The sequence below is a fragment of the Mesorhizobium oxytropidicola genome (genome assembly GCF_056174625.1).
Window position 1 is genome coordinate 858,441 of sequence record NZ_CM149692.1, and the last position, 222,391, is coordinate 1,080,831.

At 63.8% G+C, this 222,391-nt stretch carries 208 protein-coding genes, 2 tRNA genes and 15 pseudogenes (2 of these 225 only partly in view); 103 read left to right on the forward strand and 122 right to left on the reverse strand.

The features are described 5' to 3' along the window. Positions 1-148 carry the 3' portion of a hypothetical protein gene (locus tag AC0V8S_RS04110; protein ID WP_056576321.1) on the forward strand. Its footprint begins 32 nt before the window's first position, so 148 of the gene's 180 nt are visible here — the last part of the coding sequence; its start codon lies off the left edge, out of view; it ends in the stop codon at positions 146-148. A gap of 142 nt (positions 149-290) precedes the next feature. After that, complete coding sequence (locus AC0V8S_RS04115; protein WP_475436904.1) at positions 291-671, forward strand: YkvA family protein; 381 nt, start codon at positions 291-293, stop codon at positions 669-671. 71 nt (positions 672-742) lie between these two features. Here the strand turns inward: AC0V8S_RS04115 and AC0V8S_RS04120 are convergent, their stop codons facing one another. Next, positions 743-1,285, reverse strand: a complete 543-nt coding sequence (locus tag AC0V8S_RS04120) for a phosphatase PAP2 family protein (RefSeq protein WP_475436905.1) — start codon at positions 1,283-1,285, stop codon at positions 743-745. Positions 1,286-1,332: 47 nt separating this feature from the next. On the opposite strand from AC0V8S_RS04120, the gene AC0V8S_RS04125 reads away from it, so the two are divergent. Both AC0V8S_RS04125 and AC0V8S_RS04130 read left to right on the forward strand, forming a co-directional pair. Next, positions 1,333-1,806 carry a DUF2127 domain-containing protein gene (locus AC0V8S_RS04125; RefSeq protein WP_475436906.1) on the forward strand — a complete coding sequence of 158 codons (474 nt, stop codon included), beginning with the start codon at positions 1,333-1,335 and terminating at the stop codon, positions 1,804-1,806. Next, positions 1,803-2,138, forward strand: a complete 336-nt coding sequence (locus tag AC0V8S_RS04130) for a hypothetical protein (protein WP_475436907.1) — start codon at positions 1,803-1,805, stop codon at positions 2,136-2,138. Before AC0V8S_RS04125 ends, AC0V8S_RS04130 begins: the two co-directional genes overlap by 4 nt. A gap of 81 nt (positions 2,139-2,219) precedes the next feature. On the opposite strand, the gene AC0V8S_RS04135 is transcribed toward AC0V8S_RS04130, so the two are convergent. The 12 genes and pseudogenes from AC0V8S_RS04135 to AC0V8S_RS04190 all read right to left on the reverse strand — a co-directional run bounded on the left by AC0V8S_RS04135 (position 2,220) and on the right by AC0V8S_RS04190 (position 13,931). Further along, a complete protein-coding gene (locus AC0V8S_RS04135) occupies positions 2,220-2,528 on the reverse strand; it encodes a UBP-type zinc finger domain-containing protein (RefSeq protein WP_095202902.1) in 309 nt (102 codons plus the stop codon). Between the two features lie 63 nt (positions 2,529-2,591). Further along, a complete protein-coding gene (locus AC0V8S_RS04140; RefSeq protein ID WP_475436908.1) occupies positions 2,592-4,286 on the reverse strand; it encodes an FAD-dependent oxidoreductase in 1,695 nt (564 codons plus the stop codon). A gap of 118 nt (positions 4,287-4,404) precedes the next feature. Then, positions 4,405-4,950, reverse strand: coding sequence for a cytochrome b (locus AC0V8S_RS04145; RefSeq protein WP_475436909.1), 546 nt, complete (start codon positions 4,948-4,950; stop codon positions 4,405-4,407). Positions 4,951-5,122: 172 nt separating this feature from the next. After that, a tRNA-Leu gene (locus AC0V8S_RS04150) sits at positions 5,123-5,207 on the reverse strand. 141 nt (positions 5,208-5,348) lie between these two features. Continuing rightward, positions 5,349-5,969, reverse strand: a complete 621-nt coding sequence (locus AC0V8S_RS04155; RefSeq protein WP_475436910.1) for a 2,3-bisphosphoglycerate-dependent phosphoglycerate mutase — start codon at positions 5,967-5,969, stop codon at positions 5,349-5,351. 30 nt (positions 5,970-5,999) lie between these two features. After that, positions 6,000-6,842 carry a 4-hydroxy-tetrahydrodipicolinate reductase gene (gene dapB / locus AC0V8S_RS04160; protein WP_475436911.1) on the reverse strand — a complete coding sequence of 281 codons (843 nt, stop codon included), beginning with the start codon at positions 6,840-6,842 and terminating at the stop codon, positions 6,000-6,002. After that, the gene (locus tag AC0V8S_RS04165; protein ID WP_475436912.1) at positions 6,839-8,644 is read right to left on the reverse strand and encodes an ABC transporter ATP-binding protein; all 1,806 of its coding nucleotides are present in this window, start codon (positions 8,642-8,644) and stop codon (positions 6,839-6,841) included. The genes dapB and AC0V8S_RS04165 overlap by 4 nt, the downstream gene beginning before the upstream one ends. Positions 8,645-8,848: 204 nt before the next feature. Further along, positions 8,849-9,874 (reverse strand): glucokinase, encoded by a 1,026-nt coding sequence (locus AC0V8S_RS04170; RefSeq protein WP_183464528.1) that lies wholly within the window; start codon positions 9,872-9,874, stop codon positions 8,849-8,851. 188 nt (positions 9,875-10,062) lie between these two features. Then, positions 10,063-11,142, reverse strand: a pseudogene (gene mepA / locus AC0V8S_RS04175) (penicillin-insensitive murein endopeptidase). Between the two features lie 65 nt (positions 11,143-11,207). Continuing rightward, positions 11,208-12,107: an SDR family oxidoreductase gene (locus AC0V8S_RS04180; RefSeq protein ID WP_475436913.1), complete on the reverse strand. Its 900-nt coding sequence runs from the start codon at positions 12,105-12,107 to the stop codon at positions 11,208-11,210. Then, positions 12,104-13,258, reverse strand: a complete 1,155-nt coding sequence (gene queG, locus AC0V8S_RS04185) for a tRNA epoxyqueuosine(34) reductase QueG (protein ID WP_475436914.1) — start codon at positions 13,256-13,258, stop codon at positions 12,104-12,106. Before queG ends, AC0V8S_RS04180 begins: the two co-directional genes overlap by 4 nt. Beyond that, a complete protein-coding gene (locus AC0V8S_RS04190; protein ID WP_010912586.1) occupies positions 13,239-13,931 on the reverse strand; it encodes a glutathione S-transferase family protein in 693 nt (230 codons plus the stop codon). The genes queG and AC0V8S_RS04190 overlap by 20 nt, the downstream gene beginning before the upstream one ends. 159 nt (positions 13,932-14,090) lie before the next feature. Between AC0V8S_RS04190 and AC0V8S_RS04195 the strand changes: the two genes are divergently transcribed. Both AC0V8S_RS04195 and AC0V8S_RS04200 read left to right on the forward strand, forming a co-directional pair. Next, on the forward strand, positions 14,091-14,897 hold the full coding sequence (locus tag AC0V8S_RS04195) for an undecaprenyl-diphosphate phosphatase (protein WP_475436915.1): 807 nt from the start codon (positions 14,091-14,093) through the stop codon (positions 14,895-14,897). A 45-nt stretch (positions 14,898-14,942) separates the two neighbouring features. Beyond that, on the forward strand, positions 14,943-15,266 hold the full coding sequence (locus tag AC0V8S_RS04200) for a hypothetical protein (protein WP_475436916.1): 324 nt from the start codon (positions 14,943-14,945) through the stop codon (positions 15,264-15,266). 16 nt (positions 15,267-15,282) lie between these two features. Here the strand turns inward: AC0V8S_RS04200 and AC0V8S_RS04205 are convergent, their stop codons facing one another. Together AC0V8S_RS04205 and rsmI are read right to left on the reverse strand one after the other, a co-directional pair. Beyond that, positions 15,283-15,660, reverse strand: coding sequence for a YraN family protein (locus AC0V8S_RS04205; RefSeq protein WP_475436917.1), 378 nt, complete (start codon positions 15,658-15,660; stop codon positions 15,283-15,285). A 66-nt stretch (positions 15,661-15,726) separates the two neighbouring features. Further along, positions 15,727-16,623 (reverse strand): 16S rRNA (cytidine(1402)-2'-O)-methyltransferase, encoded by an 897-nt coding sequence (rsmI, locus tag AC0V8S_RS04210; protein ID WP_475436918.1) that lies wholly within the window; start codon positions 16,621-16,623, stop codon positions 15,727-15,729. Between the two features lie 168 nt (positions 16,624-16,791). Here rsmI and AC0V8S_RS04215 point away from each other — a divergent pair, with 168 nt between their 5' ends. Both AC0V8S_RS04215 and AC0V8S_RS04220 read left to right on the forward strand, forming a co-directional pair. Continuing rightward, positions 16,792-16,977, forward strand: coding sequence for a hypothetical protein (locus AC0V8S_RS04215; RefSeq protein ID WP_475436919.1), 186 nt, complete (start codon positions 16,792-16,794; stop codon positions 16,975-16,977). A gap of 7 nt (positions 16,978-16,984) precedes the next feature. Continuing rightward, positions 16,985-17,173 carry a hypothetical protein gene (locus AC0V8S_RS04220; RefSeq protein ID WP_199646266.1) on the forward strand — a complete coding sequence of 63 codons (189 nt, stop codon included), beginning with the start codon at positions 16,985-16,987 and terminating at the stop codon, positions 17,171-17,173. A 39-nt stretch (positions 17,174-17,212) separates the two neighbouring features. On the opposite strand, the gene AC0V8S_RS04225 is transcribed toward AC0V8S_RS04220, so the two are convergent. The 6 genes from AC0V8S_RS04225 to rph form a co-directional block, all read right to left on the reverse strand. Continuing rightward, positions 17,213-17,536, reverse strand: a complete 324-nt coding sequence (locus AC0V8S_RS04225) for a low molecular weight protein tyrosine phosphatase family protein (protein ID WP_475436920.1) — start codon at positions 17,534-17,536, stop codon at positions 17,213-17,215. A 57-nt stretch (positions 17,537-17,593) separates the two neighbouring features. Beyond that, entirely contained in the window at positions 17,594-17,908 is a 315-nt protein-coding gene (locus AC0V8S_RS04230; RefSeq protein WP_475436921.1) for a hypothetical protein, read from the reverse strand. Between the two features lie 128 nt (positions 17,909-18,036). After that, a complete protein-coding gene (hemW, locus tag AC0V8S_RS04235; protein ID WP_475436922.1) occupies positions 18,037-19,200 on the reverse strand; it encodes a radical SAM family heme chaperone HemW in 1,164 nt (387 codons plus the stop codon). Further along, entirely contained in the window at positions 19,197-19,844 is a 648-nt protein-coding gene (gene rdgB / locus AC0V8S_RS04240) for an RdgB/HAM1 family non-canonical purine NTP pyrophosphatase (protein ID WP_475436923.1), read from the reverse strand. Before rdgB ends, hemW begins: the two co-directional genes overlap by 4 nt. Then, entirely contained in the window at positions 19,844-20,254 is a 411-nt protein-coding gene (locus tag AC0V8S_RS04245; protein ID WP_475436924.1) for a VOC family protein, read from the reverse strand. Before AC0V8S_RS04245 ends, rdgB begins: the two co-directional genes overlap by 1 nt. A gap of 177 nt (positions 20,255-20,431) precedes the next feature. Beyond that, a complete protein-coding gene (gene rph, locus AC0V8S_RS04250; protein WP_475436925.1) occupies positions 20,432-21,148 on the reverse strand; it encodes a ribonuclease PH in 717 nt (238 codons plus the stop codon). Positions 21,149-21,305: 157 nt separating this feature from the next. On the opposite strand from rph, the gene hrcA reads away from it, so the two are divergent. The 6 genes from hrcA to AC0V8S_RS04280 all read left to right on the forward strand — a co-directional run bounded on the left by hrcA (position 21,306) and on the right by AC0V8S_RS04280 (position 26,714). Next, positions 21,306-22,388: a heat-inducible transcriptional repressor HrcA gene (gene hrcA / locus AC0V8S_RS04255; RefSeq protein WP_096452132.1), complete on the forward strand. Its 1,083-nt coding sequence runs from the start codon at positions 21,306-21,308 to the stop codon at positions 22,386-22,388. Positions 22,389-22,411: 23 nt separating this feature from the next. After that, entirely contained in the window at positions 22,412-22,609 is a 198-nt protein-coding gene (locus tag AC0V8S_RS04260) for a hypothetical protein (RefSeq protein WP_095202875.1), read from the forward strand. 82 nt (positions 22,610-22,691) lie between these two features. Next, on the forward strand, positions 22,692-24,059 hold the full coding sequence (locus tag AC0V8S_RS04265) for a PQQ-dependent sugar dehydrogenase (protein WP_244661916.1): 1,368 nt from the start codon (positions 22,692-22,694) through the stop codon (positions 24,057-24,059). A 110-nt stretch (positions 24,060-24,169) separates the two neighbouring features. Next, positions 24,170-24,787 carry a LysE family translocator gene (locus AC0V8S_RS04270; protein ID WP_475436926.1) on the forward strand — a complete coding sequence of 206 codons (618 nt, stop codon included), beginning with the start codon at positions 24,170-24,172 and terminating at the stop codon, positions 24,785-24,787. A gap of 180 nt (positions 24,788-24,967) precedes the next feature. Continuing rightward, positions 24,968-25,948 (forward strand): cysteine synthase A, encoded by a 981-nt coding sequence (gene cysK, locus AC0V8S_RS04275; RefSeq protein WP_183464515.1) that lies wholly within the window; start codon positions 24,968-24,970, stop codon positions 25,946-25,948. A gap of 139 nt (positions 25,949-26,087) precedes the next feature. Next, the gene (locus AC0V8S_RS04280) at positions 26,088-26,714 is read left to right on the forward strand and encodes a glutathione S-transferase family protein (protein ID WP_475436927.1); all 627 of its coding nucleotides are present in this window, start codon (positions 26,088-26,090) and stop codon (positions 26,712-26,714) included. Positions 26,715-26,717: 3 nt separating this feature from the next. Here AC0V8S_RS04280 and AC0V8S_RS04285 read toward each other — a convergent pair whose 3' ends face one another. The 5 genes from AC0V8S_RS04285 to AC0V8S_RS04305 all read right to left on the reverse strand — a co-directional run bounded on the left by AC0V8S_RS04285 (position 26,718) and on the right by AC0V8S_RS04305 (position 29,387). Next, positions 26,718-27,962 (reverse strand): RNA polymerase sigma factor, encoded by a 1,245-nt coding sequence (locus AC0V8S_RS04285; protein WP_475436928.1) that lies wholly within the window; start codon positions 27,960-27,962, stop codon positions 26,718-26,720. Positions 27,963-27,969: 7 nt separating this feature from the next. Further along, on the reverse strand, positions 27,970-28,338 hold the full coding sequence (locus AC0V8S_RS04290) for a YciI family protein (RefSeq protein WP_183464513.1): 369 nt from the start codon (positions 28,336-28,338) through the stop codon (positions 27,970-27,972). A gap of 252 nt (positions 28,339-28,590) precedes the next feature. Further along, a complete protein-coding gene (locus AC0V8S_RS04295; protein WP_475438572.1) occupies positions 28,591-29,031 on the reverse strand; it encodes a thiol-disulfide oxidoreductase DCC family protein in 441 nt (146 codons plus the stop codon). 87 nt (positions 29,032-29,118) lie between these two features. Further along, complete coding sequence (locus AC0V8S_RS04300) at positions 29,119-29,244, reverse strand: hypothetical protein (RefSeq protein ID WP_475436929.1); 126 nt, start codon at positions 29,242-29,244, stop codon at positions 29,119-29,121. 2 nt (positions 29,245-29,246) lie between these two features. Continuing rightward, the gene (locus AC0V8S_RS04305; protein ID WP_080680878.1) at positions 29,247-29,387 is read right to left on the reverse strand and encodes a hypothetical protein; all 141 of its coding nucleotides are present in this window, start codon (positions 29,385-29,387) and stop codon (positions 29,247-29,249) included. 378 nt (positions 29,388-29,765) lie between these two features. Here AC0V8S_RS04305 and ku point away from each other — a divergent pair, with 378 nt between their 5' ends. Together ku and ligD are read left to right on the forward strand one after the other, a co-directional pair. Next, entirely contained in the window at positions 29,766-30,632 is an 867-nt protein-coding gene (gene ku, locus AC0V8S_RS04310) for a non-homologous end joining protein Ku (RefSeq protein WP_475436930.1), read from the forward strand. A gap of 12 nt (positions 30,633-30,644) precedes the next feature. After that, positions 30,645-33,149: a DNA ligase D gene (gene ligD / locus AC0V8S_RS04315; RefSeq protein WP_475436931.1), complete on the forward strand. Its 2,505-nt coding sequence runs from the start codon at positions 30,645-30,647 to the stop codon at positions 33,147-33,149. 20 nt (positions 33,150-33,169) lie between these two features. On the opposite strand, the gene AC0V8S_RS04320 is transcribed toward ligD, so the two are convergent. Continuing rightward, entirely contained in the window at positions 33,170-33,844 is a 675-nt protein-coding gene (locus AC0V8S_RS04320; protein ID WP_475436932.1) for an ArsR/SmtB family transcription factor, read from the reverse strand. Between the two features lie 68 nt (positions 33,845-33,912). Between AC0V8S_RS04320 and AC0V8S_RS04325 the strand changes: the two genes are divergently transcribed. The 3 genes from AC0V8S_RS04325 (at position 33,913) to AC0V8S_RS04335 (ending at position 34,894) form a co-directional block, all read left to right on the forward strand. Then, complete coding sequence (locus tag AC0V8S_RS04325; protein WP_475436933.1) at positions 33,913-34,128, forward strand: DUF1127 domain-containing protein; 216 nt, start codon at positions 33,913-33,915, stop codon at positions 34,126-34,128. A gap of 92 nt (positions 34,129-34,220) precedes the next feature. Next, positions 34,221-34,553, forward strand: coding sequence for an NIPSNAP family protein (locus AC0V8S_RS04330; RefSeq protein WP_475436934.1), 333 nt, complete (start codon positions 34,221-34,223; stop codon positions 34,551-34,553). Continuing rightward, positions 34,550-34,894 (forward strand): antibiotic biosynthesis monooxygenase family protein, encoded by a 345-nt coding sequence (locus tag AC0V8S_RS04335; RefSeq protein WP_064985388.1) that lies wholly within the window; start codon positions 34,550-34,552, stop codon positions 34,892-34,894. Before AC0V8S_RS04330 ends, AC0V8S_RS04335 begins: the two co-directional genes overlap by 4 nt. A 401-nt stretch (positions 34,895-35,295) precedes the next feature. Here AC0V8S_RS04335 and mbfA read toward each other — a convergent pair whose 3' ends face one another. Continuing rightward, positions 35,296-36,279 (reverse strand): iron exporter MbfA, encoded by a 984-nt coding sequence (mbfA, locus tag AC0V8S_RS04340; protein ID WP_475436935.1) that lies wholly within the window; start codon positions 36,277-36,279, stop codon positions 35,296-35,298. Between the two features lie 175 nt (positions 36,280-36,454). Here mbfA and AC0V8S_RS04345 point away from each other — a divergent pair, with 175 nt between their 5' ends. Beyond that, the gene (locus tag AC0V8S_RS04345) at positions 36,455-36,775 is read left to right on the forward strand and encodes a hypothetical protein (protein ID WP_183464508.1); all 321 of its coding nucleotides are present in this window, start codon (positions 36,455-36,457) and stop codon (positions 36,773-36,775) included. A 185-nt stretch (positions 36,776-36,960) separates the two neighbouring features. Next, a complete protein-coding gene (locus AC0V8S_RS04350; protein WP_475436936.1) occupies positions 36,961-37,944 on the forward strand; it encodes a threonine/serine dehydratase in 984 nt (327 codons plus the stop codon). Positions 37,945-38,022: 78 nt separating this feature from the next. Here AC0V8S_RS04350 and AC0V8S_RS04355 read toward each other — a convergent pair whose 3' ends face one another. Further along, the gene (locus AC0V8S_RS04355) at positions 38,023-38,985 is read right to left on the reverse strand and encodes an AraC family transcriptional regulator (protein ID WP_475436937.1); all 963 of its coding nucleotides are present in this window, start codon (positions 38,983-38,985) and stop codon (positions 38,023-38,025) included. 158 nt (positions 38,986-39,143) lie between these two features. Between AC0V8S_RS04355 and AC0V8S_RS04360 the strand changes: the two genes are divergently transcribed. Next, positions 39,144-39,440 (forward strand): nickel-binding protein, encoded by a 297-nt coding sequence (locus AC0V8S_RS04360; RefSeq protein WP_475436938.1) that lies wholly within the window; start codon positions 39,144-39,146, stop codon positions 39,438-39,440. An 81-nt stretch (positions 39,441-39,521) separates the two neighbouring features. Next, positions 39,522-39,761 carry a hypothetical protein gene (locus AC0V8S_RS04365; RefSeq protein WP_183464506.1) on the forward strand — a complete coding sequence of 80 codons (240 nt, stop codon included), beginning with the start codon at positions 39,522-39,524 and terminating at the stop codon, positions 39,759-39,761. A 123-nt stretch (positions 39,762-39,884) separates the two neighbouring features. On the opposite strand, the gene AC0V8S_RS04370 is transcribed toward AC0V8S_RS04365, so the two are convergent. The 4 genes from AC0V8S_RS04370 to AC0V8S_RS04385 are packed head-to-tail and all read right to left on the reverse strand — an operon-like array spanning position 39,885 to position 43,628. Further along, positions 39,885-41,021, reverse strand: a complete 1,137-nt coding sequence (locus AC0V8S_RS04370) for an ABC transporter permease (protein WP_183464505.1) — start codon at positions 41,019-41,021, stop codon at positions 39,885-39,887. After that, a complete protein-coding gene (locus tag AC0V8S_RS04375) occupies positions 41,018-41,938 on the reverse strand; it encodes an ABC transporter ATP-binding protein (RefSeq protein WP_475436939.1) in 921 nt (306 codons plus the stop codon). Before AC0V8S_RS04375 ends, AC0V8S_RS04370 begins: the two co-directional genes overlap by 4 nt. Next, positions 41,935-42,888: an HlyD family secretion protein gene (locus tag AC0V8S_RS04380; protein ID WP_475436940.1), complete on the reverse strand. Its 954-nt coding sequence runs from the start codon at positions 42,886-42,888 to the stop codon at positions 41,935-41,937. Before AC0V8S_RS04380 ends, AC0V8S_RS04375 begins: the two co-directional genes overlap by 4 nt. Next, positions 42,885-43,628 carry a CerR family C-terminal domain-containing protein gene (locus tag AC0V8S_RS04385; RefSeq protein WP_475436941.1) on the reverse strand — a complete coding sequence of 248 codons (744 nt, stop codon included), beginning with the start codon at positions 43,626-43,628 and terminating at the stop codon, positions 42,885-42,887. Before AC0V8S_RS04385 ends, AC0V8S_RS04380 begins: the two co-directional genes overlap by 4 nt. A gap of 90 nt (positions 43,629-43,718) precedes the next feature. On the opposite strand from AC0V8S_RS04385, the pseudogene AC0V8S_RS04390 reads away from it, so the two are divergent. From AC0V8S_RS04390 to AC0V8S_RS04400, 3 genes and pseudogenes are all read left to right on the forward strand, one after another. Continuing rightward, positions 43,719-44,191 (forward strand): annotated as a pseudogene (locus AC0V8S_RS04390) (CYTH domain-containing protein). Then, complete coding sequence (locus AC0V8S_RS04395) at positions 44,188-45,132, forward strand: CHAD domain-containing protein (RefSeq protein ID WP_475436942.1); 945 nt, start codon at positions 44,188-44,190, stop codon at positions 45,130-45,132. Before AC0V8S_RS04390 ends, AC0V8S_RS04395 begins: the two are co-directional and overlap by 4 nt. A gap of 55 nt (positions 45,133-45,187) precedes the next feature. Continuing rightward, entirely contained in the window at positions 45,188-46,015 is an 828-nt protein-coding gene (locus AC0V8S_RS04400) for a C40 family peptidase (RefSeq protein ID WP_475436943.1), read from the forward strand. Positions 46,016-46,097: 82 nt separating this feature from the next. Here the strand turns inward: AC0V8S_RS04400 and AC0V8S_RS04405 are convergent, their stop codons facing one another. Both AC0V8S_RS04405 and AC0V8S_RS04410 read right to left on the reverse strand, forming a co-directional pair. Continuing rightward, the gene (locus tag AC0V8S_RS04405; RefSeq protein ID WP_475436944.1) at positions 46,098-47,474 is read right to left on the reverse strand and encodes an adenylate/guanylate cyclase domain-containing protein; all 1,377 of its coding nucleotides are present in this window, start codon (positions 47,472-47,474) and stop codon (positions 46,098-46,100) included. Between the two features lie 261 nt (positions 47,475-47,735). Continuing rightward, positions 47,736-48,530 (reverse strand): helix-turn-helix domain-containing protein, encoded by a 795-nt coding sequence (locus AC0V8S_RS04410; protein WP_475436945.1) that lies wholly within the window; start codon positions 48,528-48,530, stop codon positions 47,736-47,738. A gap of 114 nt (positions 48,531-48,644) precedes the next feature. Here AC0V8S_RS04410 and AC0V8S_RS04415 point away from each other — a divergent pair, with 114 nt between their 5' ends. The 3 genes from AC0V8S_RS04415 to AC0V8S_RS04425 all read left to right on the forward strand — a co-directional run bounded on the left by AC0V8S_RS04415 (position 48,645) and on the right by AC0V8S_RS04425 (position 50,594). After that, positions 48,645-49,505 (forward strand): SMP-30/gluconolactonase/LRE family protein, encoded by an 861-nt coding sequence (locus AC0V8S_RS04415; RefSeq protein WP_475436946.1) that lies wholly within the window; start codon positions 48,645-48,647, stop codon positions 49,503-49,505. 103 nt (positions 49,506-49,608) lie between these two features. Next, positions 49,609-49,989, forward strand: a complete 381-nt coding sequence (locus AC0V8S_RS04420) for a nuclear transport factor 2 family protein (protein ID WP_475436947.1) — start codon at positions 49,609-49,611, stop codon at positions 49,987-49,989. After that, entirely contained in the window at positions 49,968-50,594 is a 627-nt protein-coding gene (locus AC0V8S_RS04425) for a DNA-3-methyladenine glycosylase (protein ID WP_475436948.1), read from the forward strand. The genes AC0V8S_RS04420 and AC0V8S_RS04425 overlap by 22 nt, the downstream gene beginning before the upstream one ends. Positions 50,595-50,620: 26 nt before the next feature. On the opposite strand, the gene AC0V8S_RS04430 is transcribed toward AC0V8S_RS04425, so the two are convergent. Continuing rightward, positions 50,621-51,511 (reverse strand): LysR family transcriptional regulator, encoded by an 891-nt coding sequence (locus AC0V8S_RS04430; RefSeq protein WP_475436949.1) that lies wholly within the window; start codon positions 51,509-51,511, stop codon positions 50,621-50,623. 209 nt (positions 51,512-51,720) lie between these two features. On the opposite strand from AC0V8S_RS04430, the pseudogene AC0V8S_RS04435 reads away from it, so the two are divergent. Both AC0V8S_RS04435 and AC0V8S_RS04440 read left to right on the forward strand, forming a co-directional pair. Beyond that, positions 51,721-52,648 (forward strand): annotated as a pseudogene (locus tag AC0V8S_RS04435) (DMT family transporter). An 84-nt stretch (positions 52,649-52,732) separates the two neighbouring features. Next, complete coding sequence (locus AC0V8S_RS04440; protein ID WP_475436950.1) at positions 52,733-53,482, forward strand: haloacid dehalogenase type II; 750 nt, start codon at positions 52,733-52,735, stop codon at positions 53,480-53,482. On the opposite strand, the gene AC0V8S_RS04445 is transcribed toward AC0V8S_RS04440, so the two are convergent. The 4 genes from AC0V8S_RS04445 to AC0V8S_RS04460 all read right to left on the reverse strand — a co-directional run bounded on the left by AC0V8S_RS04445 (position 53,472) and on the right by AC0V8S_RS04460 (position 57,065). Next, positions 53,472-55,241, reverse strand: a complete 1,770-nt coding sequence (locus AC0V8S_RS04445) for a SulP family inorganic anion transporter (protein ID WP_475436951.1) — start codon at positions 55,239-55,241, stop codon at positions 53,472-53,474. The two genes, AC0V8S_RS04440 and AC0V8S_RS04445, sit on opposite strands and share 11 nt — an antisense overlap. Before the next feature lie 67 nt (positions 55,242-55,308). Further along, on the reverse strand, positions 55,309-55,587 hold the full coding sequence (locus AC0V8S_RS04450; RefSeq protein WP_013528670.1) for a helix-turn-helix domain-containing protein: 279 nt from the start codon (positions 55,585-55,587) through the stop codon (positions 55,309-55,311). Positions 55,588-55,996: 409 nt separating this feature from the next. Continuing rightward, complete coding sequence (locus AC0V8S_RS04455) at positions 55,997-56,698, reverse strand: phosphatase PAP2 family protein (RefSeq protein ID WP_475436952.1); 702 nt, start codon at positions 56,696-56,698, stop codon at positions 55,997-55,999. A 28-nt stretch (positions 56,699-56,726) separates the two neighbouring features. Further along, positions 56,727-57,065, reverse strand: a complete 339-nt coding sequence (locus tag AC0V8S_RS04460; RefSeq protein ID WP_475436953.1) for a hypothetical protein — start codon at positions 57,063-57,065, stop codon at positions 56,727-56,729. A gap of 168 nt (positions 57,066-57,233) precedes the next feature. On the opposite strand from AC0V8S_RS04460, the gene AC0V8S_RS04465 reads away from it, so the two are divergent. Further along, positions 57,234-58,625 (forward strand): sensor histidine kinase, encoded by a 1,392-nt coding sequence (locus AC0V8S_RS04465; RefSeq protein WP_183464490.1) that lies wholly within the window; start codon positions 57,234-57,236, stop codon positions 58,623-58,625. Beyond that, a complete protein-coding gene (locus tag AC0V8S_RS04470; protein ID WP_183464489.1) occupies positions 58,622-59,284 on the forward strand; it encodes a response regulator in 663 nt (220 codons plus the stop codon). The genes AC0V8S_RS04465 and AC0V8S_RS04470 overlap by 4 nt, the downstream gene beginning before the upstream one ends. Before the next feature lie 199 nt (positions 59,285-59,483). On the opposite strand, the gene AC0V8S_RS04475 is transcribed toward AC0V8S_RS04470, so the two are convergent. After that, the gene (locus AC0V8S_RS04475; protein WP_475436954.1) at positions 59,484-60,038 is read right to left on the reverse strand and encodes a hypothetical protein; all 555 of its coding nucleotides are present in this window, start codon (positions 60,036-60,038) and stop codon (positions 59,484-59,486) included. A gap of 276 nt (positions 60,039-60,314) precedes the next feature. Here AC0V8S_RS04475 and AC0V8S_RS04480 point away from each other — a divergent pair, with 276 nt between their 5' ends. After that, entirely contained in the window at positions 60,315-62,318 is a 2,004-nt protein-coding gene (locus tag AC0V8S_RS04480) for a PhoX family protein (RefSeq protein WP_475436955.1), read from the forward strand. A gap of 136 nt (positions 62,319-62,454) precedes the next feature. Continuing rightward, positions 62,455-62,679 carry a hypothetical protein gene (locus tag AC0V8S_RS04485; protein ID WP_183464486.1) on the forward strand — a complete coding sequence of 75 codons (225 nt, stop codon included), beginning with the start codon at positions 62,455-62,457 and terminating at the stop codon, positions 62,677-62,679. A gap of 9 nt (positions 62,680-62,688) precedes the next feature. On the opposite strand, the gene AC0V8S_RS04490 is transcribed toward AC0V8S_RS04485, so the two are convergent. From AC0V8S_RS04490 to AC0V8S_RS04505, 4 genes and pseudogenes are all read right to left on the reverse strand, one after another. Then, a complete protein-coding gene (locus tag AC0V8S_RS04490) occupies positions 62,689-63,438 on the reverse strand; it encodes a potassium channel family protein (protein ID WP_183464485.1) in 750 nt (249 codons plus the stop codon). 62 nt (positions 63,439-63,500) lie between these two features. Next, positions 63,501-64,180 (reverse strand): annotated as a pseudogene (locus AC0V8S_RS04495) (GNAT family N-acetyltransferase). After that, positions 64,177-64,665 carry a MarR family winged helix-turn-helix transcriptional regulator gene (locus AC0V8S_RS04500; RefSeq protein WP_183464483.1) on the reverse strand — a complete coding sequence of 163 codons (489 nt, stop codon included), beginning with the start codon at positions 64,663-64,665 and terminating at the stop codon, positions 64,177-64,179. Before AC0V8S_RS04500 ends, AC0V8S_RS04495 begins: the two are co-directional and overlap by 4 nt. 90 nt (positions 64,666-64,755) lie before the next feature. Further along, positions 64,756-65,943 carry a flavin-containing monooxygenase gene (locus AC0V8S_RS04505; RefSeq protein ID WP_183464482.1) on the reverse strand — a complete coding sequence of 396 codons (1,188 nt, stop codon included), beginning with the start codon at positions 65,941-65,943 and terminating at the stop codon, positions 64,756-64,758. 439 nt (positions 65,944-66,382) lie between these two features. On the opposite strand from AC0V8S_RS04505, the gene AC0V8S_RS04510 reads away from it, so the two are divergent. Further along, positions 66,383-67,420, forward strand: coding sequence for a phosphatidylglycerol lysyltransferase domain-containing protein (locus AC0V8S_RS04510; protein WP_183464481.1), 1,038 nt, complete (start codon positions 66,383-66,385; stop codon positions 67,418-67,420). 328 nt (positions 67,421-67,748) lie between these two features. Here AC0V8S_RS04510 and AC0V8S_RS04515 read toward each other — a convergent pair whose 3' ends face one another. Both AC0V8S_RS04515 and AC0V8S_RS04520 read right to left on the reverse strand, forming a co-directional pair. Continuing rightward, entirely contained in the window at positions 67,749-68,510 is a 762-nt protein-coding gene (locus AC0V8S_RS04515; protein WP_475436956.1) for an ABC transporter permease, read from the reverse strand. Next, the gene (locus AC0V8S_RS04520) at positions 68,507-69,433 is read right to left on the reverse strand and encodes an ABC transporter ATP-binding protein (protein WP_475436957.1); all 927 of its coding nucleotides are present in this window, start codon (positions 69,431-69,433) and stop codon (positions 68,507-68,509) included. Before AC0V8S_RS04520 ends, AC0V8S_RS04515 begins: the two co-directional genes overlap by 4 nt. A gap of 239 nt (positions 69,434-69,672) precedes the next feature. Here AC0V8S_RS04520 and AC0V8S_RS04525 point away from each other — a divergent pair, with 239 nt between their 5' ends. Both AC0V8S_RS04525 and AC0V8S_RS04530 read left to right on the forward strand, forming a co-directional pair. After that, positions 69,673-71,034: a cytochrome ubiquinol oxidase subunit I gene (locus AC0V8S_RS04525; RefSeq protein WP_475436958.1), complete on the forward strand. Its 1,362-nt coding sequence runs from the start codon at positions 69,673-69,675 to the stop codon at positions 71,032-71,034. A gap of 108 nt (positions 71,035-71,142) precedes the next feature. Continuing rightward, a complete protein-coding gene (locus tag AC0V8S_RS04530; protein WP_183464478.1) occupies positions 71,143-72,147 on the forward strand; it encodes a cytochrome d ubiquinol oxidase subunit II in 1,005 nt (334 codons plus the stop codon). Positions 72,148-72,163: 16 nt separating this feature from the next. Here the strand turns inward: AC0V8S_RS04530 and AC0V8S_RS04535 are convergent, their stop codons facing one another. Then, the gene (locus tag AC0V8S_RS04535; protein ID WP_475438573.1) at positions 72,164-74,752 is read right to left on the reverse strand and encodes an ATP-binding protein; all 2,589 of its coding nucleotides are present in this window, start codon (positions 74,750-74,752) and stop codon (positions 72,164-72,166) included. A gap of 165 nt (positions 74,753-74,917) precedes the next feature. Between AC0V8S_RS04535 and AC0V8S_RS04540 the strand changes: the two genes are divergently transcribed. The 3 genes from AC0V8S_RS04540 to AC0V8S_RS04550 are packed head-to-tail and all read left to right on the forward strand — an operon-like array spanning position 74,918 to position 76,093. Further along, positions 74,918-75,268: a DUF4242 domain-containing protein gene (locus tag AC0V8S_RS04540; RefSeq protein WP_244661913.1), complete on the forward strand. Its 351-nt coding sequence runs from the start codon at positions 74,918-74,920 to the stop codon at positions 75,266-75,268. Then, positions 75,246-75,533, forward strand: coding sequence for a hypothetical protein (locus tag AC0V8S_RS04545; RefSeq protein ID WP_183464477.1), 288 nt, complete (start codon positions 75,246-75,248; stop codon positions 75,531-75,533). The genes AC0V8S_RS04540 and AC0V8S_RS04545 overlap by 23 nt, the downstream gene beginning before the upstream one ends. Positions 75,534-75,592: 59 nt before the next feature. Further along, positions 75,593-76,093 carry a hypothetical protein gene (locus AC0V8S_RS04550; RefSeq protein ID WP_183464476.1) on the forward strand — a complete coding sequence of 167 codons (501 nt, stop codon included), beginning with the start codon at positions 75,593-75,595 and terminating at the stop codon, positions 76,091-76,093. 163 nt (positions 76,094-76,256) lie between these two features. Here AC0V8S_RS04550 and msrA read toward each other — a convergent pair whose 3' ends face one another. The 5 genes from msrA to AC0V8S_RS04575 all read right to left on the reverse strand — a co-directional run bounded on the left by msrA (position 76,257) and on the right by AC0V8S_RS04575 (position 80,136). Next, on the reverse strand, positions 76,257-76,982 hold the full coding sequence (gene msrA, locus AC0V8S_RS04555; protein ID WP_475436959.1) for a peptide-methionine (S)-S-oxide reductase MsrA: 726 nt from the start codon (positions 76,980-76,982) through the stop codon (positions 76,257-76,259). Positions 76,983-77,141: 159 nt separating this feature from the next. Continuing rightward, positions 77,142-77,462 (reverse strand): hypothetical protein, encoded by a 321-nt coding sequence (locus tag AC0V8S_RS04560; protein ID WP_475436960.1) that lies wholly within the window; start codon positions 77,460-77,462, stop codon positions 77,142-77,144. An 86-nt stretch (positions 77,463-77,548) separates the two neighbouring features. After that, positions 77,549-78,247, reverse strand: coding sequence for a DUF1223 domain-containing protein (locus AC0V8S_RS04565; RefSeq protein WP_475436961.1), 699 nt, complete (start codon positions 78,245-78,247; stop codon positions 77,549-77,551). Between the two features lie 109 nt (positions 78,248-78,356). Continuing rightward, a complete protein-coding gene (locus AC0V8S_RS04570) occupies positions 78,357-78,683 on the reverse strand; it encodes a hypothetical protein (protein ID WP_475436962.1) in 327 nt (108 codons plus the stop codon). Between the two features lie 421 nt (positions 78,684-79,104). After that, positions 79,105-80,136, reverse strand: a complete 1,032-nt coding sequence (locus AC0V8S_RS04575) for a Tad domain-containing protein (RefSeq protein WP_475438574.1) — start codon at positions 80,134-80,136, stop codon at positions 79,105-79,107. 211 nt (positions 80,137-80,347) lie between these two features. Here AC0V8S_RS04575 and lepA point away from each other — a divergent pair, with 211 nt between their 5' ends. Next, positions 80,348-82,153, forward strand: coding sequence for a translation elongation factor 4 (gene lepA, locus AC0V8S_RS04580; RefSeq protein ID WP_095202822.1), 1,806 nt, complete (start codon positions 80,348-80,350; stop codon positions 82,151-82,153). A 109-nt stretch (positions 82,154-82,262) separates the two neighbouring features. Here lepA and AC0V8S_RS04585 read toward each other — a convergent pair whose 3' ends face one another. After that, positions 82,263-83,309, reverse strand: a complete 1,047-nt coding sequence (locus AC0V8S_RS04585; protein ID WP_475436963.1) for a COG3904 family protein — start codon at positions 83,307-83,309, stop codon at positions 82,263-82,265. Positions 83,310-83,472: 163 nt separating this feature from the next. On the opposite strand from AC0V8S_RS04585, the gene AC0V8S_RS04590 reads away from it, so the two are divergent. Next, positions 83,473-83,862: a hypothetical protein gene (locus tag AC0V8S_RS04590; protein WP_475436964.1), complete on the forward strand. Its 390-nt coding sequence runs from the start codon at positions 83,473-83,475 to the stop codon at positions 83,860-83,862. A 323-nt stretch (positions 83,863-84,185) separates the two neighbouring features. Here the strand turns inward: AC0V8S_RS04590 and AC0V8S_RS04595 are convergent, their stop codons facing one another. From AC0V8S_RS04595 to AC0V8S_RS04605, 3 genes are all read right to left on the reverse strand, one after another. Continuing rightward, a complete protein-coding gene (locus AC0V8S_RS04595) occupies positions 84,186-84,977 on the reverse strand; it encodes a pentapeptide repeat-containing protein (RefSeq protein WP_475436965.1) in 792 nt (263 codons plus the stop codon). A 35-nt stretch (positions 84,978-85,012) separates the two neighbouring features. Beyond that, complete coding sequence (locus AC0V8S_RS04600) at positions 85,013-85,603, reverse strand: hypothetical protein (protein ID WP_475436966.1); 591 nt, start codon at positions 85,601-85,603, stop codon at positions 85,013-85,015. 644 nt (positions 85,604-86,247) lie between these two features. Further along, complete coding sequence (locus tag AC0V8S_RS04605; protein ID WP_475436967.1) at positions 86,248-87,315, reverse strand: cyclic nucleotide-gated potassium channel; 1,068 nt, start codon at positions 87,313-87,315, stop codon at positions 86,248-86,250. Positions 87,316-87,610: 295 nt separating this feature from the next. On the opposite strand from AC0V8S_RS04605, the gene AC0V8S_RS04610 reads away from it, so the two are divergent. Next, complete coding sequence (locus tag AC0V8S_RS04610) at positions 87,611-88,123, forward strand: hypothetical protein (protein WP_475436968.1); 513 nt, start codon at positions 87,611-87,613, stop codon at positions 88,121-88,123. Between the two features lie 306 nt (positions 88,124-88,429). Here AC0V8S_RS04610 and AC0V8S_RS04615 read toward each other — a convergent pair. The 3 genes and pseudogenes from AC0V8S_RS04615 to AC0V8S_RS04625 all read right to left on the reverse strand — a co-directional run bounded on the left by AC0V8S_RS04615 (position 88,430) and on the right by AC0V8S_RS04625 (position 92,123). After that, positions 88,430-90,069, reverse strand: a pseudogene (locus tag AC0V8S_RS04615) (ABC transporter substrate-binding protein). Between the two features lie 594 nt (positions 90,070-90,663). Further along, positions 90,664-91,167 carry a protein-export chaperone SecB gene (secB, locus tag AC0V8S_RS04620; protein WP_183464466.1) on the reverse strand — a complete coding sequence of 168 codons (504 nt, stop codon included), beginning with the start codon at positions 91,165-91,167 and terminating at the stop codon, positions 90,664-90,666. 458 nt (positions 91,168-91,625) lie between these two features. Further along, positions 91,626-92,123, reverse strand: a complete 498-nt coding sequence (locus AC0V8S_RS04625) for an FxsA family protein (protein ID WP_475436969.1) — start codon at positions 92,121-92,123, stop codon at positions 91,626-91,628. Positions 92,124-92,339: 216 nt separating this feature from the next. Here AC0V8S_RS04625 and AC0V8S_RS04630 point away from each other — a divergent pair, with 216 nt between their 5' ends. From AC0V8S_RS04630 to AC0V8S_RS04650, 5 genes and pseudogenes are all read left to right on the forward strand, one after another. Next, positions 92,340-93,047 (forward strand): Tim44/TimA family putative adaptor protein, encoded by a 708-nt coding sequence (locus tag AC0V8S_RS04630; RefSeq protein ID WP_183464464.1) that lies wholly within the window; start codon positions 92,340-92,342, stop codon positions 93,045-93,047. Between the two features lie 372 nt (positions 93,048-93,419). Beyond that, positions 93,420-93,886, forward strand: a pseudogene (locus AC0V8S_RS04635) (MltA domain-containing protein); the annotation flags it as partial. After that, positions 93,860-94,273 carry an MltA domain-containing protein gene (locus AC0V8S_RS04640; RefSeq protein WP_475438575.1) on the forward strand — a complete coding sequence of 138 codons (414 nt, stop codon included), beginning with the start codon at positions 93,860-93,862 and terminating at the stop codon, positions 94,271-94,273. The pseudogene AC0V8S_RS04635 and the gene AC0V8S_RS04640, both read left to right, overlap by 27 nt. Then, complete coding sequence (locus AC0V8S_RS04645) at positions 94,270-94,800, forward strand: Smr/MutS family protein (protein ID WP_183464462.1); 531 nt, start codon at positions 94,270-94,272, stop codon at positions 94,798-94,800. The genes AC0V8S_RS04640 and AC0V8S_RS04645 overlap by 4 nt, the downstream gene beginning before the upstream one ends. Positions 94,801-94,813: 13 nt before the next feature. Continuing rightward, on the forward strand, positions 94,814-95,182 hold the full coding sequence (locus AC0V8S_RS04650) for a helix-turn-helix domain-containing protein (protein ID WP_183464461.1): 369 nt from the start codon (positions 94,814-94,816) through the stop codon (positions 95,180-95,182). Between the two features lie 91 nt (positions 95,183-95,273). Here AC0V8S_RS04650 and AC0V8S_RS04655 read toward each other — a convergent pair whose 3' ends face one another. The 4 genes and pseudogenes from AC0V8S_RS04655 to AC0V8S_RS04670 all read right to left on the reverse strand — a co-directional run bounded on the left by AC0V8S_RS04655 (position 95,274) and on the right by AC0V8S_RS04670 (position 98,636). Then, positions 95,274-95,525, reverse strand: a complete 252-nt coding sequence (locus AC0V8S_RS04655; protein WP_183464460.1) for a hypothetical protein — start codon at positions 95,523-95,525, stop codon at positions 95,274-95,276. A gap of 460 nt (positions 95,526-95,985) precedes the next feature. Beyond that, positions 95,986-96,600, reverse strand: a complete 615-nt coding sequence (locus tag AC0V8S_RS04660; RefSeq protein WP_475436970.1) for a transglutaminase-like cysteine peptidase — start codon at positions 96,598-96,600, stop codon at positions 95,986-95,988. Between the two features lie 157 nt (positions 96,601-96,757). Then, a pseudogene (locus tag AC0V8S_RS04665) lies at positions 96,758-98,034 on the reverse strand (polyhydroxyalkanoate depolymerase). Between the two features lie 233 nt (positions 98,035-98,267). Then, positions 98,268-98,636 (reverse strand): septal ring lytic transglycosylase RlpA family protein, encoded by a 369-nt coding sequence (locus tag AC0V8S_RS04670; protein ID WP_095205058.1) that lies wholly within the window; start codon positions 98,634-98,636, stop codon positions 98,268-98,270. Between the two features lie 309 nt (positions 98,637-98,945). On the opposite strand from AC0V8S_RS04670, the gene AC0V8S_RS04675 reads away from it, so the two are divergent. After that, entirely contained in the window at positions 98,946-99,122 is a 177-nt protein-coding gene (locus tag AC0V8S_RS04675; protein ID WP_475436971.1) for a hypothetical protein, read from the forward strand. Between the two features lie 293 nt (positions 99,123-99,415). Here AC0V8S_RS04675 and AC0V8S_RS04680 read toward each other — a convergent pair whose 3' ends face one another. The 9 genes from AC0V8S_RS04680 to AC0V8S_RS04720 form a co-directional block, all read right to left on the reverse strand. Beyond that, complete coding sequence (locus AC0V8S_RS04680; protein ID WP_475436972.1) at positions 99,416-100,213, reverse strand: ATP-binding cassette domain-containing protein; 798 nt, start codon at positions 100,211-100,213, stop codon at positions 99,416-99,418. A gap of 7 nt (positions 100,214-100,220) precedes the next feature. Then, positions 100,221-100,997 carry an ABC transporter permease subunit gene (locus tag AC0V8S_RS04685; protein ID WP_475436973.1) on the reverse strand — a complete coding sequence of 259 codons (777 nt, stop codon included), beginning with the start codon at positions 100,995-100,997 and terminating at the stop codon, positions 100,221-100,223. Beyond that, positions 100,994-102,151, reverse strand: coding sequence for an FMNH2-dependent alkanesulfonate monooxygenase (gene ssuD / locus AC0V8S_RS04690; protein ID WP_475436974.1), 1,158 nt, complete (start codon positions 102,149-102,151; stop codon positions 100,994-100,996). Before ssuD ends, AC0V8S_RS04685 begins: the two co-directional genes overlap by 4 nt. A gap of 76 nt (positions 102,152-102,227) precedes the next feature. Then, positions 102,228-103,181, reverse strand: a complete 954-nt coding sequence (locus AC0V8S_RS04695; protein ID WP_475436975.1) for a sulfonate ABC transporter substrate-binding protein — start codon at positions 103,179-103,181, stop codon at positions 102,228-102,230. 355 nt (positions 103,182-103,536) lie between these two features. Then, entirely contained in the window at positions 103,537-103,725 is a 189-nt protein-coding gene (locus AC0V8S_RS04700; protein ID WP_183465336.1) for a hypothetical protein, read from the reverse strand. 23 nt (positions 103,726-103,748) lie between these two features. Further along, positions 103,749-104,609 carry an ABC transporter permease subunit gene (locus AC0V8S_RS04705; protein ID WP_475436976.1) on the reverse strand — a complete coding sequence of 287 codons (861 nt, stop codon included), beginning with the start codon at positions 104,607-104,609 and terminating at the stop codon, positions 103,749-103,751. Further along, positions 104,606-105,379, reverse strand: coding sequence for a taurine ABC transporter ATP-binding protein (locus AC0V8S_RS04710; protein WP_475436977.1), 774 nt, complete (start codon positions 105,377-105,379; stop codon positions 104,606-104,608). The genes AC0V8S_RS04705 and AC0V8S_RS04710 overlap by 4 nt, the downstream gene beginning before the upstream one ends. 116 nt (positions 105,380-105,495) lie before the next feature. After that, the gene (tauA, locus tag AC0V8S_RS04715) at positions 105,496-106,509 is read right to left on the reverse strand and encodes a taurine ABC transporter substrate-binding protein (RefSeq protein WP_475436978.1); all 1,014 of its coding nucleotides are present in this window, start codon (positions 106,507-106,509) and stop codon (positions 105,496-105,498) included. 220 nt (positions 106,510-106,729) lie between these two features. After that, positions 106,730-106,894 (reverse strand): hypothetical protein, encoded by a 165-nt coding sequence (locus AC0V8S_RS04720; protein WP_475436979.1) that lies wholly within the window; start codon positions 106,892-106,894, stop codon positions 106,730-106,732. A gap of 209 nt (positions 106,895-107,103) precedes the next feature. On the opposite strand from AC0V8S_RS04720, the gene AC0V8S_RS04725 reads away from it, so the two are divergent. From AC0V8S_RS04725 to AC0V8S_RS04740, 4 genes are all read left to right on the forward strand, one after another. Further along, positions 107,104-108,345 carry a hypothetical protein gene (locus tag AC0V8S_RS04725; protein WP_475436980.1) on the forward strand — a complete coding sequence of 414 codons (1,242 nt, stop codon included), beginning with the start codon at positions 107,104-107,106 and terminating at the stop codon, positions 108,343-108,345. 4 nt (positions 108,346-108,349) lie between these two features. After that, positions 108,350-110,101: a phage tail tip lysozyme gene (locus tag AC0V8S_RS04730; RefSeq protein WP_475436981.1), complete on the forward strand. Its 1,752-nt coding sequence runs from the start codon at positions 108,350-108,352 to the stop codon at positions 110,099-110,101. A gap of 651 nt (positions 110,102-110,752) precedes the next feature. Continuing rightward, positions 110,753-111,202 carry an RrF2 family transcriptional regulator gene (locus AC0V8S_RS04735; protein WP_115141745.1) on the forward strand — a complete coding sequence of 150 codons (450 nt, stop codon included), beginning with the start codon at positions 110,753-110,755 and terminating at the stop codon, positions 111,200-111,202. 25 nt (positions 111,203-111,227) lie between these two features. Next, positions 111,228-112,607, forward strand: a complete 1,380-nt coding sequence (locus AC0V8S_RS04740) for an FAD/NAD(P)-binding protein (protein WP_475436982.1) — start codon at positions 111,228-111,230, stop codon at positions 112,605-112,607. 44 nt (positions 112,608-112,651) lie between these two features. On the opposite strand, the gene AC0V8S_RS04745 is transcribed toward AC0V8S_RS04740, so the two are convergent. After that, positions 112,652-113,422, reverse strand: coding sequence for a type 1 glutamine amidotransferase domain-containing protein (locus AC0V8S_RS04745; protein ID WP_475436983.1), 771 nt, complete (start codon positions 113,420-113,422; stop codon positions 112,652-112,654). 111 nt (positions 113,423-113,533) lie between these two features. On the opposite strand from AC0V8S_RS04745, the gene AC0V8S_RS04750 reads away from it, so the two are divergent. Continuing rightward, the gene (locus AC0V8S_RS04750; protein WP_475436984.1) at positions 113,534-113,887 is read left to right on the forward strand and encodes a winged helix-turn-helix transcriptional regulator; all 354 of its coding nucleotides are present in this window, start codon (positions 113,534-113,536) and stop codon (positions 113,885-113,887) included. A gap of 13 nt (positions 113,888-113,900) precedes the next feature. Here the strand turns inward: AC0V8S_RS04750 and AC0V8S_RS04755 are convergent, their stop codons facing one another. Both AC0V8S_RS04755 and AC0V8S_RS04760 read right to left on the reverse strand, forming a co-directional pair. Continuing rightward, complete coding sequence (locus AC0V8S_RS04755; RefSeq protein ID WP_183464444.1) at positions 113,901-114,548, reverse strand: cysteine hydrolase family protein; 648 nt, start codon at positions 114,546-114,548, stop codon at positions 113,901-113,903. Continuing rightward, positions 114,545-114,877 carry a hypothetical protein gene (locus tag AC0V8S_RS04760; RefSeq protein ID WP_475436985.1) on the reverse strand — a complete coding sequence of 111 codons (333 nt, stop codon included), beginning with the start codon at positions 114,875-114,877 and terminating at the stop codon, positions 114,545-114,547. Before AC0V8S_RS04760 ends, AC0V8S_RS04755 begins: the two co-directional genes overlap by 4 nt. A gap of 174 nt (positions 114,878-115,051) precedes the next feature. Here AC0V8S_RS04760 and AC0V8S_RS04765 point away from each other — a divergent pair, with 174 nt between their 5' ends. The 4 genes from AC0V8S_RS04765 (at position 115,052) to AC0V8S_RS04780 (ending at position 119,419) form a co-directional block, all read left to right on the forward strand. Continuing rightward, the gene (locus tag AC0V8S_RS04765; protein WP_475436986.1) at positions 115,052-115,453 is read left to right on the forward strand and encodes a RidA family protein; all 402 of its coding nucleotides are present in this window, start codon (positions 115,052-115,054) and stop codon (positions 115,451-115,453) included. 286 nt (positions 115,454-115,739) lie between these two features. After that, positions 115,740-117,179: a pyridoxal-phosphate dependent enzyme gene (locus AC0V8S_RS04770; RefSeq protein ID WP_475436987.1), complete on the forward strand. Its 1,440-nt coding sequence runs from the start codon at positions 115,740-115,742 to the stop codon at positions 117,177-117,179. Continuing rightward, the gene (locus tag AC0V8S_RS04775) at positions 117,176-118,357 is read left to right on the forward strand and encodes a trans-sulfuration enzyme family protein (RefSeq protein WP_475436988.1); all 1,182 of its coding nucleotides are present in this window, start codon (positions 117,176-117,178) and stop codon (positions 118,355-118,357) included. Before AC0V8S_RS04770 ends, AC0V8S_RS04775 begins: the two co-directional genes overlap by 4 nt. 93 nt (positions 118,358-118,450) lie before the next feature. Further along, entirely contained in the window at positions 118,451-119,419 is a 969-nt protein-coding gene (locus AC0V8S_RS04780; protein ID WP_475436989.1) for a GlxA family transcriptional regulator, read from the forward strand. Between the two features lie 108 nt (positions 119,420-119,527). Here AC0V8S_RS04780 and AC0V8S_RS04785 read toward each other — a convergent pair whose 3' ends face one another. Both AC0V8S_RS04785 and AC0V8S_RS04790 read right to left on the reverse strand, forming a co-directional pair. After that, complete coding sequence (locus AC0V8S_RS04785; RefSeq protein ID WP_475436990.1) at positions 119,528-120,220, reverse strand: hypothetical protein; 693 nt, start codon at positions 120,218-120,220, stop codon at positions 119,528-119,530. 73 nt (positions 120,221-120,293) lie between these two features. Beyond that, positions 120,294-120,548: a hypothetical protein gene (locus AC0V8S_RS04790; protein WP_475436991.1), complete on the reverse strand. Its 255-nt coding sequence runs from the start codon at positions 120,546-120,548 to the stop codon at positions 120,294-120,296. A gap of 35 nt (positions 120,549-120,583) precedes the next feature. On the opposite strand from AC0V8S_RS04790, the gene AC0V8S_RS04795 reads away from it, so the two are divergent. The 3 genes from AC0V8S_RS04795 to AC0V8S_RS04805 all read left to right on the forward strand — a co-directional run bounded on the left by AC0V8S_RS04795 (position 120,584) and on the right by AC0V8S_RS04805 (position 123,860). Continuing rightward, a complete protein-coding gene (locus AC0V8S_RS04795; RefSeq protein ID WP_475436992.1) occupies positions 120,584-121,888 on the forward strand; it encodes a M24 family metallopeptidase in 1,305 nt (434 codons plus the stop codon). 325 nt (positions 121,889-122,213) lie between these two features. Continuing rightward, positions 122,214-122,894, forward strand: a complete 681-nt coding sequence (locus AC0V8S_RS04800; protein ID WP_475436993.1) for an isochorismatase family protein — start codon at positions 122,214-122,216, stop codon at positions 122,892-122,894. Positions 122,895-122,906: 12 nt separating this feature from the next. Beyond that, positions 122,907-123,860, forward strand: a complete 954-nt coding sequence (locus tag AC0V8S_RS04805; RefSeq protein ID WP_475436994.1) for an alpha/beta hydrolase — start codon at positions 122,907-122,909, stop codon at positions 123,858-123,860. Here the strand turns inward: AC0V8S_RS04805 and dnaQ are convergent. From dnaQ to AC0V8S_RS04830, 5 genes are all read right to left on the reverse strand, one after another. Next, complete coding sequence (gene dnaQ / locus AC0V8S_RS04810; protein ID WP_475436995.1) at positions 123,855-124,580, reverse strand: DNA polymerase III subunit epsilon; 726 nt, start codon at positions 124,578-124,580, stop codon at positions 123,855-123,857. The two genes, AC0V8S_RS04805 and dnaQ, sit on opposite strands and share 6 nt — an antisense overlap. Positions 124,581-124,799: 219 nt before the next feature. Continuing rightward, on the reverse strand, positions 124,800-125,381 hold the full coding sequence (coaE, locus tag AC0V8S_RS04815) for a dephospho-CoA kinase (protein WP_183464434.1): 582 nt from the start codon (positions 125,379-125,381) through the stop codon (positions 124,800-124,802). Continuing rightward, entirely contained in the window at positions 125,378-126,220 is an 843-nt protein-coding gene (locus AC0V8S_RS04820) for a shikimate dehydrogenase (RefSeq protein WP_475436996.1), read from the reverse strand. Before AC0V8S_RS04820 ends, coaE begins: the two co-directional genes overlap by 4 nt. Further along, complete coding sequence (locus AC0V8S_RS04825) at positions 126,213-126,812, reverse strand: Maf-like protein (RefSeq protein WP_475436997.1); 600 nt, start codon at positions 126,810-126,812, stop codon at positions 126,213-126,215. Before AC0V8S_RS04825 ends, AC0V8S_RS04820 begins: the two co-directional genes overlap by 8 nt. Positions 126,813-127,085: 273 nt before the next feature. After that, a complete protein-coding gene (locus AC0V8S_RS04830) occupies positions 127,086-128,054 on the reverse strand; it encodes a pyruvate, water dikinase regulatory protein (RefSeq protein ID WP_475438576.1) in 969 nt (322 codons plus the stop codon). A gap of 258 nt (positions 128,055-128,312) precedes the next feature. On the opposite strand from AC0V8S_RS04830, the gene hemE reads away from it, so the two are divergent. The 3 genes from hemE (at position 128,313) to rho (ending at position 131,308) form a co-directional block, all read left to right on the forward strand. Then, on the forward strand, positions 128,313-129,344 hold the full coding sequence (hemE, locus tag AC0V8S_RS04835) for a uroporphyrinogen decarboxylase (protein ID WP_475436998.1): 1,032 nt from the start codon (positions 128,313-128,315) through the stop codon (positions 129,342-129,344). Continuing rightward, complete coding sequence (gene hemJ, locus AC0V8S_RS04840; RefSeq protein ID WP_475436999.1) at positions 129,344-129,880, forward strand: protoporphyrinogen oxidase HemJ; 537 nt, start codon at positions 129,344-129,346, stop codon at positions 129,878-129,880. The genes hemE and hemJ overlap by 1 nt, the downstream gene beginning before the upstream one ends. A 162-nt stretch (positions 129,881-130,042) precedes the next feature. Further along, positions 130,043-131,308, forward strand: a complete 1,266-nt coding sequence (gene rho / locus AC0V8S_RS04845; RefSeq protein ID WP_095202590.1) for a transcription termination factor Rho — start codon at positions 130,043-130,045, stop codon at positions 131,306-131,308. 493 nt (positions 131,309-131,801) lie between these two features. On the opposite strand, the pseudogene AC0V8S_RS04850 reads toward rho, so the two are convergent. Then, a pseudogene (locus AC0V8S_RS04850) lies at positions 131,802-133,821 on the reverse strand (thioredoxin domain-containing protein). 59 nt (positions 133,822-133,880) lie between these two features. On the opposite strand from AC0V8S_RS04850, the gene mnmE reads away from it, so the two are divergent. From mnmE to AC0V8S_RS04885, 7 genes and pseudogenes are all read left to right on the forward strand, one after another. After that, positions 133,881-135,212, forward strand: a complete 1,332-nt coding sequence (mnmE, locus tag AC0V8S_RS04855; RefSeq protein WP_475437000.1) for a tRNA uridine-5-carboxymethylaminomethyl(34) synthesis GTPase MnmE — start codon at positions 133,881-133,883, stop codon at positions 135,210-135,212. A 335-nt stretch (positions 135,213-135,547) separates the two neighbouring features. Beyond that, positions 135,548-137,420: pseudogene (mnmG, locus tag AC0V8S_RS04860) on the forward strand (tRNA uridine-5-carboxymethylaminomethyl(34) synthesis enzyme MnmG). After that, on the forward strand, positions 137,417-138,049 hold the full coding sequence (gene rsmG / locus AC0V8S_RS04865; RefSeq protein ID WP_475437001.1) for a 16S rRNA (guanine(527)-N(7))-methyltransferase RsmG: 633 nt from the start codon (positions 137,417-137,419) through the stop codon (positions 138,047-138,049). Before mnmG ends, rsmG begins: the two are co-directional and overlap by 4 nt. A gap of 54 nt (positions 138,050-138,103) precedes the next feature. Next, complete coding sequence (locus AC0V8S_RS04870) at positions 138,104-138,904, forward strand: ParA family protein (protein WP_095202594.1); 801 nt, start codon at positions 138,104-138,106, stop codon at positions 138,902-138,904. A 65-nt stretch (positions 138,905-138,969) separates the two neighbouring features. After that, positions 138,970-139,857: a ParB/RepB/Spo0J family partition protein gene (locus AC0V8S_RS04875; protein WP_096451921.1), complete on the forward strand. Its 888-nt coding sequence runs from the start codon at positions 138,970-138,972 to the stop codon at positions 139,855-139,857. Positions 139,858-140,109: 252 nt separating this feature from the next. Next, on the forward strand, positions 140,110-140,736 hold the full coding sequence (locus tag AC0V8S_RS04880) for a DUF1326 domain-containing protein (RefSeq protein ID WP_475437002.1): 627 nt from the start codon (positions 140,110-140,112) through the stop codon (positions 140,734-140,736). A 44-nt stretch (positions 140,737-140,780) separates the two neighbouring features. Next, entirely contained in the window at positions 140,781-141,551 is a 771-nt protein-coding gene (locus AC0V8S_RS04885) for a DUF2182 domain-containing protein (RefSeq protein ID WP_475437003.1), read from the forward strand. A 36-nt stretch (positions 141,552-141,587) separates the two neighbouring features. Here AC0V8S_RS04885 and holA read toward each other — a convergent pair. From holA to AC0V8S_RS04900, 3 genes and pseudogenes are all read right to left on the reverse strand, one after another. Continuing rightward, positions 141,588-142,632 (reverse strand): annotated as a pseudogene (gene holA, locus AC0V8S_RS04890) (DNA polymerase III subunit delta). Between the two features lie 89 nt (positions 142,633-142,721). Further along, positions 142,722-142,979 carry a hypothetical protein gene (locus AC0V8S_RS04895; RefSeq protein ID WP_475437004.1) on the reverse strand — a complete coding sequence of 86 codons (258 nt, stop codon included), beginning with the start codon at positions 142,977-142,979 and terminating at the stop codon, positions 142,722-142,724. Positions 142,980-143,035: 56 nt separating this feature from the next. Then, the gene (locus tag AC0V8S_RS04900; RefSeq protein ID WP_475437005.1) at positions 143,036-143,626 is read right to left on the reverse strand and encodes a hypothetical protein; all 591 of its coding nucleotides are present in this window, start codon (positions 143,624-143,626) and stop codon (positions 143,036-143,038) included. Positions 143,627-144,448: 822 nt separating this feature from the next. On the opposite strand from AC0V8S_RS04900, the gene AC0V8S_RS04905 reads away from it, so the two are divergent. From AC0V8S_RS04905 to lpdA, 4 genes are all read left to right on the forward strand, one after another. Next, complete coding sequence (locus tag AC0V8S_RS04905; protein ID WP_475437006.1) at positions 144,449-145,681, forward strand: thiamine pyrophosphate-dependent enzyme; 1,233 nt, start codon at positions 144,449-144,451, stop codon at positions 145,679-145,681. 3 nt (positions 145,682-145,684) lie between these two features. Next, positions 145,685-146,698 (forward strand): alpha-ketoacid dehydrogenase subunit beta, encoded by a 1,014-nt coding sequence (locus tag AC0V8S_RS04910; RefSeq protein ID WP_183464422.1) that lies wholly within the window; start codon positions 145,685-145,687, stop codon positions 146,696-146,698. Between the two features lies 1 nt (position 146,699). After that, entirely contained in the window at positions 146,700-148,013 is a 1,314-nt protein-coding gene (locus AC0V8S_RS04915) for a dihydrolipoamide acetyltransferase family protein (RefSeq protein WP_475437007.1), read from the forward strand. A 236-nt stretch (positions 148,014-148,249) separates the two neighbouring features. Continuing rightward, positions 148,250-149,644: a dihydrolipoyl dehydrogenase gene (gene lpdA, locus AC0V8S_RS04920; RefSeq protein ID WP_475437008.1), complete on the forward strand. Its 1,395-nt coding sequence runs from the start codon at positions 148,250-148,252 to the stop codon at positions 149,642-149,644. A gap of 165 nt (positions 149,645-149,809) precedes the next feature. Here lpdA and AC0V8S_RS04925 read toward each other — a convergent pair whose 3' ends face one another. Next, complete coding sequence (locus AC0V8S_RS04925; protein WP_475437009.1) at positions 149,810-150,913, reverse strand: saccharopine dehydrogenase family protein; 1,104 nt, start codon at positions 150,911-150,913, stop codon at positions 149,810-149,812. 179 nt (positions 150,914-151,092) lie between these two features. Between AC0V8S_RS04925 and AC0V8S_RS04930 the strand changes: the two genes are divergently transcribed. Further along, positions 151,093-151,521, forward strand: coding sequence for an Lrp/AsnC family transcriptional regulator (locus tag AC0V8S_RS04930; protein ID WP_475437010.1), 429 nt, complete (start codon positions 151,093-151,095; stop codon positions 151,519-151,521). 134 nt (positions 151,522-151,655) lie between these two features. Here the strand turns inward: AC0V8S_RS04930 and AC0V8S_RS04935 are convergent, their stop codons facing one another. The 9 genes from AC0V8S_RS04935 to AC0V8S_RS04975 all read right to left on the reverse strand — a co-directional run bounded on the left by AC0V8S_RS04935 (position 151,656) and on the right by AC0V8S_RS04975 (position 160,248). Next, on the reverse strand, positions 151,656-151,910 hold the full coding sequence (locus tag AC0V8S_RS04935) for a DUF1344 domain-containing protein (protein WP_475437011.1): 255 nt from the start codon (positions 151,908-151,910) through the stop codon (positions 151,656-151,658). Between the two features lie 233 nt (positions 151,911-152,143). Then, positions 152,144-154,798, reverse strand: a complete 2,655-nt coding sequence (locus tag AC0V8S_RS04940) for an FtsX-like permease family protein (RefSeq protein ID WP_475437012.1) — start codon at positions 154,796-154,798, stop codon at positions 152,144-152,146. Then, positions 154,795-155,478, reverse strand: a complete 684-nt coding sequence (locus AC0V8S_RS04945) for an ABC transporter ATP-binding protein (RefSeq protein ID WP_475437013.1) — start codon at positions 155,476-155,478, stop codon at positions 154,795-154,797. Before AC0V8S_RS04945 ends, AC0V8S_RS04940 begins: the two co-directional genes overlap by 4 nt. Next, positions 155,471-156,133 carry an ABC transporter ATP-binding protein gene (locus tag AC0V8S_RS04950; RefSeq protein WP_475437014.1) on the reverse strand — a complete coding sequence of 221 codons (663 nt, stop codon included), beginning with the start codon at positions 156,131-156,133 and terminating at the stop codon, positions 155,471-155,473. The genes AC0V8S_RS04945 and AC0V8S_RS04950 overlap by 8 nt, the downstream gene beginning before the upstream one ends. A gap of 1 nt (position 156,134) precedes the next feature. Beyond that, entirely contained in the window at positions 156,135-156,740 is a 606-nt protein-coding gene (locus AC0V8S_RS04955; protein ID WP_475437015.1) for a hypothetical protein, read from the reverse strand. Between the two features lie 131 nt (positions 156,741-156,871). Next, positions 156,872-158,251: a sensor histidine kinase gene (locus tag AC0V8S_RS04960; RefSeq protein ID WP_475437016.1), complete on the reverse strand. Its 1,380-nt coding sequence runs from the start codon at positions 158,249-158,251 to the stop codon at positions 156,872-156,874. After that, a complete protein-coding gene (locus AC0V8S_RS04965) occupies positions 158,248-158,931 on the reverse strand; it encodes a winged helix-turn-helix domain-containing protein (RefSeq protein WP_475437017.1) in 684 nt (227 codons plus the stop codon). The genes AC0V8S_RS04960 and AC0V8S_RS04965 overlap by 4 nt, the downstream gene beginning before the upstream one ends. A 38-nt stretch (positions 158,932-158,969) precedes the next feature. Next, positions 158,970-159,845 (reverse strand): COG4705 family protein, encoded by an 876-nt coding sequence (locus tag AC0V8S_RS04970; protein WP_475437018.1) that lies wholly within the window; start codon positions 159,843-159,845, stop codon positions 158,970-158,972. A gap of 145 nt (positions 159,846-159,990) precedes the next feature. After that, positions 159,991-160,248, reverse strand: coding sequence for a hypothetical protein (locus AC0V8S_RS04975; RefSeq protein WP_095202610.1), 258 nt, complete (start codon positions 160,246-160,248; stop codon positions 159,991-159,993). A 267-nt stretch (positions 160,249-160,515) separates the two neighbouring features. Between AC0V8S_RS04975 and AC0V8S_RS04980 the strand changes: the two genes are divergently transcribed. The 3 genes from AC0V8S_RS04980 (at position 160,516) to AC0V8S_RS04990 (ending at position 162,434) form a co-directional block, all read left to right on the forward strand. Beyond that, on the forward strand, positions 160,516-161,151 hold the full coding sequence (locus tag AC0V8S_RS04980) for a methyltransferase family protein (protein ID WP_475437019.1): 636 nt from the start codon (positions 160,516-160,518) through the stop codon (positions 161,149-161,151). Positions 161,152-161,232: 81 nt separating this feature from the next. Then, the gene (locus tag AC0V8S_RS04985) at positions 161,233-161,397 is read left to right on the forward strand and encodes a hypothetical protein (protein ID WP_475437020.1); all 165 of its coding nucleotides are present in this window, start codon (positions 161,233-161,235) and stop codon (positions 161,395-161,397) included. Then, positions 161,379-162,434 (forward strand): peptidase C39 family protein, encoded by a 1,056-nt coding sequence (locus AC0V8S_RS04990; RefSeq protein ID WP_475437021.1) that lies wholly within the window; start codon positions 161,379-161,381, stop codon positions 162,432-162,434. The genes AC0V8S_RS04985 and AC0V8S_RS04990 overlap by 19 nt, the downstream gene beginning before the upstream one ends. Positions 162,435-162,648: 214 nt before the next feature. On the opposite strand, the gene AC0V8S_RS04995 is transcribed toward AC0V8S_RS04990, so the two are convergent. Further along, the gene (locus tag AC0V8S_RS04995) at positions 162,649-163,134 is read right to left on the reverse strand and encodes a hypothetical protein (protein WP_475437022.1); all 486 of its coding nucleotides are present in this window, start codon (positions 163,132-163,134) and stop codon (positions 162,649-162,651) included. A 222-nt stretch (positions 163,135-163,356) separates the two neighbouring features. Here AC0V8S_RS04995 and AC0V8S_RS05000 point away from each other — a divergent pair, with 222 nt between their 5' ends. Together AC0V8S_RS05000 and AC0V8S_RS05005 are read left to right on the forward strand one after the other, a co-directional pair. Beyond that, a complete protein-coding gene (locus AC0V8S_RS05000) occupies positions 163,357-163,722 on the forward strand; it encodes a RidA family protein (protein ID WP_095202613.1) in 366 nt (121 codons plus the stop codon). A gap of 32 nt (positions 163,723-163,754) precedes the next feature. Beyond that, positions 163,755-164,990, forward strand: a complete 1,236-nt coding sequence (locus AC0V8S_RS05005) for an amidohydrolase/deacetylase family metallohydrolase (RefSeq protein ID WP_475437023.1) — start codon at positions 163,755-163,757, stop codon at positions 164,988-164,990. A 164-nt stretch (positions 164,991-165,154) separates the two neighbouring features. Here AC0V8S_RS05005 and AC0V8S_RS05010 read toward each other — a convergent pair. The 3 genes and pseudogenes from AC0V8S_RS05010 to AC0V8S_RS05020 form a co-directional block, all read right to left on the reverse strand. Next, positions 165,155-166,944: pseudogene (locus tag AC0V8S_RS05010) on the reverse strand (flavin-containing monooxygenase). A 251-nt stretch (positions 166,945-167,195) separates the two neighbouring features. Then, on the reverse strand, positions 167,196-168,440 hold the full coding sequence (locus tag AC0V8S_RS05015) for a M24 family metallopeptidase (protein ID WP_475437024.1): 1,245 nt from the start codon (positions 168,438-168,440) through the stop codon (positions 167,196-167,198). 348 nt (positions 168,441-168,788) lie between these two features. Then, positions 168,789-169,354, reverse strand: a pseudogene (locus AC0V8S_RS05020) (invasion associated locus B family protein). Positions 169,355-169,668: 314 nt separating this feature from the next. On the opposite strand from AC0V8S_RS05020, the gene AC0V8S_RS05025 reads away from it, so the two are divergent. The 6 genes and pseudogenes from AC0V8S_RS05025 (at position 169,669) to AC0V8S_RS05050 (ending at position 186,218) form a co-directional block, all read left to right on the forward strand. Continuing rightward, positions 169,669-182,607: a beta strand repeat-containing protein gene (locus AC0V8S_RS05025; protein ID WP_475437025.1), complete on the forward strand. Its 12,939-nt coding sequence runs from the start codon at positions 169,669-169,671 to the stop codon at positions 182,605-182,607. A 151-nt stretch (positions 182,608-182,758) separates the two neighbouring features. Next, positions 182,759-183,265, forward strand: coding sequence for a phage tail protein (locus tag AC0V8S_RS05030; protein ID WP_183464406.1), 507 nt, complete (start codon positions 182,759-182,761; stop codon positions 183,263-183,265). A 12-nt stretch (positions 183,266-183,277) separates the two neighbouring features. After that, the gene (locus AC0V8S_RS05035; RefSeq protein WP_095202619.1) at positions 183,278-183,781 is read left to right on the forward strand and encodes a phage tail protein; all 504 of its coding nucleotides are present in this window, start codon (positions 183,278-183,280) and stop codon (positions 183,779-183,781) included. A gap of 9 nt (positions 183,782-183,790) precedes the next feature. Continuing rightward, a pseudogene (locus tag AC0V8S_RS05040) lies at positions 183,791-184,314 on the forward strand (phage tail protein). A gap of 29 nt (positions 184,315-184,343) precedes the next feature. Beyond that, positions 184,344-185,654: a VCBS repeat-containing protein gene (locus AC0V8S_RS05045; RefSeq protein ID WP_183464405.1), complete on the forward strand. Its 1,311-nt coding sequence runs from the start codon at positions 184,344-184,346 to the stop codon at positions 185,652-185,654. Positions 185,655-185,672: 18 nt separating this feature from the next. Next, the gene (locus AC0V8S_RS05050) at positions 185,673-186,218 is read left to right on the forward strand and encodes an N-acetyltransferase family protein (RefSeq protein ID WP_475437026.1); all 546 of its coding nucleotides are present in this window, start codon (positions 185,673-185,675) and stop codon (positions 186,216-186,218) included. Positions 186,219-186,314: 96 nt separating this feature from the next. Here AC0V8S_RS05050 and AC0V8S_RS05055 read toward each other — a convergent pair whose 3' ends face one another. Next, a complete protein-coding gene (locus tag AC0V8S_RS05055; protein WP_095202623.1) occupies positions 186,315-186,737 on the reverse strand; it encodes a metallopeptidase family protein in 423 nt (140 codons plus the stop codon). A gap of 135 nt (positions 186,738-186,872) precedes the next feature. On the opposite strand from AC0V8S_RS05055, the gene AC0V8S_RS05060 reads away from it, so the two are divergent. The 4 genes and pseudogenes from AC0V8S_RS05060 (at position 186,873) to AC0V8S_RS05075 (ending at position 193,396) form a co-directional block, all read left to right on the forward strand. Continuing rightward, complete coding sequence (locus tag AC0V8S_RS05060; RefSeq protein WP_475437027.1) at positions 186,873-187,505, forward strand: LysE family translocator; 633 nt, start codon at positions 186,873-186,875, stop codon at positions 187,503-187,505. A 111-nt stretch (positions 187,506-187,616) separates the two neighbouring features. Then, entirely contained in the window at positions 187,617-188,636 is a 1,020-nt protein-coding gene (locus tag AC0V8S_RS05065) for an ImuA family protein (protein ID WP_475437028.1), read from the forward strand. Continuing rightward, positions 188,578-190,052 (forward strand): annotated as a pseudogene (locus AC0V8S_RS05070) (DUF6504 family protein). The gene AC0V8S_RS05065 and the pseudogene AC0V8S_RS05070 overlap by 59 nt, the downstream one beginning before the upstream one ends. Next, a complete protein-coding gene (locus AC0V8S_RS05075) occupies positions 190,049-193,396 on the forward strand; it encodes an error-prone DNA polymerase (RefSeq protein WP_475437029.1) in 3,348 nt (1,115 codons plus the stop codon). Before AC0V8S_RS05070 ends, AC0V8S_RS05075 begins: the two are co-directional and overlap by 4 nt. A 286-nt stretch (positions 193,397-193,682) precedes the next feature. On the opposite strand, the gene AC0V8S_RS05080 is transcribed toward AC0V8S_RS05075, so the two are convergent. From AC0V8S_RS05080 to AC0V8S_RS05095, 4 genes are all read right to left on the reverse strand, one after another. Beyond that, positions 193,683-193,925 (reverse strand): Trm112 family protein, encoded by a 243-nt coding sequence (locus tag AC0V8S_RS05080; protein ID WP_475437030.1) that lies wholly within the window; start codon positions 193,923-193,925, stop codon positions 193,683-193,685. A 9-nt stretch (positions 193,926-193,934) separates the two neighbouring features. Beyond that, on the reverse strand, positions 193,935-194,606 hold the full coding sequence (locus tag AC0V8S_RS05085) for an LON peptidase substrate-binding domain-containing protein (protein ID WP_475437031.1): 672 nt from the start codon (positions 194,604-194,606) through the stop codon (positions 193,935-193,937). 114 nt (positions 194,607-194,720) lie between these two features. Then, a complete protein-coding gene (gene trxA / locus AC0V8S_RS05090) occupies positions 194,721-195,728 on the reverse strand; it encodes a thioredoxin (protein ID WP_475437032.1) in 1,008 nt (335 codons plus the stop codon). Positions 195,729-195,809: 81 nt separating this feature from the next. Beyond that, positions 195,810-196,307 carry a prolyl-tRNA synthetase associated domain-containing protein gene (locus tag AC0V8S_RS05095; protein ID WP_475437033.1) on the reverse strand — a complete coding sequence of 166 codons (498 nt, stop codon included), beginning with the start codon at positions 196,305-196,307 and terminating at the stop codon, positions 195,810-195,812. 211 nt (positions 196,308-196,518) lie between these two features. On the opposite strand from AC0V8S_RS05095, the gene AC0V8S_RS05100 reads away from it, so the two are divergent. After that, a tRNA-Gly gene (locus AC0V8S_RS05100) sits at positions 196,519-196,593 on the forward strand. 100 nt (positions 196,594-196,693) lie between these two features. Here the strand turns inward: AC0V8S_RS05100 and AC0V8S_RS05105 are convergent. The 3 genes from AC0V8S_RS05105 to AC0V8S_RS05115 all read right to left on the reverse strand — a co-directional run bounded on the left by AC0V8S_RS05105 (position 196,694) and on the right by AC0V8S_RS05115 (position 198,718). After that, the gene (locus AC0V8S_RS05105; protein WP_475437034.1) at positions 196,694-197,425 is read right to left on the reverse strand and encodes a class I SAM-dependent methyltransferase; all 732 of its coding nucleotides are present in this window, start codon (positions 197,423-197,425) and stop codon (positions 196,694-196,696) included. 131 nt (positions 197,426-197,556) lie between these two features. Continuing rightward, positions 197,557-198,342, reverse strand: coding sequence for a SapC family protein (locus AC0V8S_RS05110; protein ID WP_475437035.1), 786 nt, complete (start codon positions 198,340-198,342; stop codon positions 197,557-197,559). Positions 198,343-198,463: 121 nt separating this feature from the next. Continuing rightward, positions 198,464-198,718 carry a hypothetical protein gene (locus tag AC0V8S_RS05115; RefSeq protein ID WP_475437036.1) on the reverse strand — a complete coding sequence of 85 codons (255 nt, stop codon included), beginning with the start codon at positions 198,716-198,718 and terminating at the stop codon, positions 198,464-198,466. Here AC0V8S_RS05115 and AC0V8S_RS05120 point away from each other — a divergent pair. Continuing rightward, positions 198,717-198,986: a DUF6916 family protein gene (locus AC0V8S_RS05120; RefSeq protein WP_475437037.1), complete on the forward strand. Its 270-nt coding sequence runs from the start codon at positions 198,717-198,719 to the stop codon at positions 198,984-198,986. The two genes, AC0V8S_RS05115 and AC0V8S_RS05120, sit on opposite strands and share 2 nt — an antisense overlap. Positions 198,987-199,149: 163 nt before the next feature. On the opposite strand, the gene AC0V8S_RS05125 is transcribed toward AC0V8S_RS05120, so the two are convergent. Both AC0V8S_RS05125 and AC0V8S_RS05130 read right to left on the reverse strand, forming a co-directional pair. Further along, complete coding sequence (locus AC0V8S_RS05125) at positions 199,150-199,356, reverse strand: DUF1737 domain-containing protein (RefSeq protein ID WP_027145959.1); 207 nt, start codon at positions 199,354-199,356, stop codon at positions 199,150-199,152. 93 nt (positions 199,357-199,449) lie between these two features. Next, positions 199,450-200,343 (reverse strand): HpcH/HpaI aldolase/citrate lyase family protein, encoded by an 894-nt coding sequence (locus AC0V8S_RS05130; protein WP_475437038.1) that lies wholly within the window; start codon positions 200,341-200,343, stop codon positions 199,450-199,452. A gap of 148 nt (positions 200,344-200,491) precedes the next feature. Between AC0V8S_RS05130 and AC0V8S_RS05135 the strand changes: the two genes are divergently transcribed. The 5 genes and pseudogenes from AC0V8S_RS05135 to AC0V8S_RS05155 all read left to right on the forward strand — a co-directional run bounded on the left by AC0V8S_RS05135 (position 200,492) and on the right by AC0V8S_RS05155 (position 207,207). After that, entirely contained in the window at positions 200,492-201,562 is a 1,071-nt protein-coding gene (locus AC0V8S_RS05135; RefSeq protein WP_475432758.1) for an ISAs1 family transposase, read from the forward strand. Positions 201,563-202,177: 615 nt separating this feature from the next. Continuing rightward, positions 202,178-203,725 carry a DUF4153 domain-containing protein gene (locus AC0V8S_RS05140; RefSeq protein WP_475437039.1) on the forward strand — a complete coding sequence of 516 codons (1,548 nt, stop codon included), beginning with the start codon at positions 202,178-202,180 and terminating at the stop codon, positions 203,723-203,725. 3 nt (positions 203,726-203,728) lie between these two features. Further along, positions 203,729-204,421 carry a response regulator transcription factor gene (locus AC0V8S_RS05145; RefSeq protein WP_183464390.1) on the forward strand — a complete coding sequence of 231 codons (693 nt, stop codon included), beginning with the start codon at positions 203,729-203,731 and terminating at the stop codon, positions 204,419-204,421. Continuing rightward, positions 204,412-206,012 (forward strand): annotated as a pseudogene (locus AC0V8S_RS05150) (HAMP domain-containing sensor histidine kinase). The gene AC0V8S_RS05145 and the pseudogene AC0V8S_RS05150 overlap by 10 nt, the downstream one beginning before the upstream one ends. Before the next feature lie 28 nt (positions 206,013-206,040). Further along, positions 206,041-207,207: an NAD(P)/FAD-dependent oxidoreductase gene (locus AC0V8S_RS05155; RefSeq protein ID WP_475437040.1), complete on the forward strand. Its 1,167-nt coding sequence runs from the start codon at positions 206,041-206,043 to the stop codon at positions 207,205-207,207. A 163-nt stretch (positions 207,208-207,370) separates the two neighbouring features. Here AC0V8S_RS05155 and AC0V8S_RS05160 read toward each other — a convergent pair whose 3' ends face one another. From AC0V8S_RS05160 to AC0V8S_RS05170, 3 genes are all read right to left on the reverse strand, one after another. Continuing rightward, complete coding sequence (locus AC0V8S_RS05160) at positions 207,371-208,327, reverse strand: IS5 family transposase (RefSeq protein WP_183458334.1); 957 nt, start codon at positions 208,325-208,327, stop codon at positions 207,371-207,373. 202 nt (positions 208,328-208,529) lie between these two features. Further along, complete coding sequence (locus AC0V8S_RS05165) at positions 208,530-208,736, reverse strand: tautomerase family protein (protein WP_013528835.1); 207 nt, start codon at positions 208,734-208,736, stop codon at positions 208,530-208,532. Between the two features lie 162 nt (positions 208,737-208,898). Continuing rightward, entirely contained in the window at positions 208,899-209,819 is a 921-nt protein-coding gene (locus tag AC0V8S_RS05170) for an SMP-30/gluconolactonase/LRE family protein (RefSeq protein ID WP_475437041.1), read from the reverse strand. Between the two features lie 285 nt (positions 209,820-210,104). Here AC0V8S_RS05170 and AC0V8S_RS05175 point away from each other — a divergent pair, with 285 nt between their 5' ends. Continuing rightward, positions 210,105-210,272 carry a hypothetical protein gene (locus tag AC0V8S_RS05175; protein ID WP_095202681.1) on the forward strand — a complete coding sequence of 56 codons (168 nt, stop codon included), beginning with the start codon at positions 210,105-210,107 and terminating at the stop codon, positions 210,270-210,272. A 183-nt stretch (positions 210,273-210,455) separates the two neighbouring features. Here the strand turns inward: AC0V8S_RS05175 and AC0V8S_RS05180 are convergent, their stop codons facing one another. The 4 genes from AC0V8S_RS05180 to ccmA form a co-directional block, all read right to left on the reverse strand. Continuing rightward, positions 210,456-211,031, reverse strand: a complete 576-nt coding sequence (locus tag AC0V8S_RS05180) for a DsbE family thiol:disulfide interchange protein (RefSeq protein WP_475437042.1) — start codon at positions 211,029-211,031, stop codon at positions 210,456-210,458. Next, the gene (gene ccmD / locus AC0V8S_RS05185) at positions 211,028-211,195 is read right to left on the reverse strand and encodes a heme exporter protein CcmD (protein ID WP_475437043.1); all 168 of its coding nucleotides are present in this window, start codon (positions 211,193-211,195) and stop codon (positions 211,028-211,030) included. The genes AC0V8S_RS05180 and ccmD overlap by 4 nt, the downstream gene beginning before the upstream one ends. Positions 211,196-211,313: 118 nt before the next feature. Next, positions 211,314-211,979 (reverse strand): heme exporter protein CcmB, encoded by a 666-nt coding sequence (gene ccmB / locus AC0V8S_RS05190; protein WP_475437044.1) that lies wholly within the window; start codon positions 211,977-211,979, stop codon positions 211,314-211,316. A 211-nt stretch (positions 211,980-212,190) separates the two neighbouring features. Next, a complete protein-coding gene (gene ccmA / locus AC0V8S_RS05195) occupies positions 212,191-212,799 on the reverse strand; it encodes a heme ABC exporter ATP-binding protein CcmA (RefSeq protein WP_475437045.1) in 609 nt (202 codons plus the stop codon). A gap of 285 nt (positions 212,800-213,084) precedes the next feature. On the opposite strand from ccmA, the gene acnA reads away from it, so the two are divergent. Next, positions 213,085-215,775 (forward strand): aconitate hydratase AcnA, encoded by a 2,691-nt coding sequence (gene acnA / locus AC0V8S_RS05200; RefSeq protein ID WP_475437046.1) that lies wholly within the window; start codon positions 213,085-213,087, stop codon positions 215,773-215,775. Positions 215,776-215,829: 54 nt separating this feature from the next. Here acnA and AC0V8S_RS05205 read toward each other — a convergent pair whose 3' ends face one another. Further along, positions 215,830-216,504 carry a ceramidase domain-containing protein gene (locus AC0V8S_RS05205; RefSeq protein WP_183464382.1) on the reverse strand — a complete coding sequence of 225 codons (675 nt, stop codon included), beginning with the start codon at positions 216,502-216,504 and terminating at the stop codon, positions 215,830-215,832. A 178-nt stretch (positions 216,505-216,682) separates the two neighbouring features. Here AC0V8S_RS05205 and AC0V8S_RS05210 point away from each other — a divergent pair, with 178 nt between their 5' ends. Both AC0V8S_RS05210 and AC0V8S_RS05215 read left to right on the forward strand, forming a co-directional pair. Then, a complete protein-coding gene (locus AC0V8S_RS05210; protein WP_183464381.1) occupies positions 216,683-217,468 on the forward strand; it encodes a DUF1223 domain-containing protein in 786 nt (261 codons plus the stop codon). A 536-nt stretch (positions 217,469-218,004) separates the two neighbouring features. Then, the gene (locus AC0V8S_RS05215) at positions 218,005-218,391 is read left to right on the forward strand and encodes a DUF2794 domain-containing protein (protein WP_183464379.1); all 387 of its coding nucleotides are present in this window, start codon (positions 218,005-218,007) and stop codon (positions 218,389-218,391) included. A 115-nt stretch (positions 218,392-218,506) separates the two neighbouring features. Here the strand turns inward: AC0V8S_RS05215 and AC0V8S_RS05220 are convergent, their stop codons facing one another. The 3 genes from AC0V8S_RS05220 to AC0V8S_RS05230 form a co-directional block, all read right to left on the reverse strand. Then, on the reverse strand, positions 218,507-219,076 hold the full coding sequence (locus AC0V8S_RS05220) for an N-acetyltransferase family protein (protein WP_475437047.1): 570 nt from the start codon (positions 219,074-219,076) through the stop codon (positions 218,507-218,509). Between the two features lie 120 nt (positions 219,077-219,196). Next, positions 219,197-219,970, reverse strand: coding sequence for a Bax inhibitor-1/YccA family protein (locus tag AC0V8S_RS05225; RefSeq protein ID WP_475437048.1), 774 nt, complete (start codon positions 219,968-219,970; stop codon positions 219,197-219,199). Positions 219,971-220,212: 242 nt separating this feature from the next. Continuing rightward, positions 220,213-222,391, reverse strand: the 3' portion of a protein-coding gene (locus AC0V8S_RS05230) for an ABC transporter permease (protein WP_475437049.1). 371 nt of this gene lie beyond the right edge of the window; only the last 2,179 of its 2,550 coding nucleotides appear in the window; the start codon falls outside the window, past its right edge; the stop codon is at positions 220,213-220,215.

Sequence of the window (222,391 nt, forward strand, 5' to 3'; positions counted from 1 at the left end):
ATGGCGCGCCATTCTTCATGTACAGGCCCGCGTCGCCGTCCTGTTCGTTCCTGTCGTCGCCAGCCTGCTGATCATCGCGGCGCTTGCCGGCAATGAGCGCAAATCCGTTCCCGATGTCGACCGCACGGTCACCGGGTCGGTGCGATAGACGGAGCGGCTCTGAGCCGCCTATCGGGAAGCCCCGAACCAGAATAGTGCCTTAGAGGTCCGTCAGCTCTTCGCGGCGGACGCCGGGAAGGGGCGGCAGGCGTGCGCTAACGGCGGGTCGTCATTTGGCGCTAAGGTCGCCAATGGCTACGACATTGAATGAATGGGCACGAACGATCAAGCGCGACGTGCATGCGCTCTACCTCGCCGCGCGCGATCCCCGAACGCCGTGGTATGCCAAGGCGCTTGCCGTGTGTGTCGCAGGCTACGCCTTGTCGCCGATCGACCTGATTCCCGATTTCATCCCAGTGATTGGCTACCTCGACGATGCGATCCTGGTCCCCTTGGGCATCCTTGCCGTGGTCAAGATGATACCGCCCGAGGTCATGGCAGAACACAGGGAGGCCGCCGCTCTTGCCGTTGACAGGCCAGTGAGCCGCAACGCGGCGGTGATCATCGCCTGTATCTGGGTCGCTTCGGTCGCGCTGGCGGGATGGCTGGCGTATCGATACTTCGCGGGCTGATCTTGAAGCCGCGTCCTGTAGTGTGGAAACAGTTCGATCACGCCCCGAACGCACTTTTGAGCAGTGCCTGGCTAAAGAATTTTGGTCACCAGTTTGTCCAGCCGGGAGTTCTCGCCGTAAGCCAGTCGCACCACGATAGCAGCCAGGACGCCGGTTATGGCCCCACCGATAACGTCGGTCAAATAGTGCGTCCCGATATAGATTCTCGACCAGCAGATCAGCAATGCCATGACGAAAAGCGCCATCGTCCGGCGCGGGAGGCCTTGGATCGCAAAGGCAGCAACAATCGCGATGCTGGCTGTCGCGTGATCGGATGGGAGCGACCAGTCGGCGCTAGGCGCAATCAACAGGTGCGTCACGCCGGCATCGTAGGGCCGTATCCGATGTACGAAGAGAAGAATGAACTGGTTGATCGCCAGGCCTAGCAAGAACGCCAGACCGGCCGACACGGCCGCGTGACGAACATGGTAGCGGTCAACCTTCGCCCACCATTGCAGGACCACAGCCAGCACCATGAGAGGAACGCCGATTTGAGAAACGCCGATCATCGTTTCATCTAGAAAAGGGCTGATACCGGCCGCGGCATTTATCCAGTGTGTTAAAGCTACGTCCATTTGGCGTGGGCTTCCGTGGTTCGTTGTGAGGTGGATTCTTGAAACCCGTGAATGAACATCGCATCCATCAGATCTTTGAGGTCAGCGTATGGCTGAAGGGCGCGCATGCCCTGATCGAATGCATCGGCGGGATTCTGCTCTATGTCGTCACCACCGATACCATTGCCTCCTGGGTCAATGCCCTCACCGCAGAGGAATTGATCGAAGATCCGAACGATTTCATAGCTGGCCATCTGTCGCAGATGGCAAGCCATTTCTCGATCGCCAGCAAAGAGTTTTATGCCTTCTACCTGCTCAGCCACGGCCTGATAAAGCTTGCCCTGGTTGTCGGGCTTTTGAGAGGCAAGCTCTGGTCTTACCCGGCCTCGCTCGCGGCTTTGGGCTTATTCATGGTCTATCAAGTCTATCGCTACTCATACACCCATTCCTTCGGCCTGCTGGTCCTGACCGTCTTCGATGCTGTCGTCATGGTGTTGATCTGGCACGAGTGGAGGATCGTACGACAGCACAAGCCGACATGACGGTTGCGCTGCCGGCCTTGTCGCTGTTTCCTGAACGCCGCACAAAATGGAGCGACGGCTCACGTTACAAGCGCCTGATCGCAGCAGCGCCCTGCTTTGCCGGCGGAACCCATGCACCCGCCGAACATTGTCTCCCAGGACAGCCCCTGGAGGACATGATGACCAGAGCCTTCGATATCAACGAAAACACCGAAAAAAATCCCAAGCGCCCGCCGCAGCCTGAGACCGGCGACGATCTCGGGAAAAAGAAGGTTGGGGGCAAAGCCTTCCAGGTGAACGAGAACAGCGTCGATAATCCGACACCCGCGCCGGTGACGCCAAAGCGGGACTGATCGCGAGATCGGCATATCAGGCAAGAAAAGGCCCGGACGACCGGGCTTTTTCATCTCTGGAGCCAGCTGTCCGGCGGCGTCTCAATAAAATCGCGGGATCGGACCGTTTTGCGGCGTCGTGCGGTCGCCGAGGTCGAGAAAGACCTCGTCGACATAGCACCACCCCCAGCCTTCGGGTGGGTCATAGCCCTCGATGACAGGATGGCTGGTGGCGTGAAAATGTTTGGTGGCGTGGCGGTTGGGCGAGTCGTCGCAGCAGCCGACATGGCCGCAGGTGCGGCAGAGCCGCAGATGCACCCACCATGAGCCGCTCTTCAGGCATTCCTCGCAGCCGAGTGCGCTCGGCGTGACGTCCTTGATCCCTACCGCATGCTTGCATTCGTCCGCCATCACACTCTCCCGACCAGTTGCGACTCAACTATTCCTTTTACGCAATTCCGGGCGGAAAGGCCGTTACACACTTTTCCTGGAATTGCTTTCCATGGTTTGGCTGCCGTCTCGCGCAAGATAAGCATGCAGTGCCGCGACCACCTGGGCGCCTTCGCCGACAGCCGCCGCGACGCGCTTGACCGAACCGCAGCGCACATCGCCGATGGCAAACACGCCGCTGCGGCTGGTCTCCATCAGGCCATGTTCCGGTCCGAGCTCCGATCCGGTGCGGATGAACCCCTTGGCATCCAGCGCTACATTGCATTGCGCCAGCCAGTCGGTGTTCGGGTCGGCGCCGATGAACAGGAAGAGATGGCGGATCGGACGCGTCGTCTGCTCGCCGCTGACGCGGTTGCGCCAGCGGACAGTGGCAAGGTTGCCCTCCTCGCCCTCCAGCGCCTCGATTTCGGTCTCGGTCAGCACCTCGATGTTCGGCTGCGCCTTGATGCGCTCGACCAGATAGCGCGACATCGAGGCATCGAGGCTGCCGCCGCGCGCCAGCAGCGCTACCTTGCGCGCATGGCTGGCGAGGTAGACGGCCGCTTGGCCGGCCGAATTGCCGGCACCGACCAACGCCACCTCCTGGCCGGCGCAAAGCCGCCCTTCGATGGGCGAGGCCCAATAGTGCACCGAGCTTCCTTCGAACTGCGACAGGTTGGCGACATCGAGGCGGCGGTAGCGCGCACCGCTGGCGATCACCACGCTGCGCGCCCGCACCGTTTCGCCGTCGCCGACATCGAGCAAATAGCGGGCGCCTGAATTGTCGGTCGCGGCCCTCAACAGCTTCGCCTCGTCCGGGATCACCATTTCGACGCCGAATTTCTGCGCCTGGTTGTAGGCGCGCGCCATCAGCGCCATGCCGGTGATGCCGGTCGGGAAACCGAGATAGTTCTCGATGCGGGCCGAGGCGCCCGCCTGGCCGCCGAAGGCCCGGCAATCGAGCACGATTGTCGACAGCCCCTCGGAGGCGGCATAAACGGCAGCCGCCAGCCCCGCCGGCCCGGCGCCGACAATGGCGACATCATACAGCGTATCGGCATCGATCGGCCTGAGCAGGCCGATGCAGCGGGCGAGGTCGTTCTCGCCGGGATTCATCAGCAGCCTGCCATTGGGGCACAGCACGACCGGCAGATGGTGCGGGTCGACGTCGAAGCGCTCGACCAGGGTTTTGGCGCAGGGGTCGCTGCTTGAGTCCAGCACGCGGTGCGGCTGGCCGCTGCGGGCCAGGAACCCTTGCAGCCGCAAGACGTCGGCATTGCCAAGAGGTCCGATGACGATCGGCCCACTGGTGGCGCTTTCCAGGAGCCCGACACGGCGCAGGATCAGCGCCCGCATGATGCGCTCGCCGAGATTGGCCTCCTGCACCATCAGGTCGCGCACGCGCTGCGAGGGAATGACGAAGGCCTCGACCGGCTCGGCGGCCTCGGCACTGACCAGCGAAGGCCGCGCCGAAAGCTGCGCCAGCTCGCCGACGAAGCTGCCGGGGCCGTGGGTGACGATCGTCTCGCGCCGGCCGAGGCCATCCTGGGTGATGTCAACCTTGCCCGACAGGACCAGGATCAGGCCGGGCGCGACATCGCCGGCCTTGATGATGTGCTCACCGGCGGCATAGGCGCTGGCCTCACCGAACCGGCGCATGCGCTCGATGTCCGCCTCGGTGAGCGTCGGAAAGGCCTGGTCGCGGCGAGCGCCGAAAATTGCGGTGCTGGATTGAGACATGGCCGCAAGCGTAGCGAAGCCGTCGCTCGGTTTGAAGGGGTTTGTTCAGCGCCTAGCCGCGAGGGGAGGTTTTATCGATGCTGCCCAAGGAACAATCGCCCTGGGCCGCATCCGCCTCTCAGGAACCAGCTCTGGTTTGCGGCAGCATTCGCCTGAGCACGTCATCCCTACGGACATAATGATGCCAGAGCGCGGCCGCCGCATGCAGTCCGGCAAGGATGAGGATCAGATTGGCGCAGAGGCTGTGCAGCTCCCTTATGGAACGCGCCGTGGCGCTGTCGGGAGACACCGGAGCCGGAATGGTGAAGAGGCCGAAGAAGCTCAAGGCGTCGCCCCGGTACCAGGTCAGCAGGACGCCGAGGACCGGGATGGTCACCAGCAATGCGTAAAGCAAGAGATGCGCGACCTTGGCAAACCATCGCTCCAGCTCCGACATTTCCTGCGGCAAACCCGGTGCTCCCAGCGTTAGGCGCAGACCGACGCGGATGACGACCAGCGCGAACAGCAGCATGCCAAACGAGATGTGGAACCACCAGACGAGCGCGCGGCCAGGGTCGCCACGCGGAAAGAGGTCCGCGACATAGGTCAAGCCATAGAGACCGATGACCAGCAAAAACACCGCCCAGTGCATGACCTTCTGCGCGCTTGTGTAGGTAGGGTTCATCCTGGCCATCCAGTTTTGAATGTTTCTAAACTAGCGGCGATCATGTCAAAGCTTTGTCGGAACAGCGGTCCTTTTTGGCCGGACGGCGATGCCTTGGACAAAGAAAAAGCCCGGACAAGCCGGGCTTTTTCTCAGGGGTCTCTGAACCAAAGAACGGTTCGAAACGGGAATTTGGTGCCCAGAAGAGGACTCGAACCTCCACTCCTTGCGGAACACGGACCTGAACCGTGCGCGTCTACCAATTCCGCCATCTGGGCTGGTGCGGGCTCATGTAAGCGGGCAAGCGATTGCTGTCAACGCGCTTTTTGGACCATGCCGCCGAAAGCTGGAATCCCGGCTTTGGCAAAGGCGCATGTTCCAGCCGGAGCCCAGACTTCCGCTTGCCGGCTCAGCAAGCGTCAGCCCTCCAGCACTTCCTTCGACGCCACGGTCGAATCGGCGTTGAGCTGATAGATGACCGGCACGCCGGTGCCGAGTTCCAGCTTGACGATCTCCTCGCCCGACTTGCCGTCGAGCGCCATGATCAGCGCGCGCAGCGAGTTGCCGTGGGCGGCGACCAGCACGGTGCCGCCGCGCAGCACGTGCGCCTGCATGTCATGCAGATAATAGGGCCAGACGCGGGCGCCGGTGTCCTTCAGGCTTTCGCCGCCGGGCGGCGGCACGTCGTAGGAGCGGCGCCAGACATGCACCTGCTCCTCGCCCCACTTCTTGCGGGCATCGTCCTTGTTGAGGCCGGAAAGGTCGCCATAGTCGCGCTCGTTGAGCGCCTGGTCGCGGATGGTCTTCAGATCGCTCTGGCCGACCGCGTCGAGAATGTGCTGGCAGGTTTTTTGCGCCCGGGTCAGCGCCGAGGTGAAGGCGATGTCGAACTTCAGGCCGCGCGCCTTGAGTTTCTGGCCGGCGGCCTTGGCCTCGGCGTGGCCCTGCTCGGTCAGGTCGACGTCACGCCAGCCGGTGAACAGGTTCTTCAAATTCCATTCGCTCTGGCCATGGCGCACGAGCACGAGGGTTCTCGACATTTTTGCTCCTACTAGCTGGTTGTGATTTGCTCAGCTCAGGCCGAGCACGTCCCGCATCGAATACAGTCCCGGCTTCTTGCCACGGGCCCAAAGGGCCGCCTTGACGGCGCCACGGGCGAAGATGGCGCGGTCCTCGGCATGGTGAGACAGCGTGATGCGCTCGCCGGTGCCGGCGAGAATCACGCTGTGGTCGCCGACCACCGAGCCGCCACGCAGCGTGGCGAAGCCGATCGTGCCGGTTTTTCGCACGCCCGTATGGCCGTCGCGTGAACGTACATCATTGCCGGCCAGCGCGATGCCGCGCCCGGCGGCGGCGGCCTCGCCGAGCAGCAGTGCAGTGCCCGACGGCGCGTCGACCTTGTGCTTGTGGTGCATTTCGAGGATTTCAATGTCGAAATCGTCGGCATCGAGCGCGCGCGCCGCCTGTTCGACCAGCACCGCCAGCAGGTTGACGCCAAGGCTCATATTGCCCGATTTGACGATCGTCGCGTGGCGTGCCGCAGCCGCGATCTTCGCATTATCGTCGGCCGAACAGCCGGTCGTGCCGATGACATGGACGATGCGGGCCTGCGCCGCATAACCGGCAAACTCGACGGATGAGGCCGGCGTGGTGAAATCGAGCACGCCATCGGCCTTGGCGAAGACCGGCAACGGATCGTCTGATATCGGCACATTGATGATGCCGATGCCTGCCAGCTCGCCGGCATCCTTGCCCAGATGAGGCGAATCCGCACGCTCGACCGCGCCGATGACGCGGGCGCCGGGGATGGTATGGATGGCGCGGATCAGCGTCTGGCCCATGCGGCCGGCGGCACCCACCACCACAAGGCCCATATCGCTTGCCGGCTTGCCGGTTGCCGATGTCTCGCTCATGCCGTGCTCCGGGCGATGTTCCGCGTCTCAAAGTCCTTAGACGAAGTCTGGATCGATACGCTGTCGTCGACAAGCCCCAGACCCTTGACGCCCTGTATGCGGTGGAAGCGGGCATAGATGCTGTCCGGGTCGGCCATCAGCGTCGCATGGGTGCCTTCCTCGACCAACCGTCCCTCTTCCAGAACGATGATGTGGTCGGCATTGACCACCGTCGACAGCCGATGCGCGATGACGATCGTCGTGCGGCCTTGCATGACATGGGCCAGCGCCTCCTGGACGCGCGCCTCTGCCTCGTTGTCGAGCGCCGAGGTCGCCTCGTCGAGCAGCAGGATCGGCGCCTGACGCACGATGGCGCGGGCGATCGAGACGCGCTGGCGCTGGCCGCCCGACAGCGTCGAGCCGCCTTCGCCGACCGGCGTGTCGTAACCTTGCGGCTGCTGGCGGATGAACTCGTCGGCTGCCGCCTGTTTCGCCGCCTGCTCGATCTCGGCGTCCGTGGCCGACAGCCGACCGTAGCGGATGTTGTCGCGGATCGTGCCCTCGAACAGATAGGGCGCCTGCGCCACATAGGCGATCGACTGCCGCAGCGAATGCTTGGTCACCTTCGAGATGTCCTGGCCATCGACCTCGATGCTGCCTTGGTCGACGTCGTAGAAGCGCTGCAAGAGCGCCACCATCGTCGACTTGCCGGCGCCCGAAGCGCCGACGATGGCCGTGACCTTGCCGGCCGCGGCGGTAAAGCTCAGGTCCCTCAGCACCGGCATGTCGGCGCTGTAGCCGAACGTCACATTGTCGAAGCGCACCTCGCCGGTGGTGATCCTGGCCTCGACTGCGTCGGGGGCATCGCCCTGTTTCGGCTCCAGGTCGAGCAACTCGTAGATCATGCGCGCGTTGACCAGCGCACGTTCCATCCCGACCTGCGTGCGCGCCAGGCGTCTTGCCGGATCGTAGGCCATGATCAGCGCGGTGATGAAGGAAAACACAGCGCCCGGTGGTTGTCCAAGCACCAGCGCCCGGTAGCCGGAATAGGCAAGCACGGAGGTAATGGCGAGACCGCCCAGAATCTCGGAAATCGGCGACAGCCGCTCCGCGACGCGGGCGATCTTGTTGTTACGCTGCTCGGCCGTATCGGCCATGATGCCGATGCGGCGCGCCAGCTCGTCCTCCAGGGTGAAGGCCTTGACGATGGCGATGCCTTGCGTGGCCTCCTGCACGGACCCGTTCAGCCGCGAGTTGATCAGCACGGATTCCCGGTTGATACGCCGCAGTCGCCGGGTGATGTAGACGACGGCCCAGATCAGCGGCGGCCCGATCAGCAGCGAGCTGAGCGACAACACCGGATCCTGGTAGATCATGACGCCGACGAGGGCGACCAGCGTGACCGCGTCGCGGCTGATGGAGGTCAGTGTCAGCGACAGCAGATCGCGGACGCCGCCGACATTCTCGCTGACCTGTGCCGCCAGCCGACCGGAACGTGTATCGTTGAAGAAGTTGACGCCGAGCTTCATCAGATGGTCGAAGCTGCGCTTCTGGTAGCGCGCGACCAGATTGTTGCCGATCTTGGCCAACGCCACGGCCTGGCCGTAACCGGCGAAGCCGCGCAGCAGGGAGGCTCCCATGAAACCGGCGCAGATCCAGACGATCATATCGCCGCGCCGTTCGTAGAAGATCTGGTTGATCATCGGGGCCATGATCCACGCCGTGAAGGCAGTGGTGCCGGAAACAATCAGCAAGCAGGTGACGGCAACGACATAGGTCCAGCGATATTCATCGCCATTTTCAGCGAGGATGCGGCGGAGCACCGCCGTGACCTCGCCGGGCTGGACTTTTTGTTTCGGGGGCTTGGAGTGTCAAATCGGGAGCGCTTTGTGGTTTTCCGCCTCGTGGGACCGGGCTGCGAATTCGGCACCCCTCTTAACGCCCTGCGGCCTGATTGCCTATGCCCGGGGCTGGTTAACTTCGTCGCGGGGCTTTAGCGCGTCTCCCATGGGGTCCTGTAGCAGAAACTAGGCCTGCCAGCGCCGGCCGGCGGTCTGGACGCCGAACAGCGATGGGTTTCGGGCATAGGCGGCAAGGCCGAGAAGGGCGGCCAGCGGGTGGGTGATGACATAGACCGGCATGGTGCGCATCAGCGCGCTGTGCGGCGCCTTGTCCTCGAAGGCGGCGCGGAAATTGCCTTCTTTCAGCGCCGGCACGATCTTTTGCGCGATGCCGCCGGTCAAGAACACGCCGCCGCGGCTCATGAACACCAGAGCAAGATCCCCGGCGGTGCGCCCAAGGCAGGTCACGAAGGTCTCCAGCGCTTCCTGCGCCACCGCATCGGTCTTGGCCAGCGCCGCAGCGGTGATCTCGGCCGGCGTGGTGAAGGGCGACGGCTTGCCGTCGGCCTTGGCCACCGCCCGGTAGACATTGACGAGACCGCGCCCGCACAGGATCTGCTCTCCCGAAATGCGGCCTTCGAGCTTCTCTATATGCGGGAACACCTGGAAGTCGCGGGCCGAGCGCGGGCCGATATCCATATGGCCGCCCTCGCCGGGCACCGGTATCCAGTGGCGTAGCGCATAGACGAGCCCGGCGACGCCGAGACCGGTACCGGGTCCGAGCACGACGCGGCCGGCATTGGGCTCCGGCGTGCCGCCGCCGATCTTTTCCATATGCTCTTCGCCGAGCGCCACGACGGCCAGCGCCTGCGCCTCGAAATCGTTGAGCACGACAATGTCGCTCAAGCCGAGATTGGCGAACATCTGCCTCGGCTTGACGACCCACGGGCAGTTGGTGAGCTCGATCTCGTCGCCGTCGACCGGGCCGGCCACCGCCAGCACCGCCGAATTGGGGCGGACCGACGAGCGGTCGAGCACCGCCGCCTGGATCGCCTCGTCGATGGTGTTGAAATTTGCGGTCTGGACGATTTGCGGCTCGGTCGGTTCGGAATTGGCGTCGAGCACGATCGAAAAGCGCGCATTGGTGCCGCCAATGTCGCCGATCAGGATCGGAAACCGCAACGAGGTGTCGGTATCGCTTACGCTTGGCATGCTCTCGTCCGTCCCCGGCGCCCCCTGACGGCGTCTCGCCGTTCTTCCGTTGACTAGCGCATGAGTTTGAAAAGGGAAACGGTTTTCGAACCCCACCGCGCGCGCAGTGGGCTTCTGCGGCCAAACGGCCACTATTTCCCGAAAAACAGTCCGCTAAACCGATTGAGACTGCGATGGCGCAGCGGCGATCAGTTCGCAGGCGGCCGTGGCCGTCGGAACCGGCGCACCCATTCTGGGCGTCGCCGCGAAAGCATTTGCCGCGCCTGGCAAATCGCCGCCGCCACTGGCCGCGGTGGCAGGCTGCGACGGCGCTTCCGGTTCGGGCGCCGCGACCGCGACCGGCATGGCGCCGCCGTGATAGGTCGCCGCCTCGGCCGAGGCAGGACCCGGCGCGTCGAGCACGGCGCGGCATTCCTTGGGCAGGTTGGCCATGGTCATCACGTCACGGGCCTTGGGCGCGTCCGGGTTCTTGTTGGGCCGCCAAGGCTCTTCCGTGAACCACCAGGCCAGCGGCTTGCCGCAGCCGTCATCATCCGGCGTCGTCTCCTGCGCCTTACAGTTGGGCGAACCCGGCTGGCAGCCGATGCGCATGTGGAAATGATAGTCGTGGCCCCAGAACGGCCGGATCTTGCGCAGCCAGGTGCGGTCGCCCTTGACGGTGTCGCAGAGCTTTTCTTGATGCCGGGATTGACCAGGATGCGCTCGACCTCGGAGTAACTCGCCGCCCGCTTCAGCAGCGCGGTATGCTGCGGCGTCCACAGGGCGTCCTTCACCAGATGCGTTTTCTCGTCGACCATCAAGGTTGCGCTCATCGATTCGCGCTGCGCCATCGACAGGGGACGGCTGGGCATCGGCGTCAGCCAGATGTCGGCATCGAGCCCGATCTGGTGCGAGGCATGGCCTGTCATCATCGGGCCGCCGCGCGGCTGCGAAATGTCGCCGATCAGCAGGCCCGGCCAGCCGTCGGCGGCAGCGTCGCGCGACAGTTTCTCGATCAGGGCGATCATCGCCGGATGACCCCAGCGGCGGTTGCGCGAGGGCCGCATCACCTCCCAGGTCGGGCCGTCCATGGGAATGGCGACGCCGCCGGCAAAACAGCCCTTGGAATAGAAGCCGATCGACTGCGCCGCGGTCGCGGTCGGCAGTTTCTCGGCGCCGAACAGGTCTTTCGCCCGTTCCTCAGAGAATGCTGGCTGGACGGCGAAGCCAAGCAACCCGAGCACCACTGCCAGCAGTGATTTCTTGCCCAGCCGTATCGCTGTCTTCATGAAACCGGATCCCCACCGCAATCCCGAAGCCGAATCATAGCACGCCACGACCGCAGCTTCGATCGTCAGCGCTTCATCGGGCTGCGCGCCTCGCCATCACGCCAGTCGCCGCTTGCCCACATATGGTCGAAGGCGGCGCGGTAGTCGGGAAAGCGCAGGGAATAGCCCGCCGCCTTGATCGCCGCATTGGCGACACGCTTGTTCTCGCCATAGAAGGACCGCGCCATGGGCGAAAGTTGGGCGGTGTCGAAAGGAATCTCCGGCGGCGGCTCAACCCCCATCAGCGATGCGGCATAGGCGACGACATCCTGCGGCGGCGCCGGCTCATCGTCGGTGACGTTGAAAATGCCGCCTGTGTTGCCCTTGATCAACTGCCACAATGCGCCGGCAATGTCGTCGCAATGGATGCGGTTGAACACCTGGTCCGGCTTGACGAGCCGCCGCGCGGTGCCGTTTTCCAGATTGACCAGCGCGTTGCGGCCAGGGCCGTAAATGCCGGACAGGCGCAGGATCGCCACCGGCCGGCCGATATGCTCGCCGAGCTTCAGCCACTGCTGCTCGGCCTCGACCCGCATGACGGAGCGTTTCGACACCGGCCGGCACGTGGTCCTTTCGTTGACCCAGGCGCCGCCATAGTCGCCATAGACGCCGACGGTCGAGAGATAGCCGATCCATTCCAGCGCCGGCATCCCCGCGATTGCCTCCCGGGCGGCATTCAAGACGGGGTCGCCGGCCTCTTCCGGGGCAACCGAAATCACCAGATGCGTGATTTTCTCCAGCGCTTCGCCGATTTCGCTCGTCAGCGCGCCGCCGAACAGCAGCGGCGCGATGCCGGCCTGGCGCAACGCCGCGAATTTTTCCTCGGAACGAGTCGTGCCGAAGATCGTGGCGGCGCCCGGATTGGCGCGGGCAAAGGCCTTGCCGGAATAGCCGGCGCCGAAGATCAAGATCTGCTTTTCGCTCATGCATGCGCCCCGTTTGGCCGCGCCAGGCGCCATTCCTCGCGTACGGCGCCGTCGTTTTCGGTCTTCAGGCCTGTCATGGCCCGCTCGGCATATTCGGCATCGGACACCAGCCGCGCCAGCGCCCATATTGCCGCGCCCCGCACCAATGGCGAGAGATCGCCGAGCAGCGCACGCACAGGTCCGGCAAGCGCCGCCTCGCCGGAATTGCCGGCGGCGATCAGGACGTTGCGGACGAAGCGATCGCGGCCGATGCGTTTTATTGGCGAACCCGAGAAAAACGACCGGAAGGCCGCGTCGTCCAGTTCGAGCAGGTCGGCGAGCGCCGGCTCGCGCAGATCGTCGCGCGCGGCGAGTTTTGCTTCGGAAGCCGTCTTGGCAAACTTGTTCCACGGGCAAGCCGCCAGACAATCGTCACAGCCATAGATGCGGTTGCCGATCTTCTCGCGGAATTCATGCGGGATCGGCCCCTTGTTCTCGATGGTGAGGTAGGAAATACAGCGCCGCGCATCGAGCCGGTAGGGCGCCGGGAAGGCATCCGTCGGGCAGGCGTCGAGGCAAGCGCGGCAGGAGCCGCAATGGTCGATCTCGGCGCGATCGGGGACCAGCTGGGCCGTGGTGAAGATGGTGCCGAGGAACAGCCAGGAGCCGTGCTCGCGGCTGACCAGATTGGTGTGTTTTCCCTGCCACCCGAGCCCGGCGGCTTCCGCCAGCGGCTTTTCCATCACCGGTGCGGTGTCGACGAACACCTTCACGTCGCCGCCGGCGCGCGCGACGATCTTGCCGGCGATTTCCTTCAGCCGGCCTTTTATCACAACGTGATAGTCGCGATTTTGCGCATAGGCGGAGATGGCGCCCCGGTCGTGCCTGGCCTGCAGCGCACGCGGGTCGTGGTCGGGGCCGTAGTTCATGGCCAATACGATGATCGAGCGCACATCGGGCCACAGCGTGGAAGGCTCGCTGCGGCGCGCAATCGTCTCGGCGATCCAGTCCATCGAGCCGTGAAAGCCGTCGGCGACGAATTCGGCCAGCCGCGCCGGCGCCAGCGGGATGGCATCGGGAGAGGTGACGGCAATGGCATCGAAGCCGGCGCGCTGCGCCTCCGCGTCGATCAGCGCGCGCAGTTTTGCGGCGTCAGAAGTCGAGGTCCGCATAATGCGACACCGGCGACAGGCCGCGCACGCGGTCGGTCAGGAGCGGCCGGAAGGAGGGGCGCGACTTAACCCGCGTGTACCATTCGCGCGCCGCGGCATGTTCGCGCCAGTCGATCTCGCCGAGATAGTCGAGCACCGACAGCGTCGCGGCGGCGGCGAGATCGGCATAGGTGACCCTGCCGCCGGCCAGCCAATGGCGGGTGCCGGCCAGCCAGTTGGTGTATTTCATATGCTGGCGGATGTTGGCGCGCGCGGCACGGATCGCGCCCGAATCGGGCGAACCGCCGCCCGCCGTTTCCGGCATGATCGGCTTCAGCACGCGTTCGCGCACCAGATGCCGGGTGACTTCGCTTTCGGCCTTGTTGAGATACCAGTCGATCAGCCGGCGGATTTCGGCCCGCTGCATCGGGTCCTCGGCGAACAGCCGCTTGTCGCGCTTCAAGACGCCGCGCGTCTCGTCGAGATATTCCGAGATGACCGTTGCGCCGACGATCGGCACGTCGCCTTCGGCGAGCAGGATCGGCAGCGTGCCGGCCGGGTTCAGCGCCAAAAACTCCTTGCGCCGTGTCCACGGCTTTTCCTCGATCAACGCCAGTTCCTCGCCATACTCGCCAAAAGCAAGGCGGACGAAGCGGCAGGTGGCGAACATGGGATGGTGGAAAAGCGTCAGCATGGTTCCGCGATGATAAAGCGCACTGGCGAATCGCCGGGCGCGCCGGTAAGTCTTGGCCGCCCGGTTAGCGGGCCGTCAGGGTGTTGCGACCTATAGGGGCAGTTCAACGCCATGACAAGCAAGCCGTTCTGTTAGCCGTCGCGCAAAGCCGAGGTAGCCATGGAAAGCCAGACCATCGTCGAAGCCCTGCTGCTCGGCCTGCTGGAGGGCCTGACCGAGTTCATTCCGGTGTCCTCGACCGGTCATATCCTGCTCGCCGGTCATTTCCTCGGCTTCAATTCAACCGGCAAGGCCTTCGAGATCCTGATCCAGCTCGGCGCCATCCTGGCGATCCTCAGCGTCTATTTCCGCCGCCTGTGGCAGATGCTGCTCGACCTGCCGCATGACCGGCTGACGCGGCATTTCGTCATCGGCATCCTCATCGCCTTCCTGCCGGCGGCGATCATCGGCGCGCTGGCGCATGATTTCATCAAGACGGTGCTGTTCGAATCGCCAAGGCTGATCTGCATCATGCTGATCATCGGCGGCGTCGTCCTGCTGGCGGTCGACCGCATGAACCTGAAGCCGGTCTATCGAGATGTCGAACGCTTCCCGACAAGGCTTTACCTGCAGATCGGCCTGTTCCAGTGCCTGTCGCTGATCCCCGGCACGTCGCGCTCGGGTTCCACGATCGTCGGCGCGCTGCTTCTGGGCGTCGACAAGCGGGCGGCGGCGGAATTTTCCTTCTTCCTCGCCATCCCGACCATGGTCGGTGCCTTCGCCTTCGACCTGTTCAAGAACCGCAATGTGCTGACATCAGCCGACCTGCCGATCATAGCCATCGGCTTCGTCGCCGCTTTCGTCACGGCCTTGGTCGTCGTCCGCTACCTGCTCGACTACGTCTCGCGCAACGGCTACTCGCTGTTCGGCTGGTGGCGGCTGGTGGTTGGGATTGTCGGGCTGGTGGCGTTGTTTGTTTGGGGGTGACCCCCGCCAGTTGCGGAGGATCACCGAAACTGCATACTCCAGCACATGACCACGTATGCCGATGTGGATGTCGTCATCGACGCTTGGGTTAGGGCGACGGATTCAACCCTCTTTACCGAGTGGGCAGGCAAGCCAGCGAGATTTTTTCATATTGGCGGCTCTCGACAGTTCGAGTGCTTTCAAATTTCTATCGGCCTTCCCAGCTCCGATGAGATTGCTGTGTCGGCGCGAGCCATCGACACCTACGACGATTCGGAGATGGAAATGGATCGGACGTGGCATGGGCCGGTTTCGGATTTGAACGAGATGCTGGCGACCGCGGTGGCTACCGTCAAACAATGGAAGGCGCGCTGGGACGTTGCCCACTAGCCCCACCGTCGCTCTCTCAACTCCGTCCATAAAACGCATTCTCGACATGCACTGGCCAGCGCCAGGGCAGAACCGCGACCATGTCAAAGCGCATCGACAGTTTCCCATAGTCGGGCTGGCGTGACAGCCAGATGTCGGCGGCAGCTTCGATGCGGCGTTCCGATTCATGGCCGATCGCCTCCATCGCCTCCATCAGCGTACGACGCGCCTTGACCTCGACGAACAGCACGAGGTCGCCCCGCCGCGCGATCAGGTCGATCTCGCCGAAGCGGGTGCGATGGCGGCGCGCCAGGATGCGGTAGCCCTTCAGCATCAGCGCGGCAGCCGCCAGCCATTCGCCGCGATGGCCGCGCCGATAAGCTTTCTGGCGGCTGGCGCTCGGGCGCTCAGCCACTGCTGCCTTTTCCTGAGCTTTGTTTGACCATGATCTTTTCCGAAAACCGGTTTCCACTTTTCGGGATCATGGTCTGTCCCTGAGCTCCAGCAGCCGCCGATACAGCGCCTGTTTCTGGCCGCCGGTCATTTTGGCGGCTTCCGCAGCCGCCTTGGACGCCGGCATTTCGGCGGCGAGCGACAACAGCAGGCGGTCGATATCGGCCGGCTCGTCCGCCTTGGCCTCGGCGGGACCGACGCAAATGACGATCTCGCCCTTCGGTGTATCGGCCGCCGCATAGTGGTCGGCCAGCGCCCGCAACGTGCCGATGCGCATTTCCTCGAAGGTCTTGGTCAATTCGCGGCCGATGGCGGCTTTGCGTTCGCCGCCGAGGGCCTCGACCATGGCGGCGAGCGATTCGGCCAACCGGCGCGGCGATTCGAAGAAGATCAGCGTCGCCGGCACGGCTTTCAGCGCCTCCAGCCGTGTCAGCCGCTGGCCTGATTTGACCGGCAAAAAGCCGGCGAACAGGAAGGCGTCGGACGGTAGGCCTGACGCCGTGAGCGCCGCAAGCGGTGCCGACGGACCGGGAATCGGTACGACGCGAATGCCCTGATCAATCGCCTCGCCGACCAGCCGATAGCCGGGATCGGAGACCAGCGGCGTGCCGGCATCGGAAATCAGCGCCACGCTCTGGCCGGCCTGAAGCGCCGCAATCAGCTTCGGCCCAGCCTCGCCGGCGTTGTGCTCGTGATAGGCCGTGGTGCGGCGGCGGATGCCGTAGCGGTCGAGCAGCACGCGCGACACCCTGGTGTCCTCGCAAGCGACGATGTCGGCGGCGGCCAGCGTCTCCAGCGCGCGCAGCGTGATGTCAGCGAGATTGCCGATCGGGGTGGCCACCAGATAGAGGGCCGGCTCGAGCGGACGGGCGGGGATTTCGGTCTGCCCGACCACATAGCTGCGTCTGCCCGTCTCATCGGTCACTGATCAAGTCTCCGTTCAGCCCTGTTTGGCCTGCCAGATCTTGTTTGGCATGGCTGGCGCGGGCTTGCAAAAGCTGTCGTCGATGTAAGGTTATCGCCATTCCTTCGCCACAGTGGGGAACCAAACCGGCATTGGCAGATTTAGCCCCTGATTCCGGAGGAGGACAGGATGGACAGCCTGAAGATACAGGACGCTTTCGAGCCCTACTATGCCGGCCGCAAGCGCGTTGCCGCCCCCAGGGACAAGCGCCTGCCTGCCAAGACCGACACCAGCCTGACCAGGCAGGCGACAACCGCCTTGCCGACGAATGTCAGGCTTTCCGACAACAAACCGGACAGCACGACGGAGCACTGACCGTACGATGCCCAATCGCTTCGATATCTTCATCACCCGTCTTGAAACGAAAACCGCCAGGGAAGGCGTGCCCCCGCATCCGATGAACGACCAGCACAGCGTTCGCCGCGAAAAGGCTGATGCCAAGCCGGCCCGGAACGGAGAAACGCATGCCGAGAAGGATCGTGGCAAGCGCCGTTTCAAGCACGACGCCTGACAAGCGCGACTGGCCGAGACCGTTCTAACTTCGTCTGGGTCACCCCAGATAGCGTGAAACGCGCGCCTTCAGAAGGTCAATCAGCTCCAGATCCATGAATTCATAGTTGTCCGGAATGTCGAGGCAGATGACCCGGGCCTTCTTCAGGCTGGTCTTGAATTTCTTCTGCAGTTTGGTGCGGTGCACCTTTTCCGTGACGAAGATGATGTCGGCCCAGGCGACGAGCTCATGCGTGAGCGGCGTGTCGGCATCGTGGTTGGTTCCCGCCGACGCAACCTCGATATCCCGACGCGTTGAAAACACCTGCTCGGCGGTCGGGCTGCGCAAGCGGTTTTGGCTGCAGACAAAGAGGACGTTTTTCAAAAGCTTCGATCTTCAATTCGGTTATTTCTACGACCAGAAACCCTCGACCGCACGCAATTACTCATCCCATATCTCTCGTATCTTTTTGGTCAAGGGGATGTACTGATCCATGGTAAGTCCATTCAGGTCGAACTCTATCGAGTCGTCCTTGGCGATCGCTCTAAGCCTGATTCCTATGAAGGTGATAAAGCTGGTTACGACGCTGAATTCGCTCAGATTGCCCGTCTTTCCCTTGGTCAGGACCTTTCCATTCTTGATAAAAATCACCTCTGCCTCGTAGAAATCTTCATCCTCCGAAGGTTTGGAGATCTCACCCAGTCCAAACTCGAACACATCATCCGTGTTCAATGTCCGCAGTGTCTCATGGATCAAGAACTTTCATCGCAGGACCCATCTTGGATGCGGCGCGCGACGCGCGTTCGGCTGAGCAAGCCGAATTTCTAGCATCCTTGTTCGAGTCGATAAATCGTCGACCACAGTCCGGCCGTGCGGCCGTGGGGCTACCGCGCCAGATCCGCGACCACGGCGTCGAGCACGATCATGCCGGCCGGCGTGGCGCGCAGGCGCGCATTGCCGATCGGCGCCACCAGCCCCTCACCCTGCAGCACCGACAGCCGCGCGCTCGACAGGCCACGGCCTGAAAACGCCTCGTAGCGCGAGAGGTCGATGCCTTCAGCGAGCCGCAGCCCCATCAGCAGGAATTCGTCGGCCTCTTCCGAGCGCGTCAGGATCTCACCGCCGGTGACGCCATGGCCCTTGGCCTCGACCAGATTGGCCCAGGTCTCCGGCATCCGCTCGGCGATCGTCACCGTGCGGCGGCCGTTCTCGACGAAGCGGCCATGCGCGCCGGGGCCGACGCCGACATATTCGCCATAGCGCCAATAGGTCAGATTGTGCCGGCTCTCGGCGCCCAGCCTGGCGTGGTTGGAAATCTCGTAAGCCGGCAGGCCGTGCGCCGTTGTGATCTCCTGCGTCAGTGCATAGAGGTCGGCGGCGTGGTCGTTGTCGGGGATGATGAACTTCTTCGCCGCATGCAGCGCGTGGAAGGGTGTGCCTTCCTCGATGGTCAGCTGGTAGAGCGACAGATGATCGGCGGCATGGCCGATCGCCTGTTCGAGCTCGGATGCCCACGCCTCCGGCGTCTGGCCGGGCCGGGCGTAGATCAGGTCGAAGGACAGGCGCGGAAAGATTTCGCGCGCGAGCCCGATGGCGTGCAGCGCCTCGTCGACATTGTGCAGCCGGCCGAGGAAGCGCAAATCCTTGTCGTTCAGCGCCTGCACGCCGAGCGAGACGCGATTGACGCCTGCCGCGCGATAGCCGCGAAAGCGTTCGGCTTCGACCGAGGACGGGTTGGCTTCCAGCGTCACTTCGATGCCATCAGGCACCGTCCAGTTCTTCGCCACGGCGTCCAGAACCCTGGCCACAGTCTCCGGCTTCATCAGCGACGGTGTGCCGCCGCCGAGGAAAATGCTGGTCACCTCGCGCGGTCCGGTGCGCTCACGCATCGTTGCCAATTCCGCCTCGAAGGCGGCGGCAAAGCGCTCCTGGTCGACCGGCTGGTGGCGGACATGGCTGTTGAAGTCGCAATAGGGGCATTTGGCCGCGCAGAACGGCCAATGGATGTAGACGCCGAAGCCGGGCGTCCGGTCGAGCAGCATGCTCATGCTGAGCCCAATCTTGCCGCGGCGAATTTCTGAAAGGCGCGTGCACGATGCGACAGCGCCGTCGGCTGGCCGGGTTTCCAGCCATGCTTTTCCTCGGCGCTCATCTCGCCGAAGGTTTTGTCGAATCCATCGGGCAAAAACACCGGATCGTAACCGAAGCCGAGTTCGCCGCGCGGCGGCCAGACCAGCCTGCCTTCGGCCTCGCCGCGATAATATTCGGCCTCGCCGCCGGGAAAGGCGAGGCAAATGACGGCGACGAAGCGGCCCTTGCGCTGTTCGGCCGAGGCAGCGCCGACTTCCTGCAGCGCCACTTCGGTGCGCTGCATGGCCATGGCGAAATCGCGCGATCCGTCAGGGGTTTCCGCCCAGTTGGCGGTGTAGACGCCGGGCGCGCCATCGAGCGCGTCGACGCAGAGACCGGAATCGTCCGACAGCGCCGGCAGGCCGGTGGCCTTCGCGGCGGCCAGCGCCTTGATGTAGGCGTTTTCCTCGAAGGTCGTGCCGGTCTCGTCCGGTTCAGGCAGGCCATAGTCCTTGGCCGATTTCGCCTCGAAGCCGAACGGCCCCATCAGGTCGGCGAATTCGCGCAGCTTGCCGGCATTGTGGCTGGCGACGACGATCTTCTTGCCATCAAGTGTATGCATCAAAGGCCCCAGATTCTCGGCTCGGCGAACTCGATCGAATTGCCCGAGGGGTCGCGTATATAGATCGAACGGCCGCCTTGCGGCCATTCGAATTCGCTTTCGATGGCGATTCTTTTTGCCCCCAAATGCGCTTTCCAGGCCACGATTTCGGCGGCGGTTGCCGCAAAGCAAAGATGACCTTCGCCAACCGTGCCATGTGGCGGCACTTTCAGCCGGGCGTCCGGCGCCGGAGGAATTTTGGTCGCCTCGGCGTTGAAGATGAGCAGCACGCCTGGGCCACAGCGGAAGAACAGGTGGCGGCCTTCGACCTTGCCGAGGACGGTGAGGCCGAGGATGTCGGTGTAGAAGGCTTCGGCGGCCGGCAGGTCGGTGACGTAGAGAGCGGATTCCAGGATGGCCGAAGGGATCACGAGGCACCCCCCTCTGCCCTGCCGGGCATCTCCCCCGCAAGGGGGGAGATTGGCAGTTTCGCTGACAGCGCCTCAACGTTGATGGTTGGCGAAATCCGAGACCACAGCCGATCTCCCCCTTGCGGGGGAGATGGCCGGCAGGCCAGAGGGGGGTGCCTTGGCTCAGCATTGAAAAACCTAAGCCACCGCCATCTGCTGCAGGCTGACAAGGCGCTGGATGCCTTTCTTGGCCAGGCCCATCAATTCCGCGAACTGTCCTTCCGAAAAAGGCTCGCCTTCAGCGGTGCCCTGGATTTCGACGATGCCGCCCTTGCCGGTCATGACGAAATTGGCGTCGGTGCCGGCCGCGGAATCCTCGAGATAATCGAGGTCGATGACCGGCTGGCCATCATGGATGCCGCAGGAAATCGCCGCGACATGGTCCTTCAGCACCTTGGCGACACTGGCCATCTGCCGCGCTTCCATCCAGCGCAGGCAGTCATGGAGCGCCACCCAGCCGCCGGTGATCGAGGCGGTGCGGGTGCCGCCATCGGCCTGGATGACGTCGCAGTCGACGGTGATCTGCTGTTCGCCCAGCGCCTGCAGGTCGACCACGGCACGCAGCGAGCGGCCGATCAGGCGCTGGATTTCCAGCGTGCGCCCGCCCTGCTTGCCGGCGGAGGCCTCGCGGCGCATGCGCTCGCCCGTCGAGCGCGGCAGCATGCCGTACTCCGCTGTCACCCAGCCCTTGCCGGAATTGCGCATCCAGCCCGGCACCTTCTCCTCGAGGCTTGCGGTGCACAGGACATGGGTGTCGCCGAACTTCACCAGGCACGAGCCTTCGGCGTGCTTGGAGACGCCGCGCTCGAAGGAGATGGCGCGCATTTCGTCGAATTGGCGTTTGGAGGGGCGCATTCAGGCTTCTTTCCAGTCATTTTTCGGAATCGTGGCCGGCTTTTAGACGTATGGGGGGCAGCGCGCAAAGGAAAACGGACCGGGCGATCTGATACAGAGACCGGGTTGCGCCCACCGTACCGAAGTCTATATCCTGAAGCAGGAGGTTTTTGGCCGAATGACCAAGGCAATCGATCCAGCTTCGCAGTCGCTTGCACTTCAATCCCTCGACATGCGCTCTCGCGACATCTTCCGGCGCATCGTCGATTCCTATCTGAGGGATGGCGAACCCGTGGGCTCGCGTAGCCTGTCGCGCATCCTGCCGTCCTCGTTGTCGCCGGCCACCATCCGCAATGTGATGAGCGACCTCGAGCATCTCGGGCTGATCTACGCGCCGCATATCTCGGCCGGACGGCTGCCGACGCAGGCGGGGCTGCGTTTCTTCGTCGATGCCTTCATGGAGCTTGGCGACCTCTCCGACGAGGAGCGCCGCACCATCGAGGCGCAGGTGCGGGCCTCCGGCTCGGGCGCGACGCTGGAGCACATGCTGACCGAGGCCAGCCAGATGCTGTCGGGCATGTCGCGCGGCGCCGGCCTGGTGCTGGCCGCCAAGAACGAGGTGGCGCTGAAGCATATCGAGTTCATCCAGCTGGAGCCGACCAAGGCGCTTGCCGTGCTGGTGTCGCAAAATGGCGATGTCGAAAACCGCGTCGTCGAACTGCCCGCCGGCATCACCGTCTCGCAGCTGCACGAGGCCTCGAATTTCCTCAACGCGCATATTCGCGGCCGCACACTGGCGGAAGCGCGCACCGAGATCGCCCGCATCAAGGAAGAGACGAGAGCCGCTCTGGACACGCTGTCGCAGGACCTCGTCGAGAAAGGCTTGGCGGTGTGGGCGGGCGCCGAAAGCGGCCTGCCGGCGCGGCTTATCGTGCGCGGCCGCGCCAATCTGCTCGAAAACGTCACCGCCCAGGCCGACATCGAATTGCTGCGGCATCTGTTCGAGGACATGGAGACGCAGGACGGGCTGATCCAGCTGCTCGATCTCGCCGAGCAGGGATCGGGCGTGCGCATCTTCATCGGCTCGGAAAACAAGCTGTTCTCGCTGTCGGGCTCGTCGCTGGTGGTCGCGCCCTATCGCGACAAGGATGCCCGCGTCGTCGGGGCGCTGGGCGTCATCGGCCCGACCCGGCTGAACTACGCCCGCATCGTGCCGATGGTCGATTATACGGCGCAGCTGATTTCCCGTATGCTCCGTTGAGCTGAAAACCGAGGAGAAAAAGAATGGCGCTCGAAGAACTCAAGGCCCGGATCAGCCTGCTGCTCGAGGAGATGGTCAACCAGCCGGAGGACCAGCACGAAATCCAGGAACAGCTGCGCGAAAAGCTGCAGGAAATGCGCGCCATGGGCCTGCCGCTGCCGGCCGATCTCGTCGCGCTGGAAAAACGTCTCGACGACGATTTCTTGGCTGCCGGGACATAGACAGGGAACCGCTTCCCTCGTCGTGTGGGGCGGAACCCAGGGACAAATCGGCCGTTTCCTTCGCGACCAGATGGAGGACAAAATGATCCGATTGGCCGGACTGGTGGTTCCAGCCCTTTTTATCACAAGCGCGGCATTCGCCCAGCAGGCGGACCAGCCGGTGCTGAAGGGCGCTGCCGCCTTTGGCGACTGGCGTGCCGACAGACCGGGCGTTCGGCGCCTGATCAAGCCGGAAGATTTGCCGAAGCCCTATCTCACCAAGTCGGCCTCGAACAGCGCCGGCCTTGCCGACATGCCGGCGGGCGCGAAACCGCAATTGCTGCCGGGTTTTTCGGCCGAGCTGATCGCATCCGGTATCGACAATCCGCGCGTCGTGCGCGTCGCACCGAACGGCGACCTGTTCGTTGCCGACAGCGAAGCCAACCAGATCCGCGTCTATAGCCTGGCCAAGGACAGCGCCAAGCCCGCCGAAGAAGGCATTTTTGCCGGCAATCTCAACCAGCCCTATGGCATTGCCTTCTATCCGCCGGGCGACGACCCGCAATGGGTCTATGTCGCCAACAGCGACAGCATCGTGCGCTTTGCCTACCGCAAGGGTGACCTGAAGGCAGCTGGCGAACCGGAAACCATCGTCGACAACATTCCCTCGAACCATCACTGGACCCGCGACATCGTCTTTTCGCCTGATGGCAAGACGCTCTATCTGTCGGTCGGCTCGGGCTCGAATGTCGCCGAGGACATGGGCAAGGCGCCGGATGGCGGCTTGGAAGCGTGGGTGAAATCGAAGCCGCTGGGTGCGACCTGGGGCTCCGAAGAGGGGCGCGCCGACGTGCAGGCCTTCGACCCGGACGGCAAGAACGGCCGCATCGTCGCCACCGGCCTGCGCAACTGTTCGGGCATGACCATCCAACCGGCGACCGGCGCGCTGTGGTGCGTCGTCAACGAGCGCGACGCGCTTGGCGACAATGTGCCCTTCGAATACGCCACCTCGGTCAAGGACGGCGCCTTCTACGGCTGGCCCTGGTATTACATCGGCAACCATGAGGATCCGCGCCACAAGGGCGCGCGCCCCGATCTCGCCGGAAAAGCGACCATTCCCGACGTGCTGATGCAGGCGCATTCGGCGCCGCTCAACATTGCCTTCTACGACCGCAAGGACTTACCCGCCGACAGCGGTTTTCCCAAGGAATACAGGGGCGACGCCTTTGTTGCCCTGCACGGTTCATGGAATCGCGGCAACCGGACCGGCTACAAGGTCGTCCGCCTGCTGTTCAAGGATGGCAAGCCGACCGGCGAGTATGAGGATTTCATGACCGGCTTCGTCGTCTCGAATGGCGAGGTGTGGGGCCGGCCTGTGGGTGTGGCCGTGGCGGCCGACGGCGCACTGATCATGACCGAGGACGGCAACGGCACCATCTGGCGCGTGACCTATGATGGCGGGCGGTCCTGACCGCATTTCAGCGGGGTGCAATCGAATCCGGCTTCAGGGAATTCCAGCAGGCCCGACTTTATGCGACAAGGCGCGCGTCCCAATAGCGTTCCACGGACGCAAGGCCGCCCATGACCCTCACCGGCTTCCTCGCCTACAGTGCCGCCCTCGGCATCGCCGCCGCCATTCCCGGCCCCGGCGTCACCGCGCTTGTCGCGCGGGCGCTGGGCTCCGGCTTTCGCTCGTCGCTGGCCATGTCCTTTGGCCTGATGCTGGGCGACCTCACCTATCTGACCGCGGTCGTGCTCGGCCTCGCCTTCGTCGCGCAGACCTTCGGCATGGTTTTCCTCGCCATCAAATGGCTTGGCGTCGCTTATCTCGCTTTCCTCGGCTGGCGCTTCTGGACCGCCGGCATCACGCCCGAAACGGTCGAAGCGAAAAAGGGCAAGGGCGGGCTGGTGTCGAGCTTTGTCGCCGGCCTGACCGTGACGCTGGGCAATCCGAAGACGATGATCTTCTATCTCGCCATCACGCCAACCATCGTCGACCTGAAGACGATCACGCTGGCCGATTACGGCATTCTCGCCGCGCTGACCGTCGTGGTCCTGTTCGTCGTGCTGGTGCCTTACCTGGCACTGGCCGCCAAGGCGCGCTGGTTCCTGAAATCGCCGCGCGCGCTGAAGGTGCTCAATCGCACCGCCGCCGGCTTCATGGTCGGCGCCGCGGCAGCGATCGCGGCCCGCCAATAGCACCCTTTCAGCCAAAACATTCCGGGGCCAGGCTTCCCCGCGAAATGCTTTTCCGGGACAAGGGCGTTTTAGACACAGGCTCCACTCGGATATTTCCGGCCGACAGCTTATGTTGCGCGGCTGAAAGCCCTATCTTGCCGGCTGCAATGCCACTTGCCTGAAATCCTGGGAGCGAAACCAATGAACAAGCCCGTCACCTCTGCCCGCGTCCCCGGCCGCGGCCGCATCTACAGTTCCATCACCGACACGATCGGCGACACGCCCCTGGTTCGGCTCGACAAGTTCGCCAAGGAGAAGGGCGTTGTCGCCAATCTCGTCGCCAAGCTCGAATTCTTCAACCCGATCGCGTCGGTCAAGGACCGCATCGGCGTGGCGATGATCGAGGCGCTGGAGGCGGCCGGCAAGATTGCGCCCGGCAAGACGACGCTGATCGAACCGACCTCGGGCAACACCGGCATCGCGCTGGCGTTCGCCGCCGCCGCCAAGGGTTACAAGCTGATCCTGACCATGCCCGAGACGATGTCGGTCGAGCGTAGAAAAATGCTGGCGCTGCTCGGCGCCGAACTGGTGCTGACCGAAGGTCCGAAAGGCATGAAGGGCGCCATCGCCAAGGCCGACGAGCTGGCCGCGACGATCGCCAACGCCGTCATCCCGCAGCAGTTCGAAAACCCCGCCAATCCCGAAATCCACCGCAAGACGACGGCGCAGGAGATCTGGAACGACACCCAGGGCGAGATCGACATCTTCGTTGCCGGCATCGGCACGGGCGGCACCATCACCGGCGTCGGCCAGGTGCTGAAGAAGCTGAAGCCTTCGCTGCATGTCGTGGCTGTCGAGCCGGAAGCCTCGCCGGTGCTGTCGGGCGGCCAGCCCGGCCCGCACAAGATCCAGGGCATCGGCGCCGGCTTCGCGCCAAAAATCCTCGACACCACGATCTATGACGAGATCGTCAAGGTTTCCAACGAGGATTCGGTCGCCAATGCGCGCCTCGTCGCCCGCCTCGAAGGCGTGCCAGTCGGCATCTCGTCGGGTGCTGCCCTGCAGGCCGCAATCGTCGTCGGCTCGCGGCCGGAGAACAAGGGCAAGACCCTGGTCGTGGTCATCCCGGACTTCGCCGAACGCTACCTGTCGACGATTTTGTTCGAGGGGCTGGGGGCTTAGGCCGCCGCCTCTACGGACGGCCTCTACTTGCTGGACCGCTGAAAAATCCTTCCGTGGCGCCTGCCGCCCGGCTTGAGCAGACCCCTGCTTCCGGTTCATATCGCAACCGGCCCGCCTTGCACGGGCCAGGGGAGGATTCATGTACAAGCTCTATACGCGTCCCGGCAGCGGCGGCTTCGTCGTCGAGGCAGCGCTAGCCTTGGCCAACGCGCCATTCGAGCAGATCGACGTGCCGAAGACCGACCGGCCCGATCCGGCCTTCCTCGACATCAGCCCGCTGAACCAGGTGCCGGTGCTGACCCTGCCGGACGGCAGCTCGATGACCGAATCGGCGGCGATCTGCATCCTGCTTGCCGAACGCCATCCGCAGGCAGGCCTGGCACCGGCGGTCGACGCGCCGGCGCGCGCCGAGTTCCTGCGCTGGATGGCTTTCATGTCGTCGGTGCTCTATCCGGCGGTGCTGCGGCTCTACTACGCCTATCGCTACACGGCCGACGCCGACGGCACGAAAGCCGTCAAGCAGGCGGCCATCGCCGAGATGGACCGTGGCTTCACCGTTCTCGATGCCGCTCTCAAAGGCCGTGACTGGCTGGTGGGCGAAGCTATGTCGCTGGCCGACATCTATCTCGTCATGCTCATTGCCTGGCATCCCGACATCGAAAACGCGCGGACCGCCTGGCCGAACATTGAACGCATCTGGGCGCGGCTGCGCGCGCATCCCCTGATGAAGACGCTCAACACCTCGCATGAGATGTGGCCCGGCTGAGGGTCAATTTCGCAGCGCCGCCCTTTTTCCCTGCAGGAACCGGCGCACCGCCGGGTCGCGCTCGAGGCCGATTGCCCTGTCATAGGCCTCGCTTGCCTGCGGCACCTGACCAAGCTTGGCCAGGAGACCGGCGCGCGCCGCCCAATAGGGCTGATATTCGTCGAGCCGCTTGTCGTCGCCCAGCACGTAAAGCGCCGCCAGCCCCGCCATGGCGCCCTCGGTCTCGGCAAGCGCCACCGCGCGGTTGATCGCCACCACCGGCGATCCCACGATCGAACACAGCGCGTCGTAGAGCGCGCGGATCGCCGGCCAGTCGGTGCGGCCGGTCAGCCGTCGCGCCGCGTGAGCGGACTGGACGGCCGCCTCGAGCTGGTAGCGGCCGACGACGCCGTTCGCCGCGGCATGAGACAGAAGCGCCTCGGCCTCGTCGATGAGCGTGCGGTCCCACAGGTCGCAATCCTGCTCGGCCAGCGGCACGAAGTCGCCTTCGGCACTGCGCCGTGCGGCGCGGCGCGCTTCGGCAAACAACATCAGCGCAAGCAGGCCAAGCGCTTCCGGCTCTTGCGGCATCAGCGTCGCCACCAGGCGGCCAAGCCAGATGCCTTCGGTGGCGAGATTGCGGCGCCGCGTCTCGGTGCCGGCCGGATCGGACCAGCCTTCGGCGAAAGCCGCGTAGATCGCCTCCAGCACGGCATCCAGCCGTTCGCCGAGTTCGGCCCGCTCCGGCACGCGGAACGGAATGCCGGTTTCGCGGATGCGGGCCTTGGCGCGCACCAGGCGCTGGCCCATCGTTGCCGGCGAGACCAGGAAGGCGGAGGCGATCGTCGCGGCATCGAAGCCGAGCACGGTTTGCAGGATCAGCGGTGCGCGCACACCCGGCTCGATCGCCGGATGCGCGCAGGCAAACATCAGCCGCAGCCGTTCGTCGGGCAGGTCGTCCTCGGTCATACGCGCCTCCATCTCTTCGGCGATCAGCTGGAGATGATCGCGGGCCGCCTCCCGCGTCAGCCGCCGCCGCACCGCATCGACGCGGCGGCGCCGCGCCACGGCCAGCAGCCAGGCTTCCGGCTTTTCTGGCACGCCTGACTTCGGCCAGCGCTCGAGCGCGGCTGCAAAGGCGTCGGCCAGCGCGTCCTCGGCGGCGGCCACGTCGCGCGTGCGCGCCGCGAGCCAGGCGACCAGCTTGCCATAGCTCTGCCGGGCGGCGGCCTCGGCGGCCGCCCGGGCGATCTCCGGTCGACCGTCCATCACACGGTCATGTCTTGGGCAGGTAGTCGGCCATTTCCCAGATCGGCCGCAACTCGACCGTGCCGGTGCTGGCCGCCGGGCAGCGCGCCGCCCATTCGATGGCGGTATCGATGTCGGCCGCCTCGATCATGTAGAAGCCGGCAAGCTGCTCCTTGGTGTCGGCATAGGGGCCGTCGATGACGTTGGTCTTGCCGTCGGCGATCCGCACCGAGGTGGTCGCCTGAGTCGGGCGCAGCCTTTCGCCGGCCAGCCACGCGCCGGACTTCTTCAGCGCTTCGGTGTAGGCGCTATAGGCCGCGCTCATCTGCTGGGTCTTCTCGATCGGCATGGCCGCCAGTGCGGATTCGTCGTTGTTGATCATAAGCATGTATCGCATGGGTCTTCTCCCGTGATTTCGAAGGCCGCGTCCTTGCGGGGCCAGACGTATGTCGCGCGGCGGCGACCGATTTCGACAGGCCGCAGAAAAATCTTCGGCCCTGATCGGGCACAGCGCAAGCCTTCGCACCTTCGTCATACCAGGGCGGAGCAGCCGCGGAGGCTGCGTTCCTTCACCGCATGCACATCGACCGTCGGCAAAAGCGCCTGAACGGTTCCGACTCGATCGAACCCATCAAATGCGGGGACACATCTAGCCAATCATCCGCTCCCGCAGTTCGGCCGACGGGATGTCGCAACTGTCCTTTCTGCCGAACAGCGCATAACGGTTTTTGGCGATGCGATTGTAAAGCCAGTCACGCAGCGGGCGCGGCAGCAGCAACAGCGCTTTCGCCGTGCGCCACGGCCAGCCGAGTTCCGACATCACGGCGACAAAGCTGTCGAGCTTGGTGAAGGCAAGGCCGTCGACGAGGACGAGATTGGTTTCGTAGGAGTCCGTGCGCAGTCCATGCTTGTGGAACAGCGCTTCGCCGAAGGGCGATTGCGCGGTGGCGAAGTGGAAGCGCTCTTGGCGGTCGAGCCTTACCATCATGCGCACGAAGCCCGAGCACAGCACGCAGACGCCGTCGAAGACGATCAGCGGCTGGCGTGCATCGAAAGACGGTTCAGCGGGAGGACCGGGCTTGGCCAGAATTGATTGGGACAGACTTGACTGGGAAAGGTCGGTCACGCGGGCCTCGGCTGCTCGTGTCCTATGACACTAAGCCAGCCGATGGCGGGATCAAAGACGTGGCGATGTCGCACGCCGCCTGTCGGCCAGCGCCGGGCGCTCGGAACGATAGGTGGTGGCGCGGGTATCGGCACCCGGCCTGCAGATGCGGCTGTTGTGGCGGCTCTCGAAGGTCATGGTCAGTGCGCGCCCAGCGAGGTGCCGCGGCGGGCGCAAGCCGGGCCGGGGCCGCGCATGTAATAGCGCTCGGGCCGATAGGTCGGCGCGATGAATTCGCGGATGGCTGCGGCATAGCCGATGAGGTGCGTGAGGAAGTTCATTTACCCTGTCCCTGTCCCGATTTTCGGATGTCCCTTCCGATTGACGGACATCATAGCGTCGAGGCGTGAATAGTCGGTGAACACGATGTTAATATCTGGTCGAAAACCCGTTGCTTCGTGGCCGGAATGCGGCTGATTCGGGGTGTTTCCGTGCCTTTTGTCGCCATTCCGCCCAGTGTGACTTTTGCATCACATATGTTTCGTTTGAATGTCGCCTGCGCGCGGTTCTGTTTCAATTTCTCAGGCGCCCGTGAAATTTTCGTTCGGGCAGCGACAATGGCTCGGCTGTGCCGTGCTGCGCCTGATGTCACGCACCTGCGGAACTGGAGCGGGCCCTGGCCGTTCTCACCTTCATCTGATTGCTGAAGGGAAATTGCCATGGCACCGCGCCCCGCCTGGAAGGGTTATTTGAAGCTGTCGCTGGTCACCTGCGCGGTCGAGCTGACCAATGTCGTCACCCATACCGAAAAGGTCTCGTTCCGCGTTCTCAACCGCAAGACCGGCAACACGGTGAAACGCATCTATGTCGATGCCGAGACCGGCAAGCCGCTCGGCGATGGCGACGAGATCAAGGGCTATGAGCTCGACGGCGGCGATTTCGTCCAGATCGAGGAAGACGAGATCGAGGCGGTGCAGATCGAGTCCTCGCACACGATGGCGCTTGACGGCTTCGTCGACAAAGCCTCGATCCAGCAGATCTACCTCGACACGCCCTACTATGTCGCGCCGGCCGACAAGGTGTCGGAAGAGGCGTTCGCCGTTATCCGCGATGCCATGGCGGGCAAGAAGATGGCCGGGCTGGCGCGCATCGTGCTCTACAGCCGAGAACGGCCCGTGGTGATCGAGCCGCTCGGCAAGGGCATGGTGCTGACGACGCTGCGCTACGACAATACGGTGCGCCAGCCGGACAGCGTCTTCGGCGAGATCAAGGCGGTGAAGACCGACCAAGAAATGACCGATCTGGCCGAACTCATCATCGACAAGAAAAAGGCCACGTTCGACCCGTCGAAATTCGACGACAAATATGAGGACGCTCTGCTGGAACTGATCCGCGCCAAGAAGGCGGGGCACGAGGCGCCGAAGGCCAAGGCCGCGCCTAAACCTTCTAATGTCGTCAACCTGTTCGATGCGCTGAAGAAGAGCCTGTCGTCGGATTCGGGCTCGCCGAAATCATCCGCGAAAGCCAAGCCGGCGGCCAAACGCGCCAAGGCGAAAGCCGCCGCGCCGAAGCGCAAATCGGCTTGAGGACACCAAGCCATGGCAAGCCTTGAGCCGTATCACGCCAAGCGCGATTTCAAGAAGACATCGGAGCCGGCCGGCAAGGTTGCTCGCGGCACGAAAGCCGGCGGCATCTTCGTCATCCAGAAACATGCCGCGACGAGACTGCACTACGATTTTCGCCTCGAGCATGACGGCGTGCTGTGGAGCTGGGCGGTGACGCGCGGCCCGAGCCTCGATCCGCATGAGAAGCGGCTGGCGGTGCATGTCGAGGACCATCCAATCGACTATGCCTCCTTCGAGGGCACGATTCCCAAGGGCGAATATGGCGGCGGCTCGGTCATCGTCTGGGACGAGGGCACATGGCTGCCCGAGATCGACCCGGCCAAGGCGATGAAGAAAGGCCATATCAGTTTCGAGCTCAAGGGCCACAAGCTGCATGGGCTGTGGCATCTGGTGCGGCTGAAGCCGCGGGCGGGCGAAAAACGCGACAACTGGCTGTTGATCAAGTCGGACGATGCCGCGGCGCGCCCGGGCGAGGACATTTTGAAGGAGGCGCCGGAATCGGTGAAGTCGGGCCTGACGATCGAAGAGGTCGGCGAGGGCAAAGCTGCCAAGGGCGAGAAGCCGAAAGTCTGGCATTCCAACAAGCCGGCCGCCGGCAAGGCGAAGGCCGCAACTCGGAAACTCGACTTCGTCGAACCGCAACTTGCCACGCTGGAGCGGGACGCACCGTCGGGCAAGGACTGGCTGCACGAAGTCAAATTCGACGGCTATCGTATGCAGGCGCAGATCGCCGGCACCGATGTGCGATTGCTGACCCGCACCGGCCTCGACTGGACGGACAAGTTTGGGAGCGAGATCACTGCTGAACTCGCCGGGCTGAAATGCAGCGACGCGATCATCGACGGCGAGATCGTCGTGCTCGCCGACAGCGGCGTCTCTTCCTTCGCGCTGCTGCAGCAGGATTTGTCGGCGAAGCGGACAAACCGCTTCCTCTACTATGTGTTCGATCTGATGCGGCTTGACGGCAAGGATTTGCGCGCCGAGCCACTGGTCGAGCGCAAACAGGCCCTGCAGGAGCTGCTTGGCAAGCAGTCCGAGAATTCGGCAGTGCGTTTCTCCGACCACTTTTCCGAGCCCGGCAAGATCATGCTGGAGCATGCCTGCCGGATGGGGCTGGAAGGCGTCGTCTCCAAACGCGCCGATGCGCCCTACCGCAGCGGGCGCGGTCCGACCTGGGTGAAGTCGAAATGCACGGCGCGGCAGGAATTCGTCATCGGCGGCTATTTGCCGTCGGACAAAACCGGGCGCGGGCTGCGCTCGCTGCTGGCCGGTTATTACGAGGACGGCAAACTGCATTATGCCGGCCGTGTCGGCACCGGTTTCTCCGCCAAGGGCGCCACCGAGCTGAAGACAAAACTGGACGCGCTGAAGGCGACGGCTTCGCCTTTCGACAAGGCCGTGCCGAAGGGCAAGGGCCTGGTCTGGGTCAAGCCGGAACTGGTCGGCGAAGTGGAGTTCCGCAGCTGGACATCGGACCGTATAATACGCCATGCCTCATTCCAGGGGCTGCGCGAGGACAAGCCGGCGGAGGATGTGGTGCAGGAAAAGCCAAAGGCATCGACAGCAAGGAGCGCGACCAAGGCCGAACCGGCATCAAGCAGCGCCGGTAAATCCGCCGGGGCGATGACCACGGTCAAACTCTCCCATCCCGACAAGCTGCTGTGGCCCGAGGAAAAGATCACCAAGCAGGGCCTGCTGGACCATTACGCGCAGGTTTGGCCGCGCATGGAGCAGTTCGTCGTCAACCGGCCGCTCAGCCTGGTGCGGGCGCCGGACGGCGTCGGCGGCCCGCGCTTCTTCCAGAAACACGCCTCGGCCGGCATGAGCGACAAGATCGCCCGCATGAAAGACCCGACGGACGGCGAGGAGATCCTGTTCGTCCGAGATTTCGACGGGGTCGCGGCACTCGTCCAGTATGGCGTGGTCGAGATCCACATCTGGGGCTGCACGATCGACAAGCTTGAACAGCCCGACCAGATCATCTTCGATCTCGATCCCGATGAAGGCGTCGAGGTGAAAGCGGTGCGCGAGGCGGCGCTCGATATCAGGGGCAAGCTGGACGAGCTTTCACTGCCGAATTTCGTCAAGACCTCGGGCGGCAAGGGCTATCATGTGCTGGTGCCGCTGAAGCCATCGGCGGATTGGAAGGCGGTAAAAACCTTCGCGCATGATTTCGCCAAGGCGCTCGAACAAGGTGCCCCAGACCGCTACACGGCGACGCTGTCTAAGAAGGCGCGCACCGGAAAAATCTTCGTCGACTATCTGCGCAATGGACGGGGCTCGACGACGGTCGCGACCTATTCGTCACGGGCCAAGAAGGGCGCCACCGTGTCGATGCCGGTGACCTGGGCCGAGATCGAGGCCGGGCTGGCGCCGAATGCGTTCCCGATCGGCGACAAGACGACGCTGGCGAAGCTGGCGGAAGTCGATCCGTGGAAGGGGTTTTTCGAGCAGGGGAAGGTGTTGAAACGGGGCTGAGCCTACTGGAGCCCCGGCCCTCAGCTCAAAAACACCCTCTCGAACGCCTGTCTCCCCGGCGGCGAAAACACCACCGCGCGGCTGTCCTTTTCGCGGCGAGCCCATTTCTCGGCGAGTATCTTGTCGAGGATGGCGGCGCCCAGCGTGCCGGCGAGGTGCGAGCGGCGCACGCTCCAGTCGAGGCAGGCGCGGCAGACCGGGCGGCGCGGTTTGGCGTCGACATCGATGCCAATGGCGGAAAAATGCGATGCCGCCGACGGGCCGAGCCTGATCTCCTGGTCGTCGCGGACCAGTATGTTTTTATCGACAAGGCGATCGAGCATCGCCACCGCCTGCTCGCCGGCGAGGTGATCATAGCAGACGCGGGCGACGCGCATGGCTCCATCGCGCGGGCCTGGCCGCACGCGTTTGGGGCCAACGGCTTCCGCAACACCGGTAATGGCCTCGATCATGCCGGCCACTTGCGGCCCGGCGAGGCCGTAGTAGCGATGGCGGCCCTGACTGGCCAAGGTCAGCAACCCGCCCTCCATCAATTTCGACAGATGTGACGAGGCGGTGGGCAGCGACACGCCAGCTTCCAGCGCCAGTTCGCTCGCGGTCAGTGCCGTGCCGCCCATCAGGGCGTTCAGCATGTTGGCGCGGGCCGGATCGCCTACCAGGCTGGCGATGCGGGCGATATCAGGTCCTTCACGCATAGTTCGTTCCTCATCGAAGCATTCTTGTCAGATAAGCACTATTCTCCGATCAGATCAAGGAGACGACGATGACCACACGAACCGCCCTCACCCCCGTACCGTTCCCTCGCCGCCAATCATTTCCATTCATCAATTGGGTCCGCTCGCGATTGCTGGCCCGCTGGTATGACCGCCATCTGCAGCGCCGCGATCTTTTGGAGATCGACGACCATCTGCTGCGCGACCTCGGCCTGACCAGGGAAGACGTGCGCCGCGAATGCGCGAAGTCCTTTTGGCGGGCATGACTCGCAAGGGAATTGCCTAGCAGATCGGGCGGCACGACGTTTCGACGCGGCTCGAACCATCGGCGTGAAAACACAACCCAAAGGAGACGACCATGACCATCACCTGCTTCATCCGCTATGAGATCGACCCGTTCGGCAAGGCCGCCTTCGAGGAGTATGCCCGCAACTGGGGCCAGGCCATTCCGCGCTGCGGCGCCGATCTGATCGGCTACTATGCCCCGCACGAAGGGTCGGCGACGACGGCCTACGCCGCCTACAACATCGAGAACCTGGCGGCCTATGAGGCCTATCGCGCCCGGCTTGCCGCCGATCCCGCCGGCAAGGCAAACTATGAATTCGCCAAGCGTGAACGATTCATCCTCAAGGAGGACCGCATGTTCCTGAAACACGTCTCCGGGCAGCACGCCAAGCTGGTGCTGCCGTGATCGCCGTCATCTTCGAGGTCCAACCGGCGGAGGGCAAACGCGATGCCTATCTCGGCATCGCCGCCAATCTCCGTCCCTTGCTCGACGGCATTGACGGCTTCATCTCGATCGAACGGTTTCAGAGCCTGGCCGACCCAAACCGCATTCTGTCGCTGTCGTTCTGGCGCGACGAGGACGCGGTGAAGGCCTGGCGCAACACGGAAGAGCACCGGCAGGCGCAGCAGGCCGGGCGCGGCGGTATCTTTGCCGGCTATCGACTGCGCATCGCGCATGTGGTGAGGGATTATGGGCTGACGGAGAGGGATGAGGCGCCGGCGGATAGCCGGGCGGTGAATGGGTGAGTTTCTTCCTTCTCCCACAAGGCTACGCTATCCACGCATCTTCTGTGACTGGCGTGACTGATCGGCCCGAGGCGTGATTGCCACGTGGTTCCCCCAATCCGTCGCTGCTTCGCAGCGCCACCTTTCCCCCCTCCGGAGGGAAAGGAAGGGAGCATTGCTGGACGAGCGTTGACGGCAAAAAGCTTGGCGCCTTTCCTCTACCCCGTCGATCGGGGGGTCCGAAGGACGGGCGAGACCCGTGGCTCGCCCCGGCAGGTGGCTCGGCGAAGCCGAGACGGAGTGGGGGTCGACCAGCGCAACATAAGACAATGCATGCGCCAAGCTGCCATGCACGCTATCGCCAAAGACCAGTTGCTTGGAAATGTGTGCATAGCGTAGCCCCACGAGGGGGAAGGAAGAAGCTACGCATTCCCGATCAGCACGCCGGCCGCGAACACCAGCGCGCCGCCCAGAACCACCTGGAAGGCGGCGCGCAGGAAGGGGGTCTGCATGTAGCGGTTCTGGACGAAGGCGATGGCCCACAGTTCGAAGAACACCACGACCGCGGCGACGGCGGTCGCCGTCCAGAAGCTCGGGATGAGATAGGGCAGTGCGTGGCCGAGACCGCCGAGCGTCGTCATGATGCCGACGGTCAGGCCGCGCTTGACCGGTGAACCGCGGCCCGACAATTTGCCGTCGTCGGACGCGACCTCGGTGAAGCCCATCGAAATGCCGGCGCCGATCGAGGCGGCAAGGCCGACCAGCAGCGTCTGCCAGGTGTCATGCGTGGCAAAGGCGGCGGCGAAGATCGGCGCCAGCGTCGACACCGAACCGTCCATCAGTCCGGCCAGGCCCGGCTGCACATAGGTGAGGATGAACTGGCGCTGTTCGGCGCTGGCCTCTTCATCCTTCACGTCGCCCGGCACATGCTTCTGCTCCAGCCGCTGCGCCGAGTTCTCGTGCCCCTGCTCGGCCGCCGCCAGCTCGTCGAGCAGTTTCCGGGTCGAGGCATCAGTGGTGCGCTTGGCCGCTTCGACATAGAAACGGTAGGCCTGCTGCTCCATCGCCTCGGCCTGGCGGCGCACATGCTCGATGCCGAGCGGCCTCACCAGCCAGTCAGGCTTGCGCTCATAGTAACCTCTCACATGTTCGCGCCGGATCAGCGGGATGCGCTCGCCGAACCGCTTGCGGAAGAGCTCGATCAGGGAGTCGCGGTGGCCGTCCTCTTCCTCGGCCATCTCCTCGAACACTTTTGCCGATTGCGGAAAACTTTCCGCCAGCCCGTCGGCATAGGCCCGGTAGATGCGCCCGTCATCTTCCTCGGATGAAATGGCAAGTGCCAGGATCTCCTGTTCGGAGAGCGATTCGAAGGGGCGGCGGCCGAAGCCGAAAACGCGGGAAAGCATGAGGAAATGACCCTAGTTTAGAATAATTCTAAACTAGGGTTTGGCATGCCCAAGGTCAACCGCGTGCTTGGCCAGGTTCAAGAATTGTTGAAGCGCTCGAGCGGCCTCGCTCCTTCCTTATTGGCGAAGCTTCACCTATATAGCTGAACCTAAGACAAGAATGAGGATCAAGCGCATGACGAAGCCGCACGCACAGCATTTCGACCCGAAACCCGTTCTCGATCTCATCGTCAGCATCGAGGCCGATCTGCAGCGCCTCAAGGGCCTGGTCGAGCAGCAGGTCGAAAAATTCGACCCCGCCAATCCGCACAACAAGGCGCCGGACGGCAAGTTGACCGAAGAGGGCGTCGAGTGCTGCTACCGCATGTTCGACGAAGGCAAGTCGCGCTATTCGGTGTCGCAGCAGATGAAGATCTCGTTTGCCGCCGCGACACATCGCTTCAACAATTGGCGCAAGCTGGGTGGGAGCAAGAGGGAGCGAACGTTGTTGGGGTGAAACTAGAGATGTCGGCGGGACAGCGCCCCCCTCTGTCCTGCCGGACATCTCCCCCACAAGGGGAGATTGGCAGCTTCGCCGGCAGTGCCCCTTCCAACATTGTAACGGTCACATTTTTTCATTGGTGTGCCATGTGCCTTTGCGGGCATCATGCGAGGACGCAACTTTCTTTTGCTGGACCTCGCATGACCGCTACCACCCCTCCCGGCATCGCCGACATCCATGCCGCCGCAGCCCGCCTCTCCGGCTTGATCGTCGAAACCCCGTTGATCGAATCGCAGGAACTGAACAGGCGCTTCGGCGGGCGTATCCTGTTCAAGCCGGAGACGCTGCAGCGCACCGGCTCGTTCAAGTTCCGCGGCGCCTACAACAAGCTGTCGTCGCTGAGCGAAGAGGAGCGCAACCGTGGTGTCGTCGCCTTCTCCTCCGGCAATCATGCGCAAGGGGTCGCCGCCTCCGCCGCCATGTTCGGCGTCAAGGCGGTCATCGCCATGCCGGCGGACGCGCCGGCGATGAAGATCGGCAATGTCCGCAAGATGGGCGCCGAGGTGGTGCCCTTCGACCGTTTTCGCGATGACCGCATGAGTGTGGTTCGCCCCTATATCGACAGGGGCATGGTGCTGGTGCCGCCCTTCGACGATCCGGCCATCATTGCCGGGCAAGGCACGATCGGCCTTGAACTCATGCGACAGGCCAAGGCGCTCGGCGTCAGCCTCGACGCGGTCGTCATCCCCTGCGGCGGCGGCGGCCTGTCGAGCGGGATTTCGGTCGCAGTCAAGGATGCCTCGCCCGGCACCGCGGTGTGGGCGGTCGAGCCCGAGCATTTCGACGACACGCGACGCTCGCTCGCCGCCGGCGCCCGGGTTTCGAACGAGCCGGGTCACAGCTCGATCTGCGACGCGATCCTGACCGCCGAGCCGGGCGCCATCACCTTCGAAATCAACCGCAAGAACCTCGCCGGCGCCATTGCCGTCTCCGACAAAGCGACGGCGCAGGCGATGCGCGATGCCATGGCCTATCTCAAGCTGGTGGTCGAACCCGGTGGCTGTGTCGCGCTGGCGGCGCTGTCTTCGGGCGAGATCGAGCTGTCGGGCAAAAGTGTTGCCGTGGTGCTGTCCGGCGGCAATGTCGATTTCGGCACCTATGCCGGGATCATGGCGGCGGCATAAAGTCGCGATTGGCCGCGATGCAACGGCGTCGGGCCGCTACCTGCGTGCGCAGATTGGCGCGGAATCTTCCTGTGTACGTCATCCCAGTAGCTGCTTTGCCTTCCGCCATGCCGCGGGCGGCATTCCGAATTCGCGCTTAAAGGCGCGGGTGAAAGCCTCCTCCGCCTGGTAGCCGATTTCATAGCCCACCTGCGCGATCGACCGATGGCCGCTGCGCAGCTGCTCCTTGGCGAGTTGCATGCGCCAGGCGGTGAGATAGCGCATAGGCGGCATCCCGACGAGGCCGGCAAAACGATCGGAGAAAGTCGAGCGGGAGAGCGCAACCTCGCGCGCCAGCTGCTCCGCGGTCCAGTGAAGGTTCACCCCTGCGTGCATCAGGGCGAGCGCGCGCCCCACGGCCGGGTCGCGCATGCCGGCGAGCCATCCCTTTTGCTCTGGCACAAGCGACGCCGCGTAGCTGCGCACGGCTTCGACGAAAATCAACTCCGAAAGGCGAGACATCACCGCCGGTGAGCCGACCCGGCCCTCCTGCAGGCCCTTGAGGGCGAAGTTTAGAGAGGCCTCGATCCAGTCGCTTGAGCCCGCCGTGACCATGTCGACCTTCAACATCCGTGGCAGCGTGGCAATCAGCGGATTGCGTTGCTCGTCGCTGCCGAGAAAGCCGCAGATGAGCCGCGTGGGCTCGCCACCTCCCCCGTGAACGATTCGCGCAAGGCCGCCGCGCTCTCCGGGTTGAATGAGATGCTCGGTGCCGACCGGGCGCATATCCAGGGCGCTGCCGAGCAGGTGTGGGTCGTTGCGGGACAACACCACCGTTTCACCGGCGCGGACCTCGAACGGGCTCTCGCCTTCGACAGTGGCCAGCATGCGGCCGCTGACGACATAATGATAGGCGATGATCTGGACGGCGTCGGTCAGGAAAGGGCGGCACTGGTCCGAAGTGAACCTGGCTGACACGCACCAAGGTGCGGTGAAATGGGTATCGAGAAAAACGCCGCCCGTCATTTTGACGGCACGCAGCACTTCCCCAAGCGCGTCCAAGATCAATTCCCTTCCGTCAGTCGGTCAAGTGTTCCGGCGGCCCGGTCATTCAAGCCCCGAACGCGGCACTATAGCTAATAGGCCATTGGACGTCGCCGGCGACTTCAGGGAAAGCACCGTCTCACGGCCAATTCGATCCACAAACCAGGGAGAAGACCATGGATCTCTATGTCATCCGCCGCAGGACCGCCTGGGGCAATCCGGTCGAGCTGAAGGCCGCGGCCGAGAAATCCGGCCGCATCGGCAATGAGGAGATGCCCGACCGCGTCCGCTGGATTCGCAGCTACGTGGTCAAGGAGGCCGACGGTCGGCTTGGCACCGTCTGCATCTACCAAGCTCGCGATCCCCAGTCGATCAAGGAGCACGCCAGCCGCGTCGGCATGCCAGCGGACGAGACCCTGCCGGTCATGGACACGGTCATCATTCGCGCCGACCCCGAGAAAGCGGTCGCCTGACCCAGAGAAATTTGGAGCGGCGGCTCCGACCTGGTCGGAGCGTCCGCCGCTCTACCTCACAACCTGACAATGGAGTTCACCATGAGAACGATTGCTCTTTCAGCCGCGTTTCTAGTTGCTGCCGGCACCGCGTTTGCCGCAGGCGGAAGCGACCACTATGGATCCACCAACAGCACCAAGGCGTCTGCCGGCGCCGCCGAGTTCCACACCCAGTCCATCACAGTGCGGAACACGGCCATCATGGGCAGCCATGCCATGGCGACGGGCGACAAGGCGGAAATCCCAACGACGAACAGTATCAAGCCGCAATTTGAGCACTGACGGCAGGCGGCGCATTTTGGAAAGCGGCGGGCTTGCTCGCCGCTTTTTAAGCTGGATTTCCGGACCTTCTTTCGAAAGCAGGAATATTCGAATTCGGTCGTTCAGAGTGAATGGGTTTTGATTCTAATCCAGCGTGCGCCTGAACCGCAACAGCGCGGTGCCGGCGAACACCAGCACGAACACGACCAGCCAGCCGATCTCGGTGGCGATGGCATGGAAGTCGGCGCCCTTCAGCATCACCGCGCGGGTGATGCGCAGGAAATGCGTCAGCGGGAAGATTTCGCCCAGCGCCTGGGCCCAGCCCGGCATGCCGCGATAGGGGAACATGAAGCCCGACAAGAGCAGCGACGGCAGGAAGAAGAAGAAGGTCAGCTGCATCGCCTGCATCTGCGAGCGGGCCATGGTCGAAATGGTGTAGCCGAGCAGCACCAGCGACAGCACGAAGACCAGCACCGACGACAACAGAAGCGTCAGGCTGCCGACGAACGGGATATCGAACAAAAGCTTCGCCGCCACCAGCACCACCGCGACCTGCACCGCGCCGACGACGAGGAAGGGCAGCACCTTGCCCAGCATGATCTCGGCCGGGCTGGACGGCATGGCGAGCAGGTTTTCCATCGTGCCGCGCTCGGTTTCGCGGGTCAGCGCCATGGCCGTCATCATCACCATGGTCATCTGCAGGATGACGCCGAGCAGGCCGGGCACGATGTTGTATTGCGAAATGCCTTCGGGATTGTAGCGCTGGTGCACCACCACCTGCAGCTGCTGCCTGGCATCCTCGGCGGCAGCTGCCTGCATCCCCTGCGCGCGCAGCAGCGCCTGGCTCGCCACCGTGCTCAGCGTGGAAATGGCGCCGCTCGCCGCCGAGGGATCGGTCGCGTCCGCCTCGATCAGGATCTGCGGATTGTCGCCGCGCTCGACACGGCTGGCGAAGTCGGCCGGGATGGTGACGACGAAGGAAACATCGCCGCGTGCCATCAGGAATTCCGCCTCTTCGGCGCTCTCGGTGACATGGTCGAAACGATAGTAGCCCGTCACCTGCAGCGCCGAGACCATGGCCCGCGTATACTGGTCGTTGCTCATCGCCACCAGCGCCGTCGGCAAGCCCTTCGGATCGTTGTTGATGGCAAAGCCGAACAGCACCAGCTGCAGCAGCGGCACGCCGAGCATCATGGCGAAGGTGATGCGGTCACGCCGCATCTGGATGAATTCCTTGATCAGCAGCGCGCCAAGCCGGGCGAAGGAGAAGATGCTGTTCATGCCATGTTGTCCTTCGACCCCGACATGAACTGGATGAAGACGTCCTCGAGGCTGGTTTCGCCCGGCGCGACGGTCACCCCCTTATGCTCCTTCTCGACATCGGCAAGCGCTGCTTCGAGCTTCTTCCGGTCGGAACCGACGACATGCAGCGTGGCGCCGAACGGCGCCACCTGGTCGACACCGGGGCGGCCCTGCAGCTCTTCGGCCACCTTGGCCAGCCGCGGGCCCTGCACCACGAAGGTGGTCAGCCCGGCATTCTTCACCACTTCGGCGACGGTGCCTGTGGCCAGCATCTTGCCGTAGGAGATGTAGCTGATGCGGTGGCAGCGCTCGGCTTCGTCCATATAGTGGGTGGAGACCAGCACGGTGAGCCCGCCGCTGGCGAGGCGATGAATCTCGTCCCAGAATTCGCGCCGCGCCTTCGGGTCGACGCCGGCCGTCGGCTCGTCGAGCAGAAGCAGCTTCGGCTTGTGCATGATGCAGGCGGCGAGCGCCAGTCGCTGCTTCCAGCCGCCGGAGAGCGTGCCGGCCAGCTGGTTGCGGCGCGAGGTCAGGCCGAGCTCTTCCAACGTCCTCGCAACGTACTCGCCTACCGGCTTCAGCTGGTAGAGCCGGGCCACGAATTCGAGGTTCTCGCCGATCGTCAGATCTTCGTAGAACGAGAATTTCTGCGTCATGTAGCCGACTTCGCGCTTGATCCTGAGCGACTCCGTGCGGATGTTGAAGCCCAGCACCGTGCCTTCGCCTTCGTCCGGCGTCAGCAGGCCGCACATGATGCGGATGGTGGTGGTCTTGCCAGAACCGTTCGGCCCGAGGAAGCCGACGATCTCGCCCTCGGCGACCGACATCGTCACATGGTCGACGACGGTCTTGTCGCCGAAGCGCTTGACCAGGCCATGAACGTCAATGGCGTTCATTTTGCCGTTTCCGCAAGATCGACGTCGACGATCTGGCCGGGCTGCAGTGGGCCCGCATCGCCCTCCGGCCGCGCCTCGACGAGATAGACCAGCTTCTGCCGGTTCTCGAGCGAATAGATCACCGGCGGGGTGAATTCGGGATCGGGCGAGACATAGCTGACGCGCGCCTTCACGTCCGGGCCGCAGCCGTCGCAATGAACGCTAAGGAGGCTGCCGATCTTGACCGACGAGAAGGCGGCCTCCGGTATGTAGACGCTGAGCTTCACCGCGCCGTCAGGCAGGATCGAGATGACCGGCGCGGTCGGGCCGGCCGTGTCGCCGGGATTGCGGATGACGTCGTTGACGCGGCCGGGCGAGGGTGCGGCGAGCGTGCGCTTGGACAGCCGCCACTGAGCCTGCTCGAGTGCTGCCTGCGCCTGCTTGACCTGATTGTCGGCGGCCTTGATCGTCTCGGCGCGCGCCGGCAGGCCGCCGACCGCGAGATTGGCCTCGGCCTGGCCGACCTGGGCTTCTGCCGTCTCCAGCGTCGCCGAGGCGGTATCGTAATCGGCTTGCGTGCCGGTGCCGCGCTTGAACAGGTCGGCGGCGCGGTCGTATTTGCGCTTGGCATCGTCGGCCTGCGCCTTGGCCATGTCGAGCTGCGCCTTGAGTGCGGCGATTTCTTCCGGCCGTTTGCCGACCTGCAGGTCGGCGAGCTGCGCTTGCGCCTGGGCGAGGCTCGCCTGCGCCTGCGCCACCGCGATCTTGGCGTCGGCGCTTTCCAATGTCACTACGGGCGTGCCCGGCGTGACGCGATCGCCGCGCTTCACGGTAACCGTATCGACCTGTGCCACCTCGATGGGCGCCAGCAGCACATAGTCGCCTTCGACATAGCCGACGGCGAGCGGAGCGGCGGGCGTACAAGCGCCGAAGAGCTGAGCGGCGAGCGGCAAGGAGCAGAGAAAACTCATTTTTTTGATCCACTTGGGGGTTTTGATCCCATTGCGGGTTTTGATCCCATTCGGGCGGCCAGCATGGCGCTGAGATTGTCCGTCGTGACCGCCACGACCTTGGCGGCCTCGGCGGCGCCGATGTCGTGCCAGCCCATGCGGCGCATCACCGCCTCGCGGCCGATGCGGAAATAGATGACCTGGCCGATCAGGGTGAACACGGTGAGCCGGGTCCGCTCGCTTTCGGCCGGCTCGCCGGTCGCCTGCTCCCAGATCAGACACAACCGGCGATGCGTCGGCTCGAACACGCCGTCATAGATGCGGTCGAGCGCGGTCGTCGGATGCGACATCTCGCGCAGCACGAATTGCACGATCTCGCCGGCCCGCGGCTGCGCCAGGATGAAGCCGCCCATCCGCTCCAGCGCCGCGAACAGCTGCGCCCGTGCCGCCTCTGGATCGCTCGCCGGCGCGGCCGGGCCGGTGCCCAGTGCCTGGCCGGCGCCCAGTGCTTGGCCGGCGATTGTCTGGATGGTTTCGACGATATAGTCGGCGGCGGCGGCACGAAGGCCTTCCTTGCCGCCGAAATGATAGGCGATCGAACCGATATTGGCCTGCGCCTCCGCCGCGATTTCGCGGGTCGAGGTGCCGTCGAAACCTTGCCGGCCGAACAGTTTCAGCGCCGCGCGGACGAGAGCGGCACGCGTCAGATCTGCCGGAGAGGTCTCGCGGCGTGGATTTTTGGTGTCAGGCAGCTTGATCATGGCCAGACTTTAATCAATCGATTGATTAAAGTCAACTTGTGTGCAGAGTTGTCTTGCCATCGCCCGCGGCAAACGCTTTAGTGCGCGGCCATGGGCAAGGAAGTCGAGCGCAAGTTCCTGGTCTCCAGCACCGCATGGCGGGGCCTGGTCGAGGCGGATATCCGCATCCTCCAGTTCTATCTCGCCACCGCGCCTGGTCGGACCGTCCGCATCCGCATCAGCGACGGCGTTTCCGCCGAGCTGACGCTCAAATTCGGCAGCAGGGGGCGCGAGCGCGACGAATTCGAATATCCAATCCCGCTTGCCGAGGCGGTGGAGATGCTGGACTTCGCCGTTGGGCGTGTCATCGAGAAGACACGTCACCATGTTAGGCATCGCGGCTATCTCTATGAAGTCGATGTCTTTGGCGGCGCACTCGCGGGACTTGTGGTGGCCGAACTCGAGACTCCGGAGGATGTGCCGGACGAAATGCTGCCTGACTGGCTCGGCCGTGAAGTGACCGGCGAGCAGAAATTCTACAACGCGTCGCTCGCCCTCGGGGGATACCGGAGATCGCCGCATGAGCTTTCGCATCGACCCGCGCCTGCCACTGACCGGCGAGGTCAGACGCATCCTTGGCGAGGAAATCGGCAAGGCACTCCAGCATCTGGATGCGGCACGCAGCCGGCCGGAGCAGGGACTGCACAAATGCCGCAAGCGGCTGAAGAGCGCGCGTGCCTTGCTGCGCCTGGTTCATTCCGGAGACGAAACATTCTGCACGACCGAAAACCAGTGCTACCGCAATGTGGCGGCGCTGCTTGCCGGCCCACGCGAGGCGACAGCGCTGATCGAGACCATCGACCGGCTGGCGGCGGATTTTCCCAAGGAAAGCGCCGATGGCGGGCTCGATGCCGTGCGCGACAGGCTGATCGCCCGTCAGCACGATCTGCATGAAGGCGCCGGCCTCGAAGCGGCGATCGGCGCGGCGACCGCCGCCTGCGAAGACGGCATGAAGCGGATCGAAAGCCTGGCCTTGCCCGACCAGCCGGAACAGGCGGCCGACGTGCTTGCCGAAGGCGCCCGCGTCACCTTGCGCCGCGCCAGGAAGGCGCTCGACAGAGCCGGCGCGCGCGGCGGGGCCGACGATTTCCACGATTTGCGCAAGGCGGCCAAGACGCATGGCATGCACCTTTCGCTGCTGGGCAGGCTGTGGCCGACGCCGATCAAGGCGCGGCGCAAGGCGGTCGACGCACTGGGCGAACGGCTCGGCGAACTGCATGATTTGTTCGTCATGCGCGCGCTGCTCGAGGCCGACGACGAGCCGCTGGGGCCGCGCGAGGACACAAAGCTTCTCGGCAAACTGTTGAAGCGCTCGGAAAAGAGCCTGAGGAAGTCCTGTCTTGCCGAGGCGGCCGAGCTGTTCGGCGACAGCCCCAAGCATTCGACGAAGAAACTCGCCCGCAAGGCGCGCGACGACCTGGCAAGCCCGGCACCGCACGACGAGACGAGCGCTGCCGCCGGCTGACGAAGCGCCGGCGCGCTGGCACTTGCCTACCGGCCCGTGCTAGTCACGCTCTACCATGACCGCGCCCGGCGACACGCTTCTGGATCGACTTGGCCGCTGGCTCGCCGGCCGGCTGCAGGAAGAATCCTCTGGCTATGAGCCCTACACCCCGTCCGACGCCGAGACGCTGCGCCGCACGCTGGAACCCGGCGACATCCTGCTGGTCGAGGGCAACCAGAAGATCTCGGCGGCGATCAAGTACCTCACCCAGTCGACCTGGTCGCACGCGGCCTTCTATGTCGGCGATGCCTTGCCCGAGCCGCAAGACGGATCGGAGCGGCCGCGGCTGATCGAGGTGACGCTCGGCGAAGGCTGCGTGGCGGTACCCCTGTCGCGCTATCGCACCTACAACACCCGCATCTGCCGGGCGAGTGGGCTGGCGCCGGAGGACCGCGATCATGTCGTCGCCTTCATGATCGGCAAGCTTGGCCTGAAATACGACCTCAAGAACATTTTCGACATGCTGCGCTATTTCTTTCCGACGCCGCCGGTGCCGGTGCGCTGGCGCCGCCGCATGCTGGCCTTCGGCTCCGGCGACCCGACGCGGGCCATCTGCTCCTCGCTCATCGCCGAGGCCTATGGCCAGATCCACTACCCGATCCTGCCCGAGATCACCCGCGCGCCCGGCCGCGCTTCGGCACAGTCCACCTACATGCGCAAGGAAATCCTGCACATTCGCCACCACTCGCTCTACACGCCGCGCGACTTCGACCTGTCGCCGTTTTTCCGCATCGTCAAGCCGACGTTGGAATATGGTTTCGACTACCGGCAGATGGTCTGGGACGACAAGGCAAGCACAGACGCCGAAGCCGCAAAGGCTGAAGCAATCGCCTCAGACACGTGATGGCTTCGGCCTGGGTCAGGACATGCCGCTACAGCGCGGCCTATTCGGCCGAGGTGCAGGCGTTTCACATGGCGGCCTTACATCATGCCGAAACCGCAACAGCGCCCTGGTTTTCGGCTCTGCGTTCGACCCAGACATGGACCGGTTCGTCCCGGCCGCGGATGCTCACCGGTCCATGATCGCGCGCATTCAACCGTGTCGCGGGCGATTCCGCCTTCGCGGCCTCAATCAGTCGTGACCCAAAGCAAATATTCGCGTGAAGCTCACGGCAGAGCGCCTGCAAACGGCTGGCGACGTTGACGGTGTCGCCCACCACCGCGAAGGACAGATTGCGTTCGCTGCCGACCGCGCCGATGACGACTGCGCCATATTGTGCACCGATGCGAACGTCCAGCGGCGGATATCCCCTGGACACACGCTGCACATTCCAGTCTTCGAGAGCGGCGATCATCGCTTCAGCGCACTGGATGGCGCGAGTCGCGTCGTCCTGGCTGGCTAGCGGAACCCCGAATGTCGCCATGATGCAATCGCCGATATAGTTATCGACGGTGCCATGGTGATCGAAAACGACCTGCTCCATGCGACGGTGGAACTGACGCAGAAGTTCGAACACCGCTTCGGCCGGATGATCCTCGGAATAGTGTGTGAAGCCGACGATGTCGGCGAACAGCACCGCAATATCCTGCCGGCGGACCGGGCCGAAGGGTTCGTCATCCGTGGCGAGCTGGTCGACGACGTTGGGCGAAAAATGCCGGGCGAGATTGGCGCGGGCGCGCTCTGCCTTGACATAGTCTTCCGACAGACGTCGGGAACGAAAGACGACCAGCGCCATGATCGCGCCGATAATCAGGACAACCAACACGTTGGTCGCCTGCGCGAATGTATCGACGAAATTGGGGTTGAGATAGAGGTTCAGTCGCTCTTTCATCGGCAGCGAATAGAGGTTCGTCGCCGGAATGACGGTTCCTGGGTGAGAAATCACCCATCCCACCCCGATCGTCCACGTGAAGGCCGCGAGCGCGCCGAGATAGAGCGCCAATCGTGTCGAAAGAGTCAGCGCGCCAAGGCATACGAAAATCAGGAGGAATTTGAAGCTGCCCTCGCGCAGTTGCATCGCGGCCGGCGCGACCTCCTGGGAAAACGGGTTGGGCGTTACCAGCAGAATGGTCAACAGAATGATGTCCAGCGTACCGACGAGGTAACCGATCCACCATGGCGCCGTGCGACGGCGCGCAAAGAGAAACTGGATCAGGCCGACGAGCTGGAACAGCACGAGGCCCGCCAGCACGAAGAGCAGTGAGGCATCCCAGCGGCTGATCAATGAAAAGAAGCAGGAGATCACAGCGAGCGATGCCGTACGCGCCCAGAACTGCAAGGCAGCGCCCTGGCGTTCTGCGCGCGCCCGCAAATTTTTCAGGCGCGAATAGCGGCGATGTTCAAGTGTTGGTGCGGTCGGCATAGAATCACTTCGATTTTGCGGGGACGTGTCACGCATTCGGCAATTCCGCCCTCTACAGTCTGGCAAATCAGTCTGCGAATTCTATCATGAATGTTGGTGCCGGATCTGTTCTATCCCAACGCGCCCTACGGGCGCGGTCGGCATCGCTGATCGCATGGCTGGTCCGGCCGGCAGATTGGTGGCGAATGGTGGCGGTCGGCGCCGCCGGAGCGGTGCGCGACAAGCTCAGCCGCCAGATGCAATCCTGCCCGGAATGATTGGTCAGGCCGGCAAGGGACGGCGTCCCTTTGCAGGAGCGGCGGGTTGGGCACCGGCATCACGCGGGTGCGGGCCGATCGGCATGATCGCCGGAAACGGCGTCGCGCCAAAGGCAAACGTAAATTTGTAGCCGGTGAGCCCATCCTCGGGCGTCGTGTGCTGATCGTGATGGGCGAGCAGTTTGGCGCGCTCGGCCAGCTCTTCGGCCTCGCGGCGCACCATCTCCGCCGTCTCCGGCCGCATCCGCCTGGAGAAGCTGACGAAGGTCGCCTCCTTCTCGATATGGGTGATGGCCCAGCCGATGAAATTCTTGTTGGTCATCTCGAACAGCGGCCGCAGCGGGCCCTCGAAATTCCACTGGATCGGCGTCTCGACCAGTAATCTCGCCGAAAGACCCCGGCCAAGCGCGATCAGGCCAAGCTCCTCGAGGTCGCGCAGATAGAGGAACATCGAGGCTTCGCTCAGGCCTTGCGAACGCATGATGCCTTCGGGCGTGAATTTTTCCGACAGCATGACGAAGATGAACAGCAGCGCCGGACGGCCGGCGAGCTTGCGCTCGATCTCCGGCGCGATGTGGTTGACCGGTCCCGGCCCGCGGTTCATCGAGCCGAGCACGTTTTCCAGCTCGACGCCGGCGGCGGTGCAGATCTCCATCAGCCGGTCGAGCTTGCAGTTCTTCTCGTGGAAGATGCGCTTCACCGTCGGCTCGGAAACGCCCATGCGTTCGGCGAGCTCGCGATAGGTAACACCTTTCGCCTTCAGCGTCCGCTTCAGCGCCTCGAAGATCAGACCGTTCATGGCATGCACCTCTTGCCGGCAATTTCGTATCGATATTCGATACTAGCGGTAATCGAGCTTTCGTAAAAGTATCGAAAATCCTAGCTCTGCGCCTGTCATCACAGGAGAACAGCCATGAACCGCCTCATCCTCTCAGCCTTTGCCGCCGCCATCGGCATCGCCGCCGCGCCAGCCACCCAGGCCGGCGAACTCTGGCGCGCCACGGGCCTCGAACAGCCGGAATCGGCGCTGTTCGACGCCGCCAACAATCGCATCATCGTGTCCAACATCGTCGGCAATCCCGGCGAGGCGGACGGCAATGGTTATCTCTCGGTGCTATCCACGGACGGCAAAACGATCACCCAGCACTGGACCGACGGCATGGACGCGCCCAAGGGCATGGCGATATCGGGCGGCAAGCTCTATGTCGCCGACATCACCAAGGTCCGCGTCGTCGATCTCGCCAGCGGCAGGCTGATCGCCAGCATCGTGGTGCCGAATGCCGTCTTCCTCAACGACATGACCTCGGACAGCACAGGCAAGGTCTATGTCAGCGACATGCTGGCCGACACGATCTACCGCATCGACGGCGACCGGCCGGAGCTGTTCGTCAGGGATGCGCAGCTGGCTTCGCCCAACGGCGTCTTCGCCGATGGTGACAGGCTGATCGTCGCCTCCTGGGGCAAGGGCATCAAGCCTGACTTCAGTACGGCGGAGCCGGGCGGGCTGCTGTCGGTCGACCTCGCCAGCAAGGCGATCTCGCCGTTGCCCGGCGCGCAGAAATTCGCCGATCTCGACGGCGTCGTCGCCATCGGCGACACCATCTATGCCACCGCCTACATGACCGGCACGCTCTACCGCTACAAGGCCGGCGGTGCGCCAGAAGCGGTGGCGCATTTCAAGCCGGGCAGCGCCGACATCGGCACCGACGGCAAGTCGATCCTCTACGTGCCGCTGATGAACGAAGGCGAAGTGGCGGCGCTGAAGCTCGATTGAGAGCCGCCGCTTCAGGGCCACTCCACGCGACCCCTTGCTAACAGCCGTGGGATGGACCGTGCTACGACGGTCCATCCCACGGCGATGGTCAAGGAGGTTTGACATGGACGGCCGAGAAATCCGGGCGGCTCTGGATCGCCACTGGGCTGCCTCCGATGCCGACGACTTCGAGACGGAGCACGAGATCTACCGGGAGGATGCGGTGCTCGACTATCCGCAATCGGGCGAGCGCATCCGCGGGCGGCGCAACATCCAGTCGTCGCGCGCCGCGCAGCCGAACCGCAAGCACTTCAGCGTGCGGCGGATCACCGGCGCCGATCACCTCTGGGTCACCGAATATGTCCTGACCTATGACGGGCGGCCGTCCTATACCGTCAGCATCATGGAATTCCTCGACGGCAAGGTGGCCCGCGAGACCCAGTATTTCAGCGACCCGTTCGAGCCGGGACCGTCGCGCGCGCAATGGGTCGAGCGCATACTGTGAGCCGCAGGCCTGATCATCCGCCGATCGCTCGTTCGGAGCTGCCGAACGATACAGTCGCCCTCGCCCGCTTCCTCATCGGCAAGCTGGTGGTGCGCAAACTGCCTGAAGGCATGGTCATCGGCCGCATCGTCGAGACCGAGGCCTATGTCGTCGGCGACGCCGCCGGGCACGGCTACAAGGGCATGACCCCGCGCAACCGTTCGCTGTTTCTCGAGCGTGGCCACGCCTATGTCTATCTCGCCTATGGCGTCTCCATGATGCTCAATGTCTCGAGCGAGATGCAGGGCATCGGCACCGGTGTCCTGATCCGGGCGCTCGAGCCGCTCGAAGGCATCGAAATCATGCGGCAGAACCGCGGCGTCGAGCGCTTGCGCGACCTGGCGCGTGGGCCGGGTCGGCTGGCGGCGGCGCTGCGGATCGATCGTTCGCTCGACGGGCTCGACCTCTGCCAGCGAGGCCCGTTATGGCTGGCGAAGGATGGGCAAAAACCCCTCGAGATCGGGGAGAGCACCAGGATCGGCATTACCAAGGATACCGACCGCCTGCTGCGATTCTACGTCAGGGACAGCCCGTTCGTCAGCGGTCCGAGATCGCTTCAGGAATAAGAGCCAGCTTTCGCAGCGCGGCGCGCTCAGACGGCGATTTGCAGCGTTCCGTAACGCTTTACCTCGGCCTCGATCTCCCTGACCAAAGTCTCGAGCGCGGGGTTCCTGGGGGCGCGGGCGCGCCTGATGACATAGGCGAGGTCCGGAGGCTTGGGGAATTTGTCGTCGACAATTTCCATGTCCGGCTGCAGGTAGCGCTGACTCAAGAGTGCGACGCCGAGCCCGGCGGTCACGCCTGCAATGATCCCGGCTGCGCTGGAGCATTCGAACACGGTCTCCAACACCGTATCCTCGTCCTGCCCGACGTCGATGCCCCAGCGCCGGTAAAAGCAATTCTCATCGAAGGACAGAAACGGCACCGGCTTGCCGGTCGACAGAACCAGATCGCGCGATTTCACCCAATGCAGCGTCTCGCGGAACAGGAGGATGTCGGCGGGGCGGACCTCGTGCTGGAACACCTGGACGATGGCGGCGTCAAGGGCTCCCTGGCTGAGCTGCTCCTGCAACACCAGGCTCATGCGCACCTGCGTGCGGACGCTCACCTCCGGGTGGAGCCGGCGAAACCGGCCAAGAATGCGCGAAAGGTCCGTGCAGGTCGTGTCCTCGGTCATCCCCAGCGCGATCTTGCCTTGCAACGGGCTTTTCGACAGGCTCAGGACCGCCTCGTCATGGATGCCGAGAATGCGCCGCGCATAGCCAAGCAGGTCCTGTCCGGCCGTGGTGAACATCGGCGCGTTTGCTTTCCGGGTGAGGATTTCGCAGTCGAGACTCGTTTCAAGCCTCCTGATCTTGTGGCTGACGGCCGACTGCGACAGGCCGAGAATTTCGGCCGCGCGCGTGACGCCGCCGTGCTTCTCGATCGCGACCAGTGCGCGCAAGGCGTCGACATCCAGGCGGCGGCTCATCAGTCCAGCCATGACAATCCTCGCTCGAAACAAAAACAACGCACCGATTTCTGATCCATAGGCGCCTCACAGGCTAGTTTGTATGCTGGCTCCAGTGGCTATTTCATGATCGTATCGAAATTTGTCATGTGCAAACATGCGCTGGTGTCTTCAATAGTCTGGGCCAACATCGGCCGTGCTCCGCTTCGGGGGCCACGGGCGGGCTTGAACAAAGAGATCCCATGACGCTCCGGCAAACCAGGACCCATCGCCTCGCATGGCCAATGATGGCAACGGCGCTGGTCGTCAGCTGGAGTTCCGGCTTCGTCGGCATCCGCTACGCCAGCGAGAATGCCGACGTCATGCTGGTGCTGTTCTGGCGGACACTGATGTCCGGATTGATCCTCTTGCCATTTGCTCTCCTGATCGGACCGCGCATAAGCGCTCGTGCCTTGGTCCAGCAGATGGTCTTCGGCGTGGCGATGATGTTCCTCTATCTCGGCGGGTTCGCGCTTGCCATCGGTCAGCGCGTGCCGACCGGCCTTGTCGCGCTGATTTCCGATCTTGTGCCGCTCGCCATCGCGGCCTTGTCGCAGCCGGTGCTGGGACACCGGTTGACCGGGAGACAATGGATCGGAACGGCTCTCGGCGTGACGGGCGTTCTCGATCGTCTCGCTGGACAGCCTGGCCCTCGGGACGGCCCCGGCCTGGGCATATGCGTTGACAGTCGCTTCCATGATGGTCCTGGCGCTGGCAACCCTGGTGCAGAAGCGGATGGGGACGATCAATATGCCCATCCATCAGAGCCTGTGCATTCAATGCCTGACGGCGGCGATCCCTTTCGCCGCTTGCGCCGGATGGAATGGCGGGCTGATGCCACCCCTCGATGCCCGGTTCGAATTCGGCATCGCCTGGCTGGTGCTGTTTTCGACCTTCTTCTGCTACGGCACGTATTATGCAAGCCTGCGCCTCTACACCGCCTCACAGGTCAGCAGCGTGATCTATCTCAGCCCACCGGTGACGATGCTCTGGGGCTGGTCGCTGTTCGGCGAGCCGCTTTCGAAGGCGATGTTGGTTGGCCTTGCGGTGACACTGTTCGGCGTCTGGTTCACCTCGTCAGGCAGGGCAGCATTGAAGGACTTTCAGCCCAGTCAGCAGCATATCGGCTAATCCCCGAGGCGAAATCGGCCTTACGATTGATCGCGATCCACGCCGGCGTCGCTTCACGCATGGACAATCACAGGAGGCAAACCCATGAAGCTCACAGATTTCAAAGCCCTGACTTTCGACTGCTATGGCACTCTGATCGATTGGGAATCCGGCATGATCGACGGCCTGAAACCGCTGACCGAACAGGCGGCCCGCAGCTTGAGCCGCAACGACATTCTGGAGGCGCACGCCCGGCACGAAGCCAGCCAGCAGAAATGGACGCCGGGCAAACGCTACCGCGACCTTCTGCCGATCGTTTACAAGCGACTTGCGGAGGAGTGGGGTGTCATCGTCACTCCTGAGGAATGCGTGGCGTATGGCGAAAGCGTGAAGGATTGGCCGGCTTTTGCCGACTCCGCGGAAGCCTTGCAGTACCTCAAAAAGCACTACAAGCTGATCATCCTCTCCAACGTCGACAACAAAAGCTTCTCGTTCAGCAACAAGAAGCTCGGCGTGGATTTCGAAGCGATCTATACGGCGGAAGATATCGGCTCCTACAAGCCTTCCGACCGGAACTTCGACTATATGCTCGAGAAGCTCGGTACGATCGGGATAGAGAAGCGAGAGATCCTGCACACCGCGGAAAGCATGTTCCACGATCACGCTCCCGCCAACCGCTTCGGCCTGACATCGTGCTGGATCTATCGCCGGCATGCGGATCAGGGCTTCGGCGCCACGATGAACCCCGGCGACGTACCGACGGTGGATTTCCGCTTCGACAGCATGGCCGACCTGGCGAAGGCGCACGCGGAAGAATTGCGGGAGCTGACATCTGAACCGCCACCTAGTGCGTGACAGCACGCGCCGGCGTCCCCGCCAGTTGCGCCCGCGCGTCCTTGATCGACGCGGCGTAGGTGACCAGTGGCCGCTTGACGCCGTGGTTGATCAGCATCCGTCGTATTTGCGGCGCCGCACCCGCTATGACGAAGCGGACCCCGGCGCGGCTCGCCTTGCGGGCCGCGCTTTCGATGACATTGGCCGCCGTCGAATCGAAGAGCGGCACGGCGGAACAGTCGAGGATGAAATTCCTGCGCTGGTCGGCGATGCGATCGAGCACGCTGCCGACGGTGGAGGCGGCGCCGAAGAAGAAGGCGCCCGAAATGCGGTAGACGACGGTGTCGGCGTCGCTCGCCTCGCTGGCGTCATAGGCGCCGGCGGCGTTGACGCTGTCGGCGACATCGTCCTGCAGCAGATCCGCCTCGACCGCGACGGACTTCGCCATGCGGTCGATGAACAGGATCGAGCCAAGCGCGAAGCCGACGACGATGCCTTCAGTCAGGTCGCGGAAGACGACGATCAGGAAGGTCGCCATCAGCACCAGCGCATCGCCGCGCGACGCACGCAACAGCGTCGCAAAAGCCTGCTTCTCGAACATGTTCCAGCAGACGACCGCAAGCACGCCAGCCAGGGCGGCGAGCGGGATGTAGCTGGCGAGCGGCGCGGCCACCAGCATCAGCACGAGCAGGATCGCCGAATGGACCATGCCCGAGACTGGCCCATGCGCACCGGCGCGCACATTGGTGGCGGTGCGGGCGATGGTGCCGGTGGCGCAGATGCCGCCGAACAAGGCGGACGCGATGTTGGCGAAGCCCTGCGCCACCAGCTCGCAATTGGAGCGGTGCCGCCGGCCCGTCATGCCGTCGGCGACGACGGCCGACAGCAGCGATTCAATGGCGCCGAGCAGCGCGAAGGCGATGGCGTCCGGCAGAACCTCGATCATCCTGCTGAGGCTGATTGGGGGGAGGCCGGGCCATTGCAGGCTGCGCGGGATGCCGCCATAGCGCGTGCCGATCGTCTCGGCCGGCAGCGCAAACAGCGCCACGACGAGCGAGGCGAGCCCGATGGCGACCAGCATGGCCGGCCATTTCGGCCGCGAGCGCTTCAAGAAGGCGATGGTGGCGATGGTGAGCAGCGCCACGAAGGTCGCGGCGGGATTGATCGTGCCGGCCGCTTGGCCAAGCGCGATCAGCTTCGGCACGAACGGTCCGGGCTCCTTGCCCGGCAGGGTCAGGCCGAACAGTTCGGCGATCTGGCCGGAGAAGATGATTACGGCAATGCCGGCGGTGAAGCCGACGGTGACCGGATAGGGGATGAACTTGATGTAGGTGCCGAGCCTGAGGTAGCCGATGGCAAGCAGGAAGACGCCGGCCATCATCGTTGCCAGGAGCAGGCCATCGACACCGACACGCGCCACCGTGGCCGCCACCAGCACGATGAAGGCGCCGGCCGGGCCACCGATCTGGAAGCGGCTGCCACCGAGCGCGGAGATGATGAAGCCGCCGACGATGGAGGTGTAGAGACCGCGCTCCGGCGTCACGCCGGAGGCGATGGCGATCGCCATCGACAGCGGCAGCGCAACGATGGCGACGGTCAGCCCGGCCATGAAGTCGGCCTTGATCTGCGGCAGGTGGTAGCCCTCGCGCCAGACCGTCACCAGCTTGGGCGTGAACAATTCGGAAAATGTCGGCTTTGCCGACCCTTGGGCCGACCCTTGGGCCGATTTTTGGCCCGGCTTATGAGCCGGTTGATGCACTGCCCGCCGTGTCTGATCCATGGACTGCCTTCCGCACATGAAAGGCGGCGGGATCGTCGGCAGGACTGTCGGCGGTCGCCGTCGCGACTTATGCCGGCTCAGCCTTGGGGTCTGGCGGCACGGCGGGCTTGAGGCGCACGCCCCTGCCGCCGCGCTCGCTGGCCTGGTTCTCGCCGATCAACTCCACCCCGGCCTCGTCGAGCGCCTGGATGACCTTCATCAGCGTATCGACCACGCCGCGGACCACGCCATCGCTCGCTTCCATGCGCTGGATGGTCGGAAGCGAAACGCCTGCGCGCTCGGCGAGCGTCTTCTGGTCGATGCCGGCCAAGGCCCTTGCGGCACGCATCTGCGCGGCAGTGATCATCGGCCGGACCCCATGTCTGAGTCTGCAGGAATAACGTATAATACCATTATCATGATGTTTCAAGCATCAGTATGAATGTTTTAGGCGTAAGCGCCTTGGCCTGATTGTCCATTTTTTCCGATACTTCCCGAGGATTGCAAGGTAGAGCAATTCCAGGAAAAGTGTGAAACGGTTTTCCGTCCGGAATTGCGTCAAAACAAAGAGTTAGAGTAATTCGCCGTTTCCGCGAAACGGCGAATTACTCTAGGGTGTTGTCCATCTGGGCAGGGGGTGACGCGGTTGAATATTTTCAAGGCCTTAATGACATCGGCATGCTTGCTGTCGATGGCTCTGGCACTGGCAGGCTGTGGCGGACACCTCATCAACAGATTGATCTGAGCGCAAGCCCGAGGAGCGCGGTCAGGCACCATCAGGCATCGTCGCTCACCACCTTGCGCCGCTGCAGAAGCCGCGCCACCAACCAGCACAGCATCGCCCAGGCGAAGCCCGCGCACCAGCCGGCCAGCACATCGGACGGCCAGTGGACGCCGAGATAGATGCGGCTGACGCCGACCAGCACCGTCGTCAGCACGGCGAGCGACAAGACGTAGATCTTCGTCGCCCGGCCATGCACGAAGCGCGCCGCCAGCGAACCGAGCGTGAGATAGGTCACCGCCGACAGCATGGCGTGGCCGCTCGGGAAGGAAAGCGACGTCTCGCTGACCAGATGCGAAACGAGCTCGGGCCGCGGCCGGTCGACGCCGACCTTCAGCAGGCTCGACAGAACCTGGCCGCCGGCCACCGCCACGAAGATGAGAAGCGCGGTCCCGGGCCGACGGATCAACATGAGATAGATGATCGTCGCCGCCATGATCAGCACCAGCACGCTGGTGCTGCCGAGGCTGGTGATGTCGCGCATCGCGCCTTCCAGCCATGGCGGACCAATCGGGATTCCTGGTTGACCGACCTGACGGAAGGCAAGCAGGATCTCCGTGTCGAAGGCGTGCGGGGCGGTGGCGCGCGCCACCTCCATCAGTTCCTCGAAACCCCACAGCCCGCCGGCGAGGACCAGGCCGGCCAGCAGGACAGGGAATTCGATGCGGTTGAGCAAGGTATTTGCGGTGTCTTTCATCGGGCCGGTGTCGCGGTGTTCATCTCGGTTAACGTCCCTGCAGATAGGGCCCGAGCGTGATCAGCGCCACGGCGGCGATCGCCAGCACGATGCCGCTGGCCTGCAGCGCGTTGACGCGCTCACCGAAAAACACCAGCGCCACGACGTTGACCGAGACCAGCTGGATGACCGCCGAGAGGCTGAACGACACCGACATGCCGAATTCGCGGATCAGCCGCAGCATGATCAGATTGCCCAGCGAATAGAGCGCGAGCGTCAAAAGGATCTTGCCCAGGCTCGGCGCCAGTCCCCATTGCTTGGCGGCAGTCGCCGCCAAAAGGAAGATCACCGTCGAAAAGCAAAGTTGCAGCAATCCCGAAAAACTCAACGTCCGTCCCCTTCAAAGCGGCTGCGCCGCATGTGCCGCGGACCTTGTTTCCGAAGCACGCCGAGACGTCAAGCGACCTCGTTCTAACGAAGGCCTTGGCAACGGCAAGACTGAGGCTCAATGTACCGATGTCGCCCGTCTGTCGATGGAGGGGGCGGTCAGGGGCTCATGATTGGTATTCTACGGAACTTGGCGCGGCGCTGGAGCGAGCTTTCTCTTGCTCTGCAATTCCTCGTTGCCGGCGGCTTTGGCCTTCTGGCCGTCATGCTCGTGGTGGGCTCCTGGGTGACGACGCAGATCCGGTATGGCGTCACCCGCAATTCGGCCGCCACGACAGCGCTTTATGTCGACAGCGTGATCGCGCCGCTGCTGCCCGACCTGCGCAAAAGCGAGGAGCTCAGCGACTCCGTCAGACAGGCGCTTGACGAGACGCTCGGCCAGGGCGCGCTCGGCAAGCGGCTGATCTCGTTCAGGCTCTGGCGCCGGGACGGCACCGTGCTCTATGCGAAGGACGCGGCCTTGATCGGCCGCCGCTTCGATATGACCGACAATCTGCGGTCCGCCTTCCAGGGCAACGTCACCGCCCAATTCGATACGTTCGACGAAGACGAAGGCAAGGAGCAGGCCATAGGCGTGCCGTTGCTGGAGATCTACAATCCCGTGCGCGCGCCCTGGTCCGGCGAGGTGGTGGCCGTCACCGAATTCTACGAGATCGCCAGCGATTTCAAGGCCACGCTGGCTTCCGCGCTGCTGTCGAGCTGGCTGGTCGTGGCCGGCACCACCTTGGCGGCGTTTCTGCTCTTGTCGAGCATCGTGCTGCGCGCCAGCCGCACCATTGACGATCAGCGCGGGGCGCTACGCCGCCAGGTGTCGGAGTTGCAGGGCCTGGTGACGCAAAACAGCGCCTTGCGGCAGCGTGTGCAGCGGGCGTCCCGCCGCGCCACCGCACTCAATGAACGATATCTGCGCCGGATCGGCGCCGACCTGCATGACGGACCGGCGCAACTCGTGGCCCTGGCGGCGCTGCGGATGGACAGCCCGGTCTTTTCCGGCGACGGCCATTGGGGCGAAAGCCGCTCGACCGAGGTTGCGATGATCCGCAAGACGCTGGAGGATGCGATGCGCGAAATACGCGGTATCTGCACCGGCCTCGTGCTGCCGCAGATAGAGACGGCCGCCACGATGGACATATTGCGGCTGGCCGTCAACGAACATGAGCGCCGGACGGGAACGTCGGTGGCGCTCACACTGCCCAGGCATTTGCCCGAACCCGGCGCCTCCGAGAAGATCAGCATCTATCGTTTCGTGCAGGAAGGGCTGAACAATGCCTATCGCCACGGGCGGGCCAAGGACCAGGCGGTGCGTGCCGGGATGAAGAGCGGCAGGCTTTTTGTCGAAGTGTCGGATGGCGGGCCGGGCTTCGACCCGGCGCGGGTCGAGGGGCTGGGGCTCGCCGGCCTCAGGGAGCGGGTCGAAAGCATTGGCGGCCAGTTCCAGACCTTGACCGGAGCGCACGGCACGCGATTGGTGATCAGTCTTTCGATTGAGGAGCAAGCATGATTGGGGCCATTCGCATTGCCGTTGTCGACGATCATCCGCTGTTTCGCGAAGGCGTGTCGCGCAGCCTGTCGGAGATCGGAGGTTTCGAGATCGTCGGCGAAGGTGCGACGGCGCAGGATGCCGAACGCATCGCCTCGACGGTGCAGCCCGACATATTGCTGCTCGACATCTCCATGCCGGGCGGCGGCCTGGCCGCGGTTGCAAGCATCCTTGCCGACCATCCCGCACAGAAGATCGTCATGCTGACCGTTTCGGAGGCCAATGCCGATGTAACCAAGGCCCTGAACGCAGGGGTGCAAGGCTATATCCTCAAGGGTGTCGGGTCGCGCGCGCTGGCCGACATCCTGCGCAACGTGGCGGCCGGCGAGAGCTATCTGACGCCGACGCTGTCGGCGCGGCTGCTTTCCGATCTCCAATCGCCGCAACCCGCCGACGGTGTGGCGGACCGGTTGCGGCACCTGACCGAACGACAGACGGAAATCCTGCGGCTGGTGGCGGAAGGGCTCAGCAACAAGGAGGTTGCCTTGCGCCTGGAGCTGCAGGAGAAGACGGTCAAGCACCACATGACCGGGGTGCTGTCGAAACTCCATGTGCGAAACCGCACTGAAGCGGCTCTGATGATGCGCGAGTTGCGCGACCGGGACAGGAACCGCCCCTAGGGCAATTCCAGGCTAGAGCAATTCCAGGAAAAGTGTGAAGCGGCTTTCCCAAGAAAGCGCATAGCGCTTTCTTGGGAATTGCGTCAAAATAATGGGTCAGGCCGTCGCGGAACCGCGCGAGGGCCGGACAAAAACAAGTCACCTCCGCCGGGGGCGGCGGAGGTGACTTGTGAAGCTGGTCGTTGCCTGTTGACCAGCCTCACAAGGCCTTCAGACGGCTGACATCGGCCGGCGTGGCCCGGCGGTCGATGATCGTGCGCCCCAGCGCATCCTTCATCCTGAAACGGCCGTTCTCGATCTTTTCGGTTATGCCGTCGGGATGCGTGACCGTGATCTTGTTGCCGTCTACCTCGACCTTGTCGCCGGTCGTTGCGTTGACATGGCTGGCGCCTTGGTCGTTCTGGCCCTTGCCGGATCCCGTATCGCCGCCACCGTCATCCGTTCCGGAATTGCCGCCGTTTCCATTCCCGTTGCCGTTGTTGCCGCCGCCGCCATTGCCACCGCTGTTGCCGCCGCCATTGCCACCACTGTTGCCGCCGCCATTGCCACCGCCGTTGCCGCCGCCATTGCCACCGCCGTTACCGCCGCCATTGCCACCGCCATTGCCACCGCCTTTGGCAGCCTGTGCGTATGCGGCATCGATTGCAGGGGCGGAGCCGTGCAGGGCAATTCGATAGGGAATAATGGTCAGCGCCAGAGCAGCCGACGAGACGAGCGCAAGCCGGCGACAACGGGCCGTGATCGATCCGTGCATCCTGATCTCCGTCGATTGAGCCGGTGCCCACCCCCAAAGTTGCAGTGCACCCAACAACATCCCCGAAAGATGTAGTGACCGGAAGCGACCTGCGACCGTTGCGGTTGTCCTCCAGGACCTTTGCAAGCGCAAGGTTGGACCAAAGTCTGATGTCGTGCGTGACGGGTCGCCTCGCCTCGGGCATTGGTGCTTGTATGATGTCACGAAAATGTGATCGGCCTGACGTAAGGGGTCGAACAGGCAACAAGCTCCAGCCACTCCAAGCCAGAGGCCCTCATGACCGAACATCGCTCCCCCGACGCCCGATTCCGCACCAGCCTGCTCGAGGAAAACGAAGGACCGGCCATCAACCCCACCGACAACCGCACCATGGGCGATATCATCGCCGCGCGGTTCTCGCGCCGGGGTTTCCTGAAGGGATCACTCGCCGTCTCGGCGATCGCCGCCACCGTCAGCCCGCTGGCCATGATCGCCGCCGACGATGCCCGCGCCGCGGAAGGCTCCGCCTTCAAATTCGACGAGCTCCAGGCCGGCATCGACGACAAGCACCACGTCGCGCCGGGCTATGACGCCGACGTGCTGTTGCGCTGGGGCGATCCGCTGTTTGCCGATTCACCGGAGTTCGACCCGACGAAGCAGTCGGCGCAGGCCCAGGCGAAACAGTTCGGCTACAACAATGACTATGTCGGCTATATCGCGATCGACGGCTCGGCCGAGCACGGGCTGCTGGTGGTCAACCACGAATACACCAACCCGCATCTGATGTTCCCCGGCATCGTTTCGATCGTCGAGAAGGACGGGAAGAAGAAGGCCGAGGTCGCCCCGCTCTCGAAGGAGCAGGTCGATGTCGAGATGGCGGCGCATGGCGGCACCATCGTCGAGATCCGCAAGCAGGGCGGCAAGTGGCAAGTGGTGCGTGACGGCAAGCTCAACCGCCGCATCACCTCCACCACCGAAATGGCGCTCTCCGGTCCGGTCGCCGGCCATGACCGCGTCAAGACCAATGCCGATCCGTCCGGCACCAAGGTGTTCGGCACTTTCAACAATTGCGCCGGCGGCGTCACACCCTGGGGCACCTATGTGATGGCCGAGGAGAACATCCACGGCTATTTCTCCGGCGAACTGCCCGAGGGCCACAAGGAAGCCGCCAACTACAAGCGGCTCGGCATTCCGGAAGGCGCCTATGAATGGGGCGCGCATTACGACCGCTTCAACCTCGCCAAGGAGCCGAACGAACCCAATCGCTTCGGCTGGATCGTCGAGGTCGACGTCAACGATCCGACCTCGACGCCGAGGAAGCGCACCGCCATGGGGCGCTTCAAGCATGAAGGCGCCGAATCGATCGTCGCCAAGGACGGCCGCGTCGTCTTCTATCTCGGCGACGACGAACGCTTCGACTATGTCTACAAATTCGTCACCAAGGGCGCCTTCAACGCCAACGACCATGCCGCCAACAAGGACCTGCTCGACGACGGCACGCTGCATGTCGCCAAATTCGCCGAGGACGGCACGGTCGACTGGCTGCCGATCGTCTTCGGCCAGGGGCCGCTGACGGCGGAAAACGGCTTCGCTGGCCAGGCCGACGTGCTGATCGAGACGCGCCGCGCCGCCGATTTGCTCGGCGCCACCAAGATGGACCGGCCCGAGGACATCCAGCCCAATGGTGTCAACGGCAAGGTCTATGTCATGCTGACCAACAATTCCAAGCGCAAGGCCGACCAGGTCGATGCCGCCAACCCGCGCGCCGAAAATGCCTTCGGCCACATCATCGAGATCACCGAGACCGACGGCGATTTCACCGCCACCAAGGGCAAATGGGAAGTGCTGTTGAAATGCGGCGATCCCTCGGTTGCCGATGTCGGCGCCACCTTCTCGACGGCGACGACGGCCAATGGCTGGTTCGGCATGCCCGACAATTGCGCGGTCGATTCAGCCGGGCGCCTGTGGGTCGCCACCGACGGCCAAGGCCCAAAGGCCACCGGCCGCACCGACGGCCTGTGGGCGGTCGACACCGAAGGGGCCGCGCGGGCGACCTCAAAACTGTTCTTCCGCGTGCCGATCGGCGCGGAAATGTGCGGCCCGCTGTTTGCGCCCGACGACCAGACCGCCTTCGTCGCCGTCCAGCATCCGGGCGATGGCGGCGAGGATCGGGACGGTTTTGGCCGCCCGTCCTACTACGAGGATCCGTCGACACGCTGGCCCGACTTCAAGCCCGACATGCCGGTGCGGCCGTCGGTCGTCGCCATCACCAGGCAAGGCGGTGGCAAGATCGCGGTCTGATCTCAGGCGCCGGCTTGCAGCCTTGGGAGGGGGTTCGGTTCCCGAATGCCCCTCCTTCGGCATGAAGCCTATTCAAGCTCCGGGAAAGACTGGCAATTTACAGGTGGCGCCCTAACTCCTCCTTCAGGAGACCGCCATGTCGAAGTCCGTCTATGATCGTGGCCTGCTCAAGCCCGCCGAAATCGCCAGGCTGCAGCGCGTCTTTGACGAAGCCTGCCTCAAGCGCGAAGCCCACCCCGATTCGCCGCAAGCGCGCGAAATCGCCCTGACCCTGCTTGCGCTCCACAATGCCGGCATGGTCGACGAGGCGATGCTGACGGACGCCGTCGGTTTCCGCCGGCTGGAGCCGAAATCGGCGTGAGATAACGCTTCATTCCGCGGACGTTTGGCTGTCGGTGGGCGGCACGATGGTGGGCGCAACCGGACCGGCGCCCTTAGCGTGGCCGATCACCCATCCCAGCACCACGACGATCAGCCCGAAGGAAAACAGGATTTCGGCAATGGTCGCGATCTTCGCCGTCATCGTCAGTGGTTTGATGTCACCGTAGCCGACGGTCGCCATTGTGACCGCGCTGAAGTAGATACAGTCGACAATTGTTGCCGCGGACGGCACGAAGATAAGCTTGTCGAACCAGTTGACCCAGGGCGACCAGCCGCCCTCCGGCATCGGGCGCAGGAGCCCATCATAGGCGACGCCGTCGGTTAACAGGGCGATGTAGTAGTGAACCGCCGCGAAGAAGATCATCGTGGTCGCAACGAGCTGCAGCACCTGGAAGACCGGCCGCGCAAAACTTCTGAGTTGCGACGCCGACAGGAAGCTGACGAATGTGACGTAGAGGTAGTGGGCCGCGACGATAAGTGTGAGCGGGCCCCAGAGGAAAATCACGGTGAAGGGAAGTACGATGTTGAGCTTTGCGTCAGGCTCAAGACCGCGCCACAGGAAGTCGACAAGGCTGGAGACCACGACGACGCAACAAACCAGCAAGAACGCGACCAGACCGACATAGAGTGCTGCAAGTGGCACAAGCGAGATGGGATGCCGGCTAACGAAATCCAGATAGGCTCGATGGCGATCCCGCGCGGAATGCCATTTTTTGCTTATCCACCGGCCCGCAGCCATAGAGGAGTACCTCCGCTTCCCCGGCAGAATGTACCAACTGCTTGCTTTTTGCACCTCGCCAACTATCCGGCGCGCTGAACCACCGCCACATTTATCGTGCTCCTCAAGCTGAAGCCGATGGACTCGTAAAGCCTTATCGCGCCGGTGTTTGTGGCAAAGGCGTGCAGGTACGGGATTTCGCCGCGTACGAAAATCTGATTGGCCACGAACACGGACAACAGCCGGCCAAGGCCAGCGCCACGAAAATCGGGGTGCGAGCAGACGCCGCTGAGTTCGGTATAGCCCGGCTGCTTCATGCGCTCGCCGGCCATCGCCACCAACCTGCCCTCGACCTTCACGCCCCAGAAGGCGCCGAGGCTCAAGGCCCTGATGTGAACGGGCCGGGCTTGGTGAGCGATGCCAGGGCCAGCATTTCGGCCGTGTCGTTACGTGTCAGGGGCTGGACGCGCTCGTCCGAAACGGTCTGCAATGGCGCGCCGGCGACCATCTGCACAGCGTCGGCGGTCGAGATCGCCGCGAGGCCCGACGGAAGAACAATGGTGTCGGCTTGCGCCATGATGACGCTCTCATCAGGGCCAACGAGTTCGCCGAGCGCCTGCAGGCTTGCGGCGTCGTCGGCAGCGGTGGCGGCAAACAGGGCGATGGACGGGGAATAGCGCCTGGCAAGCTTGCCGCCTTGCGCGAAGGCCTGATGCCGCGTCTCAAGCGCGCTCCAGACGGGTCGGTCGAGAACATGTTTCATTGCACGGCGCCCTTTTTGACACGACGATCGAGCGGGGCTGTGGCCAGCCCATCCTCGATGGCAGCGAGTTGATCGAGAAGCGGCCCGGAAAGATCCCGGCACAGATCCGCGACGGCGTTCTCGATGCGTGGCCACACATCCCGTTTCGCGACATCGACCAGGCGCTGGCCCTTGCCGGTCAGCGAGACCATCCGCCGCCGCTGGTCATCTTGCGACTGAATGGTTTCGACCAGCCCCAGCTCGGCCAGAAGCGACACGCTTCTTGTCACGCCCGGCTGTGTCAGCCCGAGCGATTGCGCCAGCTCGCCGACGGCCAGCGGTCCCAGCCTGTCGAGTGCGGCCAGCAGGGGGTACTGGCTCGATTGAAGCGGAACCTCCAGGCCATCGAGCAGCTGTTGTGCATCGGCCTGCAATTGCTCGCCAATGCGCTTCAGCCGGCTGCCCAAGCAGAGATAACCAAGAGACCGGATAACGTCTTCCATCATCATTCCGCGATAAATTGTAACATGTTATATAACATGGCATGCAAATTGTCAAAAGCCGCCGTATGCTTGGCGTCCGCCTCTGCGATCAAATCAGCGTGACACGCCCGAGGGCCGAGAAGAGCCGGCGATCCGCCTGGCGATCGCATTGCCCAAGATGGCGGCATTGGCGAAGCAGCCGCGGATGCTCGGCCGCATGCCGGTGAACCACAGGCCGGGCAGTTTCGGATCGGCTTCGCCGCCATTGAAGAGCGGGACGCCCTTGCTGTCGAGCACGCCGAGATTACCGACCATGCGCTCCAGACCGGTGCGGTAGCCTGTTGCGGCAATGACGATATCGGGATCGATCAAGCTGCCATTGGCCAGGATCACGCCGTCGCGGGTGAACTCGCGTATCGCCGGCACCACGACGATCTTGCCCGATTTGATGGCGTCGACGGCGCCGTCATCCGCGGCGATCGCGGTGTAGTCGGAGGTCAGGCGGCTGGCGCCGCCCGACGGCGCGGGCGGCATGCCGAATTTGGTCAGATCGCCGAAAACCAGGCGCTGCGTCGCGGCGATCGCCGCATCGGCGACGCGCAACGGCAAGCGCGCCATGAGCGGCGAAAGCCGGTGCACGGCGATCTTGCCGATCCGCTTGGGCAGGAGGGCTGGGCCATTGCGGGCCGACAGCCAGAGAGAAGCCGTGTCCACGCCGGCGAGATGATTGAGGGCGTCGAAACCCGAATTGCCCGCGCCGACGACCAGCACCTTCTTGCCGGCATAGGACTTGGCGTCGCCAAAATCCGCCGAATGGATGATCCGGCCGGCGAAGGCCTCTATGCCCTTCCACTGCGGCGTGAAGGGCTCCTTGTCGCGGCCGGTGGCGACGACGACATGGCGCGCCAGGCGCGAGCCGGTGCTGGTGCGCACGGCCCAGTGGTCGCCCCGGAACACGATGGTCTCGACGGCGACGCCAAACTCCACCGGCAGCCGGTTCGCCTCGCGGAAATCGTTCATATGGCGGATAACGACGCTCTTGGGTGGAAAGGCTGGCGTATCCCCGGGATAGGAAAGGCCGGGCAGCGCCGAGAGATCGCGATGGGTGTTGAGATGCAGCTGCTGGTGCCGCCGATGCCAGGGCTCTGCCAGCCGGCTCTCCTTTTCCAGGATTGCCACCGGCACGCCGGCCTTGATCAAAGCCTGCGCGACAGCCAGTCCGGCGGCGCCGGCGCCAATGACGATCGCCGGCTCGACTGCCACCACCTGCTCCATCATCGGTCCGGTCGTCGTATCAGCCATTCACTCTTAAAACCCATCCACCACCCCAGCATCCCGACAAGGTCGCAGGACGCTGTAACCGTTTGATCGCGCGCAAACCCATACAGCAGATCGGTGCCGATTGCCGAGGCCTGCGCCGAGCCGCTTGCGCTCCGGAGCATTCCGCCGCCAGGTGCAAACAACTCTCATCGCGGAAATGCGGCCAAAACAACGACGTGGAGCGGATTATCCGCTTCTGCCCGAAACCATGCAGCCCTATATGGCATATCGGCGGCATCGGCGATAATCAGGTCGCGGCAATGTGATTGATTCGAGTTCCGGGGGGCTGGCGGATCTCGTTACCGACGCAGGAATTCGAAACCGCAGCGATTTCGGCTTCCCGCGAAAAATCAAGACGCCGTGGCGCGTCCAGCGTGTCGAAAGGCACGTCGCGCCACAGACCGCACGCGGAATCTCGACCATGGCCTCCTTGCGGATCTATTTCGACAAAATCCTCGAGGGCGCCTCGCCCAAGGTCGAGCGCCAGGCGCTGACGCATGTCGAACGCCTGGCGATTGTCCGCCGCCATGGCGACTTCTCGCTCGCCTATTCCAGTGCCGTACAGCACAAGCTGTCCTATTTCGGTGACGCCGACGGCTACATCGCCTTCGGCACCAAGATGAAACATCATTTCGCGCTCGGCGACCCGGTGGCGGCGCCGGCCCGGCGGCCCGACTACATCAGGCGCTTCGTCGAGACCGCCGGTGACCCGTGGTTCGTGCAGATCGGCGAAGACACCGCGCGCGTGCTGGCCGGACTCGGCTACAAGGTCAACCGGCTGGGTATCGACACAAGCCTTGTCCTGCCCGCGCATGATTTTTCCGGCAAGCGCAACGAGACCGTGCGCTATTCCGAGCGCTGGCTGCTGAAGAAGGGCTTCTCCTTCGAAGAAGACAAGCGGACGGTCTTCCTCGACGAGATCGCCCGGCTTTCCGAAAACTGGCGCGGCGACCGCATCGTCAAGCGCTGGGAGATGGGTTTTCTCAACCGCCCGTTCTACGATCAGCTCGGCTCCGACATGCGCCGCTTCGTCCTGCATGGACCCGATGGCGAGCTGATTGCCCTGCTTGATTTCGATCCGCTGTTCCGCGACGGCAAGGTCATCGGCTACACCACGGCCTTCAAGCGCAAGCATATCGACGCCTCACCGCATGCCGAGATCGGCCTGACCAAATTCGCCGTCGACCGGTTTCGCGAAGAGGGCATGTCGGTGGTGACGCTTGGCCTGTCGCCGCTTGTCGACGTGGGCCCAAGCGGATTTGCCGAAAGCGAGTTCTGGCGCAACGCTTTCCAGCGCGCCTACGATTCGCCCTGGGTCAACCGCCGCCGGTTCAACCTGCAGGGCCAGGCGGCGTTCAAGCGCCGTTTCCACGGCGTGGAAGAGCCGGTCTACATCGCCTTCCGCAAGGGGACCTATATCGAGATGCTGGGGCTGCTGCGACTGGTCAAGGCAATTTGAACTCTACAGGACTTGGGTTCCTCGCCCTCACTCCCGTCTACGCTATGCAAACATTTTCTGTGATTTGCGTAACTGATCGGCCCGAGGCTTGATTGCCACGTGGTTCCCCCAATCCGTCGCTGCTTCGCAGCGCCACCTTTCCCCCCTCCGGAGGGAAAGGAATTGCTGGACGAGCGTTGACGGCAGAAGCTTGGCGCCTTTCCTCTACCCCGTCGATCGGGGGAGAGGTGGCTCGGCGAAGCCGAGACGGAGTGGGGGTCGACCAGCGCAGCATAAGACAATGCATGCGCAAAGCTGCCATGCACGCTATCGCCAAAGACCGGCCGCGTCAGTTCCGCAGCCGATACCCCGTCCGGAAAATCCAGGCGACGATCGCGATGCAGACCGCCAGGAAGACGACGGTCATGCCAAGGCTGATGCCGACCGAGACGTCGGACTTGCCATAAAAGCTCCAGCGGAAGCCGCTGATCAGATAGACGACCGGATTGAACAGCGTCACGGTGCGCCAGATGCCGGGCAGCATGTTGATCGAATAGAAGCTGCCGCCGAGGAAAGTCAGCGGCGTGATGATCAGCAGCGGCACCAGTTGCAGTTGCTCGAAACTCTTCGCCCAGATGCCGATGATGAAGCCGAACAGGCTGAAGGTCACCGCCGTCAGCACCAGGAAGGCGACCATCCAGAACGGATGCAGGATGGTGAGCGGCACGAACAGCGAGGCGGTGGCGAGGATGATCAGGCCGAGGATGATCGACTTGGTCGCCGCACCGCCGACATAGGCGATGACGATCTCCAGATAGGACACCGGCGCCGACAAAAGCTCGTAGATCGAGCCGACGAATTTCGGGAAATAGATGGCGAAGGAAGCGTTGGAGATCGACTGCGTCAGCAGCGACAGCATGATCAGCCCCGGCACGATGAAGGCGCCGTAGCTGATGCCGTCGATCTCGGTGATGCGCGAGCCGATGGCCGAGCCGAAGACGACGAAATACAACGATGTCGAAATGACCGGCGAGACGATGCTCTGCAGCACGGTGCGGAAGGCACGTGCCATTTCCATCCGGTAGATCGCCCAGACTGCGCGCAGGTTCATGCGTCTTTCCTCACCAGGTTGACGAAGATCTCCTCGAGCGAGCTGTTTTGCGTGTCGATGTCGCGGAACTGGATGCCTGATGCCTCGAGGTCGCGGATCAGCGAGGCGACGCCCGGCCGCTCGGCCTGGTTGTCATAGGTGTAGGTCAGCTGCCCGCCATCCGGCGACAGCTCCAGCGCATAGTGCGAAAAGGCCTCCGGGATGGCCGTCAGCGGAGTGCGCAGTTCCAGCACCAGCCGCTTGCGGCCGAGCTTGTGCATCAGCTCGGCCTTGTTCTCGACCAGGATGATTTCGCCGCGGTTGATGACGCCGACGCGGTCGGCCATCGCCTCGGCCTCCTCGATATAGTGGGTGGTGAGGATGATGGTGACGCCATCCTCGCGCAACCGTCGCACCATCTCCCACATGTCCTGGCGCAGCTCGACGTCGACGCCGGCGGTCGGCTCGTCGAGGAACAGGATGCGCGGCTCGTGCGACAGCGCCTTGGCGATCATCAGCCTGCGCTTCATGCCGCCCGACAGCGTGATCGCCTTGGCGTCCTTCTTGTCCCACAGCGAGAGGTCGCGCAGCACCTTCTCGACGAAGCCATGATTAGCCGGCTTGCCGAACAGGCCGCGACTGTAGTTGACGGTCGCCCAGACGCTCTCGAAAGCGTCGATGGTCAGCTCCTGCGGCACCAGGCCGATCAGGCTGCGCGCGGCGCGGTAGTCCCTGGAGATGTCGTGACCGTCGACGGTGACGGTGCCGGTCGAGCGGTTGACGATGCCGCAGACGATCGAGATCAGCGTCGTCTTGCCGGCGCCGTTCGGCCCGAGCAAAGCAAAGATCTCGCCGCGCTGGATGTCGAGATTGACTTCCTTGAGCGCGGTGAAGCCGGTGGCGTAGGTCTTGGAGACCCCGGAAATGGACAGGATGGAGGGCATGGGCTGAAAACGGCTGCCTGAAAGAGGTCCCCTGATATAGGCCGAATGTCGGTGCGCGCAACCGGAAGTCAATGGCGCTGCTGACAGTTCTGGACAGCCACAGCAGGGAACGGCTGGAGATGTGCCGCATGAACCGGTAAAATTGTCCTGTGGCGTTAAGCCTCGCGGCAGGACGCCGCTTTGACCTGAACCCGCTTCGGCCTACTCTTCGCCAGTACTTTCAGCAGCCGGAGCCCGCCATGGACCCGCTCATACTGTCGCGCATCCAGTTCGGCGCGAATATTTCGTTTCATATTCTGTTTCCGACGATCACCATTGCACTTGGCTGGGTGCTGCTGTTCTTCAAGCTGCGCTACAACGCGACCAACGATTCCGCATGGATGCGGGCCTATTTCACCTGGGTGAAGGTGTTCGCGCTGTCCTTCGCCATGGGCGTGGTCTCCGGCGTCACCATGAGCTTCCAGTTCGGCACCAACTGGCCGGGCTATATGGAAAAGGTCGGCAACATTGCCGGGCCGCTGCTGGCCTACGAGATCCTCACCGCCTTCTTCCTCGAGGCGGCCTTCCTCGGCATCATGCTGTTCGGCTTCCGCCGTGTGTCCAACCGCGTCCATACGCTGGCGACGGTGCTGGTCGCCGGCGGCACCACGCTGTCCGCCTTCTGGATCATCGCGCTGAATTCCTGGATGCAGACGCCGGCCGGCTTCGAGATGATTGACGGCAAGGCGCATGCCGTTGACTGGTGGGCCATCGTCTTCAACCCGTCCATGCCCTACCGCCTCGTCCACATGCTGCTCGCTTCGGGCCTGACGGTGTCGTTCCTCATCGCCGGCCTGTCGGCGCTGCGCTATCTCAACGGCGACCGCTCGGAATCGATGTGGAAAGCGCTGCGCACCGGCGTCTTCACGGCCGCGATCCTGATCCCGATCCAGATCCTTGCCGGCGACCAGCACGGGTTGAACACGCTGGAACACCAGCCGCAGAAGATCGCCGCCATGGAAGCCAACTGGACCACCGGCCCCAACGTGCCACTGGTGCTGTTCGCGCTGCCCGACGAGGCCGCCAAGGAGAACAAATTCGAGATCGCCATTCCCGACGGCGCCAGCCTGGTGCTGCGGCACTCGACCAGCGGCGTGGTGCCCGGCTTGGATGCCTATCCCGGCAACCATCCGCCGGTCTTTCCGCTGTTCTGGAGTTTCCGCATCATGGTCGGCACCGGGCTTTTGATGCTCGCCGTCTCGTGGTCGGCCGCCTTCTTCCTTAAGCGCCGGCACAGCCTGCCGAAGCCGCTCGCCATGCTGATGGTGCCGATGGCGCTGTCGGGCTGGCTGGCGACGCTGGCCGGCTGGTACACGACCGAGATCGGCCGCCAGCCCTGGCTGGTCACCGGCGTGCTGAAAACCGCCGACGCCGTCGGCCCGGTGGCGGGCAGTCATGTCGCGCTGACGCTTGCCGTCTATCTCATCCTCTACCTGCTGCTGCTGATCGCCTATCTCGGCGTGCTGGTGCATCTGGCACTGAAGGCAGCCAAGGATGGCGACACCTCACCGCTGCCAGGGGTGATGAAGGCGGCGTTGTCGCAGCCGGCTGCAGGCGAGTGAGGAATGGTCCGCGCAGCGGGCGAAAAGCCAACGATTTGGCTTTTCGAATGACGAACGCCCGGAGCCATAGCGAAGGGCAGAGGCCGCAATGATAGGGATGATGTCTCAATGACCTTCGACTGGCCTACCGCTCTCCCCCTCATCTTCGCCGGCCTGATGGGCCTCGCCATCCTGATCTACGTCATCCTCGACGGTTTCGACCTCGGCATCGGCATCCTGTTCGCCGCGGCCGAGGACAGCGAGCAGGATACGATGATCGCGGCGATCGGTCCGTTCTGGGATGCCAACGAGACCTGGCTGGTGCTGGCCGTCGGCCTGCTGTTGGTCGCCTTTCCGATGGCGCATGGCGTCATCCTCACCGCGCTCTACATTCCGGTCTTCGTGCTGTTGGTCGGCCTGATCCTGCGCGGCGTCGCTTTCGATTTCCGCGCCAAGGTGCCGAGCGGCAAAAAGCATCGCTGGAACCGCATTTTCTTCCTGGGTTCCGTCATCGCCTCGCTGGCGCAGGGCTATATGCTGGGCGTCTATGTGCTCGGCCTCGATGTCGGCTTCGGCGGCATGGCGTTCGGCGTGCTGGTGGCGTTCTGCCTGGCCGCGGCCTACGCGGCGATGGGTGCTGCCTGGGTGATCTACAAGACCGAGGGCGAGTTGCAGAAGAAGGCGGTGCGCTGGCTGCGCACCGCGCTGGTGCTGACCGCGCTCGGCATGGCGGCGGTGTCGCTGGCGACCCCCTTCGCCAGCCCGCGCATCTTCGACAAATGGTTCGTCTGGCCGGAAATGCTCTATCTCTCGCCGCTGCCGATCCTGTCGGCGCTGCTGTTCCTGTGGCTGTGGCGGCAGACTTTCCATCTGCCGAAGCCCGACGACCGCCATGCGTTGATGCCGTTCCTGACGCTGGCCGCCATCTTCGTGCTCGGCTTTGCCGGTCTTGCCTGGTCGTTCTACCCGTTCGTGGTGCCCGACAAATTGACCATCTGGCAGGCGGCGTCGGCGACCGAAAGCCTGGCCATCATCCTGGCCGGCACCGTGGTCGTGCTGCCGATCATCATCTTCTATTCCTTCTATGCCTATCGGGTGTTCGGCGGGAAGGCGACGGACCTGACCTACGACTGAGCCGCCGCAACCGTCTTCAGATCAGTCCGCTCGCGCGCGCGGCGGCGGAGGCCTCGCCGCGCGAGACGGCGTCGAGCTTGCCCAGCACCGCCGAGACGTGGTGATCGACCGTCTTGGGTGAAATGGCGAGATGCTCGGCGATGCGCTTGTTGGACAGGCCGCGCTCGATCAGCTGCAACACCTCCATCTGGCGCTGGGTGAGGCCGGCGCTGTTGGCGCGCGTGGTGCGGCGCGGTCCCCGGGCGATGTGGATGACGCCGTTTTGCCGCATGATGTCGCGCACGTGGCTTGCGACCGGCCGGGCGCCGAGCGCCTCGAGGATGTCCAGCGCCGCACGCTGCGCGGCCTCGTCGCCCTGGGTGAGCGCCAGCGCGCGTTCGTAAGGCGCGTTCAGATCCGCCCACGCGTCCGCAGCCCCCTGCCAGTCACCAGCCAGCAGCATCCGGTAGGGCGCGGCCATGCCTGTCGTGTCGCCAGGATCGATATCGGGCGCCAGCATTTGCCGCCAGCCGGCCAGTTCGGCGAAGACCGCCCGCGTCGGCGACAGGCTCTCGGCAAGGCCGATCAGCCGCAGTGCCTCGTCCTTGTCCGCTTCCCCGAGCCAGGCCTGCTCGGCGATCACGGCCGCGTAGGCCAACAGGCGCTGCAGTTCGGCGCCCTTTTCCAGGAATTGCTTCGTCTCCGCCAGCAGCGGCTCGGCGGAGGGATCGCCACGACGCACCCTTAGCCGCGACAGCGCCACAAGGGCTGGATAGCGCACGAGGGCGGCGGCATGCGTGCCGGTGATGACTTCGAGCGCCTCGGCGCCGGCTTCGTCCCACCGGCCATGGCGCAGCAGCAATTGCGCCCGCACGCCGCGCATATAATCGCGCCAGGTCGCCAGATCATTCTCGACGCAATAGTCGATGCCGCGATCGAGGAAGGACTGGGCCTCGGAATATTCCAGCTGGTTCATGCCGCTGCAGGCGCAGTTGGTGAAGGCACGCGCGGCGTGTTCCTGGAAGTTTTGCGCCAGCGCGATTTCGAGGCTGCGGGCAAGGTGCAGCCGCCCGCTGTCCTGATCCAGCCACTGCTCGGCGGCGCCGACATTGTTGAGCGCGTGGCAGACAATGTCCGGCCGGTTCGCCGCTTCGGCGAGCTCGATTGCCCTGGCGCCCAGCGACAAGGTCTCGTCGAGCCGTTCGGCCAGCATCGCCAGCTGCGAGAGATTGGAATAGGCCATGGCCAGCTCCGGCCCGGCCGGCGCGGACTCAAGCAGCGCCACCGCCTCTGCGCCGAACGTGTCGGCGGCCTGGCGATCGCCCATCAGATAGGCAAAACGCGACAGGCAGCGAAGGCTGTCGCCCTCCTTCAGCACATTGCCCAGGGCCTGATGCAGCGCGCGCGCCTGCTCCTGCGCCTTGATCGCCTCGTCGATGCGGCCGATCAGATGGCACTCGAAGGCATAGTGCTCGTAAAGCCCGGCACGCTCTTCTTCCGGCAAATTATCGGCCTGGCGCAGGGCGACCTCGTAGTAGCCGGCGGCGTCGCGATGGGCGCCGACGCGGGAGGCCTCGCGGGCGGCGACCGGTGCCAGCTCGCGCACCGTCTCCAGATTGTGCGCCTCCACCGCGTGATGGACCAGCCGAGCGGTGGCGATGTCGCCCCTTTCGAGCAGCGCCGACAGCGCGCGCTGGTTGAATTCCCGCCTGTGGCTGGTCGTCAGCATCGTCTCGATGGCCCGGCGGGCGATCTCGTGGCGGAAGGCGTAGGCATCGCCGAGGTCGTCGAGCAGTCCATTGGCGACGCATTCGGCCAGCTGGCCGGCGCTGGCCACGCCGCACAGGCCGGTCAAGGCCCAGGCGTCGGCGCGCCTGGGAAACACCGAGACGGCGTCGAGCATCGCGCGGGCGCCGGCCGACAGGCGTTCGGCGCGCGCCAGCACCGCATCGCGCACGCTGGCCGGCAGCGCCGTTTCGTTTTCGGCGCTCAACAGTTCGGTGACGAAAAAGGCGTTGCCGGCGGTCGCCCGGTAGATGGCATCGCCATCGCGGCCGGCGCCGGCGGCAAGCGACAGCACCGCCGCTTCGCTGAGCAGCGGCACGTCGATGCGCGCGACATTGCCGGCCGGGATTTCACCCAGCGCCCGGCGCACGCGCATCTGGCCTTCGCTGCGATCGGTGCGCGCCGTCAGGAGCAGGAGGATGTGGGTGTTGGCGATGCGCCGGCCGAGAAAGCGGACGAAGTCGAGCGTCGCGTCATCGGCCCAGTGCAGGTCCTCGATGACCAGCAGAGTCAGCCGGGTCCTTGTCTCGAAGACGTCGAGCGCATCGGAAAACAGCGGCAGCCGTTCTCCCCGGCGCGCGGCGACCGCCTGCGGCATCGCCCATTGCGCCTCGCGGGCGAGATCGTAGAGCGGCCCGAGCGGATCGGGAATCGACAGGTCCTCGCAGGCGCTGCGGAAGATGCGCGCGCCATCGGCAACTGAGCCGACGAACGCCTCGACAAGCGCCGATTTGCCGGCGCCCGCCTCGCCAGACAGCGCCGCGACATGGCCGCAGCCTCGCGCAGCCTCCGAGAGAAATCCGCCCAACTGCTCCAGCTGTGTCTGCCGTTCCAGAAGCATCGTCATACGCTCAACAGGGATTGTGTTTCGGCGTTTCCCCAGACATCCGCCACGAGCGTCCGGGACCATGACCGGAAATGTGACCCTCCACACATTCCAGTGCTACCTCACACATAACGTCGCCATTATAGGGAATCTTCCCACAAAACATAGGGAAAGGCTCCGATGCGCGCCGTCGGCGAGCATGATCAATGTCCAGCCGCGCTCAAATCGAGCGTGAAACAGTGGAAAAGGGAACTTGATATGCCTCGCTATGTGGTTGAACGCACATTTCCCAACGGCCTCAGCGTGCCGATGAACGATGCCGGCGCCGACGCGCTGGGCGGTGTCATCATGCGCAATGCGGAGAAGGGCGTGACCTGGGTGCAATCCTTCGTATCGCCCGACAAGAAGCAGAGCTTCTGCATCTATGATGCGCCCTCGCCCGAGGCGATCCGCAGCACGGCCCAGAAAAACGCCCTGCCGGTCGACAAGATCACGGAGGTGCGGGTCCTTGACCCTTACTTTTATCGTTGATCCCGACAATGACCATCCAACTGCCCTTCGCGGCGATGGCCGCTTGCCTGACAACGCGTCCAGCGCGGTGTTGGCGGGTTCGAGACCAGTCGGACGAGGCCCGTTACTGGGCCGGATTCTCCGGCGGCTTGCCTCGCTGCTGTTCGCACCATTGCGCAAGAACCGGCGCCGGTTGCCTCCGCAGGACGATTATCTGAGACGCGACATCGGCCTGCCGGAGCTCGAGGAGCTGCCGCACTACTGGGATTTCACCCGGTACCACTGACAGCCATCGACTTCGCAGCGGGAGCGGCTGCTTCCGCGCATCAACAACGAGGAGAGAAAATGAACATCCATCTGTGGACCAAGCACCTCATCAACCTGTCGATCCTGTCGATCGCGGCCACGGCGGCGAATGCCAATGGCACCGGCACGCTGGATGAGAAGGTGCGGGCAGCCAACAGCCGTTTCGAGAATGTGGCGACGGCCACCGCCGAAGGCTACGCGCCGATCCCTTGCGCCAGCGGCATCACCGGCGGCGCCATGGGCATTCACTATGTCAACGCGGCCTACCTGAAGGACGATGCCGTCGATCTCGCGAAGCCGGAAGCGGTGATGTACGAGCCGATGGCGGACGGCACGCAGAAGCTGGTGGCGGTGGAGTACATCACGTCGAAAGGCCCGGCTTCGCTCGAAGGACAGCTGTTCAACTTCAACAGCACCCCCAACCGTTATGGCCTGGGCGCCTTCTATGAGCTGCATGTCTGGGCCTGGAAGAAGAACCCGACGGGCACCTTCGCCGACATGAACCCTGATGTGTCGTGTGATGCGATGAAGGCGATGTAGGCGCAAATCTCCCCCCTCGAGGGGGAGATTTCGCCGAAGGCGACAGAGGGGGTCGCCGCGCGTGAAGCGCCAACTTCCTTCTGTCGCAGGAGGCCGAGCCCGGTCGAACCGACCCCCTCTGGCCTGCCGGCCATCTCCCCCTCAAGGGGGAGATAACCAAACCTCAATTGCTCGCCGACAGCACCAGCACCGGCTTGTCGCTGTACAGCGCCGGGAACAGCTGCTTCAGGTTCGCCACCTTAGGCAGGTCGTTGTAGACGATGTAGGGATAGGTCGGGTTCAGCGTCAGAAAGTCCTGGTGGTAGTTCTCGGCCGGGTAGAAGGTCTTGCCGGTCTCGATCGTGGTGACGATCGGTGCCGGATAGAGCTTGGCCTTGTCGAGCTGGTCGATATAATTCTGCGCGATCTTCTTCTGCGCGTCGTTTTCGGCAAAGATCGTCGAGCGGTACTGCGTGCCGGAGTCCGGTCCCTGGTAGTTCAGCTGCGTCGGATTGTGGGCGACCGAGAAATAGACCTGCAGCAGCTGGCCGTAGGTGACCTTCGAGGGATCGTAGGTGATCTCGACGGATTCGGCATGGCCGGTGCGGCCGGTGCCGACGGTTTCGTAGACGGCGTCGTCCTTGGCGCCGCCGGTGTAGCCGGAGACAGCCTTGCTGACGCCCTTGACGTGCTGGAACACGCCCTGCACGCCCCAGAAGCAGCCGCCGGCGAAGATTGCCGTCTCGCTGCCCGCAGCCGCCTTTTCGTCCAGCGCCGGCGGCGGGATGACCACGGCGTCTTCCGCCGAGACGGCCGGCGTCAGCCAGAAGGCGGCGCCGGTGGCGGCCAGGGCAAGTGCGGCGAGCGCGCCCCGGACAAAGCCGGTCGAACGGTTCTTGATATCGGTCATGGTTGCACTCCTCATGGCTTGCATAGGGATCAGTCTATTGGATCAGCTACGATGGCGCGATCCGTGAGTTGCGCGACGGGCTCACATTCGTGTGCGCCTTTCAAGAACTGTCCCCGGCTGGACAGCGAGCCCGCCAGGGACAGAAGGCCACGACCAATGTCAGTTGGCCGGAGCCGTGGCATCCGCCGCCGGCTTCATCGCATCGGTGGCCGGTTTCATAGCGTCAGCGGCAGGCTTCATGGCGTCCGTTGCGGGCTTCATCGCGTTGGTGGCCATCGGGTCGGCAGGCTTCATCGCGTCCGCCGCGGGCTTCATTGCATCCGCCGGTTTCATGGCATCCGTGGCCGGTTTCATGGCGTCGGTCGCCATCGCATTGGCCGGCTTCATGGCGTTGGTCGTGTCGTCGGCACGGGCGTCGGCGACGAAAACGGCGGCCGAAAGAGCGAAGGCGAGCGCCGGCAGGGTCAGGTACTTGGTCATGGTAGTCTCCTTGGGTTTTGGCGCGCGGAAGCGGGCCGGGTAATGCGTTGCCGCTGCATGCGGCCCCGCGCGAAGGGAAAGAAAAATCAGTTGGTCGCGGCGGCGAGGATCGGTCCGCCGCCCGGCGATTGCACCAGCACGGCGGTGCTGAAGCCACTGGGCGCGGCGGGCAGCGCATAGGCGGTGGCGTCGCCGGTCCAGCTGCCGAGTTTTGTCAGCGCATGCACCACATTGGCATGCGGTAGGGTGCGGCCGGTGTTTTCGCCGCGCGCCACCGGCACCTGCACGACGCCCTTGGCATAGCGCACCAGCCAGACATCGGCCTTGCCGCCCGGGGCGGCGCCGGCGCCGATCGCGACCTTGCCGCCGTCGAGCGACAGCGAGGGGCCGCCGGTCTTGGCCGTCGCGGAAATCAGATGCTCGATCTCACCCGGTGCGGCGCCGACGACATCGGCATGGCCGTTGACCACCACTTGCGGCGTGAACGGGCCGTCATGGCCGAGCGGCGGCTCGTAGGACACCTGGCGCTGGGTGAACTCCTGTTTGCCGAACGTGTCCTTCCAGCCGAGATAATCCCAGTAGGTGACGTTGAAGGACAGCGCCAGCACGCCGGGCTGGTCCTTGACCTTGATGAGATTGGCGTTGGCCGGCGGGCAGGAGGAGCAGCCCTGGCTGGTGAACAGCTCGACGACGCTGAGCGGCTGCGCGGCAGCGGCGCTGAGCGAGGCGGCGAGCGCAAGAGCGCCCAGGCTGGACAATGCGGCGAATGTTCTGGCTCTCGACATCGGCTGGCTCCGTGTGGGACGGCGCTCAGATGCGCCGGTCATTCCCCCACTTCGCTGCCGTTTGCCGCTTCGTTACAGCGCTCACCGGTTTGTGATCACGGCACCAGACTTATGCGCGCGGCCCAAAACGCCACAGTGAGGTGTAGTGCATGATCGGCCGCTCAAAAATTGCGCCTTCGGCGACAAATCGCTTTCCTGCATCCAGCATGGGCTGGAAGGTATCGAGCTGCCTGGCGTGCTCCAGCGTATCCCAGACACTGGTGTTGATGAGCGACAATGTCGCCTCGTCGGCGCCGGCGTAGAAGGTGAGCAGCCCTGGCATGGCCTCGATGCCGGGCCGAAGATCTGCCTCGGCCTCCAGCATCATCTCTCGCAACAGCGCGAACTTCGTGGCATCGCAGCGCAAGATGGACACACGCAGCACGGGGTCTGACATCGCATTCTTCTCCAGGAGCTGACGCACCGCACGCTAGAGCAATTCCAGGAAAAGTGTGAGCGGTTTTCCGTCAGGAATTGCGTCAAAACAGAGAGTTAGAGCGGTTCGCCGTTTCCATGAAACGGTGAAACGCTCTAGGCTATGCCGACCCAGGCCCGCAAGGCGCCTCTTCCTTCTCCCCTTGTGGGAGAAGGTGGATCGCCGCGCAGCGGCGAGACGGTTGAGGGGTGTTCCAGCGAAGTGAGACGTCGGCGTTCCCTGGAGCACCCCTCATCCGTCGCCTTCGGCGACACCTTCTCCCACAAGGGGAGAAGGGAAAACCGCGCCCCTAACGCCAGGGCTGGAGGCTGGCGCTCTACGCGCGCCCCTGTCGCCTTCGGCGACATCTCCCCCTCGAGGGGGGCGATCGGCAGTTCCAGCCTTACTGCGTCAGCGCTGTGTCCGAGGGCCGCTTGTTGAAGTCGCACTTGCCGGTGACGTTGTAGAAAAAGTCGGCATTTGAGGACGGAGTCGGCACCGTTGTGCCACCATCTTCCCAGGCTTGATAGCTGGTGACGCCACAAGGCACGATGGCGAAGATGTCGACCTTCGTCCCGGTCGCGGTCTCGACCAGGGAGTTCGCGTCCACCCCGCTATAGAGTCGGTTGGAGGTGCTTGCATCGTCCGATGTGAGGTATTGCGGGTTGCCCGATGGCACGTACATCTGCAGAGAGAGGCCACCCATCTGGCTGACATCGATCGCCGCGCCAGCGCCGTTGGCCGGATACATGGTGTCGACGCAGGTTGTCGAGTATTTCCTGCTGCCACTGGTCTGGAGGATCGCACCTGCGGGCAAACCGGTGAAAGTGGTCACGCTGACGGTGGCGCAAACTTGCGACTGGACGAGCGTCTTGATGTCTGCGCCACCATTGTTGGTGATCGTATACACGTTCGTGGTGCCGTAGCCCTTCGGATCCCCGAAGCCGTTATAGGTATACTCGATAGACATCAGCGGCTTGGCCGCCGTCGCTCCAAATTGGGTGCCGTAGAGCGTCATCGTCTTGTTCCACCAGCCCGACACCTTGGAGATCTTGAAGGTCGCATTGACCAGCGCCGGCGGCTTGCTGACCGCCGCCACGACGGCAACCGGCACGGAGTCGATCCTGGCGATCTTCATGAAGATGGTCGGCATGGAGAAAGTTGCCGTGGCCTGGCCGGTGGCGGCGGCGGTGGTGGTACCAGCCACAAAATTGTTCAGCGTCGCAGTGCCCTGGCCACCATTGGCGATGAAGGAATCCTGCAGCGCCGTCTGGCGCTGCGCCAGCGTCGAGGTGGTGTCCATGGTGGTGATCGACAGCAGCGCGGCATCCAGCGCCTGCTGCTGGTTGGACCGGGTTTGGATCGCGCTGGTATAGTCGACCGAAAAGCCGACCGCGGATATGATCGGCAGCAGAGTGAGAAAGAACAATGGCATCATCGAGCCGCGGCGCGACCCCAGGAACCTGACTACAACCCCCCGCATTTCCTGCCCTTTCAATAGAATATCCTGCAGGGCTAACATACAGGTTGCAAATTATGCTCTAACGCGTTTGGTTAAAATTTATCGATATTCCGGCGATCCGGCCGAAACGGTCGCCAAAGGCCGCCGCTTGCCGCCGCTTGCCGCCCCTGCTAAAGCGCCCGCCATGAGCACGCCCCTCGACCACATCCGCAATTTCTCCATCGTCGCCCATATCGACCATGGCAAATCCACGCTTGCCGACCGGCTGATCCAGTCCACCGGCGGGCTGGAACTGCGCGACATGAAGGAGCAGGTGCTGGACTCGATGGATATCGAGCGCGAGCGCGGCATCACCATCAAGGCGCAGACGGTGCGGCTGAAATACCGCGCCAACAATGGCGAGGACTATATCCTCAATCTCATCGACACGCCCGGACATGTCGACTTCGCCTATGAAGTGTCGCGTTCGCTGGCCGCCTGCGAGGGTTCGCTGCTGGTGGTCGACGCGTCCCAGGGCGTCGAGGCGCAGACACTCGCCAATGTCTACCAGGCGATCGACAACAACCACGAGATCGTCGTGGTGCTGAACAAGGTCGACCTGCCGGCCGCCGAGCCGGAGCGCATCCGCGAACAGGTCGAGGAGGTGATCGGCATCGACGCCTCCAACGCCGTGCTGATCTCGGCCAAGACCGGGCTTGGCATTCCCGATGTGCTGGAAGCCATCGTCCACCAATTGCCGCCGCCGCGCGAGGGCGATGCGACCGCGCCCTTGAAGGCGATGCTGGTCGACAGCTGGTACGACGCCTATCTCGGCGTCATCGTCTTGGTGCGCATCATCGATGGCGTGCTGAAAAAGGGCCAGACCATCCGCATGATGGGCACCGGCGCCAAATATCTGGTCGAGCGCACCGGCGTGTTCACGCCGGCCCGCATCAATGTCGACGAGCTTGGCCCGGGCGAGTTCGGCTTCTTCACCGGCTCGATCAAGGAAGTGGCCGACACCCGCGTCGGCGACACCATCACCGAGGACAAGCGCGCCACCGCGCATGCCTTGCCCGGCTTCAAGCCGGCGCAGCCGGTGGTGTTCTGCGGCCTGTTCCCGGTCGACGCCGCCGATTTCGAGGATCTGCGCGCTGCCGTCGGCAAATTGCGCCTCAACGACGCTTCTTTCTCTTATGAGATGGAAACCTCGGCCGCTCTCGGCTTCGGCTATCGCTGCGGCTTCCTGGGCTTGCTGCATTTGGAAATCATCCAGGAGCGGCTGGAGCGCGAGTTCAACCTCGACCTGATCGCCACGGCACCAAGCGTCGTCTACCGGCTGCTGCTCAATGACGGCTCGGTGAAGGAATTGCACAACCCGGCCGACATGCCCGACGTGGTGAAGATTTCGGCGATCGAGGAACCGTGGATCCGCGCCACGATCCTGACCCCCGACGACTATCTCGGCGGCATTCTAAAACTCTGCCAGGACCGGCGCGGCATCCAGGCCGACCTCTCCTATGTCGGCAAACGCGCCATGCTGACCTACGATTTGCCGCTCAACGAAGTGGTCTTCGACTTCTATGACCGGCTGAAGTCGATCTCCAAGGGCTATGCCTCGTTCGACTATCACCTGACCGACTATCGCGAGGGCGATCTGGTGAAAATGTCGATCCTGGTCAATGAGGAGCCGGTCGACGCGCTCTCCATGCTGGTGCACCGCACGGCAGCGGAAAAGCGCGGAAGGCAGATGTGCGAGAAGCTGAAGGAGCTGATCCCGCACCATCTGTTCAAGATCCCGATCCAGGCCGCGATCGGCGGCAAGGTCATTGCGCGCGAAACCATCTCGGCGCTGCGCAAGGACGTGACCGCCAAGTGCTACGGCGGCGACGTCTCGCGCAAGCGCAAGCTGCTGGACAAGCAGAAAGAAGGCAAGAAGCGGATGCGCCAGTTCGGCAAGGTGGATATTCCGCAGGAGGCGTTTATCCAGGCGCTGAAGATGGGGGATTAAGGGGTTCGGCCTTCGGCCGAACGCATCGACCCGGTGGGTCGATGCGAGCGCAAGTCCGGGTGGGAGTTGCCGAAGGCAGCGGGTCCCGCCCCGGGGGTTGCGGCAAACCTCATGACGATTTTAGAAGTATCTCTTCGTCTTTGGAAAATACGTTGTAGATCGTTTGCAACTGCTCCGTGCCGCCTGCTGTCAGCACTGGGGCTATACCGAAAAACATCGGGGAGTCCGACCAAAATCGAATATGGACCCCAAAACTGGTCGAATATGCAATTGCCTGAGCCTCTTCTTGTGTGACATTGGCGAAGACGTTTACATAGATGCCACTCACCATACGCTCGCATCTATTTGAAATATCGATCTTTTTTTCCTCACCGTTTAATACGATCTCGACAAGGCCGAGTGTAGTCAGCTCCTCTTCCCTACCTTGAGCTTCGATCACAGCCCAGAAAAAGAAACCCGCTCCTTTGGTGTGGCCAAGCATAACTTTGTGGTGACCAAAGAGCGAATCTCGTTCTCCGCGCACATAAATCATGTTGGCTTGTGCCTGCACGGTCCAACTGGTATCGGTCGCGCCACCAGTCACTACACCGAGTTTCTTGAGATTGTCCTCGTCGGCGATGAGTATTGAATCGCTACGAACCGACGATGAGAATTCAAGAAAATCAGGAGATACTCCCATATCGACTAAAAAACGGGCAATCTTCGCCGAAAGCACTTGTGACTGACTAACGTCGTCTGGTGACGGGTTTTTGAATGAGAATTGATGAACTCCAAACTCGGATCCTTGTGGAAAGTATCTCAGTCGACCGCCGAGGAAAATCAGAGTTGCAGCACTGATGCATCTACCCGGTAACCGCATCCGGGGTACCATAAGATGCGAAATATCAGAGACTTCATTGGTGTCGAGTAGGTACTTGCCGATTGAAGTCGAGAACCAGCAATCTCTGATCGTTCGTCCGATGATCATCGCTTCTTCGACGTTGCCGCCAATCGAATCGATGTAAACAGTCGTTCGGGGCGGAGGCGCGGATCGATCCACGAATTCGCGAAACTTGACCCCGTCTCCCGCTTGAATGGTTCCGAGGGCGTTGATCGAAAACGACCCGCCAATGGCCCTTTCAAATTCCGTCTGGGGATCGGTAAATTCGAATTGCACAGTCACTCCTGACCAGAAGTATCTTGATCTTTTCGCCGGATCGGGCGGCTTTATCCCCAGAAAGCCCGCGTAGCTACGCGTATCCTTTCATCTGGACTTGTTGCCGCAAGGGAATCGCCATCATAATCAGGCTCCTCCCACGATTCGTAAAGGCAACAATTCAATGGCCTACAAGCATGTTCTCTTGCTTCAGGTCTTCCTGAGGTTCGAAATTGAGCACTGCGACAGGGAAGTTAAAGCTTTGCGACGGGCGCTAGGCCCATCGGCCAAACCATGCATGCATGAGAAACGGCATCTCGCATTCATACTCAAGACAGGCGAGAGGCCGCAGGAACTAGTGGACCGCCTGCGACCCGTTCTGGATGTAGACAACTTTGCCGACTTCACCGCTGTTGCTGTGCTCGGGAATCCGGCGGGCAAACACGGCGGGTTGAACAGCCTCGTCACTCATATCAACGTGGCCTTCGCTACGCTCGATGCGAGCCCAACCAAGTATCTTGAAGAGAGTCAAGTGCTCATCAAACAGCACCTCCGCAAAGGCGCATCGAGTTAGATGCGCGTCGAAGGTTTTCGTATGGGGTAACTTTCTCAGGACCCTGATAGTCCAAATTCCCAAGGACGCCATGCTTGCCTCATGACTTACAGAGGCAGTGTGACTGTTGAAGCTTGCGCGAGCAATTCGCCATTGGTCCTGTCTGGCTTATGCCAAGATAGGATTGTAATCCTATCTTGGCATCTTCGCATTGTCCAGTCGTGCGCGCCCTTGCTGCCGACCTCCGCGCCGCTGCCCGCCGCGGGCTATCCGTTCCTGGTGCTGACTTTTGTCGGGTGGATCTGGACGCTGCTGAAGGGTGGGCAGTGAGCGGGGGCGTAGACCTATCTGGCTTCCTGGTTAAGACAGCTGTGCGGATCAACCGGGTTAACCGGCGGAGGGTTGGTGGGCGGCGCTTCACAGTAGCCGACCGCGATCCGATCGTCCGGCAAGGCGGTGCCACAAAGGCTTGTCATGTCGGCGCCGTCTAGAACTGTGCCATTAAAGACGGCACCTTGCATAAGGGCGCCTTTGAACGACGTTCTTGCGAGCTTAGCGTCCTTGAACGTCGCCTGAACAAGAACTGCGTCGTCGAAATGCACATTGGAGAGAACCGCGCCGTCAAGGTGGGCATCGGTGAGATTTGCCCGATGGAAGTCTACATTCGTCAGGGTCGCGCCCGAGAAATCCGCTTTACGCAGGTCTGCGCTTTCGAAAGACACATCGGTAAGGGCCGTCACCTTTTCGTCAATAGTAAATTCCGCTCGCATAATATTTGTGCGTGCGAACGAGATCCCGGTTAATTTTGCGGATTTAAAATGCACCTGGTAAAGATTCGCCTCAGTAAAGTCGCTGCTCTTAATGTTCGCATTATTAAAGAACACGCCGGCCAAGCAAGCTCCACCGAATTTAATATTTTCTCCCGACGCATTGTAAAACGTGGATCCGGAAAGTTGGCTGCCAATGGGCTCCCCAGTCTCCATGACTGGCACTGCCCAGTTCAGGCCTTTTTCAAAAGAAGCATTGGAGAGCCCAGCATGGGAGAAATCCGCGCCGGAACCATTTATGCCCTGCATACGCGCAAACCGCAGATTGCTTCCATAGAATTTCGTCTTGTAAAAATCCGAGCCTCGCAAGTCGGCGTCTCTGAAATCCGTGTGAGACAAGTCCCTCAACACAACCACACTGCCCGAAAATTTCCCCCGCGAAGATCGAGGCTCGGCCATAGCGTTACCTCGTGATCGCTCTCTATCTCCTTGATTCCACTCCCGATAATTCCGAGCGCCGTCGACACATCCGCTGGAATAGCTCCGTCAGGATTTTCAGATTTCTTTGAGCTGTCCACCGCTAGAGCAGCCAGGGCTCTCAAGATTATTATAGCGGGACTGGTAGACTTTTCGTCACTGGCATGGACGGTTTTCCTACCAAGTAAGTCCTCGAGAGCATAAAGCCCACCGATACGCACAGCAATATTCCTACTACCAATCGAATCGAATCCTTTCCTGTATTGGTCCTGGTATGCACTCTCTTGCGCTCGGCTAAACGCGTCTATTGCTTGAAGCGCTGTTACGATTGCGCCGGCAGCGCCGATAGCGACGATAGGAAATCCGAGTATTCGGGGGAGGCCGTCTCGATAGGGGTTCCCAGGCTCAATAGAGCCGAACGTCTTGGACAGCCAATTCGGTAGAAATATCCATGCCATTCCAGCCAGTGCAATCAGAACGAATCCGAAAACCAACAGCCACCCCAGCAAACCGAGCATCTGTTTCCTCCCCTGTTTCCTCCCCTAGTTCCTTCGATGTTATTCCCGATAGACCGAGAATCCAACGGTTTTAAAAAAGGCTCGGAACAGAGGTTCTGCCGTATATTCTCGTGCTCTATTGGAGTTTCGCTTCGCATCGCTCGAACATGTCCGGTGTACGAAATCGTTCCGAGGTTGTTTTAATCCGGTCGTGCAATAACAAGCTGGCCACGCCGAATGACGACCCGGCATGTCAGCTGCCTGCACGACCTCTCGATACTTCACTTGCTTTCCGCTTCACTCAGTCCCATGTCCGCCATGTCGAAGTCCACAACAGCGCACCCCGTAACTTCCAGCGATCACGCCGTTTGTTAGTGCGCGCTGGCCTGCCCATTTGGAACATTCGTCCCGGGAGTATCCTCTCCGCGACTTGGGGAACATCCCATGCGCTCCACTTCGGACACCGTCGCCTCCTCGGCCTCGCCGGCGCCTTCGCCGCCAGCGCTCCACTGCGCGAAACGCTCTGGACGATCGACGGCGTGGCCCTCGTGGTCGCCACCGCGCTGCTCACCATGAAATACCAGCGGCCGGGCAATGATTGCGGCGCGGCCGGGTTTGAGGCAGCCGACAGCCGCCAGCGCGGCGCTGAAGCTCCACGCTTGGGATCAAGCCGTCGGTGCCGCGCCGCGGCGCTCGAGCGCGGTCTTGCGGATGATTTCCGCGATCTCCGGGCTGCTGCTGCACAGCATCTGGAAATCCGCCGCGTGCAGCGACAGGAGTGAGACCTCCGTTGCGGCGCTGACGGTCGCCGAACGCCGTTCGCCGGTGATCAGCGCCATCTCGCCGAAGAAGGCGCCGGGGCCAAGCTCCACCGGGCTCGGCGTCGCGACGCTGACGCGCCCCTCGACGACGAAGAACATCCGGTCGCCGACCTCGCCATTGCGGAAGATCACGGCGCCCGCCGGCAGCGTGCGTGGTCTCAACGCGCGCACGATCTCGACCAGCACGGCTGGGCCGAGCTTCTGAAACAACGGCACGGCGGCGACCAATTGCCAATTGCGGACGAAATCCTCGCGACGGATCTCCTGATAGAAGCCCGTGGCAAGAATGCCGGCCCAGAGCCCGAAGATGCCGATGCCACTCATCATGACCGCCCCGGCAAGGACGCGGCCGGCGAAGCTTTGCGGGATAGTGTCGCCATAGCCGGTGGTGGAAAGCGTGACCACCGCCCACCACATCGCCTGGGGGATGCTGCCGAACTTTTCCGGCTGGATGTCGCGCTCGACGACATAGGCCGCGAGCGCGACAGCGAACAGAACGACGCCGAAAAGCGTGGTGACGCCGATCAGGTTGCGCGCTTCGTTGGCCAGGACCCTGCCCAGCACGGGGAAGAAAGTCGAGTCGCGCAGCGGTTTCAGCAGCCAGACAGCACAGTAGAGGCTCCGGTCGAGCGTGCCGACGAGCAGAAATGCGGCGAGTGGAACCAAGACCGCGAGCACATCGATGGCGATTTTGGGCGTCCCGTCCCGAAGGTCTCCCGCCCGGCGCTTGAGCAGCGTCGCGGCCAGTTGCAGGAGATAGGCGCCCCAGATGACGGCGAGCAGGGCAGCCAGAGCCAGTGTGCTTCGTCCGGACAGGCCTGGTATCGTGAGCGCAGCCACCGCCAGCAACCCAGGCGCAGCCAGCACCGCGTTGAGCGGCGCGTAAATTCTCAGGAAAGGCAGTACCGACATTCCATGCCCACCCGCGGCTGCGACCGTCCAAAATAGGATGGCTTCAAGGCAAGCGTAAAGGGGCCTGCTGCGATGCACCAATATCGGTTCTCGCCAAGGCTGGCCTTGTCGGCTGTGGGCTCCGCGGACCGCTCTTTCCCAGTCTGCGCCTTTTCCTCCTTCACGCCCTTGTCAATTTCGGGCTGACAGCGGAGCCGCGCCGGGACGTCAAACCGGCAAGAGCGCCTCGACATCGGCGGGCATTGGATCAGACACTGCCCTGCGGTATCCTGAGGCAGCTTGGGGGAGACATCACATGCGCACCACGTCAGACACCGCCGCCGCAATCGGCCTCGCCATCGGTGGCGCCCTCGGTCTCGCCGGCACCTTCGTCGCCAGCGCTCCGCTGCGCGAAACGCTGTGGACGATCGACGGCGTGGCGCTGGTGGTGGCGACCGCGCTGCTCACCATGAAATACCAGCGGTTGGGCAATGATTGCGTCGCCGCCGGCTTCCTCACCTTCCTCGCCGGCGAGAGCCTGCTTCTGGCCGGCAATGCGGCGGGGCTGGAGGCCAGCGTGCCCTCCTATGTCGGCGGCATCTCGCTGTGGGCGGCGGGGCTGGTCCTGGTCAGCGCGCCGAAGACTTTTGCGCTGTGGATGCGGCTCACCGCGCTGGTGGCCGCGGTGCTGTTTGTCGTCTCGGCCGGCATGATCCTATGGGGCACGCCCTTGCTGCCGACCTCGGCGCCGCTGCCGGCGGCAGGCTATCCGTTCCTGGTGCTGACTTTTGTCGGGTGGGTGTGGACGTTGCTGAGGGATGAGCGGTGAGGGGGATGCGGAACCCGCAACAGCGCCTCCAGCAACATTTTCAGAGGTGCGTGTGGGGTGGACGGTAGAGCGCTGGTTCCTCGCCCCACGAAGTGGGGAGAGGTGGCCCGGCGAAGCCGGGACGGAGAGGGGCCAGCGCGGCGTTGGGAGGTTAGTTTCGAATCTTCCGACAGGGCTTCCTTTCATCCAGCCCAATGCCGGATAAGGTTTTGGCTTCGCGGAGGGCGTCCCCCGCTCCGTCCCGGCTTCGCCGGGCCACCTCTCCCCCACTTCCGTGGGGGCGAGGAACCCAGGAATGGAAAGGGCTCACCCCTCAATCCAAACCTTCTCAAAGTGCTGCTCCAGCGCCTGGTGCTGCTCGCAGCCCTCCACCCCCTTGCGATAGGTCCTGTACACCGAGCGCCAGTAAGGCTGGATGATGATGCCTGAGTCACGCAGATTCTGCTCGATCTCAGCCATGACCTCCTTGCGGGCCTTGGCGTCGGGCATCGCCAGCGCCTTGTCGAGCAACTCGTCGAATTCCTTGCTGGCGTAGGCGCTTTCGTTCCAGGCGGCGCCCGATTTATACGCCAGCGCCAGCACCTGGACGCCCAGCGGCCGTCCCAGCCATTCGGTGCAGGAGAAGGGGTATTTGCTCCAGTCGTTCCAGAAGGTGGCAGCGGGGAGCACGGTGCGCTTGATTTTGAGGCCGGCCTCGCGCATCTGCGCGGCGATCGCGTCGCCGGTGCTCTTCTGCCATTCGACATCGACCGAGATCAGCTCGTATTCATGGTCCGGCTTGCCGGAGGCGGCGAGCAGTTTTTGGCCGCCTCCATATCGCGCTTGGCCGGGCCGATATCGGCATATTCGGGATGCATGGGGCCGACATGGTGGTTGTCGGCTGACTTGCCGCGGCCGCCGAGGCCGAGCGCCAGCACGGCGGCATTGTCGACGGCGAGTTGCGCGGCGCGGCGCAGCTTGACGTCGTGATAAGGCGCGTTGCCGATGTTGAAGCGGGCGACGATGGTGGAGCCGGTGGCGATCTCGGAATTTTTCAGCCCCATCTTGTCGGTCTGCGAGACGGCGTCTGAAGCGGTTTCGTGGTCGGTGTCGATCTCGCCGGATTCGAAGGCCGACAGCATGGCGTTGGGGTCGGAGCCGTAGTCGATCCACTGGATGCCATCCAGCCAGAATTCGCCCTTCCACCAGGGCTTGTCCTTGCGCTTCACCTCGGCGCCCGTCTCGGCATCCCATTTCACCAGCTCACAAGGGCCGGTGGTGATGGCCAGCGCCTTCATGGGGTCGCCCTCGCCGTCATAGGAGCGGTGCATGATCAAAGCGGGGTAGTCGGCCATGCCGGCGATCAGCGAAATGTCCGGCTTCGGCAGGTTCAGCTTGATGGTGAAGTCGTCGACCTTCTCGATGCCGCCGTCGACCACCTTCTTGGTGTCGGCATTGACCAGCGCGCCCATGCGCGCGGCGACCGAATTGCCGGCGACACCGGCCTCGCACCAGCGGGTGAGGTTGTGGACGACATCGTCGGCGTTGAACGTGTCGCCGTTCGACCAAGAAATGCCCTTGCGTACATGCAGGGTCAGCGTCTTGGCGTCGTCGCTCATCTCCCATTTTTCGAGCAGCCAGGGCTCGAACGAGAAATCGGTGTTCCAGCGCACCAGATATTCGTTGCAGTGACGGGCGACGTTGGACATTTCGACGCCGTCGAAGGTGCGCGGGTCCTTGAAGCCCTTGACGTTCATGGCGACGCGCAAGGTGCCGCCCTTCTTCGGCTCGGCGGCACGGGCAGGCGTCGCGGCCAGGCCGCCCAGCGCCAAGGCGCCGGCGGCGCTGACGCCGAGGCCGGCCATCAGCGCCAGATATTCGCGGCGGTTGATGCCGCCGGTTTTGAAATCGTCGGCGACGGGCTTGGCTTGCGGGTGCAATTTGCGGTCGGTCAGCATGAATTTCATCGTCGTTCCCTCTTTTGTTGGTGCATGCCGCCCAAAAGTGGGCAGCGGTTTTGGGATAACGGCATGCACGGAAGCAGGGTCGTCCCGACGAATCGCCAACGCGGGGGCGGCTGCGAACGCCGGGTGCCTGAGGCGGCGATGATAGGGCTGGGTGACGAGAGGGAGTGTTCTGGAATCCGCAGGAGTTGTGCGGTGCTCCGCAGAGACGGCAGGCCGTAGGCCCTTGGCAACGCTGGTGGGACAGCACCCATAGGCGCCACCCGAACGGTTCTGGTCGATTGAAATACAACGATCGAGCCATGGATCGACCCCCACTCCGTCGAGCTTAGCTCGACACCTCTCCCCCGATCGACGGGGGAGAGGAAAAGCGCGAGTTCTCCGGCCTTGGCGCCCTTCCTCTCCCTCCGGAGGGGGGAGAGGTGGCTCGGCGAAGCCGAGACGGAGTGGGGGAAGCCGCTGGTGACGCGCGAAGCCCGGCCAGAGGGGGGGTGGCGGAATTCGGCAGCCACCAGGGCTGGATCGCCCCAAGGTCACCAAGGCAACAAAAAACCCGGCGCAAGGCCGGGTTTTCAGAACGTCCGTTCCGGCCGAGCCTCAGCTCACCTTGACCTTCGACGCGGCCTGGTCCTCGGCGATCTTCTGCTGGAACATCTGCGCGAAGTCGATCGGGTCGAGCATCAGCGGCGGGAAGCCGCCATTGCGGGTCGCCTCGGCGATGATCTGGCGGGCGAAGGGGAACAGCAGGCGCGGGCATTCGATGAACAGGATCGGCAGCATGTGCTCCTGCGGGAACCCCGAAATAGCGAAGACGCCGCCATAGACCAGCTCGACGTTGAACAGCACTTCCTGGTCGAAGGAGGCCTTGGCGTTCAGCGTCAGGTTGACGTCGAACTGCTTGTCGGACAGCGGGTTGGCGTTGACATTGACGTTGATGGCGATGCCGGGCGCCTTGTCGCGGCCGCGCAGCGAGTTCGGCGCGCCGGGGCTTTCGAAGGACAGGTCCTTCACATACTGGGCAAGCACGTTGAGCGACGGCTGCGCCGCCGTGTTGCCGTTTCCGTTGGCAGCGCCGACTGGCGCGTCATCATTGCTGGCCATGAGCCTTATATCCTTTTCCCCTGGGCAGCGTTGCTGACCGAATTGAAATCGGGCGTTCGCTACCATGGCCGGCATGACAAGACAAGGTTTGCCGCCTTCGGGCTCGTGTCGGCTGCGGTTGGGTGTGGAGAGATCATCGTCGAGGTCAGCGCTGCCCCTCACCTGGCTGCCCGTCCTCCGCAGCCGTTGCGGAAGGGCGCCCTTCCTCTCCCCCGTCGATCGGGGGAGAGGTGGCGAGCGAAGCTCGACGGAGTGGGGGTCGACCCTTGGGCGCAAGGCGAGGCGAGGCTTGCGCCTTGGTCCCTTTTCAATATCCGTTCGCGGCGCTTGCCAGGTGGTTCCCCCACTCCGTCTCGGCTTCGCCGAGCCACCTCTCCCCCCTCCGGAGGGAGAGGAAAGGAGCCCGGCTGGGGCAGCGCTGGGCTCTCAGAACCGATCAAAACAGGCAGAGCCGCGACCTAATCATCCTTCAGGCGCCGCCACGGCGAATTGTGATCCGGGCCGCGCTTGAAGTCGTCCTCGCGCGAATAGTCGCCGTCGTCGAGGTCGATGACCTTGTCGCGCGACCGGCGAAAGCCGCCGGCCGAGAAATCGGTGGCCACCACGATGCGGCCCTTGAACCGGCGCCAGGCAAGGTCGCGCACCGGCGGCAGAAACAGCAGCAGGCCGATAATGTCGGTGATGAAGCCGGGGATGATCAGAAGGATCGCGGCGACCACGATCATGGCGCCATGGGCAAGATGGCGGCTGGGGTCATGGCCGGCGTCCATCTCGGCGCGCACCCGCGCCATGACGCCAAAACCCTGGTGCCGGAGCAGGAGCACGCCGGCGATGCTCGAGGCCAGCACCAGGCCAACGCTCGCCAGCGCGCCGACCTCGCGGCCGACGATGACGAAACCGGCGATTTCCAGCAGCGGCAGGGCGAGGAGGAAGAAGGGAAGCAGCGAAATGCGCAAGTCTTGCCAACCTTTTCGATCGTTATTGGTCGTTTCGATTGTTTTGGCCCTTGGCGGGCAATCGCCGCTGGCACTGAGGCTGTTAGATAGGTATGCCTGCCTTTAATTTGAATGATTGCACCTTGCGTTCTATATGCTTTGAATGTTGAACGCTATGCGACCGCGGCCATTGGCCGGATGGTCCGGCCTCGAGGCAGGGATTGATTGGCGGAAGATATGGGCTTCTTCGACTTCGGCACGATTTTCTTCCTGATCGCGGCGGTGGTGATCTTCTTCCAGCTGCGCAACGTGCTGGGCCGTCGGACCGGTAGCGAGCGGCCGCCCTTCGACCCCTATACGGCGGCGCGCACCGACAAGGACGCCACGCAGAAGCCGGAAAATGTCGTTTCGCTGCCGCGCAAGCGGCTGCCGGGCGAGCCGGCGCCGGCCGACGCCTATACGGCGATCGACGCCTTCGCCAAGCCCGACACCGACCTCAACAAGGGCCTGCGCGCCATCAAGGACAACGACCCGTCCTTCGATCCGAAGGGTTTCGTCGACGGCGCCAAGATGGCCTATGAGATGATCGTCATGGCCTATGCCGACGGCGACCGCAAAACGCTGAAGAACCTGCTGTCGCGCGAGGTGTTCGACGGTTTCGTCGCCGCGATCGGCGAACGCGAGGCCAAGGCCGAAAAGATCCAGTCCTCCTTCGTCGGCATCGACAAGGCCGACATCGTCTCGGCCGAGATGAAGGGTGGCGAGGCGCATGTGACGCTGCGCATCATCAGCGAGCTGATTTCGGCGACGCGCGACAAGGCCGGTGCGGTCATTGACGGCGATCCGGAAACCGTGGCCGAGGTCAAGGATGTCTGGACCTTCGCCCGCGACACGCGCTCGCGCGATCCGAACTGGAAGCTCGTCGCCACCGAAGAAGAAGACTGAGCCCCGATGCATGTCGCCCAAAAGTGCGAAGCGGTTTTGGGACAACGACTTGCATCAAAACCAAGGCTCGAAGCGCGTCGCATGACTCTCTTCAAACACGACGCGCTTTAAAGCGACGGGGCTCCGGTGTCGCTATCGCCTCTCTTCATCGAAAAATCCTTTGACGACCTGCCCGGCTGGGGCGACGACGACCCTCTGGCGGCCTTCGAGGCTTTTCGCCGTTCCGCCTTCCATGTTCTGACAAAACCCTATCGCAGCGGTGCGCTCGGCGTCGATTTCGGTGCCTTCGCCGGGGCTTATGCGGAGGCGCGCGGCGCCTCTTCCGTCAGCCGCTCGGAGGCGCGAACCTTCTTCGAGCGCCATTTTGTGCCGATGCTGGTCCGGCCCGAGACCGGGGCCGGGCTGGTCACCGGCTTCTACGAGCCGCAGGTCGAGGCTTCGCCGGTCCGAACAGAGCGTTTTATCGTGCCGCTGCTGTCGCGCCCGGCCGATCTCGCCGATGTCGACGACGCCAACCGGCCTGAGGGAATGGACGCCTATCTCGCCTTCGCGCGCCGGACCGACAACGGGCTGGCCGAGTATTCGACCGTGGGACGATCGAGCGTGGCGCGCTGGCGGACCGAGGGCTCGAGATCGCCTGGCTGGCCGACAAGGTCGATGCCTTCTTCATCCATGTGCAAGGGGCGGCACGGCTCGCCATGACCGACGGCCGGCTTTGCCGCGTCACCTACGCCGCCAAGTCGGGCCAGCGTTTCACCGGTCCGGGCAAGATCTTGAGCGAACTGGGCGAAATCCCGCTGGCCGAGGTGACGATGCAGTCGATCCGCGCCTGGTTCAAGGTGCATCCCCAGCGCATCGACGAGATCCTGTGGCAGAACCGCTCCTACATCTTCTTCCGCGAGGCTGAAGTCGAGGACGCCGCCCTCGGTCCGATCGCCGCCGCCAAAGTGCCGCTGACGCCGGGCCGTTCGGTCGCCGTTGACCGCCTGCTGCACACATTCGGCACGCCGTTCTACATCGACGCGCCGACGCTGACCGCTTTCGACGCAAAACCGTTCCGGCGGCTGATGATCGCGCAGGACACCGGCTCGGCCATCACCGGGCCCGCGCGAGGCGATCTGTTCGCCGGCTCGGGCGACGCGGCCGGCGAGATCGCCGGCGTGGTGCGCAACGCCGCGGATTTTTACGCGCTGGTGCCGCGTGCGCTGGTCGGGGGCGCAAAATGAGCAAGCGTCCGGACAGGCTGAGCGAAGACGACCGGGTGTTGTGGAACCTGGTGGCGCGCACGGCCAAGCCGCTCAAGGGCAAAACCTCCGTCGACATCCCCGACATGGCCATCGAGGCCAAGCCGACGGCGCCGCAGACGGCCCAGCCCGCGGCCAATGCGGCAGGTGCGGCAAAGCCGAAGGTGCAGCATGTCACGCACCGGCTCGACGAGCCGACACTGGACAAATTGTCGAAAGGCCGGCTGCCGATCGAGGGCCGCGTCGACCTGCATGGGATGACGCAGGACGAGGCCTATTCGCTGCTGTTTTCGTTCCTGCACCGGGCGCATGCCGGCGGCATCCGCTATGTCCTGGTCATCACCGGCAAGGGGTCTTCCTCGGGCGGCGATGGCGTGCTGCGGCGCGCGGTGCCGGCCTGGCTGTCGACGCCGGCGTTCCGGCCGCTGGTTTCCAGCCACGACCATGCCGCCCGCAACCATGGCGGTTCGGGCGCGCTCTACATCAGGCTGCGGCGGGCGCGCTCATGAGGAGGCCGGGCACATGACGCCGTTCGGCGAGAAGCTGCGGGCGCTGCGCGCCGAGCGCGGCGTCAGCCAGAAGGACATGGCGGCGGCGATCGGCGTCAGTGCCGCCTATCTCTCGGCGCTCGAACATGGCCGGCGCGGTGCGCCGACCTGGACGCTGATCCAGAAGATCATCGGCTATTTCAACATTATCTGGGACGATGCCGAGGAACTGGCCCGCTTGGCCGAAGCCTCGCATCCGCGTGTCAGGCTCGACACGTCGGGTCTCAATCCCGCCGCCACCGAGCTGGCCAACCTTCTGGCCGAGAACATCGAGAAGCTCGACGAAGCGGAACTGCGTCGCATCACGGCATCGATCCGCGCCGCACTTGGCCGGCTGAAGTAACGGGTTTGCCCGGATTTTGCGACGGCCGGATGTCTGCCTGATCGCAAAACAGTGCCCGCCGGCGAAGCGCCGGCGGGCAACTGTGGCGAGATCAATACTTGCCGGCCGTGCTGCCGTTGGGGTTGCCGCCTTTGGTGCCCGGGCGGCCATTGTCATTATGGTCGCGGTCGTGGCCGCCGCCCAGGCAGTCCGACGCACCGGCAGTGCCGCAACAACGGCCGGCCCAAAGGTCATTGAGCGTGGTCTTGACGCAGCTCGTGTCGGTCTGACCAGCCAGAGCGGATCCGCTCAAGGCCGATACGGCAGCGACGGCGAGGAAGGTGTTACGCAGGAAAGCAGTCATTTGAAGTCTCCATGGTTGGGTTTCGTCATTCACGGCTGTGTGTCGCCGGGTGGACGGAAATGGTTCATGGAGAGATCGAAGATTTTTCGGAGGGAGGCGCGCGGTGCGCGGCTTGCCATGTCGGCGCCGCCCCTCATCCGCCCTTCGGGTACCCCGGCCCTTCGCTGTCGCTTCGGGCGTTCGTTGTTCGAAAAGCCAAGCAATTGGCTTTTCGCCCGCTGCGCGGACCACGCCTCACCCCCGTAAGCGGGGAGAAGGCAACAGCCGCGCCGCTGGCGCTTATTTTGCGGTGGTGGTGATCGGCGAAACCATAAACGGCGGCGTCTTTCTCCCCGTCACTATACGAGGAGAAATGCCCGGCAGGGCAATGAGGGGCGGCGCTAACCTCTGCCAGATTGGTCGACAGAGCCCACGGAACTCGCAAGAACGGCCGCGCCTCTAAAACCGCAGCCCCAGCCCCCTACTCCACCGACCCGACCAGAACCTGCTGGCCGCCGCGGATGGAGACCCAGCGGCCGGTGTTGTCGATCGCCTGCCGCTTGAGGAAGCGGTAGCCGGTCTGGTCCCAGGCCTTGACCTTGTCGGTCAGATTGTCGAGCACGTAGTCGCCCTTGTCGGTGCGCACGGTCAGCACGGAGTGGCCTTCGCCGTCGGGCTTGCGCACCACCGTGATGAGCAGATCGGACAGCGAGATGCCCATGTGGGACAGCCGGCGGCGCTTTTCCAGTACATAGTCCTCGCAATCGCCGACGCCCTTGTCGGGATAGGCCCAGACCTCGTCCTTGCCGTAAATGTCCATGTCGCTCATCGGCTTGACGGCGGCGTTGACCCTGGCGGTAACGCTGGCGAGCTTGCGCATCAGCCCGTTGGTCATCCTGGCCGGTGCCAGATTGCTCGGACGGATCGAGCATTCGCCGGGGTGCAGCTTGCAGAAATCATAGTGGCCGATCGGCTGCGAGGTGATGCCCCCGGTCGCCATCGCTCCGGCCGCCATTGCCGGCCAGCTTGCCGTGGCGGCCAGACCGGCCGCAGCCACGCACAAGCGCAGCCTTCTCGCCATTGTTGAGGAATTCATTGTCCCCGCTCACCCTGTTGTTAACGAAACGTTAAGGGCGATTGACAGTCCGTGTCAATTACGGCGACGGGCTGATTGCCAGCATGGTTACCCGCGGGGAGGGACAGCGTCTATTGTGCAACAGAATCGGTCCGGCGGCCGATTTTGTCCGGAATTCCTATCGCCTGGCGGTGCGGACCAGCCTCGGCTTCACCGCGACGCGGTTCTGGCGGCCATAGCTGGTGATGAAGTCGACGATGCGCGGCACGATCTCGGAACGGAAGCGCGAGCCGTTGAAGACGCCGTAATGGCCGACAGCCGGCTGCACGTAATGCGCCTTCTTGTCGGCCGGGATGTTGACGCACAGATCCTGCGCCGCCCTGGTCTGGCCAAGGCCCGATATGTCGTCGTTCTCGCCTTCGACCGTGAACAAAGCGACGTTGCGGATGGCTGATGTATCGATGCGGGTGCCGCGATGCGTCATCTCGCCCTTGGGCAGGGCATGACGTACGAAAACGGTGTCGACGGTCTGCAGATAGAATTCCGCCGTCAGGTCCATGACAGCCAGATACTCGTCATAGAAGTCGCGGTGTTTTTCGGCATTGTCGCCGTCATGCTTCACAAGGTGCATGAAGAAGTCCTTGTGGGCGATGATGTGGCGGTCGAGGTTCATGCTCATGAAGCCGGACAGCTGCAGGAAGCCGGGATAGACCTCGCGACCGAAGCCGGGCACCGGCCAGGGCGCGCGCATGATGACATTGTCGCGGAACCAGTCGATGCCCTTTTCCTCGGCCAGCAGGTTGACCGCGGTCGGGTTGCGGCGCGTATCGATCGGCCCGCCCATCAGGGTCATGGTCGACGGCACGAAGGGGTCGCCCTTGGTCTCCATCAGCGCCACCGCCGCCAGAACCGGCACGGAAGGCTGGCACACCGCCATCACATGGGTGTCGGGGCCGAGCGCATGGAACATGTCGATGATGTAGTCGATATAGTCGTCGAGATCGAAGCTACCGTCGGCCAGCGGCACCATGCGGGCATCGACCCAGTCGGTGATGTGGACATCGGCATAGGGCAGCATGGCTTCCACCGTGCCGCGCAGCAGCGTCGCATAGTGGCCCGACATCGGCGCCACGATCAGAAGCTTCGGATCCGGCTTGCGGCCGGCGGGAACCGCGCGCTCGAAGCGCACGAGATTGCAGAACGGCTTCGACCAGATGGTCTTTTCGGTGACCTCGACGCTCTTCCAGTCGATGACGGTCTTGTCGAGGCCGAAGACGGGCCTGCCATAGCGGCGCGTGGTGCGCTCGAACAGTTCGGCGCCCGCCGCGATCGAGCGGCCCAAGACGTGTGCGAAACCGGATTGAGCGGGTTGGCGTAGAACATCCGCACCGCGTCGGCATAGAGCCTGGCCGGCTGCAGCGCCGCATGGTTCAATTCATAGAGCTGATAGAACATCGACTACCCCGCAGCTGCCTCGACCGAAGGGACGACGAGCAGCGCCGAGCCTCAAATGTCTCGCGGCGAGGTTAACAACTAATTGCTGCGATGCAATACGTCACGTGGCGTGATCAATAGTTCTTTCGTGCAAAGGCTTGCAAATCGGCCTGGAATGGCCGAGCCGGCTCAATGTGCAGTGCCGAAATGTGAACGATATGTGTCCGGCCCTGCTGCCGGACACAGGAGCAGGCTCAGACGCGCGCCACGCAGACAGCGGTCTGGCCGGAGCTGATGAAGCCAAGCTGGCCTGCGGCACCTTTGGACAGATCGAGCATACGTCCCCTGATGAAAGGACCACGATCGTTGATGCGCACGATGACGCTGCGGCCGTTGTGCTGGTTGGTGACCCGCAATTTGGTGCCGAAAGGCAGCGTGCGGTGGGCGGCGGTCATCGCCGAAGGGTTCATGCGCTCGCCCGATGCGGTTTTCGAGTGCAGCGCGTACCAGGAAGCACGGCCGCACTGGCCGGCGGCGGCGGTTGCCGAAGTGGCGGAAGCGCCGACCATCAGGCCAGCAGCGATCGTTACCGCGACAAGCGCGGTCTGGTTTAGGTTCTTCATCTCTTGGGGAAGGCTCCGTTTTTGACAGACCCCAGCCGTTAGGTGCCGAATAAGGCAGGAAATGCGGCAAGCATCTGTCCGTTCCGTGGCGAGATCACACGTTTGGAGTCAGCGGGTAACAGTCTGTCAGGGATTTTCCGCCGCGATGTGATCAATTCTCGATGATCTTCGGGCCGATATTGGAGATCGCTTTGACAAGATATCGGATTAATATCGAAGTAGAATCCGACGTGATTGAGCTTCTTCCTTTGGCTCTTTCATCATGGTCACGACGCCGCAAACGATCGACTTGAAAAGCGAGATCCGACAATGAGACTGACCAAAAATCTGCTGGCCTTGATTGCGCTTGCCATCGGTGCGCTGTGGTCGCTGCAAGGTATCGGCGTCGTCGGCGGCAGCTTCATGACCGGCCAGTCGCAATGGCTCTATATCGGCCTGATCACTATGCTGATCGGTCTGGCCGGGCTGGTGTGGGCGAACCGGTAGAGGTGAGTGGCGATAAAAGGTCGACCCCCCTCCGTCGAGCTTCGCTCGACACCTCTCCCCCGATCGACGGGGGAGAGGAAATGCGCGAGCTTATGCCGGCTGGCTCCCTTCCTCTCGCTCCGGAGGGGGAGAGGTGGCGCTGCGAAGCAGCGACGGAGTGGGGGAAGCCGCTCGTCAATCGCGCTGTCGCAAGACAGCAACAACCCGGCGAGCAAGAAAACCATCACCCATGCTACCGGTCGATTCTGTTACCTATCTATCCGGTTCGGACAGGATGTCCTTGCCCGACAGCCCTACCCGAACAGCCGGTCCAATATCGTGCCCTCAAGCCGGGCGAGTTCGGCTGAACCGCGCCGGCGCGGCCGGGCGACTGGCACCTCCAGGTCGAGCGCGATCCGGCCTTCGCTGATCACCACCACCCGGTCGGCGAGCGCGACCGCCTCGGCGACATCATGGGTGACCAGCACGGCGGTGAATTTCTGGGCGAGCCAGATGCGTTCCAGCAATTGCTGCATCTCGATGCGGGTCAGCGCGTCGAGCGCGCCGAGCGGCTCATCGAGCGCCAGGATCTGCGGGTGGCCGACCAAAGCGCGGGCGAGCGCGACGCGCTGCTTCTGGCCGCCGGACAGTACCGAGGGCCATTCATCGGCGCGATCGGCAAGGCCGACCTCGCCCAGAATGTCGAGCGCGCGTTGCCTTGCGTCCTGGCCGGCGGCGATGCCGGTCAGCCCGACCTCGACATTTTTCACCACGCTGGCCCAGGGCAGCAGGCGCGGCTCCTGGAACATGAAGCGGGTGCGGCTGTGGCCTTCTTCCTCGGCGCCCAGCGTCAGCGATCCCGATGTCGGCCGGTCGAGCCCGGCCAGCAGCCTGAGCAACGTGCTCTTGCCGCAGCCGCTCTTGCCGATGACGGCGACGAACTGCCCGGCCGGCACGTCGAGGTCGATGCCGTCGAGCACGATCTTGTCACCGAAGCGTTTTTCCACGCCCTTGAAGGCGAAGGCACGGCGGCCTTCGACCGCGATCGCCGGGCGTGCCGGCACTGGTGCTGCGACGAAGGATCGGACGGCGGTCAAGCTGGCGGCTGGCATCGAAACCTCATCCGTTCTGGAAGGCGGGATGCCAGCCGAGCGACAGCCGCTCGAGCAGGCGGGCGAGGCTGTCGGCGAGCTTGCCGAGCAGCGCGTAGATCAGGATCGACAGCACGACGACATCGATCAGCAGGAATTCGCGCGCCTGCATGGCCATGTAGCCGAGGCCGGAACTGGCCGAGATGGTCTCGGCGACGATCAGCGTCAGCCACATGATGCCCAAGGCGTAGCGCAGGCCGACGAAGATCGCCGGCAGCGCGCCGGGCAGGATGACGCGGAAGAACAGCGCGCGCCGGTCCATGCCGTAGACGCGACCCATCTCGACCAGCTGCGGGTCGACGCTCTGGATGCCGAGCAGCGTGTTGACGTAGATCGGGAAGAACACGCCAAGCGCCACCAGGAACAGTTTGGCTTCCTCGTCGATGCCGAACCACAGGATGACGAGCGGGATCAGCGCCAGATGCGGTATGTTGCGGATCATCTGCAGCGTGGTGTCGGTCAGGCCGCGGCTGAGCCTCGACAGCCCGTTGGCGAGGCCGAGCGCGAAGCCGATCGAGCCGCCGACAGCAAAGCCGGCAAGGGCGCGCGCCGTCGAAACACCGATGTTGCGGATCAGTTCACCCGACAGCGTCAGGCGCCAAAAGGCCTCGGCGACAGCGCTAGGCGCCGGCAGGACATTGGCCGGCATAACGCCGGCGCGGCTGGCAATCTCCCAGCCGGCGATGACCAGCACCGGCAGCACCCAGCCGATGGCGTTGGCGTGGAGGCGGGCGGAAAAGCTCATGACGAGGCCTGCAGGCGGGCAGCACCGTGGAAGCCGACCGAGAATTCGTTGGCGATGTCGCGATGCGCCCGCTGCCGCCTGGTGCCGAGCCCGAGGCGTGGGAACAGAAGCTCGGCGACGCGGTAGGCTTCCTCCAGATGCGGGTAGCCGGAGCCGATGATGGTATCGATGCCGATCGCCTGATATTCGCGGATGCGCTCGACGATCTGCTCCGGCGTGCCGACCAGCGCGGTGCCGGCGCCGCCGCGCACCAAGCCGACGCCGGCCCACAGATTGGGCGCCACGACAAGCCTGTCGCGGCGGCCGCCATGCAGTTCGGCCATGCGGCGCTGGCCGACCGAGTCCATCTGGTTGAGGAAGCGCGCCTGCGCATTTTCGATCTGGGCGTCGGTGACATGGCTGATCAGCCGGTCGGCGGCGCGCCAGGCTTCCTCCTCGGTTTCGCGCACGATGAAATGCAGCCGGATGCCGAAACGCAGTTTCCTGCCGCGCAGCGCCGCCTTTTTGCGCGCTGAAGCCAGCTTCTCGGCGACCTGGGCCGGCGGCTCGCCCCAGGTCAGGTACATGTCGACGAGGTCGGCGGCGAGATCCTGCCCGGCGTCGGACGAGCCGCCGAAATAGAGCGGTGGCCGCTCCTGGCTTGGCAAAAGATCGAGGCGGCCATTCTCGACGCGATAGTATTTGCCGTCGAAATTGACGCGCTCGCCCGATACCAGGCCGCGCCAGATGGTCAGGAATTCATGTGCTTGAGCGTAGCGCTCATCATGCGGCAGGAAGACGCCGTCGCCGGCGAGCTCGGTCGGATTGCCGCCGACCACCACATTGAGCAGCAACCGGCCATTGCTCAGCCGGTCGAGGGCCGCCGTCTGGCGCGCGGCGAAGGTCGGCAGCGTCACGCCGGGCCGCAGTGCCACCAGGAATTTGAGTTTTTCGGTGAGCGTCGCGAGGCCCGTCGCGGTGATCCAGGAATCCTCGCAATTCTGGCCGGTCGGCAAAAGCACGCCGGGAAAGCCGAGCCGGTCGACCGCCTGTGCAATTTCCTTGAAGTAGCCGAACTCCGGCGGCCGCTGCTGTTCTTCGGAGCCGAGATAGGAGCCGTCGCCATGCGTCGGGATGAACCAGAAGAAATCAAGCGGGCTGGCTGGCTTTGTCATGGGCGGACTTCCTGGAGATGCAGGCACAAACGGCAACGGCACCGGGAGGTTTCACCCGGCGCCGCGAGACAAGAGATCAATTGCCTGGCGCGGTCCACACGGCGTCGGAGATGCGGACCGCCTTCGGGATCAGGCCAAGCTTGTAGAAGCGGTCGGCGGTCGCCTGCTGGCTGGCGACGATCTCGTCGGTGATCGGAAAGATGCCGAATTTGGTGCGGTTGGCGGCGATGGTCTGGGCGTCGAGCGGCACACCGGTCACCTCATGCAGCGCCTCGGCCACCTTGTCGCGGTTCTGGTCCGCCCATTTCGCCGCCTCGCCGAGTGCGGCGATGGTGGTGGTGACGATCTCGGGATGCGCCTTGGCGAAATCCTTGTTGGCGAGGAAATAGGTGTTGACCTTGAGCACCTCGCTGGAGCGGGCCAGCACGCGCGGCTGGTAGCGCGTTTCGGCAATGGCGAAGAACGGATCCCAGACCGCCCAGGCATCGATCTGGTCGCTGGCGAAGGCGGCGGCCGCGTCGGCGGGGCTGAGATAGATGGGCGTGATCTGATCGTACGAAACGCCAGCCTTCTCCAGCGCGGCGACGAGCAGGTTGTGCGCGGAAGTGCCCTTGCCGACGCCGACACGCTTGCCCTTGAGGTCGGTGACCGACTGGACCGGCGAGGCCGGCTTGACGAAGATCGCCTCGCCGTCGCCATTGGACGGCAGTGCCGCCGCATAGACGATGTTGGCGCCGGCCGACTGGCCGAAAATCGGCGGCGCGTCGCCGGTCCAGCCGGCGTCGATGGCGCCGACATTGAGCGCTTCGACCAGCGGCGGCCCGGCGGTGAACTCGACCCACTTCACGGCGACGCCCTTGTCGCTGAGCGCCTTCTCGATCACCTGCTGCTGCCGGGCGATCACCGGCAGGCCGGTTTTCTGGTAGCCGATGTTGAGTTGCTTCAACTCCTGGGCTGCGGCGCCGAACGACAGGGCAACTGTCGCGGCGACAAGGGCAATGCCGAAAACGCGTCTCGTCAGATTGAACATGGGTCCCTCTCCTTCGCTGCGGATCGGCGCCGGGAAATGTCCTCGCCGGTTGGATGAAGGACAAGGCTAGGTAGTTCTATAAATTTAGTAGAGGAACGATTTTGCGAGTTACCCCTCGGAAGGGGAACCAATTTTCTAGGATTGGCGGGACAGCGCCCCCCCTGCCCTACCGGGCATCTCCCTCACATGGGGGGAGATCGGCTGTCATCGCGGCTTTCGCCAACCGCCAACGTTGTAGAAGATACCGCGGCGCTGACGTTGCCAATCTCCCCCCTCGTGGGGGAGATGTCCGGCAGGACAGAGGGGGGCGCGACAGAGCGCGACGTTCGTCATTGTCGCTGTCTCGGTGTGCCCCTCACTGCGACCAGTACTGCCAGGCCCAGTAAAAACTCTCGTCGCGTGGCGGCAGGCGGTCGCGCTCGGCGTCCCAGCGCACCGGTGCTGGCGATTTGCGCTCGGCGTCGTCGAGCGGTTTCCTGGTTTCCCGCGTCAGGCGCAGCCGGGTCGCGAAGAAAGCGAACAATGCCGGGGCTGGGTGGGCCATGGATGTCGAGCCTCCTGGGTTGATCATTCGCGTCCCGCCCAGGGGACGAGCGCGCGCTCGATCCGGCGGATGGTGAATTCGAGCACGAAGGCGATGGCGGCGATCACCAGAATGCCCATGATCACCACATCGGTGACCAGGAACTGCGCCGCCGACTGGATCATGAAGCCAAGCCCGCGCGTCGCCGCGACGAGTTCGGCCGCGACCAGTGTCGACCAGCCCGCGCCGAGCGCGATGCGCAGGCCGGTTAGGATCGAAGGCAGCGCGCTGGGCAGGATGACGTGACGGACCACTTGCGCGCGCGTGGCGCCGAGCGAGCGCGCCGCATTGATACGCTCTTGCGAGACGCCGCGAACGCCCGAAGCGGTCGACAGCGCCACCGGCGCCAGCATGGCAATAGTGATCACCAGGATTTTCGACGGCTCGCCGATGCCGAACCAGATGATGACCAGCGGCAGATAAGCCAGCGGCGGGATCGGCCGCAGGAACTCCAGCAGCGGATCGAAGATGCCGCGGCCGACGGTGCTGATGCCGATGGCGAGACCCACCGGCACGCCGATGAGCAGGGCGGCGACGAGTGCTGCAAACACGCGGCCCAGGCTGGCGATAGTGTGCTGCAGCAGCGTCGCGTCGACGAAGCCGTCTCTGATGACGACGATGAATTTGTTCCACACCGCGACGGGCGAGGGCAGGAACACCGGCGACACCAGTTGCAGGCGGGCCGACAGCGTCCACGCCGCCAGCACCACCAGTATAGTGACCGCGCTGATCATGCGCGCCGAAACGCCCCGGCGTTTCGGGCTTGGCCGCGACCACGGCACCGACAGGCCGTCGGTCTCTTCGGTGCTGGAGCCGGGCCGCTCGGTGTAGGAGGAAATGGTCATGCCGCTTCTCCCTCGAAGATGGCATCGGTCAGTTCGCCGCGTGCTGCGGCAAAGGCCGGGTCGGCCTTGATGGCGCGGATGGCCTCGCCCGAGGCGTAGCGCCGGGAGAAGCCTGGCTCGAAGGTGCGCACCACGCGGCCCGGGCCGGGCGCCAGCACGACGATGCGGGTGGCGAGCACCAGCGCCTCCTCGATGCCGTGCGTGACCATCAGCACGCCGGCATGGCTTGCCGTCCAGAGGTCGAGCAGCGTCGTCTGCATGCGCTCGCGGGTCAGCGCATCGAGCGCGCCGAGCGGCTCGTCAAGCAGCAGGAATTGCGGTTCGGCGGCGAGCGCGCGGGCAAGGCCGACACGCTGGCGCATGCCGCCGGAAAGCTCCCAGATGCGCTTGTCGCCGGCATCGGTGAGCTTCACCAGGTCCAGCAATTCGTCGGCGCGTCGTGCCCGCTCGGCCGTGCTGACACCGCGCAGGCGCAGCGCAAAGGCGACATTTTCGCGCGCGGTCAGCCAGGGAAACAAGGCATCGTTCTGGAACACCACGGCGCGATCCGAACCGGGTGCCGTGATCGGCCGACCGTTGATCGTGGCATTGCCGCGTGCCGGCGTAACCAGGCCGGCGGCGACATTGAGCAGCGAGGTCTTGCCGCAGCCGGAACGGCCGACAAGCACGACGAAATCATCCCCGGCGACATCGATCGACACACGCTCAACGGCGGGTGCCGGCTGGCCGTCATAATGGATCGAGATCTTGTCGAGCACGAGATGCGGCATGGGGGCCTCTCAGAGGGAAACCCGACTGCCCCGGAACAGCGCCTCGTCAGCCGGTCCGGGGCAGGCAGTACGCGGCGTCAGGGAAGAAGATCCGCGCGTTCAGTGGCGTCAGGCGCTCAGTTCGAGGCCAGCGCCTCGGTGACGTATTTCGATGTCACATATTTCGAATAGTCCGGCAGCACGGCATCGACCTTGCCCTGCTCCTTGAGGAAGGCGGAGGCCGCCGCGACCGCCTTGACCGTGCCGCCGCCGAGGAACTTGTCGGAGGCCTGCTCTTCGAGCGTCGGGAAGACATAGCCCTTCAACAATTCCGGCACCTCTTCCAGCTTGGCGCCGGTGAGCTTGGCGATCTTGCCGGCCTGCGGCGAGGACACCGACCAGGCGTCGGGCTTGGCGAGGTACTCGGCATAGGCGGCGCCCGTCACCTTGACGAAGTCGCGCACCGCTTCCGGGTTCTTCTCGGCAAAGTCGGTGCGCACGATCCAGGCGTCGAAGGTCGGCGCGCCCCAGGCGGCGACCTGCGAGGAATCCAACACCACCTTGCCTGATGTCTTGATCTGGCCCAGCGCCGGATCCCAGACGTAAGCCGCGTCGATGTCGCCGCGTGCGAAGGCGGCGGCGATTTCCGGCGGCCGCAGATTGAGGATCTGCACCGACTTCGGATCGACATTCTCATGCTTCAGCGCGGCAAGCAGGCTGTAATGCGTGGTCGAGACGAAGGGCACGGCGACCTTCTTGCCGGCGAGGTCGGCGACCTTCTCGATGCCGGCGCCGTTGCGGGCGACCAGCGCTTCGGACGGGCCGATCAGGCCGACGACGAAGATGGTCTGGATCGGCAGCTCGCGGCTCGCCGCCGCCGCCAGCGGGCTCGAACCGACATAGCCGATATCGACCGAGCCGGAGGCGACCGCAGCGATGACATCGGCGCCGGAATCGAATTTGCGCCAGTCGATGCTGGCCTTGGTCGCCTTTTCATAGACGCCGTCGGCCTGCGACACTTTGGAAGGCTCGACCACGGTCTGGTAGCCGATGGTGATCTTCAAATCGTCGGCCAAGGCCGGGCTGAGGAAGGCAGCACCAGCAAGCGCGGCCGACGACAGAAGGAGAATGCGTCGCGAAATGGTGGACATCAAGGGCTCCATGAAAACAGAGAAAACCGGATTGCCCTATGATAGTCCGCTAATTCTATCGTTCTTGTAGAGTTAAATCCTTCCAACGAAGGTGGGTTTGTTGGAAAAAAGCTGTCGATGACTTGCCGCCAAGGCGGATGGGGCGGCTGTGGCGCGCAGCGAGCCCATCACGCGATGCCGACCGGCATCCTCGCGTCGACCGCATTCCTCTTCAACTGTCTCACCAGCCGTAGCGGCCTTCTGATGACGGCGGGCTTATCAGCGAGCCGCCCAGAGACGCCCTCAGGAAGGCGATCCGAAGTGAAAAGCTGCCTGGCAATTCATTGGTCAGGGTCGTTTCGGCAAACCGGGCGTCATCGCCCCAGGAGATAACGACGATCGCCATGTACTTGTTCCCGCGATGTAAATCTGGAAATTGCGCTGCCCTGCGCAAGATGCCGGCCAGATATGGACGGTACTTTTTCGGCTCAACTTCCGAGAATTGTCCACAAGAGAAAACAATCTTGGGGACAAGCGCGCGGGCGGATTGTTCTCCCCCCTCATCCAAATACCTTATCACCTAAAATCGGGGACAATCTTATGTGGCGCTCACGCATGTTCGTTGGCGTAATGATTGCTGTTGTCTTGCAAGGCTGCAGCAACGCGGATCGCCAGTACTTCGACTCCGGAATAGGGACGGAGCTGGGCTATTCGACCCTGCCAAAGCAGACTACCTCGCAGAATGACTACGTCCGATACATCTGCCAGCAGGCCGGAAGCGTCAATTGCGCCGTGGACTGGAATACTTTCGTCCAGGCAGGCATGAACGATATTGACGAGCGTTGCGACGGGTATCTCGCCTGGCTCGACGCAAGACGGCGGTCCAATGGCGCGGTTCTGGATCAAATCGGCGACACGCAGACGGCGACGGAAGCCGTCCTGATCGCCACGCAGGCCGGTTCGCTGGCCATAAGCCTAGTCGGGACCGCGCTCGGCTTTGCCCGGGAAACCTTCAACAATGTAAATTCGAGGCTGCTGATGGAGGTCAACCACTCCACGGTGCAGTCCATCGTCTTGAGCAACCAGACCCGTTTCCGGGACGACCTGCGTACAAAATCCATCGGAACCAGACCTCAGGCAGTGTACGCGCTGCGGCAATATTTGCGCATCTGCATGCCGTTCACGATCGAGACCGAGATCAACAACACCCTGACCACCTATGCCCAGGGAGGCACAGACGCGCTCGATAACACGTCGCCCCTGGTGGACACCGCCGTCATCGGCGCTCCCATGGCGCCCGCCGGGAAGGTCGAGCCCCGTCCGACCAAAGTCCCACCAACGGGTCCTCAATACGCGATCATTCTCGCCAATCCCAAGACCGCCTTCAGCGAGCCTTATATCAAAGGTGTACTCGGCAAGCTTTGCGCTCCCAGCGCCGAGCAGGCAAAGCCGACAGCGAAGACTGCCGCACGGATCATTGCATACCAGCAATGGCTAAAGGCTCGTTCAGATGCGTCAACGAAACTGACTGGAAAACTCACCGATGGCGAAATGACGATCGCAAATGGGTATGTCTCCTGTAATCCGAACAAGCAGACGAAGTTTGCTAACTTCTATGAAAAGGAGACCTACCCCGAGGGGGTAACCGACGTGATAGTCCTGATCAATCGCGCGCTGCCGGAGGGAAGCAGGTTGCCAGCAGGAGCTGACCAACAAGCCGTGCGTGCCAAGATCCCGCAGGCAAGAAAGGCGGTCGAGAAAAATCTCACCCTGACCGACCCGCAACTGTCCGACCAACTGACAACAGACTTCATTCTGGCACTTTCGAAACTGCCGCCGCTGCCAGGGGAGGAATAGCGACATGGCTTACAAGCTGCAGCGACTGACTTCCATAAGAGCGACTCCATCCAAGACCGCGGATCCCTTCGACGTGCTTGGCACGGGGGTTGTGATGTTCGGCACTGGCAAGACCGCCAGCGATGAAGACGGAAAGCCATGGATCAACATCCTCATCCCACCGGGTGTGCTCGATGGCTGGATACCGCTTGGCAATGCAAGTGAGGTTGCCGATCCTGTTCTGCCACCGATGGACCCGGAGAGCTTTGTTCGCCAGTGCACGCTGGTCGACCGCAGCATGAACAGCGACCCAGCGATCGCACCGTGGTTCGTCACCGCTGATTTCATCATTGCAAGGGCTCTGTTCGAAACCGGGATGACAGTGACCCACTTCGACGCTCCGCGCGTGACGGGACCTTTCGGTCTGCTGCAGACGGAATGGGATGATTTCCGCGCCAGCGGACTCGTAGCCGCCGCCGACTATCAACCTCACGACTTCATTTACCCCATGCCGCAAGTTTATGCGGCAGCCTGCCGGATGCATACAGACGGAAAAGCTTTCAGCACTCTTATGTCCCCGCCCCCTCAAGCCGGCGCCAAACCGGCATTTGTGCCTAGTTACCTGGATCTGTTTCACTGCTACCTGGCCGACCCGAAGACGGCCGCGGATATTCGTCGCAGTGAATCGGACCAGAGCGCGCTGGTTTCGGCCGTCATCGGTGACCACCTGGCGGCGATCAAGGCGCGCCCGCAATTCAGCACCGTGAAAGACACGATGACGGTTCCGCAGTTCGTCGCCGCCACTCAATCGGTCCTGGCCGATCTGCTCAACACCGCATTCGACAAGATCCGCACCTTGGCGGGTGACGAGCTGCCGAGGGAACCTGCGGAAGCGGCGCCCTGGCTGGATGTCGCCAAGGCGGAAATGAAGGCGGGCGTGACCGAGGCCAGCCAACCCGATCGCATCAAGAGCTACTTCGCTGCGACGGACTTTGGGCCGGTCGGCGACCCCATTCCGGCCTGGTGCGGTGCGTTTGTAGCTTTCTGCGTCAAGCAGGCAGGCTTGACGCCGCCCAAGGGCGCGGCCGCGGCCGACAGTTGGAAGAATTGGGGAACGACAAGCATTCCTTTGGGCAGCCACGAGATACCTGCCGGCGCGGTGGTGGTTCTGACGGCCTCCGCTGGTACAGACGCCATAGGCCACGTTGGCTTCTTTACCCGGTTTTCCGACGCCGGCGACCAAGTGATGGTGCTTGCTGGAAACCAGACGAACGGAGTCAATGAAGCCCCATACGCGGTGCCCCGGATTGCCGCCATACGAACCGTGGAAACGCTGATACCCATCGGCGCCGCCAATCGCTACGACATGACCGCGGCAGGTGTGAAGAAAGACCTTCAGAAATATGGCGACCTGATCGTAGACCGCTTTCAGCGAGCCGGGTTCACCAAGGATCAGCAACTCATAGCGGTTCTGGCGAACGCGATCGGGGAGTCTGGCCTGGATCCGAGCGCCAAGTCACCCGCGCCGGAAGAAAGTTATGGCCTCTTCCAGTGTAATAGAAAGGCCGGCCTAGGAATAGGATATACGATAGACCAACTTAAGGACCCCGAAACGAACATTGCGATCATCATTCGGGAAGCTCGAAAGTTTAGCGCGTTTACCGCCGCTTCGTCTATAGAGGCTGCCGTCGGTGCCTTTGTGACATTTATCGAGCGACCCAAGAATACCTCAGGGGCCATCAAGGCACGCATGGCTATCGCTAATAAACTTCACTGAGAGACCTCGAAACTCACTCCAGGCTTGATATGGCGGGGGCCCACCAGCCATATCTTCCGTGCGCAGAGATTTTGGTCACGGCAGTGCAAAAATTGCCTCTGCCTCCCACGATCTCCGTGACGTCGCTTCGCTCCCGCCCACCCTGGGAACGAAGCCGGCGAGCAGCCGACGTTGCGCCGTTTGCTTTCTACTGCGAACGAGAATTCCACCTCGGCCTGCCCTGGGGGCAAACCCCTGCCTCAAACAGCTACGGAATTGACAAGCCGTTCCGCGTGTTCGAGGGTAAGTATAGTATCCTTATCGACATGAGGGAATTGGAGGCGACGATGAGCGGGCACCCCACCAGCATGATCGCTCACGGCATGCACCGGCTCCCGGCACCGGGTGAGTCGGCGCGCTACACGGGCCTCCTGCGGGAAAGCATTTGTCGCCTTGTTGCCGTCGCAGCGCATTTCTGTGCTCTTAATGGCACAAAGGCCGGTTAAAATGGCTACAGCGGCTTGAAAACGAAGCAAATTCAACGTTTCTCGGCTTGTATATCATGTCACTAGAATTTATGTGTCATGGATGCTTGGGCGCGGCGGGGAGGCTCGCCAGGCGTTTCGCAACGGATGGCCTCGCGCCATCGCATGACAGAGAAACGTTGGGTCTATGCTCACCAAAAAAGGCAAGTACGGCCTCAAGGCGCTGGTACACCTGGCGCACATGCCGGCCGGGCAGCTGGCTTTCGTCAACGACATCGCGACCGGCAACAACATTCCGAAGAAATTCCTCGACGCCATACTGGGCGAATTGCGCAATGCCGGCTTCGTCCAGAGCCGCAAGGGCAAGGATGGCGGCTACCGCCTGGCGCGGCCGGCCGACGAGATCAAGGTCGGCCATGTCGTGCGCGTCCTCGACGGGCCGCTGGCGCCAATTCCCTGCGCCAGCCGCACACAATATCAGCGCTGTGAAGACTGCAACGAGGCGACATGCCAAGTCCGACATCTGATGCTCGAGGTCCGGCAGGCGATCGCCGAGGTGCTCGACCAGCGCAGCCTCGCCGAGATGCGCGACATTGTCATCGACGACCTGCCGGTCACGGTGAAGGTCCAGGCCTGACGCATCGCATTATGCGGGGGCGCGCATGAGCGGGCGCGCCAATTCCATCATCCCCAGTTCCATCATCATTGTCGGCGGCGGCGCCAGCGGCGTCGTGATGGCCGCGCATCTCCTGAAGTCGGCCAATCCCGATCTGCGCGTCACGCTGATCGAAAAGCGCCCGCATTTCGGCCAGGGTATCGCCTATTCGACGCTGCTGTCGGCGCATGTGCTGAATGTCAGTGCCGCCGGCATGAGCGCCTATGCCGACGATCCCGGCAATTTCTGGCGCTGGCTGCAGGGGCGTGGCCTGGTGGACCAGGAGCAGACGCCGCAGACACCTTTCTACGCGCCGCGCAGCCTCTATGCCCGCTATCTCGGCGAGCTGCTCGACGAGCTCGAAGCGCGCGAACAGCCGACTGGGCGGCTGCGCCTGATCCGTGAGGAGAGCCTGTCGATCACGCCGACCGCCTCCGGCGTCGAGGTCGCGCTCGCCAACGGCACCAGCGTCGTCGCCCATCTGGCCATATTGGCCACCGGCCATGACGAGCAGCCGGCGCAGGGCCATGCGGTCCGCATGGGCTCGGAGGCCGACACGGCGCTCGATGCGGACAACCCGGTCATGGTGCTGGGCACCGGGCTCAGCATGGTCGACGCGTTCCTGGCGCTGGAACAGCGCGGCCATGCGGGGCAAATTATCGCCGTGTCCCGGCGCGGCCTGCTGCCGTCGCCGCACCGCAAGGGCAATCCGATCAAGCTCGATGTCGCCGACATTCCGCTCGGCACCCAGCTTTCCTATTTCGTCGGCTGGTTCCGCGACCTGATCCGCGAGAACCAGAAGGCCGGCATCGACTGGCGCGACGTGGTCGATGGTCTCAGGCCGTTCAACCAGAAGATCTGGCAGAACTGGCCGGCCTCCGCCAAGCGCCGCTTCGTCGAGCACACCAAGGCCTGGTGGGACATCCATCGTCATCGCATGGCGCCGGAAGTCTACGCCAAGGTGACCGAGGCCGTGCAATCCGGCCGCATCCGGCTTGTCGCCGGCCGCGTCGTCAGCATCGCACCGGGCGAGACTTTCAGCGTCGACGTCCAGTCGCGCCACAGCCAGCTTGTCGAGACTTTCGACGTCGCCCGTATCTACGATTGCTCGGGCATCGTGCGCGACATTTCGACCTCGTCAAACAGTGTGGTGCGCTCGCTGGTCGACCGCGGGCTGGGCCGGCCGGACCCGATGCGCATTGGCCTCGACGTCTCGGCCAATTGCGAGATCATCGCCGGCGACGGTACGGTCTCGCGCAAAATCCTCGCCGTCGGCCCGCTGACTCGCGGCACCTTCTTCGAGATCGACGCCATCCCCGACATCCGCGTCCAGTGCGCTAGGCTGAGCAAGCAATTGCTGGGTAGAGCAATTCCAGGAAAAGTGTGAAGCGGTTTTCCGTCCGGAATTGCGTCAATTCAAAGAGAGAGCGTTCAGCCGCCCAGCGCCTCGCACACCAGGCGCGCGGTCTCGGCGCCGGAGAAATTCTGCTGGCCGGTGATCAGATTGCCGTCGCGTATGGCAAAGCCGCGCCACAGCCCGGCCTGGACATAGTTGGCGCCGATGGCCTTCAACTCGTCCTCGATGCGCCAGGGCATCAGATGCTTGCCGCGCTCAAGCGCGCCCATCTGCCAGGTCGCGTTGTCGGCGAAATCCTCCTCGGCATTGGCGAAGCCGGTCACGGTCTTGCCGGCGGCAAGCAGCGAGCCGTCGGCGCGCCTGGCGTAACGCAAGATGGCGGTGCCGTGGCAGAGCGCGGCGGCCACCTTGCCGGCTTCATGGAAGGCGACGAATGTCCGCTGCAGATCTGTCGCACGCTCATAGCTGAACATCGGTGCCTGGCCGCCGGCGACGACGATGGCGTCGAAACTGTAGACATCGATCTCCGCCACCGGCCGCGTGGTTTCGACCAGGGCCGCCAGCTTCGGGCTCGACAGGAAGCCGAGCGAGATGAGATCGGTCTCGGAGTAACCCGAAGGGTCACGCGGATCGCTCAGCCCATCGGCCTCGCATCTGCCGCCGTCGGGCGAAAAGATCTCCACCGCGTAGCCACGTTCGGTGAAGGCGAACCAGGGATGGGTCAGCTCGCTCCACCAGAAGCCGACCGGCCATCCTGTCGTGGTCGATATGGCCGGATTGGCGATGACGATGGCCACACGCTTTGGCTTGCGTGCATTGACCGGATTGGCATCCCTGACACTCATCTTCGCTCTCCCTTATGAAGCTTTCGCCGACAAAGCCGGGCCCGGCAATCTGGCCACATGGCCGGGCAAATTCCGCTTCCGTCGTGGCGGCGCCTTGCCTAGGATCGGTGCATGACACAACGCGGTAGACTTTATGGCTGCCCGGTCGAGTTCGCGCTCGACGCGCTCGGCGGCAAGTGGAAAACGGTGATCATCGCGCGCATCAAGCAAGGGCCGCTGCGCTATTCCGAGCTGCGCCGAATGATCCCCTCGCTCTCCGACAAGATGCTGACGCAGCGCCTCGCCGATCTCGTCGAGATCGGCTTCGTCGTGCTCGAGACGTCGCCCGATGGCAAGGCGCGCTACGCCTTGACCGAGCGCGGCCACGATCTCGCTGCCGCACTCCAGGCGCTCTACGACTGGGGCAGCGTGCATGGCCGTGCCGAGGGCGTGCGCTTCCGCACTGATATCGAGGCGGCGGCCTAGCACCTTTCGTCCCTCACGCCGCATCGGCAAGCGCGCCGCAAAAGCCGGCGACATCGGTGATGACGGCTTCGCCGAGGAAACGCAGCGTCGCCATCGAGCGGTCGCGCGCTTCGCGGTTGCCAAAGCCGCAGGCGTCCTCGATCACCACGGCCGTAAAACCGTTGTCGGTCGCCTGGCGGACGGTCGGCTCGATGCCGATCTCCATGGCGATGCCGGCAAGGGCGATGGCGCGCACGCCGCAATCGCCGAGCGCAAAGCCGAGCGCGGTGGAATCGAAGGCCGACATGGTCAGCTTGTCGAACACCGCTTCATCAGGGCGTGGCGCGAGTTCAGGGACAATTCGCGTCGCTTCGGCGTCGGGCAAGAACCACGGCTCGACAGTGTCCGGACTGTCGCGCCGCTGCCAGGCCATGGCGGTGCGCAGCTGGGTGGCGCCCATCCATTTGCGTGGCAAGGAGAGATGGCGCGTGAACGCCACAAGCATGCCGGCCGAGCGCGCGGCTTCAAGCACGATGCCGGTGCGCTCGACGATACCGGCCGCGCCGGCGATCTGGCGGCAGATGCCGACCTGCATGTCGTAGACCACCAGCGCCATGCGGCTGGGATCGCACCATTCGGCCAGGCTGGCCGGGATCTCGATGCCTTCGCTCGACCGGATCATGCCGCCGTCCGATCCCAGGGTTGGGCGATGTCGACGGTTGCGTCGAACAGATATTCGAGCGGCAAGGGTGCCGGCTCGAAAGCGAGGAAATGCCATTCCAGCAGACCGGCCTTCGACAGCGGGAAGTCGTCGGTGTAGCGCCTGGCTTCCTCGACGCTGTCGAGCTCGAAGACGATGATGACACCGCCGACGTCGGCGCGGGCATAGTTTTCGCGCACGATGCCGGCCTTCCACAGCCGCCAGACATTCGACACCTCGTCACGCAGATAAGGCTTGAGGTCGTCGAGGGTGACGCCGGGCTTGAAGTTGTCATAGGCGATGATCTTCATCGGCTGTCTCCTCTTGGGATGTCAAGATCGCGCGGCCTGTGTGTTCCGGCTGGCATCCCGTTCGGCTAGCATGTCGAAAATGGCGGCTTCAACGAACGACATGGTTCGTTGAAGTGGCCGGCCGATTTGCCGTTTCGTGGCGCGGCGTCCAGCGGAGAGGAGACGGGAGACGGAATGACTATCGAGCGGCTGAACCCGAAGGGCATGCACAGCAACCCGGCCTATTCGCAGGGCGTGGCGCTGCCGGCATCGGCGCGCATGGTGCTGATTGGCGGCCAGAACGGCGTCGACGCCGATGGCCAGATCGTCGGCAAGGGCGACATTGCGGCGCAGACCGCGCAGGCGCTCGCCAATCTGGCGATGGTGCTCGACGCCGGCGGCGCCAGGCTGGAGGATCTTGTGCGCCTGTCGATCTACATTGTCGGCGATGCGGATATCAGGCCGGCCTTCGGCGTCTGGATGGCGTTCTGGGCGGATCGCGGGCCGCCGCCGGTGGTGACAGGCATACGCGTGCTCGGTCTCGCCAATCCGGATTTCCTGATCGAGATCGAGGGGCAGGCGGCCGTCGAGGCATGATCTCCCCCCTTGAGGGGGAGATGTCGCCGAAGGCGACAGAGGGGGTCATTGCGCGTGAAGCGCCAACCCCCTTCTGCAGTGGCAGGCCGAGCCCGGTCGCACCGACCCCCTCTGCCTGCCGGCCATCTCCCCCTCGAGGGGGGAGATTAAGCACCTCATGGAATTTCATTCCTCGTCTGGCCGTCTGATTGGCACGTTCTATCTTCTTTCCCGCGACAAACGGCTGGAAAAGAGGCTACGCTGCCGCTCTGCCCCCGAGGCGGTCGCTTGATCATGGAGCATCTGAATGAGCGAGCAGAAGGTCGCCGCGCCTGACAGCGGCCCCTCGGACAGCGCAACATCCCGCCTGCGCCCACCTTATGCGTCGGTTCTCGACCTGATCGGCCAGACGCCGGTGGTCGAGCTGACCAAGTTCGACACCGGCAAATGTCGGCTGTTCATCAAGCTCGAAAGCCAGAATCCGGGCGGCTCGATCAAGGACCGCATCGCGCTGTCGATGATCGCCGCGGCTGAGAAGCAGGGCAAGCTGAAACGGGGTGGCACCATCGTCGAGGCGACCGCCGGCAATACCGGCCTTGGCCTCGCGCAGGTCGGCATTCCCAAGGGCTACCGCATCGTGCTGGTCGTGCCCGACAAGATGTCGCGCGAAAAGATCCAGCACCTGCGCGCGCTGGGCGCCGAGGTGCGCATGACGCGCTCCGATGTCGGCAAGGGGCATCCCGAATATTACCAGGACATGGCCGAGAAGATCGCCGCGGAAGTCCCCGGCGCCTTCTATGCCAATCAGTTCGCCAACCCGGCCAATCCGCTGGCGCATGAGACAACCACCGGCCCGGAAATCTTTTCGCAGCTCGATGGCAATGTTGACGCGGTGGTGGTCGGCGTCGGCTCGGGCGGCACGCTGACCGGGCTTGGCCGCTACTTTGCCGATATCTCGCCGAAGACCGAAATGGTGCTGGCCGATCCGGTCGGCTCGGTGCTGGCGCCGCTGATCAAGACCGGCAAGATGGAAGAGGCCGGCAGCTGGACGGTGGAAGGCATAGGCGAGGATTTCGTGCCGCCCAATGCCGATCTGTCGCTGGTCAAGAAGGCCTATTCCATCACGGACAAGCAAAGCATGCTGGCGGTGCGCGATCTCCTGTCGCGCGAAGGCATTCTGGCCGGCTCGTCGTCAGGCACGCTGTTGTCGGCGGCGCTGCGCTATTGCCGCGAGCAGACCTCGGCGAAGCGCGTCGTCACCTTCGTCTGCGACAGCGGCAACAAATATCTGTCCAAGGTCTTCGACGATTTCTGGCTGGCCGAGCAGGGGCTGGCCGAGCACGAACAGCATGGCGATCTGCGCGACCTGGTCATGCGCTCGCACCGCACCGGCGACACGGTCTATGTCGGCCCCGACGAAAGCCTGCTCAACGCCTATGGCCGCATGCGCCGCTCGGATGTGTCGCAGCTACCGGTGCTCGACAATGGCAAGCTCGTCGGCATCGTCGACGAAAGCGACATTCTGGCCAAGGTCGACGGCCCCTATGACGGCCGCTGGGAGCGCTTCAACGGCCCGGTGCGCACGGCGATGACCTCCAATCTGCACACGCTGCAGGCCAGCCAGACGCTGGATGCGCTGCTGCCGGTGTTCGACCGCAACGAGGTCGCCATCATCTTCGACGGCGACGAGTTCGTCGGCCTGATCACCCGCATCGACCTGATCAACCATCTGAGGCGCGCACGATGACCAAACACACCCCGCCAGCCGGCAAGAACCGCCTGGCCTTTTCGACGCGCACCATCCATGGCGGCCAGAGCCACGATCCGCTGACCGGCGCGGTGATGGTGCCTATCTATGCCACCTCGACCTATGGCCAGCAGTCACCCGGCGTGCACAAGGGGTTTGAGTACGCCCGCAGCCAGAACCCGACGCGCTTTGCCTTCGAGCGCGCCGTGGCCGATCTGGAAAGCGGCACGGCCGCCTTCGCCTTCGCCTCCGGCCTGGCGGCGATCTCGACCGTGCTGGAACTGCTCGACAGCGGTGCCCATATCGTCGCCACCGACGACATCTATGGCGGCTCCTTCCGGCTGATGGAGCGGGTGCGCAAGCGCTCGGCGGGTCTCCAGGTCTCGTTCGTCGACTTCACCGACCTTGCGGCAGTCGAGGCGGCGATCCGGCCGGAGACGAAACTGCTGTGGGTCGAGACGCCGACCAACCCGCTGCTGCGCATCGTCGACCTCGAAGGCGTCGCCGCGCTGGCCAAACGCAAGGGTGTGCTCACGGTCGCTGACAACACGTTCTGCAGCCCCTATATCCAGCGGCCGCTGGAACTCGGCATCGACATCGTTGTGCATTCGACAACCAAATATCTCAATGGCCATTCCGACATGGTCGGCGGCGTGGCGGTCGTCGGCGACAACAAGGAACTGGCCGCCCAGTTGAAATTCCTGCAGAACGCCATCGGCGCCATATCGGGCCCGTTCGACAGTTTTCTCGCCTTGCGCGGGCTGAAGACCCTGGCGCTCCGCATGGAGCGGCATTCCGACAACGGGCTGAAGATCGCGCAGTGGCTGGAGGCGCGAAAAGATGTGCGCCGGGTGATCTATCCCGGCCTCGCCAGCCACCCGCAGCACGCCATCGCCGTGCAGCAGATGTATGCTTTCGGCGGCATGATATCAGCCGTGCTCGATCGCGACCTGGCCGGCACAAAACGCTTCCTCGAACGCACGCAATTGTTCACGCTGGCCGAAAGCCTCGGCGGGGTGGAGAGCCTGATCGAACACCCGGCGCTGATGACGCATGGGTCCATTCCGGCGGAGAAGCGGGCGGAGATCGGCATATCGGATTCGCTGGTGCGGCTGTCGGCGGGGATCGAGGATGGCGATGATCTGATCGCGGATCTGGAACAGGCGCTGGGGGGATAGACCCTCTAACCTCAAAGGTCAGCGCTGCCGACGGTCCAGGTTCAAGCATCACCCCGTTGACCTAGCGCTCCATTCGCCCGAGATGTAGCGCCCATGGCGACGCGCGAACCCGAAAAACCCACCGAACCCTTGACCTTCGCGGTGCTGGTGTTTCCCGGCTTTCCGATGATGGCGTTCAGTTCGGTCATCGAGCCGTTGCGCGCCGCCAACATCCTGGCGAAGCGGCAGTGTTATCGCTGGATCATCGTCGGCGGCACCAAAGGGGCGGTCGAGGCCTCGAACGGCGTCGTCATCCAGCCGGGTTTTTACGCGGAGGATGCGCCGAAGGTCGATCGCATTGTCGTCTGCTCGGGCGGCGACGCCGATCACCTCGTCGCCGAGGATGCGGCGAGCTGGATCCGCCGCAGCCTGCGCAATGGCGCCCATATCGGCGCGGTGGCGGATGCGGCGTTTTTCCTGGCGCGGGCCGGCCTGCTCGACGGCCATGCCTGCACCTTGCACTGGACCAGCCAGGCCGCCTTCACCGAGGCTTTTCCCAACATCGAACTGCGGCGCGACCTCTATGTCATCGACCGCAAGCGGTTCACGTCGGCCGGCGGGGTCGGCAGCCTCGACATGATGCTGGAGATCATCACCCGGGATTACGGCGCCGAGCTTGCCGCCGGCGTCGCCGAATGGTTCGTGCACAGCCAGCTGCGCTCCAGCGTCGACCGCAAGCTGATGCCGCTGCGCCTGCGCACCGGCGTGCAGAACGAGCTGGTGCTGTCGGCCATCGCCATCATGGAGGACGCGGTCGAGGAGCGGCTCGGCATGGCTGAGCTGACGGCGCGGCTCGGCGTGTCCTCCGACAAGCTCGAACGCTCGTTCCGCTCCGAACTCGACATCTCGCCCAATGGCTACTACCGGCGGCTCAGGCTGAAGCGCGCCGCCGATCTGCTGGCGCATTCGACGCTCGCCGTGCGCGACGTGGCGCTGGCCTGCGGCTTTGCCTCGATGTCGAGCTTCGCCCGGGCCTTTCGCGAGGAGCACGGGCATCCGCCGAAACTGGCGCGAAGATATTAGGACAATCAGCTGTTTGCCCCGACAGCCGAGATCGACGGACAATGGCCTATCGGCTTCTGGCGATCAGAAGGGACAAGCCGGTCATCGGGTGGATGTTGGGTAACAGCCTTAGCCCTTTGTTTTGAAGGCACCGGAAGTTATGGATCGAATCAGAAGGTCAGGCGGGTTTTGGGTTCGCTGGCTGGGATCAACCAAGCGCACTGTGTAGAAGTCAGCAAGCCAGGGCAGGACCTTTTTGATCGCGCCATCGGTCACTGCCTCATCTGTGATCGTCAGGGTAACCTGTTTGAGCACTACGCCAGGTCCAAACGTCGCCGATAGGTTGTCGGGATCGACTCTCTTTATCGACTTTGGATTAGAGATATCGTCGAACGTGACAAAATCCGGATACTTGTCTCGGGCCACGACACGTGTCCCGCGGAACGTCTCCATTGCGCTGGCGCGGTGGTAGCCGTTCGTTCCGACCTCTGGGAACGTGGAGAATGCACGATCCGTGCCGGACGCGTAGTCCAATATCGCAAATAGATACTTACCGGGAGCCACTTCGACAAAGGCCGATTCCCCTTTGACATAGCTTTGGATACCGCCCGCCGCTGAGATAGGGAGCCACTTCGATTCGGTGCTGGCGTGAATTTCGACGGTGCTGCCACCCGTCTTGATGCCGCTGGGGGTCTCGACATCGAGGACGAGTTTTTGGTGCCATTCCCAACTGCTGAACCCGAGAAGGCGACCACCAAAGAAACAGACAGCAAGGACTGCCACCACTACGACAATGGCGATATTTCTGCCGCGACGCTTCACTGATGGAGTCCTCTCGACAAAACACAATTAAGCGCGACATGACTTAGATTGGAGGCGGGGATTTGAGCAACGGTCAGAAATCACCCGTATCCGCCATAACAGGCCACCGAGCATCGTTTCGGTGGTTTACGGCATAGTCGTTAATCTTGGACATGCCATCAATCTTGCCTTCAAAGTGCTGAAAACCGAACAAAGTCGAGAATAGAATTCGAACGACCGCAATGGGTCGAACTCTTTCGTTCGTGTTGATCGGCTGACCGAGGTTGTGGCGGCTTTCCGCACAATAAGCGCGGTTTTCCGCACAATCCTTCCACGCCGCCTGCGCCATGCTCAGCCCTCCCAACCCACCCAAGGCCAGCCCCTATGAGCATCGTCGTATTCGACCCCGACAGCACCGAAGACGTCGACTTCAAGGACCGCATGCGCCACCCGGCGGCGGCCGATCCAGCCGGCGGCATGTGGCTGTCGGACACCGAACCGTCCTTCATCGATGCCGACGCCTTGCGAAAAGGCCGGTTGGCCAAGCTGCGGGCCTGGATGCGCGAGGCCGGCTATGGCGGCGTGGTGCTGTTCGACCCCTACAACCAGCGCTACGCCACCGGCTCGCGCAACATGTTCGGCTATTTCCTGCGCAACTCGACCCGGTATTTCTTTATCCCGACCGAGGGGCCGATCGTGCTGTTCGAATATCCCCAGAGCTACCATGTCTCGATGGTGCTCGACACGATCGACGAGGCGCGGCCGTCCAAGCTGGTCTGGTCGTCGGTCTCCGGCCGCGACGACGAGACCGCCGGTCCTTTCGCCGACGAGATCGCCGAGCTTCTGAAAAAGCATGGCGGCGGTTCGATGAAGCTCGGGCTCGACCGCTGTAGCCATCTGCAGGCGCTGGCGCTGGAAAAGCGCGGCTGCGAGGTGCGGGATTGCCAGGGCGAGATCCTGGCGGTGCGCGCGGTGAAGACGCCCGAGGAGGTGAAATGCCTGCAGGTGTCGATGGCCGGCGCTGAAGCCGCCGTCTACGCCGTGCGCGAGGCGATCAAGCCGGGCGTCTCCGAAAACGATTTGTTCGCCATCATGTATGGCGAGGTGATCCGCCAGGGCGGCGAGTTCATCGAGACGCGGCTGCTGACCTCAGGCCAGCGCACCAATCCATGGTTCAACGAGGCCAGCGGCCGCAAGATCCGGCCTGGTGAGTTGTTGGCGCTCGATACCGATACGATCGGCTGCTACGGCTATTACTCGGATTTTTCGCGCACCTTCCGCTGCGGGCCGGGCAAGCCGACCGATTACCAGAAGTCGCTCTACCGCATGGCGCATGACCAGGTTCAGCACAATATTTCGATCGTCAAACCCGGCATGGCGTTTCGCGAGATCGCCGAGAAGGCGTGGACAATCCCGGATCGCTTCGTCGACCAGCGCTACACCTCGGTCATGCACGGCGTCGGCATGCATGGCGAGACACCGTTCATCGCGCATGCCATGGATTACGAGACCTATGGCCGCGACGGCCATATCGTGCCAGGCATGGTGGTGAGCGTGGAAAGCTATATCGGCGAGAAGGGCGGCCGCGAGGGCGTCAAGCTGGAGGACGAGATCCTGATCACCGAGACGGGCACGGAGCTTCTGTCGCGCTTTCCCTATGAGGATGAGTTTCTGGAGAAGCAGGTTTGATATCCGCCGCCCGCCTCGATGACGTAACCTTCGTGGCTAGCGAAGCCTCCCATCACGTCGTCATCCTAGGGCGAAGCAAGGAGCGCAGCGACGCGGCGCAGACCCTAGGATCCATGCCGGGACTCCAATGCGCCGCAACGGTGCAGATTCTGCTCCGCTGTGTTCACTGGCCAATGTCACGGAATGGATCCTCGGGTCTTCGCGACGGAGCTTCGCTCCTGCTCCGCCCGTGGATGACGAAGTGGGGGAGGCGACGGCCAATCACCACCGTTTGCGCCAGCGCGCTGAACGGAACGGCCTTGGCCGCCAACCCGGGCGCCTCCGCATGAAAACTCCCATCTCCATCAAGCGCGGCACGGTGGCCGGTATCTTCATCGACCTGCAGGAAGAGCACCGGCAGGACCCGCGCTATCTGGTCGAGGGCTTTGCCGGCATCCTCGCCAACGTCCAGCGCCTGCAGGCGGCGGCGCGCGCAAACCATGTGCCGCTCCAGCACTGGGCCTATATCGTCGATCTCGACAAACAGGACCGGCCGTTTCATCCCGTCGGTGCCGACGGCAAGTCGGCCTTTTCCGACAAGAGCGACCCGCTGACCGAGATCTGCCATGAGGTGGCGCCGGCCAAGGACGAGACGCTGCTGGTCAAGGCGGAGGCCAGCGCCTTTCGCAGCGGCCCCGCCGCCGAGCGGCTCAAGGCCTCCGGCATCGAATGGCTTGTCGTCGCCGGCGTCTGGACCGAGGCCTGCATCGACGCGTCAGTAAAGGACGCCGTGACAAAGGGATTTCGCGTGCTGCTTGTCAAGGATGCCTGTGGCAGCGGCAGTGCGGCCATGCACCAGACCGGCATCCTCAACCTCGCCAACCGGCTCTATGGCGGTGCGGTCACCGACACGGACGGCGCCTGCCGGCTGCTGGCCGGCGAGACGGTCCCCGCCTGGCAGGTCGAAGGGTCGGTGCCGCTGCGCTTCACCTTCGACAATGCGGCCGCGCTCTACGCCGATCTATGACAGCAGACTGACATGAGCGGCCGCGGCAAATACGAAACACGGCTCGACCCGGCGCTGTGGGCCTACATAGACAGCGTCAACGCCTGGTACCCGCCCGAGATCATCGGCCTGCCGATCGACAAGCAGCCCGCGGTCTATGACCGGATGTGCCGGGCTTTCCATAAGGGGCGTCCCGCCGGGGTCAAGGCCAGCGACGGCATGGTCGCCGCCTCGGGCCATGGCATCCCGATCCGCCACTACCAGCTAACCGGCAAGGCCGCGCGGGCCATGGTGCTCTATTTCCATGGCGGCGGTTTTATCCTGGGTAACCTCGACAGCCATGACGACATCTGCGCCGAGATCTGCGCCGGCAGCGGCTTCGACGTGCTGTCGGTCGACTACCGGCTCGCGCCCGAACATCTGCACCCCGCCGCCTTTGACGATGCTATGGCGGCGTTTGCTTGGGCGGCTGCAGCCAACGACCTGCCGATCGTGCTGTGCGGCGAGAGCGCCGGCGGCAATCTCGCGGCGGCGGTGGCGCAGGCGACGCGCCGGCATATCAGGTCTGCGATCGGCCAGGTGCTGATCTATCCTGGCCTCGGCGGCGACGAGGGCGCCGGCTCCTATATCGAACATGCCGAGGCGCCGCTGCTGTCGGTCGGCGACATCGCCTTCTACCGCGACGTCCGCTCGGCCAAGCGGCAATCGCCCGACGATCCGACCTTTTCGCCCCTGCGCGACGGCGATTTTTCCAACCTGCCGCCGACGGTGATCATATCAGCCGAGTGCGACCCGCTATCGTCCGATGGCGAGGCCTATCGCGACCGCATCGTTGCGGCCGGGGGCAAGGCGTGGTGGCATGAGGAGCCCAGACTCGTGCACAGTTTTTTGCGCGCCCGCACCACCGTGCCCGCTGCCGCCGAGGCATTCACGCGGATCATTGCCGCGATCGCGGCAATGGGGCGCGGTGAGTGGCCAAATTTATGAGGACGCCGCGGCGCCTGCTTCAGACGAATTGGCTTTCAGCCAGAGCGCCTTTTCGCCGAGCGTGGCGACCATGGCGGCATGCGCCGCGCGCTCCGCTTCGGTCAGGCGCGGCAGCAGCGGCCTCGGGCGCGCGGCGACGATGATCTCGATGTGCCTGACATTCTCGCCCTGCGCCGGCGCGGTGGCGCTGTCGAGGATAAGCGCCGCCTGCTTGCCGCCGATCAGCTCGATATAGACCTCGGCCAGCAGTTCGGAATCGAGCAGCGCGCCGTGCTTGGTGCGCTTCGTGTTGTCGATGCCGTAGCGCCGGCAGAGCGCGTCGAGCGAATTGGGACCCATCGGATGCTTGCGGCGCGCCAGCGCCAGCGTATCGACGACTAAGCCGGGATCGATATTGGGGTGGCCGAGCCGGCCGAATTCGACATTGAGGAAGCCGATGTCGAAAGTGGCGTTGTGGGCGACCAGCTTGGCGCCGTCCGTGAAGGTCAGCCATTCCTCGGCAATGTCGGCAAAGGTCGGCTTGCCCTGAAGGTCCGCCGCGCTGATGCCGTGCACCGCCTGCGCCTCCTCATGGATCGCGCGGCCCTGCGGGTTGATGTAGTGGTGGAACGTCCTGCCGGTCGGGAAACGATTGACCAGCTCGACGCCGCCCAGCTCGATCACGCGGTCGTCGCGCGAATCAAGGCCGGTGGTTTCCGTGTCGAAGATGATCTCGCGCATCAATCAGGTGCTCCTGAGGAGCAGAATCATGACACCGGAACAAAATGGCAATGGGCAATGCCCGTTTTCCCTTCTCCCCTTGTGGGAGAAGGTGTCGCCGAAGGCGACGGATGAGGGGTGCTCCAGGGAACGCCAACGTCTCACTCCGCTGGAACACCCCTCAACCGTCTCGGCGCTGCGCGCCGATCCACCTTCTCCCACAAGGGGAGAAGGAAAGCGTCAGCGCGAGAGTTCCCCAACGATCGCCTTGACCCGCGCCCGCGCCGCATCCAGACCCTGACCGGTGTCGATGACGAAATCCGCCAGCCTGCGTTTCTCCTCATCCGGCACCTGCTTGGCCAGGATCGCCGCCAGCTTTTCCTCGGTCATGCCCGGCCGCGCCAGCACGCGCTGGCGCTGGACTTCGGCGGGCGCAGTGACGACGACGACCTTGTCGACGCGGCCACGGCCGCCGGTTTCGAAGAGCAGCGGGATGTCGAGCACGGCGATCGATTCGCCGGCGGTACGATGCCTGGCCAGGAAGGCGTCAGCGTCGGCGCGGACCAGCGGATGGATGATGGTTTCCAGCCGCTTCAACGCGGCGGCATCGCCGAGCACACGCGCGCCAAGCTTGGCGCGGTCGACCACGCCGGCAACGGTCGTTCCGGGAAAGGCGGCCTCGACCAAAGGGGCAGCCACACCCGAATAAAGCCGATGCACAGCCTCGTCGGAATCGTGGACCGGCACGCCGGCCTCGGCAAACATTTTTGCCGTCGTCGATTTGCCCATGCCGATCGAGCCGGTGAGGCCGAGCACGATCATGGTTTCGGCACCAGATCGGCAACGATGATCGCGCGCAGCTCAGCCGTGACTTGCGGCCGGACACCGAACCAGTGTTCGAAGCCGGGCACGGCCTGATTGAGCAGCATGCCGAGGCCGTCGACCGTCCTCAGCCCCCTGGCGCGCGCGGCGGCGAGCAGCGGGGTTTCGAGCGGCACATAGACGAGGTCGGTGACGATGGCGTGGTCGGGCAGCAAAGCCGGATCGGCGGCGAGGCCTTCATTGCTGACCATGCCGAGCGCGGTGGTGTTGACCAGCAGGCCGGCATCGGCCAGCAATTCGTTGGTCGCCGCCGTGCCATGCGCCGAGACGCCGGCGCCGAAACGATCGCGCAATTCCTGCGCCCGGGCGAGCGTGCGGTTGACGATGCGGATGTCACTGACACCGCGCTGCTTCAGCGCCTGGATGACGGCGCGGGATGCGCCGCCGGCGCCGAGCACGACCGCGGGGCCAGTATTCGCCCAGCCCGTCGCGTAATCATCAAGGTTGGCGGCGAAGCCGTGGCCATCGGTGTTGCCGCCCCACAAGACACCGTCCTCGAACCACAGCGTGTTGACGGCGCCGATCTCTCCGGCCGCCTGGTCGCGGCGATGAGCAAGCGCGAAGGCGGCTTCCTTGTGCGGAATGGTGACATTGCCGCCGCGAAACCCGTTTGCCTGCAAAGTGCCGATGAAGTCGGCAAAATCCTGCGGCGCCACATCGATCGCCTCGTAGCTGCCGTCGATGCCGTGTTTTGCCAGCCAGTGGCCATGGATCTTCGGCGAGCGCGAATGCTTGATCGGATGGCCGGTGACGAAGGCTTTTTTTGACGCCTCAACCATCGATGGCTCCCAGCGTGCGCAGTTCCGCCAGCAGCGGCAAAAGCGGCAGGCCGACAATGGTGAAATGATCGCCTTCGATGTTCTCGAACAGCTGGATGCCTTCGCCCTCGATCTGGTAGGCGCCGACGCTGGTCAGAGCCTTGGCGCCGACACGCGCGAGATGGCGGCCGATGAAGCCTGGGTCGAGCTTGCGCATGGTCATGCCGGCGATGCCGACATAGCGCCACAGCACCTTGCCGTCGCGCACCAGAACGGCAGCGCTGTTGAGCTGATGGGTCTTGCCCGACAGCGCCAGCAGATGGCGGCGCGCGCCTTCCATGTCGGCCGGCTTGTGGAACACCTCGTCGCCGAGCGACAGCGTCTGATCGCAGCCGAGCACCAAGGCGCCTGGCCGGCGCTCGCTCACCTCGGTGGCCTTTGCCTCGGCCAGCACCAGCGCGACATCCTCGGGCGAAACGCCGCTATGCTGCAACGGCGCCTCGAGCGCGCGCTCGTCGACATCCGCCGGGACGGCTTCGACGTCGATGCCGGCATTGAGAAGCATCGCCTTGCGGAACGGACTGCCTGAGGCGAGGATGATTTTTTCGGTCATGGCCTGTGTGCCTGGTTGATCGCCGTTAATTGCGGCAGGGAGGTCGCGTCCGGTCGAACCGACCCCCTCTGGCCTGCCGGCCATCTCCCCCTCAAGGGGGGAGATCGGCAGCTTCGGCGCCTCGCCATACTTGCAACGTTGAAAGTTGGCGAAAGCAATGAAGCGCTTGATCTCCCTCCTTGAGGGGGAGTGGCCGGCAGGCCAGAGGGGTCGGGTCGACTGGGCGCGACCTTCTTGCAACAGATGAAAGCGCGCGTGAAGGATCGCGACATTTTACCTGTTCTTCCCCCGCAGGGCAACGATGGCCGCCGCCGTTTCCTCGATCGAGCGGCGGCTGACGTCGATCATCGGCCAGCCGTGGCGCGTGCAGATCTGGCGGGCGTAGGCGAGCTCCTCGGTGATGGCCGCGCGGTCGACATAGTCCGATGCCTCGTAGGTGCTGCTGTTGCCGAGGACGCGGTTTTGCCGGACATGCGAGATGCGCTCGGCGGTGGCGATCAGCCCGACGATCAGCGGCTTGGACGCGCTGACCAAGCTTTCCGGCACCGGCACGCCAAGCACGATCGGGATGTTGGCGGTCTTGATGCCGCGGTTGGCGAGATAGATGCTGGTCGGCGTCTTCGACGTCCGCGAAATGCCGATCAGCACGATGTCGGCATCGTCCATATTGGCCGGCAGCTGGCCGTCATCATGCTCCATGGTGAAGTTGAGCGCATCGATACGGCGGAAATATTCGGCGTCGAGAACATGCTGGGCGCCGACGCGGCGGCCGGCCGGCGTGCCGAGATAGGACTGGAAGACGGTGAGCACCGGCTCCAGCACCGACACACAGGGCAGGCCCATGGTGGCACAGCGCTCGTCAATGCCGCGCGCCAGCTTCTGGTCGACGACCGTATAGAGGATGATGCCCGGCTCCTCCTCAATATCCTCGAACACCTTGGCCACCTGCTTTTCGGTGCGGATGAGCGGATAGATGTGCTCGATGGCACGCGCGTCCTTGTATTGCGCCGAAGCTGCCCGCCCGGCGGCGAGCAGCGTTTCGCCGGTCGCGTCGGAAATCAGGTGCAGGTGAAAGAAGCTCTGGGGTTTGTTCACAGGGATCACCTGGGGCTGTGGGCTTGTGTGGATAAACCGGGACAGAAAGAGAGGCCGGTCGGAGGCGACTGTATCAGATGGCAGTTTGTCCACAATTCGCTGTGCTGTCAGCTTCGTCGGGCGGCTGGGGACAAGTCTGGGGACCAGTTTTCTTGCCCTGCTTCCGTCCACAGGGTCGACTTTTCCCGGAGCATCCTAAGGCTTTGACTCCAGTGGCGGATTCCGAACTATCCCCAGAACCCTACATCCGGGAGAACGAAGCACGCGACAATATGCTTGCTGGTGTTTTTCGGGGCAAAGCGGGACAGGTGACAACCACCACAACCAACAGACTCTTAGAATCAGAAGAATCTTAGATATAAGAATTTTTAAGATTATAGGCAGGCTGGGAGAGGCGAACGCTCAATGCCCAAAAGCCGGATCATGCTGGACGTCCTCAAGGGCGAGGCTCATTTTCCGCCTCCGCTCTGGATGATGCGTCAGGCCGGGCGTTATCTGCCGGAGTATCGTGAGACGCGCAGGCGCGCCGGTTCGTTCCTCGACCTCTGCTACGATCCCGACCTTGCGGTGGAAGTGACGCTGCAGCCGATCGAGCGCTTCGGCTTCGACGCATCGATCCTGTTCTCCGACATCCTTGTTGTTCCGCATGCGCTTGGCCGCGACGTTCGCTTCGAAGAGGGAAGAGGACCGCTTTTGACGCCGATTTCCGTGGCCGAGATTGCGGCTCTGGAAAGCGATGTGTTTCACGTGAATCTCGAACCGGTCTATGAGACGGTTCGCCGGTTGCGGGCCAAACTGCCCGACGAAACCACACTGATCGGCTTCTGCGGCGCGCCATGGACGGTGGCGACCTATATGATTGCCGGCCATGGCACGCCAGACCAGGGGCCGGCGCGGCTGTTCGCCTATCGCGAGCCGGAGGCGTTCGAACAGCTGCTGAAAGTGCTGGCCGACCATTCGGCTGCGTATCTGATCCGGCAGATTGAAGCCGGCGCGGATGTCGTGCAGATTTTCGATTCCTGGTCCGGCGTGCTCGACGATGCGTCGTTCGACGAGTTTTGCGTCTGGCCGGTGGCCGAGATCGTCAGGCAGGTTCGCGCCGTCCATCCCGATGTGCCGATCATCGGATTTCCCAAGGGCGCCGGCGCGCGCTACCGAACCTATCGCCAGAAGACCGGCGTGACGGGCTTGGGGATCGACTGGACGGTGCCGCTGGCGGCGGCGAAGGATTTGCAGCGTTCGGGTGCCGTCCAGGGCAATCTCGATCCCTTGCGCCTTGTGGCTGGCGGCAAAGCGCTATCCGATGGTGTCGAGACGATCTTGAAGGTGCTGGGTGACGGACCGCTGATCTTCAATCTCGGCCACGGCATCACGCCGGAGACGCCGATCGCCCATGTCGAGGCGATGGTGAAACAGGTTCGGAGCGCGACGCGCTGATGGCTCAGATGAACGACACAAACAGCACGGGTCAGGCAATGATGCGCATGGTCGTCGGCATCGTTGTGCTGATCGTGGCGACGGCGCTTCTGTTTTTTATCGCACCGGACAGTTTCTATCCCTGGGCAAAGGCGATCCATATCCTGGCCGTCATTTCCTGGATGGCCGGCATGCTCTATCTGCCGCGCCTGTTCGTCTATCACGTCGATGCCGAGAAGGGCTCCGTGCAGTCGGAGACCTTCAAGGTGATGGAGCGGCGCCTGCTGCGCGGCATCATCAATCCGGCGATGATCGTCACCTGGGTGTTCGGGCTTTGGCTTGCCTGGAAAGTGTTTGGATTCCACGGCGGCTGGCTGCACGCCAAGATCGGCCTGGTGCTTCTGTTGTCCGCCGTTCACGGCTATCTCGCCGGCGCGGTGCGCAAATTCGCCGAGGACCGCAATGAAAAGCCCGCGAAGCACTGGCGGATCGTCAACGAGATCCCCACATTGCTGATGATTGCTATTGTGATCCTGGTTGTCGTCAAGCCGTTCTGAGGCCGATCAGGCCTCGTAAAACGCGGCTTGCTCTTTCACCCGACCGACGATAAAAGACGGGTCTTCCTTCCCGTCATGCGCCGCCCTTCATTGTTTTTGGCCGCGCCCGGCATTTGTCGCATCCCGCCGATATTTTTCCCAAAGCTCACCCAGAGTCCGTCTATGCAAGAAATGAAACTTACCGAATTCAAGAACAAGAAGCCGCCAGAGCTGATCGCTTATGCCGAATCGCTCGAGGTCGAGAACGCCAGCGTCATGCGCAAGCAGGAGCTGATGTTCGCGATCCTGAAGAAGCTGGCCGCCCAGGACGTCGAGATCATCGGCGATGGCGTGGTCGAGGTGCTCCAGGACGGGTTCGGCTTCCTGCGCTCGGCCAATGCCAACTATCTGCCAGGTCCCGACGACATCTATATTTCGCCGTCGCAGATCCGGCGCTTTTCGCTGAAAACCGGCGATACGGTCGAAGGACCGATCCGCAGCCCGAAGGAGGGCGAGCGCTATTTCGCGCTGCTCAAGGTCAACACCATCAATTTCGACGATCCCGAGAAGATCCGTCACAAGATCCACTTCGACAATCTGACGCCGCTCTATCCGACGTCGCGGCTGAAGATGGAAATGGAGGTTCCGACCTCCAAGGATATTTCGCCGCGCGTCATCGACTTGGTGGCGCCGCTCGGCAAGGGCCAGCGCGCTCTGATCGTGGCGCAGCCGCGTACCGGTAAGACGGTGCTGCTGCAAAACATCGCCCACTCCATCACCACCAACCATCCCGAATGCTATCTGATCGTGCTTTTGATCGACGAGCGGCCGGAAGAAGTGACCGACATGCAGCGCTCGGTGAAGGGCGAGGTCGTGTCCTCGACCTTCGACGAACCAGCGGTGCGCCACGTCCAGGTCGCTGAAATGGTCATCGAAAAGGCCAAGCGCCTGGTCGAGCATGGCCGCGACGTCGTCATCCTGCTCGATTCCATCACCCGCCTCGGCCGCGCCTACAACACCGTGGTGCCGTCCTCCGGCAAGGTGCTGACCGGCGGTGTCGATGCTAACGCGCTGCAGCGGCCGAAGCGCTTCTTCGGTGCGGCGCGTAACATCGAGGAAGGCGGTTCGCTGACCATCATCGCCACCGCGCTGATCGATACCGGCAGCCGCATGGACGAAGTCATCTTCGAAGAGTTCAAGGGCACCGGCAATTCGGAAATCGTGCTCGACCGCAAGGTCGCCGACAAGCGTATCTATCCGGCCATGGATATCCTGAAGTCCGGTACCCGCAAGGAAGACCTGCTGGTTCCGCGCTCGGACCTGCAGAAGATCTTCGTGCTGCGCCGCATCCTGGCGCCAATGGGGACCACCGACGCGATCGAGTTCCTCATCGACAAGCTGAAGCAGACCAAGACCAACGGCGATTTCTTCGATTCGATGAACACGTAGGGTCTAGCCGAACCTTTCCGGCCTGCGAATTGAAACCCCGTTCCGGGAAACCGGGATGGGGTTTTTCATTGCCTGGGGTTAGGTCTGCATTACCGTGGCGGCAAGTTGCCCAAGTCGGCGCCGCCCCTCATTGCCCTGCCGGGCATTTCTCCCCGCGAAGCGGCTGCGCTATGCGCACATTTTCTTTGACGTGACTGATCAGCCCGGGGGCTTGATTGCCACGTGGTTCCCCCAATCCGTCGCTGCTTCGCAGCGCCACCTTTCCCCCCTCCGGAGGGAAAGGAAGGGAGCCTCATTGGAAAAGCGCTGACGGCAATAGGCTCAGGCCCTTCCTCTGCCCCGTCGATCGGGGGAGAGGTGGCTCGGCGAAGCCGAGACGGAGTGGGGGTCGACCAGCGCAGCATAAGACAATGCATGCGCCAAGCTGCATGCGGGGCAGCGCTGACGCTTGGTATGTGAAGCAACGGGCCGTCGGCGTAGCCTTCCGGCTCTTCTAGCCTCGACTCAACAACCGCTCCAACTCTCCTGCATCCGTCACCACAGGCAAACACACCTGCCCGGTACAAAGCCAGGCACCCATCTTCTCCGTCGGCGGTAGAATCCCCCCAGGCAGCAAGGGTCGATTCGTTTCCGAACCGATTGCGACAACAATGTCGACTCGACGCGGGTCGGGGCATCGATTCGCAACCGGAATGAGCTTTGGATCATCCAGACTGTCCACGATGACCAGTTTCAGCGGCTCGATCGCCAGCGAGCATGCATTGACGATGCCCGCCTGGCCATAGGCCTGATGCGCCGCGCGGCCTGCCGCGTGCTCGGCAATCTTCCAGGCTTTTTCCCCGAGGTCGAGGTCGCCGGTAACCGAAGCGAGCCGCACCAGCGCCTGGATGATCTGGCTGGTGGCCGAGGAAATGGCTTCGTCGACATCGCCTCGGATGCGGATCGGCACGTCGGTGCTGTCCGATGCGGTCAGATAATAGCCTGTGCCGGCGGCGTCGGCGTGCCAATGGTCGAGCTGTTCGATGAACTGCTTCGCCTGGTCGATATAGCTCCAATCACCTGATGCCTCGAACAGCGCGATCGCCGCATTGGCCATGGCGGCATAGTCGATCGACAGAGCGGGGAACAATTTCCTGGCGCCGAGCATGGAATGCGGCAAGCGGCCGTCTCGCATGGAACCGCTGATATGAGCAAAAGCCTTGGCCGCGGCCTCGATCCAGTCGGGCCGGCGCAGCGAGCGGCCGGCCTCGGCAAGTGCCGCGATCATCAGGCCGTTCCAGTCGGTGAGGGTCTTTGCATCCAGACCCGGCCTGACCCGCTCTTCCCGGGCAGTGAGAAGTCTTACCTTGAGCGGGATGAGTTTGTCGCGATCGGCTACGCCCTGGGCCTGTTGGGCGCGGGTTTGATGGACCACCGGCTTGCCTTCCCAGCCATGCGGGCTGGAAAGCGTGAAGTATTTGAAAAACAAGGCTGAATCGTCCCCAAGGACGGCTTCGATCTCTTGTCTGCTCCAGGTGTAGAAAAGACCCTCCTCACCATCGCTGTCGGCGTCGAGGCTGGCAGCGAAGGCACCTCCGTCGACGCGCATTTCGCGCAGCAGCCAGTCGACGGTCTCTTCCGATTCGTACCCGGAACAAATCATTGCCGCTCGCCGAAAAGGCCCAGGTGCAGAAGCGGATCAGCTCCGCATTGTCGTAGAGCATCTTCTCGAAATGCGGCACCAGCCATTCGGCATCGGTCGAGTAGCGGCTGAGCCCGCCGCCAATGTGGTCATAGATGCCGCCGCTCAGCATATGTTCGAGGCTGACAAGCACGTCGTCGCGATGCGTGGCGTTGCCGTCGCGCAGCCAGGACAGCCACAGCGTCAGCATGAATGGCGCGTTGGGGAATTTCGGCGCGCCGCGCAGGCCGCCAAGATCGCGGTCGATCATGCCGTCGATGCGGCCGGCGAGGTCGGTGAGCGTGCCGCGGTCCAGGCTCTGCTTGGCATGCGTGCCGGAGAGACGCGCCTCGACGTGGGAGGTCAAGCCGTCGGCGCTTTGATGCAGGCTGGCGCGCTTCTCGCGCCACGCCTTGTCGACCGCTTCCATTACTTGGATGAATCCAGGCCGGCCATAGCGCCCCTCACGTGGAAAATAGGTGCCGCCCCAGAATGGCTTGCCGTCCGGCGTCAGGAACATGGTCAGCGGCCAGCCGCCTTGCTCGCCCAGCGAGGAGAGTGCGGCCATATAGATCTGGTCGATGTCCGGGCGCTCCTCGCGGTCGACCTTGATATTGACGAACAGACGGTTCATGACGGCGGCGACGCCGTCATTCTCGAAGCTTTCGTGCGCCATGACATGGCACCAGTGGCAGGCGGCATAGCCGACGGAGAGCAGGATGGGGCGATCGAGCGTCCTTGCTTCTTCGAGCGATGCCGGCGACCAGGCCCGCCAATGGACGGGATTGCGGCTGTGCTGCTGCAGATAGGGGCTGGCCTCTTCGGCGAGCAGGTTTTGCGCGGGCAATGTCACAATGAGCAACTCGGGTTGTTTGAAGGCGCGAGGCTAGGGCGGTTCAACAGAGCGGGCAAATGATTTCAGGCGATTCGATCGTTGCACTATCGAGCGGCCGGCTTCCGGCCGGCGTTGCCGTGCTGCGTATTTCCGGTCCGCAGACTCGATTCGTGGTCGAAACGATTGCAGGCAGCATGGTTAAGGCGCGCGCGGCGGTTCTGCGCAAGTTCAAGGCGCCGGATGGAACCGTGCTGGACAGCGGCCTGGTTGTCTTCTTTCCCGGTCCAGCGAGCTTCACCGGTGAGGATGTCGCTGAATTCCATGTCCATGGCGGACGCGCCGTGGTGGCCAGGATGCTGGAGATCATCAGTGGTTTCGACGGCGTCAGGCACGCCGAACCCGGCGAATTCACGCGCCGCGCCTTTCTCAACGGGAAACTCGACCTGGTCGAGACCGAAGCGCTGGCGGATCTGGTCAATGCCGAGACCGAGGCGCAGCGGCGCTTTGCCGTCCAGAATGCGGAGGGCGTCCAGAGTGATCTCTACACTAGCTGGCGCCGCCGGCTGATCCATGCGCGGGCCATGATCGAGGCGGAGATCGACTTTGCCGATGAGGATGACGTGCCCGGTTCCGTTTCGGATACGGTTTGGTCGGATGTGAGAGCGATGATCGGCGAGATCGATCGCCACATCGCCGGATTTCACGCCGCCGAGATTATCCGCGACGGCTTCGAGGTCGTGATTTTGGGCGCGCCGAATGCCGGCAAGTCGAGTCTGTTCAACGCCTTGGCGCGGCGCGATGCAGCTATTGTAACGGATGAGCCCGGCACGACCCGTGACTTGCTCGAGGTGACGCTGGACCTCGGCGGGCTGCGTGTCAGGCTGACGGATACGGCCGGGTTGCGCGACGCGCCGGGGAAGGTCGAGGCGATCGGCATCGAGAAGGCACGGGCCAAGGCTAATCGCGCCGATCTCCTGCTGCTGCTGGAAGATAGTTTGTCTCCCGGGGATATTGGCCCGCTGCCGGGCAAGGCACCCCTCTTGCGGGTCGGCACCAAGCTCGATCTTTTGGATCCGCAGACGGTTCAGGATGCGGAGGCTCGATATGACGTCGTCATTTCCGTTGTAAGCGGGGTCGGCGTGGAGGTGCTGCTGGCGGAGATCGGTCGACGAGCGGCGGATGCGGCAGGCACCGTTGGAGATATCCTGCCGTCCCGCCTGCGTCATGTCGAACTGCTCGGCGAGGCGAATCGCCATCTGCTTCGCGCCGCCGATGACGGCGCCGCTGGCCAGGAATTGCGCGCCGAAGAGTTGCGGCTGGCGGCGGAGAGCCTCGGCCGAATCGTTGGCGCGATTGATGTCGAGGATATGCTCGACGTGATTTTCGGGCAGTTCTGCATCGGGAAATGATTCACGTGAAACAATGACTTGGTCGAGCATGAGCCCTTGTTCGGGGCTGGATGCATGCCTTGTGTATTAGCGATGACATCAACCAACTTCGTCATCCGCGGGTCTGCTCCGCGCCGCTTCGCTCGTGCTCCGCCCGTGGATGACGAAGTTGGCCTCGGCAGCCCACGGCCGCCGTGACTCACGTGAAACAATCACAGCGGCCTTGACTCACGTGAAACATGGCCGGACGTGCCTCTCACCCTGTTTCACGTGAAACTTGTCGCGAAGTTTTCTTGACAGCTTGGTCCTGCGGGGACATGTGTCCCTCAATCTCTTTTGAGTCCAGGAAATTTGAAATGACCGATCACTATGATGTGGTTGTGGTGGGCGGCGGCCATGCGGGGTGCGAGGCGGCCAGTGCTGCCGCGCGCGCCGGCGCCAAAACCGCGCTGGTGACTTTGCGTTTCGACACGATCGGCGTGATGTCCTGCAATCCGGCGATCGGCGGGCTCGGCAAGGGCCATCTGGTGCGCGAGATCGATGCCATGGACGGGCTGATGGGCCGGGTGGCGGATGCGGCCGGGATTCAGTTCCGTTTGCTCAATCGGCGCAAGGGCCCGGCGGTGCGCGGGCCACGCACGCAGGCCGACAGGAAGCTCTATCGCCTGGCGATGCAGGAAGCGATTCGGCAGCAGAACGATCTCGATGTCGTCGAGGCCGAGGTTCTGGATTTCGAGATCGTCGAAGGACGGATCGCCGCTGTTCTCCTGGCCGACGGCCGCAGGCTTGCTTGCGGCGCCGTGGTGCTGACCACCGGGACCTTCCTGCGCGGCCTCATTCATATTGGCGAGAAGAAGATCGTCGCTGGCCGCATGAACGAGCAGGCAAGTCTTGGTCTGTCGGCGACTATGGCCCGCGCGGGCTTCAAGCTCGGCCGCCTGAAAACCGGCACGCCGCCGCGGCTGGACGGAAAGACCATCGACTGGGCGTCGCTCGAGAGCCAGGCGGCGGATGAAGATCCCGTGCCGTTCTCGCTGATGACCGACCGCATCGACACACCGCAGATCGACTGTGGCATCACGCGCACGACAACGGCCACGCATGATCTGATCCGCGCCAATCTCGGCCGCTCCGCTATGTATTCCGGCTCGATCGAAGGCGTTGGCCCGCGCTATTGCCCGTCGATCGAGGACAAGATCGTCAAGTTCGGCGACCGGGACGGCCATCAGATCTTTCTCGAGCCGGAAGGGCTGGACGACGACACCGTCTATCCCAACGGGATTTCGACCTCGCTGCCTGAAGATGTGCAGCTCGACATCCTGAAGACCATTCCCGGGCTGGAGCATGCTGTGATGTTGCAGCCCGGCTATGCCATTGAATATGATCATGTCGATCCGCGTGAGCTCCACCAGACATTGGAGACCAAGCGCGTCGGCGGCCTGTTCCTCGCCGGGCAGATCAACGGCACCACCGGCTATGAGGAAGCTGCGGGCCAAGGCCTGCTCGCTGGGCTCAACGCGGCGCGGCGCGCGTCAGGCGGCGAGCAGATCGTGCTCAGCCGCACAGAAGCCTATATCGGCGTGATGGTCGACGATTTGACCAGCCGCGGCATCAGCGAACCCTATCGCATGTTCACCTCGCGCGCCGAATTCCGGCTGTCGCTGCGCGCCGACAATGCTGATGAGCGGCTGACGCCGCTCGCGGAGAAGCTGGGGATCGCCTCGGCGCAACGCATGCGGCGCTATGGTGATGTCATGCAGCGGCTCGACGCGGCGCGGGAGCTGGCGAAGTCGCTGGCGATGACGCCCAATGAAGCGGCGCGGCACGGGCTGGAGATCAACCGCGACGGCGTGCGGCGCTCCGGCTACGAGTTGCTGGCCTATCCCGATGTCGATGTCGCCTGGCTGGCCAGGGTCGAGCCGAAGTTTGCTGCGATCGATGGCAAGACCGCGGAGCGGCTCGAAAACGGAGGCGAAATATTCGGTCTATCTCGATCGGCAGAAGAGCGATGTGGCGCAGATCCGTCACGAGGAGAGCCGCCTGATCCCCGAGACCATCGACTTCGCCGGCGTGCCCGGCCTGTCCAACGAACTGAAGCAGAAGATGCAGGCGCGGCGGCCGCGTTCCATTGCCGATGCGCAGCGCATGGAGGGCATGACGCCGGCGGCATTGGCGATCATTGTTGCGCATGTCCGGCATTATGAAAGTGCGCAGAGAGACGTTGCGTGAGTTCTTTCTCCCTAGAGAGCCTGCAGGGCGCGGCCGGCCCGGTTTCACGTGAAACATTCGATCGCCTGGTGGCGTTTGAAGCCATGTTCCAGAAATGGAATCGCAGCATCAATCTCGTGGCGCAGTCGACCGCAGGCGATGTCTGGCAGCGCCACATCCTCGACAGCGCGCAACTGGCGCGCATAGAGCCCAATGCCACACGTTGGGTCGACATTGGTTCGGGCGGCGGATTTCCGGGCCTGGTCATGGCTTTCCTGCTCGCCGACCGTCCGGGAGCCAGCATCGATCTGGTGGAAAGCAACCGCAAAAAGGCGTCGTTCCTGCAGACCGTCATTGGCCAGTTCAGCCTGCCGGCGCGGGTCGTGGCGCGCCGCATCGAGGACAGCCATGCGCTTGTTCCTGCGCCACAAATCGTCACGGCACGGGCTCTGGCCTCGCTTTCGGTCCTGTTGGATCTGTCGGCGCCGTGGCTGACCTCAGGCGCGCGCGGGCTGTTCCACAAAGGCCGGGATTATCGCGCCGAAGTGCAAGAAAGCGTTAACCGATGGGCCTTTGATCTGGTAGAACATCCCAGTGTGACGGACCCCCATGGCGTCATCCTGGAACTGTCTGACCTGCGACCTGTCTGATCCCGATCTGTCGGGCTATTTGGCGACCCAAAAATGAATTTCTGGCATAAACCCATGATGAAAAACGGCCCCCGAATCATCACCGTAGCCAACCAGAAGGGCGGGGTCGGCAAGACCACCACCGCCATCAATCTGGCCACCGCTTTGGCCGCGATCGGCGAAAAGGTGCTGATCGTCGACCTTGATCCGCAAGGCAACGCCAGCACCGGCCTCGGCATCGACCGCAAGGACCGCACCGTCTCTTCCTATGACGTTCTGACCGGCGAATTGGAGCTGGAGGCCGCGGCCATCCCGACCGCGGTGCCGGGCCTGTCGATCGTGCCGTCGACGCTCGATCTGCTTGGCATCGAAATGGAGATCGCCTCGGCGCCCGACCGCGTGCTGCGGCTGCGCAATGCCTTGAATGCCGCAACGGCGCGTGCAGCCGGCTTCGGCTATGTGCTGATCGACTGCCCGCCGTCGCTCAATCTTCTCACGCTCAATTCGATGGCGGCGGCCGATTCGGTGCTGGTGCCACTGCAATGCGAGTTCTTCGCGCTCGAAGGCTTGAGCCAGTTGCTGGAAACCGTCGAGCAGGTGCGCCGCTCGATCAATCCGGACCTCACCATCCAGGGCATCGTGCTGACCATGTATGACGGCCGCAACAATCTCGCCAACCAGGTGGTGCAGGATGTCCGCCAGCATATGGGCGACAAGGTCTACGAGACCATCATTCCGCGCAATGTGCGGGTGTCGGAAGCGCCATCCTACGGCAAGCCCGCGATCCTCTATGATTTGAAGTGTTCTGGAAGCCAGGCCTATCTGCAGCTGGCCTCGGAAGTGATCCGCCGCGAGCGCAAATTGCGCGCCGCTTGATTAGACCGGATGCATGATTAACAGCCGATTCGATACCGAAACGATCTGACGAACTTGGAATAGACATGAGCGAAGACCTTTCGAGGAAAAGACTGGGCCGTGGGCTGGCAGCACTGATCGGCGAGATCGATCGCCCGGCGGCACCGGAAAAGCCCGGCATGAGCGCCGACGGCAAGGTGCCGATCGAGTTCCTCAGCCCGAACCCGAAAAACCCACGCCGGCATTTTGGCGACGCCGAATTGACCGACCTCGCCCAGTCGATCCGCGAACATGGCGTGGTGCAGCCGGTGGTGGCGCGGCCGTCGCCGACGCAGGCGGGCCGCTACGAGATCATCGCCGGCGAGCGGCGCTGGCGGGCGGCGCAGCGCGCCGGTCTGAACGAGATCCCGGTCATCATCCGCGAGGTCAATGACCGCACGGCGCTCGAGCTGGCGATCATCGAGAACGTCCAGCGCGCCGATCTCAACGCGGTCGAGGAGGCGCAGGGCTACCAGCAGCTGATTGACGAGCACGGCTACACCCAGGCCGATCTCGGCAATGTCATCGGCAAGAGCCGCAGCCATGTCGCCAACACGCTCAGGCTGCTGAAGCTGCCGGAGGTGATCCGCGACATGCTGGTCGACGGCGCGCTGTCGGCCGGCCACGCCCGCACGCTGGTGACGGCCGAGGACCCGGCCGGCCTTGCCAAGCGCATCGTCGAGGAAGGCCTTTCCGTGCGCCAGGCCGAGGCGCTGGCGCAGATGCCGGCCGGCCCGACGCCGGCCAAGCCAAAACAGGCGCAGGCCGCGCCGGAAAAGGACACCGACACGCTGGCGCTGGAAAAGCTGCTGACCGACACGATCGGCATGATCGTGGCCATCGATCACAAGGGCAAGGGCGGCGAGCTGCGGGTGTCCTATCGCTCGCTGGAGCAGCTGGATGAGCTGTGCCGGAGATTGAAGCAGGAGCGGTAGTTAGCCGGCGAATTTATCGACTTCCCTTCTCCCGCAAGGGGAGAAGGAAGAAGCCCCTGTCGCCAGCCCTGGCGCCCGCGGCTTGACAGTACCGGGCAACGGCGTAACCTCGATTAGATATGGCTTAAATTAATGCCCTGGCGTGCCGGTCAGTCGCGGCGAGAGCTGTTTGCCATTCCTACAACAGTCGTGAAATGGCACCGCCTCGCCAAAGTGATATGCCGACGCGCCTGACGCAAGTGGGAGGTGCAAATGGCAGTCCGTTGGCAATTGTCCGGAAGCTACTTCGAAAATTGCAGCTGCGATGTCGTCTGTCCCTGCCTACTGTCCACCAATGCGCAGCTGACATCGAAGCCGACGAAAGGCGTTTGCGACGTCGGTCTGGTCTTTCATATCGATACGGGCAATTACGGCGACGTCCGATTGGACGGGCTCAGTGTCGCGATGGTCGCTCACACGCCGGGTCCGATGGCGGACGGCAATTGGACGGCCGCCGCCTATATCGACGAACGGGCCGATGACAGGCAAACCGAGGCGCTGGGTGCCATCTTTACTGGTGCCGCGGGCGGCCCGATGGCGGTGCTGGCACCCATGATCGGCACGAACCTCGGCGCCAAGAAGGTGCCGATAGACTACCGGATAGACGGCAAGAAGCGGTCGGCCGAGATTGCGGGCGTCATGCATATGGCGGTCGAGCCGCTGCCGACCATGCGCGAGGACGGGCAGATGTGGGCGGCCACCGGCCATCCCGTCAATCCCGACTGGCTCGCTCTGGCGATGGGGTCGCAAGGCAGCACATTCAGCGACCATGGCATAAGCTGGGACAATTCCCGCCGCAACGGACATTACGCCCCGATCAACTGGTCCGGCCAGCAGTAGAAATTGGCCGCATAGCACGGACGTATTCGTCCAAGGCGCAAACGTTGCAGCGATACATCATTCTCGCGCTGCTGATCGCGATCGCCGCGGCGGCATGGACCCTGCTTGTCCGGCAGCGGATGGGCATGGACGCCGACATGCGCATGGACTCACTCACCATGGGCATGCAGGCGCCGCTGTTTCTTGCCGTCTGGATGATCATGATGATTGCCATGATGTTTCCGACGGCGGCGCCGATGATTCTGACGTTTCACCAGGTCCAGGCCGGCAAACAGGGCCGGGGCGAGACCTTTGTCTCGAGCTGGGTGTTCGTGGCCGGGTATATGCTGGTTTGGGGCGTGATGGGGGTTGTCGCCTTTGCCGGTGCGGCGGGTGCGGAGATGCTTGCCGGGCATGTGGGGTTGTCGACGGCGGCGGCCGCGCGCATCGGCGGCGCGCTGCTGATGATTGCCGGCGCTTATCGACTCTCCCCCCTGAAAGATCTGTGCCTGGCCAAATGCCGCACGCCGATCGGCTTCATCCTGACCTCGTGGCGCGATGGTTACTGGGGCGCGGTCCGCATGGGCCTGGAGCATGGACTTTTCTGCCTGGGCTGCTGCTGGCTCTTGTTTCTCGGCCTGTTTCCGCTCGGCATCATGAACCTCGCCGCAATGGCCGTGGTCACCTTGCTGATCTTTGCGGAAAAGACCCTGCCGTCGGGGGATAGGATCGCAAAGGTATCGGGTGTCGCTCTGCTGCTTTACGGCGCGGCGGTGCTGGTCTTTCCGCAGGCGCTGCCAACCTTCCAGCCAGCGGGCGCCATGATGATGAATTGACCAGCGCGCGGCGCCGAAAAGCGGAGGATCGCTCTCCTACCTTTGCCCCAGCCTCGCGCTTTCCACCGCAATGCCGAGCAGCGCCTGACGCGCCAGCGCGACGGACAGATCGGGCCGTTTGCGGGTCTGCAGCACCGCGGTTTGCAGCCGGGTCAGCGCGCGGCTGAGCGCGTCGCTGCTCCAGCGATCCAGCGCTTTCTCCACCAGTTTGCGCCGCGAGAAGAAAACCGGCGGGCGCGCGCCGGCAACGACCGACGCGGCGTTGCGCCCGCCTGAACTCCATCTGGCCGCGCATGATCTGGATCTGCTGCAATTGCCGCATGGCGGAAGACAATACCAGGAAGGGCGGGCCGCCGGACTGGCAGTGGCGGGTGAAGGCGGTGTCGAAGTCGCCGACCTTGCCTTCGAGCAGCGCGTCGACGGCATCGTCGAACGAGGCGCCGGACACGTCGCCTGACATCGCTCTCACTTCTTCCAGCCCGATCTCCTTCTGGCCGTGAGCGTAGAGGATGAGCTTTTCGATCTCGCCACGTGAAGCCAGCCGGTCGCCGCCGAGATTGCGGCGCAGCGCTTGTCTGGCCTCCAACGTCATCGACATGCCGGCCTTGCGCAGCTCATCGTCGATGACCGTGTCGATGTCTCGGGCCTCGTCGGCGTAGCAAGGCAGCGCCATGGCGTTGTCCGCGCCCTCGACCACGGCGCGCAGGCCGACGCCCTTCTTGAGATCGCCGGCCTCGATCAGGATGATGGCGTCGCGCGCGGGTTCCGCTGTCAGCGCCTTGACGTCCTCGGCCAGCGCCTTCTGACCAGTGGCATTGCGCACCCACAGCAGCCGCCTGTCGGAAAACATCGGCACGGTGCGGGCCTCGTCGAGCAGGCGGCCCTCGTCGCGATCGACCTCCGAACCCTCGAGCCGGACCACCGAGAACGGATCGTCGAGCGGCAGGCCGGTCTTTTCGGCAAAGGCCTTTGCGCGCTCGGAAACGAGACCGCGGTCGGGGCCGTAGAGCAGGACAATGGAGATGCGCGAGTCAGGCCGCGCGAGCCAGGAATCGACCTCGAAAGCTTTCTTCTGTGCCATGGTGGGTGGTTAGCATGCCACGAGCGCCGGGTGAACAAGCCCTTGGTGCCGGCCGCTATTTCTTGTCCTCGGAGGGTTGCAGGAGGCTGTCAGGGCTTGAGCATGCTATCGGCAGCCCCGAGGCGTTCGTAGTCTGTCAATGCCGCGTCGAGCGATTGGTCCTTCTTGACCGTCCATAAGGTCACCAAGGTCAGATAATTGGTGAAGGCATTCTGCTCTTTTGCGAAAATGGCGGCCAAACGAGAGTCGTTCTGAAAGAACCGATCCAGCTCCTGTTTGATCGCAACGTCGTTCTTCGCCAGCGATCCTATGGCCCATACAGCCGATGCCATCGTTAGCGCACGCATCATATCCTTGGAGGCCTGACTCTCGGGGCATCCATATTTCCAGCAAGCAGCGATAATCATGATGTTGCGGCGGCCCGGGGCCCCTGCGCCCCGAACTTTCCCATGACAAGACCAATCCGGATCGCGTCCGCAGCCATGCCGTCACGGCTGGTTCGAAGATTTTCCAGAATATGATCGATGTAGGACAAGTCTCCAGTCGCCATGTAGGCGCCAATCAGCAGATCATTGTCCAGCGCGACCAAGACGGGCATCACCGTTCTCAGCGGCGTGACGTCGGCTGGTGCAGCATCCTCCAGCTTACGGGTCGACGCGAAACGACGCACTTCGTCTGCCAGGCCAGCTCTGCGAAGTGCGACCAGATAGAACTCAGCCGCGCGATCGGAACGCACTTCATCTAGCAGTTTTCGACGCAGCTCCGGCGCGCTGTCAAACAACGCTGCGAAAAATCCGATGATCGCTCCATTGTCGATCCGGGGCGGAGCATTGTCCAGGGTGGCGACGAGACGGTCGAGGCAGGCAGCGTCCTTCGTACGATAAAAAATGCTCATGCAATCGTCTGACTTCGACTGGGCGAATGCCGGTCGACCGAGCCCGGTCAGAAATGCCACGATCGCCAAAGCGACAAAAGCCGTCGATCGTCCTTCCATGTTATTCCTCTCACGAACAATACCATCAGGATAGGTTTTGGGGGTTGGGAGGTGCAACTTGAATTGCCGGGGCGCATCGCCGCCGAAGGCAATTCACCGCGGAGCCTCAGGGCGAGGCATCGCACCGGCTTGAAATGACACGCCCGAGCCAGGTCGACCCCCACTCCGTCGAGCTTCGCTCGAGACCTCTCCTCCAGTCGACGGGGGAGAGGAAAGGCGCGAGTTCGCCGACCTTGGCGCCCACCAAACCGTTCGGCGCGGTGGCGAACACAGAGGGGAGAGCTGTTACCTATGTATCCGGTTCAAACTGTTACCCATCTATCGGCTGGCAAGGCGCGAGCTCGCCGACCTTGGCGCCCTTCCTCTCCCTCCGGAGGGGGGAGAGGTGGCGCTGCGAAGCAGCGACGGAGTGGGGGAAGGCGGTCCTCAAATACGCCGCCGCTGACAACTCACCATCGGGCCTCGATCAGGGCGACGATCGCACCGACTTGGAGTAACAACGGCCGAGCCGGGTCGACCCCCCCACTCCGTCGAGCTTCGCTCGACACCTCTCCCCCGGTCGACGGGGGAGAGGAAAGGCGCGAGTTCGCCGCCCAATCGCCTTATCTGGCGGAAACCCCTGCTCAATCTTGCGCCAAATTGCGCGGCCTCACGAAACATCGACAAGAAATTTCGCGGACATATCTACATCTTGTGCAGGGGAGGCTGGATCGGCCGGCGCGGCCGGTCCGATGCGTGAGGCCTTGCCCGACGAATTCGCACTGGTCTGGCGGCGTGGATGTGCAAATATCCCTAACCAGGCAACATTGGAGGACAAAGGTCATGGCCGATGCTGGGATGTTGCGTTTCCACGTTCCGGAGCCGGAAGTGCGGCCGGGCGGCACGCCTGACTTTTCCAATGTGACCATCGCCGCTGCCGGCTCGGTGCCGCGCCCCGACATCGATGTCGATCCGCGCACCATCCGCGACATGGCCTTCTCGATCATCCGTGTGCTGAACCGCGATGGCGAGGCGGTCGGGCCGTGGGCCGGGCTGCTCTCCAACGAAGAGCTGCTGGAAGGCCTGCGCCACATGATGACGCTCAGGACCTTCGACGCCCGCATGCAGATGGCGCAGCGCCAGGGCAAGACATCCTTCTACATGCAGCATCTGGGCGAAGAGGCGGTGAGCTGCGCCTTCCGCAAGGCGCTCGCCCAGGGCGACATGAATTTCCCGACCTATCGGCAGGCCGGCCTGCTCATCGCCGACGGCTATCCGATGGTCACCATGATGAACCAGATCTATTCCAACGAGGCCGACCCGCTGAAGGGCCGGCAGCTGCCGATCATGTATTCGTCGAAGGAGCACGGCTTCTTCTCGATCTCCGGCAATCTGGCGACGCAGTACATCCAGGCGGTCGGCTGGGCGATGGCGTCGGCCATCTCGAACGATTCCAAGATCGCGGCGGCCTGGATCGGCGACGGCTCGACGGCGGAATCCGATTTCCACTCGGCGCTTGTGTTCGCTTCCACCTACAAGGCGCCGGTCGTGCTCAATGTCGTCAACAATCAGTGGGCGATCTCGACTTTCCAGGGCATCGCACGCGGCGGCTCCGGCACGTTCGCGGCGCGGGGTCTCGGCTTCGGCATTCCGTCGCTGCGCGTCGACGGCAATGATTATCTGGCCGTGCACGCGGTGGCCAAATGGGCGGCCGAACGGGCGCGGAAGAATCTCGGGCCGACGCTGGTCGAGTATGTCACCTACCGCGCCGGCGCCCATTCCAGCTCGGACGATCCGTCGGCCTACCGGCCGAAGACCGAATCCGACGCCTGGCCGCTCGGCGATCCGATCGTGCGGCTGAAGAACCATCTGATCGGGCTCGGCATGTGGTCAAACGAGCGGCACGCCCAGGCCGAGGCCGAAATCCTCGACACGGTGATCGCGGCGCAAAAGGAGGCGGAGAGCCACGGCACACTGCATGCCGGCGGCAAACCGTCGACGCGCGACATGTTCGAAGGCCTCTATGCCGAGATGCCGCCGCATCTCAGGCGCCAGCGTCAGCAGGCGGGAGTCTGAGCCATGCCGAGACGGACCATGATCGAGGCCATTCGTGATGCCATGGATGTGTCGATGGGGCGCGACGAGAAAGTCGTCGTCTTCGGCGAGGATGTCGGCTTCTTCGGCGGCGTTTTCCGTTGCACGCAGGGCCTGCAGGCCAAATACGGCAAGAGCCGCTGCTTCGACGCGCCGATCAACGAATCCGGCATTGTCGGCTCGGCCATCGGCATGGCTGCCTACGGGCTGAAACCCTGCGTGGAAATTCAATTTGCCGACTATATGTATCCGGCCTATGACCAGCTGACCCAGGAAGCAGCGCGCCTGCGCTACCGCTCGAACGGCGATTTCACCTGCCCGATCGTGGTGCGCATGCCGACCGGCGGCGGCATTTTTGGCGGCCAGACGCACAGCCAGAGCCCGGAAGCTTTGTTCACCCACGTCTCCGGCTTGAAGACGGTGGTGCCGTCCAATCCGCATGATGCCAAGGGGCTCTTGATCGCGGCGATCGAGGATCCCGATCCGGTCATTTTTCTCGAGCCGAAACGGCTCTACAACGGTCCGTTCGACGGCCATCACGACCGGCCAGTGACGCCCTGGTCGAAGCATGAGCTCGGCGAAGTCGCGGATGGTCACTACACCGTGCCGCTCGGCAAGGCGGCGATCCGCCGGGCCGGCTCGGCGATCACCGTGCTCGCCTATGGCACCATGGTCTATGTCGCGCAGGCGGCGGCCGAGGAGACCGGCATCGATGCCGAGATCATCGATCTGAGGACGCTGCTGCCGCTCGATCTCGACGCTATCGTCGCCTCGGTGAAGAAGACCGGGCGCTGCGTCGTCGTGCATGAGGCAACGCTGACCTCGGGCTTCGGCGCCGAGCTGTCGGCGCTGGTGCAGGAAAACTGTTTTTATCATCTGGAAGCGCCAGTGGCGCGGGTCGCCGGCTGGGACACGCCCTATCCGCACGCGCAGGAATGGGACTATTTCCCCGGTCCCGCCCGCGTCGGCCGCGCGCTGATTGAAACCATGGAGGCCTGACATGGGCGAGCACATCATCAAGCTGCCCGATGTCGGCGAAGGCGTCGCCGAGGCCGAACTTGTCGAATGGCACGTCAAGGTCGGCGACATCGTGCGGGAGGACACCGTGCTTGCCGCCGTGATGACCGACAAGGCGACGGTCGAGATCCCTTCGCCTGTCGATGGCGAGATCCTGTGGCTGGGCGCCGAGATCGGCGACACGGTGGCCATCGGCTCGCCGATCGTGCGGCTGAAGGTGGCGGGTGAGGGCAATGTCAAACCGCAGGGTGGCGCGGTGGAAGCGGTGGCATCAGAGCCTCCGGTGAAGCTTCCGACGCCAAAGCCCGAGAGCGCCGCGCCGGCCGCGAAGACCAAGCCAAAGGCCGCCGCTCCGGAGGCGAAACCTGCGCCTGCCGTTTCGAAAAGCACCGGACAGACATCCGTCTCCGGCGCGCCGCGTCCGGAAGGTGAAAAACCGCTGGCGTCGCCGGCCGTGCGGCTGCGGGCGAAGGAGGCCGGCATTGATCTGAGGCAAGTCGCGGGAAGCGGCCCGGCCGGGCGCATCGGCCATGAGGACATCGAGGCGTTCCTGGCGCGCGGGCCGCAGGTGGCCAAGGCTTCGGGTCTTGCCCGCAACGATGCGGTCGAGGACATCAAGGTGGTGGGCTTGCGGCGCAAGATCGCCGAGAAGATGACGCTGTCCAAGTCGCGCATCCCCCACATCACCTATGTCGAGGAGATCGACGTCACCGCGCTCGAAGACTTGCGCGCCGCGCTCAACAAGGAGAAGCGGGCCGACAGGCCGAAGCTGACGCTGCTGCCGTTCCTGATGCGGGCGATGGTGAAGGCGATCGCCGACCAGCCCCAGCTCAATTCGCTGTTCGACGACGAGGCCGGCATCATCCACCAGCATGGCGGCATTCATATCGGCATCGCCGCGCAGACGCCGTCAGGGCTGGTGGTGCCTGTCGTCAAGCATGCCGAGGCGCGCGACATCTGGGATTGCGGCGCCGAGGTCAACAGGCTGGCCGAGGCCGCCAAGTCCGGCACGGCGACACGTGACGAGCTCTCCGGCTCGACCATCACCATCACTTCGCTCGGCGCCATGGGCGGCATCGCGACGACGCCGGTCATCAACCATCCGGAAGTGGCGATCATCGGCGTCAACAAGATGATGGTGCGGCCGGTGTGGGACGGCACACAGTTCATCCCGCGCAAGATGATGAACCTGTCGTCGAGCTTCGATCATCGGGTGATCGATGGCTGGGACGCGGCGGTGTTCATCCAGCGGATCAAGGCGCTGCTGGAAACGCCGGCGCTGATTTTTGTGGATTGAGGGGGCGGAATGACCGAGATGACGGCGGGACAGCGCCCCCCTCTGCCTTGCCAGGCATCTCCCCCACAAGGGGGGAGATTGGATGTCACGCCGGGCTTCGCCAATCTCCATCGTTGCAGGAACGAGCGAAGCGACGAGGCTGCCAATCTCCCCCCTCGTGGGGGAGATGTCCGGCAGGACAGAGGGGGGCGTGAAGGATCGCGGCGGAACATTCCCTCGGATCGAAGGGTCGCAACATGAAAGAAATCTCCTGCAAGCTGCTCGTCATCGGCGCCGGTCCGGGCGGTTACGTCTGCGCCATCCGCGCCGGCCAGCTCGGCGTCGATACGGTGATCGTCGAAGCCGGCAAGCCCGGCGGCACCTGCCTCAATGTAGGCTGCATTCCATCCAAGGCGCTGATCCATGCGGCGGAGGAGTTCGAGAAGGTCGCGCACATGGTCGGCGGCAAGAGCCCGCTCGGCATTTCGGTCTCGGCACCGGTGCTCGATCTTACCAAAACCGTCGCCTGGAAGGACGGGATTGTCGGCCGGCTCAACAGCGGCGTCGCCGGGCTGCTGAAGAAGGCCGGCGTGAAGACCGTGCATGGCTGGGCGACGTTCCGTGACGGCAAGACCGTCGAGGTCGAAACCGAGACGGGAAGCCAGGTGATCCGGGCCGAGACGATCGTCATCGCTACCGGCTCGGCGCCGGTCGAATTGTCGTTCCTGCCCTTTGGAGGGCCTGTGATATCGTCAACGGACGCGCTGGCTTTGAGTGCGGTCCCCAAGAAACTTGCGGTGGTCGGAGGTGGTTATATCGGGCTGGAGCTCGGCATGGCCTTTGCCAAAATGGGCGCTGAGGTGACTGTGGTCGAGGCCTTGCCGCGTGTGCTGGCGCAGTATGATGCGGAATTGACCCGGCCTGTCGTCAAGCGGCTCGCCGCGCTCGGTATCGAGGTGATGACAGGGGCCAAGGCAAAGGGATTGTCGACCAAGGGCGACGCCTTGCTGGTCGAGACAGCGGACGGCAAGAACACCAAGGTTTCCGCCGACAAGATCCTGGTGACGGTCGGACGCAAGCCGGTGACGGAAGGCTGGGGCCTCGACCAGATCGACCTCGATATGGCCGGCAAATTCATCCGCATCGACGACCAGTGCCGCACCTCGATGCGCGGCATTTTTGCTATCGGCGACGTCACCGGCGAGCCGATGCTGGCGCATCGCGCCATGGCACAAGGCGAAATGGTCGCCGAGATCGTCGCCGGCCACAAGCGCAGCTGGGACAAGCGTTCAATCCCCGCCGTCTGCTTCACCGATCCGGAACTGGTGACGGCGGGGCTGTCGCCGGAAGAGGCCAAGGCTCAGGGTGAGATCAAGATCGGGCTGTTCCCGTTCGCCGCCAATGGGCGGGCGATGACGAAGCTCGGCGAAGATGGTTTCGTCCGCGTCGTGGCGCGGGCGGACAACCATCTGGTGCTCGGCATCCAGGCGGTCGGGCAGGGCGTGTCGGAATTGTCGACGGCGTTCGGGCTGGCGCTGGAAATGGGCGCGCGGCTGGAGGATATCGCCGGCACCATCCATGCGCATCCGACGCAGGGCGAGGGCTTCCAGGAAGCGGCGCTGAAGGCGCTGGGGCACGCACTGCATATTTAGAGGGTGTAATCTCCCCCCTCGAGGGGGAGATGGCCGGCAGGCCAGAGGGGGTCGGTTCGACTGGACGCGACCTTCTTGCGACGGAAGAAAGCTGGCGCTCTACGCGCGGCGACCCCCTCTGTCGCCTTCGGCGACATCCCCCCCTCAAGGGGGGAGATTAAAAGCTCAGCTCGCGAGCCGGCTCACCATCTCGTGCTGCGCATAAGCCCGCCCAAAGCGGTTCGCCAGAAACGCGTCCAGCGCGATGTCTTCCTGCTTGACGAAACCGGTCGCCGGCAGGCTGCCGTCGGCCAGCATGTCGAGCACGGCGCAGATGCCGGACGCCGTGGTGATCTGGATGGCGCTGCGGACCTGGTTGCCGATGCGCTGCGAATAGATCTTGTTGGCGTAGGTTTCCTGCAGCAGGCGGCCGTTGCGGCGGCCGGAGACGGTGACGAAGACGATGACCACGTCCTGCAGCGTCGCCGGCAGGGCGCTTTCAAAGATGTCCTTCAGCACATCGCGGCGATGGCGCAGGCCAAGATCGTTGAGCAGCGCCTTCATGATGGCGGCGTGGCCGGGATAGCGGATGGTGCGGTAGTTCAGCGTGCGCACCTTGCCCTTCAGCGTCTCGGCCAAAGTGCCCAGCCCACCCGAGGTGTTGAACGCCTCATAGGTGACGCCGTCGAGCGAGAATTCCTCGCGCTCCTCCAGCGGCGGCACTTCGATCAGCTCGCCCTCGACGATCGCCTCGCACGGTTCGCAATATTCGTTGATGACGCCGTCGGTGCTCCAGGTCAGGTTGTAGTTCAGCGCATTGGACGGGTATTGCGGCAGCGCGCCGACGCGCATGCGCACGCTTTCCAGCGTATCGAAGCGGCTGGCGAGATCGTTGGCGACGATCGAGATGAAGCCAGGCGCCAGCCCGCATTGCGGGATGAAGGCGCTCTTGCCCGAACGCGCCAGCTCCTTGACGCGCCGGGTCGAGACGACATCCTCGGTCAGGTCGAGATAGTGGACGCCGGCGCTGGCCGCTGCTTCAGCGATGCGCGTGGTGAGGTGGAAGGGGGCGGCGCTGAGCACGGCGAACTTGCCGGCCAAGGCTGCCTCAAGGGTGCCGGGAGCGGCAATGTCGAGTTCGAGCGTCTCGACGCCGGCGGGCACTTCGGCCGCGGCGAGCTGCGCCGCCGAGCGGTCGACGAGGGTGACGCGGTAGTCGCCGGTTGCGGCGAGCATCCCGGCGATGGTCGAGCCGATCTTGCCGGCGCCGACGATAACGATGTTGTTCATGGTCAAATACCCCTGCCAAATTCGATTTGCTTTGCGCAATCCCAGACGGAAACTGCTTCACACGTGCTGGAAGTGCTCGTGAATTGGCGGAATCATCGCATCTTGCCTGTCGAAAAGAAGCGTGAAATCTGGCAGAGTGTACCCTATTTCCAGTCGATCCGCCGAAGGGATTCGTCGAAATGCTCAGTGAGGCCGAACAGGCGCTGCTTTCCTTGCTGCGTTCCAACGCCCGCGCTTCGACGGCCGAACTGGCACGGCAGCTCGGCGTATCGCGCACGACGTTGCAGAGCCGGATCGAGCGGCTGGAGCAGCGCGGCATCATATCAGGCTACGGCGTCAAGCTCTCCGCTGACTATGAGCAAGGCCTGGTCAAGGCGCATGTGCTTTTGACCGTCACACCCAAGCTGGCCGACAAGGTGGTGCGGGCGCTGCAGGCGCTGCCGCCGGTGCGGACGCTGCACTCCGTCAGCGGCAATTTCGACATGATTGTCATCGTCGACGCGCCGTCGATCCGTGACCTCGACGCCCTGCTCGACCAGATCGGCGCCATGGATGGGGTCGAACGGACCTCGTCATCGATCATCCTGTCGACGCGCATCGACCGCTGAGCGACAAGCCCTTACCGATTGCAAAACCCGGCAGGGCGCCAACACCCGGTTCGATCGTCTGATCACCGGAGTACTTTGAGACACCCACCGACAGCGGTCGAGATCGCTGCCGGTGGAATTGCTCCACGTGGCGTCTATTTAGCCGGCTGGATGCTCGATGCCGCCAGCTTGCCGCCCCGTGTCGAATAGGTCACCACCACCTTCTCGCCAACCTTCAGCGTCTCGGCCTCGATGCCTTCCGGCAGGACGAAGGTCTTGCCGTCGGAAAGCGTGATCGAGTCGCCCTTCTTGTCGATGCTGGCAATGGTGCCGGTGGCCGCCTTGGCGAAAGCACCGGTCGAGGATACGACGGCGAGTATCAATGCGGCTGCGATAGCTGACTTCTTCATGGTCTTTTTCCCGTTTGACTTGGTTGTGGAGCCGCTGGCTATTGGCCTGGAGCGGCTCCGGTATCCGGGCCGTTTGGTCGCCGGATCTGTCTCTTCGTCTTGACGCAACTCCTCAGGGAAAGCGCTACGCGCTTTTCCCGGAATTGCTCTCGCGAGAGACAAAACGAGCCTAGGCCGTGGAGTTGTCGATGGGCTGGCCGCGAGTTTACAAATAGGTAAATCGACATCCGGCCTCACAAGTCGCGCAACTGTTCCGCTGCGTGTTCCGCCGACGGCCTGGCGGACCAAACGGCGGCAGCCACCGAGGCGGCGACGAGACCGAGCATGACCGCCAGATAAAGCCAGGGGATCGACAGCGCTTCGGGTGGCGGATCGAAAACGCCGGTCAGCAGCTTGACCAGCATCCATGCCGTCAGCAGGCCCGAAAGCAGGCCGAACGTCATTCCGCCGACAAGGATCAGCAGACCTTCGCTCCACAGGAAGGCCGCGAGCTGGCGCGGTTTGGCGCCGATCGCGGCGAGAATGGCGAAAGGCCGGCGGCGCTCGAGGAACCCCAGCGCCAGCATCAGCCCGGCAGCGGCCGCGGCCATGACGACCGCGAAGCCCAGTTCGATTGTCGTCAATCCGCCGAGATCGACCGCGGTCAGGCTCGAGCCGATGAGATGTGCCGCCTGGCCGATATCGGCCACTCTCAGCGACGGATCGGACGTGAGCACCGACGAAACCTGCCGCGCCAGCGCGGCAGGATCCGCTTTGGCTCGCATGAGCACGTATTCGGAGGCATCGGAGCCGGTCATCCGGGCGACATAGGCCGAATTGGCGACAAGGAAGGAATCCTTTGGCGCGGTCGGAAATTCGCGGGCGACGCCGATGAACTTGAAGGCCACGGGATGATACTGGTGATCCCTGGCATCGATGAGCCGCAAATTGATCGTATCGCCTTGCTGGAGCTGGAAATCCTGCACGGTCTCTTCCGATACCAGGACACCGTCCGGCGTCGCGGCGAGCAGGGCGAGCGTGCCGGCCGCGCCGGCGCCACTGAAATAGGCATCGGAAAGACCAGTGGCCCGCCCGATGCGGCCGGGATCGATGCCGTAGAGGTCCTGCAGGTCCGCGCCGACATAGGCAAAGCGGTGTTGCATGGGCTCGGCCGCCACAGCGTCGGGCAGCGACGCCAGAGCCGCCAAGTGCGCTCCGGCCGGTTTGTCCGTCGTGCCGAAGACGGTGACATCGGAGCCGTTGGTCAGTTCGGCGTCGATGCGCGCCTGGGCATTGTAGGTGCTGTTGAAGATGGCGGTCGACGTGGCGAAGGAGATGGCCAGCGCGGTCATCGCAATGCCGATCGTCAGCCGCCCCGCTTGCCGTGAGAGGGCGGCCGATACAACGGGCGCCAGCGGTCCCGATGCCGGGGCAATGATCATGCGCAGGAGCGCGCCATTGCCGGCGATGACCGCGGCCGACAGCCTGATCGTCAGCAATGCCATGCCGAGCCAGAACAGAGCCGGCGCGATGAATGCCTTGTAGTCCACCGATGTCGCCGCGACGCCTTCGGGCGCAAGCACGATCTGGTAGCCGGTGCTCGCCGATTGCCAGAAGAACAATCCCGACGCCGCGAGCAGCAGGACGTCCAGCCACAGGCGCCGCCAGAGCGGCGCGCTCGGCCGGCTCACGGTCCGCCGCGCCGCTGCCACGGTCGCCCAGCGCGCGTCGCGCCAGGCCGGGTAGAGAAAGGCGATGAACCCGACCAGCAGCCCGAACACGGCGACAAGAAGCAGCGTTGGTCCGTCAATGCCAAGCGTCGCGTTGAGGCCTGGAGCGATGATGGCAAGCAGCGATGCCGCGGCCATGCCGATCGCGGTGCCGCCGATGGCGGCGACGGCGGCTTCGGTGGCGGAGAGAAACAGGATGTCCTTGATCGTCGCGCCGCGGACGCGAAGCAGCGCCTGCTCCGTGCGCCGGCGTGCAGCACCGGACGCGGTGACGGCAAAGGTAAGCGCAACCGCCAGGGCGACGCCGGGCAGCCCGAGAAACAGGAACAGGACGGAGGCATAGAGCGCATCCTCGCGAACCGCCCCAAGGCGCGCGCCGAGATTGTCGGCCACCAGGGCCTGACCGGCGACCCGCGCCTCGAGATTGTGCTGGGCGGTGGTGACAAAAGTATAGGCCGTGACGGGATCCGGCGGCAGCGCCTCACGGGCAAGCCGCACATGCAATTGCAGCCGGGCGGTGTCGGGGCGCGCCTTCTGCTGCGGATCGAACACTTGCCGCCAGGTCTCCAGCGGCAGGATGAGGACATTGTCGGGCGGCGCCTGCGGTGCGGCCTGGGGTGGCAGGCCAACAGCCTGGAACAAAGCGTCGGCGTCCGGGAGGTCGACCACGCCGGCAATCCTGACCTCGGCCGGCGGCAGGCCGATCCGCTGGATCGAGACCGTGTCGCCGGGACCGACATGGAGGTTGGCGGCCGTCTGCTGGGCAATCAGCGCGCCGTCGAGGGTGCCGGAAAGCGAGCGGATTTCCGCCGGGAAATCGCTGGAATACCGGCTGTCGAAAGCGACCGCTTGGCCAGGTCCCGTGGTCTGGGTCGTGCCGCCGGTTCGAGCCTCGAAACCGGCGACATCGGCATAGCGGACCTGATGCACGGCCTTAACGGGGGCAGATTCGCTCAGCGCCTTGCCGATGAGGTCTGGATCGGCACCGGAAATCACCTGCACCTGCCAGTCGATTGGAACCGCCGACACGGCGCGGGCGGTCATCGATGCCCCGGCATTGGCGAGGAAGAGCGCCATTGCCGCGAGCAGGGCGACCGTCAGCGCGATGCCGGCGGCGGCACCGGCGACGCGCAGGAAACGGCGGGCAAGCACACCACGAATCCACAGCAGGACCATCATGCCGCGGCGGCCCCTGGCCGGCGGCCGGTGACAAGCCGGCCGCGATCCATCGTCCAGCGCGCCGCCATCCGGTTGGCCACGGCTTCGTCATGTGTGGCAACGACCAGGGCGATGTCGGTGCCTTCCAGGTGGTCGAACACGGCGTCGAAGAAGCGCAGCGCGGTTCGGCTGTCCAGCTGCCCGGTCGGCTCATCGGCAAGCACCAGTTTCGGTCCCATGGCCAGGGCGCGCGCCATGGCAATACGCTGGGCCTGGCCGCCGGACAGTTCCTCCGGCAGCTTGTCGCCGAGTTCGCCAAGACCGAAAGATTGCAGAAGCGATGCCGCGATATCGTTGGCGCCGCCATTCTCGCCGGCCAGCAGCATGGGCAGGCCGACATTCTGGACAGCGGTAAGGGCGGGAAACAGGCTGGGCGACTGGAATACGAAGCCGATCTGGCGCGGCCTCAGAGTTTCGAATGCTCCGAGTCCGGGCCATTCGACGCTACCGGCCGTCGGCCGGTCGAGGCCGCCAAGAATATGCAGCAGTGTCGTCTTGCCGCTGCCCGAAGGTCCGACGAGAGCGATGCGTGCACCCGACGCGATCTCGCAGTCGACATCGCGCAGCACGCTGATCCGACCGGCGTTGCCGTCCCGGAAGTCTCGCCCGAGGCCCTTTGCGACGACGAGCGTTTCAGCCACGGGCGATCCTCCCATCCTTCAGCCTGATGATGCGATCGGCCCTCTGCGCCAGTGCCTTGCTGTGGGTGGCCAGCAGCGTTGCCAGCCCGGCGTCGCGCCTCGCCTCGAAATGAGCGATCAGCCGGGCTTCGGTCTCGCTATCGACTTCCGCGGTCGGCTCGTCGGCAATCAGGATCGGCGGGTCGGCGGCGAGCGCCACGGCAAGGCCGGCACGCGCCGTCTCGCCGCCGGACAGCTCGGTCGGAAAAGCGCGGGCGCGATGCGAAAGGCCGACACTTTCCAGCAGGCTGGCCATTCGCCGGTCGTCCGGCTTGTTCGCCAGCAGCATCTGCAATCGAAGGTTCTGCTCGACGGTCAAGTGGCCAAACAGGTTTCCCGACTGCAGCAGAATGCCGAAGCTGGCGGCGCGGACGCGCGTGCGATGCGCCTCCGGACGCCGGGTCAGCCGGACGCCGCCCAGCTCGACATAGCCGCCATCCGGTTCATCGAGGCCGGTCACGCAGGCCAACAAGGTGGATTTGCCGCTGCCGGAGGGTCCGGCCAGGGCGACGATCTCGCCGGCTGCCAGGTGGAAACTGACGCCCCGCAAGGCGGCCGTCTCGTCGTCGCCCAAGTGGAAGAAGCGATAGAGTTCATGCGCGTCCAACGCGTGCATCTCATTTCCACCGGAACGAGCTGGACATCAGCTGCCACTGGTCGACATTGTCGGCGCCCTTGGGCGCATAGAGCTCTAGCGCGACGAGCTTGCCGTCCTTGAAATAGAGGTAGCGCTCGTTTTCGAGGCGAACCTGCCGGTTGGTGACCGCATTTGGTTCGGAGTTCGAGGTGTAGACGATGCGGATCGCGGTGCCGGCCGGCAGCTTGACCTGCTTGACCGCGCTCACCTGCACGGCGCGACCGGATGCCTGGAGCTTGGCGACATAGTCCGCCTTGGCGCTGTCGACGGTGGGCGCGGCGTCCGCCTTGGAAACCGAGACCACGACGCCATCCAGCTTGTCGACGAAGCTGGCACCGTCGGCACGGTCCGACCGTGCCCAGCCTTCCGGCACCTTCAGCGCGAACCCTTGCGGCGAGGTATAGTCGATAAAGACCTGCGAATCGGGAATGTCGCCCGGCGGATTCTTCTCCGCCTGCACGGGTTTTTCGGCGGCTGAAGCCGGCAGGCTGGCAAGCAGGGGAACCATGACGGCTGTCGTGCCCAGGCACGCCGCGACGGCGAGAGCGGACAAAACGCGGGTGGTTTTCCGAAAAGAGTTTTTCATTTTCCGCGGCCTTTCGATGGACGGTCAGGTCCATTCATTATGCCGCTGCAAGCTTACGGGCGGGTAGCCGGTCTCATACGCTTTGGTAAGCTATTGGCGCTTTGGTGAGTTTCCGGCATCAGCTCTCGGCCCTATGACGCCACCGATCTTACCAGCGGAAAACTCACCACCACGGCGAGGCCGGGCTGACAATCGTCAAGGGCGATGGATGCGCCATGCAAATCGGCAATGGCCCGGACCAGGCTGAGGCCAAGGCCGTTGCCCGGCGTCGAGCGGCTGTGGTCCAGCCGGTAGAGCCGCTGAAACACCCGTTCGCGCTCGTTCGCGGGAATGCCGGGGCCGTCGTCGGCAACGGCGACAAGGACACGCTCGCCCCGGCGCGTCACCGACAGTTTGATCGTCGTGCCGGGCGGGCAATGGCGCAGCGCATTCTCGACCAGATTGGCGAACATCTGCGTCAACAATTCCCGGTCGCCGTGGATCCGGTCCGCCGTTTCGTTCAGTTGGGCGGGCGACAGCACCTTTCCGTCGTCCTCGGCAACGTCGGTGTAGATCTCGGCAATGATTTGCAGGATCTCGTCGAGGTCGAGATCGGTAAAGCGTGCCTTGCGCGCACCGGCCTCGATCTGCGCGATCCGCAACAGCGCATCGAAGGTCTCGTTGATCTGATAGCCCTCGGCGCGCGCATCGGCCAGATCGTCGGAGACGTCCTGATCCCGCGTGGCCTTGTCGGCGGCGCCTTCCAGGATCATCTGCAGGCGGTTGAGCGGCGTCTTCAGATCGTGCGCGATGTTGGCGCTGACCTGTTTCATTCCGTCGACCAGCGCCGACAGGCGGTCGAGGGCGGCATTGACCTGGCCGGAGACGACATCGATGTCGTCGCCATTGCCGGTCAGCGGAATGCGAGTGTCCAGCCGTCCATGCGAGACATCGACCATGGTGGCGGCGATGCCGTCGAGGCGGCGCTGGACGCGGGAGGCGAGCAGGGCGCCGCCTGCGATCGCCAGCCCGGTGATGATCAGCGTTCCCCAGCCGAAGCTCATCAGCACCACCTTTTCCAGCTCTTCTGTCTCGGAAAGGCTGAAGGCGATCGTGAGGTTGTTGCCGCCGATCGAGCCGGAAAAGGCTCTATACGCTGAGCCCGAAGGCACACCGGGCATTTCGGCATCGAACATCGAGAAGCCGTCGGGAAGTCCGGCCGCGGTGAAGTTGCCGGCCAGATGCTTTCCCGCGGCGTCGGTCAATGAAAAGAGCTGTTCCTTCTTGGGGCTGAGCTGCGAATGGCTTTCGACCGTGGAAACCAGGTCCTCGATGTCGCTCTCGGTATAGGTCGCCGTCACGATCGAGTAGGTTTCCCTAATGGTTTCGTCGAGCCGCTCGGCAAGATCGGCGCTCATCATCCGGTAGACGATGGCACCTGAAAGCACGAAAGCCAGCACGAATAGGAAGGCGAACGTCAAGGCAAGCCGGAACGGCGTGCTGCGCAGCAGGGGCGTCCATGTTGCGATCATGGCGAAAGCGGTGCGTGCAGGCTGTAGCCGGTGTTGCGGACGGTGTGGATGAGCTGGGTTTCGAACGGCTTGTCGATCTTGGCCCGCAGCCGGCTGATATGGGTCTCGACGACGCTGGTCTTGGGATCAAAATGAAAGTCCCAGACACGTTCCAAGAGCATGGTGCGGGTGATCACCCGACCTTCGCCGCGCATCAGCACCTCCAGCAGGCTGAATTCGCGCGGCTGCAGGTCGATCGGCTGGCCGTGGCGGGTGACGCGCCGCATGATGAGGTCCATTTCGAGGTCGGCCACCCGCAGGACGGTCTTCTGCTCCAGCGCCGCCGGCCGTCGGCCAAGCGCATGGATACGGGCAAGAAGCTCCGAAAAGGCGAAGGGCTTGACCAGATAGTCGTCGCCGCCGGCCTCTAGTCCCTCGACGCGGTCGTCGACGCCGCCGACGGAGGTGAGAAAGATGACCGGCGTCCGCACGCCTGCCGCACGGACCGCCTTGACCATCGACAGGCCGTCGAGGCCCGGCAGCATCCGGTCGGCCACGATCACGTCATAGCCGCCACTGGTCGCTGCGAAAAGCGCGTCATGGCCGTTGCGCAGCAGGTCGCAGACATGACCGGCCTCGGTCAGTCCCCTGACGATATAGTCCGCCGTCCTGTGGTCGTCCTCGACAAGAAGAAGTCGCATCGCTGTTCCGGTTCATTGCCGATATCGGCCACAGGCTATCACCGGCATGGGCCCGTTCCTAGGATGGTCGCGCCCGCGGCGGTCCTAAGGCCGACTGGCCCTTCGGTGACTGCCGCAGGTTCAGTCCGATTCCAGCAGGATCTCGTCGGCATCGCCGGCGGTTTCTTCAACGACATGTAGAGAACGAGCGCAATGATGCAGCCGAGGAAGATCATGCTGGTGGAGGTGGTGCCGAAACCGAGGCCGCCATATTCGACCGGCTGCGACAGAAGATCACCGAAGGAGGCGCCAAGCGGGCGCGTCAGGATATAGGCCAGCCAGAAGGCCAGGATGGCGTCCAGGTTGACGAGATAATAGGCGAGCGCGATGAGCCCGATGACACCGCCGAACATGAGGCCCGACGTCAGATAGCCCATGTCGAAGCTCTCGGCGACGAGATCGCCGGCGGCGGTGCCGAGCGAGAAGGTGAACAGGATCGCCAGCCAGTAGAAGATCTCGCGCCTCGTCGTGAAGATGGTGTGGATCGACAGTGTCCGTTCGCTGGCGTACCAGACCGCGAACGTCGCCGCGAGCGCGACCGAGAAGGCAATCGTCGTCGTCTGCAGGCGCACGCCGAAAGTGTCGACGAGGTTGTCGGTGATCAGCGTGCCGACGACGCTGATCAGCACCACCGCCAGCCAATAGGCCCAGGGCACGTAGCGCTTCTGCACGAACTGCAGGATAAGGGCGACGATCAGCACGCCGGTCATGATCAGCGAGGTGACGGTCAGGCCGAGCCCGAGGTTGACGGCGAGATAGTCGGCCGCCGTCTCGCCCATGGTGACCGCCATCAGCTTGATCAGCCAGAAGTCGAAGGTGACGTCCGGAACCCTGTTCTGGCTCGGTCCGGCAGGCTGCTTGTTGGTCGGGAGCATGGCTGAAGTCCTGAGGTTGATGGTTGCGGCGGGATGAAGGCGCATCGCGAGGGATTCGTGCGATCCGCCCCCTATTTCATGCATGTCATGTCTCAATCGCTGCACACACTCGGGTGAGGCCCGAGGGTGCTTTGGATCGCATGGATTACTTGCCCATGACTTTCATCGCCTGGGCGAAGAAGTCGTCGGCGCGCTTGTCGTCATCCGCGTTGCAGCGTTCGATGCCCTTGGTCTCCAACTCCGAGACCTTGTTCTTGTCGGCGTCGTTGAGCTTGGCTGCCGCTTCAGCGGCACGAAGGGCCTTCAAACTTTCCTCACAAGGCGCGGGGGCAGCATAGGCAGTGGAAATCGCGGCCGAGACAGCGAGGGTGCCCACTGCGACGGCAAGTGCAAATCTTCTCATGAAACCATTCCCTATCTGATGCCGGTGGCCCGGCTGCCGTAATTGAAGCCGACCCCTAATTGGCGGACCGGCATCTGAACGATAAGGAAGCGACTTCACTCCAGCCTGTCCCGGGGCATACAAATTCGTAAGGATGGAGCTGGTTGGCGCAAAAGGCCTTTACGAACCCCGCGCGATGCGCTGATAGAAAGCGATCGCCTTGTATCCGCCATCAATGGCGTGCCCCAGTGCGCCGGCACCGCAATCCGTGCCCCAGGAAGACACGAAATGACCTACGCCTCCCTCAAGCCGGTTTCAGAGGCTTTCGTCCAGCGCAAGCGGCTGATCTTCGTGCGGGCGGCGGCGGTGCTGGCGGTGCTGCTGCTGCTCCTCACCAAGCCGGCGCTCGCCGAGGGCTCGGACGGGCACGAAACACTCGAATTCCTCGGCTTCTGCCTGGTGCTCGCCTGCGTCGCCGGTCGGCTGTGGAGCATCCTCTATGTCGGCGCCAAGAAGAACGAGGAACTGGTTTCGACGGGACCGTTCTCGATGAGCCAGAACCCGCTCTATTTCTTCTCGACGGTCGGCGCGGTCGGCATCGGTTTGCTCTACGGCTCGCTCGTGGCGGCAGCGGTGCTTGGCGTGGCCAGCTTTCTCATCTTCCGCGTCACGGCGCGCAAGGAAGCCGAATATCTGCTGGGCAAGTTCGGCCCGGCCTACACCGCCTATACCAAGGCGACGCCGCGGTTCTGGCCGAACCCACTGCTCTACCGCGACAATGACGAGCTGCAGTTCTCGACGCGGGCGCTGAAGCGCACCTTCTATGACGGGCTCTATTTCCTCGCCATCTTCCCGGCCATCGAGCTGGTCGAATACTTCCGGCAGACGGGCCTGCTGTTCCCGGCCTTCATCACGCTCTACTGATCGGCCATTACCCGGCCAATCGGCGCCAGGGGGCGTCACCGGTTTCGGGCGCACCGCAGCGATCTTTGCCTCGGAGCCCGCGTGTGGCATCGTGCCGACATGATCATCTGCATCAAGCGGCTGACATCGGGCTTTGTGCCGCTGGGCGCCGTGATGGTCTCTGACCGCCTCTACCGGCAGATCGCGGAGAAGACGAGGGCCGGCCGGTTTCGAACGGAGATGACGCCATGCCAGCTTCGCCGCTGACCAGCAGGGCCAGTGTGACAGTCTTCGCCGCCGAAGACGCATCCGTCTGGGCGGGCGTTGCGGCGGCGGTGCCGGCAGAGATCGGCGATTGTCTGGCCGTCCTGCGGGAGATCGCCGGCGTCACCGGCGTGGCGCAATACAGCGAGGGCCGCCTGGAGGCGATTGTGATCGGCCAGCGCCGGCCGGCGGCCACGATGATGCGCATCGCCCTGTTCTGGTCTGCTCCGAGCCTCATCGCGGCCGACGGCCCGCGCCTGCTGGAGGCGCTGGAGACGGAGGCGCTTGCGCAGGACATTCTGTGCCTGCGCGCGGACGAAGACACGGTGCTGCGCATCGGCGGCCAGTGGGAGCGCCGCGACGGTTTTTTGCAGCGCTGGATCGGCAACGAGCCGACCAGCCGGCAGGAGCACGTCCCGCCATCCTGGCCGCAGACGGCGGGTTTTACCTGCGGGCCATCGGCGCTGGCCATGGCGATGGCGGGGATCGAGCCGGCCTTGCGACCGGACCGGGCGCTGGAGGTCGAACTCTGGCGCGAGGCCACCACCATTATCGGTCCGAGCGGCCCAGGCGGCTGCGACCCCTATGGCCTGGCGCTGGCGGCGCATCGGCGCGGGCTGCGGGCCGAAGTGTTCATGAGCAGCGCCGAGCCGATCTTCCTCGACCGCGCCGCCTCGGAGGAAAGACGCGGGCTGATGAGCTTCGTGCAGGCCGGCTTCAAGCACGAGGCCGAAGCCGCGTCATTGCTAATCGAGCCCCGCGCCTTTGCCATCGAAGAGATCGGCCATGCGCTCGATCGCGGCTTTCTGGCACTGGTGCTGATCGATCAGGCCGTGATGATGGGCCACACCTGCCCGCACTGGGTGCTCGCCCATGGCCATGGCGGCGGCATCTATTTCCTCAACGATCCCTGGATCGAGCCCGACCGGCTTGAACTGCCGATGGACGTTATCGACCTTCCGGTCAGGGCGGCGGAACTCGACCGGATGGCCTGGTACGGCAATCCGGCCTATCGGGCGGCGGTGCTGGTCGGACGATAACGTTCGGCGTGATTAGCAGAGGGCTTCCCATTGCTTCGTCATCCTATGGCGAAGCAAGGAGCGCAGCGACGCGGCGCAGACCCCTGGAGCTGCTCCGCCCTACGATGACGAAGTCGGGAGGGGCTCGGCTAATCGCGAACGTCTATGATAAGCCGACGAACGAGCGACGGAATCCCGCTGCCGCAACCTCCAACCGGCCCCTGCTCAAGCGCACCTAGCTTCCCAGCGGATACGGCATGTAGCCGACGAAGCCGGCGATCTTCCAGTTCGCGCCGACCTTCCTGCAGAAATACAGCGTTTGCCATTTCAGCCGGTCGACGCTGCCGTCGGCTTTGGCGATGGAGCCGTCGAACTTTTTGTGCAGCACGGCGCGGTCGCCGTCGACATCGATGTCGTGCAGATTGGTGACGCGAAAAATCGCCTCGCGCAGCGGTTCGGCGAATTTGGTCGCCGCCGTCTCCTCGGCCTGGCGCAGCCACTCGTCGCGGTAGACCTCCAGCCTTGGGAACTGCAGCCGCCAGGCATCGGCATTGGCGAGAAAATGCGCGTGCATGCCGAAGAAGCTTTCGGCGATGAAATCATTCTCGACCATCGACCAGTCCTGGCCGATGAAGGCGTCGATGTCGCGTCGCACCAGCATCTCCCATAGCGCGTGGCGGTCGGCGTCTCCAGACGGAAACGGGTTCTTGTCGAAGGTCATTCTCGGTCTCTCCGGTCCTGCACAGGCATCGGTCCGCTGCGGCTTGAAAGCCGTCCGGCAGGCGCGCACGATGCAAGCGCTCTTGTGATAAAGCAACGCGAATTTCGAAGAATGTTGCTTTCCAACAGGGGCCCTATCGGGGCCGCCCCGATCGCGGTAAATCTGCGCCGAAGCGGGCGCCGCCTTGGGTCGCCCCGTCGCGTCATCAGAGGAGGCAATCCCTTGCCCAAACAGACTTTTGGAACATCCCATGTGCCGCTGTCGCCCGCCGTGCGGGCCGGCGACTTCGTCTATGTTTCGGGCCAGGTTCCGGTCGGCAGCGACGGCATCGTGGTCCAGGGCGGCATAACGGAACAGACCGAGCAGGTGCTTGCCAATGTGAAGGCGGCACTCGCGCTGGCCGGCTGCACGTTGGATGATGTGGTGAAGACCACCGTCTGGCTGGAGGACGCGCGCGATTTCGGCGCTTTCAACGCGGTGTATGGCCGGCATTTTCCGAAGAATCCGCCGGCCCGCACCACGGTCGAATCGCGGCTGATGATCGACATCAAGATCGAAGTCGAAGCCGTCGCCTATCGGCCTGTTTGAGACGACAAGGCAACGAAGCGGAGGTTTCCCCCATGCAATTCGACCTCCTGCTGAAGGGCGGACGGCTGATCGATCCGGCGGCCGGCATCGACGCGCCGCGCGATGTCGCCATCGCCAATGGCCGTATAGCCGCGCTCGACGCCGATATTCCGGCGGAGCGCGCCAATCAGGTGGTCGACGCGACGGGTTGCATCGTCGCGCCCGGGCTTGTCGACCTGCACAGCCACGTCTACTGGGGCGGCACTTCGCTCGGCGTCGATGCCGACCGGCTCGCCGCCAAGAGCGGCACCACCACCTTCATCGATGCGGGCAGCGCGGGCGCCGGCAATTTCCTTGGCTTCCGCCGCCATGTCATGGAGCGCTCGAAGGTGCGCATCCTGGCCTATGTCAACATTTCGTTTGCCGGCATTTTTGGTTTCTCGCAGACGGTGTCGGTCGGCGAGTGCAGCGATCTGAGGCTCTGCGAGCCGCGCGAGGTGGTGGCTGCGGTGCACGAGCACGCCGATGTCGTGGTCGGCGTGAAAGTCCGCTCCGGCAAGCATGCCGGCGGCACCAGCGGCATCGCGCCGGTCGACCTGGCGCTGGAGGCCGCAGACAAAGCCGGCCTGCCGCTGATGGCGCATATTGACGAGCCGCCGCCCGGCCGCTCGGAAGTGCTGCCGCGCCTGCGCCGGGGCGATATCCTCACCCATTGCTTCCGGCCATTCCCCAATGCGCCGGTCTTCGCCTCCGGCGCGGTGCGGCCCGACATGCGGCTGGCGCGCGAGCGCGGCGTCATCTTCGATCTCGGTCACGGCATGGGCTCGTTCGACTTCGAAGTCGCGCGCGCCATGCTGGCCGAGGGGCTGGCGCCTGACGTCATCTCAAGCGACGTGCATCTCTACTGCGTCGATGGTCCCGCCTTCGACATACTGGTCTGCATGTCGAAGCTGCTGGCGCTCGGCATGCCGCTGGTCGAAGTCCTGCGCGCGGCGACGCAAGCGCCGGCGCAGGCGATCGCGCGGCCGGATCTCGGCACGCTGGCGGTGGGCACCGTCGGCGATGTCGCCGTGCTTCGCCAACGGTCGGGCCGCTTCACCTTCGTCGATGCGGTCGGCGCCGCGCTGGTCGCCGATCAGCGGCTGGTGTCGGAAGGCATTGTCATCGACGGCACCTGGTGGCCGAACGAGGCGGTGAGCGATCTCGGCGAGACCGAGCGTTTTGAGGCGCATGCCGACCATACGCATGTCGAAGTGGCCGCCCGGCATTTCGGGCATCGGCACGAGTGACGCTGCGTGGCCTTCCCTTCTCCTTGCGGGAGAAGGTGGCCTCACGAAGCGAGGTCGGATGAGGGTGCTCCAGCTTGGCGCCGACGGCACTCCTTGGCGCACCCCTCGTCCGTCTCGGCGCTGCGCGCCGATCCACCTTCTCCCACAAGGGGAGAAGGAAAGACCTATCGCTCAGCGTTGCTCGGCTTCCCGTAAACCGGCGTTGCGATACCCTCCATCCGCGCCTTGATCTGCAGCGCCACATATTTCGAGTAAAAACGCGACAGCGCCAGATTGCCGCCGTGGAACCACAGCGCTTCCTGCGCCGTCGGTCTCCACATGTTGCGCAGCTCGCCTTGCCAGGGGCCGGGATCGCCCTTGACGCCGGAGCCGAGACCCAGCAGGGGCCAACCTTGTCGGCGACTTCGCGTGAGACAAGTGCTGCGACATTTTCGTTCATCGACTGGTAGCCGGTGCAGGCGACGATGGCGTCGGCCTCGAGCTCGCTGCCGTCCTCGAACAGGATACCTTTCGCCGTCAGCGACTTGATAGCGACGCCGCTGCGGATGCCGATCTTGCCGTCGATGATCAGGTCGGAAGCACCGACGTCGATGTAATAGCCCGAGCCGGTGCGGTAGGCCTTCATCAGCAGGCCGGTCTCGTCGTCGCCGAAATCGATGGCGAAGCCCGAGGCGCGCAAGCGGTCGTAGAAAGCCGCGTCGCGTGCCCTGATCACCTCGTAGAGCGCGCGCTGGCCCTTGGGCACCAGCGCGAAAGGCGTCGAGGCGACGATCATGTCGGCCTTGTCGGTGGTGATGCCGCGCGCCAGCGCGCTTTCCGAGAAGATCTCGAAGCCGACCTCCATCAGCGTGTCCGACTTGACCACGGTGGTCGGCGAGCGCTGGATCATGGTGACATCGGCGCCGCTCTCCCAGAGGTCGACGCAGACATCATGCCCGGAGCTTGCCGCGCCGACGACGGCGACTTTCTTGCCGCGGAATTTGTCGCCGCTGGCATACTGGCTGGAGTGCAGCAGCTCGCCCTTGAATTCGCTCGCGCCGGTCAGGTCGATCTTTCGCGGTGGGCCGTAGGCGCCGGTGGCGAAGACAACATGTTTCGGCTTCAGCGTGATCTGCCGGCCGACACGGTCGACCACGACGGTCCATTCCTTCCCGGCCTCGTCGTAGGAAGCGCTGAGGCATTTGGTGGCGACCCAGTAGTTGAGCTCCATGACGCGCGTGTACATTTCCAGCCAGTCGCCCATCTTGTCCTTGGGCGTGAACACAGGCCAGTTTTCCGGGAATGGAATGTAGGGCAGATGGTCGTACCAGACCGGGTCGTGCAGCACGAGCGTGCGGTAGCGGTTGCGCCAGGAATCGCCGGGCCTGGCGTTCTTCTCGATGACGATGGTCGGCACGCCAAGCTGCCTGAGCCGTGCGCCCAGCATGATGCCGCCCTGGCCGCCGCCGATGACCATGCAATAGGGTTGCTCCGAAGCGCCGAGATCGCGCGTCTCGCGCGCCCGCGCCTCCGACCAGGTCTCGCGTTCGGGGTCGGCCTTGTGGCGCACGCCGAGCGGCCGCGCCAAACCCTTGCGCTCCTCGAATCCCCTGAGGTCGGTCATCGCTGTGAAGAATGTCCGGCAACGGCCGTCACGCAGCCGCAGGATGCCCTGGCCGGAAGCCACAGCGGTCTCGAAGGTGAACCAGGCTTCGATCGTGCCTTCGTCCGAGGTCGCTTCGCCGGTGAGCTGCCATGCGGTGGGCTTTGTCGTCGCCAGCGTTGCCTTGAGCATGGCGGCGATGGCCTCGCGGCCTTCCATGGTGGTGACGTTCCAGGTGAAGGTCAGCAGATCGCGCCAGTAGCAATCGTCGACGAACAGGTTGCTTGCCGTCGCCGCGTCGCCGGCCGCAAGCGCCTGCGCCAGGGAGTCGAGCCATGCGGCGGCCTGTTTCGTCGGTGCTATTTCGAGCATTCTTTTCCCTCTTGCTGCGTGCGACCAACCTAAACTGAGATGGTAATTGTCAAACCCGCCGCTGCAAAGCGTTGCCGCGGTCCAGAATTTTTCTCCGTTGCGCCCGGCGGCCAAGGTCCCGACATGGATTCCTTGGGCTGCGGAGCAGCTCCAGGGGTCTCCGCGACGAAGCTTCGCTCCTGCTCCGCCCGCGAATGACGAAGATAGAGGGGCTTCGGCTAAACCTTCAGGGTGTAGATTTGAATCCCCTGCTACCCAATCCCGTCCAGCCGCCTCGGCAGCCGGTTCATCGGCCTCGGCCCATCCGTCGTGATCAAAAACTGGTCCTCGAGATTGAAGCTGGCGAGGCCGTCTATGTAGAGCGGGATTTCGAAGGCCAGCACCATGCCGGCCTCGATGACGACGTCGCTGTCGGCGGCAATGAACGGCCACTGTTCGGAAAACACCGACTGGCCGACACTGTGGCCGAAATGGCCGCGGCGGTAGGAGGGCAGGCCTTGCCGGGCCAGGCTCTCGGTGGCGACGCGATGCACATAAGCGAGCGTGTTTCCGGGGATCAGTGCCGCCAGCCCGTCCTCGAAGGCGCGCTCGGCGATCATGTGCAGCTCCGCCTGGTCGGCGGAGGGCGGTCCGAAGGTGAAATTGCGCGACATGTCGGAGGCGTAGAAACCGACCGTGCAGACCATGTCGCATTTCAAGGGATCGCCAGCCACGGCCCTGGCGTCGGCGCCCTTGGCGCGGGCGCCCAACGTCACATATTCGGCCGTCACGACCGGATGCGACAGCCCGGCGGCCGCATCAGTGACGCCTTTGCGGTAGAGCGCGACGAGATCGGCCTGGCGCATGCCGGCCATCGCATCCACCTGCAGGCGCTCCAGCCCGGCTTCCGAGAGAAAAATGCCTTGCTGCAAGAGGTCGATCTCGCGCTCCGATTTGATAGCCCGCAGCCTGTCCAGAACCGGTGAGCCGTCGACCATCGGGCAGTCCGGCAGCAGCGCCTGGATGGCCGCGAAATCGGCGGCTGGAACGAAGTCCAGGTCGATACCGAGTCTTGCCCGCGCCAGTCCGAAGTCGTCCAGCAGAAGCTGCAGCTGGCGCACCGAGCCGGCGAGGTCGAAGGTCGCGGGACGCGAGAAATCCGGCGCGCGGCCGAGCGCGGCCAGGCCGGCCTCGATCCGCTCGGCCAGGGGCAGCCCATGCGTGGCAGTCGCTACCGGCACCGATTCGATCCAGATCGGGTGCGAACGCACGATTGCTTCGGGTGCGGCGAGCCGCAGCTGCGCCGCGTTGAAGTCAGCGGCGACCACACCGACCGGCAGGTCTGGTTTGGCCGGGATGACGACGAAGCCGCCGCCGGCGCGGCGGAACAGCCCCGCCGGGCCGATCCAAGCGCCGGTCGCATAGTGGAAGGCCTCGGGCGCCGAAAGCACCAGCGCGGCGATGCCGGCGCGTTCCATCAGATGCGTTGCGCGCTGGCGGTCGACAAAGCCTGTCATGGGTTTCTCCGGATGTCCGAAGCGGCAACGGAGCATTGTGGGTGCGGACAATCAAGCCGGTTTCTGGGATGCCTCCCCAACGTCGTCATCCACGGGCGGAGCAGCCGCGCAGCGGCGTCGCGGAGACCCAGGATCCATGCCGCGACCTCGACCATGGAGTGCAGCGGAACAGAATTCTGCACCGTGGTGACGCGTTGGAGTCCCGGCATGGATCCTCGGGTCTGCGCCGCGTCGCTACGCTCCTTGCTCCGCCCGTGGATGACGAAGTGACGGGTGGCGCGCTCGCCAATTGCGGAGGCCTCCGATCCGTGGACGCAGGCAATCCGCCCAGGTTGCCGGCAATACCCGCTACTTGATCGATTCCAGCTTGGCCACCGCCGCGCCGAAGCCTTTGAGGGAAACCGGGATGGTCACCGGCTTGCGCGTCACCGATTCCATGCCGATGTTCATCGTCGTCCCCGACTTCATCGCCTTGGCCAGTTCCGGCGCCACCGGCACCGCGGCATAGGCGCCGTTCTGGTCGCTGGTCTGGATGGCGACGGTGATTTCTTGCCGCTGTCGACCTGATAGCTGACGCCGGACGGCAGAAACAGGCCGTGCGGCAAAGCGAGCAGCATGGCCAGGCTGCCATTGGCGCTGTCGCGGCGCACGGTCACCGTCAGCACACGCTGGCCTGTCTTGGCCTCGGTGAGGTTCTGCGACACCTGGCACTGAAGTTCGCCGGCCGCCGAGTCGCTGGAGCAGTTCACCGCCCATGCATTGGCGTCGGCCGGTTTGGGTCCGGCGTCCTTGGATTGGGCCTCTTTGGCGGTGTCCTCGGCAAGCGCCGGGCCAACAGAAGCCGATAGCAGCCACAGAGCAGCCGATGCCGCGACCATGTTGAGTAGATTAGCTTTAGCTAAAGTAATTGCCATGTTCTTCGCGCCCCGCAGTTTTCCTTGCCCCGGCAGGTATTCTCCTGGAAAAGGCTTGATACAACAAGGGCGGCTGCTCCGAAAGCCGAGTCCCCGCAAAGCAAGCCGGCAAATCTACTGTGGCAATATGGCCACAGAACAGAACTTTGAGGCCCGACAACAACACTCACAACGTTCCGGGCTCGCTATACAATACAATTCGCGTAAGAATTAACACGCGGGACGTGTAGTCCCAGAAGGACTCGCCAAGGATGGGAACTACCGAGAAGTCTCGGCAGGTTGGTGGGATGGCGGCGCGTGGGGAGGGTTTCCACGTGCGTGCCGTCTATCGCCGTTCGCGCATTGTAAGCCATCTTTGGAAGACAACGGCGTTGACGACGCTGGCGCTTGGCCTTTCAGGCGTGGTTGCCCATGGCGACCCCGATGGGCTCTGGCAGCCGCAGATCCGCGCCATCGTCGGCGCCGACAACAATGGCGGCAACGCCGCGCTCGAAGGCTTCATCCCGATCAAGCAGACGGCCGAATCGGTGCTGTTCCTGGATGTCCGGGCCAAGCACGATTTCAAGGATGCCTTCGGCCAGGACATCGGCCTTGGCATTCGCCGCATCGTCAATCCCGACCTGATGCTCGGCGGCTACGCCTATCTCAACGTCGAGAACTACAACAGCACCCAGTTCACTGCCGGTACGCTGGGCGTCGAGGCGATCACGCCGAACTTCGACGCGCATGTGAACGTCTTCGTGCCGATCAAGGGCGACTCGACGGACCATTCGACCAGCTCGACGCTGTCGATGGTCAGCAACCAGCTGATCGAACAGATATCGGTGCTCGACCACCGCGACTACGCGGCCTGGGGCATCGAAGGCGAGATCGGCGCCCAGGTGCCGATCAACCTGCCCGACAAGCACTCGCTGCGGCTCGACATTGGCGGCTACCATTTCGAGGACCCGCATGGCGATGACGGCAGCGTCACCGGCGCCAAGGCCGGGTTCGAATACACGATCGGCGATGTCTTCGGCAGCGGCACCGAACTGGTGCTGGCCGGCGAGGTGCGCGACGACAATCGCGACCACACCCAGTTCGCCGGCAGCGTGCGGCTGAACATCCCGTTCAACCCCGGCCATGGCTCGGACACGACCGGCGCCATCAGGGCGGCAGACCCGGTCTATCCGGTCAGCGAAGGCCTGCGCAAGCGCGTCAACGAACGCGTGCGCGGCGATATCGGCGTCCGGATCCAGTCGCAGGACAAGACCGGCGGCTCGACGACGCGCGTCGCCATCAACGCCGCCACCAATGCGGCCTTCGGCAAGTTCTACTTCGCCGATGGCGGCCTGGCGGGCGCCGGCACGCAGGCCGACCCGACGACGCTGGACGACGCGGTCACCAAGGCCGGCAGCGGCGGCTTCATCGTCGCGCTCGGCGGCAATGGCAACATCCAGACCCCCGGCCAGACGCTTGCCGCCGGCCAGACGCTGATCGGCGGCGGCGAGAGCGTCACCGCCAAGCTTTTCGGCGGCGGCACCGCCACCTTCAACCTCGGCGGCAGCGACGGCACGATCCAGGGCACCAACGTCGCCAACAACGTCATCACGCTCGGCAACGGCAACACGCTGAATGGCATCACCATCACCGGCGGCGCCGACGGCATTTTCGGCAACAACGTCACCGGCACGACGCTGACCAATGTCACGGTGACGGGTGCCGGCGGCAACGGCGCCGAATTCAAGGGCAATTCGACCAATGTCAGCGCGTCCAATTTCACCGCGACCGGCAACGGCCTCGACGGCCTGCACATCGAAGACAACGGCACCTACAATTTCACCGGCACGACATTGCTGCAGAGCAATCTCGACGACGGTCTTGATATCACCGGCCAGGGCACCTACACCTTCGCCGTCGTCAATGCGCTTGGTAACACCGACCGCGGCATCACCGTGCAGGGCACGTCGAGCGGCGGCAGCTTCACCACCACTGGCGGCACGGTGTCGGGCAATGGCGGTATCGGCGTCTTCATCGATCCGATCACCGCGCATGTGGTGCTGGATTCGATCACCCAGACCGGCGGCACGTCGGGCGTGGTGCTCGACCATGTCTCAGGCAGCTTCACCGTCAACGGCGCGACGACGATTTCCAACACGACGGGACCGGCGATCGCCATTACCGATTCGCCGGCGACGATCCGTTTCGGCGACATCAACATCACCAATCCCGGCGCCGACGGCATGTCGTTTGCCGGCGTCAACGCGGCGGTGGTGGCCGGCAACATCGTCATTTCCGGGCTGGGCGTCGGCACAGGTCTCGACTTCTCCGGCAGCCAGACGAATTTCACCGCGCAGTCGCTCAACATCACCGGCCCGGGTGCCGCCGGCACCATCGGCATCGATCTCGCCGGCACCACGGGCGGCGCATCGATCATCATCACCAATGGCGGCTCCATTTCGGGCGTCGACACCGGCGTGCGCCTCGGTATTTCCGGGTCGCTGGCCAATTCGGCCAATGCCCAGTTCAGCTTCGGTGGCGGTTCGATTGCCGGCATCACCGCCTCGCTCGACGCCCGCGGCCTCAACCAGACGCTCGGCCTTTATGCGTTCGGCTCGACCACCTTCAGCGGTCCGCAGCTGTTCGACGTGCAGAATGTGATCTTCATCGGCTCGTCGGCCACAGGCAGCGGCGACGGCTCTTCGCTGACGAATCTGGCCACGGCCGCGACCGCCGACGCCATCACCGACAGCGACGCCATCTTCGTGCTGGTCAATGACGGCACGTCCATCGATGCTTCCAACGGCTTCTCGCTCAGCGACGGCCAGACGCTGGCGTCGTTCGGCAATGGCCGCTCTTTCTCGCTCGGCGGCGTGCCGATCAACGTCACCGGCGCCAATGTCCAGCATGACGTGGCCATCTCGGACCCTGCCGGCGCGGCGACGCTGACCAATTCCGGCTCCGGCGCTGTCGTCACGGCGGCCAACGGCAATTCGCTGCTCGACTTCAACATTTCGGGCGGCAGCGACGCGGGGATCAGCGCGACCTCGATCAACGGCCTGACGATCCAGGGCGTGACCGTCAGCAATGTCGATGTGGGTCTTTTCCTCGGCAGCGTGACCGGCACGGTTTCGGTCGACAATCTCAATGTCCAGAATGCGAGCCAAAACGGCATCGAGCTTGTCGCCTCGAGCGCGATCGTCAATTTCACCGGCAACACGACGATCGGCAATGCCACCAATGCCGGGCTGTTCGCCAACAATTTCGACGGCACCGCCACTTTCGACGACCTCGATATTACCGGCGGCGGCATAGGCGTCGGTATCGTCAACGACTCGAGTGGAACCCTGACTTTCGGGGCCGCGAGTTCCATCACCAACACAGGCGATTTCGCCTTCGACATCAACGGTTCGGCGCCCAACGTCACCTATAACGGCACCATCAACCAGGCCACTGCTGCAAATGCGGTGAATATCTCCAGCATGACCGGCGGCACCGCCACCTTCGCCGGCAAGATCACCGCCAGCACCGGTGCGGCCAATGCAATCGACCTCACTAACAATGCGGGCGGCGCGATCAATTTCACCGGTGGTCTCGATCTGACCACGGACGGCGGCTTCGCCTTCAGCGCCATCAATGGCGGCACGCTGACGGTGACCGGGTCGGGCAACACGGTCAACACCGGCGCCGGCTTGGCGGAAAAGGGCATCCAGCTCGGCGGCGCCGGCGGTCTGACGATCGGCGCTGCCGGTGTGACGTTCGCCAGCGTCACCGTCGATGGCAACGGCGGCAACGTGGCGACCGGCATCGTCATCGAGAACACCAGCGGCGGCAATGTCACCTTCGGCGGCGTCAACATCAGTCGCGTCATGGGCGATGCCATCCGTCTCACCAATGTCGCCAGCGGCATCTACAGCTTCAACGGTACGACGACCATCGCGGCCGTCGGCCTCTTGGGTGACGGCTTCGTGGTGCAGGGTAGTGCCGCCACCGTAAATGTCGCCAACCTGGTGACGACGGAGGTTGCGGGCGCCGATGTCAGCCTGACCAACAACACCGGCACCATCGCCATTGGCGGCACCATCACCAATAGCGGCTTCGTCGGCAACGACGGCGTCGTCGTCTCCGGCGGCACCGCTGCGATCACGGTCTCGGCCGATATCTCCAGTTCGACCAGCACGCTGGGCACGGCGGTCAAGGTCGACGGCATCAGCGGCGGCTCGGTGGCCTTCAGCGGCGCGATCAATTCGACCGGCACCGGCAATCTCTTCGCGATCGGCTCGATCACGGCACCGACCGGCGGCGCGATCAGCTTCACCGGCTCGACGCTGTCGGCGACCGGCGGCGGCGGCGCTGTTATCGCCGGCCTTGGCGGCACTGCGACCTTCAACGCCACCGCGCCTCTGACGGTCACCAACCCGACCGGCAACGGTGTGTCTGTCTCAAACGTCGCCAGCGGCGCCAGCGCCACCTTCGGCTCGGTCACCGTGTCGGGAGCCGGTGGCAACGGTATCGATATCGGTGGCGGCGGCAGCAATGCCGGGGCGGTAACGTTCGGCACGACCTCGGTCACTCTGGGCTCGGCCGCCAACACCGCCGGCATCAATTTCAGCGGCACCAACAACGACGTCACCTTCGGCACGACCACCGTGACGATGGGCGCCGGCGCCAACCAGACCGGCATCGACTTCAGCGGTTCGTCCACGACGGCCGATTTCGGCCTGACCACCATCACCGGCACCGGCGACCTCACCTCGCGCGGCATCGACCTGTCGTCGACGACAGGCACCAAGACCATCACCTTCCAGGCTGGCTCCAGCATTTCCAATGTCGGTGTCGGCGTCGAACTGTCGTCGGGCGGCACCACGGCGACTTCGGCCAATGCCAATTTCACCTTCGGCGACGGCAATGCGGGCAATGGCCTGCAGTCCTCCATCAGTGCGGCAGCCGGCGGCTACACCGTCAACACGATCGGGCTCGATCCGACGCTCGGCAATTATGATTTCGACGACGTCGCCTTCACCGGCAGCGCCCATCTGGCCAGTGCGGTCGGCGGCGTCATCATGGTCTCGCAGAACGGTGGCGTCATCGCCGCCGGCACGGACGGGCTCAGCGCCGCGGTGACCACGATCTCGGTGGCCGCCGCCGATGCCATGGCCGGCACGCAGACCTTTGCCTTTGTCGGCACCGTCGATCTCAGCGGCACGCCGTTCACGCTGGATTCGGGCCAGTCGATCACCGGCTTCGGCAACAACACCTCCATCCTCACCTCCGGCACCATCCAGCCGGTCAATGTCCAGGGCAATCTCGGCGCCACCGGCGGCAACGTCACCGGCAATGAGGGCGTGGTCACCGGCACCGGCGACTTCCTGCATCTGCTCGGCAGCAACCAGGTGCGCAACACCGCTTTCGACTTCAGCGGCGCCCTCGGCTCGGTCTTCACCGTCGACCAGAATGCCGGCGGCTTCAACAATGCCGGTGGCATCTTCATCGATGGCGTGACGGTCAGCAACGTCGCGGCGGGCCAGACAGCGTTCAAGGTCGACAACCTCACCACCAATGTGTCGATCACCAACAACAACATCAACGTCGCCGGCACGCTGCTCGACGCCAATGGTGGCAACGGCAACATCACGGTCACGCGCGGCAACCTGCCCAACAGTGGGCCGGCGGGCACGCTGACTGGCGGCGGCATCTCGATCGCCAACCGCACCGGCGGCCTCGTCAATTTCACCGACAAGGTGACGGTCGGCGGCAATGGTGTTTCGCTCACCAACAACACCGGCGCCACCGTCACCTTCGCCGATGTCGACATCACCACCAACGGCGCGACGGCATTCAGCGCCACCGGCGGCGGCACAGTCAATGTCACGACGGGAACGATCAACGCCACGAATGCTCAGGCAGTGGCGCTCGACAGTATCGCGGCCGCTATAAACTTCGCCTCGACCAGCGCGACATTCGCCGCGGGCAACGGCATCGACCTGCAAAATGTCAGCGGCTCGGCGAGCTTCGGCACCGGCACGCTGACCAACACCGGTTCGGGCACGTCGTTCAATGTCGGCTCGGCGACGGCAGCCAGCGGCGGCGACGCGACCATTTCCTATGGCGGCACGATCGCCACCAACGGCGCCGGCGCAGCCGTCTCGATCCAGAGCATGACCGGCGGCTCGGTGACGCTGTCGGGCAACCTCACCGACAGCAACGCCGTGGCCGGCGGCAACATCCTCATTGCCGGCAACCATTTGGCCACCATCACCTTCTCGGGCACGACGAAGCAGATCAGCTCAGGCACGACGGACGGCGTCAACATCGGCTACCCCGGCGGTTTCCCGAGCGGAACCGCGAGCCCCAACACCAACTCGACGATCGATTTCACCGGCGGCGGCCTCGACATCACGACGACCACCGGGGCGGGTTTCGCGGCGATCGGCAGCGCCGGCGCCCCCTCCACTGTTACCGTCACCGGTACTGGCAACAAGATCAATTCCGGCGGCGATGGTCTGCTGGTGTCCACCACCAATGTCGGCGCTGCCGGTATCACCTTCGACAGCGTATCGGCCGTCTCGACGTCGACCGGCGCGGGCGTATTGCTCCAGACCGCCGTCCTGGCGGGCGACGTCAACATTGGCGGCCTGAAAGATACAGGGCACGTGGGCGCCGAGCTGGCCGAACTGAGCGGCGCCGGCGTGGTCAATTTCACCGGCACGACCGATCTCGACGTCAGCTCCAAAGGGTTCGATATCGGTGGGACCCAGGTTGGCACCATAAACATCGCCAATGTCGCCGGATCCACTCTGACCATCGATGGCGCCCAGGTCGGTATCCAATTGGCGACCCTAGCCGGCACCGTCAACGTTGGCGGCAATGGCGGCACCGCCAGCATTGGCGCGACGACAAGCACCACCGGTTCGGCCATAACCCTTTCCGGTGGCAACAACGCCATCAATGCGACGCTGAACTACAACGGTTCGATCAAGGTCGATACGGGCTCGGTGCTGCAAGCCAGCGGCGGCGACTGGACCCATCTGAACATGAGCGGGTCGGTCGTTTCGACCACAGCAGTGGTCCTGCCGGGGACCGGAGCTTTCGCCTTCTTCGGCGATGCCGACGGCGTGTACAATATTTCGAGCACGATCAATCATACCGGCACGGCCGTCGGCGTGCTGTTCGACGGATCGTCCGAGGGGACGGTCACCTTCTCCGGCACGTCGAAGATCTTCAACACCGCCGGCGGCACCAACGGCGCCATCGTCAAGGACCCCAGCATCGGCGCGGGCCAGGGCACGGGTACGCTCAACTTCACCAATGGCGGCCTCGTCATCACCACCTCGAGCGGCGCCGGCTTCACCGCCAGCACCTTCGGCGCCGGCACGGTCAGCGTCACCGGCTCAGGCAACACCATCACGACGACGACCGGCACCGCGCTCGACCTCGCCAACGCGACGGTCGGCGCCGGCGGCGTCGCCTTCGATTCCATCTCGGTCAATGGTGCGGCAACCGGCGTCTCGCTCAACAATGTCAGCGGCGGCGGCATCATTCTCGGCGCGGTCAACCTGCAGGGCATCACCTCGCGTGGCTTCGATGTGGCAGGCACGCTCGGCTCGCCGGTGAGCATCCTCGGCGGCCTCAACATCGGCCTGGGCGCCGCCAACGCGATCGGCCTCGATCTCAACGGCGCGGTCATCAGCACCGGCATCACCGCGGGCGATTTCGACGTCGACGGCGGCGGCTTCGCCGGCACGATCGGCATCGACATGGCCGGCACGACGGGCGCAGGCACGATCCAGCTCGGCGACACCGTCAACAACAATCCGGCCGGCCAGACCTCGACCATCGCCAATGTCGGCTATGGCGTGCAGTTCTCCAGCACCACCAATGCCCAGCTGGTGTTCGGCGACGGCCAGGGCCCTGCCGAATCGTCAATCGCCACCACCGGTGGCCAGGTCATCCACGCTGTCGACACCTTGCCGACATCGGGCGACTACAATTTCAACGACGTCAATTTCACCGGCGACACCGCCAACCTGTCGTCGATCAGCGTCTATTATGTCACGGCGGCCGGCACCGGCGACGGCAGCCTCGCCAATCCAGGCAGCTATGTCGGCGCGCAGGCGTCCACCGCCAATGTCGTGGTGCTGATCGACCAGAACGTCAACGGTGCCCAGGAAACCATCGACCTCAGCGGCACCACCTTCAACCTCGATGATGGACAGGTGCTGCTTGCCTTCAAGAGCGGCGACGCGGCCGTCGATGTCTCGCAGCTCGGTGTCGACGCCAGCGGCGGCGCATCCGCGGCTTTCCACTTCACCACGATTCAAAACACGCCGATCGTCTCGGCACCGGCGGGTATCGACACGCTGCGGCCGGTGCTGCAGAGCAACAACGCCACCTCGGTGATCAACTTTGCCACCAGCGGCACCGGCGTCTTCACCGGCGGCATCGAGAACCTGATCGTCCGCAATCTCGGCAGCGGCGCCGGCGTTGCCGTCAATGCGACGGGCGCCTCGAACTTCATACTCCGCAACAACGACATCGCGGCCGGCGGCCGCGCGCTCGACTTCTCCACGACCGGCGCGCCGGCCAATACGCTGCTGCTTTCCATCGACGGCAACACGCTGAAATCGACCGGATCCGCCCTGGCTGCATCCTTCTCCGGCCAGAACATCAGCGCGACGGACAACTCGATCGCGATCAGGTCGTTTGCCGGCAATAAGGTGACCGGCGGCACCGGTGGCGGCATCGCCTTCAACAATGTCCGTTTCGACTCCGATGGCGCCGGCGGCACCGTCAGCGCCGGCACGCTCGGCATGGGCAATCCCGGCGCGCGGATCCAGGGCGATGGTCTCAGCTTCACCAACACCAGCGGCACCTTTGATCTGGGCACGCTCAACCTCGCAAACAACGGCGGCACCGGTGTCCTGGTCAACACCAAGAGCGCCGGCACAACCTTCACGCTGAACAACAGCGGCGGCGTGGTCACCACTCTGAACGGCGCGGCATTCGACCTCGATCCGCTGACCGTCAACATGACGTTCACCAGTGTGAGTGCCAACACCGGCGCCAGCGGCATCATCTTCGATGGCGTTGCCGGCACCTTCACCGTTACCGGCACCACGAGCATCGGCAACATGTCGGGCACCGGCATCAGTGCGATCAACACCAACACCGGCACCTTCAATTTCGGCAATGTGACGATCAACAACGCCGCGGCGACCGGCGGCGGCATCGGCTGGGCCAGCGGCACGCTCAACGTCACCGGCCTCGCCAACATCGACACGACGAGCGGCACCGGTCTCTCGCAGAGCGGCGGCACGACCAGCTTCACCGGCGGCCTGACCATCGACACCACCAGCGGCGACGGCTTCCTCGGCATCGCCGCCGGCTCGATCACCGTAAGCGGAACCGGCAACACGATCACCACGGCAACGGGCCGGATCATATCGCTTCAGACCGCCGTGATCGGCGCCGGCGGCATGACATTCAACACGCTGAAGGCGACGGGAACCGTCAGCGGCGGCGCCGGCGTGCAGCTCGCCGGTGTCTCTGGCGGCGCCTTCAATGGCGGCGCCCTTTCCGTCGCCGGCGCAAGCAACAACGGCCTGATCGTTCAGAACAGCACGTCGTCAGCGATCAATTTCGACAGCGTGGTCGTCAGTTCGGCAAGCGCCAACGGCATCTATGTCATCAACACCGTCACCGGCCCGGTCACCATCGGTACGGTGACGATAGACAATACGGTCGGCGCGGGCGTGCGCGTCGAGAACACGTCCGGCACGGTCAACATCAATGGCGGCTCGATCGGCGCTACCAACGACCCGACCGGCTCCGCTGTCCAGGTAGTCGGCGGCGCCGCGACCTTGAACGTCGCCGCCTCGCTCACCAAGACCACCGCAGGCAAGATCGTCGACATCTCCGGCGTCACCGGCGGCACGGTCACCCTGTCCGGCGCGCTCAGCGCCAACACCGCGAGCGACAACGGCATCTACGTCCACGGCAACACCGGCGGCACCTTCAATTTCAACGGCGCCATGACGCTCGGCACGGGCACCAACACGGCGGTCAATCTGGACACCAATGTTGGCGCCACCGTCAATTTCGTCGGCGGCATGGGGATCACCACCACCTCCGGCCTTGGCTTCGGCGCCACGGGTGGCGGCACGATCAACGTCACCGGCACCAACACGATCCTGACGAGCTTGGGCGGCCAGATCCTGGCCTGGAACGGCATGACCGTCGGCGGCAGCGGCGCCACCTTCAGCACGCTGACGGCGCAGACCAAGGTCGCAGGCACAAGCGATGCGGTCAATTTGACCAATGTCGGCGGCGGTATCTTCAATGGCGGCACGCTCAGCGTGCCGGGCGGCACCAATTCCTTCGGCCTGTTCCTCAGCGGCACCAGCGCAACGGTGAACTTCGCCAAGGTGACGATCGCAAATCAGACAGGCACGGCAACCGGCGGCGGCATCAGGATCGACAACAACACCGGCGCGGTCACGATCAGCGACAATACGAGTGCGATCGGCGGCTTCGGCGCTGTCCAGGGTATCGGCATCGACATCAATGGCGGCTCCGGCGACGTCACCATCGCGGCGTCGGTGTCGAAGGGAACCGTTGCCAACAACGTCGTCCAGATCAGCGGACGTACCGCTGGAACCGTCACGCTCAGCGGAACCCTGAGCGCGGACCAGAGTGTCGGCACCGCCAATGGCATCGACGTCAGCAACAACACCGGCGGCACGATCACCTTCTCCGGCGCCGGCAGCGCGCTGAACACCGGAACCACCACCGCCGTCAACCTGACCAACAATGGCACCACGACGGTCAACTTCACCGGCGGCGGCCTCAACATCGACACCACCACCGCCATCGGCTTCAACGCCACCGGTGGCGGCACGATCAATGTTACGGGCGCAGGCAACACCATCCAGACATCGTCGGGTCAGATCCTGACCTGGAACGGCGTCGCCGTCGGCGCCAGCGGCGTCAATTTCAGCTCGCTGCAATCGACCGCTTCGGTCGCCGGCGACGCGATCAATCTGACCGGCGTGACCGGCGGCACGTTCAATGGCGGCGCTGTTAGTGTGGCCGGCACGTCCGCCGGCGGCGACGGTATCGAGATCAACGGCTCGAGCGCCACATTCAACTTTGCCTCCGCCACGATCGCGGCGACCGCCGGCAATGGCATCCTGCTCAGCGGCGCCAACGGCGCGGTGACCTTCACCACGGTGACGATCGACAACACGACGCTGGCCGGAATCAGGATCGACAACAACACCAATGCGGTCAACGTGAATGGCGGCTCGATCGGAGCGACGAACGACCCGACCGGCGTCGGCGTCGACATCAATGGCGGCACGGGCGCCGTCACCATCGCCGCGTCGGTGACCAAGACCACGGCCGGCAATGTCGTTCAGGTCAGTGGCCGTACTGCCGGAACCGTTGCTTTCAGCGGCAGCCTGAGCGCCACTGGCGCCGCCGCCAACGGCATCGACGTCAGCGGCAATTCCGGCACGGCGGTGATCAATTTCTCGGGCACCAAGACGCTCAGCACCGGAGCCAACACTGCCGTCAATTTGGCCAGCAACACCGGCGCGACCGTCAACTTCACCGGCGGCGGTCTGGTCATCAACACCACCAGCGGCACCGGCTTCAACGCTACCGGCGGCGGCACGGTGACGGTGCAAGGCACCGGCAACACGATCACGTCGACGACCGGCACGGCGCTTAATGTCGTCAACACGAACATCGGTTCGGGCAATCTGGTGTTCCAGAGCATTTCGGCCAACGGCGGCACCAACGGCATCGTGCTCAACACTACGGGCGCGGCTGGCGGCCTGACGGTGACGGGCACCGGCACGACGGCAGGTTCCGGCGGCACCATACAAAACACAGTGCAGGGCGCGCTGTTCACGTCGACGAGCAACCTTTCGCTCTCGAACATGAACTTCACCAATGCCAACAGCGGCGATGGCACGGTCAACAACATCGACACGGCGACATTCAACAGCGCGGCCATGGCCGCCATCAACATGAGCGGCGTGTCGACCGCGACGTTCACGAACCTCGCTGTCGTCGGCAATGGCGGCACCGGCGGCGCGCAGGTAGGCATCAACGGCCAGAACGTCTCGAACCTGACGATTGCCAACAGCACGGTCACCGGCTTCGGCGATGAGGTGGGCGAGGGCAACGTCAAGCTCTGGAACCTGTCCGGCACCTCGGCGGTCACCAATTCGACATTCGGTTTCGTCCCCGGCGATTCGACGGGCGGCGAGAACCTGTTCGAAATCCGCAACACCACCGGCACGCTGACGCTGAATGTCACCGGCAGCACGTTCCAGAACACCAGGGATTCCGCCAACGGCTCCGGCGGCATCGCCATCACCACGACCGGCACCGCGACCGCGACCGTCAATGTCTCGAACAGCAGCTTCCTCAACATGAAGACTTCAGGCTTTGAAGGCTTCGCCAAGCAGACGTCGACGTTGAATGTCAACATCACCGACGGCGGCACTGTCGGCAACGGCAACACCTTCGATCCCACCGGTACCAATCAGCTCAGCCGCGCCATTGGGCTCAATGCGCAGGACACCGCGCATCTGACGTTCAACATCAATCGCAACAAGAAGATTTATGGCAGCGGCGGGCCGGTCATCAACATCTACGGCCAGGACAGCGCGAACATCCAGGGCCGCATCGACGGCAATGGCGATATCCAGAACAACAATACGGCGGCAAACTCCGTCGGCGGTCCTATCTTCATCCACACCACCAGCACCGCCGCCACAGCCGCGATAGAGATTATGAACAACACCATCATAAACAATGGTGGAAGCCCGTCTATTGAGGCCGATGTCGTCGGCCAGGGCGGGGCTAGCGACCACGGGACGATGGATATCACGATCGTTGGAAACACGCTTACATTCGCTGGCAGGAACCTCACCGATGTCAACACGTTTAATGATGGCATCTATCTGAGCAGCGGTGCCAGCAACTCTGATGCGACGATCATGACCGCCAATATTCAGAACAACACAGTCACGGGGATCACCGCCCAGAGCGGCAGTGTTGGTTTGGCCATCGCCAATAGCGGTGGGTCGGGCGCCTTCGTTTACCTGGAAGGATTTACGACCGACGGTGTGACGACTTGGAACAATCGCGGCAATACGCCTGCGGGATCATACGTCGACATCTTCAACGTGAATCCAGTCGCCGCGATCCCGGCTGGCCACAATGGCGGCCATACGATTACACCGAGCAACCCCAATCAGTAATCGCCGCAATGTCTAGTTGCGTCGGCGTGTAGAACAGTCGGGAAAGCAAATGCCGCAATTTCTTGCCGGCAAAGCAAGTCGAAATCGCTGGACAGTTCCCTTGCGGAAGGATACTTTCAAATCCAAGCAAAATTGATGGTGGGGGACGTAGATGGCCGAGCCTTTTCTCTCGGAAATCAGGATAATGTCGTTCAATTTCCCGCCGAAAGGCTGGGCGTTTTGCGACGGGCAGCTCTTGCCCATCAACCAGAACCAGGGGCTGTTTTCACTGCTCGGCACCACCTTTGGCGGTGATGGGCGCGTGAACTTTGCTCTTCCCGACATGCGCGGTCGCGTGCCGAACCATACCGGCGGCATCGGCCATTTCCTCGGCGAGCGGGGCGGCGAACAGGCGCATACGCTCACCATCTCCGAGATGCCGACCCATACGCACCAGGCAAATGCTTCAAACAATGCGGGATCGGGCCAGATTCCGGGCGGCAATCTGCTGGCCAATTCCGCGCCAAATCTGCTCTATGGCCCGACGCAAAATCTCACCAACTTGCGACCCGATACGGTCACCAATGTCGGTGGCAGCCAGGCGCATCTCAACATGCAGCCGTTTTTGACATTGTGTTTCTGCATCGCCCTGCAGGGCATCTTCCCCTCGCCAAACTGACGGAGACGCACCGTGGCACAGCCTTATGTTGGTGAGATCCGTATGTTTGCCGGCAATTTTGCGCCGGCCGGCTGGATGTTCTGCGACGGACAGCTTCTACCGATCTCGGAAAACGAGACTTTGTTCAACCTGATCGGCACCACCTATGGCGGCGATGGGCAATCGACTTTCGCTCTGCCCGATTTGCGCGGCCGTCTTCCACTGCATCAGGGCAATGGCTTCACTCTGTCCGAGACTGGCGGCGTGGAGGAAGTCACTCTGAACGTAAACCAGATGCCGATGCACAGCCATCTCTTCATCGCGTCAAGCGATGTGGCGAATTCCCCGAATCCGGGCAGCAGCCTGATCGGCAGGTCGCCTCAGGTCAACATGTTCATGAATGCCGTCCCTTCGGTTCCAATGGCCGTGCAGTCACTCAGTAGTGTTGGTGGAAATCAGCCGCACACCAATTTCCAGCCTTATTTGTGCGTGGACTTCATCATATCGCTGTTTGGGATTTTCCCGTCACAGACTTAAGAGGACGTCATGGCCGATCCGTTCGTCGCCGAAATCCGGATTTTCCCGTTCAATTTTGCGCCCAAGGGCTGGGCGTTCTGCGACGGGCAACTCTGCCGCTGTCACAGAACACCGCGCTGTTTTCACTGCTTGGCACCACTTATGGCGGTAACGGCAAATCGGATTTTGCCCTGCCGGACATGCAGGGCAATGCACCCATGCATCCCGGCCAGGGTCCGGGCCTGTCGCTGCACGATCTCGGTGAGACCGGTGGCTCGGAGACGGTCACTTTGCTGGAGAGCGAAATGCCTTCGCATCCGCATCAGGTTTTGAGTGTGCCGGGCAATTTCGCCGCCAATTCGAACGTCCCCACCAACACTGCGATCGCTAAGACGGCTCAGGGGAATGTCTATACACCCGCCGCAAATCAGGTGGGGTTGTCGGGTCAGACCATCGCTCCCGCCGGCGGCGGCCAGCCGCACAACAACATGATGCCGTACATCACCTTGAGCTTCTGCATCGCGCTGCAGGGCGTGTTCCCGCCGAGAACCTGAATTCCGCGCCAACAGGCAGGACCGATACGATGGCCAAGGAAGCAACGTCAAAGTCGGCGGCACCGACCGCCACCGCGAAGACGCCGGCTCCGGCCTCCGTCGGGACCGCTGCATCCCAGACGTCGCCCAGCCTGCGGAGCATGCCGGCCGGCACGCCATTCTTCGAACTCTCGCGGCTGATGGTGGTTGCTATCGATACGGCGGCGGGGCGTTTGATCCAGAAAGCGCAGACCGCGCCGAACGGACCGTGGCCCGCGGACTGGTCGATCATCGCCCCAGGCACCTTCGTGCAGATGACGGCCGGCCTGACCAAGGACGGGCGGGTGGCCGTTGTCGCACAGCTGTCAGGGACAACCAATCTCTCCGTCATCACCGAAGACGCCAACCAGATCGGCCCGATCGACAAGTGGAGTGCGCCTCAGAACATCGGCGCACCGCCCATCGCCACGAGCTACCAGAAACTGTCGATGGCGAACGATGCCGACGGCCGCATCGAGATTTTCGTGACCGACAATCAAGGCAATATCTGGTGGATTTACCAGAATCCGGACCAGATCGTGCAGGTGCAGAAAACCATCACGCCGCCGGGCACCAAGACGCCGATCGTTGTCACTGTCGACGAACGCGTTCCGCCGGCCAAGGAGTGGAGCGACTGGCTCCAGATTCCCGGCGGCTTGGTGTCGGTCAGGGCGATCCGCCAGGCCGATGGCCGCATCGCGCTGTTCGGCATCAATTCCGGCCTTCACCTCTACCGCTGCCAGCAGTCCACGGCGGAAGCGCTGAAGGTTGCCGACTGGACGCAATGGGTGCAGATCGACACAACAGGCACCGGCGGCTTCACCGAAATGGCGCCGATTGTCGGCCCGCTCGGCGCCACCAATCTGTTCGCCTTGACGCAGAGCGGGCAGGTGCTGCACACGCGCCAGAAGCCAGCCGGCACCGACAGCTGGTCGCCCTGGGCCATGACCGAATACAGCCGGGTTGCCAAATATACGCTGGCTGCCGGCATCGAGGGCAATGGCGACATCATGCTTGTCGCGTCCGACCAGCAGCACGTTCACTCCTTCAACGCCCAGTATGACGCTGCCACGCAGAACTGGTCGGGGTGGCGCGATTTCAACGCCTCCGGCGCGAATACAAGGCTGACGCTCGACTACAATGCCGACGGCCGCGTCGCTTTGTTCAGCCTGATGAGCGGCGGCGCACCCAACGACAACTCACTGTGGACGCTGTCGCAAATGAACATCGACAGCACCGAGTGGGAGGATGCCTGGGTGTCGCTTGCCAGCAGCAACGTCAACCAGGCCATCGTGGTGCGCGACCTGACGCCGCCGGTCTGACGATTGAATTCTGGCAGCGTGGCAGAAGAAGCAAAGCAGGCACATCGGCTTCCAGCCTGGTCCCGGTCGCTGAAGGCCGGGCTCGGCTTCCGTCCGTCGACCGAGGCGGATCTGCCGTTCCTGTCGCGGCTCTACGCCTCGACGCGCCTGGAAGAACTCGCCGTGACCGCGTGGAGCGAGGCGCAGAAGGCCGCCTTCCTCGACATGCAGTTCCAGGCGCAGCATGCCCACTACAGAAAACACTATCCCGAGGCTGACTGGCTGGTGGTGGCGCGGGCCGGGCAGGACATCGGCCGGCTCTATGTCGAGCGCTGGCCAAGCCAGCACCGCATCATCGACATCGCGCTCCTGCCCAGCCATCGCCGCAAGGGCTACGGTTCCGCACTGCTGCGCGACCTGATCGAAGAGGCATGGTTAGCCGGCAAATCAGCGTCGATCCATGTCGAGAAGAACAACCCGGCAAGGCGGCTCTATGTCGAGCTTGGCTTCGCCGTGGTCGAGGACAAGGGCGTCTATGATTTGATGGCGTGTGCACCGCCTGGGGGTGATGCGGTCGGGGTGTGACTGCCGGTTGCAGCTGGTGCCGGATACGCAGGCTGGTCGTCTGTTCAGCGGCCAATCGCAAACGTTGGCGATTGGCCAAACCTCACCCGAAGAGGGCTATTCGGCCGCTTCCTCGATCCGCTCCATATCCTCGTCCGACAGGCCGAAATGGTGGCCGATCTCGTGGATCAGCACATGGGTGACGATGTCGCCCAGCGTCTCCTCGTTCTCGGCCCAGTAGTCGAGCATGGCGCGGCGGTAGAGCGTGATGCGGTTCGGGCCTTCGCCGGTCTGCGGGTTCCAGCGCTCGGCGATGCCGCGTCCCTCGAACAGGCCGAGCAGGTCGAACGGCGTCTCCAGCGACAGATCGTCCATGATCTCGTCGGTCGGGAATTCGGCGATCTGGATGACGATCTCGCCGGTCAGCTTGCGAAAATCCTCCGGCAAATGGGCGTAGGCCTCCAGCGCCAGGAACTCCAGCTCCTCCATCGAGGGCGCAAGTTCGCCATGCCAGGTGCGGGTCTTGTAGATGCGGGCCATGCTTTGTCCTTTGACCCGGCATATAGGCTTTCGCACCGGTCGAGGCAAATGAAGCGGCAATTCCTGCCGCGGCACCTTTGCCGTCGCCGAGGAATCGCGTAGGGGTCGGTTCCGGCCATCTCTCAGGGAGTTCTCATGCCGGACCTTTCCACCATCGGACTTTTCGCCATTGCCTGCCTCGCCTTGACCGCGACGCCGGGGCCGGACATGCTGCTGATCGCCTCCCGCAGCGCCAGCCAGGGGCACGCCTCGGGCCTTGCGACCTATGCCGGCATCGCCGCCGGCACCTATTGCCACGCGCTGGCCGCCGCCTTCGGCCTGTCGCAACTGTTCCTGGCAGCGCCCATCGCCTACGACATCGTGCGCTATGCCGGCGCGGCCTACCTCGCCTGGCTCGCCTGGAAGGCGTTCCGTTCCGACGGAACGGCATTTGCCCCGGTCGCCGGCCTGCCGCGCTATTCGCGAAGCCGGATTTTCCGGCAAGGCCTGCTGACCAATCTGCTCAACCCGAAGATGGCGCTGTTCGTGCTGGCGCTGTTCCCGCAATTCGTACGCCTCGAGACCGGTTCCGTCGCCGGCCAGATCCTGCTGCTGGCGACCGTGCTCAACCTGATCGGGCTGGTGGTCAACGGCCTGGTCATCCTGACCGCCAGCCGGATCGGAGCCGCCTTGTCGAGGCGCACACGGTTCCAGCGGGCGCCGCAAATCCTGCTCGGAACGGTATTCGCGGGGCTCGCCGCACGGCTGGCTCTAGGCGGCCAGCGCTGAAGAGCACGCGTTCGCAGGAATAAATTCCTTATGACTCTGCTTGACTCTTCCAGCTCCCTCTGGAATCTATAGGAACATAACAGGAACAATTGTGAGTGGACACTGACCGTCATGGCGATGACCGCCGTGGCGCGGGAGACTGTTTTTGCCCTGCGCCGCCAGATCGCGAAGATCGAGGGAACGCTGCCCGAGCGCCTGCAGGCGCCGGCTGGCGCGCCGCTTGATGCCGACGGCGGCGGCGATGCCGATCTCACGATCGTGCGGCGCGGTCTTGCCGCGGCCTTGCCGGATGCCTTCCTGCCGATCGGCATCGAAGGGCTCGATGCCGCCCTGAGCGGTGGCCTGCCGAAAGCGGCGCTCAGCGAAATCCATGGCCTGGAAACCCGCGATGCCGGAGCCGTCGCCGGTTTTGCCCTGTCACTCACCAGCCTGATCCTCAAACGGGCGCAAGGGCTGCCGGTTTTGTGGATCGGCACCACGGAAATCTTTCGCGAGGCGGGCTTTCCCTATGCCAGGGGGCTGCAGGCCTCCTTCGGCATTGAACCAGAACAATTGCTGTTTTCCGAGGCGCCAAAACTCGTCGATGCGTTGTGGATCGCCGAGGAAGCAGCGCGGATGACGGCGCTCGCCGCCGTCATCCTGGAAATCCGCGGCAACCCGCAACGGCTGGACCTGACCGCGACGCGCCGGCTGCATGCGAGGGCGCAAAGTGCGGGCCGCCCCGTATTCCTGCTGCGGCAGGCGGCCGAACCCGAACCGACGGCGGCGCCCGTCCGCCTCATCGTCGCGTCGGCGCCGGCGGTGCCGCGCGCCACGGTCGCCGGGCCGCTCGCCGGTTCGATCGGCCGCCCCGCCTTCACCATCAGCATCGGCAAGAGCCGCACGGCCCTGCCTGGACAATTCACACTGGAGTGGAACCCCGATGAACGCGTATTCGACGAAAGAAGGGGCGAGGAAAGACACCGGGCAAAGAATCCTGTCCCTGTGGTTTCCCTATCTGGCGGCCGAAAGAATCCTGCGGCAGCGTCTGGGGCGGTCGTGGCGTTCCCGGCCGTCGGATCACCCGCCACTGGTGATCAGCCACCGCCAGGGCAACGCCCAGCGCATCTCAGCCCTCGACGAGCGGGCTGAGGCGCTGCACCTGAAACGCGACATGGGCATTGCCGATGCGCGCGCCATGCATCCCTGTATCGACATCGTCGAGGCCGATCCGGACGCAGACCGGCGCCTGCTCGAAGGCCTTGCCGACTGGTGCGACCGCTACACCCCGCTGGTGGCGCTGGACGGGCGGACGGCCTGTTCCTCGACGTCACCGGCTGCACCCATCTGTTCGGCGGCGAACGCGCCATGCTGGACGACATCCTGTCGCGCTTCTTCCATCAGGGTTTCGATGTCCGCACCGGCCTTGCCCCGACGCCGGGCGCGGCCTGGGCGGCGGCCCGCTTTTGCGGCGACCGCATCGTCGACGGCGGCGACGAGGAAGCCCTGCTGGCACCCTTGCCGCTCGCCGCACTGCGCATCGACCCGGCGACCCGCGCCAGCCTGGAAAGTGTCGGCCTGCGCACGGCGGGCGCCGTCATGGCGGCACCGCGCGCGCCGCTTGCCCGCCGCTTCGGCGCCACTTTGCTGTTGCGTCTCGACCAGGCGCTTGGCCGTCTCGACGAGGCGGTGTCGCCGCGCCTTCCCGTCGCGCCGCTTTCGGTCGAACGGCATCTCGCCGAACCCGTCACGCTCACCGAGGACATCGAGCGGCTGGTCGGCCTGCTGGCGACGACCTTGAAGGGCGATCTCGAGCGCCGCGGCGAGGGCGCCCGGACGCTGGCGCTGCTGCTTTTCCGTGTCGATGGCGCTGTCAGCCGCATCGCGCTCGGCACCTCGCGGCCGATGCGCGATCCCAGGCTGATCCAAAAGCTGTTCCATGAAAGGCTGGCGGCGCTCGAGCAGGACATCGATGCCGGCTATGGCTTTGATCTGGTGCGGCTTTCGGTGCTGGCCGCCGCCGCTTTCGACATGGCGCAGGCCGATCTGACCGGCGAGGTGACCGATGACGGCGCCGACATCGCGCTGTTCGCCGACCGCATCCGCGCCCGGCTCGGCGAAGGCGCCGTGCTGCAGCCGGTCACGGTGGAAAGCCATCTGCCGGAACGTGCCGTCGCCATCGTCCCCTTCAGCGAAGCGCCGCGCCGGACCACGCCGCCGAAGAGACCGGACAGGGTGCAGGCGCCCACAACCATCTTTCCGCCGGAACGCCCGATCCGGCTGTTCCGTGCGCCCGAGCCGATCGAGGTGCCGGCCACCGAAATGCCGGAGGGGCCGCCGCTCAATTTCCGCTGGCGGCGCGCGCTCTACCGGGTCACCCGTGCCGAGGGGCCGGAACGCATCGCCGCCGAATGGTGGCAGGAAGTGCCAGGCGACGCGGCGGCATCGACGCGCGACTATTTCCGCATCGAGGATGCCGACGGCCGCCGCTACTGGCTCTACCGGCAAGGGCTTTACGGCGGCTCGCAAGCCGCGCCGCGCTGGTTCATGCACGGGGTCTTCGCATGAACGCGCTGACCGTCATCCCCTATGCCGAGTTCGGCATCCAGTCGAATTTCTCCTTCCTGCGCGGTGCCTCCAAGCCGGAGGAGCTGGTGGTCGCGGCCAAGCTCTTGGGTTTCTCGGCGATCGGCCTTGCCGACCGCAACACGGTGGCCGGCGTGGTGCGCGCCTGGCAGCAGGCCAAGGTCGAAAAACTCGCCTATCACCCCGGCTGCCGGCTGGTTTTTGGCGACGGCACGCCGGATATTCTCGCCTATCCCAGGAACCGCGCCGGCTGGGGGCATCTGTGCCGCATGCTCACCCAAGCCAATCTGCGCGACGAAAACGAAAAGGGCGCCACCCTTCTCCAGCGCAGCGATCTGCTCGAATGGGGAGACCTGATGTCGCTGGCGGTGCTGCCCGATCTGGCGGCTGGCGCTGAAGACAGTCTCGCTTTGCTCCGCCAGCTCAAGGACCGCTTCGGCAGGGCCCTGCGGCTTGGCGTCTCGCCCTGTTATGCGGGCAATGACCGCTTCCGGATCGAGCAGGCGGCGGCGTTTGCCCAGAGCACCGGCATCCCGCTGATGGCGACCAACGATGTGCTCTACCACACGGCCGAACGGCGGCCGCTGCAGGACGTGCTGACCGCGATCCGCCTCAACACACCCGTTGCCGAGGTCGGGCTGGAACTCACCGCCAATGCCGAACGCCATCTAAAACCGCCGCTGGAAATGGCCCGCCTGTTCCGCAGGCATCCGCAGGCTCTGGCCGAGACCTTGCGATTTGCGGAAGAGCTGACCTTCTCGCTCAGCGACCTTCAGTACAATTACCCCGACGAGCCGACGGAATCGGGCCTCGGGCCGCAGGCCGAGCTGGAGAGGCTGGCGCGGGAAGGTGCGGTGAGGCGCTTCCCGGGCGGTGTCCCGGCCAGCGTCATAAAACGCATCCAGGAAGAGCTCGCCCTGATCGAGCGGCTGAATTACGCGCGCTACTTCCTGACTGTCTACGACATCATCAAATTCGCCCGCGGCCAGAACATCCTCTGCCAGGGCCGAGGGTCGGCCGCCAATTCGATCATCTGTTTCTGCATCGGCATCACCGAGGTGGGACCGGACAAGATCGACACGCTGTTCGAGCGCTTCATTTCCGAGGAGAGGAACGAGCCGCCTGACATCGACGTCGACTTCGAGCATGAGCGGCGCGAAGAGGTGATGCAGTACATCTATACGAAATACAGTTCCAAACGCACGGCGCTTGCCGCCGCCGTCATCAGCTATCGCGGCCGCTCGGCGTTGCGCGAAGTGTCCAAGGCGATGGGCCTGTCGGAGGATGTCCGGGCGTCCCTGTCCGGCTCGATCTGGGGCTGGTCGACCTCGGAACTCGGCGAGAAGGAAGCCCGCGCCGGCGGCCTCGACCGCAGCGACCCGACATCGCGGCATGTGATGGAACGGGCCAACGAGATCATGGGCTTTCCCCGTCACCTCTCCCAGCATGTCGGCGGCTTCGTCATCACCAGGGACCGGCTCGACGAGATCGTGCCCATCGTCAAGACGGCGATGGACGCGCGCAAGATGGTCGAATGGGACAAGGACGATCTCGACGCGGTGAAGATCCTCAAGGTCGATGTGCTGGCGCTCGGCATGCTGACCTGCCTCCAGCGCGCCTTCACTCTGCTTATGGACCATTATCCAAAAGCCCGGGATCCGTATGGCCAACCCTATGTGCTCGCCACCTTGCCGCCGGAAGACAGGCGCGTCTACGACATGATCGGCCGCGCCGACACGCTCGGTGTCTTCCAGATCGAATCGCGCGCCCAGATGTCGATGCTGCCAAGGCTCAAACCAAAGGATTTCTACGACCTTGTCATCGAAGTGGCGATCGTCCGGCCTGGCCCGATCCAGGGCGACATGGTGCATCCCTATCTGCGCCGCCGGCAAGGCAAGGAGAAACCCGAATATCAAAAACCGGAGCTTGAGGCGATCCTCAGCAAGACGCTGGGCGTGCCGCTGTTCCAGGAGCAGGCGATGAAGATCGCCATCGTCGCCGGCGGCTTCAAGCCGGGCGAGGCCGACGAATTGCGCCGCGCCATGGCCACCTTCAAGCGCACCGGCACCATCGGCAATTACCGCGACCGTATGATCAACGGCATGGTCGGCAAGGGCTACACCAGGGATTTCGCCGAGCGCTGCTTCAAGCAGATCGAGGGTTTTGGCGAATACGGCTTTCCCGAAAGCCACGCCGCCTCCTTCGCCTTGCTCGTCTATGCCTCGTGCTGGTTCAAGACCTTCTATCCCGACGTGTTCTGCGCCGCGATCCTGAATTCGCAGCCGATGGGTTTTTACCAGCCGGCGCAACTGGTGCGCGACGCGCGCGACCATGGCGTCGACATCCGCGACGTCGACGTCAATTACTCCGTCTGGGACTGCACTTTGGAAAAAGCGCCTTTCGATCCGGCCCGCATCCTGCCCCGCCATGCCGATATGCGCGGTGTCATCGAGACAAACCATGCGCTGCGGCTCGGCTTCCGGCAGATCAAGGGTCTGTCCAAGGAACGGATGGAGGATTTCGTAAAGCGGCGGGGTTCAGGCTACTCGACCGTCCGTGACGTCTGGCTGCGCTCCGGTCTCGATGTCGACGAGATCGAGCGGCTGGCGCAGGCCGATGCCTTTCGCTCGATCGGCCTCGACCGCCGTGCCGCGCTTTGGGAAGTGCGCGCGCTGGGCGCCAAGAGTGCCGCCGAAAAGCTGCCGCTGTTCGACCAGCCGGCGCTGCGCCTGCGCGAGCTGGAGCCCGAGACGAAGCTGCCGACAATGCCGCTCGGCGAGCATGTCATCCACGACTACCGCTCGCTCGGCCTGTCGCTGAAGGCGCACCCCGTGGCCTTCCTGCGCGAGCGGCTCGACCGCGCCGGCGTCACGCCCAATGCCAACCTGCCATCGGTGCGCGACGGCAGGCGCGTTTCCGTCGCCGGCCTCGTGCTGGTGCGGCAGCGCCCCGGCAAGGGCAACGCGATCTTTCTCACGCTGGAAGACGACAAGGCCGTCGCCAATGTTATCTTCTGGGAACGGACCTTTACCCGCTTCCGCCCCATCGTCATGGGCGCGCGGTTCGTCAAGGTGACCGGGAAATTGCAGTCGGAATCGGATGTGATCCATATCGTCGCGGAGAAGATCGAGGATCTGACACCCTGGCTGACCGTGCTCCTGGAAAAGGTCAGCGGGGCTGGAGCGCCGGGCGCCGAACCCCCGGCCACCAGGGCGGAGCCTCCGGATCGAGATGCCCGACCACGCAACGCGCCAGCCGGCCAGGATCTCGCAACGCTGTCGGAAGAGGCGGAACAGGTCATGCCCAAGGGGCGCAATTTTCAGTAGGCGCGGCCCCTACCTTCGTCATCTGAAGAAACGCTGTGATCCTTCGCGCCCCCCTCTGTCCTGCCGGACATCTCCCCCACAAGGGGGGAGATTGGCTGACATCCCGGCTTTCGCCAATCTCCAACGTTGAAAGGCGGGCTGGACGGCGAAGCTGCCGATCTCCCCCCTCGTGGGGGAGATGCCCGGTAGGGCAGAGGGGGCGCTGTCCCGCCAGCCTCTCAAACTTCAACGCCCAACTGCTTCGCGGCTCTTCCTTGGGAGAACAAACGATGGATGGCTATGCAGTTCAGGCCGGCCCACTCAGTCTTGGCGGCGCCAGTACATCCTCCGCCGAGAGCGTCCGCGCCTCCGAAGGCAGCATGATCGGAATGCCGTCGCGCACCGGATAAGCCAACTTGGCGACCCGCGAGACCAACTCACCGCGTTCCGGATCCCAGGCCAGCGGCCCCTTGGTCAACGGGCAGGCCAGCAGCTCCAGCAGCTTGGGATCGACATTGAAGTTCTTTGCGTCACGCCCATCCGCCGCCATCGCACCCTCTTATTGTAGACTCGAACCAAAATCCTCATTCTCGCGCGCCAGCGCCATTTCGGTGATGGCGATCAGCGTTTCGGCCCGCGTCTTCAAGTCGGCGGCTTCGAGCAGCGCCTGTTTCTCGGCCGGCCCGTAGGGCGCCATCATCGACAGCGCATTGACCAGCATGGCATTTTCGGCGCGGCTGACGCTTTCCCAGTCGGCCTCGAGATCGTTGGCCTGCAGATAGGCGCGAAATGCCTTCAGCAGTGCCGGCCGGTCGATCTCGTTCGCTGCCGGATCGTCATCGAGATCGGCGAGGAAGGGCGACGGCTTGGCCTGGCGAAACGGCGTCTTGACCGTCAGCTCATGGGCGATGCGGAAGCGGAACACGCCCTGCAGCGAGATGAGGTAGCGGCCGTCGCCGGTTTCGGAAAAGGCAATGATGCGACCGGCGCAGCCGACATTGCAGAGCTGAGGTTCGCCATCCTCGCGCAGCGCGCCGTCGAGACTGGGCTGGATGATGCCGATCAGCCGCGAACCGGCGACCGCCTCGTCCACCATCTGCAGATAGCGCGGCTCGAAGATGTTGAGCGGCATGCGGCCACCCGGCAACAGCAGCGCGCCCTCGAGCGGAAAGATCGGGATCGTCGACGGCAGATCCTTGGCCAGCCGGTAATGCGCGTTTCCCGCTTGCACCACATTCCTCCGATCGACTTCTTCCGCCGAGATCATCGGCCTGGCCGAAGTCAGCTTCCTAATCTGGCGCGGCCGCCGCCGCCGCCAAGCCCATGCGACGAAACAGCCGCCGGCTCAGGAAAACAGCAGCGCCGACAATTTGCGCCGCGCCGCCAGTGTCGCCTCGTCGGTCATGCCCCAGGCCTCGAAAAACTGCAGCAATTGCGTCCTGGCGCCATCCTCGTTCCAGGCGCGGTCGGCCTTGATGATGGCCAGCAGATTGTCGGCGGCGGCCGTGCGCTCGCCCCTGGCATTCTGGATCATGGCCAGGTCGAAACGCGCCTGGTGGTCCTTGGGGTTTTCCGCCAGGCGGCGCTCGAACTCGGCCGGATTGCCCAGTTCCGCCGCCTGCGCGGCGAGTGCCATCTTGGCGCGCAAGGCGGCCAGCGCCGGCGCGTCCTTCTTGGCCTCGGGCGCCGTAGCCAGCAACGCCTCGGCGCCTTGCGTGTCGCCGGCCTCGAACAGCAGCTCGCCCAGTCCGGCGATCGCCTCGATCGTCTCCGGCGCCTGCGCCAGGATGGCGTCAAAAATGTCGGCGGCGGTCTGCATGTCGCCGGCGTCGCGGGCTTCGGTCGCCGCCGCCAGCGCCTCGGCCACGGCCGGGGCGCCATTGCCCTTGCCGCCGACCTTGGTGATGAATTCGGCGATCTGGCTCTCGGGGATGGCGCCCATGAAGCCATCGACCGGCTGGCCGTCCTTGAAGGCGATGACCGCGGGAATGGACTGGATGCCGAGTTGGCCGGCGATCGAAGGATGATCGTCGATGTTCATCTTGACCAGCTTGACCTTGCCGCCGGCGGCCCGGACCGCCTTTTCCAGCTGCGGCGTCAGCTGCTTGCAAGGCCCGCACCATGGCGCCCAGAAATCCACCAGCACCGGCTGGCGGCGCGATTCCTGGATGACGTCGGCGGCGAAGGCCGCGGTCGTGGTGTCCTTGATGACATCGCCGGCGGGAGGCGCGGCAGGCGCATCGCCAAGCGAGACCTTTGCTGGCGCGGGGGCGGTTCCGCCATACTGAACGGTGGTGGCATATTGGCCGCCACTGCTGCCGAATGACCCGCCAAACGGCTTGTTGTCGCTCATCTCGTCACCCTTTCGGTCGCGCCGCCGGCCCGCGGGTCGGCGCCATGTCATTGGAAGTCGGTTTCGCCATGCATGTGGCGATCATGCCGAGACTTTCAAGATAGCAGCATCGTGCCCGGTTGCCTCGACGAATCTGATGAGATCGCTAGCGGCGATCGATGTCGTCGCCTCATTGGTCAGCGGATGGCCGTTGATGACGGCATGCGCCATCAGATCCTCGTCGAGCACCAGCTTGACCCTTTTCGCCGTGTCGTTGATGACGCCGAAGACGGTGACGGCGCCCGGCGAGACGCCCAGAAGCTCCATCAGCATCTCCGGCTTGCCGAAGGAAACACGGCTGGCGGCGCCGATCAGCTGGTGGATCTGCTTGAGATCGACGACCGCGTCTTCGCCGACGGTGACCAGGAAGAAATTGTCCTTCTTGTCCTTCAGGAACAGGTTTTTCGTGTGCCCGCCGGCAATTTCGCCGCGCAGCGCCTGCGAATCCGCAACCGTATAGAGCGGCGGGTGGCGTTTCGTCGAAACGGTGATGCCGAGTTCGGCGAGAAAGGCAAAAAGTTCGGCTTCGGTCTTCGGCATCGGTCTGCTTCTTCGTCGTTTTCCGCCTTGCCGTTTACGGCCAATGCGGTGGCCGACACAAGGCCGTCGCACAACGGCGTGGCGAAATCCTTGCGGCGCGGGCGGTTTGCCGGCATCGTTTGGCGTGTTGAAAAAAGCCTGCGATTTCCCTGTTGCAATCGCCGCGCTCTTCAGCCATATAGGCCCGGCTTGCGGCCAAGACGCCGTGTGAGCGGGTGTAGCTCAGGGGTAGAGCACAACCTTGCCAAGGTTGGGGTCGAGCGTTCGAATCGCTTCACCCGCTCCAATTTCCTCTCGGAAATCAAGCATCGAAAACGGTCGCCTTAGGCGGCCGTTTTGCTTTGGCGGCCGCAATCTGATCGCCCCCAGCCGCCTGACACCATCGCTCAGCGTTTGATCCGGATGCCGATACCCATGACTCTGTCGGAACTGGAGTGATGCAAAAATTCATGGAAATCGGCGCGTCCCGACTCCTCGATCTTTAGCTCCCTCCAGAATTTCGGGACGGTATCGTCTCCGCAAAGTCGATCGTTTATATCGTGAAACATGCAGAGGCGCGCCTGCCGGCCCACATTTTGGTAGTCGCGGGCAACCCATTCGTAGGAGTGATTTCCATCGATAAGAACGAGATCAAATACTTCTTCGGCGAACGCGTCCGACGTCTTGCCGCCTAGAAACTTGACGGGTGTCTTGAAGGCGATGCGCGAGCAAGCCGGAAGAGAGGGAGCGATATCGATCGTCGTCGCTTTCAGGCCAGGATTGAGTCTCGACAGACATGCTGCCATGAAGGAAAATGTGAAGCCGTCGCAAGTTCCCACCTCAAGAAAGCTGACGATCCGTTGGCTGGCCAACAGCACCATGGCTTCCGCCAGTTGCCTCGGAATCTGCCACAAACCGGGCGCATGGAAGTTCATGTCACTGACATCGTCTCCATAGATTCCACGCCGGTCATGGCGCAGGCCAATCTGACGGATTTTCGTTTCGAGAAAAGTGCCATGCGAAAGCGCTTCCACTTTCACATCTTCAATCTCACGAACAATGCGTTCTAGCCTGCTGATCGCGAAACGCGAACTCAGTGCATAAATCGATTTTCTGACAAGTTGCTTGAGTGAGGGCATTTGCGGATCGCGATCCCTGGGAGCCTCGAGTGCATAGCAAGCCGCAGGGTCCGGCAAGACGGCAGTGCTTCTTCGCTGCTTGAGCCTTGCGAAATCACCGCTTCCGACGCGACATCACCCCGCCGCCGCCCTCACCCCGCCTTGCGCAGCGATGCCTGGTGCACCAGACACGTCCAGCTGTTGGTCGAGGCGAGGTGGCAGTAGAGCAGGCCGAGCGCGCCGGATTTTCTGAGGTCGAGGAAGGCCTCGTCGCTCAGTTTGTTGAAGGCCGGCTCGTCGATCACCTGGAAATCGGTGAGGTTGAGCACCTCGCCGCCTTCCAGCGTCACCTTGCTCTGGCGCGGCGCGAACAGGCCATGCGCGTCGATCTTGTCGATCATTTCGCGGGTGGCCCTGAAGTCGATCTGGAACTGGTTGCAGAAGGCGAGCGCCTGCTTGGTCGCTTCGGTCGGCTCGTTGCCGCTGAAGAACGGCGCGATCTTGTCTTCGCGGAAGGGTGCCATGAGCTGGTCGATGACGCGCTCGCTTGCTCGGTCCACGCACAGCGTCAGTCGGCCCGATGTGGTCGGGTCCTCGGCAAGGATGAAGGGATAGCGGCGGACATAGGCGGGGACGTAGTGCGGCGCGGTCCACCGGCCATCGGCGTCGACGAACAGGTTCTCGCCCTGGCGCACGCCGGTGATGATGACAGGCGCCTTGCCGGGGCCGATGAAGACGATCGGGTAGGAGCGCATCGCCGCCGGCATTTCCGACGCCACCACCGGAATGGCATGCGCGGTGCGTGCGAAGGCAAAGTCGCTGCGCGCGGTCAGGCCGAGCGAGCCGTGCCGCACCGGATTGAGCGCTTCGGGTTTGGAATAGAACAGCGGCATGGCGTCTGCCGGCGCTGCTTGCGTCATTGCCTCGTTGTCAGCCATGGTCCCGTCCCTTCTCCCGCCAGCCGATCAGGCCGGTTCCTCCGCATCAGATCCCAAGACTGGCATCTGCTCTTGTTGCGCTGATCTTGACCGGGCCAGACTCCGGCGCTGGAACAAAGTACTACAGTGTCCGCAGCACGCATAAAAGCACGACCGCCGCGTATTTTGCGGTTTGCCCCGGCGAATTGTCTCGCCCAGCGCTCGGATAGGCTGACGGGCCTATGGACAGCCTGCCGCGAAGCGGCGAGATTGCCGCCACGAGCAATTGCAGGAAAAATGTGAAACGGTTTTCCTGCAATTGCGGGAAATAAAGGTTGGAGCGGGGCGGCGTCAAACACTGAACCGCTCCAGCAAGCGGATTGAGGCTGAATGGCATGGCGTCGGTAACGGATTTCGAACAGGGTCAAGAGTTCACCGTCGAGGCCGGCGGCAGGCCGGTCCCGCTGGAGCTGAGCGCGGTCAACCCTATTCCCGCCAGCCCGCGTCCGGGCGGCGGCTTTTCGCTGATGTTCCGGGGCCCGCGCGAAACGCCGCTGCCGCAAGCGACCTATCGCTTCGCCGGCAAGAGCGGGGTGCACGACATCTTCATCGTGCCCGTGGCAGCCGATGCGTCCGGCCGGCTTTACGAGGCGGTGTTCAATTAGGCCGGTGAAGCGGACTTTTGAAGCGACGCTTGCGTCGACCGACCCATGCCTTGGCGATTGGCGGAAACGCCCGTTTCTTCATCATCCACAAGCGGAGCAAGGAGCGTAGCGACGCGGCGCAGAACCGAGGATGACGAAGGGAGAAGGGCCTCAGTGGCTTCCCCTACCAGTCGCTGAGCTTGGTGTCCGGCCCGTATTCCTGGCCGTCGACATCCTTCACCACGGCCTGGCCGCAGCGCATGGTCTTGGCTTTCTTGTCATAGGCGTAGGTCGGCGAGCCGAACAGGTGCCAGCCCTTGTTCAGCGCCGCCGTCACCTTGTGGCAGAAGCTGGCGTCGTCCGGGGCGGTCAGAAAGCGGTAGAGTTTCATGATCTCAAGTCCTGTCGTAAATAACTCGTTCTTTTTACGTAATTCCGGACGGAAAACCGCTACGCACTTTTCCTGGAATTGCTTTGGCCGGGATCATGCGCCGATGGCGGCCGCTTTCGCCAGCAGTTTTTCGGCCTGCGCCAGGTGCAGGCGCTCGACCATTTTTCCGTTCAACGAAATCACGCCTTTGTCGGCATTGTCGGAACGTGAAAAGGCGTCCTTTATCAGCCGCGCCTCGGTCAGCGCTGCCGGCGACGGCGCGAAGGCGCGGTTCGCCGCGTCGATCTGGGCCGGATGGATGAGGGTCTTGCCGTCGAAACCCATGGCCGCCCCTTCCGCGCACTCACGGGCGAAAGCGTCGAGGTCGCGAAAATCATTGGCGACGCCGTCGAGCATGTCGAGGCCGCCGGCGCGCGCGGCCAGCACCATCTGCATCAGCCATGGCACGAGGTAGCGCCGGTCCGGTGTCGCCAGCACACCGGTGTCCTTGGCCAGATCATTCGTTCCGGCCACGAAACAATTGAGCCGCGAGGCCGGATCGCGGCCCAGTTCGGCCATGGCGCCGATGTTGAGCAGCGCCTTGGGCGTCTCGATCATCGCCCATAATTTCACACTGTCGGGGGCAAAATTGTCGTCGAGCACGTCGCCGACTTCAAGGATATCGCGCGGCGTGGCGACCTTGGACAACAGGATGCCGTCGGGCTCGATTTTTGCCACGGCCAACAGATCGTCGGCGCCCCATTCGCTGGCCAGCGCATTGACGCGCACCACCATCTCGCAGCGGTGGTCGAGAGTGTTGGCAGCCGGGCGGCTGGCGAAGATTGCGGGCAGCTTTCCGCGGGCGGCAATCTTGTCGGCCGGCGCGACGGCGTCCTCGAGGTCGATGATGATTGCATCGCAGGACAGCTGCGCGATCTTGGCCAGCGCCTTGTCGTTGGAGGCTGGGACATAGAGCACCGAGCGGCGCGGGCGGTAAGGTTCGGTCATATCCGATCTATGCCGCCTGTGGGTGATGGAGGCAAGCGTTGGAGCTGTGCGCCCACCCTCCCCCTTGGGGCAGGGGAATCGCATATGGCGATTTTGGGCTTGAAGTTGGTTTGAGAAGGGATTCTTTGGGAAGGCAGTCCAGCGAGGAGTGACTGCCATTACCAGCCTTGAGAGCTATTTCGGTACGGTGCCTGATCCGCGCGCGGCCAACGCCACACATCGGCTTGGCGACCTGATCGTGATGATGATCGCTGCGAGCCTGTGTGGCGCGACCAGCGCAACGGAGTTTTCGTTGTTCGCGCAAGAGCGCAAACAGGCGCTGTCGCGCTTGATCGACTATGAGGAGGCGCCTAGCCACGACACCTTCTCGCGGCTGTTGCGCCTGCTCGATCCGGAGGCCTTCGGACGGGCGTTCGCCGCCTTTGCCGCAGGCTTTGCCCAGGCACGTCAGGGTGTGGTCGCACTTGATGGCAAGGCGCTGCGGCGGGCCTATGAGAAAGGCCTTGCGGCCAGCCCGCCCCTGACGGTGTCGGCCTTTGCCAGCCAGACGCGGCTGTGTTTGGCGGCGGTCTCGCCCGGCGACGAAGACAATGAGGTCGAGGCTGCCCTCAAGGTCGTCGAACTCATTGATCTTACTGGCCGATTGGTCACGGCCGATGCCCTCCACTGCCACACGCGCATGGCCAAGGCCATCATTCAGCGCGGCGGCGACTATCTGCTCGCACTCAAGGGAAACCGCCGGCATTGGTTGGCTCGGGCCAATCAACAACTGGCCCAGACCACTCCCGCCGTCACTGAGCGGACCGAGACCAGCCATGGCCGCAACGAATGGCGGCAGGCAGAGGTCGTGGTGGCGGCTGAACCAATGATGCCGGGGCACAAGGCCTTCATCCGCATCACCAGCCGGCGCGATCAGGCCGAGCCGCTGACGCGCCTGTTCATGGCCTCAACGCTGCTGTCGCCACAGCAGGCGATCGACCTCACCAGAGCCCATTGGCAGATCGAGAACGCACTGCACTGGATGCTCGACGTTCATCTGCACGAGGACCTCAGTCGTGCCCGCAAGGACAACGCTCCCGCCAACACCGCCCTCATCAACCGCATCGCCAGAAATATCCTTCAGGCCGCCGACATCGACAAAGTCCCCATTAGCCACCGCATCAAGAAATGCGCTTGGAATGACGACTATCTCATCCAGGCAATCGCTCATATGCGATAGCCCTGCCCCTTGGGGGGGAGGGTCGCCGCGAAGCAGCGGGGTGCGGCGCCGGACCCCCACCCGGACCTTCGGTCCGACCTCCTCACAAGGGGGAGGTAAAAGCTCGGCGTCCTCCTCGGCAGTTGCGGACGGGGGCCCTTCCTCTCCCCCGTCGATCGGGGGAGAGGTGTCGAGCGAAGCTCGACGGAGTGGGGGTCGACCCTTGGGCGCAAGGCGAGGCTTGCGCCTTGGTCCCATTTCAATATCCGTTCGCGGCGCTTGCCAGGTGGTTCCCCCACTCCGTCTCGGCTTCGCCGAGCCACCTCTCCCCCTCCGGAGGGAGAGGAAAGGAGCCGGCTGGGGCAGCGCCCCAGCCCTGAAGCGCACGTCCTGCACGAAAACTGCACACGCCTGCCGAAAACCTCCTCCAATCCGCCCTGCTGCCTCCCTGCCGGCCTGCGAGACAGGCGGCATGCACAAGCGAGCAAGACCCCGTTGGTCCTTGCCACAGCGTCTGCACAGCGAAGGCTGGTGGCTGGTCGATCCGCCGCGCGTGAAGCCTGTGGCGATCCTCATTCCCTTTGTCCGCAAGAGCCCGCCGCCACGGCGATGGAATCCGATCAGGAAGGTCAGGTCATGACATCATTCTTCACAGCGGCACCAAGCTATTGCAGCCGCTTCGGTGTTGCCGTGCTGCTGGTCGTGCTGGCGGATTTTCTGTTCTACGGCCAGCCCGCCGGCATCACCGTCTTCCTGTTCGCCATCCTCATTGCCGCCGCGGTCGTCGCCATGCACCCCACAGCCTTCAGCGACATCAAGGTCTGGCTCAAGCCCGCCGCTCTGCTTGTCGCGCTGCTGCCGCTTGCCGAAAATGTCAGCGTCCTGTCGGTGTCGATCGCGCTTGCGGCGCTGATCGTCTTCGCGCTTTCGCTGAGCGGTCGGCTGCGGCACAGCCTAGCGCGCATTGCCGGCCAGATCGCACTGTTCGGGCTCGCGGCGCCGTTCCGCTTCATCAGAGATTTCATCCGCTGGCGCAAGACGGCGCGACGCTTCGGCCGGCGCCGCGTGCGGCTGGCGGCGATCGCGGTCTGGGCGATGCCGCTGACGCTGGGCGCCGTTTTCCTGGCGCTGTTCGGCGCCGCCAATCCGGTCATCGAATACTGGCTGTCGCTGATCGATCTTCTAAAACTGCTCGATCTCATCCAGCTGGCAAGGATCGCCTTCTGGCTGTTCGTGCTCGCCGGCGTCTGGGCCTTTCTGCGGCCACGCCTGCCGCGGTTTTCGAAACGCGTCTCCCGGCCAAACAACCCCCTTGCCGCTGCTCAACCGGCGATCAATGCGCAAAAGCACGTCGTCGAGGACATCGTGTTCGGCAAGGCCGCCATCCTGCGCGCCTTGATCGTCTTCAACGCGTTGTTCGCGCTGCAGACCGGGCTCGACGCCACCTATCTGTGGGGCGGGGTGGCCCTTCCCGACGGCTTGAGCTACGCCGCCTATGCGCATCGCGGCGCCTATCCCTTGATCGTCACCGCGCTGCTTGCCGCCGGTTTTGTCCTGGCAGCGCTCAGGCCGGGAAGCGAGACCTCGGGGGATCCGCTCATCCGTCGGCTGGTCTATGCCTGGGTGGCGCAGAACATCATGCTGGTCGTCTCGTCGATCCTGCGGCTCGATCTCTATGTCGGCATCTATGCGCTGACCTACTGGCGCATCGCCGCTTTCGTCTGGATGGGGCTGGTGGCGGCAGGGCTTGCGCTGATCATCGCCCGCATCGCGCTTGGAAAATCCAATGAATGGCTGTCCTCCGCCAATCTTCTGACGTTATCGCTGACGCTTTATGCCTGCTGTTTCATCAACTTCGCAGCGACGATCGCCAATTACAATGTCGACCATTCCCTCGAAATGACCGGCCAGGGCATTCCCCTCGACGCCTGGTATCTGCGCTCGCTCGGCCCGGGTGCGTTTCCGGCGCTCGATCGTTTCTTTGACCATCAGGACAAGACGGCTGCCGCGGGCGCTACGCGCGAGCTTGAAGGATTGCGGGCCAGCGACGAAGACTGGTATCGCACCGTCCAGCAGAACTGGCGCGCCTGGAGCTTTCGCGACTGGCGGCTGCGTGCCTATCTCGACAGCAAGGGGTCGCTCGTGCTTCCTCAGCCTTCGCAACCTTCCTTGCCGGGCCGCTGACCGATGCCGCATCACATCCTCGTCGCCGACGATGACCCGCATATCCGCGAAGTGATCTGCTTCGCGCTGGAAAAGGCCGGCATGAAAACGCTTGGGGTGGCCGATGGTGCGGCCGCCCTGCAGGAGATCGGGCGCCGGGCGCCGGACTTGGTCGTGCTCGACATAGGCATGCCGGAGATGGACGGGCTGGAGGTCTGCCGGCGGCTCAGGCACACATCCGATGTGCCGGTGCTGTTCCTGTCTGCGCGTGACGACGAAATCGACCGCATCCTCGGGCTCGAAATGGGCGGCGACGACTATGTGACGAAGCCGTTCAGCCCGCGCGAGTTGGTCGCGCGCGTCAACGTCATCCTGCGCCGTGCCCGCCCGGTGGCGCCGGAACCGGCCGACGACAGGCAGTTTTCGCATGGCAAGCTCACTCTGGCGCCGGCCAGTCACGCGGCCACCTTCGACGGCAAGCCGCTCGCCCTGACGGGGATCGAGTTCTCGATCCTGAAAGGGTTTCTGGCGCGGCCCATGCATGTGCTCGACCGCGACGCGGTGATGGCCAATGCCTATGCCGGCAAGATCCATGTCGCCGACCGCACAGTCGACAGCCATATCCGCAACATCCGCGCCAAGCTGGCGGCGGTGGGCTGCCTGGATGCCATCGAGACCGTGCATGGCGTCGGCTTCCGGCTTGGCCGATGCGGCTGACGACGTCCAGCAAGTGGATCGGCCGCAAATGGCGGCCTCGGCTTGCCACGGTCGTCGTCGCTATCCTGGTCCTGGTGATGGCGCTGCCGCTGGTCGGCCTGTTCTTCTTTCGCCTCTACGAGAACCAGTTGATCCGCCAGACCGAAGCGGAGCTGATCGCACAAGGGGCGGCCATCGCCGCCATCTATGCGCAAGACGTGCGCGACGCCGGCATTCCCCCGGAAAAACTCGGCGCGCCGATGCCGGAGCCCAATGGCGGCGCCAGCCGAAGCGTCAATCCCGACGGACCGTACCGGCCGCTCGAGCCGCGCCTCGACCTCGCTTCGGACACTGTGCTGCCGACCCGGCCGGCCGCCATGCCCGCTAACACCGATCCGGCCTTTGCAGCGATTGGCGCGCACCTGTCGGGCATACTCGACGCGACGCAGAAAACCACGCTGGCCGGCTTCCGGCTGCTCGATCCCAGGGGCGTCGTCATTGCCGGGCGGGGCGAGGTCGGGCAGTCGCTTGCCGAGGTCGAAGAGGCGCGCACCGCGCTTGCCGGCCGCTATGCCAGCGCGCTCCGGCTGCGCATTCCCGACCAGCCGACGCCACCGCTCTATTCGGTCAGCCGCGGCACCAAGGTGCGTGTCTTCGTCGCCTTGCCGGCGGCCGTCGATGGCAAGGTCGCCGGCGTGGTCTATGTCTCGCGGACGCCCAACAACATCGTAAAACATCTCTATGGCGAGCGCGGCAAGGTGACCTTGGCGGCGATCGCTATTCTGGCGGCACGCTGCTCATCGGCCTGGTCTTCCTGCGCACCGTCAGCCGGCCGATCTATGCGCTGATCGACCGCACAGAGCGTATCGCCGCCGGCGAGCGCGACGCGATCCGGCCGCTCGACCATCACGGCACCTACGAAATGGCCGAGCTGTCCGCCGCCTTCCTCGACATGGCCGAAAAACTGCAGGCGCGCTCGGACTCGATCCAGACTTTTGCCACCCATGTCTCGCACGAGCTCAAATCGCCGCTGACGGCGATCCAGGGCGCGGCGGAATTGCTGCGCGATTCAGGCAGTGCGATGGATGATGACGAGCGGCGGCGATTTTCAAACAACATCGTCACCGATGCCGGGCGGCTCAACCTGCTGGTGCGCCGGCTGCTCGACCTGGCGAAGGCCGAAAACCTCGCACCGAGCGGCGAAAGCACCTCGATCGGTGCGGCGCTGGCGCTGCTTCCCGTCGACACCAGGCTGGCGGTCCGCGTCGAGGCGGGCGGCGATCTGGCCCTGCGCATCTCGGCCGAGAACGCGGCGATTGTGCTTGCCAATCTCATCGACAATTCCGCCCGGCATGGCGCGACGCTGGTTTCGATCGCTGCCGCAAGCGCCGGCGGCAAGGCGACGCTGCTGGTCGGCGACGATGGCGCCGGCATTTCGCCGAGCAACCGGGCGCGCATCTTCGAGCCGTTCTTCACCACGCGGCGCGCAAGCGGCGGCACCGGCATGGGCCTCGGCATCGTGCTGGCCCTCCTGAAAGCGCATGATGGTACGATCCGGCTGGTTGACTCCGAGCGCGGCACGCGCTTCGAGATCACACTGCCGGCGGCATAGACAGGCCGCCGACCGGATCGGAGAAAAAATGCGCTACGACATCGTCATCATCGGCGGGGCCATCGTCGGGTCCTCGATCGCCTACTATCTGCGCGAGGAGGGGTTTTCCGGCTCGATCGCGCTGATCGAGCGCGATCCGCAATTCGCGCATGCGGCAACGACGCTGTCCATGGCCTCGATCCGCCAGCAATTCTCCATTCCCGAAAACATCCGGCTGTCGCAATTCACGCTAAAGCTGTTCCGGCGGTTGAAGGAGACTTTCGGCACTGATGCCGATATCGGCTTCCGCGAAGGCGGTTATCTGATCCTCGCCGGAGAAGCCGGGCTGCCTATCCTCAAGGCCAATCACGATGCGCAGGTCGCCGAGGGCGCCGACATCGTGCTCGAGGACGCCGAGCAGCTGACGCGGCGCTTCGCCTGGCTGTCGACCGAGGGCATTTCCGCCGGCGCCTATGGCCGGACCGGCGAAGGGTGGTTCGACGCGCATGCGATGCTGATGCTGTTCCGCAAGGCGCTGCGCGACAAGAAGATCGATTTCATCGCCGCCTCCGTCACCGGCATTGCGCGCGACGGCAACCGCGTCACCGGCGTCTCCCTCGACAATGGTGAGATCTTGGAGGCCGGCATCGTCGTCAACGCCGCCGGGCCGAATGCCGGCAAGGTCGCCGCCCTTGCCGGGCTGGCGCTGCCGGTCGAGCCGCGCAAGCGCAATGTCTTCGTCTTCGAGGCACGCGAGAAATATGCCGACATGCCGCTGCTGGTCGACCCCTCCGGCATCTATGTCAGGCCGGAAGGCTCGGTCTACCTCTCCGGCGGCGCCGAGCCGGAAGAGGGCGACGGCCCGGCCGATCCCGGCGATTTCGAGGTCGATTGGCCGCTGTTCGAAGAGGTGATCTGGCCGGTGCTGGCGACCCGCATCCCGGCCTTCGAGGCGATCAAGGCGACCCGCGCCTGGGCCGGGCACTATGACTACAACACGCTGGACCAGAACGCCGTGATCGGGCCGCATCCCGAGGTCGGCAATTTCATCTTCGCCAACGGCTTTTCTGGCCATGGCCTGCAGCAGGCGCCGGCGGTCGGCAAGGCGCTGGCGGAGCTTTTGGTGCATGGCGGGTATCGGACGATCGATTGCTCGGCGTTTGGCTATGAGCGGGTGGCCGAGGGACGGGCGTTCCGGGAATTGAATGTGATTTGAGGGCGCGCTTCTTCCTTCTCCCCTTGCGGGCCTGTTGCGCAGTTACTGGGAGGAACGGCGGGGGAACAGGATCAGCGGGCTATTGCTGGTTCTTAGGGGTTGAGGTCTGGTTTCGATGTTTGAGGTGGCGGTTCGGCCTTGGCTGGCCGGATTGTGGACGCACCTATCCCGTGATGGCGGCCCATCGGCGCATGTTGAAAGCGATGGCCGCCATTGTCACCTGACCAGCAGCCTTGGCCAACCCGATGTAGCGGATCGTGGTCAGCTTCATGCGGTTCTTGAGCGTGGCGAAGGTGGTCTCCACCGCTGCTCGCCGTCTGGCGATCAGGCGATTGTAGTGCTTGAGCCGCGGCGGCAGCGCATGATGCTTGTTGGGGCGCCGTGCAATGCGCACCTTCTTGCCGGCCGCCCTGAGCCGAGCACGGCGGGCATGGGTGTCATAGGCTGCGTCTGCCCATACCGTCTTCTCATCACCGCAGATCAAGTGATCAGCCACGACCGTGTCGTTGACGTTGGCCGGTGTCGTGATCACCGTGCGGATCAGGCCAGAGCCTTCATCCACCCCGACATGAGCCTTGTAGCCGAAGGTAAGGCCGCTCTTGCCCTTGCGTGCTGTGACGCGGGCGTCCGTATCCTGCGACGGCCGCTCGGGTGTCGGCGGCGTCGAGACCGCATCAATCAGCGTGGCATCCAGCATCGTACCGCGCTTCAGGATCACGCCGGCCTTCTCCAACTGCCGGTCCAGTTCGCCAAACAGCTTCTCCATCAGCCCTTCGCTGACAAGCAGATTGCGAAAACGCGACAGCACCGTGTGGTCGGGGATTGTATCGTCCAGCCCCAGCCCAGCAAAGCGCCGGAACGACAGCCGATCGCCCAGCGCTTCCTCTAACTCGCGATCCGACAGTCCGTAGAGCGATTGCAGCAACAGTGCCTTGAACAACACCAGCGGCGGCCAGGCAGCTCGGCCCGGTCCACCATCGCGCAGCGCATTAAGCAGCTTCTCGAACCGGTACCACTTCACCAGACCCGACAGACGGTCGAGTGGCGAAGAACCCCCCGTCAGCTTGTGGCCCAGAAAAGCCTCCGCCAAGCTCAACTGTCCAGTCTGCTTCACCGCCATCGCGATTCCTCCGAGCTCCCTCTCAGAGAATCACAACCAGCGAATTACGCAACAGGCCCCTTGTGGGAGAAGGTGGCCTCGCGAAGCGAGGTCGGATGAGGGGTGTTCCAGCTTGGCAAAGACGGCGATCTGTCACCCACCCCTCAACCGTCTCGGCGCTGCGCGCCGATCCACCTTCTCCCACAAGGGGACAAGGGAAGAGCTACCCCTTCCGCAGCGTCTCGACATCGGTCTTGCCGACATACCAGTCGCGGGCGTTGACCTCTTCGAAAACCACCCAGACATCGTCATTGCTAAGCCCGGTAGCGTCCATGATGGCCGCCGTGACTTTTTTGGCGATATCAGCCTTCTTGCCTGCCGGATCGGCGGCGATCACTTCCTTGACGATGCGGATGTTGACGAATGGCATGACGTCCTCCCCTTGAACTGTATCTGGTACCACCAAGAGGCTGTTTCGAAACTCGCTCTGGCGAATCGCATGGTGGCGATTGCCTGAGCCGTAGCGCAGCGGGTGCTGCTTGTATGCGCAGCAACGCCATCAAAACCCGCCGGAGAAGCGTTCTCAGCAGCCTCAATAGGTCTTGGCCCCATTCACCATCAGCCGCACCGAATAGAGCGAAGTGGTGCCGGCGATGTAGAGGCAGTTCAGCTTGGCGCCGCCGAACGCGCAATTGGCGGTCACTTCGGGCACCTTGACCTTGCCGATCAGTGTGCCGTCCGGATCGTAGCAATGGATGCCGTCGGCGGCGCTCGTCCAGATCCGTCCGTCGGCATCGAGCCGGAAGCCGTCGAACAGGCCGGCCGTGCAGTCGGCGAAGACCTTGCCGCCCGAAACCTTCTTGCCGTGCTTGCCGATGTTGAACACCCGCATATGCGCGGGGTTCTCCGCGCCATGCGTGCGGCCGGTATCGACGACATAGAGCAGGCTTTCGTCCACCGAGAAAGCAAGGCCGTTCGGCCTCACCATGTCGGTGATGACGGCCTCGACCTCGCCGGTCTCGGGATCGACCCGGTAGACATAGCAGGCGCCGATCTCGCTCTCGGCCTTGTCGCCCTCATAGTCGGTGTCGATGCCGTAGGTCGGGTCGGTGAACCAGATCGAGCCGTCGGATCTCACCACCACGTCGTTGGGCGAATTCAGCTGCTTGCCCTTCCATTTGGCGGCAATGGTCGTCACCGAGCCGTCATGCTCGGTACGGCTGACGCGGCGACCCGAATGCTCGCAAGTGACCAGCCGGCCCTGCCGGTCGACGGTGTTGCCGTTGGAATTGCCCGACGGCTGGCGGAAGACGCTGACGCTGCCGTCCGTCTCGTCATAACGCAGCATGCGGTTGTTCGGGATGTCGGACCAGACGACGTAGCGCCCGGCGGCGAACCAGGCCGGCCCTTCCGCCCAGCGGCATCCGGTGAACAGCTTGTCCACCTGCGCGTTGCCGTTGAACAGCCGCGCGAAGCGCGGATCGAGAACTTCGTAATAATCTGCGGCCGCCATGCATTTCCTCCCGGCATCAGGTGACGTCAGATCAAGCCAGCCCGCGATCGATCTGGCAAGACGGAGCCGCCGCAATTTGTATGACAAAACGGAGAGGAACGGCCGTGCAGCCCGGGTCCGGCCCGTGGCCACGCGCCTTAGGACTCAATTAACCGGCTATGCGCTGCGTGCAATGGTGCATTGCAACATCTTCTTTTTGCAACGCACCATTCTTATGTCATGTTCCGTATTGACCAAGGGAGGAAGAAACCCGCCGCCAGAATGCGGCACGAAAGGACCCTTGCTATGATCTTCAACGATCTCATGACCCGCGCCCGCAGCAGCATCGCCAAGCGCAAGCACTACAACCGCCTCGTCGCCGAAATCGACAGCTTCACCAGCCGCGATCTGGCCGACATGCGCGCCGACCGCTCGGAAATGCTCTACCAGATCCACAAGCAGATCTACGGCTGATCTCAAGTCTCGTGAGACGCGCCACCCAGGCGCGCTGAGATTCAGGTCAGGCCGAGTCGAAAACGGTGGTTTCCGAGAACCGGAGCGGAGCGTACTTTTCGTACGTGAGCTCAGTTCTACTGCGACGCAGTAGAGCGGGGAAGCGCAGGAAGCCGCCGTTTGCAGGCCGGCATCACCTGAATATCAATGCGCCGCCAGCGCCTTGTCGATCTGCGGCAGCAGCAGATCCCGCGCCGACTCCGCTGTCAGCGGGCCGACATGCTTGTAGGCGATCTTGCCATCCTTGCCGACGATGAAGGTCTCCGGCACGCCATAGACGCCCCAGTCGATCGCCGCGCGGCCGGCTTCGTCGACGCCGATCGCCTGGAACGGATTGCCGAGGTCGCCGAGGAACCGGCGGGCGTTCTCCGGCTGGTCCTTGTAGTTCAGCGCCGCCATCACGAACCGCTTGTCCTGCGCCAGCGCCAGAAGCACCGGATGCTCTTCCCGGCACGGCGCGCACCATGATGCGAAGACATTGACCAGCGTGACCTTGCCGGCGAACGCCGTGGAATCGAGCCCCGGCAAGTTCGACCCCTCCAGTGCCGGCAGATTGGTCTGCGGCGCCGGCAGGCCGATCAGCGCCGAAGGCACTTCCGAGACATCGCGGCCGGACAAAAGCTGCGACAGGAATAATCCCGCTAAGCCAAGGAAGACAAGCAGCGGCAACAGCACGAGCAGGCGGCGACTGCGCTTTGGCGTTTCGGTTTCGCTGCTCACGGCTTCACCGTCTTGTCGGAACGCCGCCGCACGCCGGCCGCTTCGAGTTCGGCAAGTTCGCGCTTGCGCGCCCGCTGGTCGAGCAGAATCCAGCCAATCAGTCCGGCCAGCACGATTGCCGTGATGCCATAGGCAGCGGTGACATAGAGCGCATGCGCACTCATGCCGCGCACCCCCCATAACCTTCCGCTATTGCTTCACCGTGCTCGATCATGGCCTTCCCATAGCTTTGCGCCCTCGGCTTCGCAATCGGACGCCGCGTCGCGGCCCTGTGCGGCCACATCAATCCGTTCCATGTCGCAGCGCCAGCGCCGCCGAGACCGGCCCCAGCACGGCAAGAAACAACGTCAGCGCGGCAAGAATGAGGAAAGGCTGCAGGAACGGATCGGGATTGGCCGTCGCGCCATAGCTTGCCGAAACGCCGAAGATCAGCACCGGTATGGTCAGCGGCAGCACCAGCACGGAGATCAGCAGCCCGCCGCGCGGCAGCGCCACCGCCACCGCGGCACCGGCGGCGCCGATGAAGGTGATGGCCGGCGTGCCGACCAGCAGCGTCAGCGCCGTGGCGCCTATCGCGAGCGGCTCCATGTTCATGAACAGGCCGAGCAGGGGCGCAGCAATGACCAGCGGCAGAACGCTGCCCGCCCAATGCGCCAGGCATTTCACCAATACGGTCAGCGCCAGCATGTGCCGGTCGTTGCCGAGCACCAGCAGGTCGAGCGAGCCGTCTTCGCGATCGGCCTGGAACAGCCGGTCAAGCCCGAGCAGGCAGGAAAGCAGCGCCCCAATCCACAGGATCGCCGGGCCGATGCGCGCAAGCAGCTTGAGGTCCGGCCCGACGCCGAAAGGGATGGTGGCGATGACGGCGAGGAAGAAGATAACGCCGGTCAACGCCCCGCCACCGGCGCGGATGTTGAGGCGGATGTCGCGCAGCAGGAGGGACCACATTACGATGTGGTCCCCTGTTGAGGACGACGTTCTGTGGCGCCCCCCTCTGTCCTGCCGGACATCTCCCCCACAAGGGAGGAGATCGGCTGTCTCCTGCGATTTCGCCAATCACCAGCGTCGCAAAGACGAGCGGAGCGCCGAAGCTGCCAATCTCCCCCCAAGTGGGGGAGATGTCCGGCAGGACAGAGGGGGGCGCCGTAGAGTGCAGTCATCAAAAGGCCTGCCCCATCACCAATTCCTTCGCCCCCTCCAACCCCAGCGGCAGATGCGTCGCCGCGACGATCATCCCACCGCCGGCACAATGCTCCGTCATCAGCCCCGCGAACCGCTCCTCCGAAGCCTTGTCCAACCCCGCCGTCGGCTCATCGAGCAGCCACAGCGGCCGGTGGCTGACCAAAAGCTTCGCGATCGCCGCGCGCCGCCTTTGCCCGGTCGAGAGATAGCCGAACGGCAAATGGCCGATGCCACCGAGCCCCACGGTCTCCAGCGCCTCTTCGACGCTCGAATCGCCGCCACCATTGAAGTCGCGCCAGAAGCGCAAATTCTCCGCCACGCTGAGCGCCGTCTTCATTGCGTTCTGGTGGCCAAGATAGTGACAGGCCGACGCGATCGACGGAAAGGCATCGCCGCCGCCCTCGAGCAGCAACCGGCCTTCCGCCTTCGGCAGCAGCCCGGCGATGATCCTGAGCAAGGTCGACTTGCCCGATCCGTTCGGCCCGGTGACGACCAGCGCCTGGCCATCCTCGAGCGCAAAACCAATGCTGGAAAACACGCTCTCGCCGCCGCGTTCGCCGCCCAGATTTTCGGCGATAAGCCGCATCCCTCGCCTGCCCTGAAAACAATGTTTCGCGAGCGCTGCCGCATCGCACAAATTTGCTCTCCAACTGTCTAGAACTATTCCAGAAAATTCTCTATATGCGGTGCATCCGTGCCAGCGGTCGGCGCGGGAACAGAATTTGCGCCGAACCAGCGCACGCGCCGCCTTGAACGGCTCGGGTTGCTTGGGAACGGACAGCGGAAATGGCCGTACCCGCACCTTTGCGCGTGATTGCATGCCATCGGCGTCCGTTCCCTTTCAGGCTGAACAGACAAGGACGGATCGCACGTGTCAAAATCCCTCGATAGTTTCAATTGCCGTCGCACGCTGACCGCGGGCGGCACCGAGTACACCTATTTCGACCTCATCGAGGCCGAGAAGAACGGCCTCACCGGCATCGCCCAGCTGCCCTATTCGATGAAGGTGCTGCTGGAGAACCTTTTGCGCAACGAGGACGGCCGTTCCGTCACCAAGGAATCCATCCAGGCGGTCGCCGGCTGGCTGACCGACAAGGGCACCGCCGGCGTCGAGATCGCCTATCGCCCGGCCCGCGTGCTGATGCAGGATTTCACCGGCGTTCCGGCCGTGGTCGACCTTGCCGCCATGCGCGACGCCATGGCTTCGCTCGGCGGCGACCCGCAGAAGATCAATCCGCTGGTACCGGTCGACCTCGTCATCGACCATTCCGTCATCGTCGACGAATTCGGCACGCCGATGGCCTTCGCCCGCAATGTCGAGCTCGAATATGAGCGCAACGAGGAACGCTACAAGTTCCTGAAATGGGGCCAGCAGGCGTTCCGCAACTTCCGCGTCGTGCCGCCCGGCACCGGCATCTGCCACCAGGTCAACCTCGAATATCTCGGCCAGGTCGTGTGGACCAACACCGAGGATGGCGAAACCACGGCCTATCCCGACACCTGCGTCGGTACCGATTCGCACACCACCATGATCAACGGCCTTGGCGTGCTCGGCTGGGGCGTCGGCGGCATCGAGGCCGAGGCGGCCATGCTCGGCCAGCCGGTCTCCATGCTTCTGCCCGAAGTCATCGGCTTCCGCCTCACCGGTAAGTTGAAGGAAGGCGTCACCGCCACCGACCTGGTGCTCACCGTCACCCAGATGCTGCGCAAGAAGGGTGTTGTCGGCAAGTTCGTCGAGTTCTTCGGCCCGGGCCTGTCCAACATGACGCTCGCCGACCGCGCCACCATCGGCAACATGGCGCCCGAATATGGCGCCACCTGCGGCTTCTTCCCGGTCGATTCGGAAACCATCCGCTACCTGACAATGTCCGGCCGCGAGGAAAGCCGCATCGCGCTGGTCGAAGCCTATTCCAAGGCGCAAGGCCTGTGGCGCGAGGCCGGCTCAGCCGACCCGGTCTTCACCGACCTGCTCGAACTGGAGCTGAGCAGCGTCGTGCCGTCAATGGCCGGCCCCAAGCGGCCCGAGGGCCGCGTCGCGCTGGAAGGCATTCCGGCTGGCTTTGCCAAGGCGATGGAGACCGAATACAAGAAGGCGGCCGAAATCCATAAGCGTTACGCCGTCGAAGGCACCGACCATGATCTCGGCCATGGCGACGTTGTCATCGCCGCCATCACGTCGTGCACCAACACCTCGAACCCGAGCGTGCTGATCGGCGCGGGCTTGCTCGCCCGCAACGCCAACCGGCTCGGCCTCAAGCAGAAGCCGTGGGTGAAGACCTCGCTCGCCCCCGGCAGCCAGGTGGTGGCCGAGTATCTCGAAAAATCCGGCCTGCAGAAGGAGCTCGACCAGATCGGCTTCAACCTGGTCGGCTTCGGCTGCACGACCTGCATCGGCAATTCCGGCCCGCTGCCGGCGCCGATCTCCAAGACCATCAACGACAAGGGCCTGATTGCTGCCGCGGTGCTCTCCGGGAACCGCAATTTCGAAGGCCGCGTCTCGCCCGACGTGCAGGCCAACTACCTGGCGTCACCGCCACTGGTCGTGGCGCACGCGCTCGCGGGCACCGTCACCAAGGACCTCACCACCGAGCCGCTCGGCGAGGACAAGAACGGCAATCCGGTCTACCTCAAGGATATCTGGCCGAGCTCGGCCGAGATCCAGGAGTTCATCGAGAAGAACGTCACCCGCGAGCTGTTCGCCCGCAAATATGCCGACGTCTTCAAGGGCGACGAATACTGGCAGAACGTCAAGGCGCCGGAAGGCCAGACCTATGCCTGGGACGACAATTCGACCTATGTGCAGAACCCGCCCTATTTCGCAGGGATGACCGCCGGTTTCGGCAAGATCGGCGACATCAAGGGCGCCCGCGTGCTCGGCCTGTTCGGCGACAAGATCACCACCGACCACATCTCGCCGGCGGGTTCGATCAAGGCCGCCTCGCCGGCCGGCAAATACCTCACCGACCACGGCGTCGGCGTTGCCGACTTCAACCAGTACGGCACGCGGCGCGGCAATCATGAGGTGATGATGCGCGGCACCTTCGCCAACATCCGCATCCGCAACCACATGCTGGGCGAGAACGGCCGCGAGGGCGGCTACACCATCCACTATCCGTCGAAGGAAGAGGAATCGATCTACGACGCGGCGATGGAGTACAAGAAGGAAGGCGTGCCGCTGGTCATCTTCGCCGGCGTCGAATACGGCAACGGCTCGTCGCGCGACTGGGCGGCCAAGGGAACGAACCTGCTTGGTGTCCGCGCGGTCATCGCCCAGTCCTTCGAGCGCATCCACCGCTCGAACCTGGTCGGCATGGGCGTCATCCCCTTCGTCTTCGAGGAAGGCACGTCCTGGGCCTCGCTCAACCTCAAGGGCGACGAACTGGTCGAGATCGACGGATTGAGCACGATCAAGCCGCGCCAGACGATGACCGCCAAGGTCACCTATGGCGACGGCACGGTGAAGAACGTGCCGATCATCTGCCGCATCGATACGCTGGACGAGCTCGACTACTTCAAGAACGGCGGCATTTTGCAGTACGTGCTGCGAGATCTGGCAGCGTAGTAAGGGAATAGGGGAGTAGGTCAGTAAGGGAGTAGGGAAGGGATACCTACTCCCCTACTCCCCTACTCCCCTCGCTTTCCCAAACCGCGCCGTCGCCGCCAGCAGCACCCCCAGCATCAGCGCGTTGAAGATGTGCCACAGGAAATGTGTGCCGAGCGGAAAGCTGGCGCAGACCATCGGGTCGATCATCCGGCAGATAGCGGACACCACGAAGATCGCCGACCCCGCCAGATTGTACCAGCCGGCCCGGTTGCCGCTGGCCGCCACCCAGACACCGAAGAAGGCGAGCGCCAGGAATGGCGGCAGATAGCTTGTCGTGCCGTTCGATGCCTGGCGCAGCCAGTCCGGCACGGCGAAGGTTAGCGCCCCTGCCACCGCGTAAAAGATGACAAAGACCGCGATCGCCTTGCCCCATTCCATGCGCAGGAAGCGGCGCAGATTGAACAGCGTATAGGCGAGCGTGAAACCGGCAATCGGCAGGATATCGGCCCAGATCGTGCCCTTGGTGGCAAAGGTATGGAAGATCGTCGAGCCGATGCCGATCGCCACCACCCACCAGGCCAGCACCTCGGCGAAGGCGCCGGCCTTGCATCGGCGTACTTCCCGCACGCCCCATAATCCCGCGGCAATGAAAGCGAGGTTGGTCAAAGCATTCGTCGGCTCGGCCCAAAGTCCAGGTCCGGTCCGCTCGCAATAGAGATCGACCGGGGTCAGGAGAATCTTCCACATGGTGATGATGCCACTCCCGAATCGAACCACGTCGTGAAATGCAGTGTCTCACCTATTGCGGCCTTACCTGCGGCTGCAATGGCAAAATTTCACCGCAACGTGACTTCCCGTTGACTTCCGCTTCTGCCACATATTTCAGACAATCAGAACAAAGCCGGCGCCACCGGCGGGAATTGGAATGGTCATGGCCTGGCGAAGATCACTTTGGCTGGCAGCCTTTGCGCTGGCCTTCTCGGCGGTTGCCGGCGCCGGCCATGCCGGCGAGGCCGAAAGAATCCAGGCCGAAAAACCCCAACCCGACAAGCCGCTCGGCGTGGTCGAACTGTTCACCAGCCAGGGCTGCAGTTCCTGTCCGCCCGCCGATGCCTTCTTCGCCGAACTCGCCACCAAGGAAGACATCGTCGCGCTCTCCTATCACGTCGACTATTGGGACTATCTCGGCTGGAAGGACACGCTGAGCCGCAAGGAAAACACCGAGCGGCAATATGATTATATGCGCGCCTTCGGCAGTCGCTCCGTCTATACGCCGCAGGCGGTCCTCAATGGCCGCGTGCACGTCAACGGCGCCAATCGCGGCGAGGTCGACGGCGCGCTCGCCCGCATGGCCAGGGGCGGCGAAGGCATTCGGGTCCCCGTCAAGGTCAGCCGCACCAGCGACCGTGTGATCATCGATGCCGGCGATGCCGGCGCCGGCCCGAGCGACGCCCATGTCGTCATCGTCTATTTCGATGCGCCACAGACGGTCAAGATCGCCCAGGGCGAGAACTCCGGCCGCAGGATGACCTATTGGAACGCTGTCACCGGCATCCAGACCGCCGGCATGTGGCACGGCAAGGCGCAGCGCTACGAATTGCCGTTGAGCGAGATCACCAAGAAGGGCGGCTGCGCCGTGCTTTTGCAGTCGGTCGGCAAGGACGGCATGCCGGGCCCCATTCTCGGCGCCGCCTTCATCCACAAGCCGTAATCGGCTGCCTCTTCCCTTCTCCCCTTGTGGGAGAAGGTGGCCTCGCGAAGCGAGGTCGGATGAGGGGTGTTCCAGCTTGGCAAAGACGGCGATCCGGCACGCACCCCTCAACCCACAAGGGGAGAAGGGAAGAGCCGCGCTATCCGCCTTGGCACCACCAACAAAAAACCGACGTCAGCTTGCTTCTGACGCCGGTCATTTAGGTTTTGGGATCGTCGCACCCGATTTTTCCAAGGAAAAACCGAGGTTGGTTCGATCCGACGCAGACCCGTGGGCGGGGGGCTTGGGGTTTACGAGCCGGTGCCGGACCGAACCGTCTCAGGCAACGCCGGTAAATTCGTCGGACATTGGGGCATGAGCGCGGATAAAAAAAGGCAGAAATGTGGCGAAGCATCACCAATTCCAACATCCGGTTCGCAAACGTGACTGGACGTTGCAGAAACAGCGCGTCGCCGCCACCGCTTCGCCGGCTCTTGCAATTGCCACGCGAAGGGGCCAATTTTGGTTGGCAAAGATTCATTTTGAAGGATCGAGGCATGACTGACGACAGCGGCGGGACGGGGGATGGTGACGCATCCGCAATATTGATCCCGCTGCACGAGGTACGCAGCGCACGCCTCGACCAGCCGGTGCGCTTCGACCGGCGTGAACTGGACCAGATCCTCAGGCTCTACGGACGCATGGTCGCCGCCAATGAATGGCGCGACTACGCCATAGATCATCTCACCGACAGGGCCGTGTTTTCCGTCTTCCGCCGCGCCAGCGAAGTGCCGCTGTTCCAGATCGTCAAGGATCCGAAACTGGCGCGCAAGCAAGGCGCCTTCGCCGTTATTGCCGCTGGCGGGCGCATCCTCAAGCGCGGGCAAGAACTTGGGCGAGTGCTTGGCATCTTCGACAGCAAGCTGAAAGTGGTTGAGGCTTGAAGGGGAACTGGAGAATTGAAGAACTGAGGAACTGAGGAAAGAGGCGCTAAACGCCTGATATTAGTTCATTTTTCTTTTCTTCAGTTCTTCAATTCCTCAGTTCTTCAATTCCTCTTCATTTCCCTCCCCGAAACTTCCGTTCTGGCAGAGAATCCGGATCGGGCGGCAGCGACGCACCGCCATTCAGCGACAGCTGCATGAACACAGTGTCCAGCCAGCGCCCGTGCTTGTAGCCCGAGCCTTCGAGCCGGCCTGAAAGACGAAAGCCGAGCTTTTCGTGCAGCTTGACCGAGGCGCTGTCGGGATGGCCGTCGCCGATCACCGCGATGATCTGGCGGAAGCCCGCCGCCCCGGCCGCCGCGATCAGGCTCTGCATCAGCATGAGGCCGACGCCCTGGCCTTTGGCTTCAGGCGCGACATAGACCGAATCCTCGACGATGAAGCGATAGGCCGGGCGCGGCCGGAAGGCGCCGGCATAGGCATAGCCGAGTACGGCGCCATCCTTTTCCGCCACCAGATAGGGGAAGCCGCCTGCCGTGAGCGTGTCGAATCGGATACCCATCTCGGCGCGGCTCGGCGGCTCCAGCTCGTAGCTTGCCGTGCCATGTGTCACCGCGTCGGCGTAGATTTCGGTGATGGCGTCGAGGTCGGCGGCATTGGCCGCCCGAATCACAATATTGCTCATTTTTTATGCAAGCCTTCCACGTGCCTGCGATAACAGCAAAGACCGGCGCAAAAGAAAAGGGCGGCCGTTGGGCCGCCCCTTCCAAACCTGATGGTCCAGTTCAGACCATGACGCGAAGCCCTAGCGGCGGTCGCCCATGAACTGCAGCAGGAACATGAACAGGTTGATGAAGTCGAGGTAGAGCCTCAGCGCACCCATGATGGCCTTGCGGCCGGCGGTATCCGAAGCGTCGCCCTCGAAATACATCTCCTTGATCTTCTGCGTGTCATAGGCGGTGAGGCCGGCGAAGATCAGCACGCCGATCGCCGAAACCGCGAAGGACAGCGCCGACGACTGCAGGAAGATGTTGATCACCATCGCTATGATCAGGCCGAACAGGCCCATGATCAGGAACGAGCCCATCGCCGTCAGGTCACGCTTGGTCGTGTAGCCGAACAGCGACAGCGCGCCGAAGGAGGCGGCGGTGGCGAAGAAGGTCTGCGAAATGCTGGCCGAGGTGTAGACCAGGAAGATCGACGAAAGCGACAGGCCGACGAGGCCGGCATAGACCCAGAACGTCGTCTGCGCGGCAGCAACGCTCATCGACTGGATCCTGACCGACAGGAAGAACACGGCGGCCAGCGGCGCCAGCATCACCACCCAACGCAGCGGCGACCCGAAGATCGCGTAGCCGAAGGAGGTCAGCATCTCGCCGCTCGGCAGCGTTGCGACAGCCGAGGCCGGATCGGTGGTGGTGGCCAGCATAATCGTGCCGATGGCGGCAAGGCCGGTGATGAGGAGGCCAAGCCCCATCAGATTGTAGACCTTGATCATATAGGCGCGCAGGCCCTGATCGATGTCGACGGTTGCGCCGGGCACGGCGCGCGTCTGGAAGTTGCGAATGGGTTCAGCCATTGTAGTCCTCTATTGCTTCTGCCCCGTCCGGTGTCAGGTCCTATTGGACGTAAATCCACCGGACCCAGGCGCCGCTGGCGGGGCTCCAGCATGCCTGTGGCGAAATATGATGGTTATTCGCGTCAAGAACAAGACCGTAACCGGATGTAACGGTTCGTGAGAGGCCGAAAGGCCGATTCCCGGGCTTTCCAACCGGCATCCTTACCAAGATTTAATCCGCGATGGCCGCTCCGGCCTTGGAATTACAGCTCACGCAGCACCGGCGCAGCCTTGTGGCCGAGCACCCGCCAGGTGCCGGCGAGGCCGATGCCGACGGTGATCACCAGCGCAAAGACGATGGTCGCCACCGCCACCTCCGGCATGAAATGCGACGGCAGGGTCATGATCCGGGCGACAATGTACCAGGCCGCGATGCCGCCGGCGGCCAGCGCGAAGATAGCGGTGGCCAGTCCGATCAGCATGTACTCGAGAGAGAATGCCGTGATCAGCGTCCTCCTGGTGGCACCAAGCGTCTTCAGCACCACCGCATCATGGATGCGCGCCCGGTTGCCGGCGGCCAGCGCGCCGGCCAGCACCAGCACCGAAGCGATCAGCGCCACGCCGGCCGCTGCCCGGATCGCCGTGCCGAGTTGGCCGACCAGCCGGTTGACGACATCGAGCGCGTCCTTGACCCGCACCGTCGTCACCGCCGGGAAGGCGCGCGTGACGGCATTGAGGATGCGCGCGTCGTCGGCCGTCGTGGCACTCTTTTCGGTCAGCGTCGCCATCCAGCCATGCGGGGCGCCGGTGAATGTGTTGGGCGAGAACACCATGACGAAATTGATGCCCATCGTTTCCCATTGGACCTGGCGGAAATTGGCGATCCTGGCGGTGACGTTGCGGCCGAGCACGTTGACGGTGACGGTGTCGCCGAGCTTCAGCCCGATTTCCTTGCCTTCTTGCGCCGAGAACGAAACCAGCGGCTCGCCGGTATAATTGTCCGGCCACCATTTGCCCTCGGTCAGCGTCGCGTTTTCCGGCTGCCTGGCATCATAGGTCAGGCCGCGATCGCCTTTCAGCACCCAGGCGCCTTCGGCCGGCACCTTGACCTTGTCGACATCGACGCCGTTGAGCGCCATCACCCGGCCGCGCAGCATCGGCACCTTGGCCAGCGTCCCCTTTGGCGCCTCCTTGCCGATCAATGCGGAGAACGCATCGACATCGCTGCCCTGGATGTCGACGAAGAAGAAGTTCGGCGCCCGCTCCGGCAGGCTGCCGGAGATCTGCTGCCTGAGATTCCCGTCGATCAGCGCCAGCGTCACCAGCAGCGTCAGCCCGAGCCCCAGCGACAGAACCACCGATGGTGTCAAGGCGCCCGGCCGGTGGATGTTGCCGACGGCAAGCCTGAGCGCCACGAAGCGCACGCGCGGGCTCTTCCTGGCCGCCCATTGCACCAGCGCGCCGACCAGGCGCAGCACCAGAAAGGCGAAGATGGTGGCGCCGACGAAGATCGAGGCGATGCGCTGGTCGCCGGAGAACAGGATCGCCAGCGCCGCCAGCAGCAACGCGATGCCGATAGCCGATGCGATATAGACCGGGCGCGGCAGGCCACGGCCTTCCAGCCCCATCTCGCGGAACAGCGCCGTCGCCGGCACATCGCGGGCGCGGCCAAGCGGCAAAAGCGCGAAGGCCAGCGTCACCAGCAGGCCGAACAGCGCCGCCATGGCGAGCGCGCCGGGATAGAAGCCGCCCTCCGCCGGGACCGGAATGATGGATTGGAGGGCAGCACTCGCGGCAAAGGGCATCAGCGCGCCGAGCACGAGACCGAGCATGATGCCGAGTGCGGCGATGATCAGGATCTGCACGAGATAGACGGCAAAGACGAAGCCGCCGGAAGCGCCGAGGCTCTTGAAGGTGGCGATGACGCCGCGCTTGCCGTCGAGATAGGCGCGCACCGCATTGGCGACGCCGACGCCGCCGACCACCAGGGCCGTCAGCCCGACCAGCGTCAGGAATTGCGAGAAGCGTTCGATGTTGGAGGACAGCGCCGGCGCCGCATTGCTCCGCGTGCGGATCGACCAGCCGGCCTCGGGAAAATCCTTCGCTGCCTGATCCTGGATGGCCTTGAGCCGCGCCTCGTCGGCGTTGGCGGGCAGCCGGATCTTGTAGGCATTTTCGACCAGGCTGCCCGGCTGCACCAGTCCGGTCGCCGCCAGTGCCTCGGTCGAGATCATCAGCCTTGGCGCGAAGCCGAAACCGTCGGATACGGCATCCGGCTCCGTGACCAGCCTGGCGCGCAGCTCGAAGGTGGCGGTGCCGACCTTCAGCCGGTCGCCGAGCTTGAGATGCAGCCGTTCGAACAACAGATCGGGCGCCGCCGCGCCGAAGACGCCAAACTCTTCGCCGAACAGTTCCTGCTTCGACAGCTTCGGTTCGGTTTCC

Bases quoted from the DNA above. Each gene is read 5' to 3' on its own strand.
- AC0V8S_RS04510 (WP_183464481.1), top strand. From the start codon at position 66,383: ATGGCCTCCTTGCGGATCTATTTCGACAAAATCCTCGAGGGCGCCTCG.
- AC0V8S_RS04710 (WP_475436977.1), bottom strand. From the start codon at position 105,379: ATGCCGCATCTCGTGCTCGACAAGATCTCGATCCATTATGACGGCCAG.
- AC0V8S_RS04660 (WP_475436970.1), bottom strand. From the start codon at position 96,600: ATGAATTCCTCAACAATGGCGAGAAGGCTGCGCTTGTGCGTGGCTGCG.
- AC0V8S_RS04525 (WP_475436958.1), top strand. From the start codon at position 69,673: ATGGACCCGCTCATACTGTCGCGCATCCAGTTCGGCGCGAATATTTCG.
- AC0V8S_RS04735 (WP_115141745.1), top strand. From the start codon at position 110,753: ATGCTCACCAAAAAAGGCAAGTACGGCCTCAAGGCGCTGGTACACCTG.
- cysK (WP_183464515.1), top strand. From the start codon at position 24,968: ATGAACAAGCCCGTCACCTCTGCCCGCGTCCCCGGCCGCGGCCGCATC.
- AC0V8S_RS05130 (WP_475437038.1), bottom strand. From the start codon at position 200,343: ATGACCGAACCTTACCGCCCGCGCCGCTCGGTGCTCTATGTCCCAGCC.
- AC0V8S_RS04910 (WP_183464422.1), top strand. From the start codon at position 145,685: ATGCCGAGACGGACCATGATCGAGGCCATTCGTGATGCCATGGATGTG.
- AC0V8S_RS04550 (WP_183464476.1), top strand. From the start codon at position 75,593: ATGAACATCCATCTGTGGACCAAGCACCTCATCAACCTGTCGATCCTG.
- AC0V8S_RS04975 (WP_095202610.1), bottom strand. From the start codon at position 160,248: ATGAGAAGATTTGCACTTGCCGTCGCAGTGGGCACCCTCGCTGTCTCG.
- mnmE (WP_475437000.1), top strand. From the start codon at position 133,881: ATGATTTCAGGCGATTCGATCGTTGCACTATCGAGCGGCCGGCTTCCG.
- AC0V8S_RS04530 (WP_183464478.1), top strand. From the start codon at position 71,143: ATGACCTTCGACTGGCCTACCGCTCTCCCCCTCATCTTCGCCGGCCTG.
- AC0V8S_RS04640 (WP_475438575.1), top strand. From the start codon at position 93,860: ATGCAGTCGATCCGCGCCTGGTTCAAGGTGCATCCCCAGCGCATCGAC.
- AC0V8S_RS04705 (WP_475436976.1), bottom strand. From the start codon at position 104,609: ATGACCATTTCCTCCTACACCGAGCGGCCCGGCTCCAGCACCGAAGAG.
- AC0V8S_RS04560 (WP_475436960.1), bottom strand. From the start codon at position 77,462: ATGACCAAGTACCTGACCCTGCCGGCGCTCGCCTTCGCTCTTTCGGCC.
- AC0V8S_RS04140 (WP_475436908.1), bottom strand. From the start codon at position 4,286: ATGTCTCAATCCAGCACCGCAATTTTCGGCGCTCGCCGCGACCAGGCC.
- AC0V8S_RS04285 (WP_475436928.1), bottom strand. From the start codon at position 27,962: ATGGACGGTCGACCGGAGATCGCCCGGGCGGCCGCCGAGGCCGCCGCC.
- AC0V8S_RS04755 (WP_183464444.1), bottom strand. From the start codon at position 114,548: ATGATCCGGTCGAGCGAAGGCATCGAGATCCCGGCCAGCCTGGCCGAA.
- AC0V8S_RS05045 (WP_183464405.1), top strand. From the start codon at position 184,344: ATGGCCAAGGAAGCAACGTCAAAGTCGGCGGCACCGACCGCCACCGCG.
- AC0V8S_RS04720 (WP_475436979.1), bottom strand. From the start codon at position 106,894: ATGGCGATCGTCGTTATCTCCTGGGGCGATGACGCCCGGTTTGCCGAA.
- AC0V8S_RS04950 (WP_475437014.1), bottom strand. From the start codon at position 156,133: ATGCACGCGTTGGACGCGCATGAACTCTATCGCTTCTTCCACTTGGGC.
- AC0V8S_RS04990 (WP_475437021.1), top strand. From the start codon at position 161,379: ATGCCAGCTTCGCCGCTGACCAGCAGGGCCAGTGTGACAGTCTTCGCC.
- AC0V8S_RS04170 (WP_183464528.1), bottom strand. From the start codon at position 9,874: ATGCCAAGCGTAAGCGATACCGACACCTCGTTGCGGTTTCCGATCCTG.
- AC0V8S_RS04980 (WP_475437019.1), top strand. From the start codon at position 160,516: ATGACCTACGCCTCCCTCAAGCCGGTTTCAGAGGCTTTCGTCCAGCGC.
- AC0V8S_RS04200 (WP_475436916.1), top strand. From the start codon at position 14,943: ATGACCACGTATGCCGATGTGGATGTCGTCATCGACGCTTGGGTTAGG.
- AC0V8S_RS05210 (WP_183464381.1), top strand. From the start codon at position 216,683: ATGGTCATGGCCTGGCGAAGATCACTTTGGCTGGCAGCCTTTGCGCTG.
- AC0V8S_RS04820 (WP_475436996.1), bottom strand. From the start codon at position 126,220: ATGGTTGAGGCGTCAAAAAAAGCCTTCGTCACCGGCCATCCGATCAAG.
- AC0V8S_RS04760 (WP_475436985.1), bottom strand. From the start codon at position 114,877: ATGAAGATCATCGCCTATGACAACTTCAAGCCCGGCGTCACCCTCGAC.
- AC0V8S_RS04650 (WP_183464461.1), top strand. From the start codon at position 94,814: ATGACGCCGTTCGGCGAGAAGCTGCGGGCGCTGCGCGCCGAGCGCGGC.
- AC0V8S_RS05175 (WP_095202681.1), top strand. From the start codon at position 210,105: ATGATCTTCAACGATCTCATGACCCGCGCCCGCAGCAGCATCGCCAAG.
- AC0V8S_RS04370 (WP_183464505.1), bottom strand. From the start codon at position 41,021: ATGAACAGCATCTTCTCCTTCGCCCGGCTTGGCGCGCTGCTGATCAAG.
- AC0V8S_RS04270 (WP_475436926.1), top strand. From the start codon at position 24,170: ATGACCCTCACCGGCTTCCTCGCCTACAGTGCCGCCCTCGGCATCGCC.
- AC0V8S_RS04780 (WP_475436989.1), top strand. From the start codon at position 118,451: ATGGCGACGCGCGAACCCGAAAAACCCACCGAACCCTTGACCTTCGCG.
- AC0V8S_RS05065 (WP_475437028.1), top strand. From the start codon at position 187,617: ATGGCGATGACCGCCGTGGCGCGGGAGACTGTTTTTGCCCTGCGCCGC.
- AC0V8S_RS04365 (WP_183464506.1), top strand. From the start codon at position 39,522: ATGAGAACGATTGCTCTTTCAGCCGCGTTTCTAGTTGCTGCCGGCACC.
- AC0V8S_RS04190 (WP_010912586.1), bottom strand. From the start codon at position 13,931: ATGCTGACGCTTTTCCACCATCCCATGTTCGCCACCTGCCGCTTCGTC.
- AC0V8S_RS04360 (WP_475436938.1), top strand. From the start codon at position 39,144: ATGGATCTCTATGTCATCCGCCGCAGGACCGCCTGGGGCAATCCGGTC.
- AC0V8S_RS04505 (WP_183464482.1), bottom strand. From the start codon at position 65,943: ATGGCTGATACGACGACCGGACCGATGATGGAGCAGGTGGTGGCAGTC.
- AC0V8S_RS05220 (WP_475437047.1), bottom strand. From the start codon at position 219,076: ATGAGCAATATTGTGATTCGGGCGGCCAATGCCGCCGACCTCGACGCC.
- AC0V8S_RS04405 (WP_475436944.1), bottom strand. From the start codon at position 47,474: ATGCCGACCGCACCAACACTTGAACATCGCCGCTATTCGCGCCTGAAA.
- AC0V8S_RS05030 (WP_183464406.1), top strand. From the start codon at position 182,759: ATGGCCGAGCCTTTTCTCTCGGAAATCAGGATAATGTCGTTCAATTTC.
- AC0V8S_RS04500 (WP_183464483.1), bottom strand. From the start codon at position 64,665: ATGATGGAAGACGTTATCCGGTCTCTTGGTTATCTCTGCTTGGGCAGC.
- AC0V8S_RS04305 (WP_080680878.1), bottom strand. From the start codon at position 29,387: ATGAACTTCCTCACGCACCTCATCGGCTATGCCGCAGCCATCCGCGAA.
- AC0V8S_RS04265 (WP_244661916.1), top strand. From the start codon at position 22,692: ATGATCCGATTGGCCGGACTGGTGGTTCCAGCCCTTTTTATCACAAGC.
- AC0V8S_RS05140 (WP_475437039.1), top strand. From the start codon at position 202,178: ATGACATCATTCTTCACAGCGGCACCAAGCTATTGCAGCCGCTTCGGT.
- AC0V8S_RS04600 (WP_475436966.1), bottom strand. From the start codon at position 85,603: ATGCTCGGTTTGCTGGGGTGGCTGTTGGTTTTCGGATTCGTTCTGATT.
- AC0V8S_RS04485 (WP_183464486.1), top strand. From the start codon at position 62,455: ATGTCGAAGTCCGTCTATGATCGTGGCCTGCTCAAGCCCGCCGAAATC.
- AC0V8S_RS05225 (WP_475437048.1), bottom strand. From the start codon at position 219,970: ATGGCTGAACCCATTCGCAACTTCCAGACGCGCGCCGTGCCCGGCGCA.
- hemJ (WP_475436999.1), top strand. From the start codon at position 129,344: ATGGCTCAGATGAACGACACAAACAGCACGGGTCAGGCAATGATGCGC.
- AC0V8S_RS05215 (WP_183464379.1), top strand. From the start codon at position 218,005: ATGACTGACGACAGCGGCGGGACGGGGGATGGTGACGCATCCGCAATA.
- AC0V8S_RS04630 (WP_183464464.1), top strand. From the start codon at position 92,340: ATGGGCTTCTTCGACTTCGGCACGATTTTCTTCCTGATCGCGGCGGTG.
- AC0V8S_RS05170 (WP_475437041.1), bottom strand. From the start codon at position 209,819: ATGGCGGCCGCAGATTATTACGAAGTTCTCGATCCGCGCTTCGCGCGG.
- AC0V8S_RS04455 (WP_475436952.1), bottom strand. From the start codon at position 56,698: ATGAAAGACACCGCAAATACCTTGCTCAACCGCATCGAATTCCCTGTC.
- AC0V8S_RS04260 (WP_095202875.1), top strand. From the start codon at position 22,412: ATGGCGCTCGAAGAACTCAAGGCCCGGATCAGCCTGCTGCTCGAGGAG.
- AC0V8S_RS04940 (WP_475437012.1), bottom strand. From the start codon at position 154,798: ATGATGGTCCTGCTGTGGATTCGTGGTGTGCTTGCCCGCCGTTTCCTG.
- AC0V8S_RS04925 (WP_475437009.1), bottom strand. From the start codon at position 150,913: ATGAACAACATCGTTATCGTCGGCGCCGGCAAGATCGGCTCGACCATC.
- AC0V8S_RS04700 (WP_183465336.1), bottom strand. From the start codon at position 103,725: ATGGCCCACCCAGCCCCGGCATTGTTCGCTTTCTTCGCGACCCGGCTG.
- AC0V8S_RS04880 (WP_475437002.1), top strand. From the start codon at position 140,110: ATGGCAGTCCGTTGGCAATTGTCCGGAAGCTACTTCGAAAATTGCAGC.
- AC0V8S_RS04895 (WP_475437004.1), bottom strand. From the start codon at position 142,979: ATGCGTGCGCTAACGATGGCATCGGCTGTATGGGCCATAGGATCGCTG.
- AC0V8S_RS04905 (WP_475437006.1), top strand. From the start codon at position 144,449: ATGGCCGATGCTGGGATGTTGCGTTTCCACGTTCCGGAGCCGGAAGTG.
- coaE (WP_183464434.1), bottom strand. From the start codon at position 125,381: ATGATCGTGCTCGGCCTCACCGGCTCGATCGGCATGGGCAAATCGACG.
- AC0V8S_RS04520 (WP_475436957.1), bottom strand. From the start codon at position 69,433: ATGCCCTCCATCCTGTCCATTTCCGGGGTCTCCAAGACCTACGCCACC.
- AC0V8S_RS04540 (WP_244661913.1), top strand. From the start codon at position 74,918: ATGCGCGCCGTCGGCGAGCATGATCAATGTCCAGCCGCGCTCAAATCG.
- AC0V8S_RS04680 (WP_475436972.1), bottom strand. From the start codon at position 100,213: ATGCCAGCCGCCAGCTTGACCGCCGTCCGATCCTTCGTCGCAGCACCA.
- AC0V8S_RS04345 (WP_183464508.1), top strand. From the start codon at position 36,455: ATGACGAAGCCGCACGCACAGCATTTCGACCCGAAACCCGTTCTCGAT.
- ssuD (WP_475436974.1), bottom strand. From the start codon at position 102,151: ATGACAAAGCCAGCCAGCCCGCTTGATTTCTTCTGGTTCATCCCGACG.
- AC0V8S_RS04350 (WP_475436936.1), top strand. From the start codon at position 36,961: ATGACCGCTACCACCCCTCCCGGCATCGCCGACATCCATGCCGCCGCA.
- AC0V8S_RS04375 (WP_475436939.1), bottom strand. From the start codon at position 41,938: ATGAACGCCATTGACGTTCATGGCCTGGTCAAGCGCTTCGGCGACAAG.
- AC0V8S_RS05120 (WP_475437037.1), top strand. From the start codon at position 198,717: ATGGCGTCGGTAACGGATTTCGAACAGGGTCAAGAGTTCACCGTCGAG.
- AC0V8S_RS05080 (WP_475437030.1), bottom strand. From the start codon at position 193,925: ATGGCGGCGGATGGGCGTGACGCAAAGAACTTCAATGTCGATCCCAAG.
- AC0V8S_RS04675 (WP_475436971.1), top strand. From the start codon at position 98,946: ATGAGACTGACCAAAAATCTGCTGGCCTTGATTGCGCTTGCCATCGGT.
- AC0V8S_RS05095 (WP_475437033.1), bottom strand. From the start codon at position 196,307: ATGCCGAAGACCGAAGCCGAACTTTTTGCCTTTCTCGCCGAACTCGGC.
- AC0V8S_RS04420 (WP_475436947.1), top strand. From the start codon at position 49,609: ATGGACGGCCGAGAAATCCGGGCGGCTCTGGATCGCCACTGGGCTGCC.
- AC0V8S_RS04120 (WP_475436905.1), bottom strand. From the start codon at position 1,285: ATGGACGTAGCTTTAACACACTGGATAAATGCCGCGGCCGGTATCAGC.
- AC0V8S_RS04795 (WP_475436992.1), top strand. From the start codon at position 120,584: ATGAGCATCGTCGTATTCGACCCCGACAGCACCGAAGACGTCGACTTC.
- AC0V8S_RS04570 (WP_475436962.1), bottom strand. From the start codon at position 78,683: ATGTCAGACCCCGTGCTGCGTGTGTCCATCTTGCGCTGCGATGCCACG.
- ku (WP_475436930.1), top strand. From the start codon at position 29,766: ATGGCACCGCGCCCCGCCTGGAAGGGTTATTTGAAGCTGTCGCTGGTC.
- AC0V8S_RS05165 (WP_013528835.1), bottom strand. From the start codon at position 208,736: ATGCCATTCGTCAACATCCGCATCGTCAAGGAAGTGATCGCCGCCGAT.
- AC0V8S_RS05205 (WP_183464382.1), bottom strand. From the start codon at position 216,504: ATGTGGAAGATTCTCCTGACCCCGGTCGATCTCTATTGCGAGCGGACC.
- AC0V8S_RS04220 (WP_199646266.1), top strand. From the start codon at position 16,985: ATGCCCAATCGCTTCGATATCTTCATCACCCGTCTTGAAACGAAAACC.
- AC0V8S_RS04935 (WP_475437011.1), bottom strand. From the start codon at position 151,910: ATGAAGAAGTCAGCTATCGCAGCCGCATTGATACTCGCCGTCGTATCC.
- AC0V8S_RS04775 (WP_475436988.1), top strand. From the start codon at position 117,176: ATGACCAAACACACCCCGCCAGCCGGCAAGAACCGCCTGGCCTTTTCG.
- AC0V8S_RS04325 (WP_475436933.1), top strand. From the start codon at position 33,913: ATGACCACACGAACCGCCCTCACCCCCGTACCGTTCCCTCGCCGCCAA.
- AC0V8S_RS05110 (WP_475437035.1), bottom strand. From the start codon at position 198,342: ATGGCTGACAACGAGGCAATGACGCAAGCAGCGCCGGCAGACGCCATG.
- AC0V8S_RS04155 (WP_475436910.1), bottom strand. From the start codon at position 5,969: ATGTCGAGAACCCTCGTGCTCGTGCGCCATGGCCAGAGCGAATGGAAT.
- lpdA (WP_475437008.1), top strand. From the start codon at position 148,250: ATGAAAGAAATCTCCTGCAAGCTGCTCGTCATCGGCGCCGGTCCGGGC.
- AC0V8S_RS04870 (WP_095202594.1), top strand. From the start codon at position 138,104: ATGATGAAAAACGGCCCCCGAATCATCACCGTAGCCAACCAGAAGGGC.
- AC0V8S_RS04645 (WP_183464462.1), top strand. From the start codon at position 94,270: ATGAGCAAGCGTCCGGACAGGCTGAGCGAAGACGACCGGGTGTTGTGG.
- AC0V8S_RS04410 (WP_475436945.1), bottom strand. From the start codon at position 48,530: ATGAACGGTCTGATCTTCGAGGCGCTGAAGCGGACGCTGAAGGCGAAA.
- msrA (WP_475436959.1), bottom strand. From the start codon at position 76,982: ATGACCGATATCAAGAACCGTTCGACCGGCTTTGTCCGGGGCGCGCTC.
- AC0V8S_RS05005 (WP_475437023.1), top strand. From the start codon at position 163,755: ATGCAATTCGACCTCCTGCTGAAGGGCGGACGGCTGATCGATCCGGCG.
- AC0V8S_RS04900 (WP_475437005.1), bottom strand. From the start codon at position 143,626: ATGGAAGGACGATCGACGGCTTTTGTCGCTTTGGCGATCGTGGCATTT.
- AC0V8S_RS04425 (WP_475436948.1), top strand. From the start codon at position 49,968: ATGGGTCGAGCGCATACTGTGAGCCGCAGGCCTGATCATCCGCCGATC.
- AC0V8S_RS04605 (WP_475436967.1), bottom strand. From the start codon at position 87,315: ATGTCGGTACTGCCTTTCCTGAGAATTTACGCGCCGCTCAACGCGGTG.
- AC0V8S_RS04565 (WP_475436961.1), bottom strand. From the start codon at position 78,247: ATGTCGAGAGCCAGAACATTCGCCGCATTGTCCAGCCTGGGCGCTCTT.
- AC0V8S_RS04800 (WP_475436993.1), top strand. From the start codon at position 122,214: ATGAAAACTCCCATCTCCATCAAGCGCGGCACGGTGGCCGGTATCTTC.
- dapB (WP_475436911.1), bottom strand. From the start codon at position 6,842: ATGAGCGAGACATCGGCAACCGGCAAGCCGGCAAGCGATATGGGCCTT.
- tauA (WP_475436978.1), bottom strand. From the start codon at position 106,509: ATGTCCACCATTTCGCGACGCATTCTCCTTCTGTCGTCGGCCGCGCTT.
- AC0V8S_RS04480 (WP_475436955.1), top strand. From the start codon at position 60,315: ATGACCGAACATCGCTCCCCCGACGCCCGATTCCGCACCAGCCTGCTC.
- AC0V8S_RS04750 (WP_475436984.1), top strand. From the start codon at position 113,534: ATGACACAACGCGGTAGACTTTATGGCTGCCCGGTCGAGTTCGCGCTC.
- mbfA (WP_475436935.1), bottom strand. From the start codon at position 36,279: ATGCTTTCCCGCGTTTTCGGCTTCGGCCGCCGCCCCTTCGAATCGCTC.
- AC0V8S_RS04535 (WP_475438573.1), bottom strand. From the start codon at position 74,752: ATGCTTCTGGAACGGCAGACACAGCTGGAGCAGTTGGGCGGATTTCTC.
- AC0V8S_RS04965 (WP_475437017.1), bottom strand. From the start codon at position 158,931: ATGCGACTTCTTCTTGTCGAGGACGACCACAGGACGGCGGACTATATC.
- lepA (WP_095202822.1), top strand. From the start codon at position 80,348: ATGAGCACGCCCCTCGACCACATCCGCAATTTCTCCATCGTCGCCCAT.
- AC0V8S_RS04575 (WP_475438574.1), bottom strand. From the start codon at position 80,136: ATGCCATTGTTCTTTCTCACTCTGCTGCCGATCATATCCGCGGTCGGC.
- AC0V8S_RS04765 (WP_475436986.1), top strand. From the start codon at position 115,052: ATGACTATCGAGCGGCTGAACCCGAAGGGCATGCACAGCAACCCGGCC.
- AC0V8S_RS04320 (WP_475436932.1), bottom strand. From the start codon at position 33,844: ATGCGTGAAGGACCTGATATCGCCCGCATCGCCAGCCTGGTAGGCGAT.
- AC0V8S_RS04825 (WP_475436997.1), bottom strand. From the start codon at position 126,812: ATGACCGAAAAAATCATCCTCGCCTCAGGCAGTCCGTTCCGCAAGGCG.
- rdgB (WP_475436923.1), bottom strand. From the start codon at position 19,844: ATGCATACACTTGATGGCAAGAAGATCGTCGTCGCCAGCCACAATGCC.
- AC0V8S_RS04415 (WP_475436946.1), top strand. From the start codon at position 48,645: ATGAACCGCCTCATCCTCTCAGCCTTTGCCGCCGCCATCGGCATCGCC.
- AC0V8S_RS05075 (WP_475437029.1), top strand. From the start codon at position 190,049: ATGAACGCGCTGACCGTCATCCCCTATGCCGAGTTCGGCATCCAGTCG.
- AC0V8S_RS04995 (WP_475437022.1), bottom strand. From the start codon at position 163,134: ATGACCTTCGACAAGAACCCGTTTCCGTCTGGAGACGCCGACCGCCAC.
- AC0V8S_RS04970 (WP_475437018.1), bottom strand. From the start codon at position 159,845: ATGCTCCCGACCAACAAGCAGCCTGCCGGACCGAGCCAGAACAGGGTT.
- AC0V8S_RS04465 (WP_183464490.1), top strand. From the start codon at position 57,234: ATGATTGGTATTCTACGGAACTTGGCGCGGCGCTGGAGCGAGCTTTCT.
- AC0V8S_RS04930 (WP_475437010.1), top strand. From the start codon at position 151,093: ATGCTCAGTGAGGCCGAACAGGCGCTGCTTTCCTTGCTGCGTTCCAAC.
- rph (WP_475436925.1), bottom strand. From the start codon at position 21,148: ATGCGCCCCTCCAAACGCCAATTCGACGAAATGCGCGCCATCTCCTTC.
- AC0V8S_RS04770 (WP_475436987.1), top strand. From the start codon at position 115,740: ATGAGCGAGCAGAAGGTCGCCGCGCCTGACAGCGGCCCCTCGGACAGC.
- AC0V8S_RS05060 (WP_475437027.1), top strand. From the start codon at position 186,873: ATGCCGGACCTTTCCACCATCGGACTTTTCGCCATTGCCTGCCTCGCC.
- AC0V8S_RS04730 (WP_475436981.1), top strand. From the start codon at position 108,350: ATGGCTTACAAGCTGCAGCGACTGACTTCCATAAGAGCGACTCCATCC.
- queG (WP_475436914.1), bottom strand. From the start codon at position 13,258: ATGCGGACCTCGACTTCTGACGCCGCAAAACTGCGCGCGCTGATCGAC.
- AC0V8S_RS04215 (WP_475436919.1), top strand. From the start codon at position 16,792: ATGGACAGCCTGAAGATACAGGACGCTTTCGAGCCCTACTATGCCGGC.
- AC0V8S_RS04740 (WP_475436982.1), top strand. From the start codon at position 111,228: ATGAGCGGGCGCGCCAATTCCATCATCCCCAGTTCCATCATCATTGTC.
- AC0V8S_RS04300 (WP_475436929.1), bottom strand. From the start codon at position 29,244: ATGACCTTCGAGAGCCGCCACAACAGCCGCATCTGCAGGCCGGGTGCC.
- AC0V8S_RS05145 (WP_183464390.1), top strand. From the start codon at position 203,729: ATGCCGCATCACATCCTCGTCGCCGACGATGACCCGCATATCCGCGAA.
- AC0V8S_RS04450 (WP_013528670.1), bottom strand. From the start codon at position 55,587: ATGATCACTGCCGCGCAGATGCGTGCCGCAAGGGCCTTGGCCGGCATC.
- secB (WP_183464466.1), bottom strand. From the start codon at position 91,167: ATGGCCAGCAATGATGACGCGCCAGTCGGCGCTGCCAACGGAAACGGC.
- AC0V8S_RS04960 (WP_475437016.1), bottom strand. From the start codon at position 158,251: ATGATCGCAACATGGACGCCCCTGCTGCGCAGCACGCCGTTCCGGCTT.
- AC0V8S_RS04610 (WP_475436968.1), top strand. From the start codon at position 87,611: ATGCGCACCACGTCAGACACCGCCGCCGCAATCGGCCTCGCCATCGGT.
- AC0V8S_RS04115 (WP_475436904.1), top strand. From the start codon at position 291: ATGGCTACGACATTGAATGAATGGGCACGAACGATCAAGCGCGACGTG.
- ligD (WP_475436931.1), top strand. From the start codon at position 30,645: ATGGCAAGCCTTGAGCCGTATCACGCCAAGCGCGATTTCAAGAAGACA.
- AC0V8S_RS04440 (WP_475436950.1), top strand. From the start codon at position 52,733: ATGAAGCTCACAGATTTCAAAGCCCTGACTTTCGACTGCTATGGCACT.
- AC0V8S_RS05055 (WP_095202623.1), bottom strand. From the start codon at position 186,737: ATGGCCCGCATCTACAAGACCCGCACCTGGCATGGCGAACTTGCGCCC.
- AC0V8S_RS04475 (WP_475436954.1), bottom strand. From the start codon at position 60,038: ATGCACGGATCGATCACGGCCCGTTGTCGCCGGCTTGCGCTCGTCTCG.
- hemE (WP_475436998.1), top strand. From the start codon at position 128,313: ATGCCCAAAAGCCGGATCATGCTGGACGTCCTCAAGGGCGAGGCTCAT.
- AC0V8S_RS04685 (WP_475436973.1), bottom strand. From the start codon at position 100,997: ATGAGCTTTTCCGCCCGCCTCCACGCCAACGCCATCGGCTGGGTGCTG.
- AC0V8S_RS05115 (WP_475437036.1), bottom strand. From the start codon at position 198,718: ATGCCATTCAGCCTCAATCCGCTTGCTGGAGCGGTTCAGTGTTTGACG.
- AC0V8S_RS04725 (WP_475436980.1), top strand. From the start codon at position 107,104: ATGTTCGTTGGCGTAATGATTGCTGTTGTCTTGCAAGGCTGCAGCAAC.
- AC0V8S_RS05160 (WP_183458334.1), bottom strand. From the start codon at position 208,327: ATGGCGGTGAAGCAGACTGGACAGTTGAGCTTGGCGGAGGCTTTTCTG.
- hrcA (WP_096452132.1), top strand. From the start codon at position 21,306: ATGACCAAGGCAATCGATCCAGCTTCGCAGTCGCTTGCACTTCAATCC.
- AC0V8S_RS04915 (WP_475437007.1), top strand. From the start codon at position 146,700: ATGGGCGAGCACATCATCAAGCTGCCCGATGTCGGCGAAGGCGTCGCC.
- AC0V8S_RS04430 (WP_475436949.1), bottom strand. From the start codon at position 51,511: ATGGCTGGACTGATGAGCCGCCGCCTGGATGTCGACGCCTTGCGCGCA.
- AC0V8S_RS04695 (WP_475436975.1), bottom strand. From the start codon at position 103,181: ATGTTCAATCTGACGAGACGCGTTTTCGGCATTGCCCTTGTCGCCGCG.
- hemW (WP_475436922.1), bottom strand. From the start codon at position 19,200: ATGAGCATGCTGCTCGACCGGACGCCCGGCTTCGGCGTCTACATCCAT.
- ccmA (WP_475437045.1), bottom strand. From the start codon at position 212,799: ATGCGGCTTATCGCCGAAAATCTGGGCGGCGAACGCGGCGGCGAGAGC.
- AC0V8S_RS04290 (WP_183464513.1), bottom strand. From the start codon at position 28,338: ATGCGATACATGCTTATGATCAACAACGACGAATCCGCACTGGCGGCC.
- AC0V8S_RS05155 (WP_475437040.1), top strand. From the start codon at position 206,041: ATGCGCTACGACATCGTCATCATCGGCGGGGCCATCGTCGGGTCCTCG.
- dnaQ (WP_475436995.1), bottom strand. From the start codon at position 124,580: ATGCGCGAGATCATCTTCGACACGGAAACCACCGGCCTTGATTCGCGC.
- AC0V8S_RS04790 (WP_475436991.1), bottom strand. From the start codon at position 120,548: ATGGCGCAGGCGGCGTGGAAGGATTGTGCGGAAAACCGCGCTTATTGT.
- AC0V8S_RS04135 (WP_095202902.1), bottom strand. From the start codon at position 2,528: ATGGCGGACGAATGCAAGCATGCGGTAGGGATCAAGGACGTCACGCCG.
- AC0V8S_RS04745 (WP_475436983.1), bottom strand. From the start codon at position 113,422: ATGAGTGTCAGGGATGCCAATCCGGTCAATGCACGCAAGCCAAAGCGT.
- AC0V8S_RS04400 (WP_475436943.1), top strand. From the start codon at position 45,188: ATGACCGCGCCCGGCGACACGCTTCTGGATCGACTTGGCCGCTGGCTC.
- AC0V8S_RS04805 (WP_475436994.1), top strand. From the start codon at position 122,907: ATGAGCGGCCGCGGCAAATACGAAACACGGCTCGACCCGGCGCTGTGG.
- AC0V8S_RS04395 (WP_475436942.1), top strand. From the start codon at position 44,188: ATGAGCTTTCGCATCGACCCGCGCCTGCCACTGACCGGCGAGGTCAGA.
- AC0V8S_RS05105 (WP_475437034.1), bottom strand. From the start codon at position 197,425: ATGCCCTCACTCAAGCAACTTGTCAGAAAATCGATTTATGCACTGAGT.
- AC0V8S_RS04180 (WP_475436913.1), bottom strand. From the start codon at position 12,107: ATGAGCGAAAAGCAGATCTTGATCTTCGGCGCCGGCTATTCCGGCAAG.
- ccmD (WP_475437043.1), bottom strand. From the start codon at position 211,195: ATGAGTGCGCATGCGCTCTATGTCACCGCTGCCTATGGCATCACGGCA.
- AC0V8S_RS04130 (WP_475436907.1), top strand. From the start codon at position 1,803: ATGACGGTTGCGCTGCCGGCCTTGTCGCTGTTTCCTGAACGCCGCACA.
- AC0V8S_RS04590 (WP_475436964.1), top strand. From the start codon at position 83,473: ATGGCCTACAAGCATGTTCTCTTGCTTCAGGTCTTCCTGAGGTTCGAA.
- AC0V8S_RS04145 (WP_475436909.1), bottom strand. From the start codon at position 4,950: ATGAACCCTACCTACACAAGCGCGCAGAAGGTCATGCACTGGGCGGTG.
- AC0V8S_RS04385 (WP_475436941.1), bottom strand. From the start codon at position 43,628: ATGATCAAGCTGCCTGACACCAAAAATCCACGCCGCGAGACCTCTCCG.
- rho (WP_095202590.1), top strand. From the start codon at position 130,043: ATGCAAGAAATGAAACTTACCGAATTCAAGAACAAGAAGCCGCCAGAG.
- AC0V8S_RS04490 (WP_183464485.1), bottom strand. From the start codon at position 63,438: ATGGCTGCGGGCCGGTGGATAAGCAAAAAATGGCATTCCGCGCGGGAT.
- AC0V8S_RS05125 (WP_027145959.1), bottom strand. From the start codon at position 199,356: ATGAAACTCTACCGCTTTCTGACCGCCCCGGACGACGCCAGCTTCTGC.
- AC0V8S_RS04875 (WP_096451921.1), top strand. From the start codon at position 138,970: ATGAGCGAAGACCTTTCGAGGAAAAGACTGGGCCGTGGGCTGGCAGCA.
- AC0V8S_RS04670 (WP_095205058.1), bottom strand. From the start codon at position 98,636: ATGAAGAACCTAAACCAGACCGCGCTTGTCGCGGTAACGATCGCTGCT.
- AC0V8S_RS05015 (WP_475437024.1), bottom strand. From the start codon at position 168,440: ATGACAGGCTTTGTCGACCGCCAGCGCGCAACGCATCTGATGGAACGC.
- AC0V8S_RS04445 (WP_475436951.1), bottom strand. From the start codon at position 55,241: ATGGATCAGACACGGCGGGCAGTGCATCAACCGGCTCATAAGCCGGGC.
- AC0V8S_RS04330 (WP_475436934.1), top strand. From the start codon at position 34,221: ATGACCATCACCTGCTTCATCCGCTATGAGATCGACCCGTTCGGCAAG.
- trxA (WP_475437032.1), bottom strand. From the start codon at position 195,728: ATGAGCGACAACAAGCCGTTTGGCGGGTCATTCGGCAGCAGTGGCGGC.
- AC0V8S_RS04280 (WP_475436927.1), top strand. From the start codon at position 26,088: ATGTACAAGCTCTATACGCGTCCCGGCAGCGGCGGCTTCGTCGTCGAG.
- ccmB (WP_475437044.1), bottom strand. From the start codon at position 211,979: ATGTGGTCCCTCCTGCTGCGCGACATCCGCCTCAACATCCGCGCCGGT.
- AC0V8S_RS04955 (WP_475437015.1), bottom strand. From the start codon at position 156,740: ATGAAAAACTCTTTTCGGAAAACCACCCGCGTTTTGTCCGCTCTCGCC.
- AC0V8S_RS04195 (WP_475436915.1), top strand. From the start codon at position 14,091: ATGGAAAGCCAGACCATCGTCGAAGCCCTGCTGCTCGGCCTGCTGGAG.
- AC0V8S_RS04380 (WP_475436940.1), bottom strand. From the start codon at position 42,888: ATGAGTTTTCTCTGCTCCTTGCCGCTCGCCGCTCAGCTCTTCGGCGCT.
- AC0V8S_RS04470 (WP_183464489.1), top strand. From the start codon at position 58,622: ATGATTGGGGCCATTCGCATTGCCGTTGTCGACGATCATCCGCTGTTT.
- AC0V8S_RS04515 (WP_475436956.1), bottom strand. From the start codon at position 68,510: ATGAACCTGCGCGCAGTCTGGGCGATCTACCGGATGGAAATGGCACGT.
- AC0V8S_RS04655 (WP_183464460.1), bottom strand. From the start codon at position 95,525: ATGACTGCTTTCCTGCGTAACACCTTCCTCGCCGTCGCTGCCGTATCG.